The sequence below is a fragment of the Cellvibrio sp. 25HG11W-0 genome (assembly GCF_057815475.1).
This window is the reverse complement of the sequence record NZ_CM174230.1, coordinates 4,440,705-4,671,390: the sequence shown is the minus strand read 5'-3', so window position 1 is coordinate 4,671,390 and position 230,686 is coordinate 4,440,705. Positions and strand designations below refer to the sequence as shown.

The following is a 230,686-nucleotide window of genomic DNA, read 5'->3' as shown; positions in this document are numbered from 1 at the left end:
AAAATTAAGTATCAATATTTCGTATCGTGTGCGCGCCACCAATAATCGCTACAATCTCGTATATCCCTTTTACTTTAATGAAGCCACAAATGTTGCGCGCTAAAATCTTATATGCCTATGCCTATGCCTATGCCTATGCCTATGGCAGTGGTCATGAACATCGTGTCGGTGACTGATGCCGCTGCGTCCCTGCGCATTCATGTTCGGGATGGTTTAAGCCAAGAGCGTCGGCAGTTGCCTGCGCTTGAATCTGGCTATTTTAATATTGATGAATTGCGCTTTGAACAACTGCTCTGTTTATTGCAAGACTATGCCGGCTTGGTAAGTGCGCAAGGTGCAGGTCTTGATAATCAAGAGCAGCACTTGTTTTTTAGTCAGAATGAGCTAATGGTCATGGCGAATATACTCGCTTTAGATTTGACAGCACTAGAGCGAGACTTTAGACGGCAACTGCATGAGCAAATTGAACTAAAGCTTAGTCATCAAACAGTGGGGGCTAATCTCATTGCATTGGTGCGCAAGTTAGATGAATGGTTGAGACTGCTGTACCAGCCGCAGAGCAATGCCGGCGAACAAATTTATAAAATGCTTGAAAGTTTATTGAGTGGCTTGCGTAGTGATATTCGTACACTTTTACGCCGGCTACCTCCCGCTCCTGAGCAATCGCCCATAGTTTCTTTGCAGTTTTCTCAGTGGCTTGTAGCCGGTACCGAAGAGCAGCTCAGTAATACTCTGAGTGTGGATGACGAGCTTGATATGGATGCGCTACAAGTATCGCTACTCAAGGCAATAGATTTATTGCAGCGCGAGTGCAAAAGATACTTACCTGAATCAATGCAGTGCCAATTTCATGATCCTGCGGTGGCGTTGCGTGCAGTGTTTGTTGAGCTCTATCAAAAATTACAAGCCAAGCTTAACCGCTTTACACTAAATTTTTTCGATTTCTATTTTACTGAAGTCCTGCAGGTTAAATCGCGCCCATTAATCCCTGACAGTGTCTATCTTATTGTTCATCCCAGTCAGCAGGAACAAACGCTCAATATTCCAAAAGGCGCAGAGTTTGTAGCTGGATTGGATGCGCAGAGTAGGGATATTGTTTATAGCGCGGATAGCGACACAGAAATCAATGATGCTCAGGTTGTGCAAATTCACAGTCTTTATTTTCCGCGCTCAGCCTTAATTAATAATGTAGCTATAAATAATAATACAAAGAGCGAGGGTGACATAAAGCTACTCGCCGATGGCTGTTGGCTGGATACCATAACAGCGGTACCTGACGCAGATTTTAAGGTGCGTAACCAGCTCACGCATAAACCATTGTTTGGCTGTGAACGCGACACTCATGCTGCTTCCAGTGCTGTATCTGCGCGCTTGGGTTTTGCACTTGCGAATAAAATACTTCTATTGCGCGAAGGTACGCGTAAGGTCACGCTCAATTTAGTATTCCAAGATATTCCCAATGTTGGCTGGAGTCGACTAAAGCGTATACTGCGCGACTTGCCCGGTAACTCGCGGGGCAAAAATAACGAAAAAGCCAAGTTTTTTAGTTACTTTGGCGATATGTTTTCGCTAAGTGTAACGACCAACAAAGGCTGGTATGACATAGATGAATATAAGCCTGCCTATAATGCGCTAGATGTCGATATCAAACCTAACTGCCTGCGAATCAGCTTCTATTTGGCTGCAGATGCGCCAGCAATAAGTGCCTACGATGCCAGTGTGCATGGTGATAATTTAGATACAGATGTCGCTGTGTTACGTGTATTGTTGAAAGACAATTATGTGCAGTACCCCTACGATTTACTCAAACATTTGGTGCTGCGTGAAATTCGCTTAGAGGTGGAGGTGGAGGGTTACCAAGATTTATTGTTACATAACAATATTGGCCAACTGTCGGCGCTTGCGCCTTTTGCACCCTTTGGGCCGCTGGCAGATGTAGGTTCCTACTTTATTGTAGGCGCTGAAGAGTTATGCAATAAACAATTAACGCGTATGAACCTTGATATTGAATGGAGTGGCTTACCGACAGCGCCCGGTGGCTTTACCCGTTGGTATCAGGGCTATCACAACATAAAAAATAGCAGTCAGTTTATGGTGAGTACTAGCGTACTCGTTGATGGCCGTTGGCAGCCTAAAACTTCGGCAACACAGAAATTGCAACCATTGTTTAGTAGCCATATAGTGCAGGGCACTGAGCGTTTAAGAGATCAGCAACAGTTAAGTGCTCACAGCATTATCAACTATGTTAAACCGCAAGAGGCTATTACCCACAGCGGTATTTTTAGTTACACGCCTCAGACTAAAAATGGATTATTTAAATTTACTTTGCAGGCCCCGCTCGGTGGATTTGGTCAGCGTGAGTATGCCCAACTTTTGGCGGCTACGCTTACGTATAATGCGCGGGTTAAGCATGAGCAATTTTCTCGACCGCTACCCAACCCGCCTTATACACCAGAGATAGCCAGTATTCGTTTAAATTATACTGCGGTATCTGTGGTGAATTTAAATGAGCCCGATAAACTCAGTAACCCTAAAATACGCGATCAATTTATTCATCTTCACCCGCTTGGCTGGGAAACTATATCACCGCTGCGACACCCTAAGATTCATTTACTGCCGCAATACAATAGCCCAGGTAATTTTATTATAGGTATTAAGGCAAGTGATGCAGAACAAGTAAATTTATTTTTTCATCTGCATAATAATTCGCTACCTATGAGTACAAAGTATGAGGAAGACGCAGTATCGATTGATGTCAATCAGGAAAAAGCTACGGCCCTAGTTGAGGAGCTTACAACGAGTGGATTAGATTGGTCATATTTAGTTGAGAATCAATGGCGGCCCCTGCCCGCAACACATATCCAGAGTGACTCGACACAGAGTTTTAAAATTTCTGGGATTGTTAATTTACGTCTACCGAAAGCTATAACTACTGCTAATACACGCCTGAGCCCTGGCCTGCTTTGGATAAAAATAAGTGCGCAACACCAGTTGAAAAATTTTAGCCATATTTACACGGTATATGCGCAAGCGCTCAAGGCAACTTGGTCGGCAGGTAATCATCCTGTGGCAACACAGGCTATGGTGTTAAAACCTGATTCCATTAAGCGTAGTCGTGAATCCATTCCCGGTATTGCTGCGGTTACGCAGGTGTGCAGCTCATTTGGTGGTGTGCCGGCTGAAACGGCAGCGCATTTGCGCAGCCGTGTAAGCGAGCGTCTACGTCATAAACAGCGAGCCCTTACACCCATGGATTATGAAATGCTGATTCTTCAGCAGTTTCCTCAGGTGTATAAGGTAAAATGCTTTGCCAATTTGCGTAGCAAAGTGGGCAATGTATTAAGTGCTGGGCATTTGTTAATTATTCCGGTTCCCTATTTACATCGTGTCACGGCAGCCGACTACAAGCCTCATTTTGATGGTTTTTTGATTGAGCAGATCGGTGAGTTTGTGCGTGCGCTCGCCCCTGCTTTTGCTCATATTTCAGTAGAGAACCCCGTCTACGAAGAGGTACAGGTTCGCTGTGCTGTGCACTTTAAAAAGGGCTACCAGCGGGGCGCCAGTTTAAATCGTCTCAACCAAGAATTATGCGAGTTTATTTCCCCTTGGCATAGCCGCGGTAATCGTGTTCATTTTGGCTGGAATATAAGTGAGCAAGAAATAAAATCGTTCCTTCATAATCTCGATTACATTGACCATGCAACTGATTTTTCGGTGCTACGCATTGCACCTAGCGCGGAAAATCTGTTTGCACTTGACGATACCGCGGATCAGGCTGGTACGTCGGCGCGCAGCGGTTCTTTCATACCGACGTATTTGTGGAGCACAGCAGTACCTTTAGCACACCACTATTTACAAACACTCGATGATAGAACCCAAATTTTAGCCGAAGTTACTGGCTATGATGAGTTAGAAATTGGCAGTAATTTTATTATTTCGTAAATTTTTTTTGAATCTAGCATGCGCATGCGCTGCAGCTGAATAACCCTAAGGCGTCCTACAGGCACCCATATGGAAAAATTAGATCGAAGAGCGCTCAAAGATAAATTTAAGCGCGGCAGAATGCCCGCCGAACAGGACTTTGCTAATTTGATTGACTCAATGGTCAATATATTGGAAGAAGGTTTTGATAAGTCTAGTGATGATGGCCTAAAAGTGTCGCAGTTAATGGGCTCTGGGCGGCTGCTTAGTTTTTATGAAAATATTGCCGTGGATAGCCCTCAGTGGTTTATGGAATTAGGCCTAGGCGATAATAAATTGCATTTCGGTACACCCGAAACACCGCGTGTACTTAGCTTGCGCAGCTATACCGAACAGCAGGGTAGCCAAACTATTGCGAAGGTTGCTGTAGGTATCAATAAAGAAATACCACAGGTCACTTTAGATGTTGAGGGCACCGTGGCCGCAACAGGGCGTATGGGTAAGCCCGGTGAATTTAATGCACCAGCAGATGGTAATTGGTGGGATATAACACCAGCACTTACGGGCTGCGAGGCTCTGGAAGTTGTGGCTGGTGTGGGCGGGCAGGATGCAGATGGCAAGTATGCGCTGCTCCATGCAATTGCATTAAATACGTTTAATGGCACCGGTAGTATTAAAGAGCAACAAGCGTATTACGGCGCAAAATGCAATCGCATTGAGTTGCGTTGGGTTGCCGTGGCTGAATTAGGTGGCTTTCACTATAAATTACAAATTCGCTCGCTTTGTGCATATGGTGAGGGCATAGGCATAAATTATCATTTGAGCCGCCTCTGGTTTGACCCTTTAATGCTTAATAATATTACCCGCGACGAGTGATGTTATGGATTCCAACAATCACGCTTTGTCACTATTAAACATTTCGCTCAGCTTGAGTGAAAGCCGCTTGCTACTAGAGGCTTTAGTCGAGCAACCCTTTAAATCAGTTTTTGAATTGATTGGCCGTTTGAATCACCAAGCACAACAATTTTATGACGCTGGATTGAATAACTCAGCCCGGGATGGTTGTACGCAAAAAGACGCGTATGCAGACGAGCGAAAATTATTTCAGTTGAGCCCTACAGAATTTCAGTGTTGTGTAATGGCGCTAGGCTTTCTGGCCTACAATCGCGTACAGCCGCTGCTTGCTCATTTACATCAAGAGCTGTCTCAGCAAATGAATACTGCAGAGCAAAAAAATACTAATCGTTCATCTGTCGACCAAGTCCATGTGGCAGATATAAACTGTCAAAGCAAGGACGCAAGCTCGTGACAGGTTCAGATACTATTGCTCGCCATGAACAAGATCCCGATGAATTGGATTTTGCTGCGCTGCGCCGTCAGGGAATAGCATCTGCCCAAGCGCTGGCAGGAAAAATTTGGACTGACTACAATCTTCATGATCCTGGCGTCACCATTCTCGAGGTGTTGTGTTTTGGTTTAACCGAGCTTGCGTATCAAACCGGTGCGCCGGTTGCGGATTTTCTTGCAAATGAAAAAGGGCAGATTAATTACAGTGATGTAGCGCTACTTAAACCGCACGAAGCATTTCCTTCTGCCGCGGTAACGCCACATGATTATTGCAAGGTATTGCTCGATCAAATTCCTGAGCTCGAACGCATTGAGTTTATACCGCTTAATAAACAATCGACAGGCGGCTTAGGTGGTTGTTATAAAGTATTGATAAAACTGCTTGAGCCACTGACGGGTGCGCCCCTGAGTCACGAACAAAGACAAGTGATTTGTCAGAGCGTTATGAGCCTTTACGCACAGCAGCGTAATCTAGGCGAAGATGTTATAGCGTTGGATATAGAGGAAAGCCTTAGCTGTTACCTTACCGGTACAGTGGAAACCGATGGCAGTCGCACAAGCGCTGAAATTTATGCCGATATTTTTTTCCAAGCTGCACGAAAAATATCTTCTGATATTACCCTCAGCCGATATGAAGCAGTCGCTGCACAAGGGCATGCGCTAGCAGATATTTTTACGGGACCACTTACTGAACATGGTGTGATAGACGATAGCAGCTTTATCAGCAGCAATACAGCGCGTGCGCTAGAAGAGTTGAATAGCCTAGTTACCGCTATAGTTGGTGTTAAAAAAGTACACGCATTGCAGTTGGTCGATGCAGAGGGTAATGCTCTTACTGACGATTTGCTCCGCTCCAATAGTTTTCATTTAAAATATCCTCAGGCAAGTGAGCCTGTTGTAGCTATAGAATTTACCGCAAGTACTATTATCGATACTGAGCTATTGGTGAAATATAATGAAAAACACCGCGAAAAATTTCTTAAAGATTCACTGCGACATTTGCAAAAACTAGAGTTTGAATATAGGGCATTTCGCACTAACAAGGTTAATGCGAGTAATTTTTATCAGTTACCTCAAGCCAGCCCCAAGCAAGATTTAGACTACTACTCGATTCAACATCAATTTCCTCAAGTATATGGCATCGGTGCGGCAGGTGTACCTAGTGGAGCTGATATCGAGCGAAAAGCTCAGGCTGCGCAGCTTAAGGCGTATCTTTATCCCTTTGAGCAGTTAATGGCAAATTATTCGCAATTGTTGCAGCAGTTGCAGAGTTTATTTTCGCTTAACTCTCAAACAGAGCACAGTTATTTTTCGGAATATCTTGATAACCATAATATCCCACAACTTGAAGCCCTGTATCCCCAAAAAGGGTTAACTCAGCATGATGTTCAAGCAGTACAGGCGCGTTACGACAATGCGCTTAGTCGTAAAAATAGAGCGCTTGATAGCTTGCTTGCACTTTATGGTGAGGAATTTTCGCAAGAGGGTTTGTTGAGTTTTAATTATTACCATCAAGATGCGCCTGGCTATTGGACTATAGATAATAAAATTAACTTGTTGCGCCATATCGCTGAGTTAAGTGCGCGGCGCAGTGCAAGTTTCAATGTACAGCGGGACTATTGGGATACACATAACGCCAGTAGTTTACATAAAAAACTAGCGATTTTACTCGGGATTAAAAACTATTCGCGTCATGGGTCACTGACGAATATCTTTGTCGAGCGCAATATCAACTGGGCTGATGATAAAAAGTTGATTGAGGTAGATGTGCAGTCACAATCTGCACCTGAAATAATGATCCCACCCTTAAGTGCCTTCGCAGCTAAGAAGCTAGAACACTGGCGCTATCAGAGTAAAAAGGCCCTGAGTATTAGTCCGCAGCTACTGGTGCAGGGTACAAATTTAGATTCTTATCGTCTTGTTGCTGACAATAGCCATTTTAGTGTCTACCTACGTTTATCCGAAGGTAGTCAGCGCATTTTCCTCAATAAATTTTCTGATGCGGACCAGGCAGTCCTATACGCGCATAAATTTAAAAAAATAATCACTGACCTCAATGAAGACTCTGAAGGGTTCTTTATTGTTGAGCATCTATTGTTACGGCGACGTGTAAGTAATCATATTCCTGCACCAGACGATTTTTTTGATAGCCAAGTCAGTATTGTTTTTCCAAACTGGAGTGCGCGTTTTAATAATCCTATGTTTCAACAATACGCCCAAAAAATGATTAGCTATCAACTGCCTGCACAGATATTGCCTAATTTTTATTGGCTTGATCTTAAAGCTATGGAAAATTTTGAAAATAAATATCAACGGTGGTTGAGCCACTTGAGCGCCGTAACCTTAGTGGAGACTTCAGAGCAGTTAAATGCTGCGGCAAAAAATGGGAAAAATGAAATTGCTAACCAGAGGCTATCACAGCACGAGTCTAGCTCCACTGCGTACCAAGCTCTTGATGAAGCCGCACAAAATTTGATTTCCTTGCTCGGCTCACTGCCGTCGAGCAGGGACTATTGGATTTAAGATGAATACAGCCCATCAAATTGATGAGGTCATTATTGACCTTACATTCACAACCAAACGGGCCGCGCGAAAATTTCACGCCGAGTTGCAGCGATGGATTGCGGAAGAGTTGATGGCTGAGTTAGATCGCTTGTTGTCAGACCTTGTGTATTCAGATCAACCCCTACGATTAGAGCAAGTGACGCTGCAGTTAGGTGATATTTCGGGTGGAAACTATAAGGAGGCATTCGTAACGGCACTGGAGCAACACTTAGCGGTTGAGATAAGGCCGCAACTCTATATTGTTGGCGCCTCCCGTGAGCCGGAGTCTGAGAAAAAACAATCATTCGCTCGTTTAGAGCAATTACTGGTATTTTTACGTGAAGGAAAGCTGCCTTGGCAGGCGCAAACTAATGATCAAAATATTCATCAAATCCTACTGCATGATGCACTAAAACACTATGATCTGGGCGCTATCATCATTGAGCAACCAGATGCGAATATCATTATTAAACGGCTCAGTCACCAGTTTTCCAATGGGCAATTAAGTGAACTAGCGCTTGGCTTGGTAAAGCCTCAGCAAAAATATGCACTTATGGCTTGGTTGGATTTAATTGTCGGCCAGACTGTGGTCGAACAATGTTTAAGTGTTAACAATTCGCTCGCGTTACACTGGGAGCTATTGCTGAAACTTTTGCTCTTAAAAGGTAATCAGTTTTCCAGCCTAAATACGTGGCTTATTCCCTTGGTAAGTGAGCTCGCACAACATAAACAGCAATCACTTGCACAGCTATTAATACCTTTGCATTCCCTTCTTAATACGCTGTTAAGATCGGACCCAATACAGGCTCAGCTTGCAGCACAATTGTTGCAGCATTCTAGTTCTAGGGATAAATCTTCTACAATCTCTGATTCGTTAGCGTTAGAAAGTACTTCTGTTGAGCCGCTAGCTAAGCACGCAAGGTTGCCTATTAGCGCCAGCGAAATCTCGGAAGGCGAGTTGCGGCAGATCATACCAGCCAAGATGCAGGACGCATCAGAGTTGTTGGCGCTAACAGCGCAACGTCAGTCAGTTGTCGATGTTTCATCCTTAAGCTCTGAAGAAAGCGGAAGTTTCGCTTCGCTCAGGCACGATGGTGCTTCTGTCAATTCTGAGCCTATGCGCAAACTAGCGGATGAAAATGACTTAAAGTCTGATAATTACTTAAAGTCTGATAATTACTTAAAAGCTGATAATCCTGATCAAATTGGCGAATCTGATCGGGGTATAAATCTTATTGCGATAAGAATGCGCTTAGAAGAAGTACTTTCTGGCCCTCAATTTTCAGCTGAATATAGAGAAAATTTACTTTGCGCTATAGTGCAAAAAATTACACTAACGCAAGCACCTGAGCATTATTTGGAAAATGTAATTGCACAAATAGAAGCTCAGCAAGCTATAGATTTGGATGTTGCATTACAAAAGTCTGAAATCTCACCTCTAAGTGCCGCTCAACACTCCATGGCGCAATCCGAAACGCTGTTGCTCGACGGGAAGGAAAACATTTCTCCACCAGCGCAAGACTTCAGTGCAAGTGAGGGTGAGTGCGGTGATGAAATACAGCTGCCACCTAGTGGTCACCGAGAGCTAACTAAAGTGACTCAACTTCCTATTGCAGAATTGGCGTCACTTTGTCGAGATTTGCGTAGAGCGCCAGATACTTTTTTATCTGTTACAGCCACCCTCGACTACAACTACCAACAATATCAACACTTGCTTGATTATCTCTTGCGTACAGATCTACAAATAGCGGCAGAGTATCGAGCTGATTTTTATCAAGCAATAACTTTGCAAGCTCGCAGTTCAGGCGATCCAATTCATTTATTGCGCGTAGCTATATTAAGATTGCTGCGTGGTGAGTTGTTGGATTTAGAGCAGTTGGCTCAAGAAACCACTATTAAAAGAGCGCCAGCTGCAGGTGCGAGTGACACTCCTGATGTCGTGACGCGCGACTCAGCTTCACGTGAAGATCAACTCACTACTTTGCTTGCTAGAGAAAATATTAGCACTGAAAATACTGGGGCGGAAAAGGTAACTGACGGATACCTTGAAAGTATCAATGCGCAGGATCTTTCTTACGCGTTAAATAAACAAGATCATTATGCCGAATCTGCAGAACTTAATTGCATAGGGCCGCAACCTTATATTGTTGGTACCTCCCGTGAGCCGGAGTCTGAGAAAAAACAATCATTCGCTCGTTTAGAGCAATTACTGGTATTTTTACGTGAAGGAAAACTGCCTTGGCAGGCGCAAACTAATGATCACAATATTCATCAAGCACTACTAAATGATGCACTAAAACACTATGATCTGGGCGCTATCATCACTGAGCAACCAGATGCGAACATCATTATTAAACGGCTCAGCCACCAGTTTTCCAATGGGCAATTAAGTGAACTAGCGCTTGGCTTGGTAAAGCCTCAGCAAAAATCTGCGCTTATGGCTTGGTTGGATTTAATTGTCGGCCAGGCTGTGGTCGAACAATGTTTAAGTGTTAACAATTCGCTCGCGTTACACTGGGAGCTATTACTGGAACTTTTGCTCTTAAAAGGTAATCAGTTTTCCAGCCTAAATACGTGGCTTATTCCCTTGGTAAGTGAGCTCGCACAACATAAACAGCAATCACTTGCACAGCTATTAATACCTTTGCATTCCCTTCTTAATACGCTGTTAAGATCGGACCCAATACAGGCTCAGCTTGCAGCACAATTGTTGCAGCATTCTAGTGCTAGGGATAAATCTTCTACAATCTCTGATTCGTTAGCGTTAGAAAGTACTTCTGTTGAGCCGCTAGCTAAGCACGCAAGGTTGCCTATTAGCGCCAGCGAAATCTCGGAAGGCGAGTTGCGGCAGATCATACCAGCCAAGATGCAGGACGCATCAGAGTTGTTGGCGCTAACAGCGCAACGTCAGTCAGTTGTCGATGTTTCATCCTTAAGCTCTGAAGAAAGCGGAAGTTTCGCTTCGCTCAGGCACGATGGTGCTTCTGTCAATTCTGAGCCTATGCGCAAACTAGCGGATGAAAATGACTTAAAGTCTGATAATTACTTAAAAGCTGAGAATCCTGATCAAATTGGCGAATCTGATCGGGGTATAAATCTTATTGCGATAAGAGTGCGCTTAGAAGAAGTACTTTCTGGCCCTCAATTTTCAGCTGAATATAGAGAAAATTTACTTTGCGCTATAGTGCAAAAAATTACACTAACGCAAGCACCTGAGCATTATTTGGAAAATGTAATTGCACAAATAGAAGCTCAGCAAGCTATAGATTTGGATGTTGCATTACAAAAGTCTGAAATCTCACCTCTAAGTGCCGCTCAACACTCCATGGCGCAATCCGAAACGCTGTTGCTCGACGGGAAGGAAAACATTTCTCCACCAGCGCAAGACTTCAGTGCAAGTGAGGGTGAGTGCGGTGATGAAATACAGCTGCCACCTAGTGGTCACCGAGAGCTAACTAAAGTGACTCAACTTCCTATTGCAGAATTGGCGTCACTTTGTCGAGATTTGCGTAGAGCGCCAGATACTTTTTTATCTGTTACAGCCACCCTCGACTACAACTACCAACAATATCAACACTTGCTTGATTATCTCTTGCGTACAGATCTACAAATAGCGGCAGAGTATCGAGCTGATTTTTATCAAGCAATAACTTTGCAAGCTCGCAGTTCAGGCGATCCAATTCATTTATTGCGCGTAGCTATATTAAGATTGCTGCGTGGTGAGTTGTTGGATTTAGAGCAGTTGGCTCAAGAAACCACTATTAAAAGAGCGCCAGCTGCAGGTGCGAGTGACACTCCTGATGTCGTGACGCGCGACTCAGCTTCACGTGAAGATCAACTCACTACTTTGCTTGCTAGAGAAAATATTAGCACTGAAAATACTGAGGGCGAAAAGATAAGTGACGAATATCTTGAAAGCATCAATGCGCAGGATCTTTCTTACGCATCAAATAAACGAGATCATTATGCAGAAACTATAGCACTTGATAGCAAAGAAATTGAACTTCCTATAGCTTCAGAGCCCTATCTAGACGCTGTAATTGGTGATAAGAGAGAAACAACTGAAGATGCAGCCGAAGATAAAATAGAATTACATAATGCTCAAATAGTCAGTAATGCAGATATTTCCAGTATTGAGCTCTTGAGTGTTGAGGACTTGGGGGGTGAAATATTTCCTTCCCCCATAAGACTTGATGATCTTAATAAAATGGCACTTACCCTTTTAAGCCTGAAGTTGATTCAGGGGGCAGTTTCCATTGATGAGCTACGAGGAAAAATTGGTGCTTGGCAGCATTTATTTGTTGCTTATGTACAGCAAAATTTAAATCTCCACCCTATAGAGCAGAAAGATTTGGTACAGGCTGTGCGCCGCGCAGCTTCCCTCAGTCGTTTTGGTGTGCAATTTTATCGTAGTACCCTATCGTGTTTGATTGCACAGCAACCCTTGGACTTGGAACAATTAAGGCATTCAGCTAATAAGGAGGATGCCCCCAAGTTATCTGAAAAAACATATGTGCCTGCAGAAAATATAATAGAAATTAATGGAGTGCTAGGTGCGACGAGTAATTCAAGTAAATATAATAGTTCAGATAAAGTAAGCACCTATGAGACTAATGATCCACTTAAAACAGCCGACATTTATGAAGCCATAGTCCTGCAAAAATATGGGGAGTCAGACATAAATGCTGAACAGCAACGGAATTCAAAAAATTCTCAGAAAAATATAGATAAACCTCAAAATTCTAGCGCTGAAGAAAAGCGTATTAATACAGAGTTAGCATTTTCGGGTGCGAATAAGCCCGCTATGAAGAGCTTATTAATAGAGCCCGGGCCTGATCAAGTTGACGCGTCGTCAAGTGAAAGCTCTATCCAGTCGAAGGAACATAATATTTTAGAGTCACAGGTCAATAACACCCTGAAAATTCCTGGTGTTGTGACGGGTGAACTTGGAGATTTTGTTAATCATTCGGTGCATGATTTAGTAAATAACCTGGTTGATGGTGCAGTAAATAGCTCTGTTCCATATTCTAATAAGAGCTTCCATGACGACCAGACGTTGTTTTTACAGCTCATGAGTCTGCCTTCGCTGACGAATAACCAGTTGTTACAGCTGCAGAAGATCGTTAATAGTCTTATCAGTCAAAATACTCATGCGCAGGACGCGAATACTTGGGGGCAGATACTCATGCAGCCCGGTGTGTGTGCGACCTTGGTAAATGCTTTGCCCGAGCATATTTTACATTCGCTCGTTGCGCGTTTGGCTGCAACTGACTATCCCTTTATTAATGGTGCGCTCAAACTCGTACAAGAGGCTATTGCACTTGTTTCCTTAAGCTCGACAATGAGCATTGATCGCGACACTAAGAATGCCAAATGGGAATTTATATTTTCCTATTTATTTAACCAACAACGCTTTGTGAATCAAGAAGAGCTGCTGAGGGTATTTAGCCTAAAGGTTGCCAAGGCTGCAAAAATTGAAGAACCTCAAGCTTTAGCTCAACTACAAAAATTGGTGCTGCAACGCAGTGCCTTAGCGGCAACACGTACACCAGCGCGTGCACAATTTAGTATAGATGTGGGCCAAGAGCAAAAATCACCCGTGCTCAGTGGTAGCCAGATGAGTGGGGGGCTTCATCTTAAAAATGCGGGTATGGTATTGGTAGCGCCTTATATTCCGCGTTTGTTTTCTATGTTACAGCTTACGGAAAATGGGCAGTTTATCAATATGGAGGCAGCTGAGCGTGGTGTACATTTATTACAGTATCTTGTTAGTGGTAAAACGCATACAGAAGAATATGAGTTGGTATTAAATAAAATTTTGTGCGGCATCAGCACCAGTATACCTGTATGTGCGGGTATTGAACTTAGCTTACAAGAGCAGGAGACTATGCAGCAGATGTTGCTAAGTATCATTCAACATTGGAGAGCGCTCGGTAAAACCTCTATTACTGGTTTGCGTGAAACTTTTTTACAGCGGCAAGGTTGGTTGCGTTTGGAAGAAGATGCATGGCAGCTTGAGGTAAAAGAGCAGACTTTTGACATGTTGGTGGATTCTATTCCCTGGAGTTATTCATTAGTTAAATTTAGTTGGATGGATAAGCCGCTTTATGTTTCATGGCGCAACAAGAGTTAAACCTATGGGATTTTTTAATGAAACAGTAGTGGCTGTCCCTGTGCTTGATCATAGTCAGCTTAATGCCGAAGCATTGGCGCTTGAGCTGGATTGGTTTAGTGCGGTACTCGGGCGCCGCATTGAAAGCTATTTTAATCCCAGTATTGAAGCAGCAGGAAATTTGTATGAGCTGACACCACCGGATTTGCAGCAGTGTAATTCGTCTTATGCATCCTTGGCGCGAGAGTACGACATGGGATTTTCAGAGCGAATTCTGTTAATACTCTGTTTAATTCCGCATCTTCGGCCGCAGATTTTAGATATTCTTTTTTCACAAAATACAGTGAGTGGGCGTGTTTACAGTGAGTTTGGTGGGCGTCATATAAAAAACTATGGAGGCTTTTTGCCCACGGCAGAAACAGCGGTTTTCATTCTGGCTGGTGACGATTTAGCGCTGCGCTTTGCTGCGCAACAGATGTTTGATGATCAGCATTATTTTATTCGACGCGGCATTATTCAGCTTGAGCATCAAGGTGGAGAGCCTTTCTTAAATGCGGTGATTAATATCAAAACTGAATTTCTCCAGCTTTGCACGCAGGGGCAACAACATAAGCCAGATTACAGTATTGAGTTCCCCGCTAAGTTGATTACCAGTCCCCTGAGTTGGGATGACCTGGTGCTCTCACCTGAGGTGATGGAGGAGATTGATCATCTCAATACTTGGTTGACGCATCAGCAGCAAATTGTTGAGCGCTGGGGGTTAGAGAAAAAAATAAAAGCGGGCTATCGCAGCTTGTTCTTTGGGCCACCCGGCACAGGTAAAACCCTAACCGCAACACTATTGGGGATTAATGCGGGTGTTGATGTCTATCGTATCGATCTATCAATGGTCGTTTCTAAATACATAGGTGAAACGGAAAAGAATCTCGCTAATGTATTTGATCAAGCAGAAAATAAAAACTGGATACTTTTTTTCGATGAGGCTGATGCATTATTTGGCAAACGCACTCAAACCAGCAACTCTAATGACCGCCATGCCAATCAGGAAATTTCTTACTTGTTACAGCGTGTTGAAGATTTCCCCGGTGTGGTAATTTTGGCGAGTAATATCAAAGCAAATATCGACGAGGCTTTTGCGCGTCGTTTTCAATCGATTATCTATTTTCCACTGCCGGATGAAGTACAGCGGTTACAGTTATGGCAAAAATTATTGCCGAATATCAATCAGCTTGATACAGATGTCGATTTAGGTCAGCTCGCAGAAAAGTATGAACTATCTGGTGGGTCGCTTACTAACGTTGCGCGTTATGCCGCTATTCGAGCAACGCGGTTCAAACGTAATCAGATTACGCAGGCTGATCTTATTGAAGGCATCAATAAAGAATTACTCAAGGAGGGGCGTACGCTCTGACATCCATGAATAAATTATTCACGCCTAAGGGCTTAATAGCTCAGTATGTTGCGATAGCATTGGGCATCTTATTGCTTATTGTTGCGCTGGCGACGAGAGCGGAGGATATTCCTGAGCTTAAAGCTAACACCGCTAAATGTCTTGGTTACGAGGTGCCTTATAAGCATTATCCTAAACCGGTGGTCGATAAATTTCAGGCAGATTTGTATGCTATTTATCACAATGATGCAGAATGGCGGACCGCATTTAAGCAAAAAGGTAATCCGCTTAATGATGGTTTGCTCGGGCCCATTACCTGGTCTTGGATGCAGCGCCTATGTGGGAATTTTGTTTTAGGGCAGGCTGTTGATATTCTTGCTGAGTGGCCCTTTCAGTTAGAGCGTATTAGTGGCTTTGCAGAGCAGTACCCCACAGAAATGCAACAGATTGTGAGCCCTGCTTTTACTGATTGGTGGGCTACAACGCCCTCCCCTTGTAATCTAAATGCGAGCCAAATTTTATTCAGAGGCAGTGAGCAAGAGCTATTGGCACTCTTAGCCTGTTTTAAAACGCCTCCCGCTGCCGCTGAGCCTGAGCCCGCACTTGAGGTGAAGAGCCTTGACGCCCCTGAGAATAGTTTATTTGTATTGCGCGCTGATGACTTTGAACTTTTAGCGCAGCCAGATAGTTTACGCGTTGCGCTGTTAAGTTTGGTGGAGCAACGTTTTGGCAGTGCAGCTGCTGCAACTGCCGCTGCAACCTCAGCGGTTGCTGCACAGGCACCTGCAATTCAAGCAATGGTACTCAAGCCGCTGCCACAGTTATATTCAACTGCGGTTCGATACCAGCTGACAGATGAGGTCTTGTCACAATTGTTAGACGTAGGTTTAGATCAGGCAATTTTTGTGAAATTACAAGCGCTGTCGGCGACGGTATTCACTAGCGAAACTGAACTGAATGCCGCACTTGATACCATATTTTCTGAGCTAAAAACGGCAACTGTTACTAAGCCTTCATCGAGCCGAGAGGTGGAGCATAAAAATGCTGATCAATCCATTGCCGCAACGAATCAGGAGGCTACTCCAGCGCTTACTCAAGAACTCAGTCCAGAGGCCGATGTGTCTGGAGTTATGTCAGTACAGCCTTCAGCGTTAAATGAAACCACCATAGCAGTTAATCGCTACAGAATTCTGCAGGCAAGCAAAGTTGAAACAATTCAATTTGAGCGCGCTAAGCTTAAAGCGCTCTATATGGATATCCGCAAGGTAAATCCACTCATGTCCTTCCCGCCGCAATTACTCAAAATTATGCGTAGCTTGCAGGATGTTGAGTTTCCTGAAGGGGAGCTATTACATCTGGCTATTCAAAGCGTCATCATGAAAAGCTCAAATTTCTGTAAGCTCGACAAATCAAAAACCATTGATGTGAGTTTGGTGCGTTTAAGTGATGCAGAGCGCCAAGAATTAACCGATGAAATTGTTAGCTTTATTCCTGTTCTTACTCCGTCAACAAAAACAGAACAGGTGTGTGGCAGTTATCACTTTGAAAAGCTTGCGGCTGAATATGATTTGTTATTGAGGCCAGCAATAAATGCGCTCTATGTCGAGCCCATGCCTGACTATGCACATCAAGCTATTCAGTGGGATGGCAGTGATTGTGGTTGTGTGCCTAAACAGACATCAACGACAGCTTATGGCATTTACCCTTATTGGCATACCACTGCTGAGTTGCAAAAATATGATTTTAGTACTTTTAATCGTGTTGCCTATTTTGGTTTAAGTTTTAATCGAAGCGGGCAACTGCAGCAAATAAAAGCAAAAAATCAGGCACAAACACTGGTGCAAGATCCTAGTGACGAAGCTAAGGCATTTATTCGCAAGGCGCGAACTTACGGCAGCAAAGTAGATTGGATGATTCATAAGGATTGGCATAATTTTAACAGTGAAGATCCTACAGAGATGAGTAGCCTTGCACCTATGCTTAATAGTTTGCGCTTGAATATAGTTAATTTTTTGCGCGAAAAGCTTAGCGATCCTGCATCTCGCTTTCGACCCCTCAGCTCTTTGGGGCTAACTGGGCAGCCGCGCAATGGTGATGGCGTTACGCTCTACTTTCAGCATTTTCCGACGGATGAGAAATCCCAGCAAGAGTTTGAAAAATTCTTTGTCGCGCTCAAAGCAGATTTGAAAGAAGCCAGTGATGAAATAAACACAGGGCACAGCATAGAGCAGAGTTTCTATCTGAACCTTGTTGTGGATCAATCGAGCTTTATTGACAGTAAAGGTGTATTTAATAGCGCAAACCTAGAGCGGCTGCTTAATGTACAGCAGTTGTTTGAACAGAATCTTTCGTTGATAGAGATGCAAGAAAAAGTAAAATCTATCATAGTGCTGCTGCTTGAAAGCCCCTATTACAACTCTTTAGATGAAATATATGCCCAGACTAATGCCACCAGTCGAGCAGTGATTATGCCGTTAATGATCGATGATTTTTCCGACATGCAACAGCCAGCCAATAATAGTTTGCTACGTGATAATCGCTTTAAAAAACTGGATTACATTAATGAGAGCTTCGGTGGTGCTGCATTTTGGCCTATTCCGCGTTGGGATCAACCAGGCTATGAGGGCTTTAATCGCTATATTGCGACAATATTTGCGCCCGGCTATGCCGAGTCCTATTGGAATAAATATTTGTGTGTCTACCGCTGGCAATTTATCAGTGTGTTAAATATTTGGCTGTTGGTGGCTTTATGTTTAGTGGTCATAGTGTTTTATTTATTCCCCTATAATTGCCAAAAATTACCTAGCTTATTGCGTCCTCTTACGCGGCCAATTCCGTTGCTTATATTGCTTTTACCTCCCCTCATACTATGGGTGTATCTGTTGGTGGCAGATGCATTATTTCCCATAATATCGACGACAGGTGTGCTTTGCATGTTGTTGTGGGTCTTGAGTATTCGTGCGGTATATCTCTATGTGAAGTCATTGAATCAACGCAAGCCAAGTCGACAATGGGCTCTGGCTGCTCAGCCTATTGTGATTGCAAAGGCTACACCGCGCATTACCTTGAATTCGGATCTAGATGAGGATTTAGTGGAAGATGAGATGGATACTAGCGCAATAAAAAATACACCAAATGATAAATCGTAAATTCCTTTTCAAAAGGAATTCAGGCTAGGGTTATAAACTTAATGTGCACACGAATAATAATGATAGTGCTTGGGTTGTGGTCCGCCATGGCAAGTTACACTGCCTCAGCAGAGGCAGATTGTCTGCCGAGTACGCCAGTGCGTGTGGTCAAGCTAGGTATGAGTACAGCTTTAAGTGGACCGGGGCAGCATTTGGGTTTGGCTATGCTCAAGGGGGTGCAGCGGCGTTTGGCAGAGGAAAATTGTCAGGCTTTTTGGCGCACACAGGGTATTCGCTTTGATCTTAAAGTATTGGATGACAGCTATGACCCTGAGGTGGCCGCTGCTAATGCCACCGAATTAATCGTGCAGGAACACGTTATTGCCTTAGTTGGTAATGTAGGGACACCCACGGCTGAGCGGGCGTGGAAAATTGCTGATAATGCACAGGTTATTTATTACGGTGCCTATACCGGCGCTAATATTTTACGGCTAACACCTCCTGCGCCTTTTGTATTTAACTATCGCGCATCTTACGATCAAGAAATGAAGACAATCGTTGATGAGGTTATTGCGCGCGGAATTCCTGTTAAGCGGATAGCCTTGTTTTTGCAAAATGACGCTTTTGGCAATGCGGGGTTAGCAGCAACGACAAAGGCACTTGGTGAAATTTGTAACGACTGCGCGCGTAATATTTTTGAAATGCGCTATGAGCGTAATACGCTCAATATAAGCGACGCACTCAAGGCGTTTATAGAGCGAAGCCCAAAACCTAAGGCGGTAATTCTTGTAGGCGCGACTGAGTCCAGTGCTAAGTTTATTCACTTTGCGCATCCTATGTCACCCAGCACGCTGTTTTATAGCTTGTCCTTTACGGGGGCAACAGCACTTGCACAGCAATTAGGCGACACATCGGCACAGGTATATATGAGTCAAGTGGTTCCCGCTGTAAGTACAGAGGGGGGATTAAATGGTGCCGTAGGTTTTAATGAAGTTGCTCGTGAAGGATATTTGGCAACTGAGGTGTTATTTAAAGCACTTCGCTCTATAAAAGGTGATATTAACAGCGAAGCCTTACGCCAAAGTCTATTGAATATAGAACGACAGCTAAATGTTGCAGAAGATTTGCATAATATGCCTGTTAACACGGGAGCTATAGTCGCAGCTGATGTGATTAAAGAAACTAGCTGGCAAGAAGATACTGTTAGCTACACGGTTGTCAAAGAAAAGACAGTGGATCAGCAAATCATGGATTTTGTGTGGTTGGCAAAATTAAAACAGAATAAAAGTAATATTGGACTGCAGCCATGACGCTTGTACAGAAAAGAAATTTGCTCAAGGTTAGTGTGTTTGGCGTTACCGGTATGTTGATTATTTTTGGGTGTATTCAAGCTTACTTTCTCTATGGGACGCATCAAGAACATTTGCAGAAATCGCAACGCTGGGCTGAACAACAGACGCAATCTATAGCGCAAGATCTTTCTAGTAAAATTAGTTATGTCGCAACTATTGCCGATGAACTGGCAGACAGTTTGAGCGACGCTCGCTGTAGTCCCTGTCATCTCGAAGCGCAATTAAAATCTTTCTATTTAAAGCACAGTGACTTCACTAGCTTAGGGTTGGCGTTTGATGCGGCTAAGTCGGGTACTGAATTTCGGCTGTACGCACCTTTCATTCGTACCAATTCAGTTGGTGCTGCCATTGAACGACTTGATAGTTACTATGATTATTTAGCGCCTCAGAATATACATTATGACGATTTGCAGCGTGTACCCGAAAGCTGGTATAGCGCAGCTCAACAACATGAGCGACAATGGTTAACCCCCTTTTATGACGTCGCACTGGATACTCATGTCATTCGCTATACAGCTCCGCTATTCAATAAAAGCAAAGAAAAGATTGGCTTAGTGTTTGTAGATATTAGTTTGGAATGGTTAAGCGAGCAGATCGAACACTATGATTTAAAGGATAATAATTACTTGGGTTTGTATACGCAGCAGGGCCAAGAACTTTATTACAGCCTCAAAGGTATAAGACAGATAACTAAACAGCTCGCGAATAACACTGTTATAAAAGCTGAAAACAGCGCGGGCATTAATATACTGACAGGTGATTCAGCTTGGCATAATCGTGAGCTTCTTGCCGCTACGCAATGGATTTTGCAAACGACTATTTCTGCCAATACCTCAGTTGCCATTAATGGGCCTCCTACAGTTAATGGGCTTACCCAAGAGCTAGATAATACCGATGCCCTAAAAGGTCGTGACCGCTCATGGCATATCTTGGCCGCCAATAACCCTGTGGCTTGGGTTAGCCTCTTGGTGATGATTGGAATTCTGTTTTTTTCCTGTCTTAGATTGCTGCGCAAGCGAACATCTGAACTGCAGTTGTGGTTTGATACGGCGGTCTATACCTGTATTTTTTCCTTAGGCGTGGTCACCATTTGGATTTTTGAATATGGTTCAATTGCAAGTAAACCTGCTAACACCACGGTGCTGGCTAATAAAGCGATCGTTGAAAAGTATGAGCGCGACCACGCGCTGAGCTCGCTAGCATCTCACGACAAAGCCCCTACCTATGTTCCTGTTGGTTTATTCATTCAGTCAATCGAGTTCTTAAGTGCAAGTAATGTAAATATCACCGGTTATATTTGGCATAGATATCAAGAGGGGCAGGAATCAGATTATGCTGTTGGCACTATTTTTCCTGAGGCTATTACCACGAATATCAGTGTGGCTTATGAGGAAACCAATCAGGGAGAAACGCTTAAAGGCTGGTATTTTGAAACGACACTGCGAGAAAATTTTAGTCCGGATAAGTTTCCGTTAGATCGCCAATCAGTATGGATTAGATTATGGCATGAGAAATTAGGTGAAAATATTGTTTTAGTGCCTGATTTTCTAGCTTACGATAGCCTTAATACGCGCTCACTGCCGGGCATAGAAAAAGATTTTGTACTCTCCGGTTGGTCCTTGTATAGATCGTATTTTGAAATGCGCGAAAATAATTACAATACTCGTTTAGGCGCTGCCAATAGTTCTTCGGGTGGTGCAGTGCCGGAGCTTTATTTTAATATTGAAATTATGCGCAATTTCATTAATCCATTTTTAGCGCATTTATTTCCGCTGTTGGTAGTGGTACTTATGCTTTATGCCATTGTGATTACTATGTCGACGGATCATGAGAAAAAGGATTTTTTAGGTTTTAATGCGGCTGGTGTAGTTGCCTCTTGTTCAGCATTATTTTTTGTGGCGCTGATTGCTCATGTGCAGATGCGCAATGAGTTAGCGGCAAATTCAGTCGTCTATTTGGAATATTTTTATCTCATTACCTATGTGGTTATTTTGTTGATTACCACCAATGCGGTGTTGTTATCGCTCAATGTAAAAATATGGTTTATTCAGTTTCACGATAACCTTTTACCCAAATTAATCTATTGGCCCGCGCTAACGGCAGCGCTATTTCTGTGCACTGTATGGACTTTTAGGTAAGTTTAAATATCTTTCTCGCGTGCGGCGGCTTGGTGCTGCCCTTCTCTTCTCCCCTGTGGCCAATTTAGGTTTTAGCTATACCGAGCTTAGGGTCGCAGTGGTTGTGCTGTCTTACCACTTATTAACAATTCTTTCGTCTAATCCCCTCTATAATGCCCGCGTATTTTCTGGTTTTTCCCTCGTGTTTTTTCTGTCGGAGTTTCGGTGGCCTCTTTTTCAATAAAATTAATGCAGTCAGTGCAGGCCAATAAAGCCTTTTGGTTTACCGTGATGGCGTTGGCATTGCCGGTAGCGGCGCAAATGCTATTGCAGTCGCTGCTGGGTATGGCCGATGTAATTATGGTGGGCGATTTAGGCTCAAGCGCTATAGCGGCAGTGGGGCTGGCCGCCAAAATTCATTTTTTATTATTGGTATTGATGAGCGGTTTGGCGACGGGGTGCAGTGTGCTAATTGCGCAGTATCTTGGCGCTGGCGATATCAATCGCAGCCAAAAAACCTTAGCGGTTACGCTATTTGTGGGTAGCGCTATTATGCTGCCCTTGGCATTGCTATTTGGGTTTGGCGCCAGTACGTGGGTGCAGTGGATTAATCCCGACCGCGACGTTACGCTCTTAACGGCGCAGTATTTGATCATTACGGCTCCGGTATTGTTAATCACCCAGTGGATTGTAGTGTATGAGGCTTCTCTGCGTGCCCTCGGTCAGACCACTATGCCTTTGGTGGCAGGTGTGTGCGCGGCCTTGGCTAATATTGCATTAAATTACGCACTCATTGGCGGTCACTGGGGCGCGCCAGCCCTAGGGGTTGCCGGTGCGGCTTGGGCGACGTTGTTCGCGCGCTTGCTACAACTGGCGATAGTCTTGGGTTGGGTTTATTGGCGCAAGCAGTTGTTTGCGTTAAACCTTATACAGTTGCGCGAGGGTATGGATAAATTTCATATTCGTCGCTACTTAGCATTTTCACTTCCCTTGGTTGCTAACTACGCGATTTGGGCCGTGGGTAATGCGGCCTACCATTTAATTACTGGTTTTGCGGGCACCGAAGCACTTGCGGTGATGGGTGTAATCGTACCGGTAGAGAGTGCTTTTTTTGCGTTGTTTGTGGGGTTGGCGAATGCATCGGCGGTATTGGTGGGACGCGAACTGGGGGCTAATCGCCATGAGGAAGCATGGCGACTCTATAAATTTTTTGATCGATTGACCCTAGGACTGCTGGTGATGTTTTGTGTTGCGCTCTGGTTTATGCGGCCGTGGATACTCTCGATCTTCGATCAGTTAGATGCGAAGTCTATGCATCTGATGATGAACACGCTCGGTATTTTTTGTTTTTTTGTATGGCTGCGAGTGCTCAATATGACACGTATTATTGGCGTGCTGCGCGCAGGTGGCGACAACCGCTTTACGCTTATTACTGACTCTATAGTGATGTGGGGTTTTGGCTTGCCAATTTATGTGGCAGCGGTATTTTTTACCGATGTGAGTTTTGTGTATTTGTATTGTTTGTTGTACTTAGAAGATGCGCTGAAATTCATTCCCGTTGTGAAGCGGATTATCAGCCGTAAATGGATGAACAATTTAGCGCATCATTAATGGCGATGAGTACTGTACCGAGCAAATGACTGCGTATTTTTATACGCGAAGACTGAAGTTCAGGGAGTCTATTTTTACCAAGCTATGTTTACCGAGCTATTTTTTCTAACATAGTTTTTTGCGTTCTCAGTGTTTATCTAATGAGGGTTTGTTATTTTTGGCAATCGCAGGATGCTCATGCGCCGTCTGCCACTCTAACCAAAACGCTTTAGCCTCGGCCGCGGGCATCGGTCGTGCCCAGTAGTAACCTTGAGCTTGAGTGCAGCCCAAGCTGCGCAGGAGCGCGGCGGTGGGAGCATCCTCTACCCCTTCTGCAATAGTTTTGAGCCCAAGGCTGGTGGCCATTTGAATGATGGCGCGCACTATGGCGGCATCATCACTTTTATCTTCCATTTTGCGCACAAATGATTGATCTATTTTGAGCGACTCTACTTCAAATTTCTTCAGGTAACCAAGGTTCGAATAGCCTGTACCGAAATCGTCTATTGATAAATGCACACCTTCACTGCGCAATGCCGCGAGGGTGCTGGCAATGCGCTCGTTGTCGTCGATCAGCAAGGATTCAGTGAGCTCTAACTCTAGAAATTGTGGGGCTAAATCTACGTCGGCGAGCGCATTGCGCACTATGTGCTCTATGTTGCCACGCTTGAACTGTATCGACGAAATGTTGACGGCAACACTGAAATCAATAATGCCATCTTGCTGCCATAGTTTTGCTTGGCGGCAGGCTTGGTTTATCACCCATTCACCCAATTGAATAATTAGCCCCGATGATTCGGCGAGGGGAATAAAGGTGGCTGGTGAAATGAAACCCTGTTCGGGGTGCTGCCAACGCAATAGCGCTTCAAAGCCACAGAGCTTGTTATTACCGAGGGTGATTTTGGGCTGATAATAGAGTTCAAATTGTTGTTCAGCTAATGCTTTGCGCATGCCTGAAATTAAATTGAGATGGTCGAACATGTTGTGGTTAGTTGCTTGATTAAAAAAGCGAAAACTATTGCGCCCAGAATCTTTGGAGTGATACATGGCGATATCGGCTTTTTTAATCAGCGTATCAAGGTCTTCGCCATCTTGTGGTGCGAGTGCGATGCCGATAGAACAGGTGCAAAATATTTCGATATTGCGGTAGTGATAGTTTTCAGAAATTAACTGAAGTATGTCGAGGCTCGCTTGAGAGGCAGCGTCGCTGTCTTCTATATTCGGTAAAAAGACAATAAATTCATCGCCGCCATAGCGACAAACGAGTTCTTCTCTGTCGGTGTAGTCTACGAGACGGCCCGCAACTTCCATGAGTATATGATCGCCCGCTTGATGCCCAAGCGAGTCATTGATTGGTTTTAAATTATCCAGATCGATAAAAATAATACCGACGAGTTTCCCTTGCGCTTTAGAATTTTCAATAATGTGGGAAAAGTTTTTTTGGGCTTGTATGCGATTGGGTAAATTGGTTAATGCATCGTGCATGGCCATGTACTCAATGTGAACCTTGGCCAGCTTGACGCGCTCATTTTCTCGCGCCAACTCCTCAAGCGCAGCGTTGTGGTCTTTGACTAACAGTGAGGCGCTAAAACTGATGATCGAAAAAACAATAGTAATCTGTATTCCGGTTGCAAGTGTTGTGGGTTGTACCAGGTTTACATGTAGCCCAAGGTGATTGCTATAGGCAATGACGAAACAGACGGAAATAATGATGGCGGTGAGCACGTAAAGTTGTTGTTTATTGCCAAGGAGCGCGGCAAAAATTAACACGCCACAAAAACCAATGGTGGATATGTCGCGCAAGCCGCTGCCCTGCCACGCAATCAATGTCAGCATAAAGGTGAGTACGCTGAGCAGCACCCAGGACGCAGCAAGAAGTTTATTTTTGACAAGCAACCAGTCAACCAGAAAAAGTGATAAACCGGTACTGATCAGGATAATGGCTTCGCGCATGTTTGCTTGCACGAGGGTGATAATGCTGATCAGTAACAGGGCCGCTTGTGTAGCGCGCAATACCTGCACTAAGCGAAGCTTGCGCTGCTTAGAGAAGTCGTCTTGCACTAGGCTAAATGGCGGGGGTTTCTTCACGTGATCAGCCTAAGGGTTGAGCGCCAGATGGGCGCCGATTAAGTGATTTTGTGTTGGTTGTATGATCTTCATGACAGGCTATTAATGCAGTCAAGGCTTAGTAGTTATAGTTGATGAGCGCATAATCCGCGAACTTAAGCGCGGATTTATCCAGTCCATTTATCTCTAAACATAAAGAAAACAGCCCCGAGTAGGCATAAGCCCGCCCAGAGATAATCGAGTTTGAGTGGTTCTTTAAGGTAGAAGAGTGCGAAGGGTACAAAGACGCTGAGGGTGATGGCTTCTTGCAGTATCTTCAGTTGGCCCACGGTCATTACGCTGTAGCCAATGCGGTTGGCGGGCACCTGCAGTAGGTATTCAAATAAGGCTATCCCCCAGCTGATGAGCGCAGCTATAAGCCACGGCTTATGGTTAAGAGTTTTAAGGTGGGCATACCAGGCGAAGGTCATGAAAATATTGCTGCAAAACAATAGACCTATGGAGATCAAACTGGCGTTCATGGAGGGCGCTCGCTTTGCTCAGTGCTTTTGTGATTTAAGGTTTTTGTGCTGTTTTTGGCTCCTTTGCTAAATCTTTTTGGGCATCGACGAGAGCTTGATCAGCTTTTTGCCCAGCGGTGTAGGAGCTGATGATACTAAGAATCCAACTGGCGAGTAGCACCCAGCGGCCTTCCTGCCAAACACTCGAGGCGTAAATCGCATCGTGCAATTGCGTAGCCATTTGTAGTATGTCCAATCGTTCCGGATGCTGCGTTAACTCGGCACTGATGAGCGCCGCTTGTTGTTGTAAGAATTGGAAAAATAAAAATAAGATGAGGGCCGCCGGCAGTGCAAATATGCAGCCGCGAACGTAAAGTCGCAGGGAGAAGAGTCCTGCACCGGGAAAGACAAGCGCTGAGAGCAGCGCGGCACGCAAGGCTTTGGTCATAACAGTAGTCCTCTTCTTGTTAAAGGCGTTGTGAATGTAACTGAACTAGCTCGGAGTAATATTGTTCCGACTTAGTTCAGTTAACGGCAGGCTCCCGAAGGTGCAGCTTATTCTGGAACAAGCTGCTCCATGCGATAAAACCCCGTGTCTGGTGCTAGGGTGTCGACTAGATAGGGCAGGCATTCACCCATCGCTTCCCATAGGGTCCAGGGCGGGTTGATCACGATCATTCCGCTGGACGTCATGCCAACTTCATGGCCGTCGGGGGCTATGCCTAATTCGAACAGCTGAATATTTTTAATTCCCGACTTTTTGAAACTTGATTCCATTTCGTCGATACGCGCGCGGCTTACCACGGGGTACCAAATCGCAAAGCTGCCTACGGCGAATTTTTTATGCGCATCAATAACTTGGCGGACCAAGTGGCGGTAATCGCTCTTGATTTCATAGGAGGGGTCGATTAACACCAGCGAGCGTTTTTCAAGCGGTGGTAAGAGTGCTTGTAATCCGGCAAAGCCATCGTCATCGGTCACTTTTACCCGTCTATCGGGGCCGATATTTTCTTCCAATATACGCGCGTCTGCGGAGTGCAACTCGTGCAAATACAGGCGATCAATGGGGCGCATGATGGATTGCGCCAAGAGCGGTGAGCCCGGATAGTGAGTGAGTTGTGAGCCAGGACAAAAAGCGCGCACTTTCTCGACATAGTTTTGGATTAGTGCGGGTTTGGGCTCATCGCCCCAGAGCTTGCCTATGCCAGTATCGAATTCGCGGTTTTTAAGGGATTGGCTGCTGCCCAGTTTATAGGCGCCAGCGCCAGCGTGGGTGTCGATAACGCGCAGGGGTTTATCTTTTAAGATGAGATATTCAAGGCTGTGAATAAACACACAATGCTTGAGCACATCGGCAAAATTGCCAGCGTGAAAGGCGTGACGGTAACTGAGCATGGGGTTTTCCATTAGTGCAGAGGTGGGGGATTATAGCCTTAGCCGTGCATTTTTAGGGACGGCATCTGCTTTTAACTCGCTGCGTGCTACTTGGAAAAATGGCGCAACTCACTGCAATGGCAGCACAGGGGAATTATTAGCCGTCGCGCTTGTCTCAAATTAGCGCTAGGAGACCTATAGATAAGCGGTTAAAGTAAACGCCCAGATTCACCCCCCAGGCAGATTTTAGGAATTGCTGATCTCTCATTTTCCCAACTCTCTCGTTAAGTTTCGCACGCTCGGTTTCATCTTGCTGCTGTTAGCGCCCTGCGCGCAGGCCGCCAAGCCAGAAATCGAAATTATTGGCGGCGTTAAAAGCTTGCGCGAAAATATTCGTCAACACCTCACGCTTAATGATGAGTCTTGTAAGGTGCCCATTTGGCGCCTGAATGTGCTTTTGGGCGATGCTGAAACCGAAATTAAAGCGGCGGCAGAGGCCTTGGGCTACTACCAGTTGGAATACGACGCCGAGTTACAAAAGGCTGAGAACTGTTGGGGCTTAAAGCTAACCCTCACCCCTGGCGAGCCCGTGCGTGTGACCGAACTGCGCATCGAAATTAACGGCGAGGGGCGCCTCGACCCTATTTTCGCCCCGCTCTTTGACAAGCCTAAGATTAAAGTGGGCAACAAGCTCAATCATGGCAAATACGAGAGCCTCAAGGCGCGCTTTGGCACCTTGGCTGCGAGCCATGGATACTTTGATGCGGATTTTGAACTGGCGCAAATTCAAGTCAATATCGGGCAAAAAAGTGCGGTACTGGCCTTGGTTTATGACACCGGCCCACGCTATAAAATCGCCAATATTGAGCTTAATCATCGCATTCTCGATCGGAGTTTTATCGAGCGCTATCTCAATATAGCGGCGGGCGACCCCTATGATTCAGACAAGTTGCTGGAGTTAAAAAACCTCTATAACGCCAGCAACTATTTTGTGGTGGCTACCGCTGCGCCCAATCTGCAAACCTTGGAAAATGCTCAGGTGCCCATCATTGTTAACTTGGAGGAACGCAAGCGGCGCGCCTATTCCGTAGGTGCGGGTGTGGCAACGGACACTGGCCCGCGCGTACTGCTGGGGTTTGAAGATCGCTATGTGAATAGTCGCGGCCACAGTTTTAATGCCGATATCAACGCGTCCAACGTGAAAACGACCACTCAAGCTGTCTACAGCATTCCCCTCGCGCGCCCTGCGTATGAAACACTTAAGCTCTACACTGGCTATGAGCGGGAGGAAACTGATCTCGCGCTCAGTAAAAAATACACTTACGGCACCCAGTACACTTTTTATCAACGCAATAAATGGCTGCACACCTACGCCTTGGATTATGAGCAAGAAGAATCCACCATCGGCAAAATGTTACCTCGCTCCACCAATTTGATTATTCCTTGGGTGTCGCTCGCGCGTACCCAAACCGACGGTGCGCTCTATCCGTTAGAGGGATGGTCGCTGTTGGGTAAGTTGTCCGGTTCGCCGCAAAGCTTGGGGTCAGATTTCAGTTACCTGCAATTTAATGGTCGCGCTAAATACATTTATGGCGGTGACTGGGGGCGTATTTTGCTGCGTACGGAAGTGGGTGTAACTCAAATAGAAGACGTAGAAGAGTTGCCCGCATCGGTATTGTTTTTTGCGGGGGGCGATACCAGTGTGCGCGGCTACGACTACAAATCCCTTGGCACTGAAGTGGGAACGGCGGCCGATGGTACCGAAGCCCTAAGTGGCGGGCGCAATCTGTGGGTGAGCAGTGTTGAAGTGGATCACCAATTTGAGGATAGCAATTGGGTGGTCGCGGGTTTTTATGATCAAGGCAACGTTGGCAATGATTTTAATTTTGAACTCAAGCGCAGTGTCGGCTTGGGGGTGCGCTGGATATCACCCATAGGCCCTATAAGAGTTGATGTCGCCAAAGCGCTCGATAACGATAAAGGTTGGGCGCTGCACCTCAGTATGGGGCCAGATCTCTAATGACCACATTACCTCTGGGGCACCGCATCAGGCGCCTATTAAAAATTGTTCTGTTTAGCTTCATTGCCCTGCTGCTGGTGATCATGGCCACTATCACCGCGCTGCTCAAAACCGAGTCTGGCAGTCGATGGGCCGTAACCGCGGGCGCGGATATGGTAGGCGTGGCTTTGGGTGAGGTACACGGCAATCTATTTAGCGGTTTGGATATAGACTCTGTGGCCTATAGTCTTGGGGAGGGCGAGACTGCGCAAATCTATAGTGCGCAGCAAGTGTCCTTTCGCTGGCGCCCTATTTCGCTCTGGTATGGTGCTCTATCTATTCAGGCGCTCAGCGCTCAGCAAATTCGTATACAACTGCCTGTTGCTCAGGCAACCCCTGCCGATAGCGAGCCGTTTAGTCGCTGGCCAGCGCTGGGCTTACCCCTGCGCATAGAGCTGGGGCAAATTAAATTGCAGGATATTCAACTGCGCCAAGGCGAAAGCCTGCAGGCATGGCAGGCACTGAGCGGTTCTCTCAGTTTGGGTACTTTTCATCTGCGCTATAACAAGCTTAGGTTGGAACATCAGGATTATGGTTTTAGCCTAAGTGGGCGCACAGGCTTAGCCTTCCCCTATGACACAGATGCCCGCATAAAATGGCATTTTGCGCCCGTGGCTGATACCCCTCCCGTGACGCCAGATCCCGCTTCAGCCCCAGATCCTGCCTCGGCCCCAGACCCAACTGCTGCACCAGTTGCAAGCACCCCTGAGCCTATGCGCTATGAAGGTGTGGCGCAGTTGAAGGGTGACCTCAATAGTTTACACATCGCCCAAGAGTTCAGCTCGCCAGTGGTACTTAAGGCTGAGGCTCAGGTGCAATGGGTCGATGAGGCGCGCCGCCTGCTTACTGAACCCCTGTTCAAGCTGGCGCTAGAATGGGATGTTCAAACCCTACCCGCAGCCTGGTGGGCACCCGAGCAGCCAGTGCCCACTACTGCTGGGCAACTCACTGCAGAAGGGACTTGGAATAACTATAGCGCTCAGCTGCAGGGTAGCCTTGCCGTGCCCGAATTGCCGCCTCTGTCCGTGACTACGCAAGTGCAAGGTGATCTCACTCGTGTGCATATCAATGAACTAATGTTGCGGGAAATACTTTCGGCGCCAGTGGCGCGCACCGCATCGTCTGCAGATGATGGCAGCATGTCGTCTAGCTCTGCTGCAAGCGCGACGACAGAACAAGCCTTGGTCGATGCCCAGTCTGCCGCCAGTGGTTTAGATGAGAATGCATATACGCCTGACCCTCTCGCTACCTTAAAGCTCAGTGGCGATGTGCAATGGTCCCCCGCATTGCAAGGGCAATTAGCGGTGGAGACTAGCTCGTTGAATCTCGCGCAGTTTATTAGCGACTGGCCCAGTCGCATAAATGGTCGCTTTACGCTCACTGCTAGCCACAGTGCGCAACGTTGGCGTGCCGAAGTGAAAGGTTTGGGGTTGTCGGGTAGCCTGCGCGGCCGCAGTTTGGAGGCGGCGGGCGGCTTGGGTTTTGATGGTGAGCGCTGGTTCAGCCCCGGCTTAGCCATTATTTTTGGCGCCAACCAATTGCACCTCAGCGGCAGTTTGGCCGACAGCTTGAACGACAGTCTCGATGTTCAGTGGGAGCTGCGCGCGCCCATGCTCAATCAGTTCGACAGCGGTCTAGAAGGCTCACTTAGTTCCAGCGGTAAAATTCACGGCACCTGGCAGTTGCCCCAAGTCAGCTTGAAGATGGACTTGCAGCAGTTTGCATGGGGAGCTTACGCACTGGAAGATTTACAGCTCAAACTGCAGCCCCTAATTGTGCCGGAAGCCTCTCCCAAGGCGATAAAAGTGCCCGGTGAAAATGCGCCGCCGCTGCCACGGATTAGTTTGCAAGGCGACAAAGCAGCGCTGTTAGAACAGCAATACCAATTGGACGTGACCGCTAAAAAATTGCGCGCTGAAGACCAGCAATTCTCGCTTATTAGTCTTACGGGAAAGGGCTCGATTGCCCAGCACGACTTGGCCGCCACAGTAAAGTCGGCAAGTTACGGCAAGCTAGATGTGGGCCTTGCGGGGCAGTATGTAAATGAAGTCTGGCAGGCGCAGCTGCGTAATTTGGATCTGCGCGTTAAAAAAGTACCGCGCTGGTGGCTCAGCGCCAGCAAGCCGCTGCAGGTATCGAAAGAGGGTTTCAAGCTTGAGCAGCTGTGCTTAACGACCTCCAACAACCTCACCTCAGTGGTGGATCCAAAACAAGACCGAGCCGGTGCAGCTGCTTGGTATAAAAATTACTCGCCAGTGCCGCCGCGCTACAGTGCACTAGCCTTTGGCGACACACCGCGCGCCAGTCCTGTCACTAAGCTCAGCAAGCCGCAGCTGTGCCTGAGCGCCAGCTCTGACAGCTTGCAGGGTTTACAGGTCCGTGCGCGTTTGGACTCAGTTCCCTTGCGCCAGTTCTACGCACTCTTTAAAACCGAAGCCTACTTTGCGGGTGTTATGGACGGCAGCCTGCGCATAGACGCGAAAACTTTCGCCTTAAAGGACCTACAAGCCAGTGCCGATATCAGCACCCGCGAAGCAGAATTGCGCTACCAATATGCGGGCGGTGGCACTGAAACCTATCCCTGGCGCGACTTTGGGGTAAAGGCGCAACTGCGCAAAGGCATACTCGATGCCAATTTAGGTATGGAGTGGCTTGGTTACGGCAAGCTCAGTGCGGTCACGCAAGTTGACCTCCAGCAGCAGCTCTTTACCAAAGGCAGCTTAAAGGCGCAATTCGATAACCTCGCGCCGCTGGAAACTCTGCTCAGTTTTGCCAACGATGTGCAGGGCGATCTCCATGCAGACATGAATTGGCGTGGCAGGTTGCAGAAACCAGAGGTGCAAGGGCAGATAAAATTGCAAAAAGGCAGCTTAAAGTTGCCGCGTTTGGGGCTGGATTTAGCCGAGGTGAACGCACTGCTCAGTGCCACACCAGACGGACAGCTCACCTTGGCAAGCAGCCTGCAATCCGGTGGTGGCAGCCTCAAGCTACAAGCGGTGTTGGACAACTTTGCCAGCGCGCAGTGGCAGCTGCAGGGCGATGTCACGGGTGACGCTTTTCAGGTCATCAATTTGCCGCAGCTTAAAGCCAAAGTCAGCCCTACATTACAGCTCAGTGCCAATCCACAACTGCTCGAATTAAAAGGCAGTGCACTCATTCCTTGGGCGCGCACCAACATCAAAACCTTGCCGCAATCGGCGGTGCGGGTTTCGGACGATGTCGTTATTATCGATCAGCGCCAAACCATCGCAGGCAGCGATAAAAGCATGGTGGTGCACACCAATATCAATCTTGCGCTCGGCGATGACGTCAGCTTCAAAGGCTTTGGTTTAACCAGCAAGCTTTCGGGCAAACTCAATCTACTCAAAGACGCTCAGCGGCAATTGTTAACCACGGGTTTCGTGAGTGTCGATCAAGGCAGTTACAAAGCCTATGGGCAAAATCTCACAGTGGAACGTGGGCGTCTCATTTTTCAAGGCTCCTACGAAAACCCCGGCTTAGATATACGCGCTGCGCGCGATATCACCAACGCCGAAAAGAAAACCAAAGTCGGGCTGGAAATTGGCGGAACCCTTCAGCGCCCGCGCGCCAAAGTCTTCTCTATCCCCAGCTATTCGGATTCTGAAGCCATGATGATGCTCTTAACCGGCAAGCCGATTAGCGAAGCATCTAAGGCTGATGCCTCCATGTTGCTCGGTGCACTCAGCGGGTTAGGCGTGGAGTCAGAAGGTGCTATCACCGCTGATATTGCGCAATTTTTTCGCATCGATGAATTAGAAATTAAATCTGACAAAGGTTTTGATCAAAGCGAACTCTGGGTCGGAAAATACCTCACGCCCAAGTTGCTAGTGCGCTATGTCGTCGGAATTTTTGATTCCGCATTCAGTTTGGGGGTGCGCTACCAACTGACCGAGAAATTGCGTTTAGAAGCCGAGTCGGGTGAAGTTCAGAGTGTAGATTTAATCTATAAAATTGAGCGTTAGTTGTATCTTCATCTTTTTTGTATTTAACAAACGAAAATGCTACTCAATTGAAAATCGTAATAAAACCATTCGCTTTATGGCGTACTTGGCGGTACAAAACCTATTTATTTAACCCTTAGGGTGGTAGGGTAAAAAACAAATTGGATGCTCGGTTGAATGTCCAAAGGTTTGCAATCTAAATATCTTCACGTTCACTTAATCAACAGAGGTAGTTATGGCTTATCAGCATATTGATGGAGTTAAATACGAAAAAGAGCTTTTGGATTTGGCAGAAAAGCACACCACCGGAAAAGGTGAGGGGAAGCGGAGTAAAGATGAAGTGTTGGAATTGTTTGGCTCAGCCAATGATGGGCAAGGCGTAACCGAAACTGAATTGGCCACCTTACACTATATTCGTAAAACCTTTGTTTTTACGGACGCAGCCGCCACATTATTCGATGAGAAAATCGCAAGCCTGTAAGGGCATTAACACTAAGGAGTATTTGTATGGATCTCGTAAAAGTCGCAGCGCAACTATTTATGCAGCAGCTATCCAATAAGAATTTAGATTTAGGTTCTGTTACCTCCGCGCTCACGCAATTGCTACCAACCCAAGGCGGAAATCTTGACGTAGCTGCTTTAGTCGCGATGTTTACTAAAAATGGCGGAGGCTTGGCGTCCATGGCGCAAAGTTGGCTTGGCGATGGCGGTAATGACAAGCTTGATATTGGCTCCATACTCTCCATGTTTGGCGAATCCAAAGTGTCTGGTTTTGCTACGCAATTAGGTGTGGGTACCAATGAGGCGGCGGGTGGCCTTGCCGACATGATTCCTCAGCTTATTGACAGCGCCAGTGAAAATGGCAACCTAGTGCAAGATGTTGGTAAAAAGTTAATGGGCAGTGCCCTTAGTCGTTTTTTCTAAGCAGTCGCTTTTTGTAAGCAATCGTTTTTCTAAGTAGTTATTTTCCTCAGTAGTTGGTTTCTCCCAAGAAGCACAGTCGTTTTGATATTGACTGTGCTTCCTTGTCTCTGCTCCCCCCTTTTGTACCTAGTGTCTATTTATTTACATCGTCATTCAATTCTTTAGGTTGGCCTAATCTCTTATTTCATCTACTGCGTATAGATCTCTTTAATCATTCAGGAGTTTTTATGGCGCATTATCTAATTGTGGGCGGTACCCAAGGTATAGGTTTAGCGATTACTGAAGCCCTACTTAAACAAGGGCATAGGTTAACTATTTGGGCGCGCACTGCGGTGAGTATTCCCGGTGCCGAGATGGTCACCAATGATCCTACTGCCGGTGAATTGAATATGGCGCAGTTACCGGAGGTGCTCGACGGCCTCGTCTATTGCCCCGGCAGCATAAACCTCAAGCCGTTCGCACGCTTAACGCCTGCTGATTTTTTACAGGACTTTCAAATTAATGTGCTCGGTGCGGTCAATAGTTTGCAAGCGGTATTGCCGCGCTTAAAGCGTTCGCTTAGTGCCAGTGTGGTGCTGTTTAGTTCTGTTGCCGCGACCCAAGGCATGCCGTTTCATGCGAGTATTGCGGCAAGTAAAGGTGCCGTGGAAGGTATGGTAAAAGCGCTCGCCGCTGAATGGGCACCCGCGATAAGAGTCAATGCAGTAGCGCCTTCTCTCACGCACACGCCGCTGGCTGCCAAGCTGCTATCTTCACCCGAAAAAATAGCCGCTGCCGCTCAGCGTCATCCCTTGCAATCCATTGGCAGCCCTGCGGATATTGCCGCCATGGCAGTTTTTTTATTGGGCGCAGAATCACGCTGGATCAGCGGTCAAATTCTCCATGTGGATGGAGGTATGAGTAGCATCAAGTCATAGTCGGTGTAATAAATAGGCCGTTTATAAGGCGCAATGCGTCGCTGTTGTAAAAAGGCAAATAAGGACAGCCAGCAATTTATTGAGGTGGGTTAAATAGGCTTCGATATGTCGGGCTCCCATATTGGAAGGATGTTCCTTTTTGTTGAACAAAATGTATTGATGAACCCAATAGACGTAAGTGTTCTCTGTGGCATAACTTTTTCGATCTAAGCGAATAAAGGCGCGGAATTGATCCAAGAATTTTGTGGGTTTTGGCGGGAGAGGGGCTTTAACATTTTCCATAATGCACCTAAGCGTAGTAATCCTTTAGGTGGAATATAGCACCGGAGTTGCAAACAGCAAGCATTTTGGCGGCCGTATATCTCCGAATTTATTGAACCGTATATCTACAAATATATTTTTAGTGGTAGCATAAGCCCTTGTTTTGGAAGGGCTATGTCGCCCATAATTTTCACTGGCACCCGGAGATATACGGCCCGGGCCGTTGAATAAACTGTTATTGCACACGAGCGCGCCATGACTAAAGATGAACTAATAGTTTTAGTGACACCACTATTAAAATCAGTAGGATTTAAAAAATCCAGAACCACATGGTATAGAAGTTCATCTGAAGGAGTTTGTGTGTTTAATATTCAGGCTTCGCAGTTTGGCTCTGAATATTATTTGAATGTTGGTTTTTACATTAGTGCTCTTGGAAGTGTTGAAAAACCACCAGAATATAAATGTCACATTCGTGAGCGGCTTAATTTAACTAGCAATGCTAATAACCTTTTTCAAGAAATACAAAATTGGTTTTCTGAATTTGGTAACATCAATAAATTGCGTAGCCATGCAGAATCTGAAAGCCTGCCTTTAGCTACTACTAAATTAGCTCATGAGTATCTAAAACAGCAATAACAAATAAGGATATGTCGCGCGCAGCCGCGACCTATCCCATTGTTGAACAAGCCCGGTCTCGTTCGTCTCTCTATAGGAAATATATTCTTGAGTTTTCAACGGAAGGAGCGAGCTGCTTAGTGCTCGCATTTTTGATGGGCGAGTATTTTCCTCGCCTGTGTCGACGATAAAAATTTACACTATCCCATAAGTCTTTTTTCTTCCCTCCGCGTTACATGAATGGCTGTGTTTGCTGCGCCCGGTTTTATTGCGGCGCAGGTCGCGGCCGGATAAAGCTCACAATCGACATCACGCATTGGCATTTCGTGCAGGTGAAGTGTGGTCTTGGTTTGGGTACGAGAGTAGGAATCCTAACGTTTAGTGCCCACTGCACTCGCTGTAACAAACGTTTAGCATTGCCGTGCAGAAAACCGTAGTCGCGTGCACGGCGAAAGCCTTTGGGCAAGGTGTGTTGCAGCACCAGCGCCATAAAGTCTTCGCCACGCAACTGCCGTGTTTGCATCTTTCCGGTGTTGCTGTCTTTATATTGAAAGGTCACTGTCTCGCCATCATCGCTAAGAATGTTTTTGTCGCTGATGACGCCCCGGTAGAGATAGCGCGACAGGTATTGTAGGGCCGGTAAACCTCGCCCCACCGCTTGACATTGCACTACCCATTTTTCAGGTGTGTCGGGAGCTCTAAATCCGGCGGTGCGAAGCGCGGCGAGTAAGCGTGCACGAAAAACCCGCGCGAGTGCGCGGCCATTAAACAGGTAGCGTTTGTTGATGGTTTTCCAAAGCGCAGTTGCGCCTTCTGCCTTAACGCCGCCACCCGGGATAATAATGTGTACATGTGGGTGATAGTCGAGCCGTCGCGTGTGGGTGTGTAATACGGCGGTCATCGCCAATTCCGCTGCAAAGGATTTTTTATTCAAACCGAAATCCTTGAGCGTACTGACGGCGCAGTCAAACAACAGTGCGTAGATTTTTTTAGGATTTACCTTGGCGAGTTCACGCAGCTCACTGGGCAGGGTGAAGGTCGCCATAAAATAATCTACCGGTAATAATTTGCGTTGCTGCCGGGCCAGCCATTGGCTGGCGCTATGATGTTGGCATTGGTTGCAGGCGCGATGGCCGCAGGATTGGTAGCACAGCGCCGGTTGATGGCAGCCTTTACAGGCCAGCACGAGGTGACCGTATTGTTCTGTGCGGCAACCGAGGATGGCGTTGAGTGCCGACCATTCATCAGTCGTAGTGTGGTGCCCATGGCGGGCTTTAAACGCGCACAGGTAGCGCTGACAGATTGCTGCTAGCTTCATGCTACACCTCACCATCAAGCGTCAACGTTAAGCCATCCATGAGTGTATTAATCAGGCTATCCGTGTGTTGATTGGCGGTGTCGCTCAGCTGGGTATAAAGCGCCGTTGTCTTGGGGCATTCATGCCCCATCTCCTGTTGTATTGCGCGTAAATTTAAACCCGCTTCCACCAAATGTGCACCATAACAATGGCGCAGACTGTGCGGAGTAATCGCTTTGTAAATGCCGCAGTCTTTTACAATCACCTTAAATGCATTTTGTAGCCCACCGCGATCCATGCAGCGTTCTGCGCTATGACGGGCTTCGGGGTTTTTACCGGCGGGGAACAACCACAGAGGACTGCGGTGGGTGACCCAATATTTGCGCAGCGCGAGCAGACTTGCCTGAGGCAAAGTAACAAAGCGGTCTTTTTTGCCTTTACCCTGACGCACATGGACTTTCATGCGCGCACTATCAATATCGCCCGGCTGCAAGTTCAACACTTCACCCAGGCGCAAACCCATGCTGTAGGCGGTGAGGATAAAGGTTTGATAACGCAGCTCGCGCGCACCGTTAATCAGTCGCTCGATCTCGCTGCGGGTAAGAATATCGGGCAAGACTTTCTTCTGCGGTGGTTTAACGATATCCACCCATACCCAGGTTTTATTGAGAATGTGTTTGTAGAAAAACTGCAAGCCATTGCGATCCACCTTGACCGTACTCCACGAATGGCTTTGCACCAAAGCGCTAAAATACTCCTTCAGGTGTTCTTGGCTAAGACGATCTGGGCAGCGATCATAAAAAGCGGTAATTCGGCGCACGGCACGGGCATAGACATCAATAGTCGTAGCCGCCTTGCCTTGCCGCCGCAATGCGTTAATATGCTGTTGGTACAGTGATTCAAATTTGAGTTGCTGTGCTTTGTTCATAACAATCTTCCTCTAGTTGTCACGCTCCGGCTTGGGCGTGTAGAGGAAGTATTGTTTATAACGGACGTGGGATTATGACGCTACTTGCGCTATAGCTGAATCTGCCGCGTAGCGGCTTCGTTCAACAAGGCGTTGCAGCACCAGTCGCTTCGCTCCTTGGACAGCTTTTAAGTCGCAGCTTTGTGGTTTTGCTGCGCAAAAGTATTCCACAAAGCCGCAACTTAAAAGCTGCCGCTGAACTTAACGTTAGGTGTCGCATGAAAATAGATTTTTGCCCTGAATTACAAATACCGTGGTCAATTGAAAAAGTTTCACTTCACAGCCTTGAAGAAATAAAAGTTGTACTTGTTGAACTTTATCAAGAGAAATATCCTGATATTTTAGGCCGTCATGGAAAAGACATTATGACTTGGCCGGTAATTTTTAATGAGAGTAAACGTGTCGAATTAATTTTCAGAAAATGTGTCTATTTCAATATTAGAGACGAGTTTTCTCCTGGCGCCGCTGAAAACGACATAGGTGAAGGCAAGCAATTTCAAAGGCTGCTGGAGTCTGAGCTTGTAATCTCACATAGAGAAAGAGAAATACACAATCTTGTTCACTACCGTATAATTGGAATAGACGAAATAATTGATATTTTAAGCTGTGAACCGCCTTATATTGTCAAGAAAAACTTCACCTAACAAAGCAATCAAGCGGATGGCCTTTAAGTTGCACTTTTGCCATTCCGCTACGCTCCATTTTATGGCAAAAGTGCAACTTAAAAACCACCGCTTATTGCGGCGTTCAAGCTGTAGAAAAATGAAAATACCCCGCGTTTTTCCCCCTTCTTCATAGTAAAATTCCGCTATTGCAGTTTAGTGAGGCGGATATGGCTAATTTTATTAATACCAACATAAATCAAACCGTGCTGATGGATATTAATTATCTCGATCAGCTGGGTAAAAACAATTTCGATTTTTATCTTTACTCCCTCCTAAATCAAACGAATATTCTCGATGATTTTTTGGGGCGCTACAAAAATCAAACCGTAGGGCGTAAGGCTTATCCGCCTGAATTGTTATTGCGTATTATCTTTTGTGCCTATTACCGGGGGATAACCTCCAGCCGCGTCATGGCCAGTTTGTGCGAAACCGATTTAAAATTTATGGCCTTAGCGGTGGGCACTAAGCCACATTTCACCACTATCGCCAATTTTGTTTCCAGTAACAGCGAGGCGATTAAAGGCTTGTTTCATCGTGTACTGCTTATTTGTGATGAGAGCGGGTTGATTGGCAAAGAGCATTTCGCCATCGATGGTTGCAAGTTGCCTACGGATGCCTCTAAGCAATGGAGCGGCACCCACGCCGAACTCAAAAAGAAATCTGAAAAAATGCGTGCTCGCGCCGAGCGCATAGTGGCCAAGCACGTAGCCTCTGATTCCGCAAAAAATGATAAAAGCGGACATTATCAAAAGGAACAGCAAACTATTGAAACCCTCTTGCGCAACGCAAAAAAAATAGACAGCTTCTTGGCCACCCATAAACCGCGTATTGGGCACTCGCGCAATAAACGTGAAGTTCAAAGTAATGTCACCGATAACGAATCGTGCAAAATGACCACCAGCAAAGGCACTATTCAGGGTATGACCTGCGTAACAGCGGCAGATGATAAACATCAAATTATTGTAGAGGCGCAAGCCTTTGGTGTTGGCCAAGAACAAATTACATTAAAGCCCATGATCGAAAACATCAAAACCCATTTTGATGACAGCCTTTTTCAAGATGGCTGCATTATTACGGCTGATACGGGTTATTGCAGTGAAGACAACTTGGCTTTTTTGCATGAGCAACAAATTACGGCCGTTATTCCCGACAACCAATTCCGATTAAGAGACCCTATATTTTCGGGTTCGGAAAGTTTTTTAAAACATAAAGAAAAACGCCAGGCCACACGTAAAGACAATAAAAAGACCCGCGCGATATTTTCCAGCAAAGACTTTGTTGTGGATACCGACAATAAAGAAGCAGTATGCCCAAACGGAAAGAAGATGCTCTACCTAGGAGATTATTTTAAAACCCCAAGCGGCCCACATATGCGTTTCAGGGGCGAACTAAAAGATTGTCGCGAATGCCCACTCAACAAGCAGTGCATGAAAAATGATGTAAAAGCCCAAGGACGACAAATCTCCGTATTAATTGAAAGCCAACGAAAAGTCACTCATCTCGACCGGATGAAGAAAATAATTGACAGCGAGGATGGCAAAAGAATTTACAGCAAACGCATGCACACCATTGAGCCGGTGTTTGGCAATATATGCAGCAATAAAAGGCTCAACAAACTAAGCTTACGCGGCGAACAAAAGGTAACTGCCCAATGGCAGTTATACTGCATGGTGCACAATGTGGAAAAGCTCTGGAGATATGGGACATAGTGGGGGTAAAAGAGCACCGAAGTGCTTTTATAGGCCAAATGCGATCATTTTTAACCGATAAATGACTTATTAGTTCAGTTTTATATTGCATCTTGTCGATTGCAAGAAAAGCTGTTCAAATAGTCGTCAATTTAAAACAACCACGCGTTGGGAAGGATTTTGTGTTTTTAAACTTAATTTTTCTACAGCCTCGTTAGCACTAGAAGATACCGAAATGGAAATTAACAATTTAAATTGGCATGACGGGAATATAACCAAGTTCGAAATGCTTCCGAATTATGGTGCTGGAGCACAGATTAATATATTTGCTCAGATATATGACGAGGCTATTCGGGCACCGGGAAGAGATCCAATTAAATTGCAATGCCTGAATGTAAAGCGCTTCAATTGTTCATGTGATTTAATTGAGCTAGATGATAACAGTGGTGCCGGTAGTATAAATGACTGTTCTCATAAGGGTAATATCTTAAGGTTTCATTTGTTCGGAGGCTTTATTGAAGTTGAAGCTCTGGAGTTCATACTTGAAAAGTGCTAACAAGGCGCTGCAATTGACGTTTTGGTCGGCGCTTCGCTTTATGTATGGCTGCGCCATTTTACATAAAACTCCACACCAACCAAAACGCAATTGAGCTTAGCGTTATGTTTAATCATCATTAAGGAGGTTTAAATGCACACAAAGGTAAAACTTAATCCAGGCGAAGAACTAAAGCTTGAAAGTTCAAGAAGCAAAGGAACTATGGCTCAAACAGACATATATACGTACTCCATTATTAATCAAGCCGGTGAAAAAGTTGGTTCGGTGGAACATACCGATCACACCTCTTTAAACGGTTTTAATAGAACGCAGCATGTAACACAAAAGGATAATTCAGGAAATGTTGTCGTAGAGACATCATGGTAAATTACATATAGAAATTCGCTTCATTGCTCAAGAACAACATTCATATGAATGTTGTTCTTGAAATTAGTAAACCTATAATAAATAAAGTACAACATAACAAATAAGGATATGTCGCGCGCAGCCGCGACCTATCCCATTGTTGAACAAGCCCGGTCTCGTTCGTCTCTCTATAGGAAATATATTCTTGAGTTTTCAACGGAAGGAGCGAGCTGCTTAGTGCTCGCATTTTTGATGGGCGAGTATTTTCCTCGCCTGTGTCGACGATAAAAATTTACACTATCCCATAAGTCTTTTTTCTTCCCTCCGCGTTACATGAATGGCTGTGTTTGCTGCGCCCGGTTTTATTGCGGCGCAGGTCGCGGCCGGATAAAGCTCACAATCGACATCACGCATTGGCATTTCGTGCAGGTGAAGTGTGGTCTTGGTTTGGGTACGAGAGTAGGAATCCTAACGTTTAGTGCCCACTGCACTCGCTGTAACAAACGTTTAGCATTGCCGTGCAGAAAACCGTAGTCGCGTGCACGGCGAAAGCCTTTGGGCAAGGTGTGTTGCAGCACCAGCGCCATAAAGTCTTCGCCACGCAACTGCCGTGTTTGCATCTTTCCGGTGTTGCTGTCTTTATATTGAAAGGTCACTGTCTCGCCATCATCGCTAAGAATGTTTTTGTCGCTGATGACGCCCCGGTAGAGATAGCGCGACAGGTATTGTAGGGCCGGTAAACCTCGCCCCACCGCTTGACATTGCACTACCCATTTTTCAGGTGTGTCGGGAGCTCTAAATCCGGCGGTGCGAAGCGCGGCGAGTAAGCGTGCACGAAAAACCCGCGCGAGTGCGCGGCCATTAAACAGGTAGCGTTTGTTGATGGTTTTCCAAAGCGCAGTTGCGCCTTCTGCCTGAACGCCGCCGCCGGGAATAATGATGTGTACATGCGGGTGATAGTCGAGTCGTCGCGTGTGGGTGTGTAATACGGCGGTCATCGCCAATTCCGCCGCAAAGGATTTTTTATTCAAACCAAAATCCTTGAGCGTATTGACGGCACAGTCAAACAACAGTGCGTAGATTTTTTTAGGATTTGCCTTGGCGAGCTCACGCAGTTCACTAGGCAAGGTGAAGGTCGCCATAAAATAATCTACCGGTAATAATTTGCGCTGCTGCCGGGCCAGCCATTGGCTGGCGCTATGATGTTGGCATTGGTTGCAGGCGCGATGGCCGCAGGATTGATAGCACAGCGCCGGTTGATGGCAGCCTTTACAGGCCAGCACGAGGTGCCCGTATTGCCCCGTGCGGCAGCCGAGGATGGCGTTGAGTGCCGACCATTCATCAGTCGTAGTGTGGTGCCCATGGCGGGCTTTAAACTCGCACAGGTAGTGCTGAAAGATCGCTGCTAACTTCATGCTACACCTCACCATCAAGCGTCAACGTTAAGCCATCCATGAGTGTATTAATCAGGCTATCCGTGTGTTGATTGGCGGTGTCGCTCAGCTGGGTATAAAGCGCCGTTGTCTTGGGGCATTCATGCCCCATCTCCTGTTGTATTGCGCGTAAATTTAAACCCGCTTCCACCAAATGTGCACCGTAACAATGGCGCAAGCTGTGCGGAGTAATCGCTTTGTGAATGCCGCAGTCTTTTACAATCACCTTAAAGGCATTCTGTAGTCCACCGCGATCCATGCTGCGCTCTGCGCTATGACGAGCTTCGGGGTTTTTACCGGCGGGGAACAACCACTGTGGATTGCGGTGGGTGACCCAATACTTACGCAGTGCCAGCAGGCTTGCAGTAGGTAAAGTAACAAAACGATCTTTTTTACCTTTGCCTTGACGAACATGCACCTTCATGCGCGCACTATCAATATCGCCCGGCTGCAAGTTCAACACTTCACCTAGGCGCAAGCCCATGCTGTAGGCGGTGAGGATAAAGGTTTGATAACGCAGCTCGCGCGCACCGTTAATCAGTCTCTCGATCTCGCTGCGGGTAAGAATATCGGGCAAGACTTTCTTCTGCGGTGGTTTAACGATATCCACCCATACCCAGGTTTTATTGAGAATGTGTTTGTAGAAAAACTGCAGCCCATTGCGATCCACCTTGACCGTACTCCACGAATGGCTTTGCACCAAAGCGCTAAAATACTCCTTCAGGTGTTCTTGGCTAAGGCGATCTGGGCAGCGATCATAAAAAGCGGTAATTCGGCGCACGGCACGGGCATAGACATCAATAGTCGTAGCCGCCTTGCCTTGCCGCCGCAATGCGTTAATATGCTGTTGGTACAGTGATTCAAATTTGAGTTGCTGTGCTTTGTTCATAACAATCTTCCTCTAGTTGTCACGCTCCGGCTTGGGCGTGTAGAGGAAGTATTGTTTATAACGGACGTGGGATTATGACGCTACTTGCGCTATAGCTGAATCTGCCGCGTAGCGGCTTCGTTCAACAAGGCGGTCAAACATCGTTCCGCTTCGCTCCACTGGACAGAATTTAAGGTGTGCCGAGAGTAAATGGTGGGGTCGCGTAGCGTCCAAACTATTTACGTAACTTCGCAAGAGATGGTGGTAGGCCCACCGCATTCGCTTTGCAGTAGGAGAATGCAAACCACTTCAAGCGGCATTGATTAAGAGTCTTTGTCGTGAGCGTTGAAGAAAAGTCGAATTTAATTCGGCAGGTAAGGTAAACGGAGACGAACGCAAGTGAACCTTTGATGAGGCGTCGTGATGTCTAACCCGTTGTCAAAATCAGCGACCCTTACAATTGCTGAGAGAAATCGAGAAGAAAACTGCTTACTGACTCGATGGCAACCGGCGTAAAGAAGGCGTGACCGTTTATCAGGCTTTTGTGAGGAACTCGGGAAGCTGTCGTGCTGATGTTAAGAGAGAAGCCGAAAGCGGTGACCCCGTAAGGCGAGAGTATCAATGCAGCGCACAGTGGCGGAATCGTTCGTAGTAGTGATGAAGTTGTTGTAATGACAATGGAGCGAAGGGGCGATGTTATTCAGCAGTGATTGAACCAACAACCGCAAGGTAGGACTCAACAATCAATGCACAGTTACAGTATACCGAAGCAGTTAGTGCACAGGGCGTGGCTGAAAGTAAAAGCGAATGCCGGTGTAGCGGGTGCGGATAACATCAGCATCGGGATGTTTGAACAGAATTTGACGAATGAGTTATACAAACTCTGGAATCGAATGAGTTCGGGCAGCTACATGGCGCCAGCGGTAAAGCGTGTAGAAATCGCTAAGTCGGATGGCAAGCTGCGCCCACTCGGGATACCCACGGTGGCAGATCGCGTGGCGCAAATGGTGGTCAAGATGACACTGGAGCCGGAGTGGGATGCTAAGTTTCACTCGTCCTCGTTCGGCTATCGCCCCAAGCGCAGTGCCCATCATGCGGTGCAAGCGGCGAAAATCAATTGCTGGAAATATGCATGGGTGATTGATCTGGATATCAAAGGATTCTTTGATAATTTGAATCACGATCAACTACAACAATTTGTTGCACAAGCAACAGATAACCCATGGTGCAACCTCTATGTCAAACGCTGGGTCACAGCCGGTGTGCAAATGCCAAGCGGTGACATTCAACAGTCAGAAAAAGGAACGCCGCAGGGTGGCGTCATCAGTCCCTTGTTGGCGAACCTCTATCTGCACAAGGTGTTTGATAGTTGGATGCAAAAATATTTTCCACAAAATCCGTTCGAGCGCTATGCTGACGACATTGTTTGCCATTGTCGAAGCGAGCGTGAAGCCGAGCAGCTACTCGGTACTATTTCGCAGCGGATGCAGCGCTTTGATTTAACGCTACACCCTGAAAAAACCAAAATCGTATACTGTGGAAGGCGCAAAATAGAAAGAACCAAAGCGCAATCATTCGATTTTCTCGGCTTCACCTTCCGGCGAAGAACCGTGAAACGCAAAGATGGCAAACTGGCTCCTGGTTTTGTACCGGCCATCAGCAACAAAGCTAAAAAAGCGATTGTAATGACTATGAGAGAGTGGAATGTGAGGCGGTTGAGTAGGCTATCGATAGTAACACTCAGCAAAAGACTCAATCCACAAATCAGAGGTTGGCTAAACTACTATGGCGCCTTTTATCCCTCGGCACTGCAAGGCATTCGCGAAGCAATTGAATGCCGCTTAACAAAATGGGTAAAAGGTAAATATCCGCAGCAGCGCAGCCGACGACTGAAAGCCTACTCATGGTTAAAACAAATCAAACAGTGGCGACCGACCCTGTTTGCGCACTGGTAATGAATTGCTGATAATTGGAATAACAAGAGCCGTATGACGCGAGAGTGTCACGTACGGTTCTGTGAGGGGCTGGTGGGGAGGTTCCGTTGGTCTACTCGACTAGCGCTTTTGCAATATCGCTGCGCGAAGTTTATCGCAACGCGCTACTTACAATCCGCAGGTGAACGCAACGTTATACAAATTAGGCGACCATATGGCATTTGAAAAAGAAGAGCAGATGTATGAAATGCTTGGACGTTATGTCATGCGTTTGAGGACTTTTGTGAGTCCATTCGTTCACTCATTGTTTCCATACTGCATGCTCAGGACTTGAAAAATGAGGCTGTGTATGAAATTTTGCTGGAAGGCTTAACTGCTGCGCCCTTACTTTCAAAGCTGCATGCACTTGTCAATGCTAGCGTGGCCAAAAATGAAGAAGAGAGAAAAGTATTTTCGAAAGTTTTTAGTCAATTTCATGAAATTATTGAAGAAAGAAATGTTTTTTTGCACTCACACTGGTTATCTTATGCAATAACCGAAGAAGAAAAAACACTATTTTACATCGCCGGAACAAAGCCCGGTCTAAATAAAAGCGGTGCATCCACTAAAATATCTTCGCCAAAACTCGAAGATTTTGATCACTCCATCAAGCGATGCAGGGAGGCGACCATTCAATTTGCTTTAATAATGCGAGTAGTTATTGGCTATAGAGTATTGTCTGAATGTTTTGAAATACAAGGTAAGTTGTTAAAAGTAAATCATGAAGCTCTTAAGCCAATAACTATTTAGGGACACCCACCAATTAAAAAGTGCACAACCACTTGACCTCAAATAGCTCTCTAAAAAGCCATGTCTTTTCCATATATAGTGATTTTTTGATCGAAGGCACAATGAATAAATCGAGTTGATAATTTTGGCGTAATCTCACCAGGCTGCAGGCGAGCTTTAATGCCTAAAATCTAGGTTAGGTGGTAAGTGAAGGAATATGGTTAAGCCGAGTAAAGCAATCGGCAGGCTCTAGCGCCTTTGAGCCAGTGCTGATTAAGCTTTTCGCAGAGCTGTTCAAGCTTAGCAATCGGGCCTATGGCGCGGTGAAAGTCTTTACCTAAATGATTGCAATTGTGCAGCCAGTGTTCACTAGGAAATAAATTAAGACGCCCACCAATTGGTATCTTATTCGATGATTTATATTTTGTGGTTTATGTTTAGTGATTCAATAGGGAGGCGTAGTGTACAGACTATTTTATTACCCCAGAAATGCGAGTTGGGCACCGCACATGCTTTTAACTGAAATAGAACTGCAGTTGGGCGCGGCGTTTGAGTTGGTTTTGGTGGATAGAAAAGCCAATCAGCAAAAGTCCAGCGATTATTTGGCCCTAAACCCCACCGGTCGTATTCCTACCTTAATCGACAATCAAATTGTTATTTACGAAAGTGCGGCGATTTGTTTGTATCTATGCGAACAGCACCCACAAGCGGGCTTAATGCCTGCCTTGGGAGACCCAGCGCGAGCAGAATTTTATCAGTGGTTATTCTATTTAAATTCCAGCCTGCAACCGGAACTGATGCTCTACTTTTACCCCGAACGACATACAAGTGGCAGCGAGGCAGACAAAATAGCGGCAGCCCAAGTGGTGCGTATCACCGAGATGTTCGCCTTGCTCGATAGCGCCTTAGGCGATAAGCAATATCTATTGGGCGATCAGCTGAGTTTGTGCGATTACTTTTTGTTTATGTTGGCCCACTGGGCCAGCGGCTTCGCCCGCCCGCCGCTATCGTTCAAACATTTAAATCGTTACTTGCGCCAACTCGCGCAGCGCCCTGCCGTTAGAAAAGTGTGTGCAGTTGAGGGGACGGATTTAAAAGCTTATTTATAAAGCAACTTATTTTTGTATGCAGCTATTGCTGTGGTTAATGTATAAAGCATGGTGAAAGTTATGACTAGAAAGGAAATTGAATTTTTTATCTATCTTAAAAAAAGCGTTAGCTACGAACGATATGTGTACGTGTTTCTTATGGCTTTTTCGATAGCATATTGGGTTTACGAAGCCGTGAGAGAGGGTGGGTCTTTATTTCCGTCCGTGTTTCAGCTGGTAGTATTTTTCTTTCTTGTCGGTTTGGTTTTTAGAGGTTCTGACAATGAAAAGTCTTGCCGTATCATTGAGTCGTTTATTAATAAGGATGCAGAGTTAATGGTCGCGCTAAATGAAGCTAAGAACGAAAGTAATTGTTAAATTATTATATTGATTTTTTCAGGGCGAGATTAGTTGAAGGGGTTTCCATTGACGGTATTCGTAAAGGTACAGTTTTTGGCTAAATAGATGTCTAGTGCTTGATTGATGCTTAATTTGTTACGGTTTAAAAGTGAGAGTTTATATTGAAAATATTAAATGCGAAAAAGGATGACGCAGAAGAAATTTTGCAGTTACAGTATCTTGCCTATGAATCTGAAGCAAAAATCTATAACGATTGGTCGCTGCCTGCATTAATACAGTCGCTTGAATCTTTAATGGCAGAATTTGACAGCGCCTTAATTCTTAAGGCTGTGCAAGGTAATAAAATTGTCGGCTCCGTAAGAGCAATAGTCGTGGGTGATCTGTGTAAAATTGGTCGCCTAATTGTTCACCCCGAATGGCAGCGGCAAGGCATTGGTTCAGGTTTGTTGGCTGAGGTTGAAATGCGCCATGCAGCGGTGGCGGCGTATGAATTATTTACGGGAAGTAAAAGCCTGGGCAATCTCAAACTTTACGAGCGCCATGGCTATAGGTTCGCGCAGCGTCAGCTTATTTCTGACAATTTATCCTTACAGTTTTTGGTCAAGAGTAATATTAAGCTTGAGTGAATGCTGAAGCTGAGTGATGGGAGTGTGCTGGTATGTTAAGTTCACCGAAAAACTAAAAGCCCCAGAATAAAATCTGGGGCTTTTTCTAAGTGCGGTATTTTTGCGAATACTGAGCAATACGCTTTATTGAACACACTGTATGAGCCTTAGCGCAGGCTTTGCACGAACATCAATACTATGAAAAGCGGGCAGAGAAAGCGTGCGTAGAACGGCCAGATGCGCCAAAACCACGATTGGGTTAAGCCTTGCGCATCGCGCAGCTGCATGAGTTTTTTATCGCGATGCAGAATCCAACCGGCGAAAAGGCAGAGTACCAAGCCCATAAAGGGTTCACTGTAGCGGGTGCTGAGGACGATGACGGCATCAAACATCTGGTCAAAGTTGAACACGATAAGTGCGCTCATGGCAAAAATCAGACTGCTGATGATCAGGGCAGCACGCGGGCGTTTTAAGCCTGTTCGCTCGGTAACGACAGATACAGGTACTTCCAACATAGAAATAGAGGAGGTGATGGCGGCAATTGTCAGCAGTGCAAAAAAGCTTAAAGAGACCCATTGGCCCGCTGTGCCCATGGTGGCGAAGAGGTTGGGTAATACTTGCATGACAATACTGGGGCCGGCCATGAGTTTGCCGTCGGCAGCAAAAATTTCCAACCCTTGGGCTTGGGCGACATAGAGTGCGGGCACTATGAGTAGCCCCGCCAAAAACGCAAAGCCGGAATCCATGAGCGTGACAATGGCGCCTAAGCGCGGCAGTTTATCGCGGTAGGCTTTGTGAGGGCTTTGTTCGCGCGCGAGGGTTTTACCGAGATAGGAGCCATAAATCAGCATGGTGCCTACGCCGAGGGAGAGGGAGAAAAAGGATTGTCCCATGGCGCCGAGCAGCAGTGCAGGGTCGCTTAGGCGAGAAAAGTCGGGCACCAAATAAACACGCAAGCCAGCGGTCGAGCCCGTTTGGGTGAATACATAGGCGATCAGCACGAGCAAAATAAGGAGGAGTGCGGGCATGAGTTTACGCGCCCAAGATTCTATGCCCTTGTTAATACCTTGCGCGACAATCCAGCAGGTCCACACCGAAAAGGCGAGGCTGAGGCTGAGGTCGCGGCCTATACCATCGCGACTGAGCCACTGGGCCGCAGTATCGGCGCCGAGGAGGGCCGCGAGCGGTTGCAGGCATTTGGCGAGCATCCAGCCTGCGACTATGGCGTAGAAACTTAAGATCAGGCTGGCGGTGATGACGCCTACGAACCCCAAGCCAGTGCCCAAGCGTTTAGTCATAGGGCTTGGGCTGAGTTGACCGAGGGCACTGACGATGTTGGTATTGCTGTGGCGGCCAATGATCAGCTCGGCCATGAGGGCGGGATAGGCAAGTAAAAATGCGAGAACAAGGTAGGCCAGTACGAAAGCGCCGCCGCCGTTGTTGGCAGCTTGGGTAGGGAAGCCCCAGATATTGCCCAGGCCGATGGCTGAGCCAGAGGCGACCATCAAAAAGCCGAAGCTAGAGGAGAACTGGGCGCGGGGTTGCGTCATAAAGTGCTCCAAATATCTATAGCCAAGGCGCTGATGATTAGTCGCGTTTAGTGTTGGTTTGGAACAGACGCTGTTTCTCACGTGACCAATCGCGCTCTTTTTCAGTATTGCGCTTATCGTGTTCCTGCTTACCCTTGGCCAGTGCGATTTCGCATTTCACCAAGTGATCTTTCCAATAAAGCGCAGTGGCCACAACGGTATAGCCTTTTTGCTGCACGGCCTCAATCAGGCGATTAAGCTCGCGGCGATTGAGCAGCAGTTTGCGCGTGCGCATAGAGTCAACCACAAAGTGAGTGGAGATAGTGTTAATGGGTTGAATCTGCGTCCCGAGCAAAAACGCCTCGCTATTCTTGAAAAAGACATAGCTATCGGTGAGCTGGCCTTTTCCCGCGCGTAGGCTTTTCACTTCCCAGCCGAGCAGCGCCACGCCCGCTTCAATGCGCTCGTGTATCTCGTAATCGAATTTGGCCCTTTTATTCAGGGCGATAGTGGTGCCGGTATTTTGTTGCTTTTTCTTGGCCATGAAAGAACGCTTACTCTGTTAACTCGGGGAAATCCGCGGCCATTATATCGGCAAAGCGCGGCTCCTGTCTTGATTGTGCCGCGCGCGTTATGTTGCGGGCGGTTACACTCCGCGCGCAGGGTTATACCTCGTGGCAGATTCTAGGTACAATTCATCAACTTAGTGCATTTACTTAGTGTATCGGCGCAGCGCCTAAAGGTGCTGGCTGGGTACTTATGATCTACGAGGGTCCCAGAGTGAAACGACTTAAGCAGCATGCCATTTGGGGCCACAGAGGCTCTTTTATACTGGCCGCCACCGGCTCTGCCGTAGGCTTGGGCAATATTTGGAAGTTTCCGTACATTACCGGTGAAAATGGCGGCGGCGCCTTTGTGCTGATGTATTTGGTTTGCATCGCTTTAATTGGCATTCCGATCATGATGGCAGAAGTGATGCTCGGTCGCCGCGCGCGCGCCAATCCCATAGTGGCCATGCAGAATATTCGCGCTGAAGTAGGCGCTTCGCGTTTTTGGGTGTTGATTGGTTGGTGTGGTGTAACTGCTGCTTTTTTGATTTTGTCCTATTACACCGTGATAGCGGGTTGGACCTTAGAGTATTTTCTAAAAGCCTTGGAGGGCAAGTTCAGCGGACTGACGGGCGATACCTCCAATGAAATGTTTGATAGTTTTTTGGCCGACCCTACGCGCCTCGTGCAGTGGCAAACCATTTTTATGATGATGACGGTGGCGGTCTTGTCGCTCGGGGTTAACAAAGGCTTGGAGGCGGGTATTCGGTTGATGATGCCCCTGCTGTTCGTGCTCTTAATTGTGCTCTTAATCTACGCCTACAACACCGGTGAGTTCGGTTTGGCCGCGCGTTTTATGTTCAGCTTTAATGTGCATGATTTGTCTTGGGAGGCAGCGCTGGTTGCCTTGGGGCATGCGTTTTTTACCCTGAGCTTGGGCATGGGCGCGATCATGGCTTACGGTTCCTATATGCCCAGTACTGCGTCCATCGGTAAAACTGTGTTGATTGTCGCCTTCTTGGATACGCTTGTCGCACTGATTGCGGGCTTGGCCATTTTCTCCTTTGTATTTGCCACACCGGGTATAGCGCCTGCCAGCGGAGAGCGGTTAATGTTCATTACCCTGCCTGTGGCTTTTGGCAACATGACCGCAGGCATGGTAGTGGGGATGGCGTTCTTTTTTATGGTGATTCTCGCGGCTTGGAGTTCAACCATTTCAATTCTTGAACCTGTGGTTGCCTACTTTACCGAACGTTTTGGCTTTCACCGCATCAGTGCCAGCATGTTGATTGGCTGCGCAGCCTGGCTCTTGGGTTTAGGTACGGCATTTTCGTTCAATGATTGGTCCGAGCGGCAGTTCTTGTGGGGCATGAATTTCTTCGCCTCAGTGGACTTTATCGCCACCAATATTCTCCTGCCTTTGGGGGGCTTGCTGATTGCGCTCTTTGTCGGCTGGGCCATGACCCGCGAGCAGGCGGATCACGAGCTGCGTATGGAGTCCCATCGCTGGTTGAGCACCTGGCGCTTTGTGTTGCGTTACTTATCGCCCTTAGCGGTTTTGGCGGTCTTGGTGAATGGGCTATATCCAGTACTGACCAAGGTGCTGGTGGAATAAGCCGTGCATAAAGTAGAGCGCTCGGCGCTGGTAAACTATTCGGCGCAGCAGATGTTCGAGCTGGTCAATGATATTGAAGCCTACCCTCAGTATATGGAGGGCTGCGTGGGCGCTAAGGTGCTGGCGCGCGGCGAAGATTGGGTGGAGGCGCGTTTAGAGTTGAGCAAAGCGGGCGTCACGCAGAGTTTTGTCACGCGCAACCAACTACAGGCGCCGCAGCTGATGAGTATGCAATTAGTTGAAGGGCCGTTTAAGCGCTTACAGGGTGCTTGGCGGTTTACCCCCTTAAATGATACTGCGTGTAAAGTCAGCTTCAGCCTTGAATTTGAGCTGCAAAATCGTTTCTTAGGTATGGCAGTTGGCAAGTTGTTTGAGTCGGTAAGCAATAAGCAAGTGGATGCACTTTGCGCCCGCGCGCAGCAGATTTACCGGTAACGCTAAATATTAGGTGTTAATTACCCACGATTAAGTAGAAACGCTATGGCAGATTTTGATCTCATCACCGTGGAAGTGGCCTATGCCCTCCCCCACAAGCAAAAAATTATCGCGCTTTTAGTCGAGCCGGGCACTACTGCATTGCAGGCGGTGCAGCGTTCTAAAATTACCGATTACTTCCCCGATCTCGATATTCCCAGCGCAAAATTGGGTATTTTTGGCCAATCGCTCGGCACCAAAGGTTTAGCCAGTGCTGATACCCATATATTGCATCAGGGCGATCGCGTGGAGATTTATCGCCCGCTACTCTCTGACCCTAAAGAGGCGCGGCGTAAGCGCGCCGAAAAGTCTGAAAGCAATAACAGCGATTAACCAGCAAAGGCGCTTAATGGTTAAACCAATAGCTTTAACCATTAAGCGTCGCGCCTAAAACCCCATCGAAAGAGGGAGCTTCGGCTCTAACCTCTTTACGCACCCTTATTCTCCGACCTGCAGCGGCAGAGATTTACGTTCCTCCTCTGTATTGGGCTCGCTGCCTGTCGATAGCTACATTTGCAACTACACTGGATATTCACCGTGATTTTTTGTGGCGAAAAATGCTACAGATTAACTGAATTATCCACTGAGAAATTGCATGGCGTTAAATATCAAGCTTTTGTATCGGAGTTTGCCCTGGTGTTTAGCGCTAGGCTTGGCTTTGGTGGCATTCTTGTCCATGCGCGCTGGATTAGCCCAATACGAACAAAATTGGCAGGAGCGTCTGGCGCGCACCGTTGCCGTGCAGGGCGAGCATTTACACCACAGCGAGCGGGAAGCAATTCAGCAGGCGCAACTGCTAACTCAGCGCATTGGGCGCGACCCTCAAGTATTGCAGCTGCTTGCGCGCGCGCATTTTGTGCAGCTGGCTTCGGCGCAGCCTCCAAGTACGGCTGACCAGAAACGACAGGAAAATTTGCGCAGTGAGCTGGTGCGTTTGCTCGGTCCCTATTGGCAGGAGCTGGATACGGACGTGGGCAATGAGCTAAATATTTATTGGGTGCCTAACGCGATTAACTTTCTGCGTATGCAAACCCCTCAGCGTTTTGGCGATAGCCTCGAAGATATAAGCAACTTGATCACCGCCGCGCTCGATTCAGAGTTTTTGCTTTGGGGGGTGGAAGTGGGGCGAGAAGGAAGCGGCTACCGTGCAGTATTACCGGTGACCATTAATGAACTCCCTAGCCCTGAGGCATCATCTGCTGCAACAGAAAAGCTGAAGCCCATTGCTTTGATTGAGGTCGCGCTTAAGTTAGCGCCGAGTCAGGCGGTAGAGATGGCGACGTTTATCCGCAAAGCTACGCTGGATAAAATGCTCTGGACGCAAGTACAAGAAGAGCTCTATCGGCAAAATCCTACCGCGATTGAAGAGTGGCGCTTGGAGTCTGCGAGCCAATCACAGCTAAGTGAATGGTGGCTAGCAGGCAAGGTCCCCCTCGGTCGTCAGGGGCAATTGGTAGAACATAATCACAAAACCTACCTCGCGTCCTGGTGGACTGTTCCCCAATATTCACCCGCCTCAGCTACGCCAGAAAATATGCCCCTTGGGGTTTTAACTTGGCAGGACTTTAGTGAACCCTACGCACGATATCTGGCCAGCAAGCAGGAATTGATTGAGTGCTGGCTGGCGATTTTTGTGGCGGCGGAACTGTTGCTGCTGGCGTTGGTGCGCTTAGATCGCTACGTCTTTCAGAACCTTATGCGTCAATCGAGTGAAGAGATAAGGCGCGAGCATCATGAAAGCGAGCGCGCGCGGCAGCGCTTAGCCTTGGCGTTGCGCAGCAGCGATGCAGGTTTTTGGGAGTGGGATATTGCCAATGACAAAGCTAAATTTTCGCCCGAGTGGCGCGCACTTTGCGGCGTGCCACCGGAAGCCCCTGAGTCGCTGGATTTAGATGAATGGATGAGCCGCGTGCATCCCACCGATAAGCGTATGAGCTACAGCGACATTATTCGCCACGTAAAAGGCGAAACGCTTATGTACGAAAATGAATATAGGCTCAGGGTTGGGGATGGCAGCTATAAGTGGATTTTAACGCGCGGCAAAGTAGTGGAGTGGAATGCCGAGGGACGCGCGACCTTGATGCTCGGTGTTTATAGCGATATTACCGAACGTAAAAATACGGAATTGATCAGTCTGCGGCAGCAAGCTGCGCTGCAGGCGCTGAACGAAATTGCCGCACTACCGAGCGAGGATGTGTGGCAGCAGCTACAGGACGCGCTGGCGCTAGGTGCACGCTATCTCGGTGTGAATAAGGCTTATGTTCGTGTGGTTCAGCGCAATCAATACAAGAATAAAGTCCATTATGATGCCCAACAAGAGCAGCACACTACCGAGCAACTAGATGCTGAACAATTTCATCCTTTAGCCGAGATATTTTGTGACCACACCTTGGCTGTTAAGGATGTAGTGGCTGACGATAATTTAGCTACTAGTGCCTATGCTAACCACTCCTCGTTTTCGTTCGAAAAAATTGAAACCTATATAGGCGTGCCCTTATGCATCGCTGAAAAAATCTACGGCACCCTGTGTTTTTGTTCGCACCAGCGTCGGCATCATCAATATGACGAACTCGATAGAGACTTTGTAAAACTGCTCGCGCGCTGGGTGTGTACGGTATTAGAGCGCTGGCAGCAAGATCAAGAGATTAAAATTATTGTACAGCGCTTTCATAAACTCAATGAGCGTTTGCCAGGCTTCCTGTATGAATACCAATTACGTCCTGATGGCAGCTCTTTTTTTCCCTATGCAAGTTCAGGCATTAAAAATATCTATAATATTCACCCAGAAGATGTGCTGGAAAGTGCCGCACATATTTTTTCGATGATTCATCCAGATGATCTGGATTGGGTGCGAGAGTCGGTTGAGTTTTCGGCGCAAAACTTAACGCCTTGGATCGCATCAGTTCGCGTTATGAATCCCAAGCGAGGATTAATTTGGACGCATATAGAATCCATTCCAGAGCGGCTAGAGGATGGAGGTGTACTTTGGCACGGTTATGCATCAGATATTACATCGCTTAAAGAAACAGAAAATCAATTGCAAGAAATTAACGCCTTGCGTAAAGCTATTTTTGATGCTGCCAATATGGCAATCGTATCCACGGATATTAATGGCATCATCAAATTATTTAATCGTGGAGCGGAATCCTTATTGTTTTATAGTGCTGAGGAGTTACTTGAAAATAGCACACCTGTAATTTGGCATTTACCCGAAGAGTTGGAGGCCTGCGCAAATTCATTAAGTCGTGAGCTCGGGCGCACAATAACTCCGGATTTTAATTTGTTTAGTCTGTTGGCGGGGAGCTGTGAGGTAGATGAACGTGAGTGGACGTTTGTACGCAAAGATGGATCTCATGTGCCTGTCATTATGACCCTCAACGAGCTGCGTGATACCTATGGCAATGTTAGTGGCTACCTCGGAATGGCGCGCGATATCAGTGAGCTTAAACGTATTGATAAAATGAAGGGAGAATTTATTTCTACCGTTAGTCACGAACTGCGAACGCCTCTCACGGCCATTAGTGGTGCGCTGGGGGTGCTTACCAGCGGTATGGTGGGTGCTCTGCCTGAGCAGGCTACACGCATGCTACAAATAGCGCACAGTAATTCGATGCGTTTAATTTATCTTGTCAACGATTTGCTGGATATGGAAAAGTTAGTGGCGGGAAAAATGCACTTTGAAGTGCAAGAGCACTCGCTAAATGAATTGATTCAGCACGCTTTGCAGCAAAATGCTAGTTATGCCCAGCAGTATGGCGTTACCTATGAAGAAGCTGAGGGCAACCCCGAGGTCAAGGTGCTGGTTGATGCGCAGCGCTTACAGCAGGTGTTGAGCAATTATCTTTCCAACGCAGCAAAATTCTCGCCGGAAGGGGAGGTTGTCAAGGTACGTGTGCAAATATTTCCCGAGTATGTGCGAGTTGCTGTTATAGACAAAGGGCCCGGTGTTCCTACAGAATTTCGCGATCGACTTTTTCAAAAGTTTTCTCAAGCTGACTCATCAGACACTCGGAAAAAAGGTGGAACAGGTTTGGGTTTGGCGATTTGCAAAGAAATTATCGAGCGTTTGGAGGGAGTGGTGGGGATGGAGCCCAATGCGGTGGAGGGAAGCTGTTTCTATTTCGATCTCCCATATCTAAAACTCCCTGAGGTTATTGGGCTTGATCAACATACCCGTGAGATAAAATCCGAGCGCTCAATACTATTAGTAGAAGACAATGCTGAAACAGCGGAAATTATAATGGCGGTATTGGCGCCCAGTGGTTATGTGATTGACTGGGTTTCTAGAGCTGATGACGCTATGAAAAAATTAAGTCAGAGACCATATCAGTTGTTGATGTTAGATCTTCATTTGCCCGACAGTAATGGCACGGGTGTAGTGCAGGCTCTGCGCGATACGAGCGGTGAGCCCCATGGCGCGCATCAAATGCCGATTATGATTGTGAGTGGAAATATTGATGATGCACGTAAAACGCTATCAAAAAATATTCATAAACATCATATCTATTGGGTTCAAAAACCGATTGAAAATGATCACCTTATAATTATGGTCGAGCGCATTGTGGCGCTTGAGCTTCAAGCGGAGAAGAGGAATTCATGAAAGCCGCAATCCCTAAATATGAAGATGTGCGCATTGCACGGTTACAGAGTTTGAAAATTCTCGATACGCCGCATGAGAATAGCTTTGATGAAATAGCACAGCTGGCCATGATGATCTGCGATGTGCCTATAGCGGTTGTTTCTTTAGTAGATGTGAATCGTCAGTGGTTTAAGAGTTGCATTGGTCTCGATGCCAGTGAAACACCGCGAGACCTCGCTTTTTGTGCTCATGCGATCTTGGCCCCGCAAGAAATATTAGTCGTTGAGGATGCGCAGTTAGATGTGCGCTTTAGTGATAACGGCCTAGTGACAGGCGAGCCATTTATTCGTTTCTATGCTGGCGCGCCTTTGGTTATGGAAGATGGTGCCGCACTGGGTACGCTTTGTATTATTGATCGAAAACCACGCCAGCTAACACAGCAACAGCTTAATTCTTTGGCACTTCTATCCAAGCAAGTCGTGCGCTTGTTAGAGCTGCGCGAAAAAAATCAATTGTTGGATGTGCAAGCGAGACATTTTTTAGCATTGACAGAGTCGGCGCCTTTATTAATTGGCCAAATAGACAGCGATTTGCGTTATGTGTTTATTAATTATCGCTATAGGGAATGGCTTGGCGTGGACCCCAGTGAGGCAAAAGGCAAAAAGACGCAGGAACTATTTTCGCCTGAACTGGTGCAAAAGGTTAATCCGTTGCACTTGCGCTGTTTGGCGGGAGAAAAAATTAATATTGAAGTTGAAGTGAATGAAAACTTAGTGCTTGCATTAAATTATATTCCTATTTTTTCTGGTGCTGAGACGGTCACAGGGTTTTACATCCTTGGTGCAGATGTTACACAGCAGCATCGAAATCGTATTCAGTTGGAGCAGGAACGAACCTATTTAAAATCGGTTGTGCGCGGTGCGAATATAGGTACTTGGCAATGGAAAATAGCAACAGGTGAGGTGATTGTAAACAAGCGTTGGGCAAATATATTAGGTTATGATTTAGCCGAATTGACACCCACTACTATAGCGACATGGGAACAGCTTTGTCACCCTGATGATCTGACGCTTGCAATGGCATTACTCGATAAACACTTTAAGGGTGAAATTGATTATTTTGATATTGAGTTTCGCATGCGTCATAAAGACGGGCGCTGGATTTGGATTCATTCGCGTGGACAGGTCGAGCAGTTTTCGCCAAATAATGAGCCGCTGATTATGTTCGGTACTCATGCAGATGTAACCGACTTGTATAGTTCTCACGCTAAACTACGTGAAAATGAAGAGCGTTTAAATAGCATGATCGGTAATTTTCCTGGTGCGGTATATCGCTGCGAAAATAATGAATTATGGTCCATGCATTTTTTAAGTAACCAAGTGTTGGCATTGACGGGTTACTCTGCTGAAAATTTTTTAGCAGAGGGCGGGCTTAGTTTTAGCGATATTACGCACCCTGAAGATATACCGCGACTATTTAGTAGCGTGCAAGATGCACTGGATGCAGGCGAACCTTTTGATTTGATATATAGAATTAAACGTGCCGATGGACAGTGGCGTTGGGTCGAGGAAGTGGGTTCTGGTGTTTATGACAGTGATGGCGGCTTACGGTACATTGATGGCTTTATTTGGGATGTAACGGACACCGAAGAGGCACATAGCGTCATCCGTGCGAGTGAACAAAAGTTGTCCTCACTTTACAGCATGTCTCCCGTTGCTATTGTGCTGAACCGTATGAGCGACGGAAAATTTTTAGAATGTAATCCCGAGTTCTATCGCATGACTGGCTACAGCGAAAAAGAGCTTGGTGCGTTGGGTTATCGCGATATTACGCCACAGGGTTATGAAGAGGCAGAAGAAAAACAATTACATCTACTCAATACGGTAGGTCGCTATGGCCCCTATGAAAAATGCTACGTACATAAAGATGGACATTTAATTTCGGTATTGTTAAATGGGGTGCTCATTGAGTCCAATCATGGTGAGCGACACATATGGTCAATTGTGCAAGACATCACGGAGCGTAAGCGCATAGAGCAGATGAAAAATGAGTTTGTGTCGGCCGTGAGTCATGAGTTGCGCACGCCACTTACATCCATCGCGGGTGCGTTGAGTTTAGTGGTTAACGGGATGCTGGGAGAGGTGCCGGAAAAAATGCAGCGCGTGTTAAATTTGGCGGATAAAAATAGTAAACGGCTCGCGGTATTGATTAATGATCTTCTGGATATGGAAAAGCTATTGGCAGGGAAAATGCATTTTGAGCTTCAAGTTCAAGCATTATCGCCCCTGCTAAAAAAAGCAATTGAAGATATTAGTCTCTATACTCCTAGAAGCTCTATTCAAATCGATCTGATAGTGCCTGAGCAAGAAGTGAACATAAATATAGATGGTCAGCGATTGTCACAAGTGTTGGCTAATTTTTTGTCGAATGCTGTCAAATTTTCTGCCGACAATAGTGTTATTCAGGTAGAAATGTCGGTTATAGAACAGCAGGTAAAAATAGCGGTTATTGATCAGGGGCCAGGTATAAGTGCGGAATTTAAACAGCAGATATTCCAAAAGTTCTCGCAAGAAGATTCATCTTCAGCGCGTCAGCGCGGGGGAACAGGTTTGGGCTTGGCCATTAGCAAGGAGTTGGTTGAACGCATGAATGGCACTATTGGTTTTTATTCCGAACTGGGCGAGGGGGCAACTTTCTATGCACTGTTTCCATTGGAAAATTAGCACTTTCCTCATCTGAGTTAAGGGGCTTCTGCAAAATGGATTGCGTTACCCACAACAAAATAAAACGGCAAAAAATTAGCGAGAGGTATAAATGTGAATAAAGTATTAGAACGTATTTTATATGTCGAGGATGATCCGGATATTCAGACCATTGCTATGATGGTGTTGGAAACGATTAGCGGGTTTATTGTTAAATCCTGTTCCTCGGGTGCAGAGGCTGTAGCGGCCGCGGTTGAATTTCGGCCAGATTTAATTTTGCTGGATGTGATGATGCCTGGTATGGATGGGCCTAAAACACTCAGCGAGTTGCGAAAATTTCCTTCTTTGACGACAACACCTGTCGTTTTTATGACAGCAAAAGTACAGCCGCAAGAAGTGAAGGATTATTTAAATTTGGGTGCTATAGGTGTAATTGCTAAACCATTTGACCCTATGAGTTTGGCTCAGGAGCTACGTGATATTTGGGGCGATTTTGAAGTGCCAGGCGAGTCGCAGTAACGTTTTTTTGCGCTATTTAAGGTTGCTTGGTTGGGCTGTCCAGTGGGTTTATGTCTCCATCCAAAATGCATCGAGATTTTTAAAACCCCAGTCGTCAAGCGATTCGCGCCCGATGATTTTTTCTTTGCCAACAAGTTGCGCTAAGTCTAAGGTTTCTTGTGCAACAGGGCTTTTTAGTTTGGCAGAATAGAATACTTTCACCTTAGGTGTTAAGAGCGAGCTTTCATTTTGTTCTGTTACCACCGCTAAGTGCCCGCTTGCTAAGCGCACGAGTGAGCCGGTGGGGTAGATTCCCACCGTTTTTACAAATGCTTGAAATATTTTTTCATCAAAATGTCCCTTGCTCCACTCCGCCATTTTGCGTACGGATTCAGCCGGGGGCCAACCTTTTTTATAGGGACGATTTGAGGTGATCGCATCATAGACATCGCATACCGCACCCATTTTAGCGAAGATGCTAATGCTGTCGCCTTTGAGCTTGTGCGGGTAACCCGTACCGTCCATTTTTTCGTGATGATGTAAAACGACATCCATCGTGATCGCACTTACCAAGGGGTTGTCGAGTAAGATTGTGGAGCCTGTTTCAGGGTGGGCGCGCACAATATCAAACTCGGCATCGGTTAGTTTTCCAGGTTTATTTAGAATTTCCATAGGTATACCAATTTTACCTATGTCGTGCAGCATACCCGCTAGCCCCGCCTCTTGTACCAAATCTTCACGGAGTTGCAGTTGACGCGCAAGCGCGATCATGAGCGCGCATACGGCCACAGAGTGCATATAAGTATATTCATCTGCTGTTTTTAAGCGCGCAAGGCTGATGAGGGCATGCGGTTGGCGAAGTACTGATGCGGAAATTTCTTCCACTAATTCTTTGGCGTTTTCAATTTCTATCGCCTTCCCCATACGCGCATCGCTAAACATAGCCATAACCGCGTCCTTTGATTTGTTGCACAGGTTTTCAGCGAATTTTATTTCATCTGCAAGGCTGCGTTGTTCTGTAGGTTTTCCTGTGTTGGCTTGAAACAGCAGTGCTTCTGTTTCTTGCGCGACTTCTTCGGTGGTTTTTACGGCTACAGTTGCAGCTACATCGAGGCCTTGACGTACATTAATCCAAAGCTCTTTGATGCCACTCTGCTGAATGGCAGTAAGATCTTCTTCGGTTTGCAATAGAAATTTGGTTTTTGCAAAAGGATGCTCCATCCAAGAGCCGCAAAACTCACAAATATACATGCCTATTTTGAGGTCGGTTACTGCAATTCGCTTCAGCATTAACAAGGGGCCATTAGTGTGTTTTGTAGGGCGGTTTGCCCAGTGGTTCACATTTTTAGAAGTATAGACAGTGAGTGAGGACTTTGAGTTGTATTGCTAAAAATAACGCCGCTCATTTACCTTTCCTCTAAGGCCTTGAGATTAATAGGCTATAAGCATGCGTTAAAAGTGATGAAAACGCCCTGAAAAGAGCACTCATAAGTTTGGTAAGCTTAGTGTCTCTAGTTATTCCGCTTGGCTATTGCACTATAAGAATCTATGCTTTAACTATCTTCCGAACATAAACTGGTGATGGCGTGCGGGTATCGCATGCCGCTAGCCAATAGGTCTGCTGTTTTATATGGATAAAAATGCTGAAATAGCGGCAAAGTTACAAGCTTTGCGCGACGACTACGTTGCTCGCCTTGCTGGCGAATTAGAAGGGCTTGCGCACTTGGGCCTTAGCCTGGATGTGTCTGTCGATAACACAGAGGCACTAACAACGCTTAATCAGAAATTACATAAATTAGCGGGCTCTGCAGGAAGTTTCGGTTTGCCTGCACTGGGGCGTGCTGCAAAAGAGCTTGAGCTGCAGGCTGCGGATTACTTGGTGAATCCCGATGCGCTTCAGAGCGCAATAACTCAGTTTTGTACAGCCATTCAAGCGCTACAAACCTTAGTCGTCAAAGCCAGCCCACCCAAGTTCCCCAGTGTGAGTGTAACAACACCGGTCAATAATCAAATTTTAATTTACGTATTGGAAGATGATCATGATATTGCGGAGGAAATTTGTATAACGCTGCGTCATTTTGGCCATAAAGTTATTCACTTCTCTACGTTGGCGGCAGCAGAGCAAGAAATATTGCGGCAAATACCTGATTTTATGATTTGCGATGTCATGTTTAGCGAAGAGCAGCGCGAAGCGCCCAGTGCCATTCTGGCATTGCAAAAGCAGTTAGATATGCCTATTCCCGTCATTTTTGTGTCTACACGCACAGACTTTAACGCCTATCACTCAGCGGTATTGGCGGGTGCTGTGGGCTATTTCGTCAAACCTTTAGATATAGTGCGATTGGTCGATTGCTTTGAATACTACTTAGATCGCAATCGCAGTTCGCCCTATAGGGTACTGATAATTGATGATGATAAGGCCTTGGGTGAGCATTATAGGTTGGTATTAAATGACGCAGATATACGCGCTGACGTGATTAGCGACCCTGCGTTGGTGTTTGATGTATTAAAAGAGTCATCGCCAGAATTAATTTTAATGGATCTGAATATGCCAGATATTTCTGGTACTGAGCTGGCTCAGGTTATACGGCTTAATCAAGATTGGCTAAAAATCCCCATCACTTATCTGTCGTCCGAGTCGGATGTGGAGCGACGTATTTCAGCGATGGGCCGAGCTGGCGATGACTTTCTCAGCAAGCCGCTCTCGGATCGTGAGCTGGTCGCAGCGGTTTCCGCCCGCGCTGCGCGCAGTCGTCAGTTAAGTGATGCCCTCGATCGCGATAGCCTTACCGGGCTGCTGAAGCACTCGCGGATAAAGGAGCAGGTTGATGTGGAGTTTAGTCGCGCTGCGCGCACCTGTAGCGAACTGAGTGTAGTTATGCTTGATTTGGATAAATTTAAACAGGTCAATGATAGCTATGGCCATGCGGCGGGGGATAAGGTCATTAAAGCGCTGGCGCACCTTTTGCGTCAACGGCTGCGAAAAACCGATGCAATTGGCCGTTATGGCGGCGAAGAGTTTGTCGCTGTCTTGCCTAATTGCGGCTCGACGGAAGCGCTGCGCTTGATGGAAGACGTGCGCCAAAACTTCAGTGAAATTGTATTTACCGCACAAGAGAAATCTTTTCAGGTGTCGTTGAGTGCAGGAATAGCAAGCTTTGCGAGTGGCGTCACTGCGCCAGAACAGTTATTACAGCGCGCGGATAAAGCCCTTTATCAGGCCAAAGCCCAAGGGCGCAATCAGGTTTGTTTAATGTAATAGCCTAGGTTGTATAGCGTTGTGATGTGTTGAATAAAAAAATGCCCGCTCTTATCAAGCGGGCATTTTTTGTACTGAACGAAAGGTTTTACTGATACTTAGTCTTTAGGAATTTCAGGAGGTGTGCTTGGCTCATCATTGGTGGGCAGTGGCACATCGCGCGCAACATCATCTAGGTATTTTTCTGATTTCTCGCCGCTCGCGGGTGCGGCGCCAATAATATAGTCACCTTCTGTTTTGGTGAGCTTGTCATCGGCAAAATAGACTGTGTATAAATACTGTGTGATGGGCCCGTTAGAACCTTTGCGACGGCTGTAGAAGTAATCCCAGCGATCATCGTTGAAGGTGTTGGGGAGCAGGGTGTTGCCCAACACAAAGCGCACTTGACGCTTGGTCATACCCAATTTGAGCTGATCAACCATCTCTTGGGTGATGATATGACCTTGCTGAACATTGATTTTATGCACTCCAGGAAAATGGAAGCTGGAGCACCCCACAAGGCCAAAAACAACAACAGTGGCCAGGAGCAGGCGGCGAGCTAATTTCATACTAGGGCTTCCACTTAAGAAAATGAACGCGGATAATACCCGAACCACAGGAAGACTGAGAAGGGTTTGGGGGAAATAATGGCAGATGAGAACCATGAACTGCGCAAAGTGGGCTTGAAAGTTACTTTGCCGCGCGTGAAAATTTTGCAAATGCTGGAGTCCTCTGAGCAGCACCATATGAGTGCTGAAGATGTATATAAAGCGCTAATGGAGCAGGGTGACGATGTAGGTTTAGCCACGGTTTATCGTGTGTTAACGCAATTCGAAAGCGCTGGCTTAGTGGTGCGACACAACTTCGACGGTGGCCATTCAGTATTTGAAGTGGCGCGTGGCGAACATCATGATCACATGGTCGATATAGATACTGGAACTGTCATTGAGTTCCATAATGATGAAATTGAAATGCTGCAAAAGCGCATTGCTGCTGAACATGGCTATATTTTATCGGATCATAGCCTTGTGCTTTATGTGAAGAAAAAACCACAATAATGCGCCACCTTTAGTGCGTCGATGAAAAAAGCTGCTTTTGCAGCTTTTTTTCTGTCTTTTATTTGAGGGGATTACAGCTGCTGGGATGGGCTATCCTTGTGAGTGCGGTTTAGTCATGGCTTGAGCGCTGTGTGCAGGAAATCGTTAAGGCAGTTGTAGCCTAGCGAGGTCAAGAGAGCTGAATCTTGAGATTAAGCTCTCACCTAAAACGTTTAACAATGCTCAGGCTCCCTTGTGGCGTTACGCCCTTAGTCGGTAGCAAGGCTCAGTATTTCACGGGCGTGAGCGAGCGATTGCTCGGTAACCTTAATGCCGCCGAGCATGCGCGCAATCTCTTCTACCTTGGCTTCGCCATTTAGCTCAATCAGCGTTGATTCCGCGCTTTTCTTACTGGATGTTTTACTCACTTGCAGGTGTTGATGCCCTTTGCTCGCGACTTGCGCTAAGTGTGTCACGCAGATTACCTGCCCTTTCTCGCCTAACTGACGCAAGAGCGCACCAACTACATCCCCCGTGGCACCGCCGATACCGACATCCACTTCATCGAATACCAGTGTAGGTGTGGCCGAGGTTTGTGCGGTAACTACCTGAATAGCCAAGCTGATGCGCGAGAGCTCGCCGCCGGAGGCAACCTTGGCGAGTGGGCGCGGTGGTTGTCCAGGGTTGGTGCTAATAAGAAATTCGACCTCTTCGAGGCCATTGGCGCTGGCTTTGTCTACTAGAGGCGTGAGGCTAACGCTGAGTTGCGCATTGCTCATGGCCAGCGCTTGTAGTTGTTGATTAACGGCTAAGGCTAGTTTGGCTCCCGCCTTGGTGCGAGCAGTCGACAACCGCTGGGCCAGCTGCAGGTAAGCCTTTTCTGCGCTGGCAACTTGCTTGGCCAATTGATCTAGTTTGGCATCTCCGCCGTCGAGTTGCTCTAATTCAGTGGCTAGGCGCGCCATAAGCGCAGTCAAGTCTTCGGGTTTAAGGCGATGCTTGCGCGCCACATCATAGATAGCGCTCAAGCGCTCCTCGACAATAACAAGGCGCTCGGGATCGAGTTGGAAGCTGTCAATGTGTTGGTCTAGCTCATGCTGGGCTTCTTCGACTTGAATTTGTGCGCTGGTAAGTAGTTCCTCTGCTGCACGCAGACTGGCCGATTTTTCGGGTAGGCCGCGCAATATTTGCAAGGCGCGGTGTAGGTTGACACTTAAGCCCTGTTGTTCGTCGCTGCAGGCGGCGGCGACTTGATGGCTGCCGCGCAAAATATCCTCTGCATTGGCTAGGCTGCGTTGCTCGGCTTCTAAGTGCTCTAACTCGTCTTGACCTAGGTTAAGTTGTTCGAGTTCTTGGTGTTGGTAGCTCAGCAACTGAAAGCGGGCCCCCACTTCGGCGGCGTTATCGCGCAAATTTACATAGTGCTCAAGGCGGCTTTGCCATTCGCGAAAGGCGAGGCGCACTTCTTTGGCCTGCTCCGTTTGCCCTGCAGATTCATCCAATAAGCGTCTATGAGTGTCTTTTAGCAGCAGCGATTGATGTTCGTGCTGGCTGTGAATATCAATCAGCATCTCGCCCAGTGCGCGCAATTGCTGCAGGGTGACAGGTTGACCATTTATGTAGGATTTGGATTTGCCTTCGTTATTAACGAGACGGCGCAGTAGGCATTCCTGCGGGTGGTCGAGTTGTTGTAAGTCGTGGGCGACTAACCACTCCTGTGCGCTGGGGATGCGGCTGGTATCAAAGCTGGCAGTGATATCCGCTCGCGCCGCCCCTGCTCTCACCCTATCTGCCTCTGCTCTGTCGCCAAGCGTTAAGCCGAGCGCGCCGAGTACTATCGATTTTCCAGCACCTGTTTCACCGGTGATTACCGTCATGCCGGGTTTCATATCCAAATCGAGGTGATCGACGAGGGTGAAGTTCTGAATATTCAAATGAGTGAGCATAGTTGGCTCCAGCGAAACAAATTGATCGTATTTTATCTGTTTATTTATACAGTATTTGTATGGGCGGAGCTAGAGGGCGACAAAATTTTATTCGGCAAACGCACTCCTTGCGCTTGAATCCACTCAGCGCAACCCCATATAGGCAGCAGACTATAGTTTGCGCAGGCTCTGATTTAGCCTTGCGCCGGATCCACAAGGGGAGATAAGAGTGTCACATCAAGATTACAGCGAAACGCAAAAAGCCACTGATGAACAGTTGGCGCAGGATCAAGCGCAAGCCGAAGCCGGTGCTGAACCTACCAGTGAACCTACTGTAGAAACACTGCAGGCGCAGTTAGCGACCTTGGCAGCCGCGTTTGAGTCGGCGAAAGAGCAGTCTCTGCGCTCGCAAGCGGATGCGCAAAATGCGCGCCGTCGCGCCGAGCAAGATATCGAAAAAGCGCATAAATTTGGTTTGGAGAAGATGGTTAACGACCTGTTACCCGTAGTCGACAACCTTGAGCGTTCGCTTGCGGCAATCGATCAAACTAATGAAGCCTTGGCGCCGATTATTGAAGGTATTCAATTAACCCATAAATCGTTTGTCGATGCGCTCGCGCGTCATCAAGTCGTGGTGGTTAATCCAGAGGGCGAGCCCTTTGACCCCAATCTGCATCAAGCTGTTTCCGCTGTGCCTAACCCCGATGCTGAGCCTAATAGCGTGCTCACCGTATTCCAAAAGGGTTACACCTTGCATGGCCGCTTAGTGCGCCCTGCCATGGTGGTGGTATCCAAGGCTCCATAAACAGCGATTGATGGCAGCATCCACAAATTTTTTGTGGATTTTTTAGGCGCAGCACTTGAATTTAAAATGCTCGCGCCAATATAGAAAACAACAGCAAATGAAAGCGCAAATCACCGACGTTAGCGCGCAATCAGAGCTAGTAAACCAGAATTCGGTGCAGTTCAATCAAGAACGCACTTGAGCAATACACAGCATTGAGATTTTTTAGGAGCACCACCATGGGTAAAATTATCGGCATCGACTTGGGTACTACCAACTCTTGCGTATCAGTATTGGAAGGCGGCAAGCCAAAAGTTATCGAAAACGCCGAGGGCGATCGCACTACCCCGTCCATTATTGCCTTCACTAACGACGATGAAATTTTGGTAGGTCAATCTGCCAAGCGTCAATCAGTTACTAACCCGCACAATACCTTGTACGCGGTTAAGCGTTTGATTGGTCGTAAGTTCAAAGACGACGTAGTGCAAAAAGACATCAAAATGGTGCCCTACAAAATCGTAGCAGCCGACAACGGCGATGCATGGGTAGAAGTGAAGGGCGATAAAAAAGCACCGCCACAAATTTCTGCTGAAGTCTTAAAGAAAATGAAAAAAACCGCTGAAGATTACCTCGGCGAAGCAGTGACCGAAGCGGTAATTACCGTGCCTGCTTACTTCAACGACTCACAGCGCCAAGCTACTAAAGATGCGGGCCGCATCGCCGGCTTGGACGTAAAGCGTATCATCAACGAACCTACCGCTGCCGCACTGGCTTACGGTTTGGACAAAGGCGTGGGCGATCGCACCATCGCGGTATACGACTTGGGTGGCGGTACCTTCGATATCTCTATCATTGAAATTGCCGACGTAGATGGCGAGCACCAATTTGAAGTGCTCTCTACCAACGGCGACACCTTCTTGGGTGGTGAAGACTTCGATATGCGTTTGATCGAATTCCTCGCAGAAACTTTCAAGAAAGATTCCGGCATAGATTTGCACAACGATCCTTTGGCGCTGCAACGTTTGAAAGAAGCTGCTGAAAAAGCCAAAATCGAATTGTCTACCAGCCAGCAAACCGAAGTGAACCTGCCTTACATCACCGCTGATGCATCAGGCCCAAAACACTTAGTGGTAAAACTGACTCGCGCTAAATTAGAGTCGTTGGTAGAAGACCTAGTAACTCGCTCTATGGAGCCAGTGAAGCAAGCGATTAAAGATTCAGGCTTAGACATCAAAGCAATCGACGATATTATTTTGGTCGGCGGTCAAACCCGTATGCCAATGGTGCAAAAAGCCGTTGCCGATTTCTTTGGCAAAGAAGCGCGCAAAGACGTAAACCCAGACGAAGCAGTAGCAATCGGTGCAGCCATTCAAGGTTCAGTATTGTCGGGCGATACCACCAACGTATTGTTGTTGGACGTAACGCCATTGTCTTTGGGTATTGAAACCATGGGCGGCATAGCAACACCGTTGATCGACAAAAACACCACCATCCCCACTAAGAAGTCACAAATCTTCTCAACTGCGGATGACAACCAATCTGCCGTAACTATTCACGTAGTGCAGGGTGAGCGTAAGCAAGCGTCGCAAAATAAATCACTCGGTCGTTTTGATTTGAGCGATATACCGCCGGCGCAACGTGGTATGCCACAAATTGAAGTAACCTTCGATATCGATGCTAACGGTATATTGAACGTAAGCGCGAAAGACAAGGCCACTGGCAAAGAGCAGTCCATTGTGATTAAAGCCTCCTCAGGTTTGAGTGATGCAGAAATCGAAAAAATGGTAAAAGACGCAGAAGCTAATGCTGATGCCGACCGCAAATTTGCTGAAGTTGTGACGGCGCGTAACACGCTGGAAGGCTTGATTCACGCCACCGAAAAAACCTTGAAAGAAGCGGGCGACAAAGCGACTGAAGAAGAGAAAGCGGCGATTGAAGCTGCTCTGACCGAAGCGCGTGAAGCGGCGAAAAGCGAAGACACTGCACAGATCGAAGCAGCAACCACTAAGTTGACCGAAGCTTCAGGTTCACTTGCGCAAAAACTTTACGCCGAGCAGCAAGCTGCTGGCGCACAGGGCGGCGCAGCGGGTGCAGGCGCACAACAAGCTGGCGGCAAAGACGCAGATGATGGCGTGGTAGATGCTGAGTTCGAAGAAGTTAAAGAAGATAAGTAAATCACTGCACACTAAGGTGTAATGATTACTCCGATCTTCGGATCAAAACACAAATGCGGGCTTGCCCGCATTTGTGTTATCAGCAGTTTAAGAATTGAAACACTAAATTGTCGGCAGCCCGACAATTTATTAACAGGTGTAATAGGTCTGGTTTAATTATGGCAAAGCGTGATTATTACGAAGTGCTCGGCGTCGCTAAAGATGTCTCTGCAGCAGAATTGAAAAAAGCCTATCGCCGTGTTGCGATGAAATTTCACCCGGATCGCAACCCAGATGATCCCAGCGCAGAAGAAAAATTCAAAGAGGCAAATGAAGCCTACGAAGTGCTCTCCGACGAGCAAAAGCGCAGCGTCTACGATCGCCATGGTCATGCCGGTGTAGACCAGCAGTCAGGCATGGGCGGCGGAAGCGCCAACTTTAGCGATATATTTGGCGATGTGTTTGGCGATATATTTGGTGGTAGCGGCGGCGGTCGTGGACGCGGCGGCCCCGCGCGCGGTTCAGACTTGCGCTACAACCTCGACCTAAGTTTGGAAGAAGCCGTAAAAGGCACCAGCGTACAAATTAAAATTCCAACGCTTGTCGGTTGCAAGCCTTGCTCGGGCACTGGTGCAAAAGCGGGCAGCAAGCCCATGACCTGTGGCACCTGTGCTGGTCACGGCCAAGTGCGCATGCAACAGGGTTTTTTCTCGGTGCAGCAAACCTGCCCAACCTGTCGCGGGCGCGGCACTTTAATTTCTGACCCCTGTAAATCTTGCCACGGCCAAGGCCGCGTAGAAGAAACCAAAACCCTCTCGGTTAAGGTGCCTTCCGGTGTCGATACCGGTGACCGCATTCGCTTAACTGGCGAAGGCGAAGCAGGCCCAGACGGCGGCCCGAGCGGTGACTTGTATGTACAGGTCAGTGTGCGCAAGCACGATATTTTTCAGCGCGATGGTGCGGATTTATATTGTGAAGTGCCCATCGACTTTGTCGACGCAGCACTCGGCGGCGAACTGGAAGTGCCCACACTTGATGGCCGCGTAAAATTAAAAGTACCACCGGAAACGCAAACCGGAAAACTGTTTAAATTGCGTGGTAAAGGCGTTACCCCCGTGCGCGGCGGCGGTGTCGGCGACTTACTCTGCCGTGTCGTAGTAGAAACCCCCGTAAGCCTAACCAGCAAACAAAAGGATCTCCTAAAAGAATTCCAAGCGACCATGAAAGGCGGAAAATACTCGCCCAAACAGTCGAGTTGGTTTGATGGGGTGAAGAAGTTTTTTGGTGAGTAAGTAAGTTTGAAAAAATTAAAGCCGATTCGAGAGAGTCGGCTTTTTTATAGTCAATTGTTATTTTATTTTAATGCGCTGATTTTTTAAGGAAGATAAATGAATAGATATGGCATTTTGTTGTTCGTTATTGTTGCTTATGTTTTTGGGGTGATGAGCGCAAATATTTACACCGAAGAAAAAGATACTGCTTTGCCATTGGATGAGAGCTCCTCTTCGGAAATTCTGCATGTTGAGTCTTCATCAGTAGAAGTCGATTTATCTAAAGCAAAACAACCTTCTAGCCCTATTATTTCCAGCGTTAAAATACCTAAAAAGACACTATCCGCATCAGCTGAAAGTATAGACCCTAAAGTGGGGGTACTGGCATCGCCTAGTTCTACCGATTCAAATGCTGAGCATATAAGCGATGCCGCGCATAAAGAGATATCAGAAGAGAAAATTGACAATCTTCTGCCTAAACCATTCGCAGAGCAGTTGAAAAATAATCATGGAGCTTTGCGAGAAAAATACAGCGCCTTTGCTGAAGCTGAGGTGCAGACTGAGTGGGAAAAAACAATTCAAAATCATTTGTGGGATGGTATTACAGGAACTCCCTACTCTAAATATATCAAGATTGACTCTTTGCAATGCAAGGCGGGAATCTGTGAAATTAGGCTATACGAAACTAAAGTTGGAGTTTGGTCCTATATCCAAGCCGAAATGGCGTTACAGGAGTGGTGGCCTTTTGGTGCAAGCAGTAGTTCTGGGTTTACTACGAGCAATCCGAGTGTGAATGGGTGGTATGTGTTGCTTGCGAAAAGCTGAGGTGTTGATTATTCGGCGGGTATTTTATCCGGGCGTAGGGTGGGTTCGCGCAGCAACCCGCCGCCATATTAATGTTCAATCTATTTTGTGATCCAACGAACTTCCAACTGAATAGCTTCTACAAGAAAAATAATGTGAATAAAAAGAAAATCACCATAACGGCTATTTTTACTGTGCTCCTAGCAACGTTTGCATTTGTTGGGTGGTTGGCGTGGGTTAATGCGTTGGGTTTGCTGGCTGTTGCGGGCTTGGCGTGGTGTTTACCACGGGCGGCGCTCAAACCTTGGGTGCGGCTTGGGGTGTTTTTTCTGCTGGTGCCTCTGGTCTATGTGGTGGCGACCTATCGCCCGCCCGGATTTTCTTACCCGCTATTATTTTCGCTGCCGGATGCGAGTGGGCTTGCGTCGCGTTTCGATCTTTATGTGAATATCTCCAAATCTATGCTCGGTTTTTGTCTGCTGTTTTTATTGTGGCCAAAGCGTGCGGTTGGCGAGTTTGTTGCGGCAGTGCAATGGCGCTACGCGCTTGTGATTTTGGCGCCCGCGCTGATTATTGGCGTTGCTATGGTCGTGTTTGGTTTAGGTTTTCAGCCTAAAACTCTAGCCCAAATAACACAGTTCGCATTGGTTAATCTGTTGGTGATGTCGATTGCGGAAGAGGCCTTTATGCGTTTGCTGCTGCAACAGCAGCTGCGCAATGGTTTGGCGTGCATCACGGGCAATCGCTGGGTGCAGGAGCTGATTCCACTGCTGCTGGTAACGGCAATATTTGTGGCTATTCACGCAGGCATTGGCGGTGCTGCTGTCTGGGTCTATGGGCTTGCGGGGTTGTTGTATGGCTTAAGTTATACCCTGAGCAAAAATATTTTCTATCCGGTCGCGATTCACTTCTTGGTCAATCAAATTCATTTCTCGTTGCTAACCTATCCCCTTTAGTGGGGCGGAATTACTATGGCAGCTATGTTCAAAAAATGGCGCAAACTTAAAATAGCGGCGATTATATTTTGCGTGGTATTACTACTGCCAGAGTTGCCGGTTATTCCCGTAGAGGGCGCGACGACTAATGATTGGAATGCAAATTCGTTTTGGTTTGAGCCTTGGGGAAAATCGGGTGTACATAAAGGCATCGATATTTTTGGGAAAATGAATACGCCGGTATTGGCTACTACCTATGGCGTGGTCCTTTTTAGCGGCGATTTAGCGCTCGGTGGCAAGGTGGTAGCGGTGCTTGGGCCTAAGTGGCGCCTACATTATTACGCGCATTTATCGAGTGATTCTGTATTGATTGGAGAACCCGTGTGGCCTGGTAAAAAAATTGCGCGCTTGGGCGATAGCGGCAATGCCAAAGGCAAGCCGCCCCACCTACACTATTCTGTTGTGACCCTAGTGCCCTATGTGTGGCGAGCCGATGCATCAAGCCAAGGATGGAAGAAAATGTTTTATCTCAACCCTGCAGCGGTGCTGACAAATTAATGTTCAACATTTGTTAACCGGTGCGAATGCTGGGTCTTTGTTTTACCTGTTGATCATCGTTGAGAAAGCCCAAAGCCCTTGCAATAGTTTTCTTAGCTGGTTAAATGCGCATACCTATAACAACAATGTCAGTTTGATAAGCCTATGAATACCCCTCGTAAATCCTATAACTGGTCGCCCTTAATCATCATTTTGCTGGTGGCTGCGGTAGCGGCGCTGTTTGCGTTGTTGGTGTTAGAGAGATCTAAACCGCAATTAGCGCAAGCACCCAGCGCAGCGCTTGAGTCTGTGTCTACCCAGCAGTACCACTGGAAGATGGTGACTTCTTGGCCGAAAAATACCCCAGGTTTGGGTGTGAGCGCGGAAAAAATTTCGACCATTATTAATGAAATGTCCGGCGGGCGTTTGCAGATCCATGTCTATGGGGCCAATGAATTAGTGCCCGCCATGGGCGTGTTTGATGCGGTTTCCTCTGGCAGCGTGGAGATGGGCCACTCCGGCAGCTATTTTTGGCGCGGTAAGGTGCCCGCCGCGCAGTTTTTTACCTCTATCCCTTTTGGGATGAATGCGCAGGAGTTGAACGGATGGTTCAACTATGGCGGTGGTTTGGAATTGTGGCGCGAAGTTTATGCGCCCTTCAATTTGATTCCTTTTCCCGCGGGCAATACCGGTGTTCAAATGGCCGGTTGGTTTAATCGCGAAATTAATTCTATCGCCGATCTACGCGGTTTGAAAATGCGCATTCCGGGGTTGGCGGGAGAAGTGTTTAATGCGGCGGGCGGCACGGCGGTAAATATTCCCGGCGGTGAGCTTTATACCGCACTGCAAACCGGCGTAATTGATGCCGCCGAGTGGGTGGGGCCGGAAAATGATTTGGCGTTTGGTTTTCAGCAAATCGCTAAATATTATTACTACCCTGGCTGGCACGAGCCAGGCCCAACTCTTGAACTGATGGTGAACAAGCCTGCCTTTGAAGCCTTGCCTGCGGATTTGCAGGCCATAGTGACCTATGCTGCGCGCGCGGTGAATCAGGATATGCTCGACAGCTACACCGCAAACAACAGCCGCGCCTTGAAAGAGTTAATTGCGCAGGGCGTGCAAATAAAACGCTTGCCCGATGAAGTGCTCAAGCGCTTTTACGAAATCGCGCAAGATGTCTATGCAAAGCAGGCGGCGCAAGATCCACAATTTAAAAAGGTGTTAGATTCTTACATGGCCTTCATGAAAGACTCTGCGCCTTATCAAAAAATCTCTGAGCAAACCTATTACGAGGTGCGCGAGCAGCAGATGCAAGATCATTAGCAAAGTTTCTTTTGATGTGTTTATGGGTAATTTAGCGCATAAACTCTTTTAAAATTGCTGCGTTTTTGATGGATTTTCAATAACCAATAAGGATGAAATTATGAAAAATATAATTGTAAACAGACTGCGGCTCAGCGGGCTGATACTCCTACTGCTCATGGGCTATGCCTTAGGTGCGAGTGGCGCGCCCTTGACTTATGAAGACTTTGGGCGCTTGCCCGATGTGGCTAACCTAAGTCTTTCCCCTGATGGTAAAAAACTGGCATCTATAATCCGTGTGGATATGCCTAGCGCTAAGGGCTCGGCGGTTCAGGTTACTCAGTTGAGTGACGGCACCTCTAAAATGGTGCTGTTTTCTGATAACAGTAAATATTTCATCAATGGACTGCAATGGAAAGACAGTAAGACACTTTTAGTCAATACGTTCTATCCGTCAGAGCGAGATACTTGGGTGGGGCTGGGCCAAGCACGTTTTAAAACCCGCGAGGGCCGCCTATTAATTGTGGATACTGACGCGGGTACCGTGAACTCGCCCTTTAGCAAAAACTTTCTAAAAAAGTTTAGGATATTGCCCTCGGAATTAAGCTCTATTGTAGATACCCTACCGCAAGATCCTGACCATATTTTAATGTCTATACCTTCGCTAAATAATGGTTTTGCGTCCTTTCCTGTTGTGTACAAAGTTAATATTAAAACCAGCAAAAATAAACGCATACAGCCGGCCAAGCCTTATGTGTCTGGGTGGATGACGGATCAACAACAGCGTGTGCGCGTTGGTATTTATTTTAAAGATGGTGAAATACGTACATTGGTGCGTGAAGTGAACGCTGATAAATGGCGCGAGCTTTGGCCCTATCAGCTGTTTTCTGAAGATGCAGTCACCCCGGTAGGTTTTGGGCTCGATCCAAATGTGCTTTATATTCGCGCTTACCAAAAGGGTTTTCTTGCGCTTTTTAAAGTGAACTTAACAGACGCAAAACTGAAGCGTGAATTGGTGCATGCCAATCCCTATTATGACGTGACCGGTGGATTGGTTTATTCGCCAGAGACGAAGGATGTCGTTGGGTTTAGCTATGGAGAAAATGGCGGCACCACCTTCTTTGATCCTTCGTTGCAAAAGTTGCAAGAAGGTATCAATAAAGCCCTGCCTAAGACGAAAAATTTTATCTATTCATTTACCGATAATTTTGAGAAATATTTGGTGCTAACCCTGAGTGATATTGATTCTGGTAGTTATTTTTTAGGTCAGCGCAGCACTGCAAAATTAGAGGCCGCAGGTTATCGCTACAAAAATTTATTACCTGAATTGTTAGTGCCAATAAAGCGTTATGACTATAAGACGCGCGATGGGTTAAATATTGAGGCTTACCTTACCCTGCCGAAAGGCGTTGCACCTAAAAAGTTACCCGCCATTATGTTCCCTCATGGCGGCCCTATTGGTCACGATGATGATAACTTTGACGCTTGGGCGCAGTACTTTGCCAGTAAGGGTTATGCGGTATTACAGATGAATTTTCGCGGATCTGCAGGCCAAGGAGTAGAGTTTCGCAACGCGGGCTTTAAGAGTTGGGGCAAAGAAATGCAGGATGATATTGAGGACGGCGCCAAGAAGTTAATTGCCGACGGTATTATCGACCCAAACCAGATTTGTATTGTTGGCGCCAGCTACGGTGGTTATGCCGCGCTTATGGGTATTGTAAAAACACCCGATGTGTATAAGTGTGCTATCAGTGTGGCAGGGGTAAGTAATGTGTTTGATTTGGTAAAAGATAATCGCGCATTTTGGAGTAGTTATAACGTCATTGATGAGATGATTGGCAATGACAACAGCGAGCTACGCGCTATATCGCCGGTTAACTTTGCCGATAAAATTAAAGTGCCTGTATTGTTGGTGCATGGTGATATGGATCGCCAAGTCGATATAAAACACAGCGTTCAAATGCACGATGCTTTACAAAAAGCGGGTAAGGATGTGACCTTTGTGACTTTGCCTAATGAAGACCACTACCTTACCAATGAAGCCAACCGTTTAACAACGTTTAAAGTGATAGGTACATTTTTGGATAAGAATTTACCCGTCAAAGCAAAACCCTAAATACGTTCGAGGTAGCACAAGCCGACGCGCTTAACACGCTCGGCTTTTTTATTTTTAAGGGTCAAGACTTTAATCTTGCGTGTGGGTTGGGTAAGTCGGTAATAGTGCCCGCGCCTATTTCAGCCGCAAGGCCGACCGATTCATGCAGGCTGGGGTGGGCGTGAATGGTCAGGGCTATGTCTTCCACACTGGCGCCAAATTCTAGCGCTAGGGTTAGCTCGCCCAGTAGTTCCCCGGCGTGAATACCCACTATGCCCGCACCCAGTAAGCGATCGGTTGCTGGGTCGTAAATCAATTTGGTTTTGCCCTCGCTGCGATTGGCGGCGAGGGCGCGGCCGCTGGCGCTCCAGGGGTAGATTGCGGTTTTGTAAGCGATGCCCTGTTGCTTGGCCTCTTTTTCGGTGAGACCCACCCAGGCGATTTCGGGGTTGGTGTAGGCGATGGAGGGAATTGCTACAGGTGCGAAATGATGGCTGTGGCCAGCCGCAACCTCGGCGGCGGCGTGGCCTTGATGACTGGCTTTATGGGCGAGCATGGGTTGGCCGACGAGATCGCCAATGGCAAAAATGTGCGGCACATTGGTTTGCAGCAAACTATTCACGGCGATAAACCCGCGCTCATCTACCTGTACGCCCGCTTTTTCGGCGGCGATTTTCCTGCCGTTGGGGCTGCGTCCAACAGCTACCAATACTGCATCAAAGTCGCGTTCGCTCGCCGGTGCTTGGGCGCCGCTAAAGCTAATTGCTATGGACTCTGGATTGGTCGTTACCGTCTCTACTTTGGTGGACAGCAGGATTTCAAAGCGTTCTTTATTGAAACGGCTGTAAACACTGACCAGGTCTTTGTCGGCAGCTGGCACCAACTGATCGGCGAATTCAACCACCGTGACCTTGCTGCCCAAAGCCTCATAAACGGTCGCCATTTCCAAGCCGATAATACCGCCGCCTATGACCAATAGGCGCGCGGGTACTTGGCGTAATTCCAAAGCGCTGGTCGAATCCCAAATGCGTTCATCCTTGGGTATAAAGGGCAGTTTTACGCTGCTGGAACCGGCGGCAATAATGGCCTGTTCAAACTGAATTAGACTGCTTTCGCCGTCATGAGTCACTTCTAGTTGGTGATCGCTAACAAACTGCCCATAGCCCTGTATGACGGCAAGCTTGCGGCTTTTGGCCATGCCGGAAACGCCCCCAACTAACTTGCTTACCACGCTTTCTTTATAGCGGCGCACCTGTTCTAAGTCGTAACCTGCGGGTGCGAGCTTTAGCCCCAAGGCGCTGGCCGCGTGGCTTTGATGTATTACCTCCGCCACATGCAGCAACGCCTTGGAGGGAATACAGCCAACATTGAGGCAGACGCCACCGAGTGTGGGGTAGCGCTCTATCAGAGTGACTTCCATGCCGAGGTCGGCGGCGCGAAAAGCGGCGGAATAGCCGCCGGGGCCGCCGCCGAGTACGAGGAGTTGGGTGTTGATTTGCGCAGTCATAGCGATTCCTTTTTTGGCTAGAATTTTGGGTTTTAAGTTAAGTGCAATCTACCTATCATGTGGTAGGTAGATTGCACTCAATAAGCAATTTATGTCAACCGCTATCTATCACTAGATAGGTAAATTAGAATGAGCCTTAAGTTTATAATCTGGGCGTTTCTATGACAGTTGTTTCCACTCGCGACCAAATCTTGACTCTGGCCCAAAAGGCCATAGCAGAGCGCGGCTATTCATCCTTTAGCTTTCGCGAGTTGGCGGCAGAGCTGGGGATTAAGAGTGCGAGTATCCACTATCACTTTCCCACCAAAACCCATCTGGGCTTAGAAGTTGCGCGCAGCTATCGCCAGCGTTTTGAAACGGTTTTGCACAGCTTGAGTGCCGCGGAGCCTGCAGCGGCCTTGGCGGCCTTCACCGATATTTATCGCACTGAAGTTCAAACCAGCCAGCGTATGACGGTGTGCATGATGTTGGCGGCGGAGATTAAAACCCTGCCGGAAGAGATAAAACACGAGATGGAGCTCTTTTATCAATTGAATTTGACCTGGCTTGAAGCGCAGTTGGTCATCATGGAGCTGACTAACACAGCGGTGCTTAGCCGACAGGTGTTTGCCTTGTTACAGGGCGGCTTGATGGGGGCAAAAACCTTGGGGGATCCGACGTATTTTGACGATGTGCTTGGTGCTTTAGAGCTTATTTTGGCCCCTGTTCACCGCACTTTTTATGATTAGTAACATGTATGTTTTGTTTGGAGCATCGTCATAGTGACGTAAGCTACTAAGTGCTCGGCAATGTGTAGGGGTTCTTGGGGTCAATAATTGGAGCAAATGAAATGAATAAAGAATCAGCCTCTTGGCTGCTAGTTAGATTTCTTGGTGTGTGCTTTTTAATTGCAGCTATCTATTGTCTATATGAGGTTGTGCTCAATATTTTACTGTACCTATATTTATCGTTATCTCCATCCTTAGCTGTTGCGATATCAGAAGATGGCACCACAACGTTGAAGCTATATAACTTTAATTGGGATGAGCTAATTGATGGCTGTATATCAATTGTTTTTTCAGTGTATTTTCTTAAATATGGCAATTTTATTCATAGGCTTTTAATGAACGAAGCCAGCAAGAATACTCACACCTAGTAAGCCAAGTTAATATGAGCAATTACGCGCATGATTTCGCAGCTACGACACAACAAAAAATTTGCGGCATTGACTGTGTTGTAGTGCGATAGTGGTAAGTCGAATTAGAAAAAACTAAAACCCACCTGAAATAGCTTTTCCAAATCGCGGATGTGCTTTTTCTGCAGCAAAAATACAATCACATGGTCGCCAGACTGCACGACTACATCGTCGTGGGCGATGATCACCTCGCCGCCGTCTTCGGAGTCGCGCACTATGGCGCCTATGCTGGCGCCTTCAGGTAAATCTATATCTTCAATCGCCTTGCCGACTACTTTGGAGGACTTGGCATCACCGTGGGCGATAATTTCAATCGCTTCGGCGGCGCCGCGGCGCAGTGAGTGGACATTGACTATATCGCCACGGCGCACGTGGGTGAGCAGACTGCCGATGGTGGTGCTCTGGGGGGATATGGCGATATCTATATCGCCGCCTTGTACCACATCCACATAGGCGGGGTTGTTGATTAGCGTCATCACCTTGCGTGCGCCTAAACGTTTGGCGAGCATGGAGCTCATGATGTTGGCTTCGTCGTCGTTGGTAAGCGCTAGGAAGACATCGGTGTCTTCAATCCCCTCTTCCATTAACAAGTCTTTATCGGATGCGCTGCCATGTAGAACTATGGCGCGGTCGAGTTGTTCTGATAGGCGAATACAGCGCGGCTTGGAATATTCAATAACGCGCACCTTGTAGCGACCTTCGAGCATTTTGGCGAGGCGCAGCCCAATATTGCCGCCACCGGCGATGGTGATGCGTTTATAGGCTAATTCCAAGCGGCGCAATTCGCTCATGACCGCGCGAATATCGTTTTTGGCGGCGATAAAAAATACTTCGTCATCGGCTTCAATGACCGTCATGCCGTTGGGGATAATGGCGCGATTGCGGCGGTAAATGGCGGCGACACGGGTGTCCACCGAGGGCATGTGTTCGCGTAAAAAACGCAGCTCTTGGCCGACAAGGGGGCCGCCGTGATAGGCCTTTACGGCTACTAATTGCACCTTGCCATCGGCAAAGTCGACAACTTGAAGGGTGCCGGGCTGTTCGATTAAGCGAAAGATGTATTCAGATACCAATTGTTCTGGGCTGATCAATACATCTACCGCGATAGCGCCGGATTCAAATAGCTGTTGATGGGTGAGGTAAGAGGTGGCGCGTACCCGTGCAATTTTGGTGGGGGTGCGAAACAGGCTATTGGCCACCTGACAGGCAATCATATTAATTTCATCGTTGCTGGTGACCGCTACCAGCATGTCAGCATCTTCAATTCCCGCTTGAATCAATACGTCAGGGTGCGAGCCTTCGCCTGTGGTCACACCTATATCTAGGCGGTCGCGCAGTTCGCGCAGGCGCGCTTCATCGGTGTCCACTACGGTGATGTCGTTGGCTTCGCTGGCGAGATGTTCCGCGAGGCTGCCGCCAACTTGACCGGCGCCGAGGATGATAATTTTCATGCTGAGCCTTTATTGTATTGAAGCGGGTTTATTGGAATTGGTGTTTGGTGCTTATGTCGCCAAGTTTAGTGTTTTGGCAGTTAGCACTGCTGTTTTAGTCCGAATATTTACGCAATTGAGCGTAGTAGAAGCCATCGTGGCCATCTACTTGCGGCAGCAGCTGGCGGCCGTAAGGTTGCTTGATGCCCCAGTCAGCTTCTATCGCTAAACACTCGGCATCGGCGTGGCGCTCCACAAAGGTTTCAATGACCTGGGTGTTTTCGCGCGGCATTATGGAGCAGGTCGCGTAGAGCAGAACGCCGCCGGGTTTGAGTAGCGGCCAGAGGCTGCGCAACAGCTGCGCTTGCAGCTCGGCGAGCTTACTCACTTCTTCGGGAGTGCGCAGCAGTTTGATGTCGGGGTGGCGGCGAATAATGCCGATGGCGGAGCAAGGAGCATCTAAAAGAATGCGGTCGTATTGCGCGCCATCCCACCAATCTTTTGTTTGAGTGCCATCGCCGCAGCGAATGTCGGCGCTGATTTTTAAGCGTGCGAGGTTTTCGCGCACGCGTCCGAGGCGGCGTTCGTCGCTATCCAGTGCGGTAACCTCTAGGCTGGGCTCGCATTCTAAGAGGTGGCCGGTTTTACCACCGGGCGCGCAACATGCATCCAAAACACGTAAGTTGGGTGCTAATTGCAACAATTCAGCGCTTAACTGCGCAGCTTCGTCTTGTACGCTTATTACGCCTTCATCAAATAGCGGCAGCCTGCGAGGATCGCTAGCGCGCGCTAGGCGAATGCCATAGGGGCTGAAGTGCGTGGCCTCTGCTTCAATATCGAGATCTTGTAGCAGGGCGAGATAATCCACGCGGCTGATTTTGCGGGTATTGATACGCAGGCAAAAAGGCGGATGGCTGTTGTTGGCGAGGATCAATTCCGCGAAACCATCCGGCCAATTTTTGCGCAGCATGCCTTCCATCCACCCTGGGTGGTTAGTTTGAAAGGCGAGGTTGCGGCTGAGCAGGTCGTCGAGTTTGGCTTTATCCCGTTGAAATTTGCGCAATACCCCATTGACCAAATTGGTCGCCCAAGGCTTCTTCAAATAGCGCGTGACTTCCACGGTTTCACCGAGGGCGGCGTGATCGGGAATGCGGGTGTGTAACAGCTGATAAAGACCGAGTAAGAGCAGTGCTTGAATGTCGCTTTCTTTGGCGCGCAGTGGCTTGTCCACTAAACAATCCACGTAAGCACTGAGCTGTGGGTAATAGCGGCAGGTGCCGAAGCAAAGTTCTTGCAGCAGTGCGCGATCAGCCTCGGGCACTTGTGGTGTCATGGTGGGAAGCAGGCTGGAAAGCGAGCCTTGGCCCTGTAAAAGTTTGGCGATAATTTGCGCGGCTGCGGCGCGAACAGTCATCATGCGGGTAGCTCCAGTTTGTCGCCACGTTTAAACAGGTCGGGGTGACCGCGCAGTATATCGGCGACTGCCATGGCTTTTTTGCCCGGCATTTGCAATTGTTCGAGAATCAGCTGGCCCTGCGCGCAGGCGATCCAGATACCGTCTTTATCTATATTGCAGATACTGCCAAGGGCTGCATCGCTGTCTTGTTGGCTGGCGCGCGCGGCCCATACGCGAATACGCTGGCTGTCGTCGCTACCCGCTGGCTTAGTGTGAGCGACCGGAAAGGGGTTAAACGCGCGTACTTTTAGCGCGAGCTCGGCGGCGGGTAGCTGCCAATTCAGTGCTGCTTCTTCTTTATTAAGTTTGGGGGCGTAGTTGCTGAGTTGATCATCCTGTTGGATCGGGTTTGCCGTGCCCGCTTGAATGTGATCAAGCGCCTCCAATAGCGCGGGAGTCCCTATAGTTAACAGCTTATCGTGCAGGCTTCCACCGGTATCTGTCGTTAAAATCGGGCAAAACACTTTAATCAGCATGTCACCGGTATCCAGCCCAACATCCATCTGCATAATGGTGACGCCGGTTTCGCTATCGCCAGCTTCTATCGCTCGCTGAATAGGCGCCGCGCCGCGCCAGCGCGGCAATATGGATGCGTGCACGTTAATACAGCCCAAGCGTGGGGCGTCTAACACTACTTTAGGTAGAATTAGGCCATAGGCGACGACCACCATCAAATCTGCGTTGAGTTCTGTTAATTCGGCAATCGCTGCGGGGTCTTTGAAATTCAGCGGTTGATAAACCGGTAAGCCATGGGCGAGGGCGACTTCTTTCACGGGGCTAGCGCTGAGCTTTTTACCGCGCCCCGCGGGGCGGTCGGGCTGAGAGTAAACGGCGATAACCTCATGGCGGCTGCCAAGCAGAGCTTTAAGGTGTTCAGCGGCAAATTCAGGGGTGCCGGCAAAGATAATGCGCAGGCCTACTGGGGATTGACTCATAGGGGGTCTCAAATAAAAAAGGCGCTGTTGCAGAGCGCCTTGAGGTAGAGCAAATGGGTGTTAGCGAGCGTCAGCTTTTTCGGCTTTGTGCTTCTTTTCGAGCTTGGCGCGAATGCGGGTGCGCTTAAACGGCGAAATGAGATCCACAAACAGTTTGCCGTTAAGGTGGTCTAGCTCGTGCTGAATACATACAGCGAGCAGACCTTCAGGCACTATTGAAAATGGGTTGCCGTCGCGATCGAGGGCATCGACGCGAATATGTTCAGGGCGGACCACGGTTTCGTAAAAACCGGGTACTGATAGGCAACCTTCGTCGTGCTCGTACTGAGCGTCATCGAGCACGGTGATTTCAGGGTTGATAAACACCAGCGGCTGGGAATTGTCTTCGCTGACATCAATGACCACGACGCGCAGGTGAACGTTGACTTGCGATGCAGCCAAGCCAACGCCCGGAGCGTCGTACATGGTATCGAACATGTCGTCTACCAGGGTGCGTATAGTATCGTTGACTTCTGCGACGGGTTTGGCAACTGTGCGCAGGCGTGGGTCTGGAAACTCAAGTATCGGTAATAAGGCCATAGTGTTTGTGACAAACTTCTAGTAAAAAGGTAATAACCGCTGCTAACATGATGATCGCACAGGATTTATACTGTGAAAACGGAAGCAGCATGGGCTTTAATAATCTATTATACGTCTAACTGGCTCAGGACCGAATAAAACAGGATCGGTTTCTATGAAAAAAATATTACTGGCTATTGCAGCCGCATCGTTCATCAGCCTATTTGCATGGGCTGACAATTCCGTTTTAAAAACGGGCCACCCCGACGAATATACGGTGAAAAAAGGCGATACCCTGTGGGATATCTCCGGCACCTTTCTCAATAGCCCTTGGATGTGGCCTGAAATCTGGCATGTGAATCCCCAGATTGAAAATCCCCATTTAATTTACCCTGGCGATTTGATCCGTCTTATCTACTTAGACGGTGAGCCGCGTTTGACCTTAGAGCGCACTACCAAGCTGATGCCGGGCACCACCAAGCTCAGCCCGAGTATTCGTGTGCAAAGTACAGAGGATGCGATTAGCTCGATTCCATTGGATCGTATTGATGCCTTCCTCTCGCGCAGTCGTATCGTGTTGCCGGGTGACTTAGAAGGTGCACCCTATATGATCGCAGGCCAGCAGCAACACCTGATTGTAGGTGGTGGCGATACAGCTTATGCGCGGGGCGATTTCTCAGCTAAATATGACAACTATGGTGTGTACCGCAAGGGTGAAGCTTACTTCGACCCCGTTACTAAAGAGTTGTTGGGTGTGCATGCACAAGGCATAGGTACTGTTAGTGTTGGCAGCCTCAAAGGCGACATAGCCACCATCGATATTATTCGCAGTTACGAAGAGGTGCGCGTTGGTGACCGTCTTTTACCGAGCGAAGATCGTGCGGTAGATTCAACTTTCTACCCCAGTGCACCTGATAGCGAGATTGAAGGCGCTATTATCGCCGTGGAAGGTGGTGTGTCGCAGGTGGGTAAGCTGAATGTGGTTATGATTAACCGCGGTGAGCGCGAAGGCCTGCAAATTGGCAATGTGCTCGCTATCTATAAGGCGGGCGAACTGGTGCGTGACCGTATTGGCGGCGGTACTGTGGAGTTGCCGGATGAGCGTGCGGGCTTGTTGATGGTGTTCCGCACCTTTGAGAAAATGAGTTTTGCCATAGTGTTAGAAGCTGATCGTGCACTGGCAGTGAAAGATAAAATACGTAATCCCTAAGTAATACTAGGCTTCACCCCATCAGTGGGTGAGGACTAATAAATCAAGGATGATTTATGCTCTCTGCTTCAACCTCTGCAAGTCTACTTTTATTGCGCCTTCCTGATACAGGCACTGCTCGCTACTGGAAACTCCTGAATGCTTTTGGTTCTGCCCGTGCCGTCCTCACGAAAACTACAACTGAATTAACTCCTTTTCTCAGCGCTGCTGCGCTGCAGTGCCTGCGTGACTATCAAATTGACCCCGTTGGCAGTGCGCTCGGTCTGCAAGTAGCCGCTGATGGTGCTTATATTGAGGCACAGCAAGAGTTGTATTGTGTTGGTTTTGACGATGATGATTATCCCCATTTACTCAAAGAGATTCCCAAGCCGCCACCTGTGCTCTTCGTGCGTGGCGACCCCAGTATTTTAAGTTTGCCGCAAATTGCGATGGTAGGCAGCCGCAACCCTAGCGCTGGTGGCGGGGAAAATGCGGAGCGCTTTGCCGCCTATTTGGCGGCGTCTGGCTTTGCTATTACCAGTGGTTTGGCGTTGGGCGTAGATGCCGCCGCTCATCGCGGTGCCTTGGGGGTACAAGGCAAGACTATCGCCGTGGTTGGCACTGGCATCGACTTGGTGTATCCCGCGCGTCATAAATATTTAGCTCAGCAAATTGTTGAGGCGGGCGGTGCGCTGGTGAGCGAATTTCCCTTGGGCACGCGTGCGCAGGCGGCCAATTTCCCTCAGCGCAATCGCATTATCAGCGGTCTGAGTTGCGGGACTTTAGTGGTAGAGGCGGCGCTCAAAAGTGGTTCTTTAATTACGGCTGCATTTGCGCTGCAGCATAATCGCGAGGTGTTTGCGATTCCCGGTTCGATTCACAACCCCTTGGCGCGCGGCTGTCATCAGTTGATTCGCCAAGGTGCGACCCTGGTGGAAACGGCGCAGGATATAGTGGATCAGCTGCAGTCTATGCTGGATTTTAAGCGGGCAGAGTTAACAGATTTACAGCGCAGTGCGGTAGCTCAAGTCCCTGTATTGGCCAAGCTTGATGCTGCTGAGCAGCAGTTGCTTGATGCTTTAGGGTTTGATCCCGTTACTATGGAGCAATTGCTAGCGCGTACCGCGCTGGATATAGGTGCTGTTTCTTCAGGGCTAATGCTGTTGGAAATTAAAGGCTTGATTCAGCAGTCATCAGGTAGTTATCAGCGATCTAGCTAGGGGAGTGGTGACGCTCAGGCTATAGGTGAAATTGCAGGGTTTTGGTCGCCTTTATCGGAGCGAATATTCCCAGTGGTAAATCCATAAGAAATGCTTGCCGTTGAGGAGCAGTGACTCCTTTTGGATTATGTGTACCTAATTGGGTTGAGCTTGGGGGGCTGCTGGGGTAGATTCCCCCAAGAAATTTCACAGCGGGACATCACTATGCAAAACTGGTCAATTAACCCACGAATTCGCATTGCGGCACAGCATCTTCGCCAAGGCGGTGTGGTGGCCTATCCAACAGAGGCTGTTTGGGGTTTGGGTTGTAACCCTTTTGACGAAGAGGCCGTGGGCCGCATACTGGAATTAAAGGATCGACCTGTAGAAAAAGGGTTGATTGTGATAGCGGCAGATTTGGCGCAGATAGAACCTTTTATCTACCATCTTGATGATTTACAGCGCCAGCGTCTGAAGAATACTTGGCCCGGTCCTGTTACCTGGCTGGTGCCAGTGAATGACATGATCCCCTATTGGCTCAGCGGCCAATTTCCCACTATTGCCCTGCGTGTTACGGCGCATCCGGTGGCGGCGGGTTTGTGTCGCGCCTTTGGCGGGCCGCTGGTTTCCACCTCTTGTAATCCGCAAGGGCGCAACCCCGCGCGCACTATCCATGAAGTGCAGCGCTATTTTGGTGGCGAGCTTGAAGCTATAACCTCTGGGCAGGTTGGCAAGCAGGCGAACCCTTCAGAGATTCGCGATTTGCTTAGCGGGCGTGTGGTGCGCCCCGGCTAAGTCGTGGTTTCACGTGCTAAAAGCCGTTAAGATACGCGTCATTTTTTAGGGTGAAGACGGATTTGTCGTGGCGGTGTAGGTCTTTCGCTTGCACTAAATCAAAGCCTGCTGTGGCGATAAAACTATAATAAGCGGCTAGCTCTGGCTCTGAGTGCCAGAATCCCTCCCAAGCATCATGATTCGCCCCACCTCTGTGGGCGTTAAGGAATTCCTTATGACTCAGCAACGTATTAATAGTGTTTCTGCTCCCGATAAAGCCGCGGTAAAGGCTTATTTGCTTAACTTACAAGACCGCATTTGCCAAGCGCTGGGCGCTGAAGACGGAGGTGCAGAATTTGTGGAAGATAGCTGGGTGCGGGATGAGGGCGGCGGCGGTCGCTCGCGGGTTTTGGTCAATGGTAAAGTCATTGAAAAAGGTGGGGTCAACTTCTCGCATGTTCACGGCACCCAAATGCCCGCGTCGGCCACGGCGCATCGCCCAGAATTAGCGGGACGCGCTTTTGAAGCTATGGGCGTGTCCCTGGTGATTCATCCGCACAACCCCTATGTGCCAACGAGTCACGCCAATGTGCGCTTCTTTATCGCGGAAAAAGACGGCGCCGAGCCCGTTTGGTGGTTTGGCGGCGGTTACGACCTCACCCCTTACTATGGCAACGAGGCCGATTGTGTTCACTGGCACCAAACGGCTAAAAATGCCTGCGACCCTTTTGGCGCAGAGATTTACCCTAAATTCAAACACTGGTGCGATGAGTATTTCATGCTCAAGCATCGCAATGAGGCGCGCGGTGTAGGGGGCTTATTTTTTGATGACTATAACCTCCAAGACTTTGACCACAGCTTTGCGCTCATGCGTGCGGTAGGCGACAGCTATGTGCCCGCATATCAGCCTATAATGGCGGCGCGTAAAAATACCCTCTTCGGCGAGCGTGAGCGCGACTTTCAGTTGTACCGACGCGGCCGCTATGTGGAGTTCAATTTGGTGTACGACCGCGGCACCCTCTTTGGTTTGCAAACGGGCGGGCGCACTGAATCGATTTTAATGTCGCTGCCACCCCTCGTGCGCTGGGAATACAATTGGCAGCCAGCCGCAGGGAGTGCCGAAGCGGCACTTTACGAAACGTTTTTACCCCATCGCGATTGGGTGAAATAAATGTTTATTAGGCTGCGTTGCCGTACTCGTTTAGTACAACAAGTATTCAATGCACCTAACTTTATGATTTAAATGGATAGCGCATGACAGATCAATACGCCGTTGTTGGCAACCCGATCAACCAAAGTAAGTCTCCCAATATTCATCGCCAGTTTGCCGAGCAGACCGGCCAAGACATGCACTACAACAAGCAGCTGGTGGAGTTGGGTGGTTTTGCCCAAGCCGCCGAAACGTTTTTTGCTCAGGGAGGGCGCGGCATGAATATCACGGCGCCGTTTAAGCAGGATGCCTTCGCCTTCGCCCATAAGCGTACGCCACGGGCAGAGCGTGCCAGTGCGGTAAATACCCTTGCGATGGCAGAAGATGGCACCATATTGGGCGATAATACCGACGGAATTGGAATGGTGCATGACATGCACAATCTCGGCTGGGAATTGCGCGATAAGCGTATTCTCATTCTCGGCGCGGGCGGTGCAGTGCGCGGGGTATTGCAGCCGCTACTGGAAGAGCATCCCGCGCAGCTAGTGATAGTTAATCGCACTCAAGCTAAGGCCGAAGAATTGGCGCAGTTGTTTCAAGATCTTGGCCATGTACAGGCCTGTGGCTATGACGGCTTGAGTGGTCAGTATGATTTGGTCATTAACGCCACTTCCGGTGGCTGGCAGGGCGAGTTGCCGCCGCTGCCGGATGACCTGCTTGCACATAATGCGTGCTGTTACGACATGATCTATGGCGCCGAGACAACACCGTTTTTAACCTGGGCGGAACAGCATGGTGCCAGCGCTTGGGCCGATGGTTTGGGAATGTTGGTTGGCCAAGCGGCAGAATCTTTCTATCTGTGGCGGCACATGCGCCCTGAAGTGGTGCCTGTCATTACCGCTATGCGTCGTCAGCTACAAGAGAAAAAATAAACGGGCGTTAAGGTAAAATTTTTATTGAGTATCAGTAAAGGCGGTGTATGTCATCACAACATACATCGCCTTTTTCTTTTTTGATTCGGTCAATTTCTTCTTCAATCATTTATTGTTTCACTGCGTTGCACAACAGCGACCTTGATTGAAATAAATGTGTATTTTTAGTCTGTTTTTTAACGTGGTAACGACAGCGCAGATAGTTTTTCAGTAGCCTGCTAGACTTTAATATCCATTGGCTCGATTAGCCTTTCTAATAATGTATAAATCAAATGCGCTAATATCCCATGAAAACACCGCTATTTAATCTTCACGATGTCATATTGTTATTAACCATTGCCGTAGCCTTATTGCTCGCGGTGTTTCAATGGTTGTTATCGAAACAAAAACCGCTGGCACATTATTTTTTGGGTGGCTTTTTTATCTGTATAGGCTTGGGCGCACTTGGCCGCTTACTGTTATGGAATGATTATATTCCGCTGCAGGGCTCGCTCATGGGTATGCTCTTGCCTTATTTACTTGGCCTTGAACAATTAGGCAAAGGCCCTCTGCTCTATTTTTATGTATTGGCGCTCACCGGCCGGCTCACATTTTCGACGAGACAATATCTACCCCATGTACTGCCATTTACGGCCTATTGTATTTTAGTGACGCTTGACGGTGTGGGTGCTAGCCAGATGCGTTTTATGCAGCTAGGGGATGATGCGGCTATTCGTCATTTGGTGTGGTTGTGGGATCTTTTAAAATATTTTCCTGCATTTTATGCGCTGGCTACTGTTGCCGTTGTGTTTCGGTATCAGGCGCAGCTTAAAAATTATTATTCCGATTATCAATTTCAGGGGCCACTCTGGCTCAAGGTGCTCACACTCGGCTTTGCACTTAATTGGCTCTGGTCGCTGTTGGTGCATGTGAGTAGCGAGCTATTTACGCAAAATATGACCGATAGCTTTGGTATTCTTGATAATTACCTGACATTCCTGTTGGTGAACGCGCTGTTCTTCCATAGCCTCGCTCATGCTCATCAGCTATTGGTGGCGCAGCAAGCGCCGGCTCAAACAGAAGATAAACATTCCAATAGCGCGCCAGACCCTAAAGAAAATAGCGCGTCGCCCGCGCCTGCACCGGAAGTGGTGGAAAAAATTCGCCAAGGCATGGAACAGCAGGAAATTTATTTACAGGCTAATTTAAATATCGAGGAGTTTGCGCGGCAAATTGGTGTGCACTATCGCGAGGTATCGAACATTATTAATAAACAGTTCAATACCAATTTTTATGAGTATGTTAATCAATATCGTGTGGCGCGCGCCAAGCTTATGCTGCGTGACCCGGTATATGCGCATATGACTATTTTGGATATTCTGCTTGAAAGTGGTTTTAATTCTAAGTCGTCGTTTAATCGTTTTTTCAAGCGCTATGTGGGCGTGTCGGCGGCAGAGTTTCGTAAACAGTCGTAACTAAGGTTTGAAACCTAGTTGTTTCGCTGTGTTGTTGTGTCGTTGCTATGGCGTAAAAAAGAGGGTAACAAATACAATTAGGCCGAGCGCAAATTTGCACTCGGCCTAATTGTTATTGAGGATTTTTTGTGACTAAAACGACGCTACTTAAATTTTAGTCAGTTTAATCCAGTCGATATTAAAGCCGCCGCTGTTGGCGTAAATCGCCAAATTCTGGCTGCCCGCATTCAAATAAATATTATGGGATATAACACTGTAGTTACCCCAACCACCGGTGTTAGGTACGCTGATTGTACCTAAGCCTACGCCATCTCTATCGAGTGTGAACTGCGCGGTATTGATCGCAGAGGCAACACGGTATTCAACTTTATAAGTGCCGGTTTGGGGAATATTGACATTGGTGTACTTAAACCACTCACCCGCATCTATGTAGCCGACAACGCCATTGGCCACAGTTACATTACCGCCTACCTGATTAAAACTTTCGGCTTCAATAAATACACTCGGCGCACTGCCGCTATTAACGGGTGGTGTAGTTCCGTCAACAGGTGGCGTGCCACCATAGCCAGTTTGTCCTTCGCGGGTGAGCGCGAGGATCAGAGTGCCATTTTTTACGACTACATTATTGGGTTCAAAATCCGCACGGTTTTCGTTGAAAGTCCAGTTGGCTTTACTCCAGCGGTTGGTGTCAAAGCTGTTGAAATCATCGCGCCAGCCAGTACCAAAGCTATTGCTGGATGCTACATAAGGTTGGTACTGAACATAATTTACGAATTGATACACCGGCAGTATGTTGTCATTCCAAGGACCAACCCATTCGGCAATATTGGCTGCCCAGAGGTTAAAGCGCAGGTCCTGTGGATTGGTTAAGTTGGTCACAAACTGGCCGCCATTAATGCGTCTAATCTGCGTGCCATCCACAAACCACGCAACGTAGTTGGGGGTCCATTCCAGCACATAGGTGTGGTAGGCATCACCGAGCGAGGTGGCGGCGGTATGCACGCCTTCGGTACGGGTGAGGTTGGGATTGGTGCCGATAATGACGTTGCTCTGCCATTGAGTGGCGTTGTTTTTGCCAAAGATCTCTATATCAATCTCCTCCCAAAAAGTGCCCGCTTGCTCAGAGCCATTTTTGTAAGTGAAGAAAGTAGATAGCACGCCGCTGCCTTTGGCGACGCGCATGCGCATTTCATAGCGACCGTATTTGTAAGTTTGTTTGCTGTAAATTTCCGCGGCTTTATAGGGCTTGGCGTTTGCGCTGAGGCTGCAAATACCACCTAAACCAACGGCGAGGATGAGCCCCCATTGCATAATACGTTTGACGTTTTGCATAGCTGAGTACCTTATGATTATTGTCGACTCGGGTTACAGAGATCTAAGGGCTATCTCCTTGGGTCTATAGTTCTCAGTTTTGCGCGGTGCAGCGCCCCAGTTTGCGCAGATTGCTTAAGCTGGGGCCTATTTTAAGGTGGAATTGACGTCTATTTTAGCTTCCGGTGTTTTTACGGGAGGTGTCTGGCCGATCTAGGCGACACGAGCAGCAAACTCATCAGCAGGCTTAATAGGCCGAGGCTAAACACGCCGCCGCCGCCACTTTTTGCGGGTGTAGTCGTGCTGGCTGCACTGCTAGCTGGGCTGGAAAGAGTGGCTGTACTGGTGGCTGGCAGGCTCGCAGCAAGACTGCTCGCCGCCACGCTCTTGGGGGTAGAGCTTTGAACGCTAGAGCTTTGCGCACTGGAACTGAGAGCGGCTGAACTTGCTGTGCTGCTTGTATCTTTGGGCAGATCGCCGCTAAAGCCAGTGGCATTTTCAGCCGTAAGGGTCAACACCAATATGCCCTCTTTTACGAGCGCATTTTCAGGGGCGAAATCAACGCGGTTGCCGTCAAAGGTCCAGTTAGCTTTGCTCCAGCGGGTGCTGTCAAAGCTATTAAAATCATCGCGCCAACCTGTGCCGAAGCTTTTGGTGGTGGCGTTATAGGGCTGGTAGATGAAGTAATCCACAAATTGATAAACGGGCAGTGCGGCTGGCTCCCAAGCGCCGGCCCAACTGACTGACTCCGATGCCCAGATATTAAAACGCAGCGATTCAGCATTGGCGAGGCTAGTCACGGTGCTACCGCCTTCAATGCGGCGCACTTCTTTGCCGTCTAACAACCAAGAGACATAGTTGGGCGTCCATTCCAACACGTAGATATGATAGGCATCGCCGAGCGAGGTGTCGGCACTGTGCACCGCATCGCTCATCAATGTAGGGCGCTGGCTGCCGAGAATAATATTGCTCTGCCACTGGGTCGCATTGTTTTTACCAAAAACCTCAATATCGATTTCCTCCCAAAAGGTGTTACCTACCTCCGACCCATTCTTGTAAGTAAAAAAGGTAGAGAGCACGCCGCTGGCTTTGGCCACGCGCATACGCATCTCAAAGCGCCCATAAAGATAGCTTTGGTTGGAGTAGATTTCGGCACCTTTATAGGGTTTGGCCCAAAGGTTGGGGCTGATCAAAAGTGCGGCTAATACTGCCGTGAGGGCGAGCAGTCGCTGCGCTGCGCGAGAGGATGTGAACATAGTGAGTACTCTTATTGATATTTGAAGATGCTGAAGTGGTGCTTGTTTTGTATCTTCTGCCATAGTCACTATTTCCTAGGGTAGCGTCGCCCCAGTTTACGCAAATTGCGGCTTTTGACGCCTAATCTACAGATTAAGCGGGCATGATGAGTATCGACAATATCGCCAGCAGTGCTCAAGTTTGCAAATTAAGGCGTCATAGCCTGGCCCTATACATTTGTTTACTTCACTCTTGGCGACAAGCCCCTTATAGTCTGCAGGTTTGCGCCATTTGGCAGATGAATCTACCTAAGCGGCGCGCTTCACCCCGCACTATGAACGTTGGATATAGACATGATCGATGTGGAATGGATCTTAATTGAGCTCAACAAAGGCGCTGCATCTTGGAATAAGTGGCGCAAGGGGTTTACCCCGCAGGAATTGATTCTAGACGGATTGCAGTTGAGCAATATGAATTTGGATGGTTTTGATTTTTCCAAACTGTCACTGCGCAATGCCTGCTTTCGCCACTGCAGCCTGCGCCAGGCGGATCTCATTTCCGCGAATTTGGAAGGCGCCTTTATGGGGAATAATGATTTCACCCAGGCTAAGCTCATCGCCGCGCGCCTCATTGATTGCGACTTGAGCGGCTCTATTCTGCAAGGCGCCAATCTGCTTACGGTGGTCACCCGCAATACCAAATTAGAAGATATCAATTTTAAGGGCATCGACATGACCGGCTTGGTGTTGCGCAATATCTCGCTTGCGCGCAGCCAGCTCAGCGGTCAATCACTGGCTCATCTGGATTTTAGTAACAGTAACCTTGAAGGCGTGAATTTCACTGGTGCCAATTTGACGGGCGCCATATTTAATGGCTGCCGGCTGGCCGGTGCGCGCCTGCATAATGCTAAGTTAACTGGCGCGAGTTTTAAACAGGCGAATCTTAGTAGTGCCAATCTTAGCGGTGCAGATGCGACTAAAACTGACTTCAGCGGCGCGCATCTCACCAATATCGACCTGCGCGGCGCCACCATCATCCAGAGTAAATTTACACGTGCGGAAATTACCGGCGCTAAGTTGTGGAATGTTCAAACTAGCCAGTGGCGCCTCGTGGGTATTCAGTGTGAATACGCGTTTTGGGATGAGGCGGGCAAAGAGCGCACTGTGTATTTACCCCATGAGTTTGAGCGCATTTTCGCCGAGGCCTTGAGCATTGAGTTGCGCTACCCTTACCGGTTGTCGGACCATGAATTGGCGACGCTCCCCATTTTTATCGAGCACCTTGCAGCGGTGCATTGGGGCATTATTTTGCGCCTTAAAAGTATTAGCGATGTTGCCGGCGGCGCTCTGGTGAAAATTGCCGTGGAAGAAATTGGCACCCACAACCCCAGCGAGTTAAAACAGGCGCTGCAAGTTGAGGCTGAGCGTATTCAGTTAGCGCAGCTTATGTTGCGCTCCAATACCCAAATGCACTTGCAGCTCAAAGAAAAAATTGGGGCGATACGCGAAGAGTTTTGGCCGCGTTTATTGGAGTTGGCGGTAGATCATGAAAAAGACCAAACCCGCAACCTCACCATTCTGTTTATGGATTTAAAAGGCTTTTCCACCTGGACGGATGCGGAGCTTTCCGAAAAGCTCTCACTGTTTCGCGGTTTAGTTAAGCCTGTGCTCAATAAGTGGGGCGCGGATCATCCCAATATGGAAGGCGATTCATTGCGCGTCACCTTTAAAAATGCCACGGCGGGTTTGTCCTGCGCGTGCATGCTCCGCGACGTACTTAACGCAGCGGATTTTCAATTGCGCATTGGCGTAGAGCTGGGTGAAGTGCAGGTCGTCCACAATGAAATCACCAATGTACCTGACTTAGAAGGCACAGCTGTGAGCATGGCTGCGCGTATGGAAGCGGCAGCCGAGCCAGGTGAAGTACTAGTGAGCCATCGTGTGCGTCATTATGCTGAGCGCAGCAATCTGTTTAATTTCATGCCGCGCAGTGTCGCCCTTAAAAAAGGTATAGGGACTTTGGAGCCGGGAGAACTGGTCGAGTGTTTTGCGGTGGACCATCTGGCTAATCGGGAAATGTAATGCGCACTGATGGTAGGTGTGCAGAGTGTAAATACTGCTAGCAGGTTGTTGGAGAATTATCTGTGTTGGCGCTGTGTTCAAAAACAGGCTGAAGTTTAGGTTCAATCACTCGCAATTGTAGTTTGATTTTTTTTGCATACTGCTAGGTGTGGTGGGCTCGTTTAGGTTTCGCGCGCTGCGCATTTTTTTTGTCGCTCAGTTTTTTGGGAATCGCTCAGTAAGATGCAGTTTTTCTGGCAAGGGCTGTGCTTGTTGAGTGTACTGTTTTACTGCCGTTTCCCCTCACGCCTCTTCATGAGTCCCTCTCTACTATGCGTTTAATATTACTTACCTGCGCCGCCCTGTTGGCCTTTGCGGGCAACTCAGTGCTCTGCCGTTTGGCGCTGCGCGAAACCAGTCTAGACGCCGCGAGTTTTACCAGCTTGCGTATAGTCTCTGGTGCCTTGGTGTTATGGCTAATCGTTTGGGTGCGCCATCTTGTCGCGGGTGCAGCTAGGTTCGATACACAGGTATTCAAGGCGGGAAGTTGGTGGTCGGCCATAGCGCTGTTTGTGTATGCCGCAGGCTTTTCATTTGCCTATATAGAATTGCCCACCGCAGCGGGCGCCTTAATTTTATTTGGCTGTGTGCAGGCCACTATGATTGGTTACGACCTGTGGTGCGGTGCGCGTTTGGTGTGGCTGCAAATACTGGGGTTAATATTGGCGCTAGTGGGCTTGGTTATTTTATTGGTGCCATCTGCAGACTTGACGACTTTATTTCAGTTTGGGGGATCTCAATCTTCTGCGCAGATTTCCGCAGCAGCTGCGGGCACGCAGCACTCGCTGAATAGTTCGCTCTTGATGGTGGCCGCAGGTATTGCTTGGGGGGTCTATTCACTTTATGGGAGGCAACTTGGCAAGCAGGGTAAGACTGCTAGGGATCCAACCTTGGTTACGGCAGGCAATTTCTTACGTGCAATTCCCTTTGCTCTTTGCCTAAGTTTTTACTATTTAGCGCAGGCTCGTTTTGATGAGCTGGGTTGGGTTTATGCCATTTTATCGGGTGCAATTACCTCGGGCCTTGGCTATGCACTTTGGTACAGCGCACTGCCGAGTTTATCGGCGACGCAAGCGGCTAGTTTGCAACTCACCGTTCCCATGTTAGCGGCCTTGGGCGGCGTGTTATTTTTGGGCGAGTTGATGAGCCTGCAATTGCTGCTCGCGTCCTGCGCTATTTTAGGTGGTGTCGGTTTGGTTTTGTGGCGACCTAAGGCGCGCTAGTCTGACATTCACTTTTTGAGTGCATCGCTGTGGTTTATCTCTCGCTATTTTTGACGGCTTTTATCGCCGCCACACTTTTCCCTTTGTCGTCAGAGGCCTTGCTGGCAACGCTTATTTATCAAGGCTACGGGCTTTGGCTGCTTTGGTTGGCCGCAACCAGCGGTAATATTCTGGGTTCCTGCGTGAATTGGTATCTAGGGCGGCAACTGCTGCGCTGGCAAGATCGCGCCTGGTTTCCCATTAAGCCCGCTGCTTTAGCGCGCGCCCAAGATCATTTTCTGCGTTACGGTAAGGTGTCATTACTCTTCGCGTGGCTGCCCATTGTGGGCGATCCACTCACACTATTAGCGGGTGTTATGCGCGTGCACTTTGGTTTGTTTTTACTCTTGGTCGGCCTGGGCAAGGCGCTGCGTTATGGGGTGATTATTGCTCTGGCGGCCAAGCTGTTGCCTGCGTCATAGAATTAAAGCCAATTCACCAGTGCACAGGCCTGGGCAAACCAATTGAGCGCTTTGCCTTGATCGCTTTTGCGCCATGCCATGTAGAGCGGCACGCGCGGGCGCAACACGCTGCAGTCCAGCGCGATAAGCTCTCCCTGAGCCAGCTCCTGTTTAATGAGATGCTTAGGCACAAACCCCACACCTACCCCCATTTTTTGCGCGAGTATCTTGGCCTGGGCATCGGCCACGCGAATAATTTGGCGGCTCTCTAATAAACCCGATGAACGCCCTGGGCTGCTCATGGAGGAGTCGGCGACGACTATGGTGGGAAAAGCTTGAATTGCGGCGGCATCTACCGGCCCCTGATGAAAACGTAGAGGGTGTTTGGGCGCGACGGCAAACACAAACTCAACCTCGCCCATAGGGCGAACTTCTAGTAACCCCTTGGGTAATTCTCCCGCTGCACCGAGTGCCAAATCACAGCGTTCATTGAGCAGTGCATCCCAAGTGCCCCCTAAGACTTCTTCGCTAATGCTAATGGCAACCCGTTTATCAAGTTGATTGAAACTGTGAATCTGGGTGAGCAGCGGGGCCAGCGGCAAAATAGTGTCCTTGGCAATGCGCAATTGTGTTTCCCAGCCAGACTCCAATTGCTGTACCGCTTCCTCTAGCGCACTTGCGGCCTGCAGCAGGCTGCGCCCTTGCTCCAACAATAAGCGGCCAGCGGCGGTGAGTTGTGCTCGTTGTTTGCTCCGATCAAAAAGATTGATCTCAAGATCAGATTCTAACTTTTGGATAGTGTAAGAAAGCGCCGAGGGCACCTTGAACAGAGCTTCCGCCGCTGCCCCAAAACTGCTTTTTCGGTCAATCGTATCAAGCACTCTAAGGGCTTCAAGGGTGATGGCGTGATGCATAACAGCTCCTTTCTTGTTAGTTCAAATAATTTGAACTAACGGCTCAAAATCTTCCGCTTTTTTAGCGGCGACTACAAGCCTAAAGTGACCAACAAGTGAGGCGCAGCGCGAAAGCACAGCGCCCAACTAACCCATCCACCTTGTCTTTATCATTTTTAGGAGTTGATCATGAGTATTATCAAACAGGTTTTTCGCACCTCTAACAGTTTTTCACCTTTGGCGCTGCGCTTGCCTTTGGGCATTATCTTCGCCGCCCACGGCGCGCAAAAATTGTTTGGCTGGTTTGGTGGTTACGGCCTTGAAGGTACCGGTCAGTGGATGGCGTCTATAGGTTTAGAACCGGGTGTTTTGTTGGCGGCGCTGTCAGGTTCGGCGGAGTTTTTTGGCGGTTTATTGTTGGTTCTCGGTTTGCTGACGCGCCCTGCGGCGCTGGTGCTGGCAGTAACTATGGTGGTCGCGATACTGTCGGTGCACATCAACAATGGTTTGTTTATGAGTAACAACGGTTACGAGTTTGGTTTGGCGCTGTTAGCGGGTGCAGTATCGCTGCTGATTTCCGGTGCGGGTCGCATCAGTATCGATAGTCGTATCGCCCATTAATAGAAGAAGTAATCGTCCCCCTAAACCCAATAGTTAAAGGCGGCCGCGCGCCGCCAGCGAGGTACTTATGATTAGCATCAGAAAAGCAAACCAACGCGGCGGTGCCGATTTTGGCTGGTTAAAGAGCAAACATACTTTTTCGTTCGGCAGTTACTACGATGAAGCGCAAATGGGCTTCTCCGCCCTGCGCGTGATCAACGACGATCGCGTGGCACCCGACACGGGTTTTGATACTCACGGCCATCGCGACATGGAAATTATTAGCTATGTGCTGGAAGGTGAAATTGCCCACAAAGACAGTCAAGGTAATGTAGCGACCTTACCGCCCGGAGAGTTTCAGTTAATGTCGGCAGGTAGCGGCATTCGCCACAGCGAATTTAACCCATCGCCTACTAAACCACTGCACTTTTTACAAATTTGGATTCAGCCTAATGTTTACGGACGCACGCCGGGCTATCAACAAAAAGCCTTTGGCAACGAACAAGGCTTAACGCTTGTCGCCAGCCCCAATGGCAAAGACGGCAGTTTGGATATAAAACAAGATGCCAATTTATATCAATTATTTTTAGCCGCAGGTAAAACGCTCGACTACAGCACCAAGCTGCATCGCAAAACCTATGTGCATTTAATTGCGGGCGAATTGCAGCTAAACGGCGAAACACTCAAGCCGGGCGATGGCGCCAAGTTGGAAAAGCTCAGTAGCATAATGTTTAAAGCACAGGCGAATGTGCAGGCGCTGGTGTTTGATTTACCTTAGTGTGAAGTGTGGTTTTTGGTGGTGATTAATATTCACTATAAAAAGGCCTTTGCGTGGAGACTACATGCAAAGGCCTTTTTTTGTGCCATCGCTTTTTAGGGGCGCTAGATCCTCCTATGGAATAAGTTTTGGATTTGACGTAGAGTCGGTCTGTTATTAGAGTCTTGAGGTATTAAAGCGTTGAAGTGTTAGGGAGGTTAGGTCTTTATGAGTCAATATGTAAATTCACATTTCAATATAAAAATTGACTTCCCCGAAACTTGGCGGTTTCGTTTTTGGGGTAATAGAACCAGTAAATTAGAATTTCCTGAGCGGCATCAGGCTTTTGATGAGGATATGCCATCGGAGTTAAATGAAGACAAAGTGCTGTTGACTGCGCTCTCAACTGTACGTAGGAATTCTTTGTCAGGAACTTGCTTCTATATTATTGCGCTATATCGCCCAGATGGTTTTTCATTAAAAACATTTAGAACCGAAATTGACGGTTTTATAAAAGTAGAATTTCTGTCGTACTTTACTGCAGGGGTTGAAATACAGACACTGTACATGGAGGAGCAGGGAGATGGGTATATTTGGTACTCAAAATACTACTCCTGGCAACACAGCGAAAATATTTGGCTTTTTTGCATCACTCGGAGTGATGCGGTAGAGGGATATGAAGAGGTTCAAAAAATCGTAAGGCAAATAAAAGAAATTCAGTAATTAGGTTTATTGCTAGGTAATTTCGAATAATAAGTGCAATTGGCTAAAGGTTCTTGCGGCCCGAGTGCGGTGGTGTCTAAATCAGTTTTTTCGGTTTTATTCAATAAAAATTTATATGGAGATAGTGATGGCTGACGAAGTGAATTGTAAAAAATGCGATAGTTTGATTTCAAAAAATGCGCACTATTGCCCGCATTGTAAAAGTGCTCAAAATACTAAGGCGATGCTCAAGCAATACATACCCTTAATTGTTATTTTTACGGCGATATTTTCGTTCACTATGTTGTTTTCGTCTGGGAACAAAAATAAGCAGTATACGCCTCCGCCTAGCTTTAGCGTGCATACCAAAGACGTTGTTGTGACCTCGTCAGAAATGAGCTTTAGCGAGTGTGGCGAGTGCAAGAGTAAATTTAATGCTGTGGTTATTGGCATTATTAAAAACAATACGGACTATTCTTGGGAAAGCTTTAAAATCGAGGTGCGGTTTTACAATAAAGAGGGTGTCATGATCGATACCATGTCAGATACTGCTTATGGCGTTGCGGTATTGCCGAATGGTGAAGTTAGTTTTCGCGTTATGGCGCGCGCAGCAAAACCAGTCGAAGAGTATTTTTCACAAAAGGTCTTCTTGAATTCTGCAAGCTATGTGTCTGACTATTATTAACGTTATTTAAGGTTGTGCATTGTCTTTCCGTGGTTGCGGCACTTTCATCTAGGAGGTTGCTGATGTTGAGGCTTCTCAACCGACTGTTTTCCTAATGGGCAGGAGATAGATATAGGGCTACCCGCTCAGAGTAAGCTATGTATTAAACAAACAGCCAAATCTCTCAAGGGGTTTGGCTGTTTGTTTTTAAGTGTTGTGAACATGATTTTCTGGCGTGACTAAGGTGCTGAAGAACTGCTGGCCTTGGGCTATTTAGGTGATATTGCGGTGGGCTGGTTGTTTGTGCCCTGTGTTTGTATTAGATGAAAAATCATGCTGCACAGATTTTATCCTGCTTGGTACTTGCTCTGTTACCCCTCCGCTTGCTTGTTGTAGGTCGTGATGCTTTTCTCGCGTTTATTTTGTTTTATTCCGTCGTGAAAATTAATGCGTCAGATCTCGCTCGTTTTTTAATAAAATGAGACCTAGTAGATGCCCAGTTTAGGGTTGAGCCTGAATATGGGACGACTTGATGGTGGTGAACCTTGATGATGATTGTGCTGGGTGCAGTCTTTTACCCTTCTTACTAAGGCTTACACAGTGGCGCTATGGCGTCACTCCTTTTAGGGGGTAGAGACATGAGTTCGGAAAAACTAGCTCAATAACATAGTTGCTCCCAGCACTAATAATCAATAACAACCATTGGGTCACTATTATGAAAAGATTCAACAGAGTTCTGCTGTTGCTGGGGGCTATGGGTTTTGCCCAGGGCGGCCAAGCGACAATTCTCAACTACGGCGCGGGCAATATTAGCGACACTATCAATACTGCTGGCTGGAAGTGTACGGTCGATCACGGCAACTGGATCCACAATGCCGGCGTGGTTAAGCCCGGCGTGAGCAGTTGTAATCCCATAGGCGCGCCTACCGCCATCAACCCGCAAATCGTAGCACCGGCGAACACCAAACCGACTATGACGCACCGCTGGTGGGGTTCCATTCCCTTTATGGGGGAGATGAAAGTTGGCGCCTCAACGGATTCTGGCTATATCACCCCCGACCCGCTCACCGCCCGCATTACTGACCGCGGTGTGCGCATTATGGGTATCCCCGGCGGCCTGCGCGCCGGTACTAATGACACCATTTATTCAATTCCCGATCCTTTTAGCGAAGTGTTTGACGGCATAGCCGTGGGCAATTCTGCCTACAGTAATCTCGATGCCTTCCTTAAGGATTACAGCGACGGCTCTGTGACAGTGCAGTGGAAAAGTGGCGCTACGGCGGTGATGGAGGCGACCTTTGTGCACGGCTCGCCCTATGTGTATTTCACCGCGCTGCAAGGCGATTTGGTGGTGCGCACGCGCTCGGCCGATGGCGGCGAGAAGGGCATATTTCACCAAAGTGGCAATAACCTAGGGGTCTGGACCGAGGTGGCGGGCAATCGCAATACCTTCTTAATTGTCGGCCATGACGCCACCACCTTCACTGGCGTAAACACCAATAGCATTGGGGTTAACAACGGCACCAAGCGTATGACGGTAGCCTGGTTGCCGCAGCTAACAGGCACGCCTTCGGCGGCGATGATTAGCCAATTTGCCCAGTACGCGACCCAGCGGGTGGACAAGGTCAACATTAACTATGCAGTGGATCGGGCGACCAACAAGGTCACGGTCAGTCATCAATATCAATTTGGCGGCGCGCCGGTTACGACCCTGGCGGGTATGTTGCCCCTGCATTGGAAAAACTCTAATCAAGCCGTCACCAGTTACAAGGTGCGCTCGGCGCGTGGGGTGACTAAGTTTGCGGCGACTAATGGCTTTAGTTACACCATTCCCTATGTGGGGGTGCTGCCTTACTTCCCGGAAAATATTGGCGACTACAATGCGACGCAATTGCGCGCCTTGGTCACTGAGTTTGTCAGCCAAGGCACGGCTAAATGGAATACCGCGACCGATACCTATTGGGCCGGTAAAAACTACGGCAAGGTCGCGGAGCTGGCGGCGATTGCGCGCTCTATAGGCATGACCACCGAGGCCAATCAGATGATTGCCTGGCTCAAAGCCGAGTTGCAGGATTGGTTTCGCGCCAACACTAATGGCAGCTTGGACACCAATAAGTATTTTGCCTACGACAGCAACTGGAGCACGCTGCTGGGGTTTGATGAATCCTTTGGCTCGCAACAGCAATTGAACGATCACCACTTTCACTACGGCTATTTCGTGCGCGCCGCCGCTGAGATTTGCCGCGTGGATGCCGCCTGGTGTGGCACTAGCCAATACGGCCCCATGGTGGAATTGCTGATTCGCGATTACGCCGCTGGCCGCGACGACGCCATGTTCCCCTATGCGCGCAATTTTGATCCGGCCTATGGTTTTTCCTGGGCCTCGGGTCACGCCAATTTTGTGCTGGGCAATAACAACGAATCAACCTCTGAGGCGGCCAATGCTTATGGCGCAATCGTGCTCTACGGCATGATCACCGGCAACAATGCCATCACCGAACGCGGCATGTATCTGCACGCATCTTCCACCGCAACCTATTGGGAATACTGGAACAATATCGACCGCTACAAGGGTTTAGGCGGCGATTACGATAACTTTGCCGCAGGCTACACCAAACCCACCACCTCGATTATTTGGGGCAATGGCCATGTGTTTTCCACCTGGTTTAGCGGAGCCTACGCGCACATTTTGGGTATTCAAGGTTTGCCCCTGAGCCCGCTGGTGCTGCATATCGGTCAGCATGCAGACTACCTCACCACTTACGTTAACTTGGGTTTAAGTGAATCCACCAACGGCAAACCTTCGGGCCTACCCAATGGCCAGTGGCGCGATGTTTGGTGGAATATTTGGTCCATGACCGATGGCCAAGCGGCGGTGGATGACATGCTCGCCTTTGGTGTGAACAACCTAATACCGGAGGAGGGCGAAACCAAAGCTCACACCTATCACTGGGTCTACACCCTTAAGCAATTGGGGCATTTAGCGACTGGCACCGGCGCTTTAACCGCTAACCATCCCGCGGCCGTAGCCTTTAATAAGAACGGCATAATGACCTACATCGCCTACAACTTTGGCTGCTCGGCGCTCAATGTGGCCTATTCCGATGGCACCAACTTCTCGGTTCCGGCTAAGGGCTATGCGCTAATGCGCACTGGGCAAGCGGTTGTTGCCAATGGTGCGGGTTGTAGTGGTGCGAGTAGTTCTGCAGTGAGCTCCGTGGCCCCCAGCAGTGTCGCCTCTTCGCCTAAGTCATCGGTAGCGCCGAGTTCGGTGGCCAGTTCCGTTGCAGCTACGCCCTATGGTTATACCGTGATAAGTGCCAACAGTGTGCGTTTCCATGCGAACGCCGCAGCCTGGGCGGATATTCACTACACCCTCAATGGCGGGCCTCAGCAGAATATTCGCATGACCCATAATGCGGATAACTCCAATAGCTACAGCTTGGGCAATATTCCCAGCGGCGCCGTAGTGCGTTACTTCTTCACCATTGCCCAGGGGGCGGGTGCAATGGATACGGCTTGGGCGCAATTTACTTGTTGCTCGGGCGCGGGGACGAGTAGTGCGCCCGCAAGCAGTGTTGCTGCTAGTAGTACGCCAGCGAGCAGCAAGCCAGCGAGCAGTTCAGCGCCAGCTTTTAGCCAGCTTGTGCAGGCTGAGTCTTTTACCGCGATGAATGGCGTACAGACCAGCACCACCAGCGATACTGGTGGCGGTCAGTATGTGGGTTGGATAGATGCGGGCGATTGGATGGCCTACGCCAACATTACTGTTCCGACTAGCGGCAGCTATAAGATTGAATACCGTGTAGCAAGTCCATCGGGTGCGACTTTTTCGTCGGACTTGAATGCAGGTTCAATTCAATTGGGCAGCATTAGCGTGGGCGCCACCGGTGGCTGGCAGAATTGGACAACTGTCACCCAAACCGTGACGCTGAATGCAGGTACTTTTAGTTTTGGTATTTTTGCGCAGCAGGGCGGTTGGAATATCAATTGGTTCCGCATTACTAAGCTCTAGCGCTTAGCCTGAAACCTAAGCCCCGCCAGAGTAATTTTTGGCGGGGCTTTTTTTTACGGGTTCTGTTTTTATAGGCGCTGTTTTTTTATAAGTGCAGTTTTGTTTGCGTTGATGTACTACAGAATTAAGCCGCCACTACGCTTAGGTGTAAAACCTCGGCAAAGCCTTCGAGCCTTGCTGCTAATTTATCGCCCACTTGCACTGGCCCAACGCCTGCTGGGGTGCCGGTAAATATCAAATCGCCTTCATTAAGCTGCACATAGCGCGAAACTTCGGCGATCAAATCGGGAATCGCCCAGACCATGTCGCGCCAGTTGCCGCGCTGCACCTGAGTGCCGTTGTTGGTGAGTATTAAGTCGCCGAATTGTTCTAAGTCTGCGTAAGTGCCCGTGTGCAGTGCGGTGCAGGGTGCAGAGCCGTCAAAGCCTTTGGCCAGCTCCCAGGGGCGACCCAACTGCTTGGCTTGTTTTTGAATATCGCGACAGGTCATGTCCAAGCCCACGCCAAAGCCGCACACATAGCTTGCGGCATCTTCTTTCGCAATCGCCTTGCCGCTTTTGCCCAGGGCAATCACCAATTCAATTTCGTATTCCACCTGTTGCGAAAATGCGGGGTATACGAAATCGCAGTTATTTTGCGCCAGCGCGCTTTGCGGTTTAAAAAAGAAAAACGGCGGCTCGCGCTCGGGGTCGTGGCCCATTTCGCGCGCGTGCTCGGCGTAGTTGCGGCCAATACAAATAATTTTATTCACGGCAAAGCTGGTGTGTTCACCGCTGTGGTTTATGAGGGGTAATGCGTAGCTGAGGCTCATACGGCGGCTTCCTGTTCGGCGATATAGGTGTCTTTTAGTTTCACGTAATTATTGGCGGAGTATTGAAAAAAGCTGCGCTCGCTGTCTTTGAGCGGGCGAATTTGCTTGCAGGGCGAGCCCATATACATAAAGCCACTTTCGAGGCGCTTGCCCGGTGGCACCAGCGTGCCCGCACCTATAACCACCTCGTCTTCTACTATGGCGCCGTCGAGAATGGTGGAGCCAATACCTACCAATACGCGGTTGCCAATGCTGCAGCCGTGAAGGCATGCCGAGTGCCCAATAGTGACATCATCGCCAATAATAAGCGGGTGGCCGGCGGGGTTGTAGTCGCTGGCGTGAGTGATATGCAGCACTGAGCCATCTTGCACGCTGGTGCGCGCGCCTATGCGAATGCGGTGCATGTCGCCTCGAATAACAACGCAGGGCCAGACGGAAGCATCATCGCCCAACTCGACATCGCCAATCACAACGGCGGCGGGGTCGACAAATACCCGTGCGCCTAAACGCGGGCTGTGATCTTGGTAACATCTAATAGCGCCTATAGCTTTTTTCATGGAATTTCCTCAGGGTTAATCGGTGTATGATACGTCAAACTTTGGCATATATTTCCGAGGACCTTGCCTTGGCGTTTTATTTATCAGGAGTTGTAAATGAGTAACCCCCTGTTGGAACAGCATCTATTACCCCCATTTTCCAGTATTCGCGCGGAGCATGTTGAGCCCGCTATTAGCCAGTTGGTTGCAGAAGGCCGCCAACAGTTGCAAGCATTGCTCGCCGACTTGCCACAACCTAGTTGGAATAATTTAGTGGCACCGCTCGAGGCAGAAAGCGACAAGTTGGATCAAGCTTGGGCGCCGGTGAGCCATTTGAATTCGGTCGCAAATAATGAATCCCTGCGTCAAACCTATACGGCAAGCGTTGCCTTGCTCACTGAATATTCAACCGAGTTTAGTCAAAATGAAGAGCTATATCGCGCCTATCAAGCACTCGCGGATAGTGCTGAATATACCGGCTTAAGTCAGGCGCAAAAACAAACCATCGACAATGCCTTGCGCGATTTTCGTTTGGGCGGTGTAGCGCTCAATGCCAAAGATAAAAAGCGTTTTGGTGCGATTCAAAAACGTTTGTCGGAACTCTCGACCCAGTTTGCCAATCAGCTGCTTGATGCTACTCAAGCTTGGCATAAGCACTTTACTTCTGCGGCTGACTTGGCGGGTTTGCCAGAGTCGGCTTTGGCGCAAGCTGCACAAGCTGCCGCGCAAAAGAAACTTGAGGGCTATGTAATTACCTTGGATTTCCCCTCCTACTATGCGGTGATTATGTATGCCGATAACCGCGCCCTGCGCGAGGAAATCTATCGCGCTTATGTGACTCGCGCCTCGGCCGAGGCGATTAAGTTTGATGGCAGCTCCGCTGCCGAGTTTGATAATACGGCCATCATTGCTGAAACCTTGGCGCTGCGTCACGAGTTGGCGCAGCTGTTGGGTTTTGCTAGCTATGCAGAGCGCTCACTGGCAAGCAAAATGGCTGAGTCGAGTGCGCAAGTCTTGGCATTTTTGGACGAGTTAGGGCGCAAGTCAAAACCCTATGCCGAGCGCGATTTTGCCGAGTTGTGCGCCTATGCCCAAAGCCAAGGCTGTGCAGATTTACAAAGCTGGGATGTCACCTACTTCAGCGAAAAATTGCGCGTCGCCAAATATTCCGTATCGCAAGAAGAGCTACGTCCTTATTTTCCCGTCGAAAAAGTAATCGCTGGCATGTTTGAGGTGGTAAAACGGCTGTTTGGGATAGAAGTGAAACAAGTTAAGGCGTTTGATACCTACCATCCTGACGTACGTTTTTATCAAGTGTTTAAAGCGGGTGTACAGCAGGCGAGTTTCTATTTGGATTTGTTTGCGCGCGAGCACAAAAAAGGTGGCGCTTGGATGGCAGATTGTCGTGTGCGCCGCAAAACACCCACCGGTGTTCAGCTGCCTGTCGCGTTCTTAACCTGCAATTTTACGCCGCCCGTTGGCGCTACGCCTTCGCTGTTAACCCATGATGAGGTCACCACCTTGTTTCATGAGTTTGGCCACGGCTTGCATCACATGCTCACCCAAATTGATGTGGCGGCAGTAAGCGGTATTAATGGTGTGGCCTGGGATGCAGTCGAACTACCCAGTCAATTTATGGAAAACTGGTGTTGGGAGCCGGAGGCGATTCCGCTCATCTCAGGGCATTACCAAACTGGCGAACCCTTGCCTCAAGCCCTGTTGGATAAAATGCTAGCTGCGAAAAATTTCCAGTCGGGCCTGCAAATGATTCGCCAAATAGAGTTTTCGCTGTTCGACTTTCGTCTGCACGCTGAGTACAACCCTAAGGCGCCAAAATCTGCCCAAGCAGTAATCAATGAGATTCGTGCACAGGTGGCGGTAATGACGCCGCCAGCCTTCAATCGCTTTGAAAACAGCTTTAGCCATATTTTTGCCGGTGGTTATGCCGCTGGATATTACAGCTATAAATGGGCAGAGGTGCTCTCGGCTGATGCCTACTCGCGCTTTGAAGAGGAAGGTATTTTTAATGCGTCTACGGGTGAAAGCTTCCTGCAAGAGATTTTGCAGCAAGGCGGCAGTAAGGCACCTATGGAGCTATTCAAACAATTTCGTGGGCGCGAGCCGCAGATTGATGCGTTGTTGCGTCACTCTGGTTTTGAGGAGGTTGCTTAATGGCCTATAGCAGTAAGCGTCGATTTGTCGCGGGCGCCGTATGCCCGCGCTGTTCAGAAATGGACAAGCTGGTTGTCTACTCGGAAGAGGGGAAGGATTTTCGTGAATGTGTCGCCTGTGACTATAAAGAAGAGATGCACTTTAAGCCTATTGCACGCGAATTAGAGACGCGGGTGAATATCAGTGATCAAGAAAAGAACAGTCAATTGCAGGTGATAAATATTTTACCCTTCAAAACGGAGTCTAAGGATTAAGCACTACTATTATTGAGCTAGAAGCAAGCATGTCCCTCGCGGATTCCTTGCTTTTATTTTTATCTAACTACCTGTAATCACTGACTTTTTACACATTTTTAAATATGTCAGACATCCTTCTCTCCTTTCACATATATCCATATAGACAATAAGGTTATAAATTATTGAGTGCTTATAGCAAATGGTTTCTCGTTGGTTCTCCGTTTGTTGTAGTCAAAATGCATATAACACACTAGTATTGGTGCGCAGCAGGTTTAGCATTTGCTGAGCACTCATAAATTATAGGCCTTTCAATTCGCTCAGCGTGCGATCTTAAGCTAGCCCGCTTAACTATAACTTTAATATTGTTTGGATTGTTTATTGCCTTGCGGTTGGTTTTTAGTGCTGCAAATACCTATTAGATTTAACTGCATCTGTTGCCTGGATGGTTGTAGTAGCTATTCACTTGTTACCACCAAAGTGATGACGGTTAACTCGCCTTACTGGTTACAAGAGGGAGTTGATTTGACGTTGTACCGGAATAAAACCTATAGATAAATAATCCGTATTAGGAGAGCTCCATGTATAAAACTATAAGCTTTAAAAAGAAGATATTAGCTACAGCTGTTGCCTCAATCGCAGCTGCTGGATTTAGCAGTGTTTCATTTGCTCAGGACGGCGTAGAAGAAGTAATGGTCACAGGCATTCGCGCGTCTATGGAGCGTGCGATGGACGTAAAACGTAATGCTGCCGGCGTGGTTGACGCCATTAGCGCAGAAGATATGGGCAAGTTCCCAGATACCAACCTCGCAGAGTCCTTACAGCGTATTACCGGGGTGTCGATTGATCGCTCTAACGGTGAAGGTTCACGTATTACCGTTCGCGGTTTTGGTCCTGAGTTTAATATGGTGACCTTGAACGGCAGAACACTGCCAACTGGTAGCGCCTACGGTGGTAGCTCGGGTGCTGACGCATCAACTCGTGGTGGTAATTCACGCGCGTTCGATTTTGCGAATCTTGCTTCTGAATCTGTTTCTGCGGTGGAAGTTTACAAAACGGGTAAAGCTGATGCCGCTGCTGGTGGTATTGGTGCATCAGTAAATATTAAGACCGCACGTCCTTTGGATAATGCAGGTTTCAAGGCATCTATTGGTGCTAAAGGGGTGATGGATACCACCAATCGTACCGGTAGCGATATAACGCCTGAAGCGTCTGGTTTAGTAAGCTGGTCTGATGACTCAGAAATGTTCGGTGTATCCTTAAGTGCAAGTTATCAAGAGCGTGACTCAGGTTATACCGGTGCTACCGTTAACGACTGGACGACTGCAGTGTGGGGTGGTGGCAGCAGCAATACCATCTATGATAATCCAGCGGATAGTGCAGTATTCGTAAACCCACCCGCGAAGGGCGATCTTTACTCTCGCCCCAATGATGTTCGTTATACCTTTGCTGATCAAGAGCGTGACCGTACCAATGCACAGTTGACTTTCCAATACCGTCCTATTGAAAATCTGACGGCTACTTTGGACTACACCTTCGCACAAAAAAATCAAACGGAACATCGTGGCGAAGTAACCACTTGGGTGCAAAATGGTTCAAATATAACCTCTGTAGAATTTGATGATTCTGCGATCAAGACCCCAAAAATAATTACTGAAAGCTACAGCGGCACTAAAGATGTTGGTTTTGCTCAGCAATATCGCTCGCAAGAAGATACTTTAGATTCAGTAGGTTTAAATGTTGATTGGGAAGTGAATGATCAATTGACATTAAACGTCGACTTTCATGATTCAAGCTTGGAAAGTTTGCCAACAGGGCCTGGGCATTCTGGGGAGATAGATGTCGGTGTTGGTGCTCCTGTCAAAACCGGCGCAAGCTGGGTGTTTAGTGGTCAAGATATACCAAGTTGGACTCATACATTAGATACTGCCAATTATGGTAATAAGAATGGAGTATTGGATGAGGGCGATATTAGTTCGTCTGTGATGCGCATTTGGTCAGTTGAACAAAGATCCGATGTTACTCAAGGGAAGATAGATGCCCATTGGAAGTTTGATGAAGGTCGTTTTGATTTTGGTATTGAGCGCCGTGAGATGGGTTCTAATACTATAAATTACAATGGTAACCAAAATCAGGTATTGGGTGGTTGGGGTGCTTCAGCGCCCGGCGAGTTCCCCGTCGGATCGTTTGAGTCTTTCAATGTGCCTGGAGAGTTTGACGATTACAGTACTGGAAATTCACCACAAATTGGTTACCGTGCTGATGCGCGTGAATTGGCTCAATTTCTGGTGGGTAAATACGTTATTGATTTAAAACCGGTACCACCATTTTTAAGCCCGGCTTATATAGGCGTGGAAGATACCCAGTATGTGGACATATATGGTGTAACTCATGTCCGTAATACGAAAAGCAATAATGATATTCAAGAAGATACAGATGCTCTCTACGTCCAGTTAGGCACTACCGGTCAGCTGGCAGGGCGCGATGTTGATGTGTTGGTAGGTTTACGCTATGAATCTACTAAACAGGTTTCATCAACAGACTCACCTCTGTTGGACCACTTCAGTTGGGAGTCAGATAATGACTTCAACCAAGCCTTCCCTGGGTCTGCTCCTACAATTTCAATTAAAAATAACTATGATGCGCTGCTTCCTAGTTTGGATCTGTCGCTTAAGTTGACTGATGATGTCGTAAGCAGATTTTCATACAGCAAAACTATTGCACGACCAGAGCTAGGTAATCTCGGTGCTGCTATAACTGGCTATGGTATCAATGGATCTACCTTGCTTGCAGGAACCTCCGTTAAAGCCAACGGAATCAATCCTCAGCTTGTACCATTAGAATCCAGTAACGTTGATGTGTCCGTAGAATGGTATTTTGATGATGCTAGCTATGTGTCAGCAGGGGTGTTTGAGAAACGAGTTCTCAACTTTGTTGGTACGGAGCAAGTAAAAGGTACTATCGGCGATGTTCGCGATCAAACAGCAGGGCCAAGAGCTCTGGCGGCTAAAGCTGCACTTGAGAGTATAAAAAAGCCGGTGGATAACGGTAATCTTTACGCCATGATGGCTATTTTACGAGATCCAACTACATACCCAGGTGGTGCTGCTGACTTCAAGGATGAATTGGTAGATTTGCTGGGTGAGAAATGTACTAATCCAGCTTGCTTTCTTGAGCCAGACAGCAGCGATCCTTTGATGCTGTTCACTATGAGCCGCCCAGTAAATAATCATGAAGCAAAACTTTATGGTGCCGAATTTGCTGGACAGCACTTCTTTGGTGACACTGGCTTTGGCATTATGGCCAACTACACCATCGTAAGAGGTGATGTGAAGTTTGATAACCTAGATCTTACTGCGAACCAATTTGCGTTGTTAGGTCTCAGCGATACTGCAAACTTAGTGTTGATGTATGAAGATTATGGTTTCGAAGCTCGACTTGCCTACAACTGGCGTGATGAGTTCTTGAATAGAACGGGTGCTGGCTCTAACAACCCTGGCTATGTTGAGGCTCACTCACAAATTGATGCTAACGTGACGTATCATGTCACTGACGATTTGGCTATTTCTTTCGAAGGTATTAACATTACTGGAGAAGATCGTCGCGAGCATGCTCGTAACAGTCAAATGATGTGGGGACTGGATGACCTAGGTGCTCGCTATCAGATAGGCGCACGTTACACCTTCTAAGTATTACTTAGCGGTTGTTTAAAATAAAAAGAGTCGCTTAGGCGGCTCTTTTTACATTTAACTCATATTTTTTTGTTTTTTGGTAGTATTTATATGCAAAAAATAGAAGTGTTAAACAATATTGCTCATGAGAATTTGCGAGTGAGCCCAATATTTTCGGCCGTGCTAGGTGATAATGTGGCTAGTACTTTCACCTATGTGACAGAATTTTCAGAGGTTCAAAAAGAATATCCAATATTGTGTCGCAAGAATAAAGATTCAGGAGAGTATCAAGCTATTGTATTCTTTGGGTTGCAAAAAGATGAAAATCTATTTTTGGTAAAAGAAGATTCAGCAAGCCAAAAATACTTGGGATGGAACGCCGATTATGTTCCGGCAGTTATGGCTCGAGGGCCTTTTTCAATTGGCATTCAACGTGAAACTGTTAATGGTTCTGAGATTCAAAATCCTATTGTGCACATCGATATGGCTCATCCCAAAGCGGCAAGTAAAGCAGGGTATGCATTGTTTCTGGAAGGCGGAGGGTATAGCTCGTACCTCAACCATATATCAAAGGTGCTCGACACTATCAATGATGGTATGTTTCTAACAAAGTTAATGTTTGATGCGTTTAGTAAGCATCAGTTGTTAGAGGATGTGGTTTTGGATATAGAATTTCAAAATCAGGATAAATTAAAAATCACTGGTTTTGAGACGATAAATGCCGATAGATTATCTCACTTAGATGGAAGTGCGCTTGAGGAACTTAATAAGTTAGGATTTCTTCAGGCAGCTTATTTTATTGTTGCATCTATGTCTAATATTAGAAAATTGATTGACTTGAAAAACCGCAAGTTATCAGCAGGAGATAAATGACTTTGAAAAAAACAAAGACTTTGCATGGGATTAATGCGCGTAATATTCCTAGAGAGATAATTAATTCTGCAGAGCCTGTTGTTCTTAAACAATTGGTTGGTGAATGGCCCGTCGTACAGGCAGGGCGGCTTTCTGACGAGAGGTCAATTGGGTATCTGAAGTCATTTTATAATGGAACTCCCACAATTGTTTGTAAGATTCCTGCGGGAAATAACGGAAGAATGTTTTACAGCGATGACTGCACCAAGCTTAATTATGAAAGTTTTAAAGGGCGTATTGATGAGACTTTGGATGCTATTTTTGATGGGATTCAAAAAATAAATGTTCCATCCTATTATATAGCATCGAACATTATCGACACGCATTTACCTGGATTTAGAAGAGAAAATGATCTTCTAATTCCGAGAAATAAGCAGCTTGATGCAATGGATGAAAGAGTTAGTATTTGGATCGGTGGTGAGACAACGGCGACCTGCCATTTTGATGCCTTAGATAATCTAGCCTGTTGCGTTGCCGGTAAGCGCAGATTCACACTTTTCCCTCCTGATCAAATAAGTAATCTATATCCCGGCCCGCTGGACCCAACTCCTGGTGGGCAAGTGATTAGTATGGTTGATTTTAAGAATCCCGATATTCAAAGGTTTCCTCGATTTCAGGATGCGCTTTTGAACGCTCAAGTGGCTGATTTGGAGCCTGGAGATGCTATATATTTGCCTAGTATGTGGTGGCATCATGTAGAGAGTTTGCAGCCTTACAATGTTTTGGTGAATTACTGGTGGGATGATGCCCCAGTCTTTTTGACGTCTGGTATGAATGCGCTGCATATGGCAATGCTTGGAGTAAGGGATAAATCTGCTCACGAGCGAGAAGGCTGGAAGCATGTGTTCAATCATTATATTTTTGATGGGCCCGAAAAATCTAATTCCTTCATTCCCGTGGCGGCGCAAGGTTTTTTGCATACCCTAGATCGGCTTGGTGTTAGAAAATTAAGAGCGCTGCTTATTAATAAATTAAATCGCTAATGGGAATACGAATGCCAGACAAAAAAATGAAAGTAGTTATTGCTGGAGGTGGGACGGCTGGTTGGATTGCTGCGGCGGCGCTTTCGAATCAAATGGGAGAGCTGCTTGATATTACGTTGGTTGAGTCGCAGGAGATAGGCACAATTGGTGTTGGCGAAGCGACTATCCCTCCCATGAGAACTTTTCATCGATTATTAGGTATAAATGAACAAGAGTTTATGAAGGCAACAAATGCTACTTTTAAACTTGGCATTCAATTTGAAAACTGGAAAAAAATTGGTGAAAAGTATTTTCATTCCTTTGGTGTTACCGGTAAGCAAACATTAATTACCGACTTCATTCATTTTTGGCTCAGAGGACGCGAGTTGGGGATAGCCGATGAGTTCGGTCATTATTGTCTTGAATTCAAAGCGGCTTTAGATGAACGCTTTTCATTGCATCAGGATGCCAAATTAAATTATGCATTTCATCTTGATGCTGGACGCTACGCCAGTTTTCTTAGGGCGCGTGCGGAGGCAAGAGGTGTAAGACGATTGGAGGGTAAGATTGTCAAAGTGCTGCAACACCCAGTGTCAGGAAATATAGCAGCACTTACAATGGAGTCGGGTCAAGAAGTGCCGGGAGATCTATTTATAGATTGTACGGGTATGCGGGCCTTGTTGATTGAGCAGACCCTGCACACGGGATTTGAGGATTGGGGACATTGGCTGCCCTGCGATAGCGCCATAGCTGTCCAAACTGAATCTAAAGACCCTGCAGTGCCCTATACTAAATCGATTGCGCATCATGCTGGTTGGCGTTGGAAAATTCCTTTGCAGAATAGAGTGGGGAATGGGTTCGTTTTTTCTGGTCGCTATATGTCGGACGATGAAGCAACAGCTATGTTGCTTGCGAGTGTAAACGGAGAGGTGCTCACTGAACCTAAGGTCATCAAGTTTAAAACGGGCCGGCGTAAAAAAAGCTGGAATAAAAACTGTATTGCTATAGGGCTTTCCGCTGGCTTTTTAGAGCCGCTGGAGTCTACCAGTATTCATATGATTATGACCGCGGTAACTCGCGTATTACAGTTGTTTCCACAGGGCGAAATCAAACAGTCAGTTATTGATGAATACAATATTCAGGCAGAGAGCGAATTTTTAAAAATTAGAGATTTTATTATATTGCACTATAAGGCTACTGAGCGAGATGACAGCCCTTTTTGGCGCTATTGTAGAAACATGGAAGTTCCTAGTGAACTTATGCATCGTATAAATCTATTTAAAGATTACGGAAAGTCCTACCAGATAGAAGGCGAATTATTTAGATTGGATTCTTGGACTCAGGTTATGCTTGGGCAGGGAGTTATTCCTACATCATATCATCCGGTTGTGGACTTGATGCCAGAAATTGAACTGCAACAATTCTTGACGGCTGTTGCCACTCAGGTCAATAGAGACATGGCAGTGCTCTCACCACATCAAGATTTTATTAAAAAGTACTGCGGTAGCATGTAGCTTTTAAGTTGAGTAACGATAAGCTGCAGACTCTTTCATGCCAACGTTGCCCTCGAGCCATCCTACAAGTTTAATAACGTTGGTATTAAGGGAAAGCTCACTTACTTGTTATAGATGGTCTTATTTAAGATCCATATCCCAGGTAGATTTTTGCACAGAAAATGTAAGCTTTAGCAAGTTGCGGGCTTAGTGCTATTTGGCAGACTCTTGAAAGCACTTTTCAAGAGTCTGCGCGGAAAGAAATTTAAACAAAGTATTTTAGTATTATAGTGCGTTAATTGGTGAAATTTAATCAGCTACCACTAAGCCAATATTTTTTAAAATTTGTGCAGTTGGTTCAGTTTGGTTCATGGTGTAAAAATGTAAGCCGGGGGCTTCATTTTCTAGCAGCACTTCACACAACTCGCTCACCAAGTCTACGCCGAAAGCTTTTAGGCTTGCGTCATCATCGCCATAATTTTCTAAGGCTTTGCGCAGCCAGCGTGGAATTTCTGCGCCGCAGGACTCGGAGAAGCGCGTTAGATTTTTATAATTGATGATGGGCATAATGCCGGGATAAATCGGCTGGGTAATGCCCGCTGCACGACATTGATCGACAAAATAGAAGTAAGCATCGGGATTGAAAAAGTATTGTGTGATAGCACTGTTGGCGCCTGCATCAAACTTGCCTTTTAAAAATCCAATATCTGCGCTGTAACTTTTAGCTTGAGGATGAATCTCAGGGTAGGCTGCGACCTCTAGATGAAATTGCTCGCCGAAATGTTTACGAATAAACGCAACTAATTCATTGGCGTAGACCAATTGGTAGGCGCCACCTACACCTGACGGCATGTCGCCGCGCAGTGCAACTATGCGATCAACGCCGGCTGCTTTGTATTCATTGATCAGGGTGAGCATTGTCTCTTCATCGTCGCCGCCAAACGACAAGTGCGGCGCAATGCTAATGCCGGCTTGTTTGAATTGGGTTACGAGCCCTTTGGTGTTGTCGCGGGTTGAGCCGCCAGCACCATAGGTAACGGAAAAGAAATCGGGTGCAAACGCATTGAGCTGATCGCGCACCTTAATAATTTTTTCTTTTCCTTCCGGCGTTTTAGGCGGGAAAAACTCAAAACTTAAACGCGGTTGTGAATCGTTCATAGTGTATCTCGGTAAGCAAGCGGCCTGCACGGATTTAATGCAGGCCGGCGATTAAATTAATATTTGTAGCTTTCTGGCTTGAAGGGGCCTTCAGCTTCAACGCCAATATATTCGGCTTGTTGAGTTGTTAATTTGGTGATGACGCCGCCGAAACCTTCAACCATATCTTTAGCAACTTCTTCATCCAGCTTTTTAGGCAATATGCGTACATATAAATGTTCAGCTTTTTGCGCGGCAGGTAAGTCAGCAAATTTACGCTCGTACAAATACATTTGCGCCAGCACTTGGTTGGCAAATGAGCCATCCATAATGCGCGATGGGTGGCCGGTTGCGTTGCCTAGGTTCACTAAGCGGCCTTCTGATAATAAAATCAAATGATTGTTGCTAGCTTTGTCGCGATAGATTTTATGTACCTGTGGTTTAACTTCTTCCCACTCCCAGTTTTTACGCATAAAGGCGGTATCGATTTCGCTGTCGAAGTGACCAATATTGCAGACGACGGCTGCATTTTTTAGCGCGCGCAGCATCGCGGAGTCGCACACATTCACGTTGCCGGTAGTGGTGACGACTAAGTCAGTTGTGCCGAGCACTATGTGATTAATATCTTCGTACTTACCTGTATTGATGCCGTTGTTATAGGCAGATACCACTTCAAATCCATCCATGCAGGCTTGCATTGCGCAGATAGGATCGATTTCAGTTACTTTAACAATCATGCCTTCTTGGCGCAGTGACGCAGCTGAGCCCTTGCCTACATCGCCGTAGCCAATAACCAAGGCTTTTTTGCCTGCGAGCAAATGATCGGTACCGCGTTTGATTGCATCATTTAAGCTGTGGCGACAGCCGTATTTGTTGTCGTTTTTACTTTTGGTGACAGCATCATTTACGTTGATGGCGGGTACTTTCAAAGTGCCTTTTTTCAACATGTCTAATAAGCGATGTACGCCGGTGGTAGTTTCTTCCGAAACGCCGTGAATGCGATCGAGCATCTGTGGATATTTTTCATGGAGCAATTGGGTTACATCGCCGCCATCATCCAAAATCATATTAGCTTGCCAAGGTTTGCCATCTTGCAAAACGGTTTGCTCAATACACCACCAAAATTCTTCTTCGGTTTCGCCCTTCCACGCAAATACTGGAATGCCCGCCGCGGCAATCGCAGCTGCGGCGTGGTCTTGGGTCGAGAAAATATTGCACGATGACCAGCGCACTTCTGCACCCAAATCTACCAAGGTTTCAATTAGCACGGCGGTTTGAATGGTCATGTGAATACAGCCAATAATTTTGGCGTCGGCCAGGGGCTTGCTCGCGGCATACTTGCGGCGCAGTGCCATCAATGCGGGCATTTCCCCTTCGGCGATGTCAATTTCTTTGCGGCCCCAGTGGGCGTCTTTGGCAAAGGCTTCGGGAGTCTTGGCGGCAACTTTATAATCGGTAAAGCTCATAGTGGAATCCTGTTTTAAATAAAAAATATTTTTTGAATCGTAACAATTGTAAATTCAAGCGTAGATTGGGATGAAGAACGAGAGCCTCAACACAAGTAACGCGGATACATATTCTTACAATGCTTTTTTAAGCAGCTCAGCTTTATCCGTTTTTTCCCACGTAAAATCAGGTAGCTCGCGGCCAAAGTGACCATAGGCTGCGGTCTGACGATAAATCGGGCGCTTCAAGTCGAGCATTTCAATCAGGCCGCGCGGGCGCAGGTCGAAGTTTTCCCGAATCAAATTAATAATGACATCGTCTGATAATTTCCCAGTACCAAATGTATTAATAGAGATCGATGTGGGTTCAGCAACGCCAATAGCGTAGCTCACTTGAATTTCAATTTTGTCAGCGAGACCGGCAGCAACAATATTTTTTGCGACATAACGACCTGCATAGGCTGCAGAGCGATCTACTTTTGAGGGATCCTTACCGGAGAATGCGCCGCCGCCGTGACGGGCCATGCCGCCGTAAGTGTCTACAATAATTTTACGACCCGTTAAACCGCAGTCGCCCACGGGGCCGCCGATAATAAATTGGCCGGTAGGATTGATGTGGTACTTGGTGTCCTTATGCAGCCATTCTGCCGGCAATACTTGTTTGATAATTAACTCGCGCACCGCTTCATGTATTTCTTTTTGGGAAACACTGGGATTGTGCTGCGTGGAAAGTACCACGGCGTCTACGGCGACAGGCTTACCATTTTCATAGCGCAGAGTGACCTGACTTTTTGCGTCGGGGCGCAACCAAGGTAGCGCGCCGTTTTTGCGCAGCTCTGCTTGTTTCTCTACTAAGCGGTGAGCATAGAAAATAGGTGCGGGCATTAATACGGCGGTTTCATTGGTGGCAAAACCAAACATTAAACCTTGGTCGCCTGCGCCTAAGTCTTTTTCGTTGGCTTCATCTACGCCCATGGCGATATCAGAGGACTGTTTGCCAATTGCGTTGAGAACGGCACAGGAGGCACCGTCAAAACCAACATCGCTGGAGTTGTAACCAATGTCTAAAATAACTTGGCGAATTAAATCTTCTAAATCGACGTAAGTAGATGTGCGCACTTCACCGGCAACAATTGCCATGCCCGTTTTTACCAGCGTTTCTACCGCTACGCGTGCATGGGGGTCATCTTTTAAAATTGCATCGAGAACGGCATCAGAAATCTGATCAGCCATTTTGTCAGGATGCCCTTCGGACACTGACTCAGAAGTAAAGACGGAATACTCAGACATGGTGTGTTCCTTAAAAGTAAAAAATAAACGAAAGAAAAATTAGAAATTGAGTGGTTTTAAAAATTGACGCAATTGAATTTGAAAACCATTGCGCAGGGCGAAGTACACACTTTGCCCCTCGGTTAAATTTGCTGCTTGTGCCCAGCGGGAGAAATCTTGCGGTTCAAACCCCTGCCAGAGATCGCCACAATTGTCGCGTGCCCATGCTTGTTCGTGACGACAGAGATCACAGATCAACAGCGCGCCGCCGGGGGCGAGTACATGGCTTAAATCTTGGAAAATATCGGCAGGCGATGGCGTGTGGTGCAATACCATATTCACTACTATGCAGTCGGCCAATACTTTATGGCCGGGCAAGCTTTGGGTGTCGCCGCAAATAAATTCAATATTGTTGAGCTGTTGGCTCTGGGCAAAGCTGCGCGCGCGCTCCAGCATGCTGCTGGCATTATCGAGTGCGATGACGTGCGTAAACTGTTGCGCCAGAATGGGTAAAAATTCTCCTTCGCCGGGGCCTATCTCTAGGGCGAGATGTTTGGCTCTCAGGGGCGTGTTACTGAGCAGGCTACTGACTTGATCGCCGTAGACGGAGTAGCTGGCAATCAAATCCTGTTGTGCGCGAAATTTGGCGGCATTATCCGTGAAAAATGCTTGGGCTAAATCGCCGCGCTCTGCTTGAATGGCGCAAATTTGTGTTCGCAAGGGCTCTGCTAAAGGCTGCTCATCCAAAGTGCAGAATAGTTGTTGCTGTAGTGCGGCCAGCGGGTGATCGGGTGCGAGATAGGCGCGGCGATAAAAAATCGAGTTTGCTTCGCGCCGAGAACTGAGTAGCCCTGCGGTGGTGAGCACCTTGAGGTGATGACTCATACCCGACTGCTTGATGCTAAAAATACGGCATAGCTCTAACACGCCAAAGGAATCTTGGGTGAGCACGCGCAATATTTCCAGCCGCAGAGGGTCGCCTGCCGCCTTGAGTTGGTTGGCTAGGGTTTGCATCTCGGCGCTGGGCTCGCTCAGCGCAAGCAGTGGTTGGTTTTCTAGGGGGCTTTGGCTATTCATGGGCTGCAGTCTAGCAGTACAAGCAACCTATATCAAAATATTTTGATATAGGTTGCTTGTTTTTAATCTCTATTGGCTGCGACGTCGCGGCTAAGGTAGCTGAAGTCGCGTCTAAGGTAGCTAATGGCGCCCTATAAGATGCTTTTCCGCGTGATTGATGATTAATTGTGGCTAATAAACGCGTTATTCCTTTACGGGGGCGAATGGCTGGGGGAAAATGTCGGCCCATTTCTGCTTGAAATTCCATCTAGGGTATTTTTTGGCATAGATTCAATGACGCTCTATTTTAGGGCGAACTGCATTGAATCTGAGGCTGTGCCTTGGCGGTTTTCACGTAGCATCACGAGCAAACTAACGACAACGGTAGGCTCTTAGAGTCTGCCGGCACATAAAGGCCCAATAGAGGCCGGAATGAACGGAGCGCAGATCGACTGCCTCCGCGAGCTTTGCCAGCCAACTTTGGCATGCACAAGCTTTGCACCTATAAATAGCGCTGAGCGCTAACAAACAGCAATCCACAACAGCTGCCCGCATCTAGCTCTCACCCAGCTGGGCACACATACTGAAGGAGTCTTGAGTTACATGACAACTCGCAATCAACTCGCTAATGCTATTCGTATCCTCTCTATGGATGCTGTTCAAAAAGCCAACTCGGGTCACCCGGGTGCTCCTATGGGTATGGCGGATATTGCCGAAGTCCTGTGGAATGATTTCTTAAAGCACAACCCTACGAACCCCGATTGGGCTGACCGCGACCGTTTTGTACTGTCTAACGGCCACGGCTCAATGCTAATTTACTCGTTGTTGCACCTGAGCGGTTACGCCGTCTCTATGGAAGATCTTAAGCAATTCCGTCAGTTGCACTCCAATACCCCCGGCCACCCAGAGCGCGGTTACACCCCGGGTGTTGAAACCACCACTGGTCCCTTGGGCCAAGGTATTGCTAATGGTGTGGGCATGGCATTGGCAGAGAAAATTCTCGCCGCCCAATTCAACCGTGAGGGCCATGCTGTTGTTGATCACAACACCTATGTATTTCTCGGTGATGGTTGCATGATGGAAGGTGTTTCACACGAATCCTGTTCTTTGGCCGGTACTTTGGGTCTGGGCAAATTGATTGCCTTCTACGATGACAACGGTATTTCTATCGACGGCCATGTTGAAGGCTGGTTCACCGATGACACCACCAAGCGTTTTGAAGCCTACGGCTGGCAGGTAATTCCTGCGGTTGATGGCCACGATGCAGCGGCTATTAAAGCGGCAATCGAAACCGCTAAAGGCGACACCAAGCGCCCAACACTTATCATCACTAAAACCATCATTGGTTTCGGTTCACCCAACAAGCAAGCCTCACACGACTGCCATGGCTCACCCCTTGGTTTAGAAGAAGTGGCCTTGGTGCGCAAAACCCTTAACTGGGAATACGAGCCTTTTGTGGTTCCCGCTAATGTGTACGAAGGTTGGGATGCAAAAGCCAAAGGTGCTGCGGCCCAATCGGCGTGGGAAGCTAAATTTGCTGCCTACAAAACTGCATACCCAGAGTTGGCTGCTGAGTTTGAACGTCGCGTAGTAAAAGGTGACTTGCCTGCAGACTTCGCTGCTAAAGCGGAAGCCTTCATCACCGCCAGCCAAGCCAAAGGCGAGAAGATTGCCAGCCGTAAGGCCTCGCAAAACTCTATCGCCCTGTTTGCTGAATTGTTGCCAGAATTGCTCGGCGGCTCAGCTGACTTGGCCGGTTCTAACCTGACTATCGTAAAAGCCTCTAAGGGTGTTACGGCGGATGACGCGAGCGGCAACTACATCTATTACGGTGTGCGCGAGTTCGGTATGAGCGCCATCATGAACGGTATTTCTGCCCACGGCGGTTTCATTCCCTACGGCGCCACCTTCTTAATGTTCCAACAATACGCTGCTAACGCTGTGCGTATGTCGGCGCTGATGAAACTGCGCAACATCTTCGTTTACACCCATGACTCTATCGGTCAGGGCGAAGACGGCCCAACCCATCAACCTATCGAAGTATTGGCAAGCTTGCGTTTAACGCCAAACTTGGACACCTGGCGCCCAGCCGATGCCGCTGAAGCGGCGGCATCTTGGAAGGCAGCGATTGAGCGTAAAGACGGCCCTGCCGCGCTGGTGTTCAGTCGTCAAAACTTGGATCACATCGCACGCACTCCAGAGCAAGTGGCTAATATCGCACGCGGTGGTTATGTGCTGGTTGATTCAGTCGGTGAGCCAGATGTCATTCTGATTGCGACAGGTTCAGAAGTCGGTGTAACCGTTAAGGCTGCTGAAGCACTTACTGCCAAAGGCAAAAAAGTGCGCGTAGTGTCTATGCCATCTACCAGTGTTTACGATCAGCAAGATGTGTCTTACAAAGAATCTGTATTGCCCAGCCACATCTTCGCGCGCGTTGCTGTTGAAACCGCACACGTTGATTTCTGGTACAAGTACGTCGGTTTCGACGGTCGTATCGTGGGCATGACCACCTTTGGTGAGTCTGCTCCCGGCCCGGCACTGCTCGAACACTTCGGCTTCACGGTCGACAATATCGTCGCCACCGCTGAAGAGTTGTTGGAAGACTAAGTAAGAAAAACACCCGGCGCGAGTCGGGTGTTTCTTTTTAGGCTTCAGGTTAGAATTCTCTTCAGCAAAAAAATATTTAGCAGTAGATGCTAGCGGGGCTGGTACCGAGGCCTTGTGATAATTAGTCCTTTTTGAAAAGGCATTCTCGTATTTATTCACAGCAACTATTTATAGCAATTATCTAGGTGGAAACTAATGACCGTAAAACTTATGAAAGACCAAGACCTCGCGGGCAAGCGCGTATTGATTCGTCAGGACTTGAATGTACCGCTGGAAGATGGCCGTATCACCAGTGGTGTGCGTATTGATGCGTCTATTCCTACTATCAAGGCTGCTTTGGCAGCTGGCGCTAAAGTGATGGTGATGTCGCACTTAGGTCGCCCTGATGAAGGTACATTTGATGCGGCTGCCTCTTTGGCGCCCGTTGCAAAATACCTGAGCGAAAAATTGGGCCGCGCCGTGCCTTTGGTTGCAGACTGGGTTGACGGCTTTGCCGACCAAGGTGATTTAGTCCTATTGGAAAACGTTCGCTTTAATGTGGGCGAAGGCAAAAATGATGACGCCTTGAGCAAAAAAATGGCGGCTTTATGTGATGTGTTTGTGATGGATGCCTTCGGCACCGCGCACCGCGCGCAAGCGTCTACTCACGGTGTGGCTAAGTTTGCACCTATCGCCTGTGCTGGTCCTTTACTGTCGGGCGAGTTGGAAGCATTGGCGAAGGTATTGGACAACCCTGCGCGCCCATTGGTGGCAATCGTTGGTGGTTCAAAAGTATCTACCAAGCTGAGCGTGTTAGATGCCCTGTCTAAAATTGCTGACATTCTGGTGGTTGGCGGTGGTATTTCTAATACCTTCGTAGCGGCAGCCGGTTTTGAAGTGGGTAACTCTCTCTACGAAAAAGACTTAATTCCTGAAGCTCAGCGTTTGTGCAAAACCACCGAAGTGGTTTACGCCACTGATGTGCGCACCACCAAAGAAGGCTTTAAAGAGTGGAACCACAACTCTGTGTGCACCGTTAAAAAGCCGAGCGAAATTGAAGCGGATGAAGAGATCATCGATTACGGCCCAGAGACGGCGGCGCGTGTTGCTGAAATCATCAAAAATGCTAAAACTGTGTTGTGGAATGGCCCTTGCGGTGTATTTGAATTCGATGCGTTTGCTCAGGGCACCGAAGTTATTTCACGTGCTATCGCTGAGAGCGCTGCGTTTTCAGTCGCGGGCGGTGGCGATACCCTGGCAGCAATCGACAAGTGGAACTTGGCCGACAAGATCTCCTATGTGTCTACCGGTGGCGGTGCTTTCCTTGAGTTTGTGGAAGGTAAGGTATTACCCGCTGTAGCAATTTTGGAAGAGCGCGCAAAAGGCTAACAACTGCTTCTGCTGTTGGTATGTAAAAGCCCGCATGAAGCGATTCATGCGGGCTTTTTTAATGTACGGTGATCGATGTGACTTAGATGCTGGGTAGTGCTGGCAGCTTTTGGCACTGCTTAGTGTTGTCTAAATAGGGGGATTTCAGGCAAAGGAGTTTGCGTTTCTCCAGCTGCAGGCGCGCTACGTTGGCGGCGTGATAGCGTTTGAAGAGCTGGTCGAAGCTGCCATTGGCTTGCAATCGCTCTAATCCTAGCGTTAAGCGTTCCGCCAGTTTGGGGTGTTTGTTGCTCACATAGAGGTAGATGGGAAACTCATAGTAAATTAACAAGCTCTGGTCCATTGATAGGCTTGGGTAGAGTGCCTTCTTTTCATCATAGATTAGCCCCGCCTCGTTGATGCCGAGGGGTAAGCATTGAAAGCGTTTGGCTTCCAGCATTTGAAATAGGGCTTCAAAGCTTGGCGCGATTTGGGGGTGCAGTTGGTTGTGATGATAGATGCTCAGGTCGCTCCAGTTGCCTTGACCAAAGGTCAAGTGGCGCAGTGCGGCGGCGCTGTGAAACTTGTCTGTTTCAATGGGCATACTTTTATGGGTCAGGCAAATCCTGAAGCCTTGTAAGCCCTGCAGTATATCGAGGGGTATGGCAATCACATCCGACTCTGTGATTATGGTGCCAGGTGAGGCCCAGAGTAAGTTGAGCTGTTTGCCTTGGCGTATGAGTTGGGCTTGGCGGCGTGGAGTGGGGGCTAGGTTGTAGGGTTTGATGAGGTAATCACCGTATTCCGCTTGAGTAATATCCAGCGCGTACTTGATAAGTTCAAACTTGTAAGTGTTGCGTGTGTCCGCTGCGCCATGGTTGTAATAGCTCACGATCATGGGGTCCGGCACTATTACAGCGTTTAAGGTTTCTTCAGCATGCAGTGATGTTGCAATCTGGAAACTGAGCGCACATGCAATGAGTGTTTTGAATCTTATTGGAGGGTGTTGAGTTAAAGCAGGTCGGACTAGCGCAGGTTTAATGCAGGTGTGTTTCGGTTGAATTGATTGATGTCCAAGTGGCCGAGTTCGACGACGCAAAGTTTGTGAGATTAAGGCTTTAAAGCCGCGCGCGCGCCGATTCCAAAATAAAAGCATGCTTAAGGTTCCAGATTGAGTAGCTTTAGTTTAGGACACCGCTTCAATTTCGCATGGTGTAGTGTGTTTTTTTGTGGTTAGTTTTTAGTCCTACATTTTTCCCGTCGTGGTGTTATTCGGGGTTAATTAAGTTTTTAAGTCTCTGCACAACACGCAATGAAGGTAGGCATTTTTTGCGTTTCCAGCACAATTAAGACGCAATGTGGAGTCTAACTCCATCTGCAAATGGTCATTTTGACTCAATTCCTTTTTTATTTTGGGTAGATATTACCCATTCTACTGTCTTGATAAGAAATACATAACTATTTGATAAATATGGTTTTTTACCTTCCCTCTTTATGCTGTGTAAAGTGGGAAGAGTCATGTTGAATAAAAAATCAAGGTGGGACGACGATGGTTGAAGCGATTGCAATTATGCGTTTGCTAGAAAGCGGTTATGACCAGTCTGCTCAGCTGCAGGGTGAATCCTTGGCTTGAAAAGATTGTGTTAATAATAATTTCAAACCAATAAGAATGGAGACTTCCATGACACACACACTCTTTAGAAAACAGACAGCAGGCTTTAAAAAGACAATCATTGCTACCGCGGTTGCGTCCTACGCGCTGCTCGGTGCAGGCAGTATGGCTTTCGCACAAGATGGCAATATTGAAGAGGTCGTCGTGCTCGGTGTTAAGGGCGCACAACAAACCGCCGTTAACGTAAAGCGTAACGCCACCTCGATTGTTGATGGCATATCCGCCGAAGACATAGGTAAGTTACCCGACGTAACCATCGCCGACTCCTTGCAGCGTATCTCTGGCATTCAAGTGCAGCGCGACGCGGGTGAGGGCACCAAGGCCAACGTGCGCGGTTTGCCGCAAGTTGTCACCCTGTTAAACGGCGAACAGTATTTGACCGCGGGCAACCTGACCGGCGCCCAGCCCAACCTCGGTGATATTCCTTCACAGTTGATGAAAGGCGTAAACGTTTACAAGTCTACTGACTTGCATAACTCACTTTCGGGCGTAACCGGTACTATCGACTTGCGTACTCGCCGTCCAATGGAGTTGGCTGAGGGCTTTACGACAGCAGTATCGGCAGAGGCGTCTACGGGTGACTACACGGGTGAGACTGATCCCTCGCTTAATGGTCTCATCAACTGGCGCAATGACAATCTTGGCTTTATGGTATCGGGTGTCCACAGTACGTCTACATTGGGCAACAACTATTCAGGCAACACCGCGAATCAATGGTTGACCGATACCTCTTGGGGCGGCAATGGCGGCGCAGACAATGGCTATAACTGGATGCAAGCACCCGGTTACGACTCATTTAACCGCGTCGTTGAGCGCAACCGTGATGCCTTGAATTTTGCCTTTGAGGCTGAGTTTGGCGAAGGCTTTAAATTCTTGGCGGAAGGCTTCTATACCAAGCTGGAAGGTCACGATCGCAAGATGGGCCTGAATATTGGTAACCGCTGGGCGACTCTCGACTATATGCAAGCGACCCAATTCAGCGATACCGGTGTAAAAGGCGGTGATCGCAACTGGGCCGCAGTAGAAGAATATGATGTAGACGCTTGGTGGGTTAACTCATTCTCCGTTAACGATACTGTTAATAGCATGTCGCAAAACTACAACTTCCAATTGGATTACGACAACGGTGGCAACTTCACCTCAAGCGTGCGCGCGATTCGCGGCAGCGCCAACAATACCTTTATTTCTGGTTCTACCCAAGGCGATTTGAGCAACTGGGAAACTACCAACTCTAAAGCGCTTTATCGCAACCAGCTGGGTATGCCCGGTGTAGATGCATGGTTCGGTACGGGTAATATAGAGCTGCCAAACTTCTACCCCGCTGCTATTGCAGCCGAGTTCTCGGATCGTTTAGTGGGCAATATCACTGGCGTTAACGGCGGCCGTTATGTGGCACCTAACCCTAAGGGTTACGGCGAAAACCCACAAGTGGTGTACAACATTGCGGGTGATCACCCAGTATGGAGCGGCTTTGATCGCCCTATCGCTGGTGGCTTGACCGATGCGTCGGGTGAAAAATCTTTAGCGGATTACATGGCCAATAAAGACAGCTACACCATTGGTGCCTACGATGGCGGCGGCAGCCAAGCAGATGCAGCACTCAATGTATTCAGCGCTAATGGTAAGTATAAGTTTGATGAGCCTCTGGGCGGTTTTGTGACTGCTGTGGAAGCGGGCATCAGAAACTCGTCACGCGAAGTTATCAACCACGAATTTAAGCTTTTCTCTAATCTCTATGCGGGTAATGGCGCAAGTGACGACGTAGGTTGTGGCGTGCAATGGAAAGCTATCGACGTAGTCTTGAACCAAGATCAGTGCCAAGCCGGTGAGATGGTTCCCCATCCTTTGGCTGGACAAACCTGGACTAACGGTGGCAACACGGGTGTCTATCCTGCTATGGCATTCCAAGGCTATACCGCTAATCCTCCGAGCGGAATTGATAAATATCAACCTGCATTGTTCTTGACCGACTTCGGTGGTGTGACCTCTGGCTTGCCGGGTACTTGGGTTGCAGATCCAGCGGCGTTTGATGACATGGAAGCCTTTTTGGTGAAAGCCTTTGGTTCAGTTGAGCGGGTAACTCGCCCAGGTGATTCTTATGAAGTGAACTTGGTTGAAAACAGCAGCTATTTCATCACCAGTTTTGAACAGGGGATTGTTACCGGTAATGTCGGTGCACGGGTTATTCAAACCGATATCACCGTTAAGCAAAATCAAACTGGCCCCACCAAAAACTACGGTGATACCGCCAATGATGTTGGCGATGTTGTAAGCCACAACAGCTATACCGATGTGTTGCCTGCGTTGAACTTAACCGCAGATGTTAGCGACGATTTAAAAATTCGTTTCGCCGCCAGCAAAACCATGACCCCACTTGATTTGAAAAAATACGGCGGTGGTTTAACGGTTAACACCAAAGATGATTTGGACTTAAACATCCGCACCGTGAGCAATGCAACGGCATCGGGTAACCCTAACTTGAACCCATGGCGCGCCACTAATATTGACTTGTCGGCTGAATACTATCTTGGCTCCGCCAGTATGGTGAACATCGCCTTGTTCAAAGTAGATATCAGCAGCTTTGTGAAAGATGTGAAAAGCACTGGGCGCTATCCAGATCAAGACGGCGTGATTCGTCGCACCGTTGAATTGACTCAGCCAGGTCAAGGTGAAGGCGGTAGTGTTGAAGGTGTCGAAATTGGCGGTAAGTTTGCCTTTAGCGATGTGACTGACGGTTTCCTCAGCAACTTCGGTGTGGATACCAACATGACCTACTCACCGAGCAAGAGCAATGAGAAAGATTTGAGTGGTAACGAATTACCGTTCTATGACAACTCGGAAAACCAATTCAACTTTATCGCGTGGTATCAAGCCGATAAGTTGCAAGCGCGTATAGCTTACAACTACCGCAGTGAGCGCTATGCCGGTGAAGCCACTCAGGGTGTTCGTCTCTTTGCCGATGCGACTGCCTATGTAGATGCTAACATTAGCTATGATGTGATGGATGATGTGACCGTCTACGTAAATGCTTCTAACCTAACGGGCGAACAAGAAAATTATTACTTGGACTTCTCTAAAGGTAAAACGCAATTTGCTTCTATCAACGAATTTGAAGCGCGCTACACCCTTGGTGTACGTGCCAAGTTCTAAAATGGCGGCATGAAGTAAAAGCACTTGGCAATAAAACGCGGTAATTAAGAGCTTTAACCGTCCACGAACAATGGCGGTTAAGCCTCAGATTAATTAACGCGTTGAATGTGTTAAACATGTGTCAAAAAAGAAGCGGCGATGCGAAAACATCGCCGTAACTTTTCATAAAGAGTCGATTAACCAAAGCGAAAAATATGCAAGCAGCTGAACAACATACGCCAATTAAAACGCTGGTCATAGTGGGCGGCGGTACCGCTGGCTGGATGGCGGCGGCGAGTCTGCAGCATCACTTCAAAAATACGTTAAGCATTACACTTATCGAATCCTCTTATATTGGCAGCGTAGGTGTGGGCGAAGCGACCATCCCAACACTGCGACGTTTCTATCACAGCTTGGGCATGAATGACTTGGATGTACTGCGCGCAACCCAAGGCACGGCCAAGCTCGGTATTCAATTCAACGACTGGCATAAACTTGGCTCTTCATTTATTCACCCCTTTGGTGTTTATGGGCAGGATCTACAAGGCATAGGTTTTCATCATTTTTGGCTAAAACTAAAACAACAAAATGCGGCGGCTGTTAGCGAACTAGGTGACTACTCCCTCGGCGCTAGTCTCGCTAAGCATAAAAAATTTAATGTACCTGTCGCCAATCCTCCCTCAAGTTTGTCGCGCTTTGACTGGGCGCTGCATTTAGATGCAAATCTCTTTGCGGCACACATGCGCGAATTTGCAGTGGCGCGCGGCGTACAGCATCTGGATGCAAAAATAGAACAGGTGCAATTGCGCGAGCAAGATGGTTTTATTGAATCGCTGCTATTGGCATCGGGCGAAAGAATTCCCGGTGATTTATTCTTAGACTGCAGCGGCTTTCGCGGTTTGTTAATCGAAGAAGCACTGCATACTGGTTTTGAAAACTGGAGTCAGTGGCTATTGTGTGACGGCGCGTTTGCTGTGGCGTCCAAAGCCCAATCTGAGCCTGCGTCTTATACTGCAGTAACGGCACGGCCCGCCGGTTGGCAATGGGAAATCCCCCTGCAGTCGCGCACAGGCAATGGCCATGTGTTCTCCAGTCAATTTATGACGGATGATGCAGCCCGTGATCTGTTGCTGGACAACGTATCTGGTGATTTGCTGCAAGAGCCGCGCAAAATTTCCTTCACGCCTGGGCGCAGGCGCAAAGCATGGAATAAAAACTGCATCGCTCTCGGGCTATCTGCAGGGTTTCTTGAGCCGCTGGAAAGTACCAGTATTGCACTCATAGAAACCGCCATTGAAAAAATAAAAATGTTATTTCCCGATCAAAGCTTTAATACCTCGATGATCGATGAATTTAATGAAATGACGGCGCTGGAATATGAGCGCGTGCGGGATTTTATTATCTTGCATTACAAGCTAAGTGCGCGCACAGATACAGAGTTTTGGCGCACCTGCAGCGCTATGAAGGTGCCAGATAGCCTTGATAAAAAAATGACACTCTTTAAAACCTGTGGACACTTTGTTCGCTATCGCTGGGAAATGTTTCACTCCCCCAGTTGGCTGGCGCTCTACGCAGGTTTTGACTATCTGCCGCAGCGCTATGACCCTGCAGTAGATAGCTTTCCCTCTGACTACGTGCAAGCCAGCTTACAGCAGATGAAACAGTCCATCGCCAACCTGGTGGATGACTCTATGACCCACAGTGAATTTATTGCGCGCTATGCGCACTTAACATCTAAATAGACTTTAGCGGTAATTGTTATGAATCCAATCAAAAAATTTGTGGTGGTGGGTGGTGGTAGCTCGGGCTGGATAGCTGCGGCCATTTTAGCCAATCGCATGAAGCCTGAACTCTGTCAAATTGAATTAGTTGAGTCTGACGAGATAGGTACTATTGGTGTAGGCGAATCCACGATTCCCCCTTTTGTTGGGCTGTTAAAAGTATTGGGAATTGACGAGCAGGATTTTATCGCCAGCACTCACGCCAGTTTTAAATTGGGCATTCAATTTAGCGATTGGAAACAAAAGGGTGAGGAATACTTTCATCCTTTTGGCTCTATAGGGCACGCCTTTGATCACTACGATTTTTATCAGGTGTGGCTAAAAGCCAAGAGCCTTGGCAGCACGCAGGATTTACAAGACTTTACGCCCGCGCAGGTTATGGCAAAGCACGGTCGTTTCTTTCTTTCGGAAAAAGCGCAAAAAACACCTATAGGTGAATCGCGTCATGCATTGCATCTTGATGCAAAGCTCGCTGCAAATTATTTCCGTCAGTACGCCGAGGAGCGCGGTGTGGTGCGTACGGAAGGTAAGGTTGAGCAAGTACTGCAGGCTGACTCCGGTTTTATAGAGCAGTTAGTATTAACGGATGGCCGAAAAATAAAGGGCGATTTTTTTATTGATTGTACTGGCTTCAGTGCGCTCTTAATTCACAAAACGTTGAATGTCGGCTATGAGGATTGGTCGCAATACCTGCCTTGTGATAGAGCTATAGCGGTGCAAACGGCGAGTGTTGATGCCACGCCGCCATTTACACTTGCCACAGCGCGCAGCGCGGGCTGGACCTGGCGTATTCCACTGCAAAGTCGCGTGGGAAATGGTTATGTTTATTCCAGTAAGTATTGTTCCGATGAGGAAGCGCGTACAACCTTACTTGGTGCAGTGAAAGGTGAGCTGCTGACGGAGCCGCGAGTTATTCCTTTTCAAACGGGGGTGCGTCATGAGATATGGAAACACAATTGTTTGGCGCTGGGTTTAGCCGCTGGATTTGTTGAGCCGCTTGAATCTACGGCTATCCATTTGGTGATCCGCGGCATGGATTTTTTCTTGCGCTATTTCCCCGATTGCGATTGTGAGCCGGCGTTAGTCGCTGAGTACAATCGCCGCATGGTGGCAGAATATGAAGAAATACGCGATTTCATTGTGCTTCACTACTGCGTCACCGAACGCCAAGACTCCGCATTTTGGCGCTATTGTAAAAATATGGAATTGCCTCGTTCACTGCAAGAGCGGATAGAGCTCTTTAAGGCTCATGGCACAGTGCGTGAAGGTATTGAAGATTTGTTTCGCATGGAGTCTTGGCAGTCGGTATTTGAAGGTATGGGGATACGGCCTAAAAAGTATTGCCCGCGTATTGATAATTTAAATATGGATGCAGTATTGCCGGTCATGAACAATGCTGTTGCAATGCTCGATCAGCTGGTGCATAAATTACCCAGTCATGATGATTTTTTAGCAACTAATTGCCCCGCTAAATACTAATTAATAATGAAACGCCCCATGTTTCCCATTTTCACGAAGTGGGACGACATAAAAATACACCTATGCCAGTATGACCTTAAGGAGATGTCAGGTCTCCTGAGTATATGGGTTTAGTGGGTTAGTTTTTCCTCCTTTCTCTGTAGCTCTCCTTTGTTAGCCTCTTGGTCTTTTTCGCTAGAGATTAAGAGGCTTTTTTTATTGATCTTATGCAGGTTCTTTTAACACATTAAAAGTTCATCTGTGTTTTTTCAGAAGAGGTGATGTGTGCTACGTCCTACATTTATTCCACGCTTAGTGACACTTATCTATTTGTGTCTGCTGGTATCTTGCTCGAAAACTTCCAAACCAGTAGAAGATGAAGATGAAGCTGCAGCTGCAAGTGCTGCTCAAAGCAAAACGAGTATCAGTGACTGGCCAAAACTCACAATGCAGGTAACTACCGATCCTAAGTTGGAAGCAAGGATTAAGCTGCTGCTGGACAAAATGAGTCTAGAGCAAAAAGTGGGGCAGTTAATTCAGCCGGAATTACGGCAATTAACGCCGGAAGATGTCACCGAGTATTCAGTAGGTTCGCTGCTAAATGGCGGTGGCTCATTTCCCCAGGAAAATAAACATGCCAGTTTACAAGACTGGTTGGCACTGGCAGATAGCTTTTATCAAGCATCCATGAGTACCGAAGGTGGGCGCGTAGCAATTCCCATTATGTGGGGTACCGATGCGGTGCATGGTCACAACAATATTATTGGTGCAACACTTTACCCCCACAACATTGCCTTAGGTGCCACGCATAATCCTGAATTAATCGAAAAAATCGGTGCCGCTACTGCAGCGGAAATTGCTGCTACCGGTATTGATTGGAGTTTTGCCCCGACGCTAGCCGTGGTGCGTGATGATCGTTGGGGTAGAACCTATGAGTCCTACAGCGAAAATCCTGAGCTAGTAAAATCCTACGGCGGAAAAATGGTGGCGGGCTTGCAGGGTAATGCTGGAACCGCAGAATTCCTAGATCAACAGCATGTACTGGCAACCGCTAAACATTTCCTGGCTGACGGCGGCACTGCCAATGGGGTGGATCGCGGCAATGCCAATATTAGCGAAGCTGAGTTGCGCAGTATTCACGGTGCAGGTTATATCACGGCCTTAGCTGCGGGTGCACAAACGGTAATGGCCAGTTTTAGCAGTTGGCAAGATCAGCCGATGCATGGCAATCACTATCTGTTGACGCAAGTCTTAAAAGAAAAAATGGGCTTCGACGGTTTGATCGTGGGTGATTGGAACGGTCATGCTTTTGTTCCTGGCTGCACCACGGTTAGTTGTGCACCGGCTATTAATGCGGGTTTAGATATTTTTATGGCCCCCGATGCCAGCTGGAAAGAGTTGTATCACAATACTCTGGCTCAAGTAAAAAATGGTGAAATTACCGAGGTGCGTTTAAATGATGCCGTAGCGCGCATTCTGCGTGTTAAGTTGCGTGCTGGGCTGTTTGAAAAAGGGCTCCCGTCTGCGCGCGCACTTGCGGGCCAGCAAAATGTTATAGGTGCTCCTGCGCATCGCGCTATTGCCCGTCAGGCAGTGCGCGAATCCCTTGTGTTATTAAAAAATACACAACAAACACTACCTATAAAAATGCAAAGTACCATTTTAGTCGCTGGTGATGGCGCAGATAACATTGGTAAGCAAAGTGGTGGTTGGAGTATTAGTTGGCAGGGGACAGGCAATCAAAACAGCGACTTTCCCGGTGCTATATCTATTTATCAAGCGCTGAGGCTAGCCGCTGGTGATGCGCACGTCACCCTAAGTGTTGATGGCAGTTATGATAAGAAACCCGATATTGCCATAGTGGTATTTGGTGAAGATCCCTATGCTGAAATGCAAGGCGATGTAAATGAGTTAGCCTTCAGTGACACTAAAAATCTAGCATTACTCAAAAAATTGCGCGCGCAAGGTATAAAAGTTGTCTCACTCTTTATTACTGGTCGCCCACTCTGGATTAATCCTTTTATTAATGCGTCTGATGCGTTTGTAGTGATCTGGCAGCCGGGTACCGAGGCGGGGGGAATTGCTGATGTACTTATCGCGCAGGAGGATGGCAAGCCTCAGTTTGATTTTAACGGGCGCTTAAGTTTTTCTTGGCCAGCAAGCCCTGAACCTATTCCGCAAAATATTGATACGAATAATGACGCGAGTGTTGATTACACGCCGCTCTTTCCCTATGGCTTTGGTTTGAATTATCAAACGGCAATTAACAATGCTCCGTCTGAAAATAGTTTACTCGATGAGTCATACGCGCCTGTTAATGCTGGCACGCAAACGACTCTGCCTATTTTCAATCAGCGTTTGTTGAGACCTTGGGAATTTATTCTGAGTGATAATCTTAACCATCGATTAGCGGTTACGGCGAGCAGTGGAAAATTAGATTCCATTCGCATGAGCGTAATGGATTACAAGGTACAGGAAGATGCGCGTTTGATTCAATGGAATGGAAGCCGCAAAAGTAGTCTGAGTATCAGTGCTAAAGAGCGTATCGATTTACGGGATTATGCGATAAATAGCGGCGCCTTAGTATTTGAGGCAAAGACTATCCGTTCACCTACTGCACCGGTGAGTATTGCGATGCTATGCGGTACTGATTGCGGTGGAGTGTTGGATATAAGTGCGCAGCTTACGGCGTCCGATAGTGCTCACTGGCGCACCTTTGCTATACCACTTAGTTGCTTCGCGGCGCGACGCACCAAATTGGATATGGTGCTCACGCCGATGGAAATAACCACTGAAGGCACAATGGATTTGGCTATTTACAATGTACGTGTAGAAAAAAATTATCCGAGTGATAGTAATCAGCTTATCTCTTGCCAATAGCTTAATGAATAATTTAATTAATAACTCATGGAGTCAACGATGAATAATAAAAAATGTTTACAGTCGTTTGTCAAACCTGTAGTGCTCGTCACTGCAGCCAGTATTAGCCTGTTGGGTTGTGGTGGCAGTAATTCCAACGGCAGCAAGTCTTCTAGTTCGCTTATGGCATCTTCAGCTCCGAGTGTTAGCAGTGTGATGACGAGTAGTCTGGCGCAAAGTTCTGCTCCCGCTAATGATTGGCAACTGGTATGGAGTGATGAATTTGACGCAGTACAAATTGATTCAACAAAGTGGAGTTTTGAAAAAAACTGTACGGGTGGTGGTAATAATGAATTGCAATGTTACACCGAACGCGCAACCAATGCTTATGTAAGCGATGGGCGTTTACACATAGTCGCACGCAAAGAATCGTTTAGTGGACAGTCAAAAGGTGATGATGACCCTGCTTATGATGTGAGTGATACTTCAATTTCACGCGATTATACCTCTGCGCGTTTACGCACAAAAAATAAAGGTGATTGGACCTATGGGCGAATTGAGGTTAGTGCAAAAATGCCCCAGGGTCAGGGTATATGGCCGGCTATTTGGATGCTGCCAACTGAGTGGAAATACGGCGCTTGGCCGCTCAGTGGCGAGATAGATATTTTTGAAGCCGTGAATACTAATACCATAGCAGGTGGTAACGATGTGCATGGCACTCTGCACTATGGTCGCATGTGGCCTAATAATGTGTATACGGGAACATCCTATGTGCCCGAAAAACCGATTTGGGAAAATTTTCATCGCTACAGTATTGAATGGGAAGCGGGAGAAATTCGCTGGTATATTGATGATCATCATTTTGCTACACAAACTCAAGAGGGCTGGTTTACCTATTATTGGGGCGGCCAAACGAAGGGCTATAAAGTGGGCGAGGGTGCAGCACCTTTTGATCAAGCGTTTCACTTAATCTTGAATCTAGCCGTGGGTGGAAATTGGCCTGGAAATCCTAATGAACAGACACAATTTCCACAGCAAATGGACGTTGAATATGTTCGAGTATATGAATGCGCTAAAGATAAAGTAACTGGCAAGGGTTGCGCGTCTAACGTCAACCCTGAAATTCAGCCATTGCAAGGTGTAACAAAGCCTGAGCAAAAATCATTTAGTCTTTTTAACAATGGTGCAGCAAGTTTTAACTTTACTGTGAATGACAAAGCTATCACTAACAGTTTACTTTCCGCCTTTTATGATGGAGGTACTGCGGGCAACGTAGTCTCTACACCAAATTATACGCAGGCGGATAAAACAGTCTGGGATATCATGTTTAATGGGGCACCAGGTAATGCTTTCTTAATGACGGGTGATATGAGTGCGGAAACTGCAGTAGATAATGGTTTTAAATTTACCAATATGCAGTCGACGGGAGAGTTTAGCTTTGACCTCTATGTGGATGCTATAGAGTCTGCGACAAAATTACTCATTAAACTGGATAGTGGTTGGCCCAACCTTAGCTACAGTGAGCTAACTAATCTGAAGGTGGGTGAATGGCAGCATGTGTCGGTTCCGTTCGAAAATTTAAAAGCCAATAACATTCAGGCCGGCGAAGTTAATTATGATGCGGTACTTAATCCTTTTGTGGTTGAGCCGAGCGGTGGAACTGCGCATATCAAAATTAACAACCTTGCGGTGAAGTGTTTAGGTGACTGCGCTATTAATCCAGTAATTAAAGGTGTAAGCGCAACATTAACGGAAACCTTTGATGTATTTGTAGATGCAGTCGACGCTAATTGGGATTTTGGTATTGGTGAATGGCAAACGGGCGGGGATCATATTGATATAGCGGTAATTGATGCAGAAGATACCACGCGCGGCAAGGTGATTGATATTACCTTTAAAACAGCCGATCAAAATGGTGTGGCATTTATACAGTCAACCTCGACGAAGGATGCGCGCGCATTCGCTGCGACAGGCTATTTGGAATTTGATTTAAAGGTTCTTAGCTATGGTGCTAATACCAGTGGTTTGGTGGTGAAGGCGGATTGTGTTAACCCCTGTAGTTCTGGTGATATAGCGCTGGGGAAAGTGGCGGATGGGGTCTGGCAAACTATTCGTGTACCGGCGGCGACCATGGTAACTGGCGGTTTAAATCTCGCTAAGCTCAATACACCTTTTGTTATCTTGCCGACTTGGGGCGAGCAACAAAATGTACACTTGCAATTAGATAATATTCGTTGGGTTAAGCCGGAGTAATTCGGTTGGGGCATTCTTTACCCAAGCTAATATTTTAAATGACTATCCTGATGTGGATTTTGCCTCTGCGCGAGCAGAGGCCTTTTTTAGCGCTAAGTACACAAGTCCTATTGGCAATATACACTTGTTTGCATTGTGCGTAATTGCCTTCGCGGCACTTACTTTCTCCCTCGCTCTCCCTTTTTCTATTTCTTTATTTGTTGCTGTCTAGTTGCTGCTTGCGAAATTCTGTTGGTGATATTCCGACTAAGCGATTAAAGAAACGGTGAAATGCTGATTTGCTGTTAAACCCTGCCTGTAGTAATAAATCCATAATGTTCATGTCCTTTAGACGTGGATCGCTCAAGAGCCGCTTGGCCTCCTCAATTCTGTAGCTATTCATAAATTCGAAAAAATTGGTGCCATAATGTTTATTGATCACGGCCGAAACATCCTTAACGGGTAAATTGATTCGTTTAGAAAATTCATCAATATTGAGGTTCTGCTTTAAATACAGCTTCTCGATTTCCATGCCTAAATGAACTTTCTGAATGGCGGAATCAGTGGGTTTGTCATCTGTTTTGGCTTTATGCTCTTGTGGCCTAGTCGTTAACAGCTGGTGTGCATGCACCAAGCTATTGATAAAGAGCGCATTAATTAAAATAAGAATTACATAATTTTCTGCAATTCCAAAGCTATCGGATATTTCTGGTTTCCCCAGTGCAACCGTATTGGCAATAATGTGTACACCTAGTGCGAATATCCAATTACATAAAAATCCCCAGCTCAAAATATTTAGCCAGCTGGGTTCAGTGGGAGAAAAATCTGAATATTGGTGGGTAAGATTGATGCGATAGTGGTGTATGTCATACACCGCAACAAGTGCATACAATAGCGGTAACACCTTGATGAAATGCCAAAAGCCATTCGCGATCTGCCGCCCCAGCTCCGTTTGCTCCGGATTAATAAAGCGCAAGTCGGCACTGGTTATATGTAAAGTAGCGAGCGCGATAAACACCAGTGTAATAGGTAGCAAATGCGCAATATGGCGTAGGCGCAAGTGAAACTCATTCTGGATGAGTGCGCTGACATAGAGAAGTAGCGCTGGGCCTTTAAGCACCTGAGCTGCCATTAAAAAATAGGGCAGTAAATAGATGTCAAAAAAAGCTGCAGTGTGGACATCATCATTCCACAGAATTAGTACACAGGCTGAGCTGACACCTATACAGAGTAAAAAAACGCTGAGTAAGTGATTCGCGAGCTTGTTTCTAACCGGTAAAACTGCTTGAAAAATTACCAGTAGTAGACATTCAGCCAGTGTCATGAGCAACACTACGTCATGAATATTGAATATATGTTTTTGCATTGGCGAAATAACCTTGGGTGTATTGTTATAGGCTTTTGTTATCTGTTTTGAAGAGTATAAATGAAACGCAAGTTAATAGCGGTGATGGCGGTTAAATGTCGTGTATTTAATAAGTGAATTTCAAAGGAAGTGTGAGTATTTCATGGGTGAAAGCAGCGCGGCTTAGTCGTCTTTCTGGGTGTAACAGGTTATATTCTCAATGTGATAGGTTATATGTGGATTTTGGCCATAATGATTATGGCTTATAGCCTTAAATTTCAGGAGTGAATCCTATGGGACCCATATTTACCACGGCTGATATAGCTCACATACGGAAAAAAATACCGAAATTTGAGTTTGACTCTGTGATTAATTCAGAGTGGTGTGCGGGGGCACAGGTACAGGCGTACTTACATTTTTATCAAATTGACTTCACTCAGCGCTATCCTGGGCTGCAGTACCACATGGGTTATGTAGATTGTGCTGGGTTTCGTACTGCACTACAGGTTTGGCAGCCACAAGAGGCGCGCGGCACTTTGGTGCTCATACATGGCTATTACGATCATGTGGGCATTTATGGTAAAGCAATTGCCTATGGCTTAGCGCAAGGTTTAGCGGTGGTTGCCTTTGATTTACCTGGTCATGGTTTAAGCAGTGGTGAACGCATCGCTATTGATAATTTTGATCAGTATGCTGATGTATTAGCAGGTGTTCTCAGTGTGGTGCGCAGTGACAGTAACTTACCTCAACCTTTCTTTGGTTTGGGCCAAAGTACAGGCGGTTCGGTGTGGCTTAATTATTTATGGCGATATCAGGCACCAGTAGCGACTGCATCGCTCAGTGATAAGTATATTGCGCGCATAGTACTGTGTGCGCCTCTTGTATTGCCGCGCGGTTGGAAGCTAGGGAAGTATTTATATTGGTTAGTAAAACCCTTTATAAAACGTATGCCGCGTGGCCCTTCGCTCAGCTCGCATGATTTAGCCTTTAACGATTTCGTGGATTATCAAGATCCTTTGCAAAGTCATTATTTGTCCGTGCGTTGGGTTGGTGCTATGAAAGCATGGAATGAACAGTTTTGTGGATTTACTCCGCGAGATGAAGAATTATTATTCATTCAAGGTACCGCAGATTTAACCGTAGACTGGCAATACAATTTGCCCTTAATTCAAGCAAAACTTCCTGCCTTGCGTGTGGAGATGATTGAAGGCTCAGGCCATCAGCTGGTGAACGAAAGTGAAGCCTACCGTAGCGCGGTATTTTCTAAGGTAACCCAATTTCTTTTTAATGAATAAGGCGATTGCTTAAAAGTCGTATACTTTAACGCAATCGAGCAGTTTTTTATTCGAGTATTAAATAATAACCTGCGAGCTAAGCTCGCGTTCAAGGAGTCTGTTTTGAATCAATCTTCGCGTACCCTAAAAGATTATTTATTCATCATGCTCAAAGGGCTTTGTATGGGCGCTGCGGATGTGGTGCCTGGCGTATCTGGCGGTACTATTGCATTTATTACCGGTATTTATGATGAATGGCTCGACTCGCTTAAGCGTTGCACGCCTGCAGTTTTGCTCATGCTTAAGCGGGAAGGTATTGCAAAAACCTGGAACTATATTAATGGAAATTTTTTGGTAGCAGTATTTGGGGGAATTCTCATTAGTTTAAAAACCTTTGCTGCGCTTATTACACTGGCAATGGTTGCCTATCCAATTTTTGTTTGGGCATTTTTTACGGGTTTGATTATTGCGTCTATCTACTTGCTGGCAAAGCATCAATCGGGCTGGGGGCCTAAACACTGGCTTGCACTTTTTATCGGCGCCGCCATAGTGCTGGGCATTTCACTCTCTGCCCCAGCACAGCTACCAGGCACTTGGTGGATATTGTTTTTAGGTGGTTTTGTGGCTATATGTGCAATGATTTTACCGGGAATTTCCGGTAGTTTTATTCTCTTGTTGGTGGGGTTGTATCCGGTTTTTCTTAATGCCATCAATACCTTCGATATAGTGGCACTTGCCTCATTCGGTGCGGGCTGTATTTGCGGCCTTGTGGTCTTCTCGCGCTTTCTGTCTTGGTTGTTATCGGCCTATCACAGCATCACCTTAGCGACATTAATTGGCTTTTTAGTTGGTTCGCTCTATGTGACATGGCCATGGAAAGAAGTGCTCGCCACTACACAGGATCGGCACGGAAAAACGATTGTATTGCAGCAGGCGAGTATTAGCCCTGAGCACTTTGCGAGTATTACCGGTAGCGATGCTATGGTTTTGGGTGCGCTTTTGGCCGCTTTAGCTGGTGTGTTGTTGGTTGTGGGTACAGAGTTTATTGCGGCGCGTTTGAAAAAATAATGACTATTACCTAGTAGATAGTCTGTTGGCAATCTGCTAGTTATTTTTATCAGGACAAATGTAATTTAACGGATAGGGCACCGCTATGAATAAACCTGTCATTATTATAACGGGTGGCAGTCGTGGCATAGGTGCCGCCACAGCTCGCCTAGCCGCAGCGCGCGGTTATAATGTGTGTTTTAGTTATTTGTCACAGCAGGCGGCGGCTAATGCGCTGGAACTTGAATTGCAAGCCTTGGGCGCAAACACCTTAGCAGTAGCTGCAGATGTGGGTCGCGAAGTGGATATCATCACTCTTTTTTCTCGCTGCGACGAATATTTTGGGCGGTTGGACGCGCTGGTAAATAACGCAGCCATGTTGCGTAAAAATTTAGTGCGCGATACAGATATGGTGCTACTCGAAAAATTATTTGCGGTTAATGTTTTTGGTAGCATGATTTGTGCACGCGAAGCACTTAAGCGCATGTCTACTTTGTCCGGTGGTAAAGGCGGCGCCATAGTGAATGTATCCTCAATAGCTGCTCGCTTCGGTTCCCCTTTTGAATATGTAGATTATGCCGCGAGTAAGGCTGCCCTAGATACTTTCACTGTAGGGTTTGCTAAAGAGGTTGTGGCAGAAGGTGTGCGTGTTAACGCTGTGCGCCCAGGAATTATCAATACCGAAATTCATGCCAATGCCGGCGAACCCGGTAGAGTTGCACGCATAGCGCCGACTATACCTATGGCGCGATCCGGCGAACCCGACGAGGTGGCCAATGCCATTTTATGGTTATTGTCCGATGAGGCGAGCTATGTAACGGGGACATTATTGGATGTTAGTGGCGGTAGGTAACCTAGATATCGCAGCATAAAGAAATCGGAATTGCTGTCGTAGTGCTGCGTTAGCTTGATTGCTCCTGAGTGGTTAAAAAATGTTTGTTGTCTGCCCGATGTAAGCGCTAGAGGTTAGTGGAGATTAGAAATATAAATAATATTACCGACCTCTATTTTACGCTTAGAGTTTATAGTCTATTAACTATTGACCCAATCTGCATCTGTATCTGCTGAGTTTGGTAAGTTTGGTAATAAAAGAGTAATTTGAGTGATGGATACTTGTACTTGAGTGTCTATATCCTCGATCAATTGGTTCACGCGTTCGTCGGCAATCTTATCTTTAAATTCTTTTTCTCCCTGTGCGGCTAGCTTACTTAAGCTGGAAAACCCCATGGTGGAGGAGAGCCCCTTTAGTGAGTGCAAGTCTTGTGATACGGAAGGCATATCACCAATATCTAGATGAAAATGAAGTTTTGGCATGAGTTCATTAAGGGCGGTGAAATATTTTGGCAGCATGCGTAAATAGAGTTCTTTGTTGCCGCCAAAGCGAGCTAGCGCCTTATCAATTTCCAACCCTTCTTGGTTTTTCATCGAATCTAAAATACTGTCTTCACTTTCGCTGCTGAGTGGGTGCGAGTGACTGCGTCCTGTTTGTTGGCAGAGTACCTGAATTAAGTGATGTATATCGAAAGGCTTTCCAACATGATCATTCATACCCGAGTCCAAACAGGCCTCGCGATCTGACTGCATTGCATTCGCCGTCATAGCGATAATAGGGAGATTTTGTAAATCTAATTGGTGACGAATAATGTGTGTTGCTTGGAAACCATCCATAACTGGCATTTGTAAATCCATGAGTACCGCATCAAAAATAGGTTCATGTTTTTCCTGCATAATGCGGGTTAATAGATCTATGGCTTCTTGGCCATTATCAGCTATTTGTGTCTGTGCACCTTCAAATTCTAGAAGTTCTTTGGCGATTTGTTGATTGGTAAGATTGTCTTCGACGATAAGTATTTTCATATCTTTTAGTCGATTGGCAATGTTTTCGGTTTTATTTGCTTTAGGTGCTGCAGTAAGTTTGGCTATGTCTTCAGATGTTAACTGCGGCAAATGAATGCTAAATGAGAAGGTGCTGCCGCGCCCCACTTTACTGTCTAATGCGATGCTCCCCCCCATAAGTTCAACAAGGTGCTGGCTAATGGCAAGGCCAAGCCCCGTGCCACCAAAGCGGCGCGTTGTAGATGATTCGGCTTGAGAAAATCCATTAAATATCTTTTCTTGATTCTCTGCCGCTATACCTATTCCGGTATCTGTAACGCTAAAGTTTAGATAGAGCTTATGATCTTTAGTCATAGATGAAATGGCTATGACGACCTCACCCTGTTCCGTGAATTTTATGGCATTACCACCTAAATTAATTAAAATTTGCTTAAGCCGTAGCGCGTCGCCATAAAAATAGTGAGGTAGATCGTCGGCAATGATTATCTTAAATACCACATTTTTATTATCAATGTTATTAGACATGATGACCGATAGGTCTTTCATTGCATGTACGATGTTAAAGGGAATAGGGTCTAGTTCCATTTTTCCTGCTTCTGCCTTTGATATATCTAAAATATCATTTAACAGATTCAAGAGAGACTTTGCTGCGCTTTCAGTCTTTTTCGCGTAGTCCGACTGCTTTAGGTTGAGTGTTGTTTTTTGTAGAAGGGAGAGCATGCCTAAAATTGCATTCATAGGTGTGCGTAGTTCATGGCTCATGTTGGCTAAAAATTGGCTTTTAGCTAAGTTGGCTTCTTGCGCAGTATTGACCGCTTCTTCTAATGCCTGCTCGCGCAGCTTCAGCTTTTCGGTAACGTCTTTTGTTTGGTTAAGCAATTCATTGGTTCGTTCATTTGTTTCGCGAAATACATTCGCTGCTTTTGCTAGTCGTCCTATTTCATCGCGGCGTGCGACGCCAGGTATTTCCTTAATGCTTTTATTCGCTGCGAGATGTGTAAAGGTTGTGGTGATTGATTGTAGTGGTGCGGTAATGTTCCGCCCCATAAGAATTGCGATTAAAATAATAATAATACTTCCTGCTACGGATGCTGCAATGGCTGAATGTATATTAGCCGCTATGTTTTTTTGGGTGTTTTCTACAACAGCTATTTGTTCAATAATGTATTCATCTTTTAGTGAATTGGCAAGAATGCTGAGTTCAGAGGTGTCTCCTGCAATAACAACGTTCACAAGAAATAGATAGTTTCTATCGGCCTGAACAGCTTGATGAAATACCTGATTTGTTTGCGCTAAGGTTAACGCTAGATCATCATAAAGAGATGAGCTGCTTTTGTTCTTTAGGTCTTCTTTGATCGCAATCAATAATTCTACGGCGGAGGTTAACTTTATTTTTATTTCCGACCTAAGTTTTGATTCATGTTTATTGAAGTACTTGTTACTGAGATTCTCTGCAACAAGGATTGTTTTTTGTATTTTCCATAAGTCTGATAAATGCGGAGCATTTTCAATACTTTGTAAGTCGATAAATATGAGGTTAAGACTGTTCTCTATATGGTTAAAAAGAGTGGGGAGCTTGGTGCTGATGATGTCTTCACGAAAGTCACGCTGGCTCTTGAGGTTCTTTATTTTTTCTCCAAAATTCGATACCAGATTTTTCATGGCATCAATTTTTTCTGTATGGGTAATGGAGGCTTTGCTTGAGTTGACAAGATCATTGATGTCAGCAATGAGCTGTTGGTGTAAGTCGTGTAGTTGATCAATCGTGGAGTTCTTTTCAATATTGCTGAAAGCGAGGGTGGCGCGTTGAAGATCGGATACATCTTTATCAATTTTTAAAATTAAATTGGTGTCTGTGTTTACCTTTTGATATTGGGTAAATTGCACCTGAAAATCTTGTAAGCCGGAAATGTTTATCACTGTCACGGTTAGGCTAATTAGCATGAGCAGCAGAAAGCTAAGGATAATCCTTTGTTTTATACTCCATGAAAACTTTTCGTTTAGGGAGTTGATCGCTGCTTTTATCATGCCAGTAAAAACTCATACCAGCGATCAAGGGTGTATTCGTAATTGTCCATAACAGTATTCCAAACGGCTACATGGCTGAAGCGATTAACATAAGATCCGCCCGTGCGAACATCTCCTGCGGCGACAGATATTTTTCCATCGGTACCTTTGAGTGGGACCTTAGTTGGCTGCCCTTCGTACCAATAGCTCCATTCGTTTTCACTTAGTAAGGGTTTGGAACGCTCAGGGTTAGAAATGTAATAGCCTTGTTTTGCGATATAGGCGCCAGCCCAGCCACTTAGCCACCAATTCATGTAATCATAGGCTGCATCGAGTGTTGAGCCTTGGCATTCACGTGAGACACACATGACACCATGCCATGCCCTATAGCCTTCCTTCGGTGCTGCATAGGTAACGGGGGTGCCGCGGCCATTTGCCATGGATACGCCGGGTGAAAACATGCTTTCAATGACAACTCGACCTGTTGTCATAAAGTCTGCTGATTGCGGCACTGTATTCCAGAATCCCGCAAAGTGATTCTGTTGTTTAAATTGCATCAATATGTCAAAGAGCTTGTCTATTTCTGCAAGTGTCATATTGCTGATGTCGCTAAAAGACATAAGGCCTCGCGCTTGAGCAGCTAATGCCAGATCAAAAATACCAATAGTGGGTGCATTGACTATAGCGACCTTGCCTTTATATTTTTCATCCAAAAGCCAGCCCCAGCTTTCTGTCTCATAGGGGATTCCTTTGGGAATTACCTTGGTGTTGTAGCCGAAGGAGTCTACGTTATGCACATAGGGCAGAAAACTGATGTCACCCGTAAATTGGGTACCTAGGGAGCCATCTTTTTGTACGTTAAGTATTTTGTAAGGTGCGTCGCCTAGGCCTATTGGCGCTTCTGGTGTAATGCGGCCCTGTTTGGATATGTTATTGATTTCGTCCCAATATTTCAGGCGCGCCGTTTTAATGGGTTGGATTGCGTGGGCTTGCCAAAGCGTTTTAATACTGTCTGTCCACTGCTCGTAGAGATCAAAGGACTTGGGGTTAGTGGTCGCTTTCTGTAGCAGCTCTGCTTCGCCCTTGGCCTCAAAAATAAGTTCTATGCCTAAGTCGGCCATGGCGTGCTGACGAATCTCTTCTTGCAGCGTGACGTGCGTTCCCATGACGCGCAAGCGTGTTTTTGTTTTAGCAAATACATAGGGCGCTTGCGCAGCAGCGAGGCCAAGCCCTGCGATTTTCGCCGATGTTTGGAGGAAATTGCGCCGATTAAACGTGTCGTTTGCCATGTTTTTGCCCAGTTGCTTTTATTGCGCACCAAATTTCAGCTTAGTACAGGGTTTTGGCTTAGCAACTGAGGCGCGCGTGGTCAGGGCGTAGATTCGGTGCTGTAGATGCGCTAGAGCGTGGAGAAGTGAACTAAAAAATATTTTTTTAGTTCACGACAGGTTTGAAATGAATTTTTATGTGGCGCGAGGAATTTAATGTTGGCGCTTAAGTTTGTTTTATGGTGAGGCCTGGGGAGGTGTTGGTTTTCTCTCCCCCATTTTTTACTTGTGCGGTTAGAGCAAGTTATCGAGCAACAGTACCCCGAGCAGCCCCATTACGCCAATGATTGTTTCCATAAGCGACCAAGATTTAAAGGTGTCTTTTAAGCTCAAGTTAAAATATTCCTTATACATCCAAAACCCTGAATCATTTACGTGAGAGCACATAAGGCTACCTGCGCCTACGGCCAAGACCATTAGGTTGGGGTTGGCGCCGGTGAGCGGTATAAATGGGGCAACTATACCTGCAGCCGTTAGTCCAGCGACTGTGGCTGAACCCAGGGCAATGCGAATAAGGGTAGCGATAAGCCAAGCTAATAGCAGTGGATTTAGGTCAATATTTTGGAGCATCGCCCCTAATTCATTGCTCACACCACTAACCACCAATACTTGTTTCAGTGCGCCCGCGCCTGCAACAATTAATAATATGACGGAAATGTCTTTAATGGCGTCGCCAAATTGCGCCATGACATCTTGCATTTTAATACCACGCGCAAGTGCAAGGCTCCAGGTTGCTAGGCCGAGCGCTATAAGCAGTACTACCATAGGGTTGCTGATAAAACCGATGATGGGCTGTTCACTGAGTGACTTGGGTAAAAAACTTGTTGCGGCGATTAAGATCACGGGCAGGAGAGATGTAATAAAACTATTGGCTACACCAGGTAACTTTTCCTTCTCCATTTGGGGTGGTTTGAAGGTGGCTAGCGGCGTGCACTTAATGTTTTTCAAGTGTGCTGAAAAAAGTGGCCCCGCCACAATCACGGTGGGAATCGCCACTATGAGGCCGTAGAGTAGCGTGGTACCCATATCGGCACCAAATTGCGGAATTAAAGCGACAGGCGAGGGGTGTGGTGGTAAAAAACCGTGGGTGACGGAGAGTGCAGCTAATAGTGGAATACCTAAGTACACGGCGGGCAGGCGCGTCTGATACATGACTGAAAAAACCAATGGAACTAACAATACAAAACCCACATTATAAAAAAGCGGAATGCCGACGATAAACCCTGTCAGCATTAGCGCCCACGTAATATATTTTTGTCCGCACCAGCGAATGAGCGAGCTGGAAATTTGTTGCGCTGCGCCTGTCTCGGCCACTAGCTTTCCAAACATAGCACCTAAGCATAAAAGGATTGCAAGTGAGCCAAGCATGTTGCCTATGCCTGTTTCAATGGTGCCTGCAATTTTGTCCAGTGGTATGCCGAGCATGATGGCTGCCGCCATAGACGAAATTAGAAACGCGAGAAATGTATTGAGCTTCAAGCCTGAGATAAGTGCGACCAATAAAAGAATGGCCGCTATTACGGCGATAATAGACATTGTGCATACCCTTATAGTGTTGTTATGGAAATTTATGCTATGGGTGCGATTATTGTTATTTGATGTTATATCGTGTGTGGGACAAGGTTTATACCCCCACCCTCAAGAGGGTGGGATTTATTGTGTTGATAAATTCTATTTCGATTATTTTATTTTCCCTTCTTTATAGGCGGCGTGCGCGAAACTTACGTCCTTTTAAACGGCCATCTTGTAAATGTTTCAATGCTTGTTTGGCGATGCCCATATCTACTGCGACGTAGGCGCAGAATTCAAACATATCAATTTTTCCGATTTGTTCAAAGGGCAGGCCGGCCTCTTTGGTAAGCGCGCCAATAATATCACCTGGGCGGAGTTTATCTTTTTTTCCTCCATCGATACAGAGTGTGACCATGGCGGGTTTGATGCTGACGTCATCGGTTACAACGGGAAGTGTTTCAAGAGTAAGGCGTAGCTGTAAGTAATCTTCAAGGCGATTTAAACGGCCTACTTCTTTTTGTGATAATAAACTTAGGGCCAAACCTTTTTCGCCTGCGCGGCCGGTGCGACCCACGCGATGTACATGCACTTCAGGGTCGTGTGATAATTCGTAATTGATGACGGCATCCAGCCCTTTAATATCAATACCGCGCGCGGCTACATCGGTGGCAATTAAAACGGAGCAACTGCGATTGGAGAAGCGCACTAACACCTGGTCGCGCTCACGTTGCTCAAGGTCACCATGCAAGGCGAGTGCACTTATGTCGCGCTCTCGCAGAGTTTCATAGAGTTCATGGCATTGAATTTTAGTGTTACAGAATATAATAGAAGATTGTGGTTTGAAGTGGCTCAGCAAGTGCTGTACCGCAAGGGTTTTATTTTGATGTTCTTGCAGTTCATAAAAGTGCTGCTCTATGTGTTCCTGAGTGTGAGTTTCTTCAATGCTTACTTCTTGTGGATTTTTTTGGCAATGGGCGCTAATTTTTTTGATTTGTTCTGGATAGGTTGCAGAAAAAAGCAATGTTTGACGCTCGCTATTGCAGGCCGCTAATACCAATTCAATGTCATCCGTAAAGCCCATGTCGAGCATGCGATCCGCTTCGTCAAGCACGAGCTGCGTTACGGCTTCTAGTTTGAGAGTGTTCTTACGAATGTGATCTACAATGCGCCCCGGTGTGCCCACGACTATGTGTGCACCGCGTTCGAGCGATCCTATTTGTGGCCCAATGGAAACGCCGCCGCAGAGGGTGAGTATTTTTACATTGTGGGTGAAGCGCGCAAGGCGGCGCAGCTCTTTGGCAACTTGATCGGCGAGCTCGCGTGTAGGGCAGAGCACCAGGCCCTGCACGGAAAAGTTCTTCACATCTAATTGCGTTAGCAAGCCAATACCGAACGCCGCTGTTTTACCGCTACCGGTTTTAGCTTTGGCGATAATATCTTGCCCCTGCAAAATAATCGGCAAGCTGGCCGCCTGAATGGGGGTCATTTCTTGGTAGTCGAGCGACTCCAAATTGGCGAGCATTTCAGTGCTAAGAGCGAGGCTGGAAAATAGCGGGCTGGTCATAATTACTACTCAATAATAAATGCAAAAAAATAAAATTCAGATGAATAAGCGCTAAGCACGACCGTTTAAAGTCGCTTTAAAAGGCCGAGGGTATTGATAAGCGGCAGTGCTTCAAATAGCCCAGATTGTTGCGCGAGCAACCAAATCTCATAGGGTGGGCGCCCACCATCGGCGGGGTTGGGAAATACATCGTGAATGGCGAGATAGCCGCCGCGCACAACGTGGCCTGCCCAGCTGCGATAGTCTGCTAGTGCCGCTTCCATACTGTGGCCGCCATCAATAAATACTAAGCTCAGCGGTGTTGTCCAAAAGCGTGCTGCCTGCGTAGAAGCGGCCACTATAGGCACCACGCAGTCTTCGAGTTGCGCGCGTGCGAGTGTGTGACGAAAGCTGCGAAAGCTATCCATCTTACCCGCGTGCGCATCGTAGAGTTCTGGGTCGTGATATTCCTCGCCCAATTGATGCTCCTCTGAGCCGCGATGATGATCCACCGCAAAGAGTAGGTTGTTGCTCTGCTGGCATGCACTCGCTAGATATACCGTTGATTTCCCGCAGTAGCTCCCAATTTCCAAGCAGGGGCCCAGCGCTGCGCCCTTGAGCGCGGTTGTATAGAGCGCGGTGCCCTCGTCGGGCGCTAAAAAGCCTTTAACAGTGGTAATATCCAGCGGTAAAGTGATGTTCGTGGTCTGCATTGTGCGTCTTGGTACCTAGTGACTGGGGCTGGCGCAATTGCCTATTGGCGTCATTCTAACAAACTTGGTCCCGCAAACTCGGAATTTAACCAACTGAATCTATATTGGTGCAGTTTTTGAGGTTGGCAATTAAGGAATTTCTGGTGCGACGCAGCAATACCCCCTACTTAATAAAACGCCTCTATAAAATCATTAATCATTGGTATGTACGGCGTTTTGTCGTTCCGCAATTTGATAGTGTGGGGACTGTGCCTGAAATCGCTCATCCGCGAAGCCTGGTTATTTTCGGGCGCAATATATATTTGGGGCGCTATGCACAAATCATTTCATCGCCCGATAATTGCGTGCGGTTCACCACATGGCCTAGCAAGCAAGCAGATGGCGCGCTTTATATTGGCGATTATTGTTTGATTTCTCCCGGCGTGCGTATATCGGCGGCGCAATCAATTCATATTGGTGATAACTGCATGCTGGCCGCAAATGTGTATATCAGTGATAGTGATTGGCACGGCATTTATAATCGTATTCGACCATTTCGTTGCACTAAGCCGGTGGTGATTGAAAATAATGTATGGCTGGGTGAGCGCGTTATCGTCAATAAAGGTGTCACTATTGGTGAGAATTCAGTGGTGGGTGCGGGCAGTGTGGTCACTAAAAGTATTCCTGCTAATTCGGTGGCGGCGGGTAATCCAGCGCGAATTATAAAAACCATTAATCCGAAGCGACGCATGTTAATGCGAGAACTGTTGTTTCAAAATCCCGAACACTATTTTGAGAATCAGGACCTGCTTGATCAATATATGTTAGGGGAAAATACTTGGTGGAATTGGTTGCGCAGTTTGATAGCACCTAATCAACGAGATTAAATAATGATTGATAATATTTTAACGATAAGAAGGGTTATTATTTTATGAAGTATTCTTTTTTCTATATGGCACTGCTGAGTGCATGTGTGTTTTTCTCTGTTGCTAATGCTGCTGCTCAGAATAATACAGATGACGTAAGTGCAGAGGGGGGCGTTAGTGCGCCATTATCTGCTTACGAGCTGCCGGGTACTCAGACGTTTAGCATTAACTCCCTAGCAACAGGTCATGATTACAATATTGTAGTATCGCTACCGGGCAGCTACGCCAGTGCACCTGAGGGTAAAGTGTATCCGGTACTTTATGTGTTAGATGCCCAATGGCAATTCCCGCTTATTTATACCGCTACGGGTGCGGTTATTCATGATGGTGATATGCCGGAGGCTATAGTCGTTGGCATTAGCTGGAGGGAAACCAATGGCAATTTGATGGCGCTGCGCAATGTCGATTTGACACCCACAACCTCGGCGGGGGATCCGACATCGGGGCATGCTGATAAATTCCAGAATTTTTTACGCAAGGAATTATTCCCGCATATAGAGTCAACATTTAAAGCCAGTAAAGATCGCACAGTAACTGGTGGCTCTACCAGTGCATTATTTGTGTTTTATACACTTATCTCTCAGCCCGATTTATTTAGGGGTTATATTGCATCAAGCCCCAGTATTTATTGGGATAAACAAGTGATGTTTAAGCTCCTGAAAGATTTCTCTCCGGATATTATTCCGCAGGGCACTCGTGCATATTTAGCTTGGGGTAGTCTTGAGAACGCTACTGAGATACAACTATTCGCAGAGCAGTTAGCCGCTAAAAAAGCTAAAAATTTGGCCTTTCGTTTTGCCGAAGTTAGCAATGCAGGGCATGCGGCGGTCAATCCAGAGTGCTATGTGCGCGGCTTTCAGTTTGTATATGCCAATCCTAGCTTAAGGTTGCCTTCTACTTACTTGAAATCCTTAACTGGTACTTATAAATCCACAGTGCATGAGTTTGCTATAAAAGTGACGTTCGCTGATGGCAAACTGCGTGTGCAGTATCCCGAAGGGGATAGTTATTCACTTGAGGCGGCAGCGGAGCGCGAGTTTTACGCGCGCGGTAACGGCCTTGCTTTCTACTTTATATTTGATGCCCAACATAAACTGCAGGGGCTAGAGCAAGTTGCACATGGTAATACTATAGCGTTGGTTAAAATACAATAGTGTGTAATCAGTCCTCGCCCTAACTTCGGCGCACAATAATTTCATGAATGATAAAACTATGAATCAAGTTAACGCAAAAGCAAAATCCAAAAAAGATGGGCGCGATATTCGCGGTGAAGCATTAAAGATTGCGCGCAGCATTAAGGTGGAAGGTCAGCCGATGGCAGATACTAAAGCTATTGCTAACGGTATTCAGCGTGGCATGGAAGTTTTTTTACGGCAACACAGTGAAAAAACGCGAGACTTGGATAAGCGATTGAAGAAAGCTAAGCAGCTGACATCGTTGCAGCCAGAGGTACCTACAGTAGATGCGTCGCAACAGCCGGTCGCAGTGCGTCTACCTTGGGTGTTGCTGGGGCTATCTTGGGTGATCTTCGTCGGGGCCGCCTGGGTGGCTTGGCATTATGTGAGGTAGTTGAATTTACTTGTAAAGGGTTGTTGATATTTTTATTAAGTTATCACTAGATACATTATGTTGCCTATGAAATCTTTATTGTTAAATACCAGCGATCAACTAAATTACTTGGGTTTTCAGCGCTTTGCGCCTCACCCTTATTTGCGCTCTTGGGTGCAATGTTATTGGGTGGTCAGTAGCGTTGAATCTATAGTGAGTGAAGAAAAGCTTTATCCTGATGGTGGCACTAGTCTTACTATCGATTTCACCTCATCCTCATTATCTATGCAGTTTAATGCGATTCAAACGCTCAATCGATTACAGCTAAAGGGAACCTTAGATCGCATGGGGATTCGCTTTCATCCCGGTGGTGCATTTCAATTGCTGGGGTTGGATATGGGAGAGTTGGCTAACCGAGAATGTAGTTTGCAGGATTTGGGTTTTACGCGGCTGCAGGTACAGGAACAATTAAGTGGGGCGGCAAACATATCGCAACGGCTAGAATTGCTGGATAGCTGGTTATTGCAGGAATCGATAGCCGTCAAGGCCGAGTGCGGTTTGGTGCAACGCTTGTTGCCTCATTTGTTGCGCAGTGAAAACTCTATAGAAGAACTAAGTCGGGCTGTTGCACTTAGTCGCCGCCAGTTGGAGCGAAAGTTTCTGCAGCAGGTGGGTTTAACCGCGGTAAAGCTAAAGCAGCTGGTGCGTATTAAGCAGGCGCGCTTATCGATTGGTCGAGCCCCAGATACCCCATTAACGAAAGTTGCCCTTGATGCAGGGTTCTACGATCAATCGCATTTTATTCGTCAATTTCAGCTGGTTACCGAGCAAACGCCGGGGCAGTATCGCCAGCGCAAGATGTCGCAAAAATACAATTACCTCCTGTAGCGAAGGTGCACTATGACGGCTCCTCGTTATTATTTATTGGAGCTTTTTATGCAAGAACGTATAAGTCGTGCCCTAGCCTTTAGCACCCAGCCAGAATTATTGAACTCACTGCTCAGTTTGGGGAAGGCAAGCAGTGAGGGGTTGGAACAATCATTGGTGCATTTAGTTAAGTTGCGCGCATCGCAAATTAATAGCTGCGCCTTCTGCTTGCACATGCATACTGCGGAGGCGCGTCTTGATGGCGAGCGTCAGGTTCGTTTAGATGTGTTGTCTGCTTGGCGTGAAGCACCTGTGTTTTCTGCGCGCGAACGCGCTGCCTTGAACTGGACCGAAAAACTCACGCGTGTTGCTGAGGGTAAAACTCACGGCGATGATTTTGAAGCCTTGTGTGAGTTTTTCAATTCAACCGAAATCATAAATCTTACGGCTGTCATAGTAACGATTAATGCTTGGAACCGTGTGGCAGTCGGGTTCCATTTTTTACCCGAGATAAAGGATCACTGATATGAATATTCGACCACTAAAAATGCTCTGCTTAGTCGTGTTGCTGTTACAGGCACCTGCTTTGTTTGCGCAAACCTTGGTATTGGATGAAACCTACCAACAGTTTCAAGGAAAACCCATTTCACTTAAGCAGCAATTGGGGCATAAGCCCATTTATTTAAAGCTCTGGGCTACGTGGTGTTTAGATTGCCGAAAACAAATGCCTGATTTACAGGCCGTTTACACTAAGTACAAAGATGCCATTAATATTTATGCGGTGAATTTGAATATTAATGAGACACAGGAAACACTGCAGGCTATTAAGGATAAGTACCAGCTCACAGTTCCCATAGTGCTGGACAATAATGGCACCATTGCCAGCAATTTTAATTTTGTGGGTACGCCCTTCCATGTGCTAATTGACGCTGAGGGTAAGGTTGTTTACACCAGCTATCACGCCGATGCTGATTTGCATCTCAAGCTTGATCAATTGGCTCATGCCGCCTTAGTGTCGGCTGCAAAAGTGGAAGGCGTGAAAGAGGGAAATAATAAGCGGGCAGCGCCGGATTTGCCGGTAGGTTTTGCTGTGCGCTATTTTTCTGCGAGTTGGTGTGGTTGGTATTTTGCAGATATTGAACCTGCTATGGCACAAAACTGTGTGCGTGGTGATGCCTTAGCTAGCGCGTTATTTAAGCAGAGCAGCTCTGCAAAAATTAATTGGGCGAGTTATGCGACTTATTTGTGGGCCGAGCCAAAGGATGTGGCTGAGTACAAAAAGAAGCAGGCGTTACCCTACGCAATTATTTATGACAGCGCCAACACCTTTGCGCAAAGCTACAAAGTGAGCGAATACCCCACGCTCATAGTATTTAATAATGGCAAAGAGATTCGACGTTTGACGCAGTTTGATGAGCCTGAGACGCTGCAGAAAACACTTGCGAGTTTGCTGCAATTAAAATAGTGAAAGGCGGGTGCGCCTAGGCTCAGTCGAGCTACAGGTGTAATATTGTTTACAAATCTAAGGCTAAACGTAACAGTGCGGCAACACTAATAGCATCAGTTATGTCGCCGCGCTTTACCATTTCTATCGCTTCAAGTAATGGCAGCTTTTTCACTTCAATATCTTCGCTGGCCTCGAGTTGTTGAGTGCCGGAGAAAAGGTTGCGCGCCACGAATATTTCGCAGTATTCGTCGGTGACAGAGTTGGAAAGATGTAACTGCATGAGTGCGCTCCAATCTTTTGCTTTTAAACCTACCTCTTCTTCCAGTTCGCGCTGCGCTGCTGCCAGTGGGTTTTCACCCTTTGGACAACCACCTTCGGGTATTTCCCAGGTGTATTGATTGAGGGTATAGCGACTTTGTTTTACCAACCACGTATTGCCCTCATCGTCTATAGGGACAACGCCGACGGCTGTGTTTTTAAAATGCACTACGCCGTAAATACCATCGGTGCCTGTGGGGGTTATGACTTCTTCGTGAGAAACTTTTAACCAGGGGTTTTCATAGGCCACTGTTGAGTTTTTGGTTTTCCAGCCACCCACTTTTTCGATCGGCGTTATATCTGCGTCATTGTTTTGATTCATGGCAATTTCCTCAGCACTATTTTTTTAAGACCCAACCGCGTGGATTGGCCGTGAAGCCAATCTTTGGATAGTAGTCTTGCGCTTTAGGCGCGGCGAGCAGTACGAGCATGCATTCAGCGTGTGTTCGCGCTTGCACTTCGTCGATGAGTTTTTTACCTATCCCTTGATGTTGATAATTTTCATCAACAGCTAAGTCTGCGAGATAGGTGACGTAGGTGAAGTCGCTTAGGGCGCGGGCTATTCCAATGAGCTTTTCGTTGTCCCACGCGCTGATTAAAATACTCGCGTTGTCGATCATGCCTTGAAAAATATCGGGCTTGTCGACGGGGCGGCGTTCGCCGAGAGTGGAGCGATTGTAGAGGTCTATCACGAGATGAGCATCAAGTGATTTTTGATCGCGGTAAGTGATGGCCATAGTTAATGTAATGAACGCAATCTAAGTAGTTTTAGTTTAATGCAGCCGGTGTGGATCAAGTTGCACTTCAGTGATTTTTGAGCCGAGCATAATGACTCGGCCAAAGTTGCGATCAATGCCATTGGCGGTAAATTCAAAATAGAAGGCGCGCCAGAGTGAGAGTTGGCCCTGTGCGTTGCGTTTAAACCAGATGCGACGTAAATAGACACTTTCGTCGAGCAGCTGTACATCCATGTCCGCGCAATGTTGTTGCGCCATCGCAAACGCGCGCTCTTTTACTTTTAGGGCGCCGTGCCAATAGTAGATAACAAGAATAATAAGTGTAAGCCAAAGAACTGAATAAATATCAAACATGAGACGCGTCGAGTAATGGCGCTGACTTATCACACTAAAGATGACAATCGCTAGCCGTGAGGAATGGAGAGTGGCATGTGTCGAAATAAAAAATAGTTTTTTTATTAAACGATACTGCTGAGCAGGAGGTAATTTTTTAAGGCCCTTAAAGCAGCAAGGGGCAATTGATTGCTCAATCACCCCTTGAAACGCGACTCATCTTAGAGAGGAGTTACGTTTTCCGCTTGCGGACCTTTTTGACCTGAGGTTACTTCGAAAGTCACTTTTTGACCTTCTTTCAGAGTCTTACGGCCGTTACCATTGATCGCACGGAAGTGAACGAATACATCTGCACCGCCTTCACGCTCAATAAAACCGTAACCTTTATCATCGTTAAACCATTTAACAACACCAGAGACTAGATCTGACATAAATTCCTCGTCTTGCGTCTAAAACGTCAGCAAAGCTGACCGAACAAAGTAACCGACTTTACTAAAAGCCAGGGTGAAATAGCTTATTAATAAAGCTATTGCTCAGGTCGTGGTGCGGCCAAGGGTCTTGAGCAAGCGGTTGTCTTACAAAAGCTTTTTCTTGGGTCGAATCTCAATCTGTAGCAGTTCAAAATTAAAGCACTTCAGGAACTTGAGTTCAAGCAGTTATATGTGAATTTAACGAATATCGCTGTTTTTTGGCTGCATGTGTAACTAGCACACATTTAGTCGGGCATATTCTTTTTATCTGTGTCGCCTGTGCTTCTATTTTGTGCATTTTTTGTTGGGCTGTTCGCAAGCATTTCGTGCAAAAACAATGCAAGCGGTATTAAGGCGATACCGAGTCCCATTACATAATGTTTAATTGTGGCAAATTCATAACCTTGCTTTGCGAGTTGATAGCATGCCAACCCCCATGCAGCTGCGCCAAAATAAGCCCAGCGGTTATGTTTGAAGGCACCAAATGCAATTAATGCGGTGACTAGCGCCAGAAACAGACCGTAAATATTGCCGAAAGTGCAAAAGCCTGCGACGGCACTAAGGAGTATGGCGATCAAGACAATGTTAAGTGCATTGGCAATTTTATGGCGCGTGCTGTGCTTAGGTGAATCTGTCATGGCGGCTCAATAGTAAAAGGTGAATGGAGTGCGATTTTAAGTGTTACCTATGTACCCCCTCTTGAGAATAAAGGCGTTTATTCTGAGCTGGATTTCGTTTTTCCGCGCCAATCTTGATATTTTTTATGTACGCCGCGCGTCAAGGCTTGAAAATAATCTTCAAGAATATCGACACCGACCAGTACGCCTACCACGATAAAGGACAGCTTAATGGCGGTGATTTCGTAGCCCAAGGCGATGGCGACGCCGATGGAGGCGAGCGCCCAAATTGTGGCGGCAGAGGTGACGCCCATGACAAAGCCATCGCGCGCCATCATGACGCCAGCGCCGAGAAAGCCAATACCGGTGATGACTTGTCCGATAATGCGTGAAGGGTCGGTAGCGGCGTTGGAAACAACCATCGAGGTGGCGATAAAAATATAGGTACCGAGGGTGATCAGTGCTGAAGTGCGAATACCAACAGGTTTGCCACGCAATTGGCGCTCTAAGCCCACAATGGTGCCGCAGAGTAGGGCGGCAGCGATTGCGTGCCAATCAAAAGGTGCTATGGAAACTACATCGCCAAGCATCATAGAAAATCTCAAGTAGTGTAGAAAAAATCTTAGGTTAGGATGTTGCGCCCAAGGCGGTTTTAATAATAATTTTTTTAATCGCGCCGAGGTTATTCAGTTGGCGCATCCCCGTGTTGCGCAACCAATTCGCGTCGAGTGTCTGGCTGCCAAATAAACGTTTAAAGCCCTCCATTGCGCTCATCATGCCGAGGTTGCTGCTCAGGCGTGCGCGTTGATAGCGGCGCAATATTGAAGGTTCATTTAAGGGTAGGCCACGCGCGAGGGCGCGCTCTATTTCTGTGCTCATGGCAAGCACATCCAATAACCCGAGATTGACGCCTTGGCCCGCGAGCGGATGGATATTGTGCGCTGCGTCGCCTACCAGAGCCATGCCAGTTTGTATGTAGGTTTGCGCGTGACGTTGGCGCAGGGGCAGGGCAAATCGCTCAGCACATTGCTCGATTTTGCCAAGGCGATATTCAAATGCGCGGCCCACACGCGCGCAAAACGCTTCGTCATTTAACTGCATTAATTCATGAGCGAAGGCGCTATCGGCGGACCAAACAATAGAACACTGATGCGCATCGCCCTGGTGTTGCAATGGCAAAAAAGCCAGAGGACCGGTGTGCATAAAGCGCTGCCATGCGGTGAACTCATGCGGCAGTTCCGTGCGCACTGTAGTCACTATAGCCTCTTGGCCATAGTCCCATTCACGTGTGGTAAAACCAGCGAGATCGCGTACTTTTGAATGGGCGCCGTCGGCGGCAATGAGTAGTAGGCTGCGCAGCTGTTGGCCGTTGTTGAGTTGAATCTCAACCCAGGGCTGTAAGCTATTAGGTGCCCTTAATTCAACCAGTGCAGTAGGTTGAATTAAGGTGATGTGTGGTAGCTGCGCCATGCGCTCGCGCAAGGCGTTGACTATCACGGAGTTTTCAACAATATGCCCTAATTGCACTTGGCGCACTTCAGCGGCATCGAACTCAATACTGGCGGTGCCTTCGCCATCCCAAACTTTCATCTGTTGATAGGCGCAAACGCGCGCTAACAGTATTTGTTCCCAGCAACCTATGTCTGCCAGTAATTGTTGCGAGGCTTGTGTCAGGGCTACCACGCGGGGATCAAAGTTGCTGCCGCTGTAATGAGGTAAATGGTTGGTCGCCTCTATAATGGCGATACGCAAAGGTTGCGCGCTATTTAATAGCGCGAGTTTGCAGGCGAGCGCAGCACCGACCAAACCCGCACCTACAATCACTACATCAAAATTAGTGTTGGAAGAGGGCGTATTAGTCGTGGTCTTTTCAGGTGTGGCTGCAGGCGTTGCTGTCCCTGTTTCGTTCTCTATTTCTGCCATGGGCGGCAGCCAGCGATGTTGGCGCCCAGCAGTACCCATGGTTTGCGCCGCGAATTGGTCTTTGATAAAGCTGAGTGATTCAAGGCTTAAAAAGCCGAGGTGGCGCAGGGCGATAAAGGGCAATTGGTCGGTAGAAAACAGTCGCACCAAACGATCGCTAAATTCAATCGTCAATTGTTGATCCAGCGCTTGCCGCGCCACATAGGTTTGCAAGTTCGCTAATTCGCCTAGGGGTTGCTGCGTGCTGCGTGCTGCGGTGAGAGTCTCGACCAAGCAGGCACAATCGCGCAGGGCCAAATTAAAGCCTTGCCCCGCCACTGGGTGTAAAAAATGCGCGGCATTGCCGACTAACACTATATGAGAGCGAATTTGCTCGTCGGCAATGACCAGCTGTAATGGGTAGGTGTGACGTTTGGCGACACGTGTAAAGCGACCTTGGCGAAAACCAAATCGCGTTTGCAGCGCCTGCAAAAACTCTTGGTCGCTGAGCGCGCTTATCTCGTCAACTTGATCTTGCGGTAAGGTCCATACCAGTGCGGCTTGGTGCGCGCTGGATGTTTCGCCGAGGGGTAATAAGGCGATAGGGCCATCGGCAGTGAAACGCTCGTAGGCAATACCGTTATGGGGCTCGGAAAATTCCACATTAGTGATAATGGCGGTCTGCTGATAATCGCGCACCTGAGTGCTTATGCCCAAGGTGCGGCGCAGTGCTGAGTCGCCGCCATCGGCAATCACCGCAAGCTCAGTGTTAATTTGCACTGGGCCCTGTGGTGTTTGAATGCTTAAGCGCGCGCCATCTACTAGCGGTTCTAGCTTATTCAAGGTTGCAGGTGCAAAGCAGTGAATGTTGGGCTGCAGCTGGACATGGGCGAGCAGTGTCTTGCCTAACCAAGCATTCTCAACCACATAACCCACGGCCTCAAGCTTGCGCTCCGCCGCATCGATTAAGCCGCCGAGGAAATGCCCCTTGTCGGAAACATGTACCTGACGAATCGCGGTGATGTGTTGCTGCAATGTCTCCCATAGCCCAAGCTCACGCAAAATATCGGCGCTGCCGAAAGAAAGTGCGGTGGAGCGCGCATCAAAGCTAGGTTGATAGAGTTGTTCGGAGGCCGTTGCAAATGGCTGGGTTTCTATCAGCGCTATACGCCACTGAGGGCAACTGGCTGCTAAGAGGCTAGCGAGGCTAGTACCTACCATGCCGCCGCCGATAATGGCGATATCAAACTCGAGAGCTTTTTCCATATACAGTTACAGTCTTGCTCTTGTTATGTGTGTAAGCGGCGCAATCATCTTTTGAATTTTGGCCACTGGTTGTAGCCAATATCTGGATCATTGGCATTGTATTCGCGAATTAAAACAGGCTCGATTTTATTGATTTCGTTTGCATCACTTGACGTAAACAGGATTTCTTGTCGGATCGTCATATCCATTCTTTCTGTCGCAGAAAAGTCTTGTGCAATCAGATCGCTATTCGCGCTGCCCCAATAATTGATGCTGTTTGTTAGATCTTTTCCAATGTAGATTTTCCCATTCGGGTAGGTGATTTTGTAAATTACCTTGCTGTTAGTATTCATTGAGATTGTCTATGAGCGCGCCATCAAAGCCTCAATTTCCTTCACAGTCTTGGGGACATCCTTGGTGAGCACATCATTGCCGTCTTTGGTGATGACGATGTCGTCTTCAATGCGAATGCCGATGCCGCGCCATTTTTTGGCAACGCGCTCGTTGTCGGGGGCGACGTAAATGCCGGGTTCTACGGTCAGAACCATGCCAGGTTCAAGCAGGCGCCACTCGCCGCCAACTTTATAATCGCCGACATCGTGTACATCCATGCCCAGCCAGTGACCGGCGCGGTGCATGTAGAATTCTTTATAGGCTTCGGTTTTGATGAGTTCTTGTACGTCGCCGTCAAGCAGGCCGATGTTTACCAAGCCTTCGGTAATTACGCGCACGGTGGTTTCATGGGGATCGTTCCAGTGGTTGCCGGGTTTGCATTGGGCGATAGCGTCTAATTGTGCTTGCAGGCAAAGCTCGTAGAGAGCTTTTTGCTCGGGTGAAAACTTGCCGTTGACGGGGAAGGTGCGGGTGATGTCGGCTGCGTAATAATCTAATTCACAGCCGGCGTCGATCAAGACCAAATCGCCATTTTTGAGCGCGGCAGAGTTTTCGATGTAATGCAGGATACAGCCGTTTTTGCCGCCGCCGACAATGGTGTTGTAGGCGGGAAAGCGCGCGCCGGCCATATTGAATTCGTGCATGATTTCCGCTTCCAACTGGTACTCCATAACCCCGGCTTTGCTGGCCTGCATGGCGCGCACATGGGCGCGTGCGGAGATTTCACCCGCTTCGCGCATGACGCGAATTTCTGCGGCGCTTTTGAACAGGCGCAGCTCATTTAAAAAGTGGCTAAGGTCGAGAAACTCCCCCGGTGGCGTAGCGCCAGAGCGCACCTTGGCGCGAATGGTGTTAACCCAGTCCATTACTTGCTTGTCGAATTCGCTGTCTTTGCCCATGGCGTAGTAGACGCGCTCGCGGCCTTCAATTAGCCCCGGCAAAATATCGTCGATATCGTCTATGGGAAAGGCGTCATCCGCATCGAATTCGCTGCAGGCGCCCTCGGGCCCTGCACGATAGCCGTCCCAAATTTCGCGCTCGCGATTGCGCTCGCGTACAAACAACACATATTCGCCATGAGCGCGCCCAGGGATGATAACCAACACCGCTTGCGGTTCTTCAAAGCCGGAGAGATAGAGTAGGTCGCTATTCTGGCGATAGTGGTATTCCGTATCGCGGCTGCGGGTGCGCTCGGGTGCGGCAGGTACTATGGCGATAGAGTTGGGTTCCATCATGTCCATCAATGCTTTGCGGCGGCGGGCGAATTCGGCTTTGTTAATTCTCATCTGGGTCTCGGCGACTTAAATGGTGATAGAAGTGAGAGGGTATGACGACTAGTGTAGCGTAGGTGCTAACGCGGCTTCGCTCGTGGCTGCCGTCTCAGGCTCATCTGCGCCATATTCCAAGTAGAGGCCGCTGGCCGCCATGCGCACATATTCAGTTACTTCCATATAGTCTGCTTCGGCGCTGGGATCGTCTTCTTCGTCATCGGCTTGAATTTGTACGATGGAGGCAAAGTCGCGCAATGTATCTTCAACGTCTTCAGTGATTTCCCGCGGGGTAGTCACCTCGACACTGCCAAAACCGGTCAAAAAGCCGTGGCACCATTGGCTTAGTGCATTAACGCGCTCGGCTAAGCCGTAGTCGTCATCGGGCAGCATCATCTTTAATTCAAAGCTGCCGTTAAGTTGCTCGCGGGTAGAGTGAAACAGTGCGCTCAGCGCAGCGCGGACATTTTCATCGGGCGCTTGGGTGAAGTCGAGAAACTCAACAGCATTGAGCAGCCAGTTAATTTCTGATAGTTGCGCGCCCCCGGCAAGCTTGCCGCACAGCAGGCCATGCAGTTCAGACGGGCTGTTTAGGGTTCCCAGAGGAACTAAAAGGTTGGCAAGGTCGTCGAAACGAAGGGATATTACGGGGTTTTCGGTAGAAGTTAAGTCTGTCATTGGTGCCTCTCTGGTAGCTTGGGCGAATGCTATCACGATTAAACGAGAGGGCCGTGCAAACTTTTTTTAAGGTTTGTTCGTGATGCAAGCAACTGATTTATAAAACTTATAGGTTTATCATTCAGTAGCGTGCCCTATCTCGAAATCACATTAAGTTACGTCTGTGCATTGACCCCCTGCCGAGGGCACAATATAGTGGGCGACCCGCGTTATAAATTGGTTAATAATGATCATGTCTGACAATCTGCTCCTCGCTCTGGAAACCAAGCTGGATAAGCTGATTCTGCACTGCACTCGTCTGCAGCAGGAAAATGCTGAACTTAAGGCGCGCGAAAGCGACTGGCTGCGCGAGCGCGAGCGCTTGATTGAAAAGAATGAATTGGCCCGCAGCCGTGTGGAAGCCATGATTACCCATTTGAAAAATCTGGATGCAGAATAATCGCGGAGCGCGCTCATGAGCAATGAAACAGTTTTTGTAAAAATCCTCGATAAAGAATACCAAGTAGCCTGTCCACGTGAAGAGCGACAAGCTCTCGTGCAGTCAGCGCAAATGCTCGATGAGCGCATGAAAATGATTCGCGGTACCGGCGCAGTCATCGGCTTAGAGCGTATCGCGGTAATGGCTGCGCTGAATTTAAGTCATGAATTATTGCAGGCCAGAGTTGCTACCGAGGGTAGTGGCGGTGCGGTTAATGGTAGTGATCTACTGCGTTTGAATGAAAAATTAGAGCGCAGCCTAGCAAAACTCAGTTAAATTTCAAATTGAATAAAATTAAGTAACAGCTCCCGCTTTTGCGGGCGCTGTTGTTTTTAATACAGCTTGAGTGATGCTTATACGAATCGATGCTCGCCTGCACGATTGCAGGGAAATCGTAAAAGTCCAGTGGCTGGTAAGATTGTTTTTTGCTGAATTTAATCTTGGTTCAACGATAAATTCATTTGCGATCACATGGGGTCTGTGGGTTATACTGGAGCTCGCCCTGGAGTGTTTGCAAACCGACAAGTCCTTGAGCCGATTTCCACAAACTTGGTCGCATCTCGTTGTGTTTGGTGTGCATGTCCGCCTGACGGAAAGCCTAAAAAACCACAGGTGTAACCACCTTGAACCTATGGGTTCAAGGCCAGCTTGGTAGCGGCATTTTCGGGGCCTCTTTTTTCTTCTTTTGTTTTTTTAGTTTTTATTTCTCTTCGTTTTCTCGCACTCACTCATCTTCGCCATTTATTTCTGTCATCGATTTTGTTTTTTGATTTCTGAATAAGGCCGCTTATGCTTGATCCGCGCACTCCGGTAAATATTACGTCTCCTTCTCTGTCATTAAGTCGCTCTGCTTTGCGCCAAGATTTACGCAAGCGTAGGCGTGCACTTAATCCGCAACAACAAGCTCAAGCTGCACGCAACGTATTGAGTTATCTGTTAAAAATTCCGCAACTGATGCGCGCGCAACATATAGCTCTCTATATCGCTAATGACGGCGAAGTCGATCCACGAGTAATTGCGGAGCAGTTGTGGAAAATGAAAAAGCAACTCTACTTGCCAGTATTGCGCCCTAAGGGCCGTGAGCTATGGTTTGTGCGTTATAACCCTAAAACGGCGCTAGCCCCAAATCGCTTTGGCATTCCTGAACCTGACCATAGGCGCGAGCTTAAAATTATTCCGAATTTATTGGATGTGGTGCTTATGCCCTTGGTCGGTTTCGATCGCTGCGGTGGGCGCTTGGGTATGGGCGGGGGATATTACGATGCGACCTTTGCATTCAAACACAAACAACCTAAAGGGCGGCCCTACTTAGTTGGCTTAGCGCACAGTTGCCAAGAAGTGGAACCGCAAACCATGGCGGAATGGGATATTCCCTTGTTTGCTATAGCATCAGATAGCGGAGTTATTGAGGTTACGGCTTAAGCCAAGCTGCGGTGAAATTGCAGGCTTCGAGGGAGGAGAGCGGTTTGTACATTATGTAAGCTGAGGCAGAAAATTATTCTACAGCAGCTTCAGCAAAGGTGACCAATGCACCCAAGTCTATGAGGGTTAGGCAAACGCCTAGGCAAAAAATAAAGATAACAAGTGAGAGAACATCGACTTTCATGGCACTACCTTATTTGCGGTTGTAACTTATGGATTGCAGTGTCTTGATGCTCCTTATCTATCAAGACTAGCGGACTCATTACATCAACCACAAAACAGCGATACTCAATGACCTAATGCCTGGCCGAAACTTGTGCACTACTGTGGCGCGTTAATAGCATAGTAAGCTATTGCGCAAAATGGAACCGGCGCCAAGGCACTTTAAGCACTTTTTTGCGATTTATTTGCTATTTTTTCGCATTTATATCGTTTTTTGCTGCTTTTTAGGATCTTTTGTTATGAACTCCTTCAAAAAGTCGGTTGTTCCGGCCTTTTAAAGGAGTTGTTATCAAAGTTTGCGTATGTTGCTTATGGCGACAATTGAGTTTAGTAGATCACCGCCGTAGTGCGACTGACCTGCTCGCCAATACGGCTGCGCAGTAAAATTTCAGCGCGCACCAATGTTGGTTGCGCAGAAGTTGCCTGTGCAGGCGGCACTGAAACGGGCTTTGAATATGGCTGCCAAGTGGCTCCCTGATCGAAACTGTATTCTAAGCCTAGCCCCGGAAGTGATGAGTTCATCATGAGCTGGTCGCTTTTTATCTGGCCACCCGGCGGTGGTAGATAAAAACTAGCACCTGTTGTGGCTAGCTTGGGCAGCTCTTTTTGACTAAGGCTATAGGCAAACTGGGTCCAATCGGCAGCGCGGGCTTTTAGGTCGGGTTGGTTCGATTCCCACGGGGCCTTGTGCCACGCTCGCTCGGCTAAGGCTATAGCGCGGGGATAGATCATCTGCTCCAACTGCTCCGCCGTGCGAATGGTTTCAGACCATACTTGGCCTTGAATACCCAGTAGGTTTTCCGGTTTTTGTAGGCTGGGCAGCGGTCTTCCCACGAGGGCCTCTAAATTTGTAATTGGCTCGCCAGCGCGGGTTTTATCGGCATTGGCATAGAGGTTGTCGGGCATAAACCCAAAAACTTTGGCGTTATCGCTATAGCGCGTAGCCCAGTAGTAGCCGCGCTCTTCTGCGTTAGCTTCTTGGGGGTGATCAAAATAGAGGTGTGTACCGGGGGATAAAATGACTTCATAACCCGCATTGGCTAAGCGATAAGCGCGATCAGCAACGCCCCATTCCCAAATATTATCCCAAGCATTGGCCAGCACATGTTTGTTGGCGAACTCGGCGCGGTTGAAGGTGTTGTTCGGGTCGTACATTAGGCCATCTTCCCAGCCTGCCAGATTCAATCCGCGCGCTTGTGTCATGGCGGCGAGCTTTTTCACAAAATAGGGTTTGAGGTCGGCAACGCCAGTAACGCCAGAGTCGGATTGTGCGAAGAGTGCGGTGCAGGCGGGCGATTTCTCCCACGAACCCTTACCCACTTCATCGCCACCCATGTGAAAGGTGGTGAGCTTTAGCCCAGCTGCGCGATACATTTGCTGCAATTCATAGATCACTTTTTCCGCGAACGCATAGCTTGAGGGGAGGCAGACATTGATGGCATTGTCGGTGTAGTTCTGTACCGACATATAGTGCGATTGGTCGTCTGGATCTGAGAGTAAATACTGTTCCGCTGCTGCTTTTTTGCCCGCAGCTATAAGTGTGCGATAGCGCGCTTCCATTGATTTAACGGCGGCGCGGGCGTGGCCGGGCATGTCAATTTCAGGGATCACGTCTATATGGCGCGCAGCGGCAAATTGTAAAATCTCAATAAAGTCTGTGCGCGTGTAATAGCCATTACCCGAGCCAGATTTATGGGGTCCAGTCCCTAGTTGGGTGAGTAGGCAATGGGTTTCGGTGAGATCGAAGCAGCGTGCGCCACCCACCTCGGTCAATTCCGGCAGGCCGGGAATTTCCAAGCGCCAGCCTTCATCCTCGGTTAAATGCAGGTGTAGTTTGTTGAGTTTGTAGCGCGCCATTTGTTCGATTAAACGCAGTGTTACTGCTTTGCCGTGAAAGTTGCGCCCCATGTCGTAGTGCATGCCGCGCCAGTTGTAGCGCGGGCTATCACTGATGGTCAGTTTGGGCAAACTTACTTGGCTGTGGGTATTGGCAGGCAGCAGCGCGAGCAGGGATTGCACGGCGTAAAAAGCACCTGCGCTATCGCTGCCTATAAGCCGAATCGCATCGCTATCAAGTGACAGCGTATAACTTTCGCTCGGCAGTTGTGCGCCAAGATTCAAGTAAATAGTGCTGCCTTGTGCGGGAATATGATCGGCGGCGCTGGTCAGTGTTATGCCGAGGGTTTGCAGTTGCTCGCTCAAGTAGTTAGCTTCGGGGGTGAGACCGCCGGTATAACGCAATTGCCAACTGCTGTTTAGTTCGACCGTGCCCTTACGTATTTTTATATTTTTTGGGGTTGGAATAATACGAGTAGCCAAAGCTGTGGCATCAGGTTGCGGGTGATTGAGTGCGCGATTTTCCGCAAAACGCGATTCGCTCGTCACTATAGGATACAGGTCATCGCTGAAACGCAATTGTTGTTCAGGGCGGGAAAATGGCTCGACAAAATCGCTCAGCTGCTCGCTATCAGTATTGGCGAAAATAGCCGGTTCTAGGCCTTCTTGGGCGATAAACGCGCGCGGCATAAAGTCGCTATAGCTGACTATCCAATCGCCCGAATGAAATTCAAATGTCAGTGTTGCGTTGACTGCAAGGCCGGGAAAATGCGCCGTGGGTGCCAGCGCATAGAGGTCGCCGTTGATGTGACTCAGGTGCAGCCCCGCATCATCAGCCAATAGGAGTTTGCGTATTGAGTGAAAATAAATACGCCAGTTGCGCGCGCCGCGCGGAAGCGCGACAGAGGACGCATTGCGCAACTGAAGTTGCGCCTTAAGTTGGTTATCACTGCCGCTAAAATTACGAATAACCCCAAAACGTAGCTGCGCGTCGTGGCCAAATTCATTCAGTTGCTTTTGGGTGAGCGGAGCATCATGTACTGCGTTTGGGTTGAGTTCAGCCGTGGCCAAAGGTGCCAGGCAGAAGGCAAGGCTGGCTGTGATCATCAGAAAATGTGAGCGTAAAGACATGAAAGTGATTACCTGTGTTGTGTGTGCTGGTGTATATGTTTTGGTGCCCCGAGGCATTTCGCCGGTTTTCTTTGTGTCTTATTTTTTTGTGGGACAACGTTGTCTTTTGGTGTTCAGGTTACACTATGTGTAAAAAAACGCCAGTCATCCGAACATTAATTTACGGTTTACTGGATTATTTGTTCTCTGATCTTTGTTATTGCTGGATATTTGGAAGGGCTTTGAGCTTTCTTAGGCCTGCTTGAGTTTTGGGTCGCCACGGGAGGTTAATTAATTCGCGGGCTAAGTCGATCGACTAAAAAGTCGATAAAGGCATGGGTTTTGGTGGGCAAAAAATTGCGTACAGGGTAAACCGCGTAAACAGGAAGCCCCGGCGCTGGTGGGTAGTCGGCGAGCAGCGGCACGAGTTGGCCTGCTGCCAATGCCTCTTGCACAATCGAACTATCAATAAGCAGCACACCCAAACCATCAATGGCAGCGCTGACCAGTGCGCAGGCATCGTTAATGCACAGTGGTCCCTGCACGCTAATATGCTCATCGTTTTTGGTATTTTTTTCTTTGTTACCGGGGTTAGTGTGCTTACGGGCGTTTTGAAAATGCCAGGTATTGAGAGTGCTTTTTTGATTGCGATAATAAAGGCAGTCATGGGCGAGTAAGTCGCTAGGCGTCTGCGGTGTGCCTTTGCGTGTGAGGTAATCGGGGCTGGCGCAGAGCTGCCAGGTTAACTCGCCCAAGCGCCGCGCTATGAGTGACGAGTCAGATAAATAGCCAATACGAATGGCTACATCGACCTGCTCGGCGACCAAATCCACAAACCGATCTTCCAGCTGCAAACAGACTTCGACCTCGGGATAGCGCTCGGTAAATTCGCGCATAAGCGGCACTAAGTGCACGCGCCCAAAAGAGCTAGAGCAGGAGACTTTTAGGCGCCCGCGCACCTCTTGGCGAAAATCATTGCTGATTGCTTCCACCTTGGCGAGGGCCTCTTGTACCTGCAGGGCCTCTTGCATGATTTGCTCGCCCAATTCCGTTAAGGCTATTTTGCGCGTGGTGCGCTGTAATAGTCGCGCACCAATTTCCTGTTCGAAGGCTGCGAGCTGTTTGCTCACCGACGAGCGGCTGATGCCCAATTGCTGCGCGGCACCAGACAGGCTGCCGCACTCAACAATTTTGCCAAACAGCATAAGGCCAGACATGCGTTCCATAGGTTTGGCCATAGTTAGTTCTCTGATGAAGATGACAGTTTGTTTCTATAGGGGAAACAATGTAGTGAATCTTAAGGGGCTAATCAAGCTGCGCTTTAGTCACTAAACTGAGCCTCGTTGATTTACTAACTGAATCCTTCGGAGGATCTGATGAACAAGACAATGAACGCTGTTCGTATTCACGCCTATGGCGACCAATCACAATTAATCCTCGAAAATATTGCTATTCCTGCGCTTCTGCCTGATGACGTGCTGGTGAAAATTCACACCGCTAGCGTAAACCCCGTGGATTGGAAAATTCGTGAGGGTTATTTAAAAGAGATGTTGCCGCATCAACTACCGCTGACCTTAGGCTGGGATTTTGCGGGAGAAATTGTTGCGCTAGGGGAAAATGTCACCACTTGGCGTATCGGCGATAAGGTTTACAGTCGCCCTAATATTGCACGCAATGGTAGCTACGCCGAGTTTATTGCAGTTAATGCCGCTGAAATCGCACTCAAGCCGGAAAGTTTAAGTTGGCAAGAAGCCGCGGCTACACCCTTGGTGGCGCTCACGGCTTGGCAATCGCTGTATGACATTGCCAATCTTAAAGCGGGTGAACGTGTGTTGATTCACGCCGGTGCCGGTGGTGTGGGTAGCTTTGCAATTCAATTAGCAAAGCTGCGCGGTGCCTACGTTTATTCAACCTGTTCAACCGGCAATGTGGAACTCGTGAAGAGTTTCGGTGCGGATGAGGTCATCGATTACAAGCAGCAAGATTTTGCCGCACTGCGCGATTTGGATCTGGTGTTCGATACGCTGGGCGGAGAGGCGCAAGCACAATCTTGGCAGACCCTAAAGCGCGGCGGACGTATGGTCTCTATCATTAACCCGCTCGATGCCGATACAGCCGCGCAGCATGGCGTAACACCACTGTTTTGTTTTGTAGAGCCTAGCGGTGTGCAGCTCGAAGAACTTAACAAGCTATTTGCGGCGGGTAAATTACACGTGCAAATAGACAGCGAGTTTGCGTTAAAAGATGTAGTAGCAGCACATGCGCGCAGTGAAAGTGGTCGCGCGCGCGGTAAGATTGTGATTCAAGTGGCCTAATTTTTTGACTAGGTTCCGCAATTACTAGGTTCCATAATTACTAGGCTACACAATAAAAAACGGCGACCTTGCGAGTCGCCGTTTTTTATTGTGTTGATTTTTTACGAATACTTAACCCAAAAAGAATTTATAGGCTTCGTTTTTGGTTTCATCCCAATAGGGATAATTAAGCTCGTTCAAAAATACTTTTAAATCTGCAGATTCTTTTTTCGGTACTTGCATGCCGACAACCACGCGCGCTGAGGCTGAACCGTGGTTGCGGTAGTGGAAGAGCGAAATATTCCAGCGCCCAGCGACCTTGTTTAAGAAGGTGTGCAGCGCGCCGGGCCGCTCGGGGAATTCGAAGCGATAGAGCACTTCGTCGGTCACGTCCGGCGCATGGCCGCCCACCATATAGCGAATATGCAGCTTGGCCAATTCGTTATCAGTCATGTCGACAAAGTCGTACCCCTGCGCTTTTAAGTCGGCCAAAAGCTCAATGCGATCCTGCCCGCCTGCGGCAACCTGTACGCCCACGAAAATCTTGGCGGCTTTGCTGTCAGCATAGCGATAGTTAAATTCGGTGATGTTGCGTTTGCCCAGCGCTTTACAAAACTCTTTGTAGGCGCCGGGGCGCTCCGGAATCGTCACCGCTAAAATAGCTTCGCGCTTTTCGCCAAATTCGGTGCGCTCAGAAATGTAGCGCAGGCGATCAAAATTGATATTGGCGCCGCAGTCGATGGCGATCAGGGTTTGGCCGCTGATGTTGTTTTCCGCTACGTACTTTTTCAAACCTGCAACGCCAGTTGCACCTGCAGGTTCGGCGATGGAGCGGGTGTCTTCAAAAATATCCTTAATGCCAGCACAGATTTCATCGTTGTTAACGGTGATGCACTCATCCACAGTTTTACGCAATATGCGAAAGGTTTCTTCGCCGATTTGGGCCACGGCTATACCGTCGGCAAAAATGCCTACCTGCGGTAATATGACGCGCTTTTTCTTTTCCAGCGCGGCTTTTAAGCAAGCAGACTCTTCTGATTCTACCGCGATGATTTTGATCTCGGGGCGCAGGTATTTCACGTAAGCGGATATCCCCGCCGCCAAACCGCCGCCGCCGACAGCGATAAATATCGCATCGATTTTACCGGGATACTGGCGCAGAATTTCCATGGCGATGGTGCCTTGGCCGGCGATCACATCGGGGTCATCAAAGGGGTGTACATAGGTGAGACCTTTTTCTTCCACCAGCTTTTTGGCGTAGGTTGAGGCTTCATCGTAACTATCGCCGTGCAATACCACTTTGGCGCCGCGTGCTTTTACCGCATCGACCTTAATCGCCGGGGTAGTGCGCGGCATCACGATGGTGGCTTTAATGCCTAGGTGCTGAGCGCCCAACGCCAAGCCTTGCGCATGGTTGCCCGCAGAGGCGGCAATCACACCGCGCGCGCGTTCAGCTTCGCTGAGCATTTGCAATTTGTTATAGGCGCCGCGCAGTTTGAACGAAAATACGGGCTGCAGATCTTCGCGCTTAAGCAGCACTTTGTTGTTGGTGCGCGCGGATAATAGGCGTGCTTCATCGAGTGGCGTTTCCACGGCGAGGTCGTAAATACGGGCGTTGAGAATGCGTTTTATGTAAGACTCGGGCATAGGGCTTCTTTTTAACTTAAGAGGGTACATGAGCGAAAATAGCCCACCAGTGTAAACAATTTGCCCGCTTCTTACATGCTCAATAGCTGTTTGGTGGCGTAAATTCCGTATAATGCGTGCAGTTTTACTGCCTAATCTCTCGCTATCCCAAATCGATCGCCAACTATTATTGAGAAGATCCATGACTCAAGACGAATTAAAACAAGCCGTCGCACGTGCCGCCGTTGAATACATTACCCCCAAGCTCTTTAGCGATTCGATTGTGGGGGTTGGCACTGGCTCTACCGCCAATTACTTTATCGATTATCTTGGTGCTGTTAAGGGCCGCTTTGCGGCGGCAGTAGCGAGTTCCGAAGCTTCAGCCATTCGACTTAAAAAATTAGGTATTGAGGTATTGGACTGCAATTCTGTGAGCGAATTAGTGGTTTATGTGGACGGTGCCGATGAAGCCAATCCACAGCTTGAGTTGATTAAAGGTGGCGGCGCAGCGCTCACCCGCGAAAAAATCGTGCGCGCTATTGCCAAAGAGTTTATTTGTATAGCCGATGCCAGCAAGTGGGTTGATGTGTTGGGTAAGTTCCCTCTGCCTGTTGAAGTGATTCCTATGGCGCGCTCTTATGTCGCGCGTGAGTTGGTGAAACTTGGCGGTGCGCCGGTCTATCGCGAAGGTGTGGTAACCGATAACGGCAATGTTATTTTGGATGTGTATAACTTGGCCATCACCGATGCGCCGGGATTGGAGGCCACTATTAATCAAATCACCGGTGTAGTGACCAATGGTTTGTTTGCGCGCGCTGGTGCTGATGTACTTTTGCTGGCGAGTGCTGATGGTGTCAAAACCATCAAGCGTCCTGTGACTTCAGTGTAAAGCACTAATCCATCCAAAAAGACAATTAAAGCGCCATCTGGTCGCTTTGAATGCAGCTATAGCATTGCCCTAGCGCCCTAGAGAATAAGTATTTATTGCTTATTCTCTAGGGCGCTTTTTGTTTCTGGGCACTACTTCACTAGGCTTTGGTCTGTCATTTTTTTGGGGGAGGGGGCGAAAAATAGACTTAAGAGATTGGGGCTGCAGCCGTTAAATTGTTGATTGGGGCTACACGCCTTGGAATTATCTGCCTCAGTATTATTCTGCAGCCTAGGTAATTCTTACTACACTTAGAGTCCTGCCGCTTTATTTCGGAGAATTAACAGTATGTTTGGATCCAATGCCAGTATTCAAGGACGCCTCCTGCTCGCTGTAGGGGGTGGTATAGCCTTAGTTGTTATCATCAGTAGTATTGCAATAGCGCAGCTCAAAAGTACTATTGGTGACTACAACCTGATGGTGCAGCAACCTATTGCCTATGAAAGGACAATTAATCAGTTAAATTTTGATTTCAAATTGCAGGTGCAGGAGTGGAAAAATGTACTTTTGCGCGGTAAGGCACCCGACAAATTGCAAAAATATTGGGGGCAGTTTGATGTGCTCCATAAGCAAATTGAAACACAGGGCGCAAGCCTGGTAAGTGCTTTGCCACAAGATGAAAGTCGTCGACTGGTAAGCGATTTTTTGCGTGAGCATCAGGCGCTCTATCAAAAGTATCAAACTGGTTTGCAGGCTTATCAAGATGCGGGATTCGATCCCAGTGCAGGCGACAATGCGGTGACAGGGATCGATCGCGAACCGAGTCGACTGCTAGATGAGGCTGCCGCCTTGATCAGCGCCGAAGTGTCACGGCAAACGAAGCAGAATGTTGAGCGCAGTGGTTCTATCAGTATGTGGTCTAGTTTTTGGGTGATAGCGAGTGGTGTGTTGGTGTTGTTTGTAGTATGGCTGACGTTGAATAAGAATCTTATTGAGCCTTTAAAGAAAATAAATGAACATTTGGCACGCTTGGCTACAGGCAACTTTCGCGACTCGCTCCAGCTAAATCAACGCGGTGAGCTGGCGGCCTTGAATAAATCGATAGACGTGGTGCAGCAGGGGGTGGCGGGAATCGTGCGGGCGGTTAAAGTGTCGGCCGCGGGGCTGCTGGACAACTCCCAACAAATCACGCAGAGCGCGGCGGATTTGGTGCGCTTCACTGAAGAAAGCCATCATTCTACCGATCAAGTTTCGGCGGCTATCAATGAAATGTCGTCGACGGTACAAGAAGTGGCGAATAATGCCAGTGGTGCCGCGAGTGCTGCTCAGGGTGCTGATGACTGCGCGCGCAAGGGCCTGAAAGAAATGGAAGGAACCTTAACGGCTATAAATCAGTTGAGTGTTGAAGTTGATAATGTGGGGGCGGTTATGGCCCAGTTGGAAACAGATACAACACGTATTGGTGGTGTGTTGGATGTCATTAAAAATGTAGCCGAACAAACGAATTTACTCGCGCTCAATGCAGCTATTGAGGCTGCTCGTGCCGGTGAGCAGGGCCGTGGATTTGCCGTGGTAGCGGATGAGGTGCGTTCACTGGCTAAGCGCACTCAAGAATCGACAGCCGAAATTCAGCAGATTATTGAAGCCGTTCAGCGCGGCGCGGCGGCGGCGGCTCAAGCTTTGAAAATCAGTCAGGATAAAGCTGAGGACACACTTAACCTAGCCGGTGATGCCGGTGAGTCGATTAATCAAATATCGAAATCTATAGGCGCTATTTTGGGCATGAATATGCAAATAGCGACAGCGGCGGAAGAGCAGAGCTATGCGGCGGAAGAAATTGATAAAAATGTGCAAAACGTTGTACGTTTAGTCGACTCGGCCAATCAAAATGCACAAAAGTCGAATAAGGTGGCGAAGAGTTTGGATGCCTCCGCGCGTGGCTTGGAGACTGAAATTGCGCGTTTTGCTGTGTAGTTTTCATCTTAAGTAACATAAAAAAACGGGCCCCAGGCCCGTTTTTTTATGTTTTATCGCGCCATAGTGCCCGATTAAGCGCGCTGGCTTAGCTTGGTGCGCGCACGCGCGACAGCTGCCGTAACTTGCGCCGGTGCAGTGCCGCCAATGTGGTTACGCGCGGCAACTGAGCCTTCAAGGGTTAATACGCTGAATACATCCTGCTCAATCTCGGTAGAGAATTGCTGTAATTCGGTCAGCGTCATTTCTGACAAATCCTTACCGGTTTCAACTCCATAACCGACTGACTTACCGACAATTTCGTGAGCATCGCGGAAGGGAACGCCGCGGCGCACGAGGTAGTCGGCAAGGTCGGTCGCGGTAGAGAAGCCGCGTTTGGCGGCTTCGAGCATCTTATCTTTGCGTGGTTCAATCGCGGGGATCATGTCGGCAAATGCGCGCAGACAATCTTTTACAGTATCAATCGCATCAAAAATTGGCTCTTTGTCTTCTTGATTGTCTTTGTTGTAAGCCAAGGGCTGCGACTTCATGAGTGTCAGCAGTGAAAACAAATGGCCATAAACGCGCCCCGTTTTACCGCGTACCAGCTCGGGTACATCGGGGTTTTTCTTCTGCGGCATGATGGATGAGCCGGTGCAAAAGCGGTCGGGTAAATTAATAAAGCTAAATTGCGATGAGGTCCACAGCACCAGCTCTTCACTCGCACGTGACAAGTGCATCATCAGAATGCTGGCAAAACTACTGAATTCAATGGCGAAGTCGCGATCGCTCACGGAGTCCAGTGAGTTTTCAGTGGGCGCGTCGAAGCCCAGTAGTTGCGCAACGTAAGCGCGATCAATTGGGTAGGTGGTGCCCGCCAAGGCGGCGGCGCCCAGCGGCAATTGATTCATGCGCGCGCGGCAGTCCATCAAGCGCGAATAGTCCCGTTGCAGCATTTCAAACCACGCCAGCAAATGGTGCCCAAAGGTTACTGGCTGCGCCGTTTGCAAATGGGTAAAGCCGGGCATGATGGTGGCCGCGTTGGCCTCTGCCACTTGCAGTAGGCCCTGCTGTAAGCGCGTCAGCTCTTTGGCGATAGTGTCGATTTCATCGCGCAAATAGAGGCGTATATCGGTGGCTACTTGATCGTTGCGTGAGCGTCCGGTATGAAGCTTTTTACCGGTGATGCCGATGCGTTGAGTCAGTACCGCTTCGATGTTCATGTGCACATCTTCAAGGCTAACTGACCAGTTGAATTTGCCCGCGACTATCTCTGCGCGTATGTCTTCCAAACCGGTAATAATCTGATCGCGCTCGGCGTCAGTTAATACGCTGACCTTCGCCAACATGGTGGCGTGGGCGATAGAGCCGTTTATGTCGTGGTGATAAAGGCGTTTATCAAAATCGACTGAGGCGGTAAAGCGTTCAACAAAGGCATCGGTCGCTTCGGTGAAGCGGCCGCCCCAAGGTTTGATGGGCTGATCGTTTTGGCTCATGAGGAAGTGTCCACAAACTGGAAGAATTAAGAGAATTCGCGCCGCCGCAGCGGGGCCAACTACACTACACTAGTTGGATTTTCGCGTGGGCGGGCATTATAGCCCAAGCCTTGCACCTTAAGGGTCGATGATCGAGATAAATATGAAATCAACGCCAAGCGCTAGCGACCACAAACAATCAGCATCCGCGAATACCGCAAAAAATGGGCAGATATTCACGCCATTCTTACCCGATTTATGTAATAGCCAAGCGCTCTTTTTGTTGGTGTTGGTGGCTGAATTAATGGCCTTGTTGCTCAGTGTTAGTCACAGCGGGTTAAAGAACTTCGGCTGGGATATCTTGGCTATTATCTCGGTACAAATTGTGTGGGTAGTTTTGTTGAGTGCGCTGGTGCTCTGCCGTATGCGCTCTTGGTTGGGGCGCGTCAGCCCGCTCCATGCGGGGATCAGCTGCTATGGTTTGGTGTTGGCGATTACGCTTTTGCTGTCAGTGCTCGGGCAGTGGCTACTGGCGGGCGATGGCTTGGGTGGGGGCAGTTTCGACGCTTGGCAGCTGCTGAATAATATGGCTATAGGTGCAATTTTAGCGGGCATTTCTCTGCGCTATCTCTACGTGCAGCAGCAGCTACGCAATCAACAGCAGGCAGAGATGCAGGCGCGTATTCAAGCGCTGCAATCGCGTATTCGGCCCCATTTTTTGTTCAACAGTATGAATTCAATTGCGAGTTTAATTGCTACGGCGCCCGATACCGCTGAACGCGTAGTCGAGGATTTGTCCGAACTGTTTCGCGCCAGCCTCGCCGAGCCGACTTTAATTCCGCTCGCGCGTGAACTTAAGTTATGTCAGCACTATTTGGATATAGAGCAGCTGCGTTTAGGGCGACGCCTCAAGGTGGATTGGCAGTTGGGCAAGTGCAATGACGCGTTAAAAATTCCCAGCTTGATGTTGCAGCCATTGATGGAGAACGCCATCTTTCATGGAATAGAGCCGCTGCCCAAGGGCGGCACTATTACTTTAAAGGTAGCGCAAAATGATAAGTTGCTAAGCATAGTGATTATTAATCCTTATCCTCTGGTTAAGCGGCAGAGTGCGCTGGAGCAGCAGGCGCGCCACAATCGTATGGCTTTGGATAATATTCGCCGCCGCCTGCAGGCGCATTACGGCGCAGCGGCGCGGCTTTCGAGCAGTGCGGAGAATGGCGTATTTACTACCTACATATTTTGTCCGTTAAATATCTGAAAAAATATATCTTTTAGAAAACTAAACCATTAAACAAGTTGAGCCATTGAGAAAATTATGGACGTGTTGATTGTTGATGATGAGCCCCTCGCGCGTGAGCGTTTGGCGCGCATGGTGGCCAAGGTGCCCGACTGTTGTGTCGTAGGCGAAGCCGATAATGCGGAGGATGCACTGATCGTTTTGGGTGAATGCGATCCCGATATAGTGCTGTTGGATATACGCATGCCGGGGCGCGATGGTTTGAGTTTGGCGCAGGACATTAGCGCGCTTGAAGATCCGCCTGCGGTAATTTTTTGCACGGCGTTCGACCAGTATGCACTCGATGCCTTTAGCACTGAAGCTATAGGGTATTTATTAAAACCGGTTAAAGCGGAGCAGCTGGTTCAGGTGTTGGAAAAGGCGCAGCGTTTAAACAAGGTGCAACGTGTCGCAGCGCAAAAAAATGTTGAAGGAGGGGCTGCGAATCAGCGTTCGCATATCAGCGCTAAAACGCGCCGTGGGGTAGAGTTAATTCCTTTAGATGATATTCGCTACTTCGTTGCCGACAACAAATACGTTACCGTTTTTCACCGCAATGGTGAGCATCTACTCGATGACACACTTAAAGAGCTAGAAGAAGAATTTGGTGCACGTTTTTTGCGGATTCATCGCAATGCGTTGGTGTCAGTTGGGCATATAGAGGCGATAGAGCGTGCGGCGCAAGGCCAGTATCAGGTGCGCTTAGCGGATGTAGCGCAGAGGCCGATTATCAGCCGTCGCCACGTGAGTCACGTAAAAGAACTATTGAAAATGCTGTGATTTTTTTAGATTGGCGATTAGATATAACAACGCCCGCAATTGCGGGCGTTGTTATATCTTAGGGCCCTAAATTAGGAACTTATTGACAAGTTATTGCAGGAGTTTCTACTGCACCACCATTAGTACTGCCTTGGAAGCCAAACTCAGCGGTTTGGCCAGCACCTAAATTACCGTTCCAGCCAAGATTGGTTGCTGTGTAGGGGTTTGAACCGGAGACATTCGCATTCCAGCTGCTGGTAATGCGATTGGCGCCCGAGAACTGCCAGGTCGCTTTCCAGCCGGAGAGAGTACCTGTGCCTGAGTTAGTCACGCGAATAGCGCCAGTAAAACCACCGCCCCAAGAGTTAGTCACTACATAGCTGCAACTTAAACCACCATTGTTCGCCGCGCTGCTAGAGGATGCAGCGATTGAAGAGCGCGGTGTTGATGAAGGTGCTACTGATGAGCGCGGTGTTGATGACGGGGCGACAGAGGATTGCGCGATAGATGAAGGTGTGGCGCTTGTTGGGCTACCGCCTTCAATTCCGTAAGGTGCAGGTTGAGTCGTACAAGTACTGCTACCGATACAGCTCTTGTTACTTTCCCAACCCCAACCGCTCGTACTATTTACACAGAGAGGATAGCGCGTGCCGTACCAATTACATTGTTGGCCGCCTGTTGTTGCCGTGCTTGAAGCAACAGAGCTTGGTGTTGTAGAGCTGCGCGGTACAGAGCTGGGCGCGACGCTAGAGCGAATACTGCTGGCCGAGCTGCTCGCTGGTGTGGTGCCTGAAAAATGAGTCGCCAGTTTAGACGTAGCTTTAATGCCATTGGCACTGTTGATAAGGAAATTGCCCCAGGTGCTTAGCTGAGCTGCATTCCAGTTCGTCGCTATATCCAGGGGTTCACAGCAACCGCCATTTCCCGACCAGCTCCAGCCCATATAGCCAATGCCGCGATCTTGTGCAAATTGCATAATCGACGCTTCGTCTACATTGTTGCCGTTATTTTCGGTCCCGAATTCACCGACAATAATGGGGTAGCCTTTAGCTTGAAAGGTGCTGAAATACTCTTGAATGCGACTTGCGTTGTTGTATACCTCATACATGTGCACAGAAAAGACCACATTTTTTAGCGGGTCGGCATTAAAAATCGTTGCCGCGTTATCGCGCATTATGTATTGCCAATCTTGTCCCCAGGCTGGGCCATCCACCACGATTTGATGGGTCAAGCCAGCATTGCGAATTGTTTTTATCGCTGCGGATACTTCGTTGGTGAATGTCGTTGCTGTGGTGCTGTTGCCATAGGGCTCGTTGGCAATATTGAGGATCGCGTAGTCTTCTTGGCCCATCATCGCTGCTTTGATGTCAGCACTTACCCAGTAAGCTGCGGCATTGGAAATGTTGGTTGCTTCAGCTTTTTCCCCGTAGCCCGTTGAGTCGTGTACTTCCATCATGCACACCATTTTCAACTGCTTACACTGGTTGATAATAGATGTGACCTCTGCGCCAGAGTTGCGCGTCCATTGGGTGCCGTTACTGAGTACTACGCGCACTGAGTTGGCACCCGTGGCGGCTATGTCTTTTAATGCTTGGGTGGTTCTGTCAGTAAACCAAGTGTGCGCATGGTTTACACCGCGATAGACAAAGTTATTGCCTTTGGGATCGAGAATTTGTGTTCCGCTAACGCTCCAGCCAGCAAAAGCCTGAACTGCAAGTGTGGAGGTCAGTACTGCAAATGCGGTTTTTTTAAGGAAGTGATTGTTAATTTTTTTCATAAGAGGGTTCCCAGTGCATTGGCGCTCATTGCGGAAGCAAAAGCGTTTGCGCGTTGATGTTATTGTTTTCTCGCTCACGCCTTTTTACCGCGGCGCAAGTCAAGCTAAGCGATGTAATGTGGAGTTGTGTACAGGTTTAACCATTGCATCTATTGTTGAGTAATCGAAAGATATGCAACCAAGGCAGCCGAATAGCTGGCTTTATATGTAAAAGCATTTAATTGAGAGGTGCCGCTTGGCGGTGTCTCGGGCATCTTAAAAAGACTTATAAAAGTAAGAGCAAAATAAAACCCTATGGACTTGGAGGTGTGCTCCTAATTCAACGGGACATTACAGCGTTAACCTCATACTGTTTGGCTGCAGATTCTCGACTGGGTGTGTAGCGTCGGAATCAAATAATTATAATTAGACCAAAAGCATGGACTTGCGCGAACAACTGTAATCGGTTACATCCTAGCCAAATAAATGCTAGTACACAAGCGTAAAAAGCGAATAAAAAGGGGCGTGAGTCACAGATAAGTATTTGTACTGGCTTGGAGGTGGATAGAGTTTTTCTGGTGCAGGTTGGCAACAATAGAAAATTTAATGGCTAGATAGTGTGCGGGCGGTACTTCATATAGCGTTCTTTGGCTGAATGATGCGTGGATATATTTGTAAATCGTATATCAAATCTTTTTTAAAAAAGCATAAGCAAAGTTTTTATGTGAAAGTGGTGGTTTAGGTGCCATTTTGGCGCATTTTATGATAGGCGTATTATTTTACCGACTAGTTGATATGGTATAGTCACAGAGTGCTGTAATTGCTTTTAGCACCAACTAGGATTTGTTAAAGGTCAGGATGCGTTATCCAGTCAACACACAAGATGACAAACAATGTAAGGAGAGGCTCAATGATTCAATTGCAGCGTAATTATAATAATAGCTTTACGAATGAGGGTGAATTGCTTCAGCAGCAATTAACCTATGAAGAGTATTTAGATTTAGCAAAAATCCCATATTGCGAAGGTATATCCAGCCGTGTTGTCGCCGCATTGTGTCAGCGCGTGAGGCAAACCGAATTAACAATTGAGCTAATTGCAGGCGATATGCACCTCACCAAACGCACCCTACAGCGTCGCTTACAAAGTCAAAATACGAGTTTTGCTCAGTTGCGCGATGATGTGCGTTTTCACTATGCCATTAAGTTTTTAATCGATGAAGGCATGCGCGTTGATCAGGTTTCAAAATATTTAAATTTTTCTGACAGAACGAGCTTCACCAACGCTTTTAAGCGATGGGCAGGTATGTCTCCGAGTGTATTTAAAAGAAAGTTTATGCGCTAAGCCGTGGGGCCTTACATAACTTGTTGTGAAGAGCCCTCATTGCGCCATCTTTTGTCCCGCAATAATTTTTTTTAGCGTTAAACCTATTGCTTGTCTGCTTAGTGAAGGTGCCCTGTTTTGGGTGTAGTCGAAGCGGGCGTCCCGCTGGTGTCAGCAAAGATAGCACAATAATAATTAACGCTGCCTTGGATGAGATCTGCTGGGTGTAGGTAGGACATGGGGTTGCCGATACTAGGTTCATAAAATCCATCTTCTGAAGGAAATAGCGGAATAAACTTTCGTGTCTCAATTGTGTTGCAAAGTTCTTTAGGTGCGTTTTCCTCAGATAAAATTTGTAGATGTTCCGCTATATCGTCCTCAGTACAAATAACACATAAAAACTGCTTGCCATCTTGTGCGCTCAATGCAAATCGGGACGGGTTGGTGAGGTAATAGTACTCGGCTATATTGTAGGTGTTGCAGGCATTTTGAAAATAGTGCGCCAATTGTGGGTCAGCAAAAAATGGAGTCCCACTGTCAATAGCTTCAGCTTTGATACTGCTGGATAGTTCGTTAAAGTATGCCTGTTGTAATTGACGAATAGAGGACTCGAGTTCCTCGAGCATATGCTCGTCGCCTTTATTTAGGTAATAGTGGATTGTATTGTTGTTGAATGCCCTTATGGCTTCCTTCGCGCTGGCTTGCCCTGTCAGTAGAATCTTTTTAATCGATGAGTTATTTATTTTTTCGCAAAATTCAATCCCGTTAATTTCAGGCATTGAATAATCCACCACAAGTACAGAAACCTCTCGGATTTTCAGTGCATCGTAGCGTTTTAGATTGCGATGCGTCAGTACCTGCTTTACCCAGTTGTCAGACTCCCCTTGAGGTTTTGGTTTTTCATTATTCTCAACGATTCGATTTTCGCGCTGTAAGTCATTGATGTATTTTAGGGCGGCATCGGCTTGAGTGAAAAACTTTAGGTTGAAGTGCTTGGAAAAAATCAGTGAAATACTATCCAAAAAATCGGAGTTGTCATCAACAAATACAATTTGGGTAGGGTAGAAGCAGAGTGGGATTTTTGATTTCAAGCTGACTCCAGGGTCTCAGTATCGTCCTATGTTCTTGGTCTTGCTAGGTTATTATACCTAGAGAATCTCTGAAAAATGTTTGCAGCGCAGCTATGGTTAGGAGAAATTGTTCGAAAAGTGGGGTTTGTTGGAATAAATGAGCATTTTGAGAACAAATTTAACGGTACCAGAGTAAGCATGTTAGTTATTCAGCGGTTCCTTTACAATATTACAGCTAGCTAGCCTGAATGCAAATGGGCTTATTCGTTTCTTGAGCAGTTGGTCCGTGGCTTAGATACGACTGTTTCTTTTTTCCTCTTCCTTGTTGTTACCTAGCTCATCGCTATTGCTGTCGCCACCCGTGGACCGCTCTGTATGCATAGCTGTTTGGGCTACGGCAAAGCAAATAATGAACTCTGAACCGTTATCCGCTTGGCTAGACACATCGATTTTTGCGTTATGTTCGTCGGCAATACGTTGTATGGCCTGCATGCCTATGCCATTACCCCGCTCTTTACTGCTAAAGCCAGGCTCCCACAAGTTGTCGAGTTGGCTTGGCGTCATGCCAATACCGTTGTCGCTGATAGATAAATAAATATTGCCTGATTCATTCCATGATTTTACTGTTAAGTGCAGGTCCTTGCTGGCGTGACGTGCTTCAACTGCATTTTTAATTAAATTAATAAATAAGATTTTTAAGTCATCTTCGTCACCCTTAATAATAGGCAATCCAGCAAAGTTGTAATCTACTCGGTCAATCGAAGCCTCAAAAATATACAGGCAGTCTTTCACAAGCGTTTCCAGTGAACATGACTTAACTTTGCGCTGATGCTTGCCTCCGAGTATGCCCGCCATGGTGGCAATGAGACGAGATCCCCGCTCTACTTGTGCTAACACGATATTTTTTTGTTTTTCTTTGTCGTAAATGTCATTGGATACTACGCCATCAATAATGGTAAATGGTGCCTTTATGTCATGATGGTAGTGATTCATGAGGTTCAACATAGATAGAGTTTTCTTTGCTTCCGCTAATTGATTTTGCATGCTATCTAAGCGGATCAAGCGATTTAATACTTGACCTAGCTCGCTGGTTAGCCATTCAAATATTCTGATGTCATCATAACGATAATAGGAAAGGTCTGCTGGGGCGCCTACAAAAACAATAGCCAATGCCTTTTCATTATTGAAAACCACAAAGCACAAGGATGCGTTATTCTTTTTCATCTCAATTTGTAGGAGCTCTGGCATTTCATCTGCCATGCTGAGACCATGCTGCTTGCTGCAATGTGCTGCCAGTGCGCTCGTTTCTTCAGTGTACCCAAAGGGTGAATTATTGAATTTCCCACTATTGTTAAGGCTTGATACCTCGGACCCTATTAATTGAATTTGATAGTTTTTAACTCGAATTATTTTCGTAAAAAGATGGTCTAACACCTCTTTCATCGTTAAGAAGTTTGTTGAGTCATTTAGAGCTCTTTCTGTATCTAGTCGTGTTTGACGAAATTCATAGCTATTTTTAACCAGAATTCTTTTTGCATTCGGTAGGATCCAGCGTAGCAGCCGAGGGTAAGTTTCCAATATGAGCGCCACAAAAGCGAGTAACACGAGAATGCCACCGTTGGATTGTGTGTGATCACCTACAACAGAGGTGACGACAAAGTAAAGCCAAACAAAAAAACTGAGCAAAAGCGCTTTAGATAAGCTAACGCTTAGCGCCACTCTAAGATCCATAAGGTTGTGTTCAATGGTTGTGTAAAATAGAAAAGCAACAAATATTATATTTGAAATCGGGCCCATAAATTTAGATAGATAAAAATCATGTGGCATAACCCCAATGAGTAGTGTTCCAATTAAAAAGCATACTGCTAAGGTTATAAAAATCCATTTTAATCTTTGTTTTTCTCGGCTAAGCGCAGACTTATAGGAAAGTGTGACTAGAGCTAGCGATCCCATAAAGCACCAGATAAAATAGGCTGAAAATGCGTAATAGATGAAGTCTGGTTTTGGAAGGTAGCCTACTTTAGTTTCAATTAAAGTGGACGGGAATAGAAAAAGGTTGCTCAAACCCAAGGCAATACTTATTAAAAAGCTTGGAATGATGACGTAGTTTTTAAAAACAATTGATCTGCTGCCAAGTAGCCTCCATGCTAGTACTGTGAATATAGATGGAGCAAGGAACATCCCCCATCTGGTGACATGAAATAAGATGTTTAATAGCTCTAGATTTTTTATAGATGTTAAAAAAAACAACTCAAGCGACCAAAATCCTAGGCAGCAAATAGTAAACCCTAGAGCCTTTGCTGCAGGGTTTTCTTTTTTTGATATGGCAAAAATACCTACGGCAATATCAATAATTGCCGTTATTAAGTATTGAATCATATGTCTATGCTGCTCGTAATTTTTTCAGTAAGAATTCTTGCGCTAACTCTAATTCGGTACATACCATTAAAACGGTTTTAAAGCTTAAGTGTGGGTAAGATTTAATACCTGAGATCACTTTTCCGCCAAAAATTTTATAAAATCGGGTGTGTTCGGGCCTGACAGCGACTAAAACAGATGAAGCTGATTGTTTAATCGATTCATCTAGCACTGATTGCATTAACATCAGGCGCGCATGCATACCACCTTTTCTTTGGAATACTGGATCGACTACAAACTTATTCATTTCAACAAATGGCTGTTCATACCCCACATTGTATTGTATTTCTTCGTCGAAGACTTCCATTATGGGGACCGCAAGTTTTTCCATCGGGTTGTAAACGCATGCTCGCATGGATCCTATTGCTTTAGTTGCGTGATAGGCTAAAAAACAGATGCTATTTGGTTTGTTGTCATATTCATCAATAAACTTATGAGAAGAGTTTTCTTCGATATATCCTTCAGCACTATAACTCCTGTAACGCATAGTATATACCCTATCAAGCATAGGACCTTTCGCTATGGCGCTATAGTAATCATTATTGCGTATATCAGATGTTTGAATGCTGTTTGTTAACATAATTAAGGCCCCTTAATGGTTTTTTGAATGGTTTTAATTTTCTTACGGTATTCGCCAAAGTTTATCTTGTGTCTTTATGCGACAAATCGGTGTGTTTGGCACTTGATTGCTCTTGTGGGTTGGCACCGAATTCCATTATGCTCAAAAAATATGCGACCTAAAACAACACTTTGATTTTTTCCCGCTTAATGGTTGAATGCAGCATTAAAAAGCGCTTTAAGCGACTGAAGCCGTGGCTTCGCTTTTCAATGAGGGTGCTGCAGGTTTAAGCGAGCGCTATTGGCATGAGCGAATGAACTCTTTGGTGTTTCTTATTTGTAGAACGTTGCGCTTGAGCTTGGCCGATGATTTGCCATTAAATATTTACGAGGTGTAAGTGAGAACTCCCGATGAGTTGGTCGATAGCTCCCTAGCCGTAGTGGATGCTGAAGCCACATTGCTGCATGATCTAGCTACACCTTTATTGGTTGCGAAAATGAATGTGGCGCTATTAGAGGAGTATTTGCCGCCACTATTGGAAGCATTAATTCGCACGGGCTTGGCGCGTGAGTATTTACCTCCGGATGAAAAGGTGCTGAATGCTTTGCTTGCTGCGCCGGCACTTGTGGGAAATAATTTGAGTATTGTTCAAGCTAAGGTGAAGTGCCTCGGTGAAGCCTTGTTTCCTGCTGAGCTGGATTCGGTTGAAGAGTTGTTTGATGAGCCTGCTGTGGGGTCATTGCCTAAGGTGATTACATCGGTACTCTTGGTTGATGATGAGCCTATTCATCGAGATATTGCTGAATGTTTATTGTCGCCTTTGTATCAAGTTGATTATGCGAGCAACGGAATCGAAGCTATGGTTCTGTGTAAATTGAATCGCTATGACTTGATTCTCATGGACTTGCAAATGCCCAAAATGAATGGCGAGCAGGCAACTTTAGAATTGCGCCAGGGAATAAATGCGGAGTCATTAGTGGTGGGTTTAACCGATATGCCTATAGGGGCTAAACGGACTGAGCTGCTGGCGAAAGGATTTAATGATTTTTTAGAAAAGCCATTAAAGCTGCAGCGGCTTGACACTTTGTTGCAGCTTCATCTTCAGTGCGTATCCTAGTAATGCGCTTTTTATTCTCCGAGAACATCTTTCCTATGTTGCGAGCTTCTACTAACCGCCAAGGTGTTAGGCTTTATGTTGTTTTTGCTGTTCTTTATGCAGCCTGTGCTCTTCCCTCTTCTGCAAATGAGACAGTTACTCCTGTAGTGGAGGAACTGTTGGTGAGTGCGCAGATGCGTAATGAGAATGTGCAGAAGCTCGCTTTGGCTATAGGTGTTTATGATTCGACTTTTTTAGTGCGAACTGGAGCGAACTCCTTGACCGACTTGGAGGCAACGGTCCCCAATATAAATTTTGGGCGGGGCGGGCGCAGCACTCGCGGTGAGATTGCTATTAGAGGGATTGGGGACTTTTCGCGCAACATCGGTATGGATGCACGCGTAGCGGTTTATATTGATGATGTATTAACGGGTCGCTCATCTAGTTTTGATCAGGGCTTGTTGGATATAGAGCGCGTTGAGATATTGCGTGGCCCTCAGGGGACTCTGGCGGGAGCAAATGCACTTGCAGGCGCTATTAATATCATTACGCAGAAACCAACTGATAGATTCGATGCAGTGCTACACATGGAGGCGGGAGATTACGACCAGCGCTCGCTGATGGGAAAAATAAATATCCCTTTCGGTGATGATCTCTACGGTAGCCTGCTCTTAGCTACTCAGCAGCGGGATGGCTATATACAGAATCTTACTCTACATCGAGCGCTTCAAGGTGCAGATAGGGATGTTGCAAAATTAAAGCTACGCTATCTTGGAATAGAGAGCGTAATTCTAGATTTGGGATTTGATTACCTGAAAGATAATACCAAGGCGACTAACGCTGAGGCACTGGGAAGTCGTTATACGAATACGCCAGAGCCTTATGTGGTGGCTCATGATGCGGATGAGTTTGAGCAGCGTCAATTGCAAGGGGGGAGCCTTAAGGCTGTTTACGAGGCGGCTAGCGGTTATCAATTTACATCCATTAGCGCGCTGCGGGAGAGCGAATTTAGTGAGTTGAGCGAGGAGGATTACTCACCGTTGGATGTGGCGACTAGCTTATTTGATGAGCGCACTGAACAGATAACACAAGAGTTTCGTATAGCATCTCCGAAATATGATCGGTTTGATTACGTGCTGGGCGCTTATTTTCTCGATCAAGATATTTCAACGCAGCGCAGTGCCACCACGGGAATGTATTTTCGCCCAGCCCCTAATAAATTTGTCACTACGCCCGCTTCCGCAGGGGTGCAGTCTGCTGCGATTTATGTACATGGTGCCTATGTGCTGAGTGAACGTTGGAATCTAACCAGCGGTGCTCGCTACCTGTACGAAGAAAAAACGATAGATTATTCAAGTATAGATACTACGGGTTTATTTATTAATACGAGTCACCTACGCGATAAGCAATCGTTTAATGAATTACTACCTAAAATTGCAGTTAACTTTCAATTGAGTCCTGATGTTTTACTCTACAGTAGCATAGCGCGGGGTTATAAAAGCGGTGGTTGGAACGCGGATTTTATAACTTCGTTGGAAAATTTCCAATTTGATCCTGAGTATGCGCTGAATTATGAGTTAGGCACCAAGACGCAGTTTCTAGATGGGCAGGTTACCATTAATTCTTCACTCTTCGTCACTAAGCTGCGCGACTTCCAAGTATTTCAGTTTGTGCCTAGTCGGGCTGGAGGCAGTCTTCTTTCGTTAACCAATGCGGGTAAAGTAACTTCTCAGGGCGTCGAGCTGGATGTCGGTGTGCAGCTAATACCCGCCTTGAGATTAAGTATAAATACCGCGTTTACTCAGGCAAAATTCGATAGCTTTAAAAATGGTGGGGGGCTGGGTGTTGATTATGACAAAAAATATTTACCTTATGCGCCTGAGTATAGTTATTTTGTGGCGTTAGATTTCAGTAAGCCCTACAGCGGTCATACGGAGATTTATGGGCACTTGGATTATGGTTATTCGGCCCGCTACTTTTCGAATCCCAATAATAAACCAGAAAACACCATACCTTTACAGTTTCAAGTAAATGCTCGCTTGGGTGTGGAACTAAATTCTCGCTGGGATATTTCTGTATGGGTTAAAAACCTCACAGATGAAGTCAATCTGAGGCAGCGCTCTGAATCTTTTATTGGTGTCCCGCGTGGATTTTATAATCCACCGCGCAGCGCCGGCCTAGCTATTAATTTCACTTTAAATTAACGTATGTTGTTACTCTTTCTCTGGCCATAAAAAAGGGCAACCTAAAAAGGTTGCCCATAAAGCCGACTCATGAAGCAGTCGAAGAAGCTGGGAGAGATGCTCATAAAACATAAAAGTCTTTAACTAAAAACCGCAGACAAAACAATCTTCAAAAAGAATGATAAGTAATTAGGCTTGGACTTGTATCAAACCATCATCTATGCGCACGGGGTAAACCTTGACGGTAAATTCCGGTTTTTCCAAGCACTCACCCGTACGTAAATTAAAGTGCTCTTTGTAAAGCGGAGACGCCACTACAATTTCATCACCTATAGAGCCTAGGATGCCGCGCGATAAAACATTGGCGGTACCTATGGGGTCGTAGTTAGAAATAGCGAAAACTTCGTTTAAGCGGCGCGAGCGGAACAGTGCAACTTGTTGATCGTTGACTAATGCACAGAGGCCGGTGTCGGGTAGCAGGTCGTCGAGTTCGCAGACGCTAATCCAAGGTTTGTCACTCATCATAATTCTCACTTAACAATAATGTTGATAAACCGCGCGCAGTGATTGCGCGCAGTATGCCTAATCAAAATTTAATCGACTAATTCCACGAATTGAATATTTTCAGCCTGGCGCTCAATTTCAGTCGCTGGCCGCGGCTGGCCGCGCTCCAACACATAGGCAAGGTTGTTGTCTTGCGCCTTGCTGTTAATAAAGTGTTGGAAGCGTTTCAAGCGCTCTGGGTTTTCTACGGTGGTTTTCCACTCGCATTGGTATTGGCTGATGTTGTAAGACATTTGTTCTTCCAGCTCAGCACCTAGGCCTAAGCTGTCATTGATGATGACTTTCTTCAGGTAAGCCAAGCCGCCTTCCATATTTTCCAGCCATACCGAGGTGCGCTGTAAACGGTCGCCGGTGCGGATGTAAAACATCATGACGCGGTCGATATATTTGATCAGTGTTTCGCTGTCCAAGCCGGTGGCGAATAAGTCAGCATGACGTGGGCGCATGCCACCGTTGCCACACACATATAAGCTCCAGCCCGTTTCAGTGGCGATAACACCGAAGTCTTTAGACTGCGCTTCCGCACATTCACGCGTACAGCCTGATACACCAAATTTAATTTTGTGCGGTGCACGTACACCCTTGTAGCGGTTTTCTAATTCAATGGCCATGCCCACCGAGTCGAGCACACCGTAGCGACACCAGGTGCTGCCTACACAGGATTTAACTGTACGTAATGATTTGCCATAGGCGTGGCCGGTTTCGAAGCCTGCATCGATAAGTTTTTTCCAAATAGTGGGCAGTTGATGTAACTGCGCGCCGAATAAATCGATACGTTGACCGCCAGTAATTTTGGTATAGAGTTTGTACTCGTTACCAATTTGACCGAGGGCGATTAATTTGTCAGGGGTGATTTCACCGCCCGCAACACGCGGTACGATTGAGTAGGTGCCATCTTTTTGCATGTTGCCAAGGAAAATGTCATTGGTGTCTTGCAGGCCTATGTGTTTTTCATCCAGAACATATTCGTTCCAGAAGGCGGCGAGAATGGAACCAACAGCGGGTTTGCAAATGTCACAACCCAAACCGTGCCCGTGCCCATCGAGTAACGCATCAAAAGATTTAATTTCTTTAATGCGCACTATGTCGGCTAATTCTTGGCGCGAGTGCGGGAAATGTTCGCAAATATGATTGCTTACTTCTACCCCGAGCTTTTTCAACTCAGAGTCCATAACTTGTTTGGTTAGTGCGGTACAGCCGCCGCAACCAGTAGATGCTTTAGTGACTGACTTGATGTCACCCATGGTGCGCGCGCCATCTTGCACGGCGCAGCAGATGGCGCCCTTGGTTACATCAAAGCATGAACAAATTGATGCAGCATCGGGTAGGGCATCAACGCCGATAGACATGCCGGCACCGTCAACGGAGGGAAGAATTAGGCAGTTAGGGTCTTCGGGCAATGCCATGTCATTGACACACATTTGTTGCAAGGTGCCATAACCTTCTGCATCGCCTACGAGCACGGCGCCGAGTAATTTTGTGTTGTCTGCAGAGACGATAATACGCTTGTACACCTCTTCTACATCGTTGCTGTAGGTGTAACTGAGTGAGCCAGGAGTGTTGCCGTGAGCATCGCCAATTGAAGCCACATCTACGCCGAGCAATTTTAATTTGGTGCTCATGTCGGCGCCGGTGAACTCATCGCTGCCGCCAGTGATAGCGGAAACGGCGACTTTCGCCATTTGATAGCCAGGTGCAACTAATCCATAAATTCGATTGCTCCAGAGTGCGCATTCGCCAATGGCGAATACATCTTTAACAGATGTTTGGCAGTTGTTGTCGACGACTATGCCGCCGCGCTCGCCAATTTCGATGCCGCACTTGCGCGCCAGTTCGTCCTGCGGGCGAATACCGGCAGAGAACAAAATCATATCGGTTTCTAAATGACTGCCATCGGCAAAGTTCATGCGGTAGCGAGTTTCAGTGCCGGCCACAATTTCGGTGGTGGCTTTTTGGGTGTGTACACGTACGCCCATAGCTTCGATTTTACGGCGCAGTAATTTACCGCCACCTTCGTCGAGCTGCACGGCCATTAGACGCGGCGCAAATTCTACGACGTGAGTTTCAAGGCCCGCGGCCTTTAGTGCTGCTGCCGCTTCAAGGCCCAGTAGGCCACCGCCGACGACGACACCAATTTTGCTCTGAGTAGCAGAGTGGGTGATGGCTTCTAAATCTTCGATGGTGCGATATACCAAACAGTGTTCACCGTTGTTGCCTGGAATGGGCGGAACAAAGGGGAATGAGCCGGTAGCGAGAATTAATTTATCGTAGCCTTCGCGGCGACCTGATGCAGTGATGATTTCTTTATTGTCGAAATCCAAATCAACGACCTTATCTTTCAGGATAAACTCAACCGATTTTTCGTTGTAGTAATCCGCATTGGTCAGGGCCAAATCTTCTGCTGTTGAGCCAGAGAAATATTTAGAGAGCTGCACGCGGTCGTAAGCGAGGCGCGGCTCTTCGGAAAAAGTAACGACTTGATATTGATCAGCATCAGCGTGATTGACGATGTTATCAATAAATTTGTGTCCTACCATGCCGTTGCCGACAACTACTATACGCTTCTTCATAACGGGCTCACCTGTGCTTCAGATTAGGCTAATAAAAATTGTTGTTCGTTAGCAGTTGAGTGCTGCCACACTTGTTGTTGTAATTTCTCTTTCATACTTACGACTTGGCCGACAATAATCAGAGCGGGCGATTGCACTTGCTCGCGCAATACCGCAGCGGGAAAATCATCGAGCTGGGTAATAACATCGCGCTGATTTTTGCGGCAGCCGTTTTCAATAATGGCTACGGGCGTGTCGGCCGCGAGTCCACCAGCGAGTAGCTTGCTGGCAATTTCATCTGCGCGGGTTAGGCCCATATAAAACACCAGTGTGTGATTCAGTTGCGCTAACGCATTCCAATTCACATCCAAACTTTTTTCAGCGTGGCCGGTTACAAAGGTGCAGCCCTGCGATAAGCCGCGATGCGTCAGCGGAATATCGGCATAGGTACTGCAACCAGAGGCAGAGGTGATACCGGGTACAACTTCTGCTTCTATGCCGGCGCTGCGCAGTTCCAATAATTCTTCGCCACCGCGACCAAATACGAAGGGGTCGCCACCCTTGATGCGGCAAACGTTCAGGCCGAGTTGCGCGTGATTTACCAGCAGTTGGTTTAAATCGCCCTGGGCAATGCTGTGTTGATTTTTTGCTTTGCCAACGTATAAGGCAGGCGTTGCCGTGGGGAAGAGTGCGCGAATGTCATCGCTTACTAAGTAATCGTAAAAAATAATATCCGCAGCATTAATGGCGCGCAGTGCTTTGATGGTCAGCAAATCGGCGTCGCCGGGGCCTGCACCTACTAGCCAGACTTTGCCCGGCTTGGTACTGAGTGCGCGCTCATGGGTGCTGTTGTCAAAACTCACCTTAATGGGTGGGAGTTTTTCGTTAGCGCTTTTTGCCAATTGCTCGGGCGCCCTTAGCTCTTGCCCTAAGGCAGTGAGGAGTGAAGGATTTAGGTTGCGCGAAAAACGTAATGATGAGATTTGATGATTCATGATGCTGCACCTGCTGCAATTTTGTAACTACAGGGGGTACTGCAAAGTGAGTGCCATATTTATTTATTAGGGGTGTTATTTAAAAAGTCTTTATTAATCATTGCGTTAGGTAAATGAAGTGGGCTGGGTTGGATTGTGTAAAGAGATAGGTGTTTGTGTAGAGGAGAGTGCTGTGTTTTTTGTTGGTGCAAAGGTGCGCTAATAGCGAGCAAATATGATTTTTTTAAGATGTGCGATATGCTCCAATTCCGCGCAAAGTGGTGGTGCACGGTGTTTTAAGTTGGTGCCTTTTTGGTTTTTTAAGTGTTGACCTTCACTCTGTACGTTAGTGGTTCTGGTAAGGGGAACTTTTTTGAGTGGTTTTTCTTGCCGCTTATGATCGTTGAAAAATTAATTCCCTATTTTGGCGCGCTGTTTTTGTCTGGTTTTTTCACTTCAAGCACGCTTTAGGTATTGAGCAGCTTATACTTGGCGCCTTGTTTGCACTTGCTAGGCTGTACCCATACTTGGTTTGTGAGCAAGTGCTGATATTTGATCGTGTATGTTGGAATGTTTATGAGCGGTTTTGTGTGGCGTTTTGTACTGAACCTTAACGCTTGAACGCTTGCCGTTGAAGGCTTAGCTGTTAGAGTATTCCCTAAGCCCTGTGATTACCAATGAGTTGTTTCCTTATATATGTCCCTAATCGATAGCTTTGGTCGCCCCATAACCTATGTGCGTCTCTCGGTCACTGATCGTTGTGATCTGCGTTGCGTGTATTGCATGGCTGAAGATATGACATTTTTACCGCGCGCAGAGGTGTTGAGCATTGAAGAGCTCTCGACCCTAGGGGCTACGTTTGTAGCGCTGGGGGTAAAAAAGCTGCGCATTACCGGCGGCGAGCCGCTGGTTCGTCGTGGCATTATTGAGCTTTTACAGCACTTGGGGCAGTTGCCGGGGCTAGAGGAGTTGTGCCTCACAACCAATGGTACACACTTGCCGCAATATGCGCAGGCGATAAAAGATGCGGGTGTTGCACGCCTCAATATTAGTTTGGATAGCCTTAAGCCTGAGCGCTTTCGTGAACTGACACGCTTTGGTGATCTGAATCAAGTGTTGGCAGGTATAAAGGCCGCTCAAGCGGCGAGCTTTGCGCGTATTAAGCTTAATTGTGTTGCCTTAAAGAATTACAACGCCGATGAGGTGGTCGATTTGGTGCGCTTCGCACTGAATGAAGGTTTGGATATTAGTTTTATCGAAGAAATGCCGCTTGGGCGTATTGATGGCCATGGTCGAGCAGCAGAGTTTATGAGCAGCGCCGAACTACGCGAGCTTATTGCAGGCGAATTGTCCTTGCAGCCAGAGTTTGCGGCGGCTGATGCCAATGGTGGCCCTGCGCGCTATTGGCAGGTGCCTAGTTATGGTTCGCGCATCGGCTTTATTTCACCTCACTCCAATAATTTTTGTAGCAGCTGCAACCGTGTGCGCGTCACTGCAGTTGGTCGCTTGTTGCTGTGTTTAGGGCAGGAGAATTCAGTAGATTTGCGCGCAGCGCTACGCACCAGTGAAAACCCTCTGGTTGAATTGCGTGAACGGATTGTTGAGGCTATGGCGCACAAGCCAGAAAAACACGAGTTTGATTTGGATGCCGATGAGCCGCAAATTTTGCGCTTTATGAATATGACGGGCGGGTGATGAGCTTGTAGAGGAAAAGAGCAATAGTTCGCTGGGCTGATGAATATTTAATGTCTCGAGGTTGCGCTGGAGTTTCTTGTCGGTCTGATGTGTAAAAAAGAATTGAAGGTTTGGAGCGATTAAGGTGCTTCGAGTTTGAGGTGAGTGCCTCGATAATTACGTTATTTTGAGTTTTGCTTATGTCTTCCCAAAAAGAATTTACCCCGCTCAATATTTGTATTCTCACTGTATCCGACACACGCAGTTTTGACACTGACACCTCGGGTCAAGCATTGCAGGATATGCTCACGGCCGCTGGCCACAGACTTCACGCGCGGGACTTGGTGATCGACGATATTTACCAAATTCGCGCCGTGCTCTCGCAGTGGATAGTCGATAAAGCGGCGCAGGTAGTATTGATTACTGGCGGCACCGGCTTTGCGGGGCGCGATTCCACGGTGGAAGCGGTAACGCCCTTGTTCGATAAAACCGTGGTGGGCTTTGGTGAGTTATTTCGGCAGATCTCCTATGAGGAGATAGGCACTTCCACAATCCAGTCGCGCGCCACGGCGGGCTTTTCTAACCGCACCCTCATTTTTTGTCTGCCGGGCTCTACCGGTGCCTGCACGACCGCCTGGAAAAAAATTATTCAAGAACAGCTAGATAGTCGCCATAAGCCCTGCAATTTTGTTGGCCAACTTCAGTAGCTCAATTCTATTTGGTTATATTAGGCGCCAAGGCTTTTCTTTTGGCGCTTTTTATTGGGGCATATCGGTACTTTTTTGCCAATTGCTGGTGCTTCTTTGTTATCATTTGTGTCGCCAAAATCATCATTTATGTTGGTTGATGTTTTTGATCCCTATCGCTTAGGCTATTTCCTCATTAGCAGCTTAAAAGCTTACTTGATGGTGCAAATGTTGCACTGTCACTATGGTTTCCCGCGTTCTTTTTATCCTCTATATCAACTCAAGTGTTAGTGAGCCCGTCTTCATGAAAAATCAATTGCTGTTGCGCACTGCGGTGCCGTCCCTATTGGCGACCATGGATGCGCTTACTCTTGAACCGGACTTTCAGGTGTTCTTTCGCAAAGCTGCTGCAGCGGTGCGCAGTTTGCTGGGCGCAGATGGCACTGCATTAATACTCTTGGATGAGGAAGATCAAACTCTAGAGTACAAACTCTTTGAGGGTGAAAAAAAGGATTTACTGAATCAGTTTAGCGGTATGCGCTTTGCCGCAAATTTGGGTAGCTCGGGTCGCGCGCTCGCGACTAAAACCAGTATTTATACGCCTAATTATCAAAACTCCTCAGATGCAATGCCGCAATTAGTGCAGGCTGGGCTGGTTGCTAATTTAGTTATTCCCTTGATTTCTTCCGACCAGCTGCTGGGTGTGCTTGCCTCTTCTTGGTTTGCAGACCCTATGGGGGCAGAGGTGGGGGGCGACATCTCTCCCGATTTAGTGCTGCTCGCTGAGCGCATTGCCAGTCAAATTGCGGTGGCGTGCCACCGTGAAAAGTTGGAAATGCAGCTGCGCAAGTTGGTGACCATAGACCCGCTCACAAAGTTGTTGAATCGGCGCGGTATTCTCGATCATTTGGAGCAGAGCTTAGAGCGCCTTCAGCGTCATCATCATAGTTTTGCGCTGTTTTTTATTGATATTGATGGGCTTAAGGCGGCTAATGATCACTGGGGGCATGAGACGGGCGATCTCTTGTTGCGCGATCTGTCGGCGCGCTTGGCAGATGTCGTACGCAAAGGCGACAAGATTGGTCGCTTGGGTGGAGACGAGTTTCTGATAGTGGCGGAATGTGAAGAGCATCATGTCGATATGCTGGCCCAGCGCTTTTTGCAGGCGCTGCGGGTTCCCTATGGTCAAGGGCGTAAACGCGGGCGCTTGAGCGGTAGCATTGGCGTGGTATTGGCACCGCAAGATGGTTTTGATGAAATCAGTCTGCTGCGCAAAGCGGATGCCGCTATGTACTCTGCCAAGAGCCAAGGTGGAAATCGTTATCATCGCCCATCCTTCATTGCTGACAATGAATTGCAGGGGCCGAACGTGAGCTTGATGGAGGTTGAACGAGCGCTCGAACATAACGAGCTGGCACTTTGGTATCAGCCCGTTTGTCAGTTACATGATTTGCGTGTGGTAGGGTTTGAGGCTCTGTTGCGCTGGCATAAAAGCGATGGTGAGATTGTTGCCGCTGGCCCGTTAATCAGTGCGTTTGAGGGGGCCCGTGGCGATTTGGAATTTCGGCTGGGATCTTGGGTTTTATGTGCTGCTGCCAAGCAACTACTGCTCTGGCGCTTGCAGGGCCTGAATACCGACATGCATATCAATATATCAGCGCGCCATTTTTTACATGTGAGCTTTTTGACGGAATTGCAAAGCCTTTGCGATCAGCACCCTGATCTGGGGAGTGGTTTAATTATTGAAATTACTGAAACCGCGATACTGGAAGATTTAGAGCGGGCGAAGCGAATAATGCTCAGCTGTCGCGCCCTCGGGGTGCGTATGGCGGTAGATGATTTCGGCACAGGCTATGCGTCGCTCACCTATATCAAGCGGCTGCCGTTGGATATGATTAAAATTGATCGCTCTTTTGTGGCGGAGCTTCCCCACAATAAGGTGGATTGGGATATCACCCAAGGTGTGGTGGCGATTGCCCATGCGCTGGGCTTGTTGGTGGTGGCCGAGGGTGCTGAAGAGTTTGAACAAATTGGGAGCTTACGCGAATTGGGCTGTGATCAGGTGCAGGGCTATTTTGTTCATCGGCCTATGCCAGAGGACGAAGCTACACATTGGCTCAGTTCACTGTCGCGCTCGCCAGCATTAATTCCCATGGTGAAGCGCAATCGCCAGAATACTGAGCCCAAAGGTGTGCGCGGAAGATCCGATAAGCGGCGTGTTAAAGGAGATTTTGATCCGCGTTTTTCGCTGGCGGAAGCTGAGGCTATACAATCAATGCACTAGATGTGCGTAAAAGCAGCGGCGAGAAGTCGTGCTCTATACAAGGTGCATATAGTGGGGGGAAGTGAAGGTATATTACTGTTGTGAGGAGACTGCGCCAGCCTAGTGCTGGCGCAGTGGTTTGCGATGGGGATTAGTAGTGAATCGGTAGGCGCTTGAGCATATCTTGACGGGCACTGATCAGCTCTTTGTAGGTTTGAATCATGGTGAAATTCACTTGATTACCGTTGAGCTTTAGTTCGGCAAGAGAGCGCTCGTAGTCAGAGATCTCACGCATCAGCTTGTGGCGTAGTAGGTCTGCACGGCTGGTGTTCACATCGGCCTTTAAATTCTTGTTTGGTCTGGTCATGGGTACCTCTCCTTTTAATATCCGTATGGATAAACCTTATTGCCTTAATCCTGGATGTAGAATTTTCCTAGGTTGTAATCATCAAGGTATTAGTGTCCTCGATGATTAGAGCGTCAAAAATTAAGCCCTGCCAACAGATTAGCTCATAGTTTGCCACTCTTGGTGGTTAAATTTAGATCATTTTCTTCTCGGCTTGGGTGGAACTTGGTTATAAGCCGAGCAGTTACTCCACATTAAGTTCGTCGCTTAGCAGCCCTAACCAGTCAAAGTCTTGATCACCTAGGCCATAAAAGAAGGGATTCAGCAGTTCATCTTGGGTGTTGTATCTCAGTGGCTTAAGTTGGTTGGCGCCATGAGTGATAAGTTCAACCACTTGGCCTCCGGCCGCTTCGAGCACCGCTTGTGCCGCACCTGTATCCCACTCACAGGTGGGCGCAAGGCGTGGATAAAAATCCGCGCGGCCCTCGGCTATAGCGCAAAACTTGAGTGAGCTGCCGGCGGTGATGGTTTCAATAGGGCCGGGCCAACGTGTGGCCAGCAGCGTCATAAGGTCATTGCTGGCGTGGGTGCCGTGGCGATGACTGAGTAGTGTGGTCAGGGGTAAGCCCTGTGCTTGGCGCTCTCTTAATGAACGCACCTTGATGGCTTCGCGTGGCGCAGCTTGGCTATAGCGCCAAGCGCCAAGATCCGCAGGGTCCTGGGCTTCAAGTACACCTATATAGGTCGTGTTAGTCACGGGTACATGTACGACGCCAAGGCGCGGCTGGCCATGAATGATGAGCGCTATATTAACGGTGAATTCGCCGTTGCCCGCGATAAATTCCTTGGTGCCATCAAGTGGATCTACCAGCCAATACTGATTCCACACTTGGCGTTCGCGGTAGCTGGGTAGGGTGCCTTCCTCCGAGAGTATCGGGAGCGCGAGTAACCCAGGCAGTGCTTGGGCAATAAGCTTGTGCGCGGCGAGGTCGGCAGCGGTGAGCGGCGAATCATCGGTTTTATGTTGAGTGTTGTAGCTGTCGCGCTGGCTATAAATAGCCATTATGGCGTCGCCTGCGGCGCGCGCTATGAATAATAGCTGGGCGAGAAGCTCCGCTGTGATAGCAGAATTGTGGGATTGGCGCGCAATCTGAGTTGAGTCTTGAGTGTCGGTATTATTGAAAGGCATAGTGAAAATCCAAAAAATGGCCGGTGCTGTTAAACCGCTGCGTTACCTTGGCAGCTGGGCAGGGTTGAGATTGCCCGCCAGCCATTCGCGCGCCATAAATAGCGCTGCAATACTGCGCCCCTCGCACATGTCGGGGCGGCTAATCAGCGTCAGAAGGTCGGCCAAGGGGTAGGGCACAACTTCAATGGGTTCAGGTTCATCGCCTTCCAAGCGCTGCTCGTATAAATCCCATGCGATGACGATGTTAATGCCGTGCTCCATGTACGCGGGCGAGAGATTAATACGCTTAAGAAATTGCAAGTTGCGCGCGCCATAGCCGACCTCTTCCTGCAGTTCGCGCTGCGCGGCTTCGAGTAGGCTCTCTCCTTGAACGATTGCGCCCTTGGGGAGTGCAAGGTGGTAATCTTCTAAGCCCGCGGCATATTCGCGCACCAAAAGCACCGTATGTTCGTCTAGCAGGGGTACAATAAGCACCGCCCCCGGCCCGCCGCTGCAGAGTTTTTCATAGGTGCGCTCTACGCCATTGCTAAAGCGCAATTGCAGCTCATCGGCGCGAAACAGCCGGCTGCGCGCTACTGTCGTGCGCTTGAGAATTTCGGGTTTAATGAGTGTGGGCTTATCGCTGGGCATTTGGTTTGACATGCTTGAATCCATTTTCTACTGGGTTCGGATGTGAATACCCTGAGCCGCCGCTAAGCGTCAGGGAACCGGGTGCAATGGCGCCCGTAAATTTTTTGTCAGTCATGTTATACGACTAAGAGAGCATATATGGTTAATTGGGATGCTATAGATACGGTCATGCTCGATATGGATGGTACCCTGTTGGACCTGCATTTCGATAATTTTTTTTGGGTGGATCACCTGCCGCAACGCTACGCAGAAATTCACGGGGTTGATCTCGCTACCGCGCAAGCGCAGCTCAGCGGTGATATTCGCCAATATGAAGGTACGCTGCAATGGTACTGTTTAGAGTTTTGGTCCAACGCGCTGGCGGTGGATATTGCGAGCCTCAAGGCTGAAATCAAACACAAAATACAAGTGCGGCCTCACGTCGGGGAGTTTCTCCAACGTTTACGTCAGTGCGGCAAAAAAGTGCTGTTGGTGACCAATGCTCACCCGCAGAGTTTGTCGCTTAAGTTGGAAGTCACTAAGATTGATCAGTGGTTGGATATTATTATTTCCTCCCATGAATTTAATGAACCCAAAGAGTCGCAAAAATTTTGGGAGGCACTGCAGGCACGCGAGCAGTTTGATCCGGCGCGTACGCTCTTTGTGGACGATACAGTGCGCGTGTTGGATTCTGCTAAGGCCTTTGGTATTAAGCACCTGCTCGGTATTCATCAGCCCGACAGCCAAATTGCGCGGGTCATGAGCGAATATCCCGCTATCAAAGAATTCGATGAAATCATGCCGGAGCTGGTGTGATCTATGGCGAAACGCAGCAGTAAGTTTTCCGGACAAGACGACAAAGACGACGACAAAATTCGCATCGATAAATGGCTGTGGGCCGCGCGCTTTTTTAAAACCCGCAGCCTCGCCAAACAGGCTATTGATGGCGGAAAAATTCAGTGTGACGGCCAGCGTATTAAACCCAGTCGCGATATGGAAGTGGGTATGGTTCTGAGTATTCGTCAGGATCTGGATGAAAAAATTGTCATGGTGAAAGCGCTTTCCGATCAGCGGCGCGGCGCGCCTGAGGCCGCACTCTTGTACGAAGAGACGGAAGACAGCCTTGTGCAGCGCGAAAAGCGCAGTGCCGATCGTAAAGCGGGCTTGGGTAGTTTTATCATTAGCGATCGCCCCAACAAAAAACAGCGCCGTCAAATTCACCGTTTTCAGCGGGTTAATTTAAGCGGTGATGAGGACTGAGTTTTATCACGTCTTCTTGAAGATATGCAGAGGGAAACAATGAAGCTATTGTGTGCAGTCTTGATTGCTTCTTTAGCGCTACCGGCGCTGGCCGATGTGTACCGTTGGACCGATGCGGCGGGCAAGGTGCATTACAGCGATAAAAAACCGGCAGGCGAGGCAGAGGATGTCACGCGTGCTGTGAGCAAGCAAAATATTGATACCAGCACCGCCGAGCATCAAAAGCTTGAGCAGGTTTTGCGCAAAGAAAATGCGGCTGATCGACAATACTATGAGCAGCAGCGGGTGCAGGCGTTTAATGAAAAAACGCAGCGCTGTAACGCAATACGTGAACGCGTTTGGCGAATAAGTGGGCGGGTTAGTTTCGTGGATAAACAGGGGCGCGAGGTCAAGGTGACCGAAGCGGAGCGCAATGCACAGATAGAAGAGTTAAATAAGTATTTGGCACGAGAGTGTCAGTAAGCTAGCGCTATCCCGCTAGCAATTCATTTAGTTTTAATTGAAACAGAAGATTTTTATCACAGCCTTTACTTCATTAAGAGACATCCCTTTTCATGGCAAGCAATGATTTACTCCACCGTTTTATTTTTGACGACTGCGATATTCGCGGTGAAGTCGTTACCTTGGGCGACAGTTACAAAGAAATTCTCAGCCACAATCAACATGCGCCGGCAGTGCAAAGATTGTTGGGCGAATTCTTGGCCGCGATCAGCTTGCTCTCCAACACCTTAAAATTTGACGGTGTAGTTGTTTTGCAAGCGCGTGGCGATGGTTGCATATCGACCATTATGGCGGAGTGTAACCACCAAAACAGTTTGCGCGGCATAGTGCGTTTAAATGAAAACGTGGAGTTAACCCCAGAGTTGGCGGCACACGGCACGCTCAAAGAGCTGCTCGGCAATGGCGTGTTGGTAATTACCATTGAGCCTAAACGCACCGAAAATTTTGGCGGAAAGCTTGAGCGCTATCAAGGCATTGTGCCCATGGAGAGCGAGAATTTGGCTGGTTGCTTGGAGCATTATTTTCAGCAGTCAGAACAGCTCGACACGCGCCTGTGGTTTGTCGCCAATCAACAGGCAGCGAGTGGCTTTTTAATACAGGCGCTGCCGCAGCAGCTCAATACCGATCCTGAAACCAATCAAATGCATTGGGAAACGATTACCGCCCTGGCGGGAACTATCACCGATAGCGAGCTGTTAGACATCGCGCACCCTTCGCTCTTATACCGTTTGTTTAACGAGCAGCCGGTGCGCATATTTGACCCCAAAGCCTTACACTTTGCCTGTAGTTGTTCGCGCGAGCGCAGCGCCAGCGCGCTGGTGACAATTGGGTTGCAAGAGGTCGAAGAATTGTTATTAGAAAAAGGCAGCATTGATATCGACTGTCAGTTCTGTAACCAGCACTATCATTTCGATGCCGCTGAAGTGCGCAAATTACTGGGTGGCGATGTATTACATTAAGTGATATCGCTATCCCAAAGAAGCCGGCCCAGTGCCGGCTTCTTTGCTTTTGGGTAGTGGTGATGCGTTAAAGCTGTTTCCAGTTGGCCACGGCGGGGTGAAAAAAGCCGCATTCGCGATAGGCGCGTTCGATGGTGCCCGCTTTCTCCATAATGGCGATACCTTTATTGAGCGCGTTAAAAAACGCTTCCCCTTGGGGATGTTTACGGCTCACGGGCCAATGGCGGCTACCCGCTATAGTGACCTTAATACCTTTGATAGGTACCAATTCGATACCCTCTACCAGAATGTGCATATCGGGGGTGTTTTCAAAGGGCGCCAAGGTGAGGTCTACCCGTTTCGCTTTAAGCATGCGCGCCATATTGACCCAGTTGGGGGTGTAGAGAATACGCTCAAACCCAAGGTTGATGAGTGTTTGGCGGTCAGGCTTCCACTGGCGGCTGGTAACTACACGCAGTTTGCGCAGGTCAATCAATTCTGTACTGGCAAGTGCTTGGGTATTTTGTGGCGTGGTGTAGAGCCCCGCTTCAAATTGTCCTTTTTTAATTATCGCGGGCGTAATGAAAAGCTCTGCGCTCAGGTCTATTAAATCTTGATGCCAAACGGTTCCCACGGTGGAGATAGTTCTGCCCTCCATGACATTGCGAATACTGCGAAAGTAATTGACCTCTCTCACAAGGCGCAGTGGCCTGTCAAAGCCGCCTAATAGCAGCGCTTGCTGCAGTAGCACCAGTTCAATGACATCGCGACGCGCATAGGGGCCGGAATATTGAGTGATCTCAGTCACTTGGCGCGATCCCATAAAGGCGATGTAATCCCGGTGAATATCACCCACAATCCCAATGGGGGTGGGTTCAAGGGTTGGTTCCTCGGCGCACACGGGCTTTGCTATAAGGCTTAGCAGTAAAAATAGGATAGAAAACAATCGTTGCGCGCGCAGATACAGCAGCATAGTTAAACTATCGCTCGTAGGATGATGGGGTGTACAAAAAGCGCAGTATCAAGCAGGGCGGATTGAATACTAAAACGGATTTTGCATGCTATTTAAATGGCTGCAGGCCTAGGTTAACGTGTGGTTAGCGCCATTGATCGGCTGTTTAGGCCTTTGTAGGGCATTTTGGTGTGATTTTGCGTGCGCGTCTAGTCGTGTCTGGAATGTGGGCGAGAGTTATTTAATACACCGGTTGGCCGCGATACATGCGCTGGGATTTTGGCGGGGTACTCGGTGTACCGGTTATCAGCGGTTCGCTGCGCAGGCTTGGTGCTGCAGGTGCATCTTCCAGCAGTGTTTGGCCGCGATACATTTTTACCAACTGCTTTTTGATGTCTTGAGCAGGCGAGCTCTCTGCCGATACGTCTGCAGATGGCGTTTGCAGCAGCAGGCTCCAAGGCTCACCTGCGAGAAAGAGCAATTCTTTGATAAGCGCTTTACAGATGTTGTCGGCACTGTAGTGGTAGTCGGCTAGCTCCTTTAGCACCTCGGGGTTCGCCATTTTTATGCTGGGCTTCAAGTTTGAATCCACGCGCCGGCGAATCTCGTACACCAAATCAACCATGGGTTTAGTGTATTGCATGCTAGTGACTCCTCAATTTCTTAGAACCTAAGTAGAGCAATAAATAGACCAATGGTCACTTTAGGTGTATATCGCGGTTATTGGCGTTTAAATAGATGCTAAAGCGGTGCTTTTGCGGTGCTGAATTGGTGCGCGAGTTCCGCATTGGTGCAGCGAGTGCTTTGATTAAGCAAAGCGCCCGCTGCAGTAGGCGTTAAATAGTGTGAGAGTGGAGAGAAGGTAGGCTAGCGAATAAGCGACGCTTAGCGCAGCAGGTGGTCCATTTCCCGCGATGGCTGACCGCAGAGGTTTTCACCGATAATCTGTGCTGGCACGCCCGCCACACTGGTGCGCGCGGGGACATCTTTAAGTACCACACTGCCCGCGCCTATTCGTGCGCATTCACCAATCTCAATATTGCCGAGAATCTTAGCGCCTGCACCTATGAGTACACCTTTGCGCACCTTGGGGTGGCGATCGCCCGCCTCTTTGCCGGTACCGCCAAGAGTGACGGATTGCATGATAGATACATTGTCTTCTACCACGGCGGTTTCGCCGATGACGATGCCGGTGGCGTGATCGAACATAATACCTTGGCCGAGACGCGCGGCGGGGTGAATATCGACCGCAAACACGGCAGAAATACGATTTTGCAAAAACAGGGCGAGTGAGTTGCGCCCCTGACGCCAGAGCCAGTTTGCCACGCGATAGGATTGCAGCGCATGAAAGCCTTTGAAAAAGAGCAGGGGCGTAACCAGCGAGCAGCAGGCGGAGTCGCGCTCGCTAACCGCGAGCAAATCGGCGCGCACGGCTTGGGCAATACTGGGGTCAGCGGTAAAAGCCTGTTCAATCACTTCGCGTACTGAAATAGCCGGTAGCGCAGGGCTGTCGAGCTTATTGGCAAGGTGAAAGCTGAGCGCAGCTTCAAAGTTGTCATGGTTGAGAATGGTCGAGTAGAGGAAGCTGGCCAGCACTGGCTCGCACTCCGCTTGTTTGCGCGTTTGTAGGCGAATGGTTTCCCACAGGCTATCGAGCAATAGGGCAGGAGCGGAGGCGTTCATAAGCATTTCTCTACAGAAGATTCATAATGTGTAGTGACCATTATGAGGGCTTGAATGAATAATTCTACCCTTAGGCTTGAGTTTGTCGTCTAGTAAATCACCAAGGGTGGTTCTTGCAGGGCTGCCAATTGTTCGCGCAGCTCTAAAATATGCTCACCCCAATAGCGTTCAGTGTTAAACCAAGGAAAGTGACGCGGGAAGGCCGGGTCGCTCCAGCGCCGCGCTAACCAAGCACTGTAATGCATGATACGCAGGCTGCGCAGCGCTTCAATTAAGCCCAGTTCGGCCAGATCAAAATCGCAAAATTCGCGATAGCCCTCCAAGACTTCACTCAATTGCAGCGTTTGCTGTTCGCGTTCGCCCGACAGTAGCATCCACAAATCCTGAATAGCGGGGCCATTGCGCGCATCGTCAAAGTCGACGAAGTGTGGAATGTCATGGCGCCACAAAATATTGCCCGGATGACAGTCGCCATGCAGGCGAATGGGGGTGTAGTCGATGCGTGCGAACACCGCTTCGCAGCGCTGCAATATGTCTGCACCGAGGGTGCGATAGGATTCGCGCAGACTATTGGGAATAAAATCTCCTGCCATTAAAAACTCATAGGAATCGCGCCCAAAGGTGTGAATATTGAGCGGCGGTCTATGGTTAAACAAGCGTGCTTGGCCGAGGGCGTGAATGCGCCCAAGGGTGCGCCCGAGGGAGAGCAGAGCATCAAAGTCATCGAGATTAGGCGCATGGCCGCCTTGGCGTTCATAGAGCGCGAAGCGGAAACCGCCAAAAGTGCGCAGGGATTGCGCCTGCTCATCCAGCATGGGCGGCACTACCGAAATTTCTAAATCTTTGAGCGCCTGAGTGAACTCGTGCTCTTCAATAATTTGTGCATCGCTCCAGCGCTCGGGACGATAAAACTTGGCGATTAGTGGCACAGCGGCTTCTATGCCCACTTGGTATACACGGTTTTCACAATAACCTTAACGCCATTGTACATGTATGTCGGTAACTAATTGTTAATTAGAGTTTTTAATTAAACAAAAAGTCGTATATGTATACATAACTATTCAGGGGAAATGTGTACAAATTTGGGCTGGGGAGTAGATTGGTAGTGAGTTAGTACTTGGCGCCAAACAAACACCATAAAACCTGAAGAGCCAAATCTAGATAAGCCTCAAAAATGTAACCTCAAAAGCCACTCATGAGCTATTAAACGCCATGAGTGACAGTATTATTCAAGATCCCGATTTTTCACAAAAATCTGTATGGCTATATCCAAGCGAGAGGTGCGTCACCCTGATTTTGCAAGCATTTGAAATTACGCTGGGATCTTGAGGAGATCCAACCCAAAGAAATATATTGATGCAGCAATGGCGATAGTTTCTTCGTCTAAAAATGCGTTACGTAGAGTATTACGGCATGATTTGGTATTTCAGTTGGAGTTACGTTTAGCCGATGAACTGACCCCGCAGTAGTATTTAACATTACCGCAGAAACTTTGCTGCCGCATGGTGTTACTGAAACTGTGTCTTCAGTGCTGATTGCGCACTATCAAAGCCATTCCAAATTAAACGTGGACTTCCAGACTCTAGTGGACACGCCTAAGTCAACAACCTTGAGCGGGTAGTGCAATCCAATCACTATTACACTACCTGCTCAAAATCTACCCCCAAACATTACCGACTAAATTACCTTGGAGTAACGAATTGTTGATGCGTTATTAAGATACTCATCAAACACCATACAAATTCTCCGAATAAGCAACCGCCCCGCATTGAGAACTTCAATTCCATCATCATTTATCGTGAGTAACCCATCATCAATCATTGGCTTTAATTGCGATAATTCTTTAGCAAAATGAGTGCGCACATCCCGGCAAAATGCACCATCAACAGCAGCAAAATTCAAATTGAAATGACAAATTAATTGATTAATTACAAACTGCCGCAAAAGATCTTCGCTGGTTAATTCAATACCTTTAATAAAAGGAATTGCACCCGAGTCAATCGATTTTTGATAATGTTCAACGCGCTTAGCATTTTGTATATAGACATTGCCGAATGCGCTAATCGCAGAAGCTCCAAAAGAGAGCAAATCGCAATCGCCATGAGTGGAGTAGCCCTGAAAATTTCGTTGTAACTTTCCTGCTCTTTGTGCTTGTACCAAACTATCATCCGGTTTTGCGAAATGATCCATGCCAACATAAATATATCCAGCGCCCTGTAACCGCTCTATCGCCATATACAGGAGTTCAAGTTTTTGCTCTGCTGAGGGAAGATCACGCTCGTTAATTAATTCCTGGCTCTTAAAAAGATGCGGCATATGGGCATAATTAAATAATGACAAGCGGTCGGGAGAAAGTTCTATCACTCTATTTAATGTTTCGCCGACACTGCTCAAAGTTTGCATTGGCAGGCCATAAATTAAATCCATACTGATCGAATGATATTTTTGTTGTCTCAGCGCCTTTACCAAGGCACTGACTTCCTCAGCACTATTGTAACGATTTACTGCTTTTTGAACGCTTGAATTAAAATCCTGCACACCCATACTGACACGGTTAAAGCCGAGCTTACGCAAATGCGCCATAGTATTCGCAGATACGCGCCCTGGATGAATCTCTATAGAGTACTCACCTGCGTCATCATCAAGCAAGGTAAAGCGCTTGCGTGTTGCAGCCATCAGCCAAGACATTTCATCATCACTGATAAAAGTGGGGGTACCACCACCCCAATGTAATTGAGTTACAAGTCGCGCGGAATCAAATAACTCTGACTGCATCGCCATTTCGCGCTCCATACGTTCCAAATAAGGTTGCGCACGGCCTTTGTTGTTAGTAACTACTTTGTTGCATCCACAATAAAAGCAAAGGGTATCGCAAAAAGGAATATGAAAATAAAGCGACAGCGGCCGTCCACTCGCGTTACTCCTCTCAACCGCTGCTTTAAAATTGGCAACAGCAAAACTTTCACTAAATTGTGGCGCAGTAGGATATGACGTGTAACGCGGCCCGGTTAAGTCATATTGCTTAATAAGTTCGGAATTCCATTCAAGTGCAGCTTGAAAATAAGCCATAAAATAACCTTGATATCTGATAACTCTAGTGCAGAGCCATTTGTGAAAATTTGCTTTTTGGCATACGGTTTTTATAAATGAAGCGATTGACATATATCAATTTATTGAGCCAACCGGAAAATTGATAATTTGATACGTTAAAATTTTATTGAGTAGCTTAGGCGTGTCCACTAGAATTTTGGATGTCCATTGTGAGGTTTTCAGGGATTATAAAATTCACCTTGTTTACGTAAATAAAACCACCAATTTAATAACACACACACCAGATAAAATACCGCAAAACCCAGCATCGCATATTCCGGTGTAGCGGCTTTGATTTGCTCGCCAAATACCTGCGGTATATAAAACGCCCCATAGCCCGCTACCGCAGAGGTCCAGCCCAGTGCCGGGCCCGCTTGCTCTTTAGGAAAAATATTGGCGATGGAGCAGAAGGTTGAACCATTACCCAGTCCACTTGCGGCAAACAAACCTAAGAACACTAAAAAGAAGGGCGCAAAATACTGCTCAGGGCTGGCGGATTGATAGGCCATGCGCATGTAATAAGCCGCAACTATCGACAAAATAACCATTGCAATCGCACACATTTGTGTGACCAGTGCACCGCCAAATTTGTCAGATACCCAGCCACCTACCGGGCGAATGAGTGCACCAATAAAGGGGGCGATCCACGCGTAAGTCAGAGCGCTTGGGCCACTCGGGTTAAGGGTGTTATGGGTCATCACCCCATCGACAGGTACATGGCTAAAACCAAAAATAACCTGAATAGAGAGAGGGAAGGCCGCTGAAAAACCAATAAATGAGCCAAAGGTCATTACATACAACACACTCATTACCCAAGTGTGCTTGTTGTTAAAAATTTTGTACTGACGATCAAGGCTGGTGCGAATAGATCCGGGCAGCGCTTTGAGTAACATCACCGTAGAAAATAACACCAACACCAGTACCAGCTCTTTGGGAATGCCAAACCCGGAACCATTGACACTGGCAGGCATGATTAGCCACAGCCCCAGAGCTGAGGTTGCAAAGCCAATTAACATCATTGCGATAATGATCGCAAAAGAGCGCGGCGCTCCGCCTGCAAGGTTGGGTGTGACGTCGGCGGTGTTGATGTTGTTCATGCCAAACCAAATTGCAAAGGCGAGGGGGATGAGCAGTAGTAACCACACAAAACCGGCATTTTGAATCCAGGTTTCAGTGCCTGCTGGAATAGCGCCGATCAGCGTGCCGCTTGAAGACTTCAAGATCATTGGGTCGCCGCCCAATACCCCAAAGGCACCAAAGGTCATAAACAGCGGCACCAGTATTTGCATGGTGGTCACGCCAAAATTACCCAAGCCCGCATTTAAACCTAAGGCTAAACCCTGTTGTTTGCGCGGATAAAAAAAGCTGATGTTGGACATAGAGGCCGCAAAATTACCGCCGCCAATGCCCGATAACAGCGCCATTAATTGAAATACCCAAAAGGGTGTGGTCGGATCTTGCAGCGCAAGCCCCGTACCCAGCGCGGGCAGTATGAGTAAACTGGTGGTGAGAAATAGCGTATAGCGCCCGCCGCATAAACGAATAAAAAAGCTGGAGGGAATACGCAAGGTGGCGCCGGTCAAACCCGCAATGGCGCTCAGGCTAAATAAATCGCCTGCGGCATAGGGGAAGCCCAGGTTGAGCATTTGTACGGTGATGATGCTCCACTGCATCCAGACCGCAAAACCGCACAACAAGCTGGGAATAGAAATCCATAAATTGCGAGCGGCAATTTTTTTACCGGTTGAATCCCAAAATTCTGGCTGTTCCGGTTCCCAGCGTTTAAGGTCAGACATGTGACATCCTCAGGTATTATTAGCGTAAGTATTACTATGGACTTATGCCGATATGTACACCATTCAACCGGAGAGTTACCCGCATCACTTTGTGGGGTTAGTGAGTTAGCCGAAAGTAGGTAGTTAAAATGCTACTCACTACCTCCAAAGTGGCATTTCTGGGTTTTGCCAGAGTTAAACAGTTATTATTAATTTCAAGCAGTTACTATTAGTCTTAAACAATGACTAGGCAGAAAAGTCTGCGCTATTTTTTTTAAAGGAGAATTCAGTGAACGCCGAAGCAGCAAGCATTATGTTGGTGGACGACCACCCCTTATTGCGCAAAGGGTTGCGCCAATTAATTTCACTCGCGGGTGATATGGAGGTAGTGGCGGAAGCCGGTAACGGTGCCGATGCGATTAAACTGGCAGTGGATTTAGACCCAGATTTAATTTTGCTGGATTTAAATATGCAGGGCATGGACGGCTTAGAAACTCTGCGTCGCCTGCGAGAAGAGGGTGTCACCTCGCGCATAGTAATGCTAACGGTATCGGATGCTGATGAAGATGTGCTAAATGCTATTTCTAACGGTGCCGATGGCTACTTGTTAAAAGACATGGAGCCAGAAGATATGCTCTCACACATAGAGCGCGCACTCACAGGCAAAATGGTATTGAGTGAAGCTGTAACGCAAGTATTGGCGAGCGCCATTCGCAACCCAGTGAATAAAACCGAAGTGGGCAGCGACAGCTTGACCCAGCGCGAATTAGAAATTTTAAAACTGATTGCCAAAGGCATGAGCAATAAACTCATTGCACGCGAGTTAGATATTTCAGACGGAACCGTAAAAGTTCACGTTAAACATCTGCTTAAAAAATTGCATTTGCGCTCGCGGGTAGAAGCCGCCGTCTGGATGATCAATCATCAATAATTGACGCTTCTTGCATAACTAACACTGACTTTTTTACGAGAATCATATGGTGGATTGCTGCGCACAGCCCGGTTTATTGGCCCTTGAAGACGCGCTCGCGCGCATCCAGCAACAGCTCATGCCTGTGCAGCAATACGAACTTGTTGCGCTGCCACTGGCATTAGATCGAGTGCTAGCCGAGCCTGTCATCGCTGCGATTAATGTGCCCTCAGCCGATAACTCGGCGATGGATGGCTACGCTTTACGCGCCGCCGATTGTAGTGAGAAAAATAGTGCGCTGCAATTAGTTGGCCAAGCCTTAGCAGGGCATCCCTTTATAAGTGAAACAGGGGCCGAACTGCGCGCAGGTGAAGTGGTGCGCATTATGACCGGCGCGATTATTCCTGCAGGTGCCGATGCGGTAGTGATGCAAGAAAATACCCGTGTAAAAGATTCCCAAGTAATCATTCAGCAAAGCGTGCGTGTGGGCGAAAATATTCGTCGCGTCGGTGAAGATATCAAACAAGACGCACAGGTATTTACGCAGGGCCGGCGTATTAGTGCGCTCGATATTGGTTTGCTTGCCTCCTTAGGCATCGCGCAAGTAAGCGTTTTTTGCCCACTGCGCGTGACGATATTTTCCACTGGCGATGAATTATTAGCGAACGGCGCGGCATTTGAAACGGGAAAAATATATGACAGCAATCGCCCACTGCTGGTTGCACTGTTACAGCGCTTAGCGGTAGAGATAAAAGACTTAGGCATAATCCCCGACAATATGGACGCCTTGCGCGCGGCTTTCACCCAAGCAAGTGAATGGGGCGACGTAGTGATTTCTACCGGTGGTGTCTCGGTAGGCGATGCGGATTACACCAAAGATGTATTGGCCGAAATGGGTAGTATCGATTTTTGGAAAATCGCCATGAAGCCCGGTAAACCCTTTTCGTTTGGGCGCTTAGGTGCCTCTTGGTTTTTTGGTTTGCCGGGCAATCCGGTATCCACCGCCGTGACTTACCATCAATTAGTGGTGCCGGGTTTACGCAAGCTTGCGGGTGAAATTATCAGCGAACAACATGCGCCGCTGACATTGCAAGCCACAGTACAACAGCCCTTAAAAAAACAACCGGGGCGAGTAGATTTTCAACGCGCAATTTACACCTATCACGCGGGTGAACAAAACGGTGAGCCACAAGTGCGTACTGCGGGTATGCAAAGTTCGGGGGTGTTAACCGGTATGAGCAACGCCAATTGTTATATCTACTTAGACGCAGAGCGCGGCGCAGTCGCCCAAGGCGAAAGCGTAAAAGTGATTCCGTTTGATCGTTACATTAGTTAAATAAAAAACCTTTAAGAGCGTGGAGTGGGTGTGGAGTTAATTACCTTAGTCATCGCAGGTGGGATTTTTATCGCCGCACTTTTATATTCATCTGTAGGCCACGCCGGTGCCTCGGGGTATATCGCCATTATGGCCTTGGCAGGCTTGGCTCCTGAAAGTTTAAAACCTGCTGCACTCACGCTCAATATTTTAGTCGCGAGCATTGCCAGCTATAAATATATTCGTGTACAAGCCTTCTCATGGCCGTTACTCTGGCCTCTGATTGTCACCTCCATTCCTTGCGCATTTCTCGGTGGCCTATTAACTTTGCCCGGTCATATTTATAAACCCATTTTGGGCGCGGTATTAATTTACGCCGCCTTTCATTCTTTTTTCACCGCCAAAAGTGCGCCACTCAAAGGCACCCGCAACGCCAACCAATGGTTGCTTATGTTGGCGGGTGTATGCATAGGTTTTTTATCGGGTTTGATTGGTGTCGGTGGTGGAATTTTCTTAAGCCCAATTTTATTGTTTTTACGCTGGGGCGAAACACGCATTATTTCCGGCGTTGCCGCCGTATTTATTCTAGTCAATTCCTGCGCCGGTTTGCTGGGAGTAATGAGTAAACAGCCCACGCTACCCGATGGCCTAGCCTATTGGGCATTGGCGGCGATTGTAGGTGGTTGGATTGGCGCCGAGTTCGGCAGTAAGCGCCTAGGCAGCACCGCTATTCGTCAAGTAATGGCGTTAGTGTTATTGATTGCAGGTGGGAAAATGTTTTTGGGATGAGTTGGTGGCGTTAATTAATTCTTGGTTCGTATGGAGCCTAGCGAAATACGGGGTTTGAAATATGTTAACTGTTCATTAAAAAATCATTCCTCACCATCACAATAACCCTTAGGTTAGATAACCATGCTCAAACTTTGGTGATTAAAAAAGTATTGTTGAGCGTGGCTGTCTAACGAGTCATTTAATTGGCTCTCAATGTTTCTTTATCATTATTATTTATATTCTCAGAGGGTGCCATTTTCTTTTGATAGGGAATGTCATTAACGCTCAGCCCTGTTAACTGCCCCTCGTTCATCACTTTCATCCAGCTTAAATGCTGTTGCCAGACTTCAGGCCGGATATGTTCTGGCTTTTTCATGTGTTAAACCTCTTTAATTACCAATGTGGCTATCGTTTTTGATACTGTATAAAAAGTAAATTTAAAAAATCCTTTACGGCTGTTTTAACCATTTTAAGGTCTTATGACAATAACACTAATTGTAGTTATAAACTTGAGTGCTTGTAGGTATGAGTGAGTAGAAAATGGAATTGGTTTTTTTTGAATGATGGGAAAATTGTTATAACGTTAATCAGGAGCAATTATCGTGGAGCCACATGTACATTCTATAGCGGCATTATTCGACCAACTGGGTTTAGAAAGTTCAGATGAAGCAATCGCAAACTTCATCCACGCACATGGGCCGCTGCCCGCAGGCGTGACATTGGCGAAGGCAGAAATATGGAGCCAATCACAGTCTGTTTTTTTAAAAAAGATGATTGATGAAGATGCAGATTGGGCTGAAATCGTCGATCAATTAAATGCGAGGATGCGCTAAGCCACCAACAAGCGAACTAATGGGCGACCCTAAACCCTAAGGGATCGATCATTGCCGGAGTCACCTAAATGAAAATTAGTATCTATCGTTATCACCCAGAAGAAGATGACATACCTCGCATGCAGGATTACTACTATGACCTGCAGCCTGGCGAAGACATGATGGTGCTCGATTTACTAGAGCACTTAAAAATGCAAGACCAAACCCTGACCTTCCGCCGCAGTTGCCGTGAAGGGGTGTGTGGTTCAGATGGAATGAATATTAATGGTTCCAACTGTTTAGCCTGTATCACCAGTATTTCCACACTGTTAAATGGAGGTGAGTTGCCCTCGGGCCAAGAAGTTCGCCCTCATAGTGGCGACGTAGATATTGTTATCAGGCCATTGCCAGGTGTGCCAGTCATTCGCGATTTGGTTGTTGATATGACCATGTTCTTTACGCAATACGAACGCATCAAGCCTTATCTCATCAACAGCGAGCCAGCGCCCGCCATAGAGCGACTTCAATCGCCCGAAGACAGGGCCAAACTCGATGGTTTATACGAATGCATATTATGTGGTTGCTGTTCAACCCAGTGCCCCTCATGGTGGTGGAATCCCGAAAAATTTATTGGCCCCGCTGGGCTACTGAATGCGTATCGTTTTTTAGCGGATTCGCGTGATAAAGGGGAGGAGGAAAGGCTGGCATCACTTGACGATCCTTTTAGTGTTTTTCGCTGCAAAACAATTTTAAATTGTATTTCGTTTTGTCCAAAAAAGCTCAAACCGCGTGCAGCCATTGGACACATTGAAAAAATGCTATTGAAGCGGGGTACATAAAAGTGAGTTACAAGGTACGCCTTTGATTATAAGAGGAACGCGATGATGTCATTTAATGGTGATGACATCATTTAGCTTTCGATCGTATCTACTTAACCCATTTATAAATTCTCAGTAAGCTTCAATTGATATAAAGCTGCAACTAAATCTGATTGAGTGACAATACCTAGAACTCGATACTCATTATCGATAATCGGAATGTTGTGCATGCCAGCATCCGATAGGAGCGGAACCAATTCAACTATGTGAGTATCAACATGGGCAGTTTTTACATCTGTTGTCATAATTTGCCCAACCATTTTGGGGTTTCTGGAATGGTTGTCCTGATGTAATCGCATAAAGTTACGTAGCTTTTCTTCAATACTATCAAAAAAATCCAATTTAGCGTGCACCATGAAATCTACCAGTGTAATAATACCAATAATACAACGCTTGCTATCCAATACAGGCAACGCTTTTATTTTGTGTTTTCTCAAGGTTATCCATGCTTCACTCAATGATGTTTCAAATTTCACGCTTTTAATGTCTTTTGACATAATATCGCCGCAGGTAATTTGATCATATCGCCGACGATATGATTCTATTTCAGTTTGTTTAATTAAATATTCAAGATCATCACGGCTAATATCTAATACTTCATTATATTGCTGTAATACAATATCCAAATCGTGAGAGTTAACACCTGCACGTTTGGTGGGCACTTCATCCTGCGTATTGTGCGTATTTTGTTGAGCAAAATGTTGCTTATGTGGGTAAGGATGACGCGTAAGATTATTAAATACAATTGCAGTGATGATAAGCACCAAAGAATTTATGCCCACAGGTGCAATTGCATAGCTAAACCCTAGCGCATGAATGTCTGGTCCGCCAAGCACTGCATATAAAGCTATAGCACCTCCAGGCGGATGCAATGACCTGGTAAAAAACATTAAGGCAATAGCTGCTGCAACTGAAACCGCAGCAGCGACTGAAACATTAGTAATATACAAGAAGCAAGTAACCCCCACTATGGCTGAGATAACATTTCCAACCAACACTGACCATGGTTGTGCCAAAGGGCTGGAGGGTAACGCGAACAGCAACACTGCGGATGCCCCCATTGGGGCAATCACATTGAGAATAGTTTGCGAGTCAACTAAAAAACAACACAGGATAGCAGTGATAAGAATTCCGAGTAATGATCCTATAGCAGCCCTAATCCGTTCTATGTTATTGATTTCGACTGCAATAGGACCAAATTTATTAAGTTGCATAAATAATACTCTGCGAGCCTGGGCGAAAATTTTTTCCATATTCCTCTCTATGTGCATTTCAATTTTAATTCACGTTGAAAACTAACATAAAAAATTGATTTTATATTTGCTGTTACTCATTAGTTAATTCTCGCATCTGATTGCAATGGGTAATGCAGATATAAAATGTTATTCGATATATTGGGTTTTAATTAAGGGAGAGATGAATAGTTAGATAGCACGGAAAAAATATATCTTATCTGGGGCACTATATGGATAAGAATTGGAGTTGCTCAGTAATGCGCATCAGACATCGTCATTTTTAAAATATCGCTGTTAACGGCTTTAAGGCACTTCTGAGAAAGCTAAATATTGCGTTGATCCATCTGTCTACTATCAAAATATACATAGCTTATTGAATTTCGATATACAGCCAATAATAGTAATAAAGAGTGAGGCTTTAGTCATCACTCTCTATGCTGGAATTTAAAGATTTCTTTTAGTGCTAATTAAGCACTAGACGGCCTTGCATAATTGCACTATGCCCTGGATAAGAACAAAAAAAGCTATATGGAACATTTTCTATTAAATTGCTAACCGAAAATGTTACTGACGTACTTTCGCCGCCACCAACAATAGTGGTAGAGGCTATAACGCGAACATCATCCACTTTAAGATAATTATTAGCGGCTCCTGCAGTCATACCATCAGACGCTATCGATTGCTTATCGTCAGTTTTACTCAACACCCAATTATGCCCCATTACATTTTTTGGCAGTTTTCCGGAGTGTGTCAAATTCACGGTGAATTCTTTACAGGATTGACTAACCACAATTTCTTTTTTATCGTATTGCATTGCATCATTTGCAACAACAGTTGTAACGCACTCTTCTGCTAATGCAGCACAAGCTACCGATGAAAATAAAAAAGATAATGCAAAATGTTTCATATTCATATTTAAAGCTCCACAAAAGATTACAAAAAAAAACGGTTAAAATACTAAGCTACTGAAAAATTAACTTAATCCACTGACCTACCCAATTGTTTTAAAGCGCTCAGCCTAATGATATAACTGATCTTAAAAAATACCGGAAAGATGATTAACCCCACATGAAGAAACACTTGGGTTTGAATGGTTAATTTAAGATTAACGCCATAGGCGATGTACACAATAAGCAACGATGACAACAATGTCGCGGCCATTATCCAGTGCGCGAAATTCAACATTGCTTTTGGATTCATAAAAATACCTTTCGATTTTTTTAAATTACCTAAAACGCTGACCAATTCATTTTTTCGCCAAAAAGTATTAAAAACGATTTAAATAACTGTCGGCTTGATGCATTAGCTCCGCAATAACCGCTGCCGCACTCTTGATCTTATTAACGCTACCGCATCCCTGCCCACAATACAGCGCCATTGACGCAATATCGCCAACCGCGCCCCTTAACGGTGAATCAGTAGAAAAAGGATAAATAGGTGCTCCGTCTTGCTCACCAATAGGTTGCTCAGGATAGGTTTTGTATTTTTCGATGGTTCGTTCTGTGGTTGTATTTTTCAATACTCTAACGGCGGCACTCACCGACCAGTTTCGTTGAAAATCGCAACTGAGTTTGGTGTCCATCGCTTCGGCGGCAAGAATTTTATCTTTATGGAAGTCATGCGCGTTGGACTCTATGGTGGCCAAAAAAAGTGTGCCACAGCTGACGCCCTGCGCACCCAATGCTAACGCAGCAACCAGCGCCCCCCCTGTACTAATGCCTCCTGAAGCCACAACGGGAACAGGACTTAGTGCGCATATTTCCGGCAGCAAACCAAATAAAGAAGCTTTACCGCGCACATGCCCACCAGCTTCAACACCTTGAACGATTAACACATCCACACCCACTTCAAGTGCCTGTTCAGCATCGCGCTTAGTGCCAACTTGATGAATGATTTGTATCCCATGATCACGGCACTGTTTGATTATTTCGCTATCAATATCCCAAAAAAGCACTATGTATTTTATTTTCATTGCAATACAGGCCGCTATTTGACGCGATAACAGCTCCCGCTCTGTTGCGGCAGGAATTAAATTAACCGCAAACGGTTTGTCGCTGATAGACCGATAAAGATTAACTTCTTTGCGAATGAGTTCCGGCTGCTCACGCACCATACCAAGACAACCGAAACCGCCGGCATTACTTACTGATGCAGCTAGAAAATGTCGGGCGACCCCACCCATTCCAGCGCAAAGAATTGGAAATTTACAACCTAAAACATCGGTTAACGGTGTGTATAACGCAGGGTGGTACATACGATTCCCGTAATTTTATTCGTTTGAATCATTCATTTACCTATAAATAGATAAACGAAATCACTTGTAAGCATCATATTGATGTAGAATTATTTTGAATAATGAATTTAAATGCACTTTAGTATCAAAATTTTTGGTATATGAGATGGATATTGAACTTGCAAAAACGTTTTTAGACATTGTGCGATCTGGCAGCCTCATTGCCACAGGTGAGCGATTGCACATTACCCAAACTGCGGTTACTGCTCGTGTCAAAAATTTGGAAGCACAACTTGGTTGTCAGTTATTCGTGCGCAATCGTGCCGGCGCATCATTGACGGAGGAGGGTGAGCGATTTGTAACCTATGCCACCCAAATTGTTCAGCTTTGGGAAAAAGCAAAATTCGATGTGCCATTACCGGAAGAAAAAACAAAATCTATCGCTATTGGAGGCGAGTTGGCGTTATGGAATCCGTTATTACTAAATTGGATTGCAGAGCTGCGCTCCACACATAATTCATTGGCGATTCGGGTGGAAACGGGTGATGCCAGCACGTTAATTAATCGCGTTAATCATGGGGTCTTGGATATAGCCCTGGTATACCGACCAGAATATCTACCAGGATTAAAGATTGAATTATTGCTGGAGGAAAAATTAATTATGGTGGCAGCCGAAACGCCGGAACCTTATATCTATGTTGATTGGGGACCCGTATATGAACAACAACACGACTCAGCATTTCCAGGTAAACGTCGAACAGAACTAGCTATTGATTTCGGTTTACTTGCTCTGGAATATTTACTTCAGTATTCAGGTAGCGGTTATTTTCGTGCGCGTGTAGTACAGCGTTATATTGAAGAGAAAAAATTATTTCAGGTACCCAACGCGCCTGAGTTTACTTATCCAATTTATGCCATCTACCGAGACGATAGTGCGCCTGACACAGTTAACCAAGCGATTAACCATTTACGCACTATTGCCCAGCAGAAAATTATCTGGCGATAGACTCAGTTATATAACACCAAAAGCAATCATTGCATCCGCAACACGTTTAAAACCAACAACATTTGCGCCAATGACATAATTTCCTGGCGAATCATATTCCGCTGCAGTTTGATAACAGTTGTTATGGATATTTTGCATAATGACTTGTAAACGCTTTTCCGTATGCTCAAACGTCCAGGTATCGCGGCTTGCGTTTTGTTGCATTTCCAATGCTGAAGTAGCAACACCACCGGCATTGGCTGCTTTACCTGGTGCAAATGCAACACCCGCATCGATAAATATTTTGGCGCCGTCAGGGGTCACCGGCATGTTTGCCCCTTCGATCACGGCCTTACAACCATTGCTCACAAGAGTCGCTGCAGATGTTGCGTCTAACTCATTTTGAGTCGCGCAGGGAAAGGCCAAATCACAGGGAGCATCCCAAATATTTCCCGCTTCAACATAGGTAGCTTGTGGATGATATTTAATATAGGTACTTATTCTAGCGCGATCAATTTCTTTTAATTGTTTAATGGTGTCGAGATTCAAGCCTTTAGGGTCTGAAATAAAACCATTTGAATCAGAGCAGGCAACCACTGTTGCACCTAGCATTTGTAATTTTTCAATAGCATAAATAGCCACATTACCTGAACCCGAAACAACGCAGGTTTTTCCTTCCAATGAATCGCCACGCACTTTCAGCATTTCTTGCGCAAAATAAACAGCGCCATAACCAGTCGCTTCACGTCTTACCAACGCACCGCCCCACAGCGGGCTTTTACCGGTTAATACACCCGATTCATAGCGATTAGTAATGCGCTTGTACTGCCCAAACAAATAGCCAATCTCACGCGCGCCTACGCCGATATCGCCAGCAGGCACGTCAGTAAACTCACCAATATGGCGGTAAAGCTCCGTCATAAAACTTTGACAGAAACGCATCACTTCCGAATCGGATTTTCCTTTAGGATCAAAATCAGCGCCGCCTTTTGCACCACCAATAGGCATACCCGACAAAGCATTTTTAAAGGTTTGTTCAAAGCCCAAGAACTTAATAGTCCCTAAATGCACGGAAGGATGAAAACGCAACCCACCCTTATATGGCCCAAGCGTGCTATTAAACCCCACACGAAAACCACGATTTATTTGCACCTCACCTTGATCATCTTGCCAAGGCACACGAAAAATAATTTGGCGCTCAGGCTCGCAAATGCGTTCGATGATTTTTTGATCCATATATTCAGGGTGTTTATGCAGTACCGGCCCCAAGGTTTCGATAACTTCTTTTACTGCCTGATGAAATTCAAGCTCACCAAAGTTATGTTTCACCACATGCGCAAATATTTTTTCTAGCCGTTCATTAACCACTTTCATAACACACCCTCGGTGATTGAATTAAGATTTATAGTTTTTCTGCTTGAACAACGGTAACCACTTGCAGGTGCTTAATAGCACCGCCCGGCAAAGGCCAATCAATTTTTCCGCCCACTCTCAAACCAATAAGAGCACTTCCAATTGGAGAGAGAATGGAAATTTTCATTTCGTCAATGTTTGCTTCCTGTGGATACACCAAGCTAACAGTAGATTTTTCACCTGAACTCAAATCCAAAAATGTAACGCACGAATTCATTGCAACAACATCCGCAGGGAAATTCGCATCGCTCACAACGTCTGCACGGCCCAACTCATCTTCAAGCAGCTCTGCTGTTGCAGTTTGATACTTCTCCGTTAATGGAAGTAATCGCTGATAGTCGTGATCGGAAATAATAAGTGCACTGCTTTCTGCAATAGCCATTTTTTACCTCACCTAAAATTTAGACAAAAGAAAATCATTAGTCGCCTTAAATAGGCAACAAAATATAAGTGGAATTAATTGGAAGACCGAACAGGCGATTAAGTAATAATAAAAACTTAATCGCCTAAAATATGGAAGGCGCGAGCAACGTAATTTCGCTGCACCGCACTTGTTAAGATATGAGAAAAGAAAGGGCAATTATTCATAACTGAAACATACACTTTATTTTTCAGAGAGGCAAGCCTTAGAAATTCACTACGAACGACAAATTCAATGCAGTCGACAAACATTAAGCCCAACAGGAATAATACATTAGGATGGTTGGCTGTCTCATTGGATAAAAGCCAATAAAGAAGATCTAATTTACTTTTTCGAGTAACGCGGAGCCTAAAGGTATAAGCAGCGTCGAAAGTGGCAAAGTGGGGAGTGATGATTCATTAATGAGCCATCAAGGCGCTTATGACTCATTGTTTGCTGAGTAAATGCCTACCAGCACAGTGCTAATTTCTGGCCGCTATCTTTTACTTCAACCCATTAGTTTTTTGCGGGTTTTGTGGGTTTGTTCAATCGCTGTTTTCTATGACATAAAGCCCTTAAGAGGTAAGTGACGCTGAGAGCTATACATTGTGTTTTATTGCACTCAAAACATTAACCGCATTTTGAGTTGCCGCAACTCAAGCAGGTTTTACAGCCATCCATCACTATCACGGCTTTTGTGTGGCATTTAAGGCAGAGTTCTGCGCTTGAAGGGTATTCGCCAGCGGCGGTTATTAAGTTATGGCGTGCTTCATATTCTTGGCGCTTTTCTTCTAAAATAATTTTTTGATAATCGGGTAGTGATTCGGTTTTAATTAAACCAATGCTCTTCATGTGGGTTTCTATGGCGTCGCCAATTTCGGCCACCAAGGACGGCATAAAACGTCCGCCGGTTTTAAAGTAGCCACCCTGCGGATCAAATACTGCTTTTAATTCTGCAACTAAAAAAGTGGCATCACCGCCTTTTCTAAACACCGCCGAGATCACGCGGGTGAGTGCTACTACCCACTGAAAGTGCTCCATGTTTTTGGAGTTGATAAAAATTTCAAAAGGGCGGCGGGTTTCGTGATCCGAATCTCTATTGAGTATCACATCATTGATGGTGATATAGAGCGCATGATCTGAAAACGGCGTTTTGATTTTATAAGTCGCACCCACCAAAGTTTCTGGGCGATCAAAATTTTCGTCGATTATCTCTAAGCTGGGTACAGGTTCAATTGTGGGCACAATAACGGGCGTAGCAGCGGCTTTTACCGAAACGCCGACAATTTTTTGCGTAATTACTTTAACAGTCATGGTTTATTACCCTTAAAATTTTCCGTAGTAACCTTCTTTGATGGCGTCAAACAAATTAGCGGCAGTATGCAGCTCGCCGTCATACTCGACTGATTCATTGCCTTGCAGCTCCACTTGCGTGCCATCGGCCAGATCAAAACAATAGGTGGTATTGGCCAAGTCTTGTAATTTCACCAGCACGCCTTGAAATGCTTCGGGGTTGTAGCGAAAGGTGGTGCAACCTTTTAAGCCGCGCGCGTGGGCATACAAATAAATATCTTTAAAATCGTTAAAGGTAATATCGGTAGGTACATTAATGGTTTTAGAAATGGATGAATCAATCCATTTTTGCGCCGCCGCCTGCACATCTACATGTTGTTCAGGGGTAATTTGATCGCTCACAATAAAATATTCGGGCAAACCCACCTCGCCCGCTTTGGGGTAGGGCATGGCATTAGCATCGCAAAGGCTTCGGTAACGCAATAACTCGTAAGAAAATACATCTACTTTTTCTTTGCTTTTGCGTCCGGCGCGAATAATATTGCGTGAATAATGGTGAGCAAAACTCGGCTCAATACCGTTACTGGCATTGTTAGCTAAAGACAGCGCAATGGTGCCCGTAGGAGCGATAGAACTGTGATGAGTAAAGCGGCAGCCGTGTTGCGCAATCTCGGCGATTAATTCCGCATCTTCCTCGGCGATTAAATTCATGTAGTGGCTGTAGTGTGCGTGCAGCACCTTGCCTAATACTTTATCGCCCACTTTATAGTGCTCGGCTAATGCGGGTTGCTGGGTGAACATGGCGGCGGTGAGGGTAAACTCTTCATCAAAAATGGGCGCTGCGCCTTTCTCTTTTGCTAACGCCAAACCAGCGCGCCAACCCGCAAGTGCTAACTCCTTACTCACCTGCTCGGTAAAGGCCACCGAGGCGGGGCTGCCGTAGGGAATACCCAAGAGTGTAAGCGCTGAACCCAAACCCAAAAAGCCCATACCATGGCGACGTTTACGGCGCAGCTCGGCTTGCTGTTCAGCTAAGGCCAAGCCATTAATTTCCACCACGTTGTCGAGCATGCGAGTGAATATTGTGATCACACGCTTATAGGTTTCCCAATCGAAGCTGGCCTGTTCAGTAAAAGGTTGCTGCACAAAATGAGTTAAATTAATTGAACCTAATAAACAGCTGCCGTAGGGCGGTAAAGGTTGCTCACCGCAGGGATTGGTCGCGCGAATGGTTTCGCAAAACCAATTGTTATTCCACGCATTAACGCGGTCGATGAGAATAAAACCCGGCTCTGCAAAATCATAAGTCGAGCGCATAATTTCTTGCCATAATTTTTGCGCAGGCACGATTTGATAGACCTTGCACGCCACTTGCCCCTGCTCATTACGCACATATTTATCGCTAAGATACGCAAGGCTGCGCCAGACAATTTTGGTGCTGTCGGTGAGATGGGTATCGGTTTTTAAGTCGCGCTCGGTGATGGGGAATGACAGCGGCCAATCGGCATTATTTTTTACCGCAGCAATAAATTCATCGGTAATTAACAGCGATAAATTAAATTGCCGCAGACGGCCGTCTTCGCGCTTAGCGGCAATAAATTCGCTTGCATCTGGGTGATGCACATCGAAGGTGGCCATTTGCGCACCGCGTCTACCGCCTGCGGAGGAAATGGTAAAACACATCTTGTCGAAAATATCCATAAACGACAGCGGGCCCGATGTATTCGCACCTGCACCTGCCACATAAGCCCCCTTGGGGCGCAAGGTCGAAAATTCATAACCAATCCCGCAGCCGGCTTTTAAGGTTAAACCTGCCTCAAGATTTTTTTCCAAAATCCCGCGCATTGAATCCTCAATGGTGCCCGATACTGTGCAATTTATAGTGGAGGTGGCAGGTTTAAAAGCCTCAGCACCCGCATTAGAAATAACGCGCCCCGCCGGTATTGCGCCCATGCTGAGCGCCCATAAAAACTCCTTTTCCCAATGGGTTTGGCGTTTAGGTTCAACCTGCGCCAACGTTTTAGCAATGCGCTGCCAGGTATCGGTTACCGAGCCATCAACTGCCGCACCGCTGGCATCTTTTAAACGATATTTTTTATCCCAAATATCAAGCGAGGCGGCTTGTAATTCCGTAGCTTTTTGCTGATGAGCAAGCGAGTCAACCTCAGTAGTAGAATTGGGTTCGGTCATAGCAAAATCCTTGAAAAAATGTTGAATTAACATTGATGTTAGTAATTGTTCAGGCAGCTAATTGCTGCGCCAATACCTACCAACGCTGCGCTAATTGTTCGTCGCTATATTTTGCGGCAACCCAGTGGCTTTGTGTGGGTTGTTGTGGATCTAACTTCAGGCTTTCTTTTTTCCAAAAAGGCGCGCGGGTTTTTAACTGATCCATTAAAAATTGAGCAGATTCAAAGCCATTGGTGCGATGTGCACTGCTCACGCCGACAAATACAATTTGTTCGCCCGGTAATAATTTCCCGACCCGATGCACAATAGTGACGTGCAATAATTTCCAGCGCTCATGCGCTTGCGTGACTAATTCATTGAGTGCTTTTTCGGTCATGCTGGGGTAGTGCTCAAGAGTGAGATCAAGCAGTTGCTGTGGCGGTAAAAAATCGCGCACTAGGCCGCTGAACATTACCACCGCGCCACACTGGCCATCTCCCGCTTTGAGCAGTTGATACTCGTGGTTCAGATCAAAGTCTTGGTGTTGTACGCGCACACTGGCATTCATAAACTGTATTAACCTCCGGTGACCGGAGGGAAAAAAGCGACTTCATCACCATCGTTGATGGTAGTGGTGAGTTTGGCTATGGCATGATTAACGGCGATCAACCATTTTTTTTCGGCAAAAATACTATCCCACTGCGGGTGCTGTGTATTAATGATCTGTAAAAGTTGAGCGATTGTTTGTCCACTAAAGTTATCAATATTTAATTGCGCGCAATCTAAACGCTCACGCAGCTCTGCAAAAAAACACACACTTATCATATTGCCTCCTCTCGCAACCATTCGCCGGATTTACCGCCGGATTTTTTCTCTAAGAATATGCTGTTAATTTCCATGTGTTTATCCACTGCTTTGCACATGTCGTAAATAGTGAGCGCGGCAATACTCGCGGCGGTTAGCGCTTCCATCTCCACGCCTGTCTGCCCTGTAGTAACACAGGTGGCGCTAATAAAAATGGCGCCAACTGCTACATCACACTCAAAATCCACACTGACTTTTGATAAGGCGAGTGGGTGACATAGGGGAATTAAATCGGCAGTTTTTTTAGCGGCCATAATGCCCGCTACCCGTGCAACTGCGAGCACATCGCCCTTTTTTAAACCAGCATTGTTAATCAGTTCAATCACATCGGGGCGGGTGCTGATAACCGCACTCGCTACCGCACTTCGGCGGCTAGGTTGCTTATCGCTGATATCTACCATACAGGCCGCACCGGTAGGATCGAGATGGGTTAATACTGCAGGCAAAGATATTGCACTAGTCACAAGATGATTCCTGTTGTTTTAGCGTGAATGAATATTGTTGATCATTAAGCGCGTGAACCACACAGCGTGCGCTCGGTCTTTTTTAAATGTGGCACAAAGTTGCAAGGCCCTTGGGTTGAATCCAATTGGTATTTAATAATTTCATCCCACGCTGTTTTACAGGCGTTGGTAGAGCCGGGTAGGCAGAAAATTAAGGTGTTGTTTGCCAGCCCCGCAACCGCGCGCGACTGAATTGTTGAGGTACCTATATGGCGATAAGAAATCTGACGGAATAACTCTCCAAAACCTTCAACTTTTTTATCAAACAGCGGCGTTATTGCCTCGGGTGTTGAATCGCGCCCGGTAAAACCGGTGCCGCCGGTAATTAAAATTACTTGTATTGTTTCATCGGCAATCCACTGGGAGCATTGCGCACGAATTATATAGATATCGTCGATCACTAATGCGCGTGCGCCGAGTAGATGTGTACTTTGTTGCAAACGTCCTACTAAGGCATCGCCCGAGGTGTCATTAGCAAAGCTGCGGGTGTCAGATACAGTTAAAACCGCAATAGAAAGCGGCAGGGTTTGCTCGGTAGTATTATGGCTCATAGATGCCTCGCGGGGTCAGTGAGTGTTAGCCGCCAATCATGGCTAAATGGCGTGTAGCGCCAGTGGTTTGTTCGTGTAGATAATGGGTTGCTTTTTTCAGCGTTAAACGGTCCCGTAAAAATGCCATTAGGGGTTGTGGGTCATCACTGCCCAATAATTCGCGCATAGAGTGATGCTGCTCGGCAAACAAACACAAAAATAATTCGGCTTTGCTGGAAACGCGTAGGCGATTGCAGTCAGCGCAAAAGTCTTTGCTGTAGGGCATGATTAAACCCATAGAACCTAAATAATCGGGGTGGATAAATTCTTTGGCGGGGCCTGCGTGTTTACTGCGCAGTTTTTCCGTCCAGCCCTCAGTTAATAAGCGTGTGCGAATGGTGTCGCCGCTTAAATGCTGCTGGGAAAAAAATTCAGCGTTATCACCGGTGCGCATTAATTCAATAAAACGCAGGGTAATCGGGCGCTGTTTAATGAAATCTAAAAAGCTATCCAATTCCTGAGCATTTTGTTCGCGCAGCAATACGCTGTTAATTTTGACTTGCTTAAAACCTAATTCTTGCGCCTGTTCCAAGCCCGCCAAAATACTTTGCAACTTGCCGCTGCCGGTAATTAGCTTAAACATGTTTGGTCGCAAACTATCAATGCTCACATTGAGCGCATCAAGCCCTGCAGCGCGCCAATGCGCCACATCTTTTTCTAAGCGAAAACCATTGGTGGTGAGGGCAACGGATTCAATGCCGGGAGTGGTTTTGCAGATGCTAATAATGCCGCACAGATCGCGCCGCAGTGAGGGTTCACCACCGGTGATACGTATTTTTCTGGTACCGAGCAACGCAAAGGCTGCTACTAAACGACTAATTTCAATTAGGGTTAAATCGTCATTAGTGGAATAGCATTCGCTGCCATCGGGTAAGCAATAGGTGCAACGAAAATTACATTTTTCCGTGATCGATAAGCGCAGATAACTGAAGGCGCGCGCAAAGCTATCCTCTAGTGGTGATTCCACTTGCATAAAACACCTTTCCAAATGCGGGAGGCGTGTTCATTTCTAAACACACCCATTGGCTTACCACCATAGTCAGGATGACCTTAGGAATAACAACAGTAAGCTCGGCGTGTTTTTATAGTAGCGGGATTAGCTGTGCGGTGTAATTACCGTGAAGAGGTGCGCCATTTACCTCTTTAGGGGTAGTAGGTGGGGCATTTATGTTAGATCAAATACTCGGGCTTTTGCGGCGGTTAAAATGGGTATTTAGTTAATTTTGTAAGGTTACTTTTAATATGCAGAGCTACAGCACCGGTAATATCCTCATCAAACTTAAACGCCCAGAGCTGCTATCACCGGCAGGCAGTTTAAAGTCGATGCGCATGGCGTTTGCCTATGGTGCTGATGCCGTCTACGCGGGATTGCCGCGTTTGAGTTTGCGGGTGCGCAATAATGAATTTACCTTAAAGAATTTAGCCTTAGGGATTACAGAAGCGCACCAGCTCCATAAACAATTCTATGTGGTGGTCAATCTTATGCCCCACAACAGTAAAATTAATACCTTGGTGCAAGAGCTGGCACCGATTATTGCGCTTAGGCCGGATGCACTGATTGTGGCCGATCCGGGGGTGATTTTTTTATTGCGCGCAGCTTTTCCTGACATGCCCATGCATTTATCAGTGCAGGCTAATAGCATGAATTGGGCGGCGGTAAAATTTTGGCACACTCAGGGTATTACCCGAGTGATTTTATCGCGCGAGCTGGGTTTGCCTGAAATCGCCGAAATAAAACGGCGCTGCCCTGAAATGGAATTAGAAGTATTTGTACACGGCGCGCTCTGCATGGCGTATTCGGGGCGCTGTTTAATTTCTAACTATATGAATAAGCGCGACCCCAATCAGGGGGCTTGCACTAACGCGTGCCGTTGGTCCTATGAAGCCAAAGGCGAGTGTGCGGAGCAATCATTAATACAGTCCCCTGGGCTATCTTCGGCTTGTGCGCAGTCGCCAGCCAGTTTAACTATGTTGGTAACTAATCCCGATCAGCGGGGTGAAAACTATTTATTAGAAGAAGATGCGCAGGGCAGTTATCTGTTTAATTCAAAAGATTTACGCGCAGTGGCGTTGGTAGAAAAATTAATGGCGATTGGGGTGGATTCGTTAAAAATTGAGGGTCGCACAAAATCGCCCTACTATGTTGCGCGCACCGCGCAGGTGTATCGCAGTGCCATTGAGGATGCGGCCTTAGGTAAGGCGTTTAATCCGGAATTATTAACCGAGTTGGAGGGCCTTGCGAATCGTGGTTATACCGAAGGATTTTTGCGTCGCCATCAATTGCAAACCGAAGCTATGCAAAATTATACCCGTGGCCACAGTGAAGGGATGCAGCAAATCGTGGGTGAGCTTAGCCTAAGTGATGATCCTAATTTTTGGGCGGTTGAGGTAAAAAATTATTTCTCAGTGGGTGATGAGTTATTGTTAATGACTCCAGCGGGCAATCATAGATTTAAACTTGCACAATTATTCGATCAACAGCGTCTGCCAATTAGGTGCGCTCCTGGCTCTGGTCACAAGGTATATGTGCCTACCCTCACGCAAGTAATCATCGGCGATAATATTGCACAAACTATGTTGGTGCGATTGTTGGAGGCGACGTGAGTTTTGTTATTTGCATTGATGCGAGTTGCATTAATTGTGATATGTGTGTACCAAAATGTCCAGTTGAGGCGATAACTAAAGGCGCACTGCACTACGAAATAAATATACAAAATTGTGTGCAGTGTAAAGACTATTACGCGGCACCCACCTGTATTGAGGTTTGTCCGATCGGTTCAGTGAATATAATAAGGTTACAATAGAGAAGTTAAAATTTTTTGTTATCGGCGATGATTTGCATCCGTAGTAAGCAATAACTGGTGCGCTGCGGTTAATGCTTTGTACATATCGTTCGCGGTGCAATGAGCATGTTCTTTCTTCTGTAGACCCAAGGTGCTTAATTCTAAGTGCCAGCGCGGGGTGACTTGGTGTAGTGCGAGAGTGCGTTTTACACAGGCAATTTTGCAGCCATCGATGGCTAAAATGGGGCGATCTGATTGTGCGAGTTTAACCAGCCCTTTTACATTGCCGCCAACACCGGCAATACAGGACATTTGCGCGTGCTCTTCACGGTCTAATGTCACCGCTAAATCATTGGCCAGTTGCGCCACATTTGAACAACCTGAGCAGGAATAGACTAATGGTAAGTCGGTATTTTTGTTGGTCATGATTGTGTCCTGATACGTTTATACAATGGTAAAAATAAACTGTAAGCAGTATAAAAATGGCGAGCTTGTTGCGTTTGATCTGCATCAAGCTCTATTGAATAGCATTAATTTTGTTGCAGATTGCGTTGTAATTCTTGTTCGGCATGTACTGGGCGAACTTCGGTAAAGTACATCCACATTAATGATGTCCAGATGATGCCAAACATAAACATAAACGCAGATGAGCGCACGCCGGTTAAATCAACCAGTGCGCCAAATATAATCGGCAAAATAAAACCACCCAAGCCGCCCGCGAGACCGACAATGCCGGACACGACACCAATATTTTGCGGGTAATCATCAGCAATATATTTGAACACCGATGCCTTACCCACCGCAAAAGCTGTGCCCATGGCAAACATAATAATCGTGAAACTGGTTGCGCCCAAACCAAAGTGAAAACTCATTGGGCCGTTAATGGTGGTGATGACAATTTCAGTGGGTGGGTAAGAGAGAAAAAACAAACACACAAGTGATACCCAAAGTACCCACCAAGTGACTGTGTGAGCGCCAAATTTATCGGAGAAGTAGCCGCCCAATGTGCGCAGCATGCCACCGGGTAAACTAAATGCAACCGCCAGCAGTGCGGCCGTTTTTAAATCAAAACCATATTCGGTGATGTAGTATTTTGTCATCCATAGTGAGAGCGCCACATAGCCGCCAAACACAATGGAGTAATACTGGCTGTAGCGCCATACGCGCGGATCTTTCAACACCATGAGCTGTTGTTTAATGGTGACTTTGCTGGCTGCGCTGTGGGATTTATCGGTAAAACTGAAAAACCAAAATAGCATTGCGGTAATCAGCATTAGCACGGCGTAAACTTTGGGAACCATTGTCCAGCCATAAGCTACTACAAGCAGTGGTGCCACCAGTTTAGTTACTGCAGCACCGGTATTGCCTGCGCCAAAAATTCCCATCGCCAAACCTTGACGCTCTTTTTTAAACCAGCGTGCGCAATAGGCAATGCCAACGGTAAATGAGCCACCGGCAATCCCCACAAATAAACTCAATACTAAAAACTGCCAATAAACAGTAGCGTAAGAAATTAACCAGATGGGAATTACGGTGGCGAGCATTAAAATTAAAAATACTATTCTTCCGCCAAAGCGATCGGTCCACATGCCCATGGGTAATCGGATTAACGATCCGGTCAATACTGGCATGGAAATTAATAAACCAAATTCCGTTTCATTAAGTCCGAGTATTTCTTTGATGGGAATGCCGATAACCGCAAACATCATCCAAATCATAAAACAAATGGTAAATGAAAACGTACTGGCGATAACCACTGACCAGGCTTTGTATTCACTTTTTTCCATAACTATCTCCTAGCGATGCCAATAAGTTGCAGTGTGAGTATTATTAGGTGGGGCTCTTCACCAGAAGTTTACTAGGCTTGTTACGGCTGCGCGGTGGTTTGAATAGGTAGGCGCTACCCATAATGAGGTAGTCAAAAATGGCAGGTTTATTGTGCGATTATTGAATGTGCAGTAAGTAAATCTTGCAGAGTGTTGACGTTATAAAATGCGTGTTGATCGGCGTTGGAAAAATCAACCGACGTTGCGCCCAATAAACGCAATACATCTTGCATTCGGTACTTTTTATTTGCGCGTAAAATGGCATCCAACTGCGGTAGCAGTGCAACATTCCACAGGGCAATCACATAGTGTTG

Annotated in this window: 187 protein-coding genes, 1 other RNA gene, 1 pseudogene and 1 riboswitch (2 of these 190 only partly in view); of the genes and pseudogenes, 107 read left to right on the top strand and 82 right to left on the bottom strand. The window is 47.3% G+C overall.

The annotated features are described in order from the left end of the window. The 11 genes from AC0KUT_RS19595 to AC0KUT_RS19545 form a co-directional block, all read left to right on the top strand. On the top strand, positions 1-103 hold the 3' portion of the coding sequence (locus tag AC0KUT_RS19595) for a GPW/gp25 family protein (protein WP_488832199.1). Its footprint begins 308 nt before the window's first position; only the last 103 of its 411 coding nucleotides appear in the window; the start codon falls outside the window, past its left edge; its stop codon occupies positions 101-103. A gap of 8 nt (positions 104-111) precedes the next feature. Next, the gene (locus AC0KUT_RS19590; RefSeq protein ID WP_488832198.1) at positions 112-3,942 is read left to right on the top strand and encodes a hypothetical protein; all 3,831 of its coding nucleotides are present in this window, start codon (positions 112-114) and stop codon (positions 3,940-3,942) included. A 69-nt stretch (positions 3,943-4,011) separates the two neighbouring features. Beyond that, positions 4,012-4,797, top strand: a complete 786-nt coding sequence (locus tag AC0KUT_RS19585; RefSeq protein WP_488832195.1) for a hypothetical protein — start codon at positions 4,012-4,014, stop codon at positions 4,795-4,797. Positions 4,798-4,801: 4 nt separating this feature from the next. Then, on the top strand, positions 4,802-5,230 hold the full coding sequence (locus tag AC0KUT_RS19580; RefSeq protein WP_488832193.1) for a hypothetical protein: 429 nt from the start codon (positions 4,802-4,804) through the stop codon (positions 5,228-5,230). Further along, positions 5,227-7,791, top strand: a complete 2,565-nt coding sequence (locus AC0KUT_RS19575; RefSeq protein WP_488832192.1) for a hypothetical protein — start codon at positions 5,227-5,229, stop codon at positions 7,789-7,791. Before AC0KUT_RS19580 ends, AC0KUT_RS19575 begins: the two co-directional genes overlap by 4 nt. A gap of 1 nt (position 7,792) precedes the next feature. Continuing rightward, entirely contained in the window at positions 7,793-13,945 is a 6,153-nt protein-coding gene (locus AC0KUT_RS19570) for a contractile injection system tape measure protein (protein ID WP_488832191.1), read from the top strand. A 4-nt stretch (positions 13,946-13,949) separates the two neighbouring features. Then, positions 13,950-15,335: an ATP-binding protein gene (locus AC0KUT_RS19565; protein WP_488832190.1), complete on the top strand. Its 1,386-nt coding sequence runs from the start codon at positions 13,950-13,952 to the stop codon at positions 15,333-15,335. A gap of 5 nt (positions 15,336-15,340) precedes the next feature. Further along, positions 15,341-18,463 carry a hypothetical protein gene (locus AC0KUT_RS19560; protein ID WP_488832187.1) on the top strand — a complete coding sequence of 1,041 codons (3,123 nt, stop codon included), beginning with the start codon at positions 15,341-15,343 and terminating at the stop codon, positions 18,461-18,463. A gap of 86 nt (positions 18,464-18,549) precedes the next feature. Further along, positions 18,550-19,752: an ABC transporter substrate-binding protein gene (locus AC0KUT_RS19555; RefSeq protein ID WP_488832185.1), complete on the top strand. Its 1,203-nt coding sequence runs from the start codon at positions 18,550-18,552 to the stop codon at positions 19,750-19,752. Next, on the top strand, positions 19,749-21,932 hold the full coding sequence (locus AC0KUT_RS19550) for a cache domain-containing protein (protein WP_488832183.1): 2,184 nt from the start codon (positions 19,749-19,751) through the stop codon (positions 21,930-21,932). The genes AC0KUT_RS19555 and AC0KUT_RS19550 overlap by 4 nt, the downstream gene beginning before the upstream one ends. A 228-nt stretch (positions 21,933-22,160) precedes the next feature. After that, the gene (locus tag AC0KUT_RS19545) at positions 22,161-23,522 is read left to right on the top strand and encodes an MATE family efflux transporter (RefSeq protein WP_488832181.1); all 1,362 of its coding nucleotides are present in this window, start codon (positions 22,161-22,163) and stop codon (positions 23,520-23,522) included. Positions 23,523-23,648: 126 nt separating this feature from the next. Here the strand turns inward: AC0KUT_RS19545 and AC0KUT_RS19540 are convergent, their stop codons facing one another. The 4 genes from AC0KUT_RS19540 to AC0KUT_RS19525 all read right to left on the bottom strand — a co-directional run bounded on the left by AC0KUT_RS19540 (position 23,649) and on the right by AC0KUT_RS19525 (position 27,463). Further along, a complete protein-coding gene (locus AC0KUT_RS19540; protein WP_488832179.1) occupies positions 23,649-25,589 on the bottom strand; it encodes a putative bifunctional diguanylate cyclase/phosphodiesterase in 1,941 nt (646 codons plus the stop codon). A gap of 146 nt (positions 25,590-25,735) precedes the next feature. Then, entirely contained in the window at positions 25,736-26,089 is a 354-nt protein-coding gene (locus tag AC0KUT_RS19535; protein WP_488832177.1) for a DMT family protein, read from the bottom strand. A gap of 34 nt (positions 26,090-26,123) precedes the next feature. After that, on the bottom strand, positions 26,124-26,516 hold the full coding sequence (locus AC0KUT_RS19530; RefSeq protein WP_488832175.1) for a hypothetical protein: 393 nt from the start codon (positions 26,514-26,516) through the stop codon (positions 26,124-26,126). 107 nt (positions 26,517-26,623) lie between these two features. Then, positions 26,624-27,463: a 23S rRNA (adenine(2030)-N(6))-methyltransferase RlmJ gene (locus AC0KUT_RS19525; RefSeq protein ID WP_488832173.1), complete on the bottom strand. Its 840-nt coding sequence runs from the start codon at positions 27,461-27,463 to the stop codon at positions 26,624-26,626. Between the two features lie 232 nt (positions 27,464-27,695). On the opposite strand from AC0KUT_RS19525, the gene AC0KUT_RS19520 reads away from it, so the two are divergent. From AC0KUT_RS19520 to AC0KUT_RS19500, 5 genes are all read left to right on the top strand, one after another. Then, positions 27,696-29,462: an autotransporter assembly complex protein TamA gene (locus AC0KUT_RS19520; RefSeq protein ID WP_488832172.1), complete on the top strand. Its 1,767-nt coding sequence runs from the start codon at positions 27,696-27,698 to the stop codon at positions 29,460-29,462. Beyond that, complete coding sequence (locus AC0KUT_RS19515; RefSeq protein ID WP_488832170.1) at positions 29,462-33,484, top strand: translocation/assembly module TamB domain-containing protein; 4,023 nt, start codon at positions 29,462-29,464, stop codon at positions 33,482-33,484. The genes AC0KUT_RS19520 and AC0KUT_RS19515 overlap by 1 nt, the downstream gene beginning before the upstream one ends. A 214-nt stretch (positions 33,485-33,698) precedes the next feature. Beyond that, positions 33,699-33,944 (top strand): hypothetical protein, encoded by a 246-nt coding sequence (locus tag AC0KUT_RS19510; RefSeq protein ID WP_488832169.1) that lies wholly within the window; start codon positions 33,699-33,701, stop codon positions 33,942-33,944. 26 nt (positions 33,945-33,970) lie between these two features. Beyond that, the gene (locus AC0KUT_RS19505; protein ID WP_488832167.1) at positions 33,971-34,387 is read left to right on the top strand and encodes a YidB family protein; all 417 of its coding nucleotides are present in this window, start codon (positions 33,971-33,973) and stop codon (positions 34,385-34,387) included. A gap of 227 nt (positions 34,388-34,614) precedes the next feature. After that, positions 34,615-35,304, top strand: coding sequence for an SDR family NAD(P)-dependent oxidoreductase (locus tag AC0KUT_RS19500; protein WP_488832166.1), 690 nt, complete (start codon positions 34,615-34,617; stop codon positions 35,302-35,304). A 21-nt stretch (positions 35,305-35,325) separates the two neighbouring features. Here the strand turns inward: AC0KUT_RS19500 and AC0KUT_RS19495 are convergent, their stop codons facing one another. Next, positions 35,326-35,586 (bottom strand): phage integrase N-terminal SAM-like domain-containing protein, encoded by a 261-nt coding sequence (locus AC0KUT_RS19495; RefSeq protein WP_488832164.1) that lies wholly within the window; start codon positions 35,584-35,586, stop codon positions 35,326-35,328. Positions 35,587-35,820: 234 nt separating this feature from the next. Here AC0KUT_RS19495 and AC0KUT_RS19490 point away from each other — a divergent pair, with 234 nt between their 5' ends. Further along, on the top strand, positions 35,821-36,201 hold the full coding sequence (locus AC0KUT_RS19490; protein WP_488832163.1) for a DUF4304 domain-containing protein: 381 nt from the start codon (positions 35,821-35,823) through the stop codon (positions 36,199-36,201). A gap of 244 nt (positions 36,202-36,445) precedes the next feature. On the opposite strand, the gene AC0KUT_RS19485 is transcribed toward AC0KUT_RS19490, so the two are convergent. Together AC0KUT_RS19485 and AC0KUT_RS19480 are read right to left on the bottom strand one after the other, a co-directional pair. Beyond that, positions 36,446-37,498: an IS91 family transposase gene (locus tag AC0KUT_RS19485; protein WP_488832162.1), complete on the bottom strand. Its 1,053-nt coding sequence runs from the start codon at positions 37,496-37,498 to the stop codon at positions 36,446-36,448. Between the two features lies 1 nt (position 37,499). After that, the gene (locus tag AC0KUT_RS19480) at positions 37,500-38,405 is read right to left on the bottom strand and encodes a tyrosine-type recombinase/integrase (RefSeq protein ID WP_488832161.1); all 906 of its coding nucleotides are present in this window, start codon (positions 38,403-38,405) and stop codon (positions 37,500-37,502) included. A gap of 257 nt (positions 38,406-38,662) precedes the next feature. Between AC0KUT_RS19480 and AC0KUT_RS19475 the strand changes: the two genes are divergently transcribed. The 4 genes from AC0KUT_RS19475 (at position 38,663) to AC0KUT_RS19460 (ending at position 41,719) form a co-directional block, all read left to right on the top strand. Then, positions 38,663-39,088, top strand: a complete 426-nt coding sequence (locus AC0KUT_RS19475; RefSeq protein WP_488832159.1) for a hypothetical protein — start codon at positions 38,663-38,665, stop codon at positions 39,086-39,088. 188 nt (positions 39,089-39,276) lie between these two features. Beyond that, positions 39,277-40,818 (top strand): IS1182 family transposase, encoded by a 1,542-nt coding sequence (locus AC0KUT_RS19470; RefSeq protein ID WP_488832157.1) that lies wholly within the window; start codon positions 39,277-39,279, stop codon positions 40,816-40,818. Positions 40,819-41,032: 214 nt separating this feature from the next. After that, complete coding sequence (locus AC0KUT_RS19465; protein WP_488832156.1) at positions 41,033-41,353, top strand: hypothetical protein; 321 nt, start codon at positions 41,033-41,035, stop codon at positions 41,351-41,353. Between the two features lie 132 nt (positions 41,354-41,485). Further along, complete coding sequence (locus AC0KUT_RS19460; RefSeq protein WP_488832154.1) at positions 41,486-41,719, top strand: hypothetical protein; 234 nt, start codon at positions 41,486-41,488, stop codon at positions 41,717-41,719. A gap of 341 nt (positions 41,720-42,060) precedes the next feature. Here the strand turns inward: AC0KUT_RS19460 and AC0KUT_RS19455 are convergent, their stop codons facing one another. Beyond that, positions 42,061-43,113, bottom strand: coding sequence for an IS91 family transposase (locus tag AC0KUT_RS19455; RefSeq protein WP_488832152.1), 1,053 nt, complete (start codon positions 43,111-43,113; stop codon positions 42,061-42,063). 1 nt (position 43,114) lies between these two features. Then, complete coding sequence (locus AC0KUT_RS19450; RefSeq protein ID WP_488832151.1) at positions 43,115-44,020, bottom strand: tyrosine-type recombinase/integrase; 906 nt, start codon at positions 44,018-44,020, stop codon at positions 43,115-43,117. 725 nt (positions 44,021-44,745) lie between these two features. Here AC0KUT_RS19450 and ltrA point away from each other — a divergent pair. The 4 genes from ltrA (at position 44,746) to AC0KUT_RS19430 (ending at position 48,775) form a co-directional block, all read left to right on the top strand. Beyond that, positions 44,746-45,954, top strand: coding sequence for a group II intron reverse transcriptase/maturase (ltrA, locus tag AC0KUT_RS19445; RefSeq protein ID WP_488832150.1), 1,209 nt, complete (start codon positions 44,746-44,748; stop codon positions 45,952-45,954). A gap of 324 nt (positions 45,955-46,278) precedes the next feature. After that, the gene (locus AC0KUT_RS19440) at positions 46,279-46,722 is read left to right on the top strand and encodes a hypothetical protein (protein WP_488832149.1); all 444 of its coding nucleotides are present in this window, start codon (positions 46,279-46,281) and stop codon (positions 46,720-46,722) included. A gap of 488 nt (positions 46,723-47,210) precedes the next feature. Next, positions 47,211-47,810 carry a glutathione S-transferase family protein gene (locus AC0KUT_RS19435; protein ID WP_488832148.1) on the top strand — a complete coding sequence of 200 codons (600 nt, stop codon included), beginning with the start codon at positions 47,211-47,213 and terminating at the stop codon, positions 47,808-47,810. 500 nt (positions 47,811-48,310) lie between these two features. Next, on the top strand, positions 48,311-48,775 hold the full coding sequence (locus AC0KUT_RS19430; RefSeq protein WP_488832146.1) for a GNAT family N-acetyltransferase: 465 nt from the start codon (positions 48,311-48,313) through the stop codon (positions 48,773-48,775). A gap of 146 nt (positions 48,776-48,921) precedes the next feature. Here AC0KUT_RS19430 and AC0KUT_RS19425 read toward each other — a convergent pair whose 3' ends face one another. Beyond that, complete coding sequence (locus tag AC0KUT_RS19425) at positions 48,922-50,304, bottom strand: sodium-dependent transporter (protein WP_488832143.1); 1,383 nt, start codon at positions 50,302-50,304, stop codon at positions 48,922-48,924. A gap of 37 nt (positions 50,305-50,341) precedes the next feature. After that, entirely contained in the window at positions 50,342-50,827 is a 486-nt protein-coding gene (gene smpB, locus AC0KUT_RS19420; protein ID WP_488832142.1) for an SsrA-binding protein SmpB, read from the bottom strand. Positions 50,828-51,063: 236 nt separating this feature from the next. On the opposite strand from smpB, the gene AC0KUT_RS19415 reads away from it, so the two are divergent. The 6 genes from AC0KUT_RS19415 to AC0KUT_RS19390 all read left to right on the top strand — a co-directional run bounded on the left by AC0KUT_RS19415 (position 51,064) and on the right by AC0KUT_RS19390 (position 60,720). Further along, positions 51,064-52,446 carry a sodium-dependent transporter gene (locus tag AC0KUT_RS19415; RefSeq protein WP_488832140.1) on the top strand — a complete coding sequence of 461 codons (1,383 nt, stop codon included), beginning with the start codon at positions 51,064-51,066 and terminating at the stop codon, positions 52,444-52,446. A 51-nt stretch (positions 52,447-52,497) separates the two neighbouring features. Continuing rightward, positions 52,498-52,881, top strand: coding sequence for a type II toxin-antitoxin system RatA family toxin (locus AC0KUT_RS19410; RefSeq protein ID WP_488835792.1), 384 nt, complete (start codon positions 52,498-52,500; stop codon positions 52,879-52,881). Positions 52,882-52,926: 45 nt separating this feature from the next. After that, positions 52,927-53,253 carry an RnfH family protein gene (locus AC0KUT_RS19405; RefSeq protein WP_488832138.1) on the top strand — a complete coding sequence of 109 codons (327 nt, stop codon included), beginning with the start codon at positions 52,927-52,929 and terminating at the stop codon, positions 53,251-53,253. Positions 53,254-53,515: 262 nt separating this feature from the next. Further along, the gene (locus AC0KUT_RS19400; protein ID WP_488832136.1) at positions 53,516-57,520 is read left to right on the top strand and encodes a PAS domain S-box protein; all 4,005 of its coding nucleotides are present in this window, start codon (positions 53,516-53,518) and stop codon (positions 57,518-57,520) included. Then, positions 57,517-60,222, top strand: coding sequence for a PAS domain-containing protein (locus tag AC0KUT_RS19395; protein ID WP_488832135.1), 2,706 nt, complete (start codon positions 57,517-57,519; stop codon positions 60,220-60,222). The genes AC0KUT_RS19400 and AC0KUT_RS19395 overlap by 4 nt, the downstream gene beginning before the upstream one ends. Positions 60,223-60,315: 93 nt before the next feature. Next, complete coding sequence (locus AC0KUT_RS19390) at positions 60,316-60,720, top strand: response regulator (RefSeq protein WP_488832133.1); 405 nt, start codon at positions 60,316-60,318, stop codon at positions 60,718-60,720. A gap of 48 nt (positions 60,721-60,768) precedes the next feature. Here AC0KUT_RS19390 and AC0KUT_RS19385 read toward each other — a convergent pair whose 3' ends face one another. Beyond that, entirely contained in the window at positions 60,769-61,989 is a 1,221-nt protein-coding gene (locus tag AC0KUT_RS19385; protein ID WP_488832130.1) for a cyclic di-GMP phosphodiesterase, read from the bottom strand. Positions 61,990-62,329: 340 nt separating this feature from the next. Between AC0KUT_RS19385 and AC0KUT_RS19380 the strand changes: the two genes are divergently transcribed. Then, a complete protein-coding gene (locus AC0KUT_RS19380; RefSeq protein WP_488832128.1) occupies positions 62,330-63,958 on the top strand; it encodes a diguanylate cyclase in 1,629 nt (542 codons plus the stop codon). Positions 63,959-64,056: 98 nt separating this feature from the next. Here the strand turns inward: AC0KUT_RS19380 and AC0KUT_RS19375 are convergent, their stop codons facing one another. Then, positions 64,057-64,506, bottom strand: a complete 450-nt coding sequence (locus AC0KUT_RS19375; protein ID WP_488832126.1) for an outer membrane protein assembly factor BamE — start codon at positions 64,504-64,506, stop codon at positions 64,057-64,059. A 78-nt stretch (positions 64,507-64,584) separates the two neighbouring features. On the opposite strand from AC0KUT_RS19375, the gene fur reads away from it, so the two are divergent. Continuing rightward, complete coding sequence (fur, locus tag AC0KUT_RS19370) at positions 64,585-64,995, top strand: ferric iron uptake transcriptional regulator (RefSeq protein ID WP_488832124.1); 411 nt, start codon at positions 64,585-64,587, stop codon at positions 64,993-64,995. A gap of 248 nt (positions 64,996-65,243) precedes the next feature. Here the strand turns inward: fur and recN are convergent, their stop codons facing one another. Further along, positions 65,244-66,920 carry a DNA repair protein RecN gene (gene recN / locus AC0KUT_RS19365; RefSeq protein ID WP_488832123.1) on the bottom strand — a complete coding sequence of 559 codons (1,677 nt, stop codon included), beginning with the start codon at positions 66,918-66,920 and terminating at the stop codon, positions 65,244-65,246. Between the two features lie 208 nt (positions 66,921-67,128). On the opposite strand from recN, the gene grpE reads away from it, so the two are divergent. The 8 genes from grpE to AC0KUT_RS19325 all read left to right on the top strand — a co-directional run bounded on the left by grpE (position 67,129) and on the right by AC0KUT_RS19325 (position 76,801). Beyond that, entirely contained in the window at positions 67,129-67,704 is a 576-nt protein-coding gene (gene grpE, locus AC0KUT_RS19360) for a nucleotide exchange factor GrpE (protein WP_488832121.1), read from the top strand. Between the two features lie 218 nt (positions 67,705-67,922). Beyond that, positions 67,923-69,857, top strand: coding sequence for a molecular chaperone DnaK (dnaK, locus tag AC0KUT_RS19355; RefSeq protein ID WP_488832120.1), 1,935 nt, complete (start codon positions 67,923-67,925; stop codon positions 69,855-69,857). Positions 69,858-70,015: 158 nt separating this feature from the next. Beyond that, entirely contained in the window at positions 70,016-71,128 is a 1,113-nt protein-coding gene (gene dnaJ / locus AC0KUT_RS19350; RefSeq protein WP_488832119.1) for a molecular chaperone DnaJ, read from the top strand. A 96-nt stretch (positions 71,129-71,224) separates the two neighbouring features. Next, positions 71,225-71,932, top strand: coding sequence for a hypothetical protein (locus tag AC0KUT_RS19345; RefSeq protein WP_488832117.1), 708 nt, complete (start codon positions 71,225-71,227; stop codon positions 71,930-71,932). A 134-nt stretch (positions 71,933-72,066) separates the two neighbouring features. Continuing rightward, positions 72,067-72,867 (top strand): CPBP family intramembrane glutamic endopeptidase, encoded by an 801-nt coding sequence (locus AC0KUT_RS19340; RefSeq protein WP_488832115.1) that lies wholly within the window; start codon positions 72,067-72,069, stop codon positions 72,865-72,867. Positions 72,868-72,882: 15 nt separating this feature from the next. Then, positions 72,883-73,404: a M23 family metallopeptidase gene (locus AC0KUT_RS19335; RefSeq protein ID WP_488832113.1), complete on the top strand. Its 522-nt coding sequence runs from the start codon at positions 72,883-72,885 to the stop codon at positions 73,402-73,404. Between the two features lie 144 nt (positions 73,405-73,548). Then, positions 73,549-74,706 (top strand): TRAP transporter substrate-binding protein, encoded by a 1,158-nt coding sequence (locus AC0KUT_RS19330; protein ID WP_488832112.1) that lies wholly within the window; start codon positions 73,549-73,551, stop codon positions 74,704-74,706. Between the two features lie 100 nt (positions 74,707-74,806). Next, positions 74,807-76,801: an alpha/beta hydrolase family protein gene (locus tag AC0KUT_RS19325; protein ID WP_488832110.1), complete on the top strand. Its 1,995-nt coding sequence runs from the start codon at positions 74,807-74,809 to the stop codon at positions 76,799-76,801. A 61-nt stretch (positions 76,802-76,862) separates the two neighbouring features. Here AC0KUT_RS19325 and lpdA read toward each other — a convergent pair whose 3' ends face one another. After that, positions 76,863-78,287: a dihydrolipoyl dehydrogenase gene (gene lpdA / locus AC0KUT_RS19320; RefSeq protein WP_488832108.1), complete on the bottom strand. Its 1,425-nt coding sequence runs from the start codon at positions 78,285-78,287 to the stop codon at positions 76,863-76,865. Between the two features lie 161 nt (positions 78,288-78,448). Between lpdA and AC0KUT_RS19315 the strand changes: the two genes are divergently transcribed. Beyond that, a complete protein-coding gene (locus AC0KUT_RS19315) occupies positions 78,449-79,015 on the top strand; it encodes a TetR/AcrR family transcriptional regulator (protein WP_488832106.1) in 567 nt (188 codons plus the stop codon). Between the two features lie 101 nt (positions 79,016-79,116). Continuing rightward, the gene (locus AC0KUT_RS19310) at positions 79,117-79,422 is read left to right on the top strand and encodes a hypothetical protein (protein WP_488832104.1); all 306 of its coding nucleotides are present in this window, start codon (positions 79,117-79,119) and stop codon (positions 79,420-79,422) included. Between the two features lie 104 nt (positions 79,423-79,526). Here the strand turns inward: AC0KUT_RS19310 and trkA are convergent, their stop codons facing one another. From trkA to def, 4 genes are all read right to left on the bottom strand, one after another. Then, entirely contained in the window at positions 79,527-80,912 is a 1,386-nt protein-coding gene (gene trkA / locus AC0KUT_RS19305; protein ID WP_488832102.1) for a Trk system potassium transporter TrkA, read from the bottom strand. 94 nt (positions 80,913-81,006) lie between these two features. Further along, positions 81,007-82,308 carry a 16S rRNA (cytosine(967)-C(5))-methyltransferase RsmB gene (gene rsmB / locus AC0KUT_RS19300; protein ID WP_488832101.1) on the bottom strand — a complete coding sequence of 434 codons (1,302 nt, stop codon included), beginning with the start codon at positions 82,306-82,308 and terminating at the stop codon, positions 81,007-81,009. Further along, positions 82,305-83,282: a methionyl-tRNA formyltransferase gene (gene fmt / locus AC0KUT_RS19295; protein ID WP_488832099.1), complete on the bottom strand. Its 978-nt coding sequence runs from the start codon at positions 83,280-83,282 to the stop codon at positions 82,305-82,307. The genes rsmB and fmt overlap by 4 nt, the downstream gene beginning before the upstream one ends. Before the next feature lie 60 nt (positions 83,283-83,342). Next, positions 83,343-83,861, bottom strand: a complete 519-nt coding sequence (def, locus tag AC0KUT_RS19290) for a peptide deformylase (RefSeq protein WP_488832097.1) — start codon at positions 83,859-83,861, stop codon at positions 83,343-83,345. Positions 83,862-84,015: 154 nt separating this feature from the next. Between def and AC0KUT_RS19285 the strand changes: the two genes are divergently transcribed. The 6 genes from AC0KUT_RS19285 to AC0KUT_RS19260 all read left to right on the top strand — a co-directional run bounded on the left by AC0KUT_RS19285 (position 84,016) and on the right by AC0KUT_RS19260 (position 90,538). Continuing rightward, positions 84,016-85,050: a LysM peptidoglycan-binding domain-containing protein gene (locus tag AC0KUT_RS19285; protein WP_488832096.1), complete on the top strand. Its 1,035-nt coding sequence runs from the start codon at positions 84,016-84,018 to the stop codon at positions 85,048-85,050. Positions 85,051-85,106: 56 nt separating this feature from the next. Continuing rightward, the gene (gene dprA / locus AC0KUT_RS19280; RefSeq protein WP_488832095.1) at positions 85,107-86,249 is read left to right on the top strand and encodes a DNA-processing protein DprA; all 1,143 of its coding nucleotides are present in this window, start codon (positions 85,107-85,109) and stop codon (positions 86,247-86,249) included. 204 nt (positions 86,250-86,453) lie between these two features. Then, on the top strand, positions 86,454-87,023 hold the full coding sequence (gene tsaC, locus AC0KUT_RS19275; RefSeq protein WP_488832094.1) for an L-threonylcarbamoyladenylate synthase type 1 TsaC: 570 nt from the start codon (positions 86,454-86,456) through the stop codon (positions 87,021-87,023). A gap of 214 nt (positions 87,024-87,237) precedes the next feature. Further along, positions 87,238-88,173, top strand: a complete 936-nt coding sequence (gene hemF / locus AC0KUT_RS19270; RefSeq protein ID WP_488832093.1) for an oxygen-dependent coproporphyrinogen oxidase — start codon at positions 87,238-87,240, stop codon at positions 88,171-88,173. 83 nt (positions 88,174-88,256) lie between these two features. Then, a complete protein-coding gene (aroE, locus tag AC0KUT_RS19265) occupies positions 88,257-89,084 on the top strand; it encodes a shikimate dehydrogenase (protein ID WP_488832091.1) in 828 nt (275 codons plus the stop codon). A gap of 287 nt (positions 89,085-89,371) precedes the next feature. Beyond that, positions 89,372-90,538, top strand: coding sequence for a helix-turn-helix domain-containing protein (locus tag AC0KUT_RS19260; protein ID WP_488832090.1), 1,167 nt, complete (start codon positions 89,372-89,374; stop codon positions 90,536-90,538). 147 nt (positions 90,539-90,685) lie between these two features. On the opposite strand, the gene AC0KUT_RS19255 is transcribed toward AC0KUT_RS19260, so the two are convergent. Further along, positions 90,686-91,870, bottom strand: coding sequence for a family 16 glycosylhydrolase (locus tag AC0KUT_RS19255; protein WP_488832089.1), 1,185 nt, complete (start codon positions 91,868-91,870; stop codon positions 90,686-90,688). 170 nt (positions 91,871-92,040) lie between these two features. Continuing rightward, positions 92,041-93,105 carry a family 16 glycosylhydrolase gene (locus AC0KUT_RS19250; RefSeq protein WP_488832086.1) on the bottom strand — a complete coding sequence of 355 codons (1,065 nt, stop codon included), beginning with the start codon at positions 93,103-93,105 and terminating at the stop codon, positions 92,041-92,043. A 333-nt stretch (positions 93,106-93,438) separates the two neighbouring features. On the opposite strand from AC0KUT_RS19250, the gene AC0KUT_RS19245 reads away from it, so the two are divergent. The 3 genes from AC0KUT_RS19245 to AC0KUT_RS19235 all read left to right on the top strand — a co-directional run bounded on the left by AC0KUT_RS19245 (position 93,439) and on the right by AC0KUT_RS19235 (position 96,889). Beyond that, complete coding sequence (locus tag AC0KUT_RS19245; RefSeq protein ID WP_488832084.1) at positions 93,439-95,166, top strand: pentapeptide repeat-containing protein; 1,728 nt, start codon at positions 93,439-93,441, stop codon at positions 95,164-95,166. Between the two features lie 311 nt (positions 95,167-95,477). Beyond that, the gene (locus tag AC0KUT_RS19240) at positions 95,478-96,428 is read left to right on the top strand and encodes a DMT family transporter (protein ID WP_488832083.1); all 951 of its coding nucleotides are present in this window, start codon (positions 95,478-95,480) and stop codon (positions 96,426-96,428) included. A gap of 29 nt (positions 96,429-96,457) precedes the next feature. After that, complete coding sequence (locus AC0KUT_RS19235; RefSeq protein WP_488832082.1) at positions 96,458-96,889, top strand: YqaA family protein; 432 nt, start codon at positions 96,458-96,460, stop codon at positions 96,887-96,889. 2 nt (positions 96,890-96,891) lie between these two features. Here the strand turns inward: AC0KUT_RS19235 and AC0KUT_RS19230 are convergent, their stop codons facing one another. Next, positions 96,892-97,782: a LysR substrate-binding domain-containing protein gene (locus tag AC0KUT_RS19230; RefSeq protein WP_488832081.1), complete on the bottom strand. Its 891-nt coding sequence runs from the start codon at positions 97,780-97,782 to the stop codon at positions 96,892-96,894. Positions 97,783-97,950: 168 nt separating this feature from the next. Here AC0KUT_RS19230 and AC0KUT_RS19225 point away from each other — a divergent pair, with 168 nt between their 5' ends. The 5 genes from AC0KUT_RS19225 (at position 97,951) to AC0KUT_RS19205 (ending at position 104,499) form a co-directional block, all read left to right on the top strand. Continuing rightward, a complete protein-coding gene (locus AC0KUT_RS19225; protein WP_488832080.1) occupies positions 97,951-98,382 on the top strand; it encodes a DoxX family protein in 432 nt (143 codons plus the stop codon). A gap of 67 nt (positions 98,383-98,449) precedes the next feature. Beyond that, positions 98,450-99,139: a pirin family protein gene (locus tag AC0KUT_RS19220; RefSeq protein ID WP_488832078.1), complete on the top strand. Its 690-nt coding sequence runs from the start codon at positions 98,450-98,452 to the stop codon at positions 99,137-99,139. Between the two features lie 207 nt (positions 99,140-99,346). Then, a complete protein-coding gene (locus AC0KUT_RS19215; RefSeq protein WP_488832076.1) occupies positions 99,347-99,841 on the top strand; it encodes a hypothetical protein in 495 nt (164 codons plus the stop codon). A gap of 337 nt (positions 99,842-100,178) precedes the next feature. After that, a complete protein-coding gene (locus AC0KUT_RS19210) occupies positions 100,179-100,505 on the top strand; it encodes an FxLYD domain-containing protein (RefSeq protein WP_488832075.1) in 327 nt (108 codons plus the stop codon). Between the two features lie 694 nt (positions 100,506-101,199). After that, a complete protein-coding gene (locus AC0KUT_RS19205; protein ID WP_488832073.1) occupies positions 101,200-104,499 on the top strand; it encodes a glycosyl hydrolase in 3,300 nt (1,099 codons plus the stop codon). Between the two features lie 124 nt (positions 104,500-104,623). Here the strand turns inward: AC0KUT_RS19205 and AC0KUT_RS19200 are convergent, their stop codons facing one another. Both AC0KUT_RS19200 and AC0KUT_RS19195 read right to left on the bottom strand, forming a co-directional pair. Further along, positions 104,624-105,310, bottom strand: coding sequence for a fumarylacetoacetate hydrolase family protein (locus AC0KUT_RS19200; protein WP_488832072.1), 687 nt, complete (start codon positions 105,308-105,310; stop codon positions 104,624-104,626). Beyond that, positions 105,307-105,867 carry a gamma carbonic anhydrase family protein gene (locus AC0KUT_RS19195; RefSeq protein WP_488832070.1) on the bottom strand — a complete coding sequence of 187 codons (561 nt, stop codon included), beginning with the start codon at positions 105,865-105,867 and terminating at the stop codon, positions 105,307-105,309. The genes AC0KUT_RS19200 and AC0KUT_RS19195 overlap by 4 nt, the downstream gene beginning before the upstream one ends. A 96-nt stretch (positions 105,868-105,963) precedes the next feature. Here AC0KUT_RS19195 and prlC point away from each other — a divergent pair, with 96 nt between their 5' ends. The 6 genes from prlC to AC0KUT_RS19165 all read left to right on the top strand — a co-directional run bounded on the left by prlC (position 105,964) and on the right by AC0KUT_RS19165 (position 115,310). After that, positions 105,964-108,018 carry an oligopeptidase A gene (gene prlC, locus AC0KUT_RS19190; RefSeq protein ID WP_488832069.1) on the top strand — a complete coding sequence of 685 codons (2,055 nt, stop codon included), beginning with the start codon at positions 105,964-105,966 and terminating at the stop codon, positions 108,016-108,018. Then, positions 108,018-108,272, top strand: a complete 255-nt coding sequence (locus AC0KUT_RS19185) for a YheV family putative zinc ribbon protein (RefSeq protein ID WP_488832066.1) — start codon at positions 108,018-108,020, stop codon at positions 108,270-108,272. The genes prlC and AC0KUT_RS19185 overlap by 1 nt, the downstream gene beginning before the upstream one ends. 560 nt (positions 108,273-108,832) lie before the next feature. After that, positions 108,833-111,940: a TonB-dependent receptor gene (locus AC0KUT_RS19180; RefSeq protein ID WP_488832065.1), complete on the top strand. Its 3,108-nt coding sequence runs from the start codon at positions 108,833-108,835 to the stop codon at positions 111,938-111,940. Between the two features lie 93 nt (positions 111,941-112,033). Then, positions 112,034-112,795 (top strand): SapC family protein, encoded by a 762-nt coding sequence (locus AC0KUT_RS19175; protein WP_488832063.1) that lies wholly within the window; start codon positions 112,034-112,036, stop codon positions 112,793-112,795. Further along, on the top strand, positions 112,792-113,817 hold the full coding sequence (locus AC0KUT_RS19170) for a cupin-like domain-containing protein (RefSeq protein WP_488832061.1): 1,026 nt from the start codon (positions 112,792-112,794) through the stop codon (positions 113,815-113,817). Before AC0KUT_RS19175 ends, AC0KUT_RS19170 begins: the two co-directional genes overlap by 4 nt. A gap of 11 nt (positions 113,818-113,828) precedes the next feature. Continuing rightward, the gene (locus AC0KUT_RS19165) at positions 113,829-115,310 is read left to right on the top strand and encodes a tryptophan halogenase family protein (RefSeq protein WP_488832059.1); all 1,482 of its coding nucleotides are present in this window, start codon (positions 113,829-113,831) and stop codon (positions 115,308-115,310) included. A gap of 288 nt (positions 115,311-115,598) precedes the next feature. Here the strand turns inward: AC0KUT_RS19165 and metF are convergent, their stop codons facing one another. The 4 genes from metF to AC0KUT_RS19145 form a co-directional block, all read right to left on the bottom strand. After that, entirely contained in the window at positions 115,599-116,447 is an 849-nt protein-coding gene (metF, locus tag AC0KUT_RS19160) for a methylenetetrahydrofolate reductase [NAD(P)H] (protein WP_488832057.1), read from the bottom strand. Positions 116,448-116,503: 56 nt separating this feature from the next. Beyond that, the gene (gene ahcY, locus AC0KUT_RS19155) at positions 116,504-117,892 is read right to left on the bottom strand and encodes an adenosylhomocysteinase (RefSeq protein WP_488832055.1); all 1,389 of its coding nucleotides are present in this window, start codon (positions 117,890-117,892) and stop codon (positions 116,504-116,506) included. Positions 117,893-118,006: 114 nt separating this feature from the next. Further along, on the bottom strand, positions 118,007-119,161 hold the full coding sequence (gene metK / locus AC0KUT_RS19150) for a methionine adenosyltransferase (RefSeq protein WP_488832052.1): 1,155 nt from the start codon (positions 119,159-119,161) through the stop codon (positions 118,007-118,009). A 39-nt stretch (positions 119,162-119,200) separates the two neighbouring features. Further along, a complete protein-coding gene (locus AC0KUT_RS19145; protein WP_488832050.1) occupies positions 119,201-120,217 on the bottom strand; it encodes an ArsR/SmtB family transcription factor in 1,017 nt (338 codons plus the stop codon). 582 nt (positions 120,218-120,799) lie between these two features. Between AC0KUT_RS19145 and tkt the strand changes: the two genes are divergently transcribed. Together tkt and AC0KUT_RS19135 are read left to right on the top strand one after the other, a co-directional pair. Continuing rightward, positions 120,800-122,803, top strand: coding sequence for a transketolase (tkt, locus tag AC0KUT_RS19140; RefSeq protein ID WP_488832049.1), 2,004 nt, complete (start codon positions 120,800-120,802; stop codon positions 122,801-122,803). A gap of 195 nt (positions 122,804-122,998) precedes the next feature. After that, positions 122,999-124,171, top strand: a complete 1,173-nt coding sequence (locus AC0KUT_RS19135) for a phosphoglycerate kinase (protein ID WP_488832047.1) — start codon at positions 122,999-123,001, stop codon at positions 124,169-124,171. Between the two features lie 82 nt (positions 124,172-124,253). On the opposite strand, the gene AC0KUT_RS19130 is transcribed toward AC0KUT_RS19135, so the two are convergent. Continuing rightward, positions 124,254-125,048, bottom strand: a complete 795-nt coding sequence (locus tag AC0KUT_RS19130) for a hypothetical protein (RefSeq protein ID WP_488832046.1) — start codon at positions 125,046-125,048, stop codon at positions 124,254-124,256. Between the two features lie 783 nt (positions 125,049-125,831). Between AC0KUT_RS19130 and AC0KUT_RS19125 the strand changes: the two genes are divergently transcribed. The 5 genes from AC0KUT_RS19125 (at position 125,832) to AC0KUT_RS19105 (ending at position 137,302) form a co-directional block, all read left to right on the top strand. After that, positions 125,832-128,972, top strand: a complete 3,141-nt coding sequence (locus tag AC0KUT_RS19125) for a TonB-dependent receptor domain-containing protein (protein WP_488832045.1) — start codon at positions 125,832-125,834, stop codon at positions 128,970-128,972. 194 nt (positions 128,973-129,166) lie between these two features. After that, a complete protein-coding gene (locus AC0KUT_RS19120) occupies positions 129,167-130,693 on the top strand; it encodes a tryptophan halogenase family protein (RefSeq protein ID WP_488832043.1) in 1,527 nt (508 codons plus the stop codon). 18 nt (positions 130,694-130,711) lie between these two features. Continuing rightward, positions 130,712-132,211 carry a tryptophan halogenase family protein gene (locus tag AC0KUT_RS19115; protein ID WP_488832041.1) on the top strand — a complete coding sequence of 500 codons (1,500 nt, stop codon included), beginning with the start codon at positions 130,712-130,714 and terminating at the stop codon, positions 132,209-132,211. A gap of 426 nt (positions 132,212-132,637) precedes the next feature. After that, on the top strand, positions 132,638-135,070 hold the full coding sequence (locus AC0KUT_RS19110) for a glycoside hydrolase family 3 protein (RefSeq protein ID WP_488835790.1): 2,433 nt from the start codon (positions 132,638-132,640) through the stop codon (positions 135,068-135,070). A 39-nt stretch (positions 135,071-135,109) separates the two neighbouring features. Further along, complete coding sequence (locus AC0KUT_RS19105; protein WP_488832040.1) at positions 135,110-137,302, top strand: family 16 glycosylhydrolase; 2,193 nt, start codon at positions 135,110-135,112, stop codon at positions 137,300-137,302. A gap of 193 nt (positions 137,303-137,495) precedes the next feature. On the opposite strand, the gene AC0KUT_RS19100 is transcribed toward AC0KUT_RS19105, so the two are convergent. Then, positions 137,496-138,647, bottom strand: a complete 1,152-nt coding sequence (locus AC0KUT_RS19100) for a helix-turn-helix domain-containing protein (RefSeq protein ID WP_488832038.1) — start codon at positions 138,645-138,647, stop codon at positions 137,496-137,498. Positions 138,648-138,919: 272 nt separating this feature from the next. Here AC0KUT_RS19100 and AC0KUT_RS19095 point away from each other — a divergent pair, with 272 nt between their 5' ends. The 3 genes from AC0KUT_RS19095 (at position 138,920) to AC0KUT_RS19085 (ending at position 141,800) form a co-directional block, all read left to right on the top strand. Next, entirely contained in the window at positions 138,920-139,921 is a 1,002-nt protein-coding gene (locus AC0KUT_RS19095; protein ID WP_488832037.1) for an alpha/beta hydrolase, read from the top strand. A 102-nt stretch (positions 139,922-140,023) separates the two neighbouring features. Continuing rightward, positions 140,024-140,968: a DUF368 domain-containing protein gene (locus AC0KUT_RS19090; RefSeq protein WP_488832036.1), complete on the top strand. Its 945-nt coding sequence runs from the start codon at positions 140,024-140,026 to the stop codon at positions 140,966-140,968. Between the two features lie 85 nt (positions 140,969-141,053). Continuing rightward, entirely contained in the window at positions 141,054-141,800 is a 747-nt protein-coding gene (locus AC0KUT_RS19085) for an SDR family oxidoreductase (protein WP_488832035.1), read from the top strand. 179 nt (positions 141,801-141,979) lie between these two features. Here AC0KUT_RS19085 and AC0KUT_RS19080 read toward each other — a convergent pair whose 3' ends face one another. The 5 genes from AC0KUT_RS19080 to AC0KUT_RS19060 form a co-directional block, all read right to left on the bottom strand. Further along, on the bottom strand, positions 141,980-144,811 hold the full coding sequence (locus AC0KUT_RS19080) for an ATP-binding protein (protein WP_488832034.1): 2,832 nt from the start codon (positions 144,809-144,811) through the stop codon (positions 141,980-141,982). Further along, positions 144,808-146,079 carry an ABC transporter substrate-binding protein gene (locus tag AC0KUT_RS19075; protein ID WP_488832033.1) on the bottom strand — a complete coding sequence of 424 codons (1,272 nt, stop codon included), beginning with the start codon at positions 146,077-146,079 and terminating at the stop codon, positions 144,808-144,810. Before AC0KUT_RS19075 ends, AC0KUT_RS19080 begins: the two co-directional genes overlap by 4 nt. A gap of 273 nt (positions 146,080-146,352) precedes the next feature. Beyond that, positions 146,353-147,654: a gluconate:H+ symporter gene (locus AC0KUT_RS19070; RefSeq protein ID WP_488832032.1), complete on the bottom strand. Its 1,302-nt coding sequence runs from the start codon at positions 147,652-147,654 to the stop codon at positions 146,353-146,355. A 163-nt stretch (positions 147,655-147,817) separates the two neighbouring features. Further along, the gene (gene dbpA / locus AC0KUT_RS19065; protein WP_488832030.1) at positions 147,818-149,194 is read right to left on the bottom strand and encodes an ATP-dependent RNA helicase DbpA; all 1,377 of its coding nucleotides are present in this window, start codon (positions 149,192-149,194) and stop codon (positions 147,818-147,820) included. Between the two features lie 65 nt (positions 149,195-149,259). Then, on the bottom strand, positions 149,260-149,886 hold the full coding sequence (locus AC0KUT_RS19060) for a class I SAM-dependent methyltransferase (protein WP_488832029.1): 627 nt from the start codon (positions 149,884-149,886) through the stop codon (positions 149,260-149,262). Positions 149,887-150,029: 143 nt separating this feature from the next. On the opposite strand from AC0KUT_RS19060, the gene AC0KUT_RS19055 reads away from it, so the two are divergent. Genes AC0KUT_RS19055 through AC0KUT_RS19030 form a run of 6 tightly spaced genes read left to right on the top strand, consistent with a single transcriptional unit; the run spans position 150,030 to position 154,671 of the window. After that, positions 150,030-150,752 (top strand): acyltransferase, encoded by a 723-nt coding sequence (locus tag AC0KUT_RS19055; RefSeq protein ID WP_488832027.1) that lies wholly within the window; start codon positions 150,030-150,032, stop codon positions 150,750-150,752. A 44-nt stretch (positions 150,753-150,796) separates the two neighbouring features. Further along, on the top strand, positions 150,797-151,945 hold the full coding sequence (locus AC0KUT_RS19050) for an alpha/beta hydrolase (protein ID WP_488832026.1): 1,149 nt from the start codon (positions 150,797-150,799) through the stop codon (positions 151,943-151,945). Positions 151,946-152,003: 58 nt separating this feature from the next. Next, a complete protein-coding gene (locus AC0KUT_RS19045; RefSeq protein ID WP_488832024.1) occupies positions 152,004-152,360 on the top strand; it encodes a DUF2956 family protein in 357 nt (118 codons plus the stop codon). A 57-nt stretch (positions 152,361-152,417) separates the two neighbouring features. Continuing rightward, complete coding sequence (locus tag AC0KUT_RS19040; RefSeq protein ID WP_488832023.1) at positions 152,418-153,227, top strand: helix-turn-helix domain-containing protein; 810 nt, start codon at positions 152,418-152,420, stop codon at positions 153,225-153,227. 12 nt (positions 153,228-153,239) lie between these two features. Continuing rightward, complete coding sequence (locus AC0KUT_RS19035) at positions 153,240-153,731, top strand: carboxymuconolactone decarboxylase family protein (protein ID WP_488832022.1); 492 nt, start codon at positions 153,240-153,242, stop codon at positions 153,729-153,731. 1 nt (position 153,732) lies between these two features. After that, complete coding sequence (locus AC0KUT_RS19030; RefSeq protein ID WP_488832021.1) at positions 153,733-154,671, top strand: TlpA family protein disulfide reductase; 939 nt, start codon at positions 153,733-153,735, stop codon at positions 154,669-154,671. A 49-nt stretch (positions 154,672-154,720) separates the two neighbouring features. Here the strand turns inward: AC0KUT_RS19030 and AC0KUT_RS19025 are convergent, their stop codons facing one another. From AC0KUT_RS19025 to AC0KUT_RS18980, 10 genes are all read right to left on the bottom strand, one after another. Further along, positions 154,721-155,293, bottom strand: coding sequence for an NUDIX domain-containing protein (locus AC0KUT_RS19025; protein ID WP_488832020.1), 573 nt, complete (start codon positions 155,291-155,293; stop codon positions 154,721-154,723). 16 nt (positions 155,294-155,309) lie between these two features. After that, positions 155,310-155,708, bottom strand: coding sequence for a GNAT family N-acetyltransferase (locus AC0KUT_RS19020; RefSeq protein ID WP_488832019.1), 399 nt, complete (start codon positions 155,706-155,708; stop codon positions 155,310-155,312). 36 nt (positions 155,709-155,744) lie between these two features. Next, positions 155,745-156,062 (bottom strand): DUF3301 domain-containing protein, encoded by a 318-nt coding sequence (locus tag AC0KUT_RS19015; protein WP_488832017.1) that lies wholly within the window; start codon positions 156,060-156,062, stop codon positions 155,745-155,747. Between the two features lie 200 nt (positions 156,063-156,262). Next, the gene (locus AC0KUT_RS19010) at positions 156,263-156,472 is read right to left on the bottom strand and encodes a cold-shock protein (protein WP_488832016.1); all 210 of its coding nucleotides are present in this window, start codon (positions 156,470-156,472) and stop codon (positions 156,263-156,265) included. 284 nt (positions 156,473-156,756) lie between these two features. Beyond that, positions 156,757-157,149: a hypothetical protein gene (locus AC0KUT_RS19005; protein ID WP_488832014.1), complete on the bottom strand. Its 393-nt coding sequence runs from the start codon at positions 157,147-157,149 to the stop codon at positions 156,757-156,759. A 77-nt stretch (positions 157,150-157,226) separates the two neighbouring features. Next, positions 157,227-157,721, bottom strand: a complete 495-nt coding sequence (locus AC0KUT_RS19000) for an MgtC/SapB family protein (protein WP_488832013.1) — start codon at positions 157,719-157,721, stop codon at positions 157,227-157,229. Between the two features lie 34 nt (positions 157,722-157,755). Continuing rightward, the gene (gene ubiH, locus AC0KUT_RS18995) at positions 157,756-160,296 is read right to left on the bottom strand and encodes a 2-octaprenyl-6-methoxyphenyl hydroxylase (RefSeq protein ID WP_488832011.1); all 2,541 of its coding nucleotides are present in this window, start codon (positions 160,294-160,296) and stop codon (positions 157,756-157,758) included. Positions 160,297-160,340: 44 nt separating this feature from the next. Beyond that, positions 160,341-160,628 (bottom strand): GIY-YIG nuclease family protein, encoded by a 288-nt coding sequence (locus AC0KUT_RS18990; protein WP_488832010.1) that lies wholly within the window; start codon positions 160,626-160,628, stop codon positions 160,341-160,343. Between the two features lie 9 nt (positions 160,629-160,637). Next, entirely contained in the window at positions 160,638-161,954 is a 1,317-nt protein-coding gene (gene pepP / locus AC0KUT_RS18985; protein WP_488832008.1) for a Xaa-Pro aminopeptidase, read from the bottom strand. Positions 161,955-162,002: 48 nt separating this feature from the next. Next, positions 162,003-162,614, bottom strand: coding sequence for a UPF0149 family protein (locus tag AC0KUT_RS18980; RefSeq protein WP_488832006.1), 612 nt, complete (start codon positions 162,612-162,614; stop codon positions 162,003-162,005). A 232-nt stretch (positions 162,615-162,846) separates the two neighbouring features. On the opposite strand from AC0KUT_RS18980, the gene AC0KUT_RS18975 reads away from it, so the two are divergent. From AC0KUT_RS18975 to AC0KUT_RS18960, 4 genes are all read left to right on the top strand, one after another. After that, complete coding sequence (locus tag AC0KUT_RS18975) at positions 162,847-163,053, top strand: TIGR02449 family protein (RefSeq protein ID WP_488832005.1); 207 nt, start codon at positions 162,847-162,849, stop codon at positions 163,051-163,053. A gap of 15 nt (positions 163,054-163,068) precedes the next feature. After that, positions 163,069-163,368, top strand: a complete 300-nt coding sequence (locus AC0KUT_RS18970; protein WP_488832004.1) for a cell division protein ZapA — start codon at positions 163,069-163,071, stop codon at positions 163,366-163,368. A gap of 220 nt (positions 163,369-163,588) precedes the next feature. Beyond that, positions 163,589-163,766, top strand: a non-coding RNA gene (gene ssrS, locus AC0KUT_RS18965) — 6S RNA. Between the two features lie 115 nt (positions 163,767-163,881). Then, complete coding sequence (locus tag AC0KUT_RS18960; RefSeq protein WP_488832002.1) at positions 163,882-164,514, top strand: 5-formyltetrahydrofolate cyclo-ligase; 633 nt, start codon at positions 163,882-163,884, stop codon at positions 164,512-164,514. Positions 164,515-165,063: 549 nt separating this feature from the next. On the opposite strand, the gene AC0KUT_RS18955 is transcribed toward AC0KUT_RS18960, so the two are convergent. Then, a complete protein-coding gene (locus AC0KUT_RS18955) occupies positions 165,064-167,703 on the bottom strand; it encodes a family 20 glycosylhydrolase (protein ID WP_488832000.1) in 2,640 nt (879 codons plus the stop codon). 266 nt (positions 167,704-167,969) lie between these two features. Then, positions 167,970-168,920 carry a LysR family transcriptional regulator gene (locus tag AC0KUT_RS18950; protein ID WP_488831999.1) on the bottom strand — a complete coding sequence of 317 codons (951 nt, stop codon included), beginning with the start codon at positions 168,918-168,920 and terminating at the stop codon, positions 167,970-167,972. A gap of 138 nt (positions 168,921-169,058) precedes the next feature. Here AC0KUT_RS18950 and AC0KUT_RS18945 point away from each other — a divergent pair, with 138 nt between their 5' ends. Continuing rightward, the gene (locus tag AC0KUT_RS18945; RefSeq protein WP_488831998.1) at positions 169,059-169,997 is read left to right on the top strand and encodes an NADP-dependent oxidoreductase; all 939 of its coding nucleotides are present in this window, start codon (positions 169,059-169,061) and stop codon (positions 169,995-169,997) included. 111 nt (positions 169,998-170,108) lie between these two features. Here AC0KUT_RS18945 and ilvA read toward each other — a convergent pair whose 3' ends face one another. Further along, positions 170,109-171,623: a threonine ammonia-lyase, biosynthetic gene (gene ilvA, locus AC0KUT_RS18940; protein ID WP_488831996.1), complete on the bottom strand. Its 1,515-nt coding sequence runs from the start codon at positions 171,621-171,623 to the stop codon at positions 170,109-170,111. 181 nt (positions 171,624-171,804) lie between these two features. Here ilvA and rpiA point away from each other — a divergent pair, with 181 nt between their 5' ends. Both rpiA and AC0KUT_RS18930 read left to right on the top strand, forming a co-directional pair. Next, positions 171,805-172,491 (top strand): ribose-5-phosphate isomerase RpiA, encoded by a 687-nt coding sequence (gene rpiA / locus AC0KUT_RS18935; protein WP_488831995.1) that lies wholly within the window; start codon positions 171,805-171,807, stop codon positions 172,489-172,491. Between the two features lie 327 nt (positions 172,492-172,818). Continuing rightward, positions 172,819-174,444, top strand: coding sequence for a methyl-accepting chemotaxis protein (locus AC0KUT_RS18930; RefSeq protein WP_488831992.1), 1,626 nt, complete (start codon positions 172,819-172,821; stop codon positions 174,442-174,444). Positions 174,445-174,518: 74 nt separating this feature from the next. On the opposite strand, the gene argH is transcribed toward AC0KUT_RS18930, so the two are convergent. After that, positions 174,519-175,919, bottom strand: coding sequence for an argininosuccinate lyase (gene argH / locus AC0KUT_RS18925; RefSeq protein ID WP_488831990.1), 1,401 nt, complete (start codon positions 175,917-175,919; stop codon positions 174,519-174,521). A 142-nt stretch (positions 175,920-176,061) separates the two neighbouring features. Here argH and AC0KUT_RS18920 point away from each other — a divergent pair, with 142 nt between their 5' ends. Further along, positions 176,062-177,159 carry a sensor histidine kinase gene (locus AC0KUT_RS18920; protein WP_488831988.1) on the top strand — a complete coding sequence of 366 codons (1,098 nt, stop codon included), beginning with the start codon at positions 176,062-176,064 and terminating at the stop codon, positions 177,157-177,159. Positions 177,160-177,216: 57 nt separating this feature from the next. Further along, positions 177,217-177,957, top strand: coding sequence for a LytR/AlgR family response regulator transcription factor (locus AC0KUT_RS18915; protein ID WP_488831986.1), 741 nt, complete (start codon positions 177,217-177,219; stop codon positions 177,955-177,957). 79 nt (positions 177,958-178,036) lie between these two features. Here AC0KUT_RS18915 and AC0KUT_RS18910 read toward each other — a convergent pair whose 3' ends face one another. Beyond that, positions 178,037-179,713, bottom strand: coding sequence for a cellulase family glycosylhydrolase (locus tag AC0KUT_RS18910; RefSeq protein ID WP_488831983.1), 1,677 nt, complete (start codon positions 179,711-179,713; stop codon positions 178,037-178,039). An 889-nt stretch (positions 179,714-180,602) separates the two neighbouring features. On the opposite strand from AC0KUT_RS18910, the gene AC0KUT_RS18905 reads away from it, so the two are divergent. Further along, positions 180,603-181,034: a helix-turn-helix domain-containing protein gene (locus AC0KUT_RS18905; protein WP_488831981.1), complete on the top strand. Its 432-nt coding sequence runs from the start codon at positions 180,603-180,605 to the stop codon at positions 181,032-181,034. A gap of 98 nt (positions 181,035-181,132) precedes the next feature. Here AC0KUT_RS18905 and AC0KUT_RS18900 read toward each other — a convergent pair whose 3' ends face one another. The 3 genes from AC0KUT_RS18900 to AC0KUT_RS18890 all read right to left on the bottom strand — a co-directional run bounded on the left by AC0KUT_RS18900 (position 181,133) and on the right by AC0KUT_RS18890 (position 185,081). Continuing rightward, positions 181,133-182,104 carry a response regulator gene (locus tag AC0KUT_RS18900; protein ID WP_488831979.1) on the bottom strand — a complete coding sequence of 324 codons (972 nt, stop codon included), beginning with the start codon at positions 182,102-182,104 and terminating at the stop codon, positions 181,133-181,135. A gap of 270 nt (positions 182,105-182,374) precedes the next feature. Next, entirely contained in the window at positions 182,375-184,462 is a 2,088-nt protein-coding gene (locus AC0KUT_RS18895) for an ATP-binding protein (protein WP_488831977.1), read from the bottom strand. Positions 184,463-184,466: 4 nt separating this feature from the next. Further along, a complete protein-coding gene (locus tag AC0KUT_RS18890) occupies positions 184,467-185,081 on the bottom strand; it encodes an N-acyl amino acid synthase FeeM domain-containing protein (protein ID WP_488831976.1) in 615 nt (204 codons plus the stop codon). A gap of 232 nt (positions 185,082-185,313) precedes the next feature. Here AC0KUT_RS18890 and AC0KUT_RS18885 point away from each other — a divergent pair, with 232 nt between their 5' ends. The 3 genes from AC0KUT_RS18885 to AC0KUT_RS18875 are packed head-to-tail and all read left to right on the top strand — an operon-like array spanning position 185,314 to position 188,360. Continuing rightward, positions 185,314-185,457, top strand: a complete 144-nt coding sequence (locus AC0KUT_RS18885; RefSeq protein WP_488831975.1) for a hypothetical protein — start codon at positions 185,314-185,316, stop codon at positions 185,455-185,457. Continuing rightward, positions 185,458-186,177, top strand: coding sequence for a response regulator (locus tag AC0KUT_RS18880; RefSeq protein WP_488831973.1), 720 nt, complete (start codon positions 185,458-185,460; stop codon positions 186,175-186,177). 35 nt (positions 186,178-186,212) lie between these two features. Continuing rightward, a complete protein-coding gene (locus tag AC0KUT_RS18875) occupies positions 186,213-188,360 on the top strand; it encodes a TonB-dependent receptor (protein WP_488831972.1) in 2,148 nt (715 codons plus the stop codon). Positions 188,361-188,528: 168 nt separating this feature from the next. Here the strand turns inward: AC0KUT_RS18875 and nirD are convergent, their stop codons facing one another. From nirD to cobA, 3 genes are all read right to left on the bottom strand, one after another. Beyond that, positions 188,529-188,861, bottom strand: a complete 333-nt coding sequence (gene nirD, locus AC0KUT_RS18870; protein ID WP_488835788.1) for a nitrite reductase small subunit NirD — start codon at positions 188,859-188,861, stop codon at positions 188,529-188,531. Between the two features lie 71 nt (positions 188,862-188,932). Next, positions 188,933-191,473 carry a nitrite reductase large subunit NirB gene (nirB, locus tag AC0KUT_RS18865; RefSeq protein WP_488831971.1) on the bottom strand — a complete coding sequence of 847 codons (2,541 nt, stop codon included), beginning with the start codon at positions 191,471-191,473 and terminating at the stop codon, positions 188,933-188,935. A gap of 23 nt (positions 191,474-191,496) precedes the next feature. Then, on the bottom strand, positions 191,497-192,447 hold the full coding sequence (gene cobA, locus AC0KUT_RS18860; RefSeq protein ID WP_488831970.1) for a uroporphyrinogen-III C-methyltransferase: 951 nt from the start codon (positions 192,445-192,447) through the stop codon (positions 191,497-191,499). A gap of 675 nt (positions 192,448-193,122) precedes the next feature. Here cobA and moaA (AC0KUT_RS18855) point away from each other — a divergent pair. The 3 genes from moaA (AC0KUT_RS18855) to AC0KUT_RS18845 all read left to right on the top strand — a co-directional run bounded on the left by moaA (AC0KUT_RS18855) (position 193,123) and on the right by AC0KUT_RS18845 (position 197,070). After that, positions 193,123-194,121, top strand: a complete 999-nt coding sequence (gene moaA, locus AC0KUT_RS18855) for a GTP 3',8-cyclase MoaA (RefSeq protein ID WP_488831969.1) — start codon at positions 193,123-193,125, stop codon at positions 194,119-194,121. Between the two features lie 179 nt (positions 194,122-194,300). Further along, complete coding sequence (moaB, locus tag AC0KUT_RS18850) at positions 194,301-194,807, top strand: molybdenum cofactor biosynthesis protein B (RefSeq protein WP_488831967.1); 507 nt, start codon at positions 194,301-194,303, stop codon at positions 194,805-194,807. 283 nt (positions 194,808-195,090) lie between these two features. Then, positions 195,091-197,070, top strand: a complete 1,980-nt coding sequence (locus tag AC0KUT_RS18845) for a putative bifunctional diguanylate cyclase/phosphodiesterase (protein WP_488831965.1) — start codon at positions 195,091-195,093, stop codon at positions 197,068-197,070. 130 nt (positions 197,071-197,200) lie between these two features. Here the strand turns inward: AC0KUT_RS18845 and AC0KUT_RS18840 are convergent, their stop codons facing one another. The 3 genes from AC0KUT_RS18840 to nudE form a co-directional block, all read right to left on the bottom strand. After that, the gene (locus AC0KUT_RS18840) at positions 197,201-197,416 is read right to left on the bottom strand and encodes a hypothetical protein (RefSeq protein WP_488831964.1); all 216 of its coding nucleotides are present in this window, start codon (positions 197,414-197,416) and stop codon (positions 197,201-197,203) included. 223 nt (positions 197,417-197,639) lie between these two features. After that, a complete protein-coding gene (gene cysQ, locus AC0KUT_RS18835; protein WP_488831963.1) occupies positions 197,640-198,584 on the bottom strand; it encodes a 3'(2'),5'-bisphosphate nucleotidase CysQ in 945 nt (314 codons plus the stop codon). A 42-nt stretch (positions 198,585-198,626) separates the two neighbouring features. Next, positions 198,627-199,226 (bottom strand): ADP compounds hydrolase NudE, encoded by a 600-nt coding sequence (gene nudE / locus AC0KUT_RS18830; RefSeq protein ID WP_488831962.1) that lies wholly within the window; start codon positions 199,224-199,226, stop codon positions 198,627-198,629. A 126-nt stretch (positions 199,227-199,352) separates the two neighbouring features. Here nudE and yrfG point away from each other — a divergent pair, with 126 nt between their 5' ends. The 4 genes from yrfG to hslO all read left to right on the top strand — a co-directional run bounded on the left by yrfG (position 199,353) and on the right by hslO (position 201,913). Next, positions 199,353-200,009: a GMP/IMP nucleotidase gene (gene yrfG, locus AC0KUT_RS18825; RefSeq protein WP_488831961.1), complete on the top strand. Its 657-nt coding sequence runs from the start codon at positions 199,353-199,355 to the stop codon at positions 200,007-200,009. A gap of 3 nt (positions 200,010-200,012) precedes the next feature. Beyond that, positions 200,013-200,453 (top strand): RNA-binding S4 domain-containing protein, encoded by a 441-nt coding sequence (locus tag AC0KUT_RS18820; protein WP_488831960.1) that lies wholly within the window; start codon positions 200,013-200,015, stop codon positions 200,451-200,453. A gap of 39 nt (positions 200,454-200,492) precedes the next feature. After that, complete coding sequence (locus tag AC0KUT_RS18815; RefSeq protein ID WP_488831958.1) at positions 200,493-200,915, top strand: DUF4124 domain-containing protein; 423 nt, start codon at positions 200,493-200,495, stop codon at positions 200,913-200,915. A 92-nt stretch (positions 200,916-201,007) separates the two neighbouring features. Next, positions 201,008-201,913 carry an Hsp33 family molecular chaperone HslO gene (gene hslO / locus AC0KUT_RS18810; RefSeq protein ID WP_488831957.1) on the top strand — a complete coding sequence of 302 codons (906 nt, stop codon included), beginning with the start codon at positions 201,008-201,010 and terminating at the stop codon, positions 201,911-201,913. Between the two features lie 67 nt (positions 201,914-201,980). Here hslO and AC0KUT_RS18805 read toward each other — a convergent pair whose 3' ends face one another. The 6 genes and pseudogenes from AC0KUT_RS18805 to AC0KUT_RS18780 form a co-directional block, all read right to left on the bottom strand. Beyond that, positions 201,981-202,865 (bottom strand): type 2 periplasmic-binding domain-containing protein, encoded by an 885-nt coding sequence (locus tag AC0KUT_RS18805; protein WP_488831954.1) that lies wholly within the window; start codon positions 202,863-202,865, stop codon positions 201,981-201,983. 220 nt (positions 202,866-203,085) lie between these two features. Further along, positions 203,086-203,487, bottom strand: coding sequence for a hypothetical protein (locus AC0KUT_RS18800; RefSeq protein WP_488831951.1), 402 nt, complete (start codon positions 203,485-203,487; stop codon positions 203,086-203,088). Between the two features lie 242 nt (positions 203,488-203,729). After that, positions 203,730-204,527, bottom strand: coding sequence for a serine O-acetyltransferase (gene cysE, locus AC0KUT_RS18795; RefSeq protein WP_488831949.1), 798 nt, complete (start codon positions 204,525-204,527; stop codon positions 203,730-203,732). A gap of 89 nt (positions 204,528-204,616) precedes the next feature. Then, positions 204,617-205,492, bottom strand: a pseudogene (locus AC0KUT_RS18790) (serine/threonine protein kinase); the annotation flags it as partial. 712 nt (positions 205,493-206,204) lie between these two features. Then, positions 206,205-207,596, bottom strand: coding sequence for an oxygen-independent coproporphyrinogen III oxidase (hemN, locus tag AC0KUT_RS18785; RefSeq protein WP_488831948.1), 1,392 nt, complete (start codon positions 207,594-207,596; stop codon positions 206,205-206,207). A 200-nt stretch (positions 207,597-207,796) separates the two neighbouring features. Next, complete coding sequence (locus tag AC0KUT_RS18780; protein ID WP_488831947.1) at positions 207,797-209,413, bottom strand: MFS transporter; 1,617 nt, start codon at positions 209,411-209,413, stop codon at positions 207,797-207,799. 268 nt (positions 209,414-209,681) lie between these two features. Between AC0KUT_RS18780 and narL the strand changes: the two genes are divergently transcribed. The 3 genes from narL to AC0KUT_RS18765 are packed head-to-tail and all read left to right on the top strand — an operon-like array spanning position 209,682 to position 212,406. After that, positions 209,682-210,323 carry a two-component system response regulator NarL gene (narL, locus tag AC0KUT_RS18775; protein WP_488831946.1) on the top strand — a complete coding sequence of 214 codons (642 nt, stop codon included), beginning with the start codon at positions 209,682-209,684 and terminating at the stop codon, positions 210,321-210,323. Between the two features lie 46 nt (positions 210,324-210,369). Then, a complete protein-coding gene (moeA, locus tag AC0KUT_RS18770; protein WP_488831944.1) occupies positions 210,370-211,638 on the top strand; it encodes a molybdopterin molybdotransferase MoeA in 1,269 nt (422 codons plus the stop codon). Positions 211,639-211,668: 30 nt separating this feature from the next. Next, positions 211,669-212,406: a sulfite exporter TauE/SafE family protein gene (locus tag AC0KUT_RS18765; protein ID WP_488831943.1), complete on the top strand. Its 738-nt coding sequence runs from the start codon at positions 211,669-211,671 to the stop codon at positions 212,404-212,406. Positions 212,407-212,587: 181 nt separating this feature from the next. On the opposite strand, the gene AC0KUT_RS18760 is transcribed toward AC0KUT_RS18765, so the two are convergent. Further along, positions 212,588-212,764 (bottom strand): hypothetical protein, encoded by a 177-nt coding sequence (locus AC0KUT_RS18760; protein WP_488831942.1) that lies wholly within the window; start codon positions 212,762-212,764, stop codon positions 212,588-212,590. Between the two features lie 226 nt (positions 212,765-212,990). On the opposite strand from AC0KUT_RS18760, the gene AC0KUT_RS18755 reads away from it, so the two are divergent. Together AC0KUT_RS18755 and AC0KUT_RS18750 are read left to right on the top strand one after the other, a co-directional pair. Further along, a complete protein-coding gene (locus tag AC0KUT_RS18755; RefSeq protein WP_488831941.1) occupies positions 212,991-213,221 on the top strand; it encodes a DUF2789 domain-containing protein in 231 nt (76 codons plus the stop codon). Positions 213,222-213,289: 68 nt separating this feature from the next. Further along, entirely contained in the window at positions 213,290-214,039 is a 750-nt protein-coding gene (locus AC0KUT_RS18750; RefSeq protein ID WP_488831940.1) for a succinate dehydrogenase iron-sulfur subunit, read from the top strand. Between the two features lie 101 nt (positions 214,040-214,140). On the opposite strand, the gene AC0KUT_RS18745 is transcribed toward AC0KUT_RS18750, so the two are convergent. The 4 genes from AC0KUT_RS18745 to AC0KUT_RS18730 form a co-directional block, all read right to left on the bottom strand. Next, positions 214,141-215,331 (bottom strand): HPP family protein, encoded by a 1,191-nt coding sequence (locus AC0KUT_RS18745; protein WP_488831938.1) that lies wholly within the window; start codon positions 215,329-215,331, stop codon positions 214,141-214,143. A 445-nt stretch (positions 215,332-215,776) separates the two neighbouring features. Beyond that, the gene (gene azu, locus AC0KUT_RS18740; RefSeq protein ID WP_488831936.1) at positions 215,777-216,226 is read right to left on the bottom strand and encodes an azurin; all 450 of its coding nucleotides are present in this window, start codon (positions 216,224-216,226) and stop codon (positions 215,777-215,779) included. A gap of 65 nt (positions 216,227-216,291) precedes the next feature. Next, positions 216,292-216,513: a hypothetical protein gene (locus tag AC0KUT_RS18735; protein ID WP_488831933.1), complete on the bottom strand. Its 222-nt coding sequence runs from the start codon at positions 216,511-216,513 to the stop codon at positions 216,292-216,294. Between the two features lie 67 nt (positions 216,514-216,580). Further along, positions 216,581-217,567 (bottom strand): NAD(P)H-dependent flavin oxidoreductase, encoded by a 987-nt coding sequence (locus AC0KUT_RS18730; protein ID WP_488831932.1) that lies wholly within the window; start codon positions 217,565-217,567, stop codon positions 216,581-216,583. A 94-nt stretch (positions 217,568-217,661) separates the two neighbouring features. Here AC0KUT_RS18730 and AC0KUT_RS18725 point away from each other — a divergent pair, with 94 nt between their 5' ends. Continuing rightward, positions 217,662-218,552 (top strand): LysR family transcriptional regulator, encoded by an 891-nt coding sequence (locus tag AC0KUT_RS18725; RefSeq protein WP_488831931.1) that lies wholly within the window; start codon positions 217,662-217,664, stop codon positions 218,550-218,552. A 6-nt stretch (positions 218,553-218,558) separates the two neighbouring features. On the opposite strand, the gene gdhA is transcribed toward AC0KUT_RS18725, so the two are convergent. The 9 genes from gdhA to moaA (AC0KUT_RS18680) all read right to left on the bottom strand — a co-directional run bounded on the left by gdhA (position 218,559) and on the right by moaA (AC0KUT_RS18680) (position 226,736). Then, the gene (gene gdhA, locus AC0KUT_RS18720) at positions 218,559-219,905 is read right to left on the bottom strand and encodes an NADP-specific glutamate dehydrogenase (RefSeq protein ID WP_488831929.1); all 1,347 of its coding nucleotides are present in this window, start codon (positions 219,903-219,905) and stop codon (positions 218,559-218,561) included. 28 nt (positions 219,906-219,933) lie between these two features. After that, positions 219,934-220,326 (bottom strand): nucleoside diphosphate kinase regulator, encoded by a 393-nt coding sequence (gene rnk, locus AC0KUT_RS18715; RefSeq protein WP_488831928.1) that lies wholly within the window; start codon positions 220,324-220,326, stop codon positions 219,934-219,936. 648 nt (positions 220,327-220,974) lie between these two features. Next, positions 220,975-221,658 (bottom strand): TSCPD domain-containing protein, encoded by a 684-nt coding sequence (locus AC0KUT_RS18710; protein ID WP_488831926.1) that lies wholly within the window; start codon positions 221,656-221,658, stop codon positions 220,975-220,977. A gap of 12 nt (positions 221,659-221,670) precedes the next feature. After that, on the bottom strand, positions 221,671-223,827 hold the full coding sequence (locus AC0KUT_RS18705) for an adenosylcobalamin-dependent ribonucleoside-diphosphate reductase (RefSeq protein ID WP_488831925.1): 2,157 nt from the start codon (positions 223,825-223,827) through the stop codon (positions 221,671-221,673). A 76-nt stretch (positions 223,828-223,903) separates the two neighbouring features. Continuing rightward, complete coding sequence (gene moaE, locus AC0KUT_RS18700) at positions 223,904-224,374, bottom strand: molybdopterin synthase catalytic subunit MoaE (RefSeq protein ID WP_488831924.1); 471 nt, start codon at positions 224,372-224,374, stop codon at positions 223,904-223,906. Between the two features lie 8 nt (positions 224,375-224,382). Then, positions 224,383-224,631 carry a MoaD/ThiS family protein gene (locus tag AC0KUT_RS18695; RefSeq protein ID WP_488831922.1) on the bottom strand — a complete coding sequence of 83 codons (249 nt, stop codon included), beginning with the start codon at positions 224,629-224,631 and terminating at the stop codon, positions 224,383-224,385. Further along, positions 224,628-225,071, bottom strand: a complete 444-nt coding sequence (gene moaC / locus AC0KUT_RS18690; protein ID WP_488835787.1) for a cyclic pyranopterin monophosphate synthase MoaC — start codon at positions 225,069-225,071, stop codon at positions 224,628-224,630. The genes AC0KUT_RS18695 and moaC overlap by 4 nt, the downstream gene beginning before the upstream one ends. Positions 225,072-225,178: 107 nt before the next feature. Beyond that, positions 225,179-225,724 (bottom strand): molybdenum cofactor biosynthesis protein B, encoded by a 546-nt coding sequence (moaB, locus tag AC0KUT_RS18685; protein WP_488831920.1) that lies wholly within the window; start codon positions 225,722-225,724, stop codon positions 225,179-225,181. Between the two features lie 25 nt (positions 225,725-225,749). Then, positions 225,750-226,736, bottom strand: a complete 987-nt coding sequence (gene moaA, locus AC0KUT_RS18680; protein WP_488831919.1) for a GTP 3',8-cyclase MoaA — start codon at positions 226,734-226,736, stop codon at positions 225,750-225,752. After that, a riboswitch (molybdenum cofactor riboswitch) is annotated at positions 226,725-226,852 on the bottom strand. (Overlaps the previous gene by 12 nt.) Positions 226,853-227,005: 153 nt before the next feature. Between moaA (AC0KUT_RS18680) and trhP the strand changes: the two genes are divergently transcribed. Together trhP and AC0KUT_RS18670 are read left to right on the top strand one after the other, a co-directional pair. Beyond that, positions 227,006-228,367, top strand: a complete 1,362-nt coding sequence (trhP, locus tag AC0KUT_RS18675) for a prephenate-dependent tRNA uridine(34) hydroxylase TrhP (RefSeq protein WP_488831917.1) — start codon at positions 227,006-227,008, stop codon at positions 228,365-228,367. 41 nt (positions 228,368-228,408) lie between these two features. After that, positions 228,409-228,567, top strand: coding sequence for a 4Fe-4S dicluster domain-containing protein (locus AC0KUT_RS18670; protein ID WP_488835785.1), 159 nt, complete (start codon positions 228,409-228,411; stop codon positions 228,565-228,567). Between the two features lie 18 nt (positions 228,568-228,585). Here the strand turns inward: AC0KUT_RS18670 and AC0KUT_RS18665 are convergent, their stop codons facing one another. The 3 genes from AC0KUT_RS18665 to mobA all read right to left on the bottom strand — a co-directional run. After that, complete coding sequence (locus AC0KUT_RS18665) at positions 228,586-228,972, bottom strand: putative zinc-binding protein (RefSeq protein ID WP_488831916.1); 387 nt, start codon at positions 228,970-228,972, stop codon at positions 228,586-228,588. 104 nt (positions 228,973-229,076) lie between these two features. Continuing rightward, on the bottom strand, positions 229,077-230,333 hold the full coding sequence (locus AC0KUT_RS18660) for an MFS transporter (protein ID WP_488831915.1): 1,257 nt from the start codon (positions 230,331-230,333) through the stop codon (positions 229,077-229,079). Between the two features lie 146 nt (positions 230,334-230,479). Then, positions 230,480-230,686: the end of a molybdenum cofactor guanylyltransferase MobA gene (gene mobA, locus AC0KUT_RS18655; RefSeq protein WP_488831913.1), read on the bottom strand. Its footprint extends 429 nt past the window's final position; the window shows 207 of its 636 coding nt (coding positions 430-636); the start codon falls outside the window, past its right edge; its stop codon occupies positions 230,480-230,482.

Excerpts from the sequence above, each read along its gene's own strand:
- moaA (WP_488831969.1), top strand. The coding sequence starts at position 193,123 with ATGTCCCTAATCGATAGCTTTGGTCGCCCCATAACCTATGTGCGTCTC.
- AC0KUT_RS19395 (WP_488832135.1), top strand. The coding sequence starts at position 57,517 with ATGAAAGCCGCAATCCCTAAATATGAAGATGTGCGCATTGCACGGTTA.
- AC0KUT_RS19015 (WP_488832017.1), bottom strand. The coding sequence starts at position 156,062 with ATGTTTGATATTTATTCAGTTCTTTGGCTTACACTTATTATTCTTGTT.
- AC0KUT_RS19005 (WP_488832014.1), bottom strand. The coding sequence starts at position 157,149 with ATGACAGATTCACCTAAGCACAGCACGCGCCATAAAATTGCCAATGCA.
- AC0KUT_RS19285 (WP_488832096.1), top strand. The coding sequence starts at position 84,016 with ATGAAAAAAATATTACTGGCTATTGCAGCCGCATCGTTCATCAGCCTA.
- AC0KUT_RS19485 (WP_488832162.1), bottom strand. The coding sequence starts at position 37,498 with ATGAAGCTAGCAGCAATCTGTCAGCGCTACCTGTGCGCGTTTAAAGCC.
- AC0KUT_RS19000 (WP_488832013.1), bottom strand. The coding sequence starts at position 157,721 with ATGATGCTTGGCGATGTAGTTTCCATAGCACCTTTTGATTGGCACGCA.
- gdhA (WP_488831929.1), bottom strand. The coding sequence starts at position 219,905 with ATGAAAGTGGTTAATGAACGGCTAGAAAAAATATTTGCGCATGTGGTG.
- rpiA (WP_488831995.1), top strand. The coding sequence starts at position 171,805 with ATGACTCAAGACGAATTAAAACAAGCCGTCGCACGTGCCGCCGTTGAA.
- AC0KUT_RS18975 (WP_488832005.1), top strand. The coding sequence starts at position 162,847 with ATGTCTGACAATCTGCTCCTCGCTCTGGAAACCAAGCTGGATAAGCTG.
- trkA (WP_488832102.1), bottom strand. The coding sequence starts at position 80,912 with ATGAAAATTATCATCCTCGGCGCCGGTCAAGTTGGCGGCAGCCTCGCG.
- yrfG (WP_488831961.1), top strand. The coding sequence starts at position 199,353 with ATGGTTAATTGGGATGCTATAGATACGGTCATGCTCGATATGGATGGT.
- AC0KUT_RS19030 (WP_488832021.1), top strand. The coding sequence starts at position 153,733 with ATGAATATTCGACCACTAAAAATGCTCTGCTTAGTCGTGTTGCTGTTA.
- AC0KUT_RS19435 (WP_488832148.1), top strand. The coding sequence starts at position 47,211 with ATGCTTTTAACTGAAATAGAACTGCAGTTGGGCGCGGCGTTTGAGTTG.
- AC0KUT_RS19240 (WP_488832083.1), top strand. The coding sequence starts at position 95,478 with ATGCGTTTAATATTACTTACCTGCGCCGCCCTGTTGGCCTTTGCGGGC.
- AC0KUT_RS19550 (WP_488832183.1), top strand. The coding sequence starts at position 19,749 with ATGACGCTTGTACAGAAAAGAAATTTGCTCAAGGTTAGTGTGTTTGGC.
- cysE (WP_488831949.1), bottom strand. The coding sequence starts at position 204,527 with ATGAACGCCTCCGCTCCTGCCCTATTGCTCGATAGCCTGTGGGAAACC.
- AC0KUT_RS18820 (WP_488831960.1), top strand. The coding sequence starts at position 200,013 with ATGGCGAAACGCAGCAGTAAGTTTTCCGGACAAGACGACAAAGACGAC.
- AC0KUT_RS19170 (WP_488832061.1), top strand. The coding sequence starts at position 112,792 with ATGACTTTGAAAAAAACAAAGACTTTGCATGGGATTAATGCGCGTAAT.
- AC0KUT_RS19515 (WP_488832170.1), top strand. The coding sequence starts at position 29,462 with ATGACCACATTACCTCTGGGGCACCGCATCAGGCGCCTATTAAAAATT.
- AC0KUT_RS19410 (WP_488835792.1), top strand. The coding sequence starts at position 52,498 with ATGTTCGAGCTGGTCAATGATATTGAAGCCTACCCTCAGTATATGGAG.
- AC0KUT_RS19325 (WP_488832110.1), top strand. The coding sequence starts at position 74,807 with ATGAAAAATATAATTGTAAACAGACTGCGGCTCAGCGGGCTGATACTC.
- AC0KUT_RS18905 (WP_488831981.1), top strand. The coding sequence starts at position 180,603 with ATGATTCAATTGCAGCGTAATTATAATAATAGCTTTACGAATGAGGGT.
- dprA (WP_488832095.1), top strand. The coding sequence starts at position 85,107 with ATGCTCTCTGCTTCAACCTCTGCAAGTCTACTTTTATTGCGCCTTCCT.
- nudE (WP_488831962.1), bottom strand. The coding sequence starts at position 199,226 with ATGTCAAACCAAATGCCCAGCGATAAGCCCACACTCATTAAACCCGAA.
- AC0KUT_RS18890 (WP_488831976.1), bottom strand. The coding sequence starts at position 185,081 with ATGTTAACAAACAGCATTCAAACATCTGATATACGCAATAATGATTAC.
- AC0KUT_RS18910 (WP_488831983.1), bottom strand. The coding sequence starts at position 179,713 with ATGAAAAAAATTAACAATCACTTCCTTAAAAAAACCGCATTTGCAGTA.
- AC0KUT_RS19070 (WP_488832032.1), bottom strand. The coding sequence starts at position 147,654 with ATGTCTATTATCGCCGTAATAGCGGCCATTCTTTTATTGGTCGCACTT.
- hslO (WP_488831957.1), top strand. The coding sequence starts at position 201,008 with ATGGCAAGCAATGATTTACTCCACCGTTTTATTTTTGACGACTGCGAT.
- AC0KUT_RS18945 (WP_488831998.1), top strand. The coding sequence starts at position 169,059 with ATGAACAAGACAATGAACGCTGTTCGTATTCACGCCTATGGCGACCAA.
- AC0KUT_RS19565 (WP_488832190.1), top strand. The coding sequence starts at position 13,950 with ATGGGATTTTTTAATGAAACAGTAGTGGCTGTCCCTGTGCTTGATCAT.
- AC0KUT_RS19385 (WP_488832130.1), bottom strand. The coding sequence starts at position 61,989 with ATGCTGAAGCGAATTGCAGTAACCGACCTCAAAATAGGCATGTATATT.
- ahcY (WP_488832055.1), bottom strand. The coding sequence starts at position 117,892 with ATGAGCTTTACCGATTATAAAGTTGCCGCCAAGACTCCCGAAGCCTTT.
- AC0KUT_RS18805 (WP_488831954.1), bottom strand. The coding sequence starts at position 202,865 with ATGCTGCTGTATCTGCGCGCGCAACGATTGTTTTCTATCCTATTTTTA.
- AC0KUT_RS19375 (WP_488832126.1), bottom strand. The coding sequence starts at position 64,506 with ATGAAATTAGCTCGCCGCCTGCTCCTGGCCACTGTTGTTGTTTTTGGC.
- tkt (WP_488832049.1), top strand. The coding sequence starts at position 120,800 with ATGACAACTCGCAATCAACTCGCTAATGCTATTCGTATCCTCTCTATG.
- AC0KUT_RS19535 (WP_488832177.1), bottom strand. The coding sequence starts at position 26,089 with ATGAACGCCAGTTTGATCTCCATAGGTCTATTGTTTTGCAGCAATATT.
- AC0KUT_RS18710 (WP_488831926.1), bottom strand. The coding sequence starts at position 221,658 with ATGACTGTTAAAGTAATTACGCAAAAAATTGTCGGCGTTTCGGTAAAA.
- AC0KUT_RS19255 (WP_488832089.1), bottom strand. The coding sequence starts at position 91,870 with ATGCAAAACGTCAAACGTATTATGCAATGGGGGCTCATCCTCGCCGTT.
- AC0KUT_RS19545 (WP_488832181.1), top strand. The coding sequence starts at position 22,161 with ATGCAGTCAGTGCAGGCCAATAAAGCCTTTTGGTTTACCGTGATGGCG.
- AC0KUT_RS19215 (WP_488832076.1), top strand. The coding sequence starts at position 99,347 with ATGAGTCAATATGTAAATTCACATTTCAATATAAAAATTGACTTCCCC.
- AC0KUT_RS19180 (WP_488832065.1), top strand. The coding sequence starts at position 108,833 with ATGTATAAAACTATAAGCTTTAAAAAGAAGATATTAGCTACAGCTGTT.
- AC0KUT_RS19165 (WP_488832059.1), top strand. The coding sequence starts at position 113,829 with ATGCCAGACAAAAAAATGAAAGTAGTTATTGCTGGAGGTGGGACGGCT.
- azu (WP_488831936.1), bottom strand. The coding sequence starts at position 216,226 with ATGAATATGAAACATTTTGCATTATCTTTTTTATTTTCATCGGTAGCT.
- rnk (WP_488831928.1), bottom strand. The coding sequence starts at position 220,326 with ATGGCTATTGCAGAAAGCAGTGCACTTATTATTTCCGATCACGACTAT.
- AC0KUT_RS19400 (WP_488832136.1), top strand. The coding sequence starts at position 53,516 with ATGGCGTTAAATATCAAGCTTTTGTATCGGAGTTTGCCCTGGTGTTTA.
- AC0KUT_RS18760 (WP_488831942.1), bottom strand. The coding sequence starts at position 212,764 with ATGAAAAAGCCAGAACATATCCGGCCTGAAGTCTGGCAACAGCATTTA.
- ltrA (WP_488832150.1), top strand. The coding sequence starts at position 44,746 with ATGCACAGTTACAGTATACCGAAGCAGTTAGTGCACAGGGCGTGGCTG.
- moaA (WP_488831919.1), bottom strand. The coding sequence starts at position 226,736 with ATGCAAGTGGAATCACCACTAGAGGATAGCTTTGCGCGCGCCTTCAGT.
- AC0KUT_RS19425 (WP_488832143.1), bottom strand. The coding sequence starts at position 50,304 with ATGACGCAACCCCGCGCCCAGTTCTCCTCTAGCTTCGGCTTTTTGATG.
- AC0KUT_RS18930 (WP_488831992.1), top strand. The coding sequence starts at position 172,819 with ATGTTTGGATCCAATGCCAGTATTCAAGGACGCCTCCTGCTCGCTGTA.
- ubiH (WP_488832011.1), bottom strand. The coding sequence starts at position 160,296 with ATGGAAAAAGCTCTCGAGTTTGATATCGCCATTATCGGCGGCGGCATG.
- AC0KUT_RS19075 (WP_488832033.1), bottom strand. The coding sequence starts at position 146,079 with ATGGCAAACGACACGTTTAATCGGCGCAATTTCCTCCAAACATCGGCG.
- AC0KUT_RS19345 (WP_488832117.1), top strand. The coding sequence starts at position 71,225 with ATGAATAGATATGGCATTTTGTTGTTCGTTATTGTTGCTTATGTTTTT.
- AC0KUT_RS18915 (WP_488831986.1), top strand. The coding sequence starts at position 177,217 with ATGGACGTGTTGATTGTTGATGATGAGCCCCTCGCGCGTGAGCGTTTG.
- AC0KUT_RS19590 (WP_488832198.1), top strand. The coding sequence starts at position 112 with ATGCCTATGCCTATGCCTATGCCTATGCCTATGGCAGTGGTCATGAAC.
- AC0KUT_RS19530 (WP_488832175.1), bottom strand. The coding sequence starts at position 26,516 with ATGACCAAAGCCTTGCGTGCCGCGCTGCTCTCAGCGCTTGTCTTTCCC.
- smpB (WP_488832142.1), bottom strand. The coding sequence starts at position 50,827 with ATGGCCAAGAAAAAGCAACAAAATACCGGCACCACTATCGCCCTGAAT.
- rsmB (WP_488832101.1), bottom strand. The coding sequence starts at position 82,308 with ATGATGACTGTTCGCGCCGCAGCCGCGCAAATTATCGCCAAACTTTTA.
- AC0KUT_RS19050 (WP_488832026.1), top strand. The coding sequence starts at position 150,797 with ATGAAGTATTCTTTTTTCTATATGGCACTGCTGAGTGCATGTGTGTTT.
- tsaC (WP_488832094.1), top strand. The coding sequence starts at position 86,454 with ATGCAAAACTGGTCAATTAACCCACGAATTCGCATTGCGGCACAGCAT.
- AC0KUT_RS18960 (WP_488832002.1), top strand. The coding sequence starts at position 163,882 with ATGCTTGATCCGCGCACTCCGGTAAATATTACGTCTCCTTCTCTGTCA.
- AC0KUT_RS19035 (WP_488832022.1), top strand. The coding sequence starts at position 153,240 with ATGACGGCTCCTCGTTATTATTTATTGGAGCTTTTTATGCAAGAACGT.
- AC0KUT_RS19455 (WP_488832152.1), bottom strand. The coding sequence starts at position 43,113 with ATGAAGTTAGCAGCGATCTTTCAGCACTACCTGTGCGAGTTTAAAGCC.
- aroE (WP_488832091.1), top strand. The coding sequence starts at position 88,257 with ATGACAGATCAATACGCCGTTGTTGGCAACCCGATCAACCAAAGTAAG.
- AC0KUT_RS19310 (WP_488832104.1), top strand. The coding sequence starts at position 79,117 with ATGAATAAAGAATCAGCCTCTTGGCTGCTAGTTAGATTTCTTGGTGTG.
- AC0KUT_RS19060 (WP_488832029.1), bottom strand. The coding sequence starts at position 149,886 with ATGCAGACCACGAACATCACTTTACCGCTGGATATTACCACTGTTAAA.
- AC0KUT_RS19555 (WP_488832185.1), top strand. The coding sequence starts at position 18,550 with ATGGCAAGTTACACTGCCTCAGCAGAGGCAGATTGTCTGCCGAGTACG.
- metF (WP_488832057.1), bottom strand. The coding sequence starts at position 116,447 with ATGAACGATTCACAACCGCGTTTAAGTTTTGAGTTTTTCCCGCCTAAA.
- AC0KUT_RS19135 (WP_488832047.1), top strand. The coding sequence starts at position 122,999 with ATGACCGTAAAACTTATGAAAGACCAAGACCTCGCGGGCAAGCGCGTA.
- AC0KUT_RS18990 (WP_488832010.1), bottom strand. The coding sequence starts at position 160,628 with ATGAATACTAACAGCAAGGTAATTTACAAAATCACCTACCCGAATGGG.
- AC0KUT_RS19175 (WP_488832063.1), top strand. The coding sequence starts at position 112,034 with ATGCAAAAAATAGAAGTGTTAAACAATATTGCTCATGAGAATTTGCGA.
- fmt (WP_488832099.1), bottom strand. The coding sequence starts at position 83,282 with ATGAGTCAATCCCCAGTAGGCCTGCGCATTATCTTTGCCGGCACCCCT.
- AC0KUT_RS19195 (WP_488832070.1), bottom strand. The coding sequence starts at position 105,867 with ATGAAAAAAGCTATAGGCGCTATTAGATGTTACCAAGATCACAGCCCG.
- AC0KUT_RS19260 (WP_488832090.1), top strand. The coding sequence starts at position 89,372 with ATGAAAACACCGCTATTTAATCTTCACGATGTCATATTGTTATTAACC.
- AC0KUT_RS19495 (WP_488832164.1), bottom strand. The coding sequence starts at position 35,586 with ATGGAAAATGTTAAAGCCCCTCTCCCGCCAAAACCCACAAAATTCTTG.
- AC0KUT_RS19330 (WP_488832112.1), top strand. The coding sequence starts at position 73,549 with ATGAATACCCCTCGTAAATCCTATAACTGGTCGCCCTTAATCATCATT.
- moaB (WP_488831920.1), bottom strand. The coding sequence starts at position 225,724 with ATGAGCCATAATACTACCGAGCAAACCCTGCCGCTTTCTATTGCGGTT.
- AC0KUT_RS18735 (WP_488831933.1), bottom strand. The coding sequence starts at position 216,513 with ATGAATCCAAAAGCAATGTTGAATTTCGCGCACTGGATAATGGCCGCG.
- AC0KUT_RS19120 (WP_488832043.1), top strand. The coding sequence starts at position 129,167 with ATGCAAGCAGCTGAACAACATACGCCAATTAAAACGCTGGTCATAGTG.
- AC0KUT_RS18705 (WP_488831925.1), bottom strand. The coding sequence starts at position 223,827 with ATGACCGAACCCAATTCTACTACTGAGGTTGACTCGCTTGCTCATCAG.
- AC0KUT_RS19465 (WP_488832156.1), top strand. The coding sequence starts at position 41,033 with ATGGAAATTAACAATTTAAATTGGCATGACGGGAATATAACCAAGTTC.
- AC0KUT_RS19100 (WP_488832038.1), bottom strand. The coding sequence starts at position 138,647 with ATGCAAAAACATATATTCAATATTCATGACGTAGTGTTGCTCATGACA.
- AC0KUT_RS19500 (WP_488832166.1), top strand. The coding sequence starts at position 34,615 with ATGGCGCATTATCTAATTGTGGGCGGTACCCAAGGTATAGGTTTAGCG.
- AC0KUT_RS19010 (WP_488832016.1), bottom strand. The coding sequence starts at position 156,472 with ATGTCAGATCTAGTCTCTGGTGTTGTTAAATGGTTTAACGATGATAAA.
- AC0KUT_RS19505 (WP_488832167.1), top strand. The coding sequence starts at position 33,971 with ATGGATCTCGTAAAAGTCGCAGCGCAACTATTTATGCAGCAGCTATCC.
- trhP (WP_488831917.1), top strand. The coding sequence starts at position 227,006 with ATGCAGAGCTACAGCACCGGTAATATCCTCATCAAACTTAAACGCCCA.
- AC0KUT_RS19130 (WP_488832046.1), bottom strand. The coding sequence starts at position 125,048 with ATGATCGTGAGCTATTACAACCATGGCGCAGCGGACACACGCAACACT.
- AC0KUT_RS19245 (WP_488832084.1), top strand. The coding sequence starts at position 93,439 with ATGATCGATGTGGAATGGATCTTAATTGAGCTCAACAAAGGCGCTGCA.
- AC0KUT_RS18845 (WP_488831965.1), top strand. The coding sequence starts at position 195,091 with ATGAAAAATCAATTGCTGTTGCGCACTGCGGTGCCGTCCCTATTGGCG.
- AC0KUT_RS18955 (WP_488832000.1), bottom strand. The coding sequence starts at position 167,703 with ATGTCTTTACGCTCACATTTTCTGATGATCACAGCCAGCCTTGCCTTC.
- AC0KUT_RS19585 (WP_488832195.1), top strand. The coding sequence starts at position 4,012 with ATGGAAAAATTAGATCGAAGAGCGCTCAAAGATAAATTTAAGCGCGGC.
- AC0KUT_RS18750 (WP_488831940.1), top strand. The coding sequence starts at position 213,290 with ATGAAAATTAGTATCTATCGTTATCACCCAGAAGAAGATGACATACCT.
- fur (WP_488832124.1), top strand. The coding sequence starts at position 64,585 with ATGGCAGATGAGAACCATGAACTGCGCAAAGTGGGCTTGAAAGTTACT.
- AC0KUT_RS19080 (WP_488832034.1), bottom strand. The coding sequence starts at position 144,811 with ATGATAAAAGCAGCGATCAACTCCCTAAACGAAAAGTTTTCATGGAGT.
- AC0KUT_RS18670 (WP_488835785.1), top strand. The coding sequence starts at position 228,409 with ATGTGTGTACCAAAATGTCCAGTTGAGGCGATAACTAAAGGCGCACTG.
- AC0KUT_RS19045 (WP_488832024.1), top strand. The coding sequence starts at position 152,004 with ATGAATCAAGTTAACGCAAAAGCAAAATCCAAAAAAGATGGGCGCGAT.
- pepP (WP_488832008.1), bottom strand. The coding sequence starts at position 161,954 with ATGAGAATTAACAAAGCCGAATTCGCCCGCCGCCGCAAAGCATTGATG.
- AC0KUT_RS19125 (WP_488832045.1), top strand. The coding sequence starts at position 125,832 with ATGACACACACACTCTTTAGAAAACAGACAGCAGGCTTTAAAAAGACA.
- cysQ (WP_488831963.1), bottom strand. The coding sequence starts at position 198,584 with ATGCCTTTCAATAATACCGACACTCAAGACTCAACTCAGATTGCGCGC.
- AC0KUT_RS19480 (WP_488832161.1), bottom strand. The coding sequence starts at position 38,405 with ATGAACAAAGCACAGCAACTCAAATTTGAATCACTGTACCAACAGCAT.
- dbpA (WP_488832030.1), bottom strand. The coding sequence starts at position 149,194 with ATGACCAGCCCGCTATTTTCCAGCCTCGCTCTTAGCACTGAAATGCTC.
- AC0KUT_RS18895 (WP_488831977.1), bottom strand. The coding sequence starts at position 184,462 with ATGATTCAATACTTAATAACGGCAATTATTGATATTGCCGTAGGTATT.
- recN (WP_488832123.1), bottom strand. The coding sequence starts at position 66,920 with ATGCTCACTCATTTGAATATTCAGAACTTCACCCTCGTCGATCACCTC.
- AC0KUT_RS19490 (WP_488832163.1), top strand. The coding sequence starts at position 35,821 with ATGACTAAAGATGAACTAATAGTTTTAGTGACACCACTATTAAAATCA.
- AC0KUT_RS19525 (WP_488832173.1), bottom strand. The coding sequence starts at position 27,463 with ATGCTCAGTTACCGTCACGCCTTTCACGCTGGCAATTTTGCCGATGTG.
- AC0KUT_RS19205 (WP_488832073.1), top strand. The coding sequence starts at position 101,200 with ATGAAAAGATTCAACAGAGTTCTGCTGTTGCTGGGGGCTATGGGTTTT.
- AC0KUT_RS19095 (WP_488832037.1), top strand. The coding sequence starts at position 138,920 with ATGGGACCCATATTTACCACGGCTGATATAGCTCACATACGGAAAAAA.
- AC0KUT_RS19110 (WP_488835790.1), top strand. The coding sequence starts at position 132,638 with ATGCAGGTAACTACCGATCCTAAGTTGGAAGCAAGGATTAAGCTGCTG.
- AC0KUT_RS19230 (WP_488832081.1), bottom strand. The coding sequence starts at position 97,782 with ATGCATCACGCCATCACCCTTGAAGCCCTTAGAGTGCTTGATACGATT.
- def (WP_488832097.1), bottom strand. The coding sequence starts at position 83,861 with ATGGCCTTATTACCGATACTTGAGTTTCCAGACCCACGCCTGCGCACA.
- lpdA (WP_488832108.1), bottom strand. The coding sequence starts at position 78,287 with ATGACTGCGCAAATCAACACCCAACTCCTCGTACTCGGCGGCGGCCCC.
- nirD (WP_488835788.1), bottom strand. The coding sequence starts at position 188,861 with ATGAGTGACAAACCTTGGATTAGCGTCTGCGAACTCGACGACCTGCTA.
- argH (WP_488831990.1), bottom strand. The coding sequence starts at position 175,919 with ATGAGCCAAAACGATCAGCCCATCAAACCTTGGGGCGGCCGCTTCACC.
- AC0KUT_RS19085 (WP_488832035.1), top strand. The coding sequence starts at position 141,054 with ATGAATAAACCTGTCATTATTATAACGGGTGGCAGTCGTGGCATAGGT.
- metK (WP_488832052.1), bottom strand. The coding sequence starts at position 119,161 with ATGTCTGAGTATTCCGTCTTTACTTCTGAGTCAGTGTCCGAAGGGCAT.
- AC0KUT_RS18695 (WP_488831922.1), bottom strand. The coding sequence starts at position 224,631 with ATGATAAGTGTGTGTTTTTTTGCAGAGCTGCGTGAGCGTTTAGATTGC.
- AC0KUT_RS19450 (WP_488832151.1), bottom strand. The coding sequence starts at position 44,020 with ATGAACAAAGCACAGCAACTCAAATTTGAATCACTGTACCAACAGCAT.
- moaC (WP_488835787.1), bottom strand. The coding sequence starts at position 225,071 with ATGGTAGATATCAGCGATAAGCAACCTAGCCGCCGAAGTGCGGTAGCG.
- ilvA (WP_488831996.1), bottom strand. The coding sequence starts at position 171,623 with ATGCCCGAGTCTTACATAAAACGCATTCTCAACGCCCGTATTTACGAC.
- AC0KUT_RS19560 (WP_488832187.1), top strand. The coding sequence starts at position 15,341 with ATGAATAAATTATTCACGCCTAAGGGCTTAATAGCTCAGTATGTTGCG.
- AC0KUT_RS19145 (WP_488832050.1), bottom strand. The coding sequence starts at position 120,217 with ATGAATAGCCAAAGCCCCCTAGAAAACCAACCACTGCTTGCGCTGAGC.
- AC0KUT_RS18875 (WP_488831972.1), top strand. The coding sequence starts at position 186,213 with ATGTTGCGAGCTTCTACTAACCGCCAAGGTGTTAGGCTTTATGTTGTT.
- AC0KUT_RS18920 (WP_488831988.1), top strand. The coding sequence starts at position 176,062 with ATGAAATCAACGCCAAGCGCTAGCGACCACAAACAATCAGCATCCGCG.
- AC0KUT_RS18840 (WP_488831964.1), bottom strand. The coding sequence starts at position 197,416 with ATGACCAGACCAAACAAGAATTTAAAGGCCGATGTGAACACCAGCCGT.
- AC0KUT_RS18660 (WP_488831915.1), bottom strand. The coding sequence starts at position 230,333 with ATGGAAAAAAGTGAATACAAAGCCTGGTCAGTGGTTATCGCCAGTACG.
- moaB (WP_488831967.1), top strand. The coding sequence starts at position 194,301 with ATGTCTTCCCAAAAAGAATTTACCCCGCTCAATATTTGTATTCTCACT.
- dnaK (WP_488832120.1), top strand. The coding sequence starts at position 67,923 with ATGGGTAAAATTATCGGCATCGACTTGGGTACTACCAACTCTTGCGTA.
- AC0KUT_RS18980 (WP_488832006.1), bottom strand. The coding sequence starts at position 162,614 with ATGACAGACTTAACTTCTACCGAAAACCCCGTAATATCCCTTCGTTTC.
- AC0KUT_RS19570 (WP_488832191.1), top strand. The coding sequence starts at position 7,793 with ATGAATACAGCCCATCAAATTGATGAGGTCATTATTGACCTTACATTC.
- moaE (WP_488831924.1), bottom strand. The coding sequence starts at position 224,374 with ATGAATGCCAGTGTGCGCGTACAACACCAAGACTTTGATCTGAACCAC.
- hemN (WP_488831948.1), bottom strand. The coding sequence starts at position 207,596 with ATGGCTTATTTTCAAGCTGCACTTGAATGGAATTCCGAACTTATTAAG.
- nirB (WP_488831971.1), bottom strand. The coding sequence starts at position 191,473 with ATGAAGAAGCGTATAGTAGTTGTCGGCAACGGCATGGTAGGACACAAA.
- prlC (WP_488832069.1), top strand. The coding sequence starts at position 105,964 with ATGAGTAACCCCCTGTTGGAACAGCATCTATTACCCCCATTTTCCAGT.
- AC0KUT_RS19225 (WP_488832080.1), top strand. The coding sequence starts at position 97,951 with ATGAGTATTATCAAACAGGTTTTTCGCACCTCTAACAGTTTTTCACCT.
- AC0KUT_RS18665 (WP_488831916.1), bottom strand. The coding sequence starts at position 228,972 with ATGACCAACAAAAATACCGACTTACCATTAGTCTATTCCTGCTCAGGT.
- AC0KUT_RS19040 (WP_488832023.1), top strand. The coding sequence starts at position 152,418 with ATGTTGCCTATGAAATCTTTATTGTTAAATACCAGCGATCAACTAAAT.
- AC0KUT_RS19460 (WP_488832154.1), top strand. The coding sequence starts at position 41,486 with ATGCACACAAAGGTAAAACTTAATCCAGGCGAAGAACTAAAGCTTGAA.
- AC0KUT_RS19025 (WP_488832020.1), bottom strand. The coding sequence starts at position 155,293 with ATGAATCAAAACAATGACGCAGATATAACGCCGATCGAAAAAGTGGGT.
- AC0KUT_RS19250 (WP_488832086.1), bottom strand. The coding sequence starts at position 93,105 with ATGTTCACATCCTCTCGCGCAGCGCAGCGACTGCTCGCCCTCACGGCA.
- AC0KUT_RS19475 (WP_488832159.1), top strand. The coding sequence starts at position 38,663 with ATGAAAATAGATTTTTGCCCTGAATTACAAATACCGTGGTCAATTGAA.
- dnaJ (WP_488832119.1), top strand. The coding sequence starts at position 70,016 with ATGGCAAAGCGTGATTATTACGAAGTGCTCGGCGTCGCTAAAGATGTC.
- AC0KUT_RS19020 (WP_488832019.1), bottom strand. The coding sequence starts at position 155,708 with ATGGCCATCACTTACCGCGATCAAAAATCACTTGATGCTCATCTCGTG.
- AC0KUT_RS19220 (WP_488832078.1), top strand. The coding sequence starts at position 98,450 with ATGATTAGCATCAGAAAAGCAAACCAACGCGGCGGTGCCGATTTTGGC.
- moeA (WP_488831944.1), top strand. The coding sequence starts at position 210,370 with ATGGTGGATTGCTGCGCACAGCCCGGTTTATTGGCCCTTGAAGACGCG.
- AC0KUT_RS19470 (WP_488832157.1), top strand. The coding sequence starts at position 39,277 with ATGGCTAATTTTATTAATACCAACATAAATCAAACCGTGCTGATGGAT.
- AC0KUT_RS19315 (WP_488832106.1), top strand. The coding sequence starts at position 78,449 with ATGACAGTTGTTTCCACTCGCGACCAAATCTTGACTCTGGCCCAAAAG.
- AC0KUT_RS18800 (WP_488831951.1), bottom strand. The coding sequence starts at position 203,487 with ATGCAATACACTAAACCCATGGTTGATTTGGTGTACGAGATTCGCCGG.
- AC0KUT_RS19105 (WP_488832040.1), top strand. The coding sequence starts at position 135,110 with ATGAATAATAAAAAATGTTTACAGTCGTTTGTCAAACCTGTAGTGCTC.
- AC0KUT_RS18970 (WP_488832004.1), top strand. The coding sequence starts at position 163,069 with ATGAGCAATGAAACAGTTTTTGTAAAAATCCTCGATAAAGAATACCAA.
- AC0KUT_RS18780 (WP_488831947.1), bottom strand. The coding sequence starts at position 209,413 with ATGTCTGACCTTAAACGCTGGGAACCGGAACAGCCAGAATTTTGGGAT.
- hemF (WP_488832093.1), top strand. The coding sequence starts at position 87,238 with ATGACTCAGCAACGTATTAATAGTGTTTCTGCTCCCGATAAAGCCGCG.
- AC0KUT_RS19405 (WP_488832138.1), top strand. The coding sequence starts at position 52,927 with ATGGCAGATTTTGATCTCATCACCGTGGAAGTGGCCTATGCCCTCCCC.
- AC0KUT_RS19335 (WP_488832113.1), top strand. The coding sequence starts at position 72,883 with ATGGCAGCTATGTTCAAAAAATGGCGCAAACTTAAAATAGCGGCGATT.
- AC0KUT_RS18730 (WP_488831932.1), bottom strand. The coding sequence starts at position 217,567 with ATGTACCACCCTGCGTTATACACACCGTTAACCGATGTTTTAGGTTGT.
- AC0KUT_RS19580 (WP_488832193.1), top strand. The coding sequence starts at position 4,802 with ATGGATTCCAACAATCACGCTTTGTCACTATTAAACATTTCGCTCAGC.
- AC0KUT_RS19115 (WP_488832041.1), top strand. The coding sequence starts at position 130,712 with ATGAATCCAATCAAAAAATTTGTGGTGGTGGGTGGTGGTAGCTCGGGC.
- AC0KUT_RS19200 (WP_488832072.1), bottom strand. The coding sequence starts at position 105,310 with ATGAGCCTCAGCTACGCATTACCCCTCATAAACCACAGCGGTGAACAC.
- AC0KUT_RS18815 (WP_488831958.1), top strand. The coding sequence starts at position 200,493 with ATGAAGCTATTGTGTGCAGTCTTGATTGCTTCTTTAGCGCTACCGGCG.
- AC0KUT_RS18950 (WP_488831999.1), bottom strand. The coding sequence starts at position 168,920 with ATGGCCAAACCTATGGAACGCATGTCTGGCCTTATGCTGTTTGGCAAA.
- AC0KUT_RS19510 (WP_488832169.1), top strand. The coding sequence starts at position 33,699 with ATGGCTTATCAGCATATTGATGGAGTTAAATACGAAAAAGAGCTTTTG.
- AC0KUT_RS18745 (WP_488831938.1), bottom strand. The coding sequence starts at position 215,331 with ATGGAAAAAATTTTCGCCCAGGCTCGCAGAGTATTATTTATGCAACTT.
- AC0KUT_RS19185 (WP_488832066.1), top strand. The coding sequence starts at position 108,018 with ATGGCCTATAGCAGTAAGCGTCGATTTGTCGCGGGCGCCGTATGCCCG.
- AC0KUT_RS19380 (WP_488832128.1), top strand. The coding sequence starts at position 62,330 with ATGGATAAAAATGCTGAAATAGCGGCAAAGTTACAAGCTTTGCGCGAC.
- cobA (WP_488831970.1), bottom strand. The coding sequence starts at position 192,447 with ATGAATCATCAAATCTCATCATTACGTTTTTCGCGCAACCTAAATCCT.